The sequence below is a fragment of the Enterobacter cloacae complex sp. 2022EL-00788 genome, assembly GCF_026627565.1.
Classification (GTDB): domain Bacteria; phylum Pseudomonadota; class Gammaproteobacteria; order Enterobacterales; family Enterobacteriaceae; genus Enterobacter; species Enterobacter pasteurii.
In genome coordinates this window covers 281,214-472,676 of the sequence record NZ_JAPNMC010000002.1, presented here as the reverse complement: position 1 = coordinate 472,676, position 191,463 = coordinate 281,214, and the positions used below count along the sequence as shown (strand labels likewise).

Sequence of the window (191,463 nt, the reverse complement as noted above, 5' to 3'; positions counted from 1 at the left end):
TGTTTCTATAATGCTCGACTGGCCAGTCATGTAATGCTGAACCGCCGCAAGACGGATGTGAAAGGGATATCTCATAAGGACCTCCAGATTCTTTGATCTGGTGTCCAGGATATGGGGTTCAGTGCAGACTGAGCCACCCTGGCACGTTCACCGGTCATGTCGTTACAGAGTAGCAAGGAACATAACGTGAACGGAATGACCACCACCGCCGTATGTTCCCCTCACCCTAACCCTCTCCCCGGAGGGGCGAGGGGATTGCTTAGTGCTCGCATTAATTTGTGGGGAACACTCAGCCCTGTGGGAGAGGGTCAGGGTGAGGGCATCAGACAGCCCCACCCTCACTAACGACGGTTGCCAAAAATACGCAGCAGCATCAGGAACAGGTTGATAAAGTCCAGATAAAGCGTCAGCGCGCCCAGAATTGAATATTTGCGCAGGTTAGCACTGTCGCGAACGTCAATCTGTTCACCGATATTTTTTAGCTTCTGGGTGTCATAGGCGGTTAAGCCGACAAAGATGACGACACCGATATAGGTTACCGCCCACATCAGCGCTTCACTCTTCAGCCACAGGTTCACCAGCGACGCCAGCACAATCCCAATCAGCCCCATAAACAGCATGCTGCCGAAACCGCTCAGATCGCGTTTGGTGGTGTAGCCGTACAGGCTCATCACGCCAAACATTCCGCCGGTCACCACAAACGTGCTGGCGATAGAGGAGTAGGTGTAGACGATGAAGATGCTGGAAAGCGTCAGCCCGGTCAGCGCCGAGTAGAGCATAAACAGCGTGGTCGCCATCCCCGCGCTGAGCTTGTGCACCAGCCCGGAGAGGACGAACACCAGCGCCAGCTGCGCGATAATCAGCCCAAAGAAGGTGATTTTGCTGGAGAAGATGAACATCATCAGTTCAGGCGTGTTTGCCGCATACCAGGCAATAAACGCGGTAAGCAGCAGGCCGACCGTCATCCAGCCATATACCTGAGCCATGTAGGTCTGCAACCCGCTACGGGTCTGCTGTACTATCGAATCGGAACGCGGAAATCGGTCCATGATTCACTCCTGATTAAGTAAACACACACGTTAAGACTAACACATCCTCATAAACCTGTTACCAGCGGCTGGCAGCCTGCTTGTCGCTGTCGCGCGATTCTACCCAGCGCTCGCCTTCCGGCGTCGCCTCACGCTTCCAGAACGGGGCTTTGGTTTTAAGGTAGTCCATGATGAACTCCCCTGCCGCAAAGGCGCTCCCGCGGTGCGCGCTGGTGACGCCAACAAACACAATCTCTTCGCCGGGCCACATCTCACCGATGCGATGAATAACCGTAACGCGCCCCAGCGGCCAGCGGCCTCGCGCCTCTTCCACGATCGCCGCCAGCGATTTTTCGGTCATCCCCGGATAGTGCTCGAGCGTCAACGCTTTTACGCTGTCGCCGAGGTTGTGGTTACGCACTTTTCCGGTGAAGGTCACGACCGCGCCGTCTTCATCGCGCTCTGCCAGCCAGCCGTATTCGGTACCGACGCTAAAGCGTTCAGGGCCGACCAGAATTCGGGTTTCCGCCATCTTAACCCCCCGTAACCGGCGGGAAGAATGCCACTTCATCCCCTTCGGCCAGCGGGTGGCTGAACTCCACCAGCGTCTGGTTAACGGCGGCCAGCAGCTTGCCCTCGTCCAGCGCCAGCGCCCAGCGGTCGCTTTGCGCAGCCAGATGCGCGCGCAGGGCGGCGACGTTTTCAAAAGTAGCGTCCAGCGTCAGGCTGTCGGTATCCACCAGCTCGCGGACCTGGGCAAAAAAGAGCACCTTAATCATGGCTGTCCACCTTAAAATCACCGGATTTGCCGCCGCTTTTCGCCAGCAGACGCACCGGGCCAATCACCATATCCTTCTGCACCGCTTTGCACATATCGTAGATGGTCAGCGCCGCCACGGACGCTGCCGTCAGCGCCTCCATCTCCACGCCGGTCTTCCCGGTCAAGCGGCAGAGGGATTCTATACGCACGCGGTTATGCTCCGGCTGCGCCTGCAGGTTCACCTCCACCTTGCTGAGCATCAGCGGATGGCAAAGCGGGATTAAGTCCCAGGTACGTTTTGCAGCCTGAATACCGGCGATGCGGGCGGTGGCAAACACGTCGCCCTTGTGATGGCTGCCGTCGATAATCATCGCCAGCGTCTGCGGCAGCATGGTGACGAACGCTTCAGCGCGCGCCTCGCGCACCGTTTCAGCCTTGGCGGAGACATCCACCATATGCGCTTCGCCGGCGGCGTTAATGTGGGTCAGTTGTGACATAGCTTATTTCTTTAAATGGGGATGAAAATTACACGGACGGGTACGGGCATCCAGCTGCGGGGCAATAATATTCTCCCACGCGGTGCGGCAGGCCTTAGTCGAACCCGGCATGGCGAAGATCAGCGTGTTGTTCGCCACGCCCGCTACGGCGCGCGACTGAAGCGTGGAGGTGCCAATCTCTTCAAAGGAGAGCATGCGGAACACTTCACCAAAGCCTTCCACTTCGCGATCGAACAGCGGGAGCAGCGCTTCTGGCGCCTGGTCGCCTGCGGTAAAGCCGGTACCGCCGGTAATCAGCACCACCTGGACGTCATCACCCGCAATCCACTGCGAGACCTGCGCACGAATAGCGTAACGGTTCTCTTTTACGATCGCTTTATCAACAACCTGGTGTCCGGCTTCGTGTGCCGCCTCGCGCAGCCAGTGGCCGGAGGTGTCATCCTCTTCACCGCGACGATCGGAAACGGTAAGAATAGCAATGCGTGTCGGGATAAATTCTGCGCTTACCTGACTCATCTTCTGGTTCCTTCTAAAGCCTGATTACCCGCCGATATAAGACAGGTTCTGAGTGATTCCGGTATTGCCCTGATGCAGGAAATGGGTCTGCTTTTTGTGCGTCAGCGCCTCGGAAATGCGTGCTTCAAGCGCGTCCTGCTGGGCATCGTCTTCCAGCAAATCACGCAGATCGACGCCGCCATCTCCGAACAGGCAGAGGTGCAGTTTGCCCACGGAGGAGACGCGCAGGCGGTTGCAGCTGGCACAGAAGTCTTTCTCATAGGGCATGATAAGCCCGATTTCGCCTTCATAATCCGGGTGACAGAAGACCTGCGCCGGGCCATCGCTACGCTGGCGGATCTGGTGGATCCAGCCGTGCTTCAGCAGTTCATCGCGCAGCACCATGCCGGAGATGTGATGCCGGCGGAACAGCTCGCTGCCCTCTCCGGTTTCCATCAGCTCAATAAAACGCAGTTGAATACGGCGCGGTTTGATCCACGCCAGGAAGGTGTCCAGCTGATGGTGATTCACATCACGCATCAAAACGGTATTGACTTTGACCTTGTCGAAACCGGCCGTAAACGCCGCGTCAATGCCGTCCATCACCTGACGGAACTTGTCCTGGCCGGTAATGGCGTGGAACTGACGGGCGTCAAGGCTATCGACGCTGACGTTAATCGCCGTCAGGCCCGCTTCGCGCCAGTTCGCCACGTCGCGCGCCATGCGATAGCCGTTGGTGGTCACCGCAATCTGGCGGATACGCTCGTTTTCGCGCACGGCGGCAATGATGTCAGGGAAATCACGACGCAGGGAAGGTTCTCCCCCGGTCAGACGGACCTTTTCCGTACCGAGTTCAGAGAACGCACGCGTGACGCGACGCACTTCATCCACGGAGAGAAAGCCGTTATTGGTGACGCTGCCAGGCTTATAGCCGTCGGGCAGACAGTAGGTGCAACGGAAGTTACACACATCGGTAATCGACAAACGTAAGTAGAAAAACTTACGCGCGAAAGCATCAGTAAGTTGTGAAGCCATGTACACCTTTCCAGATACGGGAGGCACAGTCATTTCTTTCTGTACCCTGGTGGCAAATCCGCCACGGCCAGGGCGCCATATCTCTCGACACAGGCGCCAGGGCTAGAGTGTATGTTTTCAGTTTTGAAAACGTGGTTATGGCGATAGTAGCGTGGAAATCTCCACTGCGCCATTCTCGCTTTTCGCTATATAAATTTATACATAACGGTGTTATCGTGCATTTTCACTACAGAATACGCAAAAACAGCGCTTTCGCATTGATATACGTCATTATGGATTGTGAGAAGCATCGTCTTTTAGGGGTAGTTGCGTTACTGTGACGCAAGATAAAACAGGATAAGGAATGGGTATGCGCAATCGCACTTTTGCGGATCTGGACCGCGTGGTCGCACTTGGAGGAGGCCATGGCCTGGGTCGGGTTATGTCGTCGTTATCGTCACTTGGCTCACGCCTGACGGGCATCGTGACCACCACCGACAACGGCGGCTCCACCGGGCGGATCCGACGCGCCGAAGGCGGGATTGCCTGGGGTGACATGCGCAACTGTCTTAACCAGCTCATTACGGAGCCAAGCGTGGCCTCGGCGATGTTTGAGTACCGTTTTGGTGGGAATGGCGAACTTTCAGGCCATAACCTGGGAAATCTGATGTTAAAGGCGCTGGACCACCTGAGCGTGCGACCTCTGGAGGCAATCAACTTAATTCGTAACCTGCTCAAAGTGGATGCGTTTCTGATCCCGATGTCGGAACAGCCGGTGGATTTGATGGCGATCGATGCCGACGATCACGAGGTATACGGCGAGGTGAATATCGATCAGCTTATTCTGCCGCCAAAAGAGTTGATGACCTACCCCAGCGTACACGCAACGCGTGAAGCGGTAGAAGCGATTGGCGAAGCCGATCTTATCCTGATTGGGCCGGGAAGTTTTTATACCAGCCTGATGCCAATCCTGCTGGTAAACGAGCTGGCGCAGGCGCTGCGCAGAACGCCCGCGCCCATGGTGTATATCGGTAATTTAGGTCGCGAGCTGAGCCCGGCGGCGGCGAGCCTGTCGCTGGCGGACAAGCTTGAACTGATGGAGCAGTACGTCGGCAAAAAAATTATCGACGGTGTCGTGGTCGGGCCGAAAGTAGATGTGTCGGGAATTGGCGATCGCGTAGTGGTGCAGGAGCCGCTGGAGGCAAGCGACATAAAATACCGTCACGACCGCCACCTGCTGCGCGAGGCGCTGGAGAAGGCGATTCAGGAGCTGGGGTAGGCTCGTTTTGTGCGGCCTGATGCCCTCTCCCACAGGGAGAGGGCGAAAACACGCTGCTTTACCTAAGATGCGGCGATGAAGAGATCCCGAAGCTGATGCAGCTGGTCGCGAATCTGCGCCGCCTCTTCGAACTCCAGGTTCTGGGCGTGCTGCATCATCTGCCCTTCCAGCTCGTGGATCTTCTGCTGCAGCGCTTTCGGCGTCAGCGCGACGGTATCCTCTTCCACCACTGAACGGGCCTTGCCGCGGCCTTTCGCTTTGGTCTTCGCAATGTTCTGACCCAGCGCCAGAATATCCACCACCTTCTTGTTCAGCCCCTGCGGTGTAATGCCGTGCTCTTCGTTGTAGCGCTGCTGCTTCTCGCGACGGCGTTCCGTTTCGCCAATGGCTTTCGCCATCGACGGGGTAATTTTATCCCCGTACAGGATCGCCTTCCCGTTGACGTTACGCGCGGCGCGGCCAATGGTCTGGATCAGCGAACGCTCGGAGCGCAGGAAGCCCTCTTTGTCGGCGTCCAGAATGGCCACCAGCGAAACTTCCGGCATGTCCAGACCTTCTCGCAGAAGGTTGATCCCCACCAGCACGTCGAACTCGCCCAGACGCAGATCGCGGATAATCTCCATGCGCTCCACGGTATCGATGTCCGAGTGCAGATAACGCACCTTCTCGCCGTGCTCTTCCAGATACTCCGTCAGATCTTCCGCCATGCGCTTGGTGAGCGTGGTAACCAGCACGCGCTCGTTGATGGCGGAACGGGCTCGAATTTCCGAGAGCAGGTCGTCCACCTGGGTTGCCACCGGACGCACTTCGATAATCGGATCCAGCAGCCCGGTCGGGCGCACCACCTGGTCCACCACGTCATCACCGGATTTTTCCAGCTCGTAGTTGCCCGGCGTTGCCGATACGTAGATAGTCTGCGGGGCAAGCGCCTCAAACTCTTCAAACTTCATCGGACGGTTGTCCAGCGCTGACGGCAGACGGAACCCGTACTCCACCAGCGTCTCTTTACGCGCGCGGTCACCGCGGTACATCCCGCCGATCTGGGGGATGGTGACGTGGGATTCGTCGATCACCAGCAGGCCGTCCGCCGGAAGGTAGTCAAACAGCGTAGGCGGCGCTTCGCCCGGCCCGCGCCCGGAAAGATAGCGCGAGTAGTTTTCAATGCCGGAGCAGTATCCCAGCTCGTTCATCATCTCGAGATCGAACTGGGTACGCTGGCTCAGGCGCTGCTCTTCCAGCAGCTTGTTGTTCGCCAGCAGCACCTTGCGGCGGTCCGCCAGCTCAACCTTGATCTCTTCCATCGCCTGCACGATACGCTCGCGTGGCGTGACGTAGTGCGTTTTCGGGTAGATGGTGAAGCGCTGAATAACGGACTCGACGTGGCCGGTCAGCGGATCGAACAGCGACAGCCGTTCCACCTCTTCGTCGAACAGCTCAACGCGCAGCGCCATGTCGTCCGATTCCGCCGGGAAGATGTCGATCACCTCACCGCGCACGCGGAAGGTCCCGCGCTGAAACGCCTGGTCGTTACGGGTGTACTGCAGCTCCGCCAGACGGCGCAAAATCGCGCGCTGATCGATGATCATCCCCTGCGTCAGGTGCAGCATCATCTTGAGATAGAGATCCGGATCGCCCAGGCCGTAGATCGCCGAAACCGAGGCCACCACCACCACGTCGCGACGCTCCAGCAGCGCTTTGGTCGCCGACAGACGCATCTGCTCAATGTGTTCATTCACCGAGGCATCTTTTTCGATAAACGTGTCGGAGCTGGGAACGTAGGCTTCCGGCTGGTAATAGTCGTAGTAGGAGACGAAATACTCTACGGCGTTTTCCGGGAAGAACTCTTTCATCTCACCGTACAGCTGCGCCGCCAGCGTTTTGTTGGGCGCCAGGACCATGGTTGGCCGCTGAAGATCGGCAATGACGTTGGCAATGGTAAACGTTTTACCCGAACCGGTTACCCCAAGCAGGGTCTGGTGCGCCAGCCCGTCTTCCAGCCCCTCTTCCAGGCGGCGAATAGCCTCGGGCTGGTCCCCGGATGGACGAAAAGCAGAATTCAATTTGAACGGTTTACTCATGGGCAACGACCTGATGACGTAATAAGCGGCAGGTGAGTAATTTTACTCGTTGTGGCCAGGATTGCCAGTAAAAAACACTGGATGAAAAACCAGTAGCGTGTCAGGATATTTAGCGTAGCGGGGAGAGGTTTAGCGCGATCCCGACCAAAATTTTATATCAGACAAAATAAAACACCACGCTTTGGGGGTTATCCCCAGAACTATTACTTTTTTAACATTTGTCAAGGGACGATATGAAAGTTTTGTGGCAACCCGTCGTGGTGCGGTGCCGGGAATTGCATTTATCTAATTCATTAATAAACAACGATTATTTCATCAAGCCGCGTTTCGCATCAATTTGGGCGTAACCCGCGTATTCTCTCGCTTATCGCGTGTTTTCTAACTCTAATGCACAAGGTTATCCACAGGAATAGTGGATAACTGCCTCCAGCCCGTATGGCGCGTACTTCAGCAAATTCCCGGTTTTTCCCACGAAGCGGCGGTAAAAAATTTTTATCACTCTTTTTTGCCTGGAAAGCGCTCAATTTTTCATAAGCAGTCGGTGAGATCTTAATCACATTTCCGTCATTTTTCCCTGCACCACAATTCAACATGTTCGGCACCGGGAGCGTGCATTTGAAGCAGCCGTATAACTTTTAAGCAGTGTGTTATTCCTAAAAACGGCCTTTTTTTAATCATTATTCAGCTTCTGGCAGGCGTTTTGCAGACATCAACCTGAGCCTTACACCCACACATTTTTAAGGAGAGAAAGATGTTGAGTCTGCGTGCTGTAAATCAGTTTTACGGAAGCCAACATACGCTATGGAACGTGAATGTCGACTTTCCGCAAGGGATCTGTACAGGCATCGTTGGCCTGCCCGGCATGGGCAAATCCACGCTCATGAACTGCATTACCGGAAAAGTGCCCGTCGAGAGCGGCACCATCATCTGGCATGAAGCCGGTGCGCCGCCGCGTAATTTGCTCAGCCCGTCGGCAGAACCCCCTGCGCCGCCAACGATAGGCTACGTCCCGCAGGATCGGCGGATATTTTCCCAGCTGACCATTGATGAAAACCTGCATATCGCCATGCGGGCGACGGGGAAACCCGATCCTGCCGCAAAAAGCGAGGCGTATGATCTGTTCCCGGAGCTGTATCCGCTGCGCCAGGTCCGCGCCGCTACGCTTTCGCCTGACGATCAGTATCGGCTGGCCCTGGCCAGCGCGCTGGTTAACCGCCCGCGGGTGCTGATCCTGGATGAGCCCATGCATGGCGCCGGGCAGAGTTTCGCCCACAGGCTGGGACAGCTGCTGGTGCGGCTGAATCGGGAGCTGGGAATGACGGTGCTGTTAGCGGAGCAGCAGCTATCGTTTATCCGCCGGGTGGCGGACCGTTTCTGCATGCTCTATCGCGGGCGTAACGTGGCGCAGGGCCACGTTAACGAGCTGAATGACGAGCTTATTGCACACTGGATGGCGCGGGACGTAAGGCGCTGAGATTGAGATACTGCCCGGTTTCCGCCTGCTCTGCACCGTCGGCAAGCCACGGGATCTCCCCCAGGAACGGCGCTGGCAGCATCCGCTTCAGCGTCGCCAGATACTCAGCATGGCGCTTACCCGGCGCAACCACGTCATTGGCTATCCAGCCTGCCAGCGGCAGCCCGGCCTGCCGTACGGCCTGAGCGGTCAGCATGGCGTGGTTAATACACCCAAGCTTCACGCCGACCACCAGAATCACCGGGAGCCGTTCGGCCTGCACCCAGTCGGCAAACGTCTGCTGTTCCGAAAGCGGGGTAAACCAGCCGCCGGCCCCTTCCACCAGCACCCAGTCGGCCTGACTTTCAAGCGCGCGCAGGCCGGATGAGAGCACGGCGAACTCAATCGGACGGCCTTCATCAGCACTTACGATGTGCGGCGAGGTTGGCTCGGCGAAGGTGTAGGGATTTACCGCAGAATAGGCCAGGCTGAGGCTGCCGTTACGCTGTAGCGCCAGCGCGTCGGTATTGCGTAACCCCTCCGGCGTCATCTCGCTGCCGGAGGCCACGGGCTTATATCCGGCGGCCTTTTTCCCCAGCCGTTTCGCCGCCTGCAGCAGCGCGGCGCTGGCAACCGTTTTTCCGACTTCGGTGTCCGTGCCGGTAACAAAATAACGTTCAGTCACGTTCAATAATCCCATGAAAAAGATGATAAGAGAGCGGGAACTGGCCCCGCGCCTGCGGCCAGGCCAGCTCCAGACGCTGTAGCTGACCGCGGGTGAGCGGCTTCTTCTCCCGCCCGGCGTGCAGGTGCGTGGCGCCAATGCCCTTAAGAGAGCGCATGGCGCTTAACGCATCGCTAAATTCGAGGGTGACGGTCTGGGCCACGCCGCGATAGCGCCAGCCGTCCAGCGCCTGGATGACCTGCCCGTGGGAGAGAAACCGGTTGGCGTGCGGCTGCGCATCCACCGCCCTCCACGCCTGATTCAGCTCCGGCAGCGAACTTTCCAGCAGGGTGGTAAACGCCACCGTCCCGCCGGGCCGCGCCACGCGGTACAGCTCGCACAGCGCCTGCGGCAGGCTGGTGCACCACTGCACCGCCAGATGGCTCCAGACCAGGTCGAACCGGGCGTCCGCCAGCGGAATGGACTCGATATCGGCCACCAGATAATGGTCCGCCGACTGCTGCTGACGGGCTTCTTCCAGCATTCGCGAGGACAGATCCAGCGCCGTAACGTGGCTGCCGTTTTCGCGCCAGTAGCGGCTGTTGCTTCCCGGCCCGCAGCCCGCGTCCAGCACCTGCGCAAACCGTTTGTCGCCGAGCGCGGAGAGCAGCCCGCGCGCGCTCAGGCGCTGCAGCTCATCGTGCTGTGAATAGCTTTGCGCAGCCCGGCCAAACGCCGCGGCAACAGCCTGCTTATTGACGGAAGACATGCAGAGCCTCCAGAAGGGCGTCGATATCCCCGGCTTCGTGCGCTGCCGTGAGCGTCAGACGCAAACGCGCGGTGCCCGGCGGAACGGTAGGCGGACGGATAGCCGTCACCCACATTCCGCTTTCCCGCAGCGCCTGTGCCAGCGCCAGCGCCCGGTGGTTTTCGCCCACGATAAGAGGCTGAATGGCGCTTTGTGAATCGGTCAGGCGGAACGGGAGCTCGCAAATGCCCCGGCGAAAACGCTGAATATGTTCAGCCAGGCGCGCACGGCGTTCAGCCCCCTCTTCGCCGCGGATCACGGACAGTGACGCGCAAAGCGCCACGGCCTGCGCCGGGGGCATGCTGGTGCTGTAGATCAGGTGCCGGGCGAACTGGACCAGGTAATCGGCCACCGGCTCGCTGCACAGCACCGCGGCGCCGCTAACGCCAAACCCTTTTCCGAAGGTAACCACCAGCAGCTCCGGCCTGACGCGCTGCCGGTACGCGCTTCCGCGCCCCTCCTCGCCGACGACGCCAGTGCCGTGGGCATCGTCAACCATCAGCCAGGCATTATGCCGTTTTGCGGCCTCGTGCAGGGCGGCGAGCGGCGCGCTGTCGCCATCCATGCTGAATATCCCTTCCGTCACCGCCAGCTGGAGACCTGTACCGTTTTTTTCCAGCAGGGCGTTCAGCTGAGCGACATCGTTATGGGCAAAACGCCGCAGCTGCGCCGGGCTGAGATGTGCTGCTTCGAGCAGCGAGGCGTGGCTCAGGCGGTCTGCGACAATGCGGTCCTCTTTGCCCATCAGGGCGGCAATTACCGCCTGATTGGCGGCAAAACCGGAGATAAACAGCAGCGCGCGCGGATAGCCCAGCCAGTCGGCCAGCGCCTCCTCCAGCGCCTGATGCGCGGCGGTGTAGCCGCTGACGTGCCCGGAGCCGCCGCTGCCCACGCCGTATCGTTCCGCGCCCTGCTGCCAGGCGCGAACGACCTGCGGGTGCTGGCTCAGGCCAAGATAGTCGTTGCTGGAGAAATTGCAGAACCGCTGGCCTTCCCGGGTGAGAAATCGGCCTGCGCCGTGTTCCACCACCCCGCGTACCCGAAACGCATCCGCCGCCCGACGCTCGTCGAGCGCGGTACTGATGCGCGCCTGCCAGGTCATACGGCTGCCGCGTTGTAGAACCGATCGGTGTCGGCGTTGAAAATCTGCTGCTCCAGCTGCTGCTGTTGCTCGATATCTCCCGCCTGCACCCCGGTCTGGTGCGGGTTCAGCCCCAGCTTGCGGAACAGCTGAACGTCTTTGTCCTCTTCCGGGTTCGGCGTGGTCAGCAGCTTGCAGCCGTAGAAAATGGAGTTGGCCCCGGCCATAAAGCACATCGCCTGGGTTTGCTCGCTCATCTGCTCGCGACCGGCAGAGAGGCGAACGTAAGAGGTCGGCATCATGATGCGCGCCACCGCGATGGTGCGGATAAAATCAAACGCATCCACGTCGTCGTTATCCGCCAGCGGCGTGCCTTTCACCTTCACCAGCATGTTGATTGGCACGCTTTCCGGCGGGGTCGGCAGGTTCGCCAGCTGTAACAGCAGGCCGGCACGATCCCTCACCGTCTCGCCCAGGCCCACGATACCGCCGGAACAGACCTTGATCCCCGCGTCACGCACCTTATCCAGCGTGTCCAGACGCTCCTGATAGGTGCGCGTGGTGATGATGTTGCCGTAGAACTCCGGCGAGGTGTCGAGGTTGTGGTTGTAATAATCCAGCCCCGCCGCCGACAGACGCTGCGCCTGCTCGTCGTTCAGCGTGCCGAGCGTCATGCAGGCTTCGAGCCCCATCTCCTTCACGCCCTTTACCATCTGCTCCAGATACGGCATGTCGCGATCGCTGGGGTTTTTCCACGCCGCCCCCATGCAGAAACGGGTCGAGCCGGCGTTTTTCGCCTTACGCGCGGAGTCGAGCACCTGCTCCACCTCCATCAGGCGCTCGGATTCAAGTCCGGTTTTATAGCGCGCGCTTTGCGGGCAATATTTGCAGTCTTCCGGGCAGGCACCGGTTTTGATCGACAGCAGCGTGCTGACCTGAACATGGCGAGGGTCGAAGTGCTGACGGTGCACCTGCTGCGCTTCAAACATCAGCTCCAGGAAAGGTTTATTGAATAATTCAGTGACTTGCGACATCGTCCAGCGTGCGTGGTGAGCCATCGGGCTTCTCCAAAGGGTTTTGTTAATTGTCGGTTCGGTTTATACTTGTAAACCTAAAACTTTTCAAAATGGTTTACAAGTCGATTATGACCCAGGACGATCTCGCCTTCGACAGACAGCATATCTGGCACCCTTACACCTCAACGACCCGTCCCCTTCCCGTCTATCCAGTGGCCTCCGCCCACGGATGCGAGCTGCATCTCGCCAGCGGCGAGCGGCTTGTGGACGGAATGTCCTCCTGGTGGGCAGCGATCCATGGCTATAACCATCCGCGGCTGAACGCGGCGATGAAGTCCCAGATTGACCGGATGTCACACGTGATGTTTGGCGGGATCGCCCATCAGCCTGCGGTCGATCTGTGCCGCCGTCTGGTAGCGATGACTCCCGACGCGCTGGAGTGCGTGTTTCTTGCCGACTCCGGCTCGGTGGCCGTGGAGGTGGCAATGAAAATGGCGTTGCAGTACTGGCATGCGAAAGGCGAAACGCGCCAGCGATTCCTCACCTTCCGTAACGGCTATCACGGCGACACCTTTGGCGCGATGTCGGTGTGCGATCCGGACAACTCCATGCACAGCCTTTGGAAAGGCTATCTGCCGGAAAACCTCTTTGCTCCGGCTCCGCAGAGCCGCTTCGACGGCGAATGGGACGAGATGGACATGGTGGGCTTTGCGCGGCTGATGGCGGCCCATCGCCATGAGATTGCTGCCGTGATTCTCGAGCCGATTGTGCAGGGCGCGGGCGGAATGCGGATGTACCACCCCGAGTGGCTGAAGCGCATTCGAAAAATGTGCGACCGCGAGGGCATTCTGCTGATAGCCGATGAGATCGCAACCGGCTTTGGCCGCACCGGGAAGCTTTTCGCCTGCGAGCATGCGGGGATTGCGCCGGATATTCTGTGCCTGGGCAAAGCGTTGACCGGCGGCACCATGACGCTCTCCGCCACGCTTACCACACGCCACGTTGCCGACACCATCAGCGACGGCGAAGCGGGCTGTTTTATGCACGGCCCAACGTTTATGGGCAACCCGCTGGCCTGCGCGGTGGCAAGCGAAAGCCTCGCCATTCTGGAGAGCGGCGAATGGCAGGCGCAGGTGGCGGCGATTGAGGCGCAGCTGAAACAGGCGCTGAGCGCGGCGGCGGATGCGCCATACGTGGCGGACGTCCGCGTGCTGGGCGCCATCGGCGTGGTCGAAACGACGCATCCGGTTAACATGGCCGCGTTGCAGCGTTTCTTCGTTGACCAGGGCGTGTGGGTGCGGCCGTTCGGTAAGCTGATCTACCTGATGCCGCCGTACAGCATATCGCAGGAGCAGTTACGCAAGCTCACGTCGGCGGTGGTTAAAGCCGTGACTATTCCGGCGCATTTCACGATTTAACCCTATGGGTTACACTTTGTGAACGAGTGACTCACGAGGGTAAACCGTATGAAAATCATCAGCAAAGACTTACGCGACGGCGAAAAGCTGCCGGAACGACACGTGTTTAACGGGATGGGCTATCAGGGAGATAATATCTCTCCCCACCTGGCGTGGGACGATGTGCCCGCCGGAACCAAAAGCTTTGTCGTGACCTGCTACGATCCGGACGCCCCGACCGGCTCCGGCTGGTGGCACTGGATTGTGGCAAACCTGCCTGCGGATACGCGCGTGCTGCCGCAGGGTTCCGGCTCCGACCTGGTTGCCCTCCCTGAAGGTGCAATACAGACGCGCACTGATTTTGGCAAAGCGGGCTACGGCGGCGCGGCGCCGCCAAAAGGGGAAACCCACCGCTATATCTTCACGGTGCACGCGCTGGACGTGGATAAGATTGAGGTCGACGAAGGGGCAAGCGGCGCGATGGTGGGCTTTAACGTGCATTTCCATTCGCTCGGGAGCGCATCGATTACGGCGATGTATTCGTAATCGTGCGGTCTGATGGCCCCTCACCCCAGCCCTCTCCCCAAAGGGGAGAGGGAACTTGAACACCCTCTCCCCTTTGGGGAGAGGGCCGGGGTGAGGGGAAACATCACAGCACCGGCGGCAGCAACCCCACCAGCCGTCCTTCTTCCAGAAGCTGCGTCGCCTTATCAATATCCGGGGCAAAGAAGCGATCGTCATCGTAGTGCGTAACGTGCTCGCGCAGCGCATGACGCGCCTGCTCCAGCAGCGGGCTGGACGTCAGCCCTTCGCGCAGATCGATGCCCTGACACGCCGCCAGCCACTCTACCGCCAGCACGCCGCGGGTGTTGGCGGCCATCTCCCACAGGCGACGCCCGGCAGCCGGGGCCATCGAGACGTGATCCTCCTGGTTTGCGGAGGTGGGCAGGCTGTCCACGCTGTGCGGATGCGACAGCGCTTTGTTCTCGCTCGCCAGCGCCGCGGCGGTCACCTGGGCGATCATAAAGCCCGAGTTTACGCCGCCGTTGCGCACCAGGAACGGCGGCAGCTGGGACATATGCTTATCCATCATCAGCGCAATGCGGCGCTCGGACAGCGCGCCCACTTCGGCAACCGCCAGCGCAATATTATCCGCCGCCATCGCCACGGGTTCGGCGTGGAAGTTGCCCCCGGACACCACCTCATTTTCCTGCGCAAACACCAGCGGGTTATCGGACACCGCGTTGGCTTCCACCAGCAGCACCTCTGCCGCCTGACGCAGCTGCGTCAGGCACGCGCCCATCACCTGCGGCTGACAGCGCAGGGAATACGGATCCTGCACCTTCTCACAGTTGTGGTGTGAATCGGCAATGGCGCTGGTGTCGGTGAGCAGATGCCGGTACATCGCGGCGGCGTCAATCTGGCCGCGCTGGCCGCGCACCTCGTGAATACGCGCGTCGAACGGCCGACGCGAGCCGAGCACCGCCTCGGTGGTCAGCGCGCCGCAGACCACCGCCGACGCAAACAGATCTTCCGCTTCAAACAGGCCGCGCAGCGCGAAAGCCGTCGATGCCTGAGTGCCGTTGAGCAGTGCCAGCCCCTCTTTTGCCGCGAGGGTGACTGGCGCCAGCCCGGCTTTCTTCAGCGCCTCTCTGGCAGGCAGCCACTCCCCCTGCCAGCGGGCCTGGCCCTCGCCCAGCAGCAGCAGGGACATATGCGCCAGCGGCGCCAGATCGCCCGATGCACCGACGGAGCCTTTTGCCGGGATCCACGGATAAACTTCTGCATTCACCAGCGCCATCAGCGCCTGGATCACGCTCAGACGAATGCCGGAAAAACCGCGCGCCAGGCTGTTGATTTTCAACACCATCATCAGGCGGACAATATCGTCGTCCAGCGGCTGGCCAACGCCCGCCGCGTGAGAAAGCACCAGCGAACGCTGTAAATTCTCCAGATCGTGCGTGGCAATGCGGGTCTGGGCCAGCAGGCCAAAACCGGTGTTGATGCCGTAAGCGGTGCGCCCTTCAGCCACGATGGCCTCGACGCACGCCACGCTGTCGTTAATCGCACGGTGGGCGCTTTCATCAAGCGTGAGCGTGACCGGCTGGCGCCAGACGCGACGCAGCTGTTTGAGCGTCAGCGAGCCGGGAGTAACAGTTAAGGCGTTCATGCAGGCTTTCCTTGTGTGGCGGTAATCATCGGCAGGTTCAGTCCCTGCTCTCTGGCACAGTCAATGGCAATCTCGTAACCCGCATCCGCATGGCGCATTACGCCCGTCGCCGGGTCGTTGTGCAGCACGCGGGCAATGCGCGCGGCGGCTTCATCCGTTCCGTCACAGACGATGACCATCCCGGAGTGCTGGGAGAAGCCCATCCCGACGCCGCCGCCGTGGTGGAGAGACACCCAGGTTGCGCCGCTGGCGGTATTGAGTAGGGCATTCAGCAGCGGCCAGTCGGAGACCGCATCGGAGCCGTCGCGCATGGCTTCGGTTTCACGGTTCGGGCTGGCGACGGAGCCGGAGTCCAGGTGGTCGCGACCAATCACGATCGGCGCGGAGACTTCGCCGCTGCGCACCATTTCGTTAAAGGCCAGGCCGAGCTTTTGCCGCCACTCCAGCCCTACCCAGCAGATGCGCGCCGGCAAGCCCTGAAAGCTGATGCGTTCGCGGGCCATGTCCAGCCAGCGGTGCAGATGCTCGTCGTCGGCGACAATCTCCTTCACTTTGGCGTCGGTTTTGTAGATATCCTCCGGATCGCCGGACAGGGCAACCCAGCGGAACGGCCCTATGCCGCGGCAGAACAGCGGACGAATATAGGCAGGCACGAAGCCGGGGAAGTCAAAGGCGTTGCTGACGCCCATCTCTTTTGCCATCTGGCGGATGTTGTTGCCGTAATCAAAGACCGGAATGCCCATCCTGCTGAAGGCGAGCATCGCGGATACGTGTTCCGCCATCGAACGCTTGGCCGCCAGCACCGTGCCCTCCGGATCGGAATCCGCGTTTTGCTGGTACGTTTCCCAGCTCCAGCCTTTAGGCAGATAGCCGTGCAGCGGATCGTGGGCGCTGGTCTGGTCGGTAACGAGATCCGGGCGCACGCCGCGCGCCACCAGCTCCGGCAGAATATCCGCCGCGTTGCCGCACAGGGCAACCGACACCGCTTTGCCTTCGGCGGTGTAGCGCTTAATTCGCGCCAGGGCGTCGTCAAGGTCGGTGGCCTGCTCGTCCACGTAGCGGGTGCGCAGACGGAAGTCGATGCGGCTCTGCTGGCATTCGATGTTCAGCGAGCAGGCTCCCGCCAGCGTTGCGGCCAGCGGCTGCGCGCCGCCCATGCCGCCCAGACCGGCGGTGAGCACCCAGCGGCCCTTCAGCGAGCCGCTATAGTGCTGGCGGCCTGCCTCCACGAAGGTTTCGTAGGTGCCCTGCACGATGCCCTGGCTGCCAATGTAGATCCAGCTGCCGGCGGTCATCTGGCCGTACATTGCCAGCCCCTTAGCGTCCAGCTCGTTGAAGTGCTCCCACGTCGCCCAGTGCGGCACCAGGTTGGAGTTGGCAATCAGCACGCGGGGCGCATTTTTGTGGGTTTTGAATACGCCGACCGGCTTGCCGGACTGCACCAGCAGGGTTTCGTCGTTTTCCAGATTCGTTAAAGACTCAACAATGGCGTCATAGCACGCCCAGTTGCGCGCGGCGCGGCCAATGCCGCCGTAAACCACCAGCTCGTGGGGGTTTTCTGCCACCTCAGGATCGAGGTTGTTCATCAACATGCGCAGCGGTGCTTCGGTGAGCCAGCTTTTTGCAGTGAGGGTGGTGCCGCGCGCGGCGCGGACATCCTGCTTGCGGTATTTATCTGACGACATTGTGTGTTCCTTATAAGGGACAGGTGATGCATTTAGATATACTTGTATAGACAAGCACACACAAGGCCGGATTTAACAGAAAAGATACAATTTTGCTATATTGCGTTAGCGATCACGCTTATCGATCTTATGACATAAAGTGGCCCTGCAGCCGGTAGCGATTTCCCGGGAACAGCAGCTTCGCGTGCGACACAATTTGCGAGGATGACCAGGTACGGCGGCGGATCAGCAGGCAGGGATCGTGCTCTTTAATGCGCAACAGCTCGCATTCCTGCGGCGTGGCGCGCACTGCCTCCACAATATGCTCCCCTTCCGTCAGCGGGGCGACGAGGGAGAGATACGCATGCGGCGTCGTTTGCGTGTAATCCTGGTTAAGATAGTCCGGGATCAGCCCGGCGTTAACGCAGCGATCTTCAATTTGTACCGGAACGTCGTTCTCATAGTGCACCATCACCGAATGGAAGATGCGCGTGCCCTCCTTCACGTTCAGCTCAGCGGCCTGCCCGGCGCTGGCCTGCGTCTCCTCAAGCACCAGCACTTCGCAATGGTGCTGATGATGACGGGAGGTAATTTCATCGGCAATGCTGCGGATTTCAAACAGCGCCGATTGTCCTTTTGGCTCGGCAACAAAGGTTCCGACACCCTGCAAACGCACCAGCAGCCCTTCATCGGTAAGTTCGCGCAGCGCACGGTTGATGGTCATGCGGCTAAAGCCAAACTGCGCCACCAGCTCGGCTTCTGACGGAATGCGGTCGTGCGGACGCCAGACGCCCGCGGCGATTTTTTCACTGATCGCCTTTTTCACCTTTTCATAAAAAGGTGCGGGCGGGCTGGCCGGTTGCTGCGGTGAGCGTGAAAACATGCTGACTCCTGTAATGTTGTTATGCCCACCAGTGAGCTATTTGCCAGGCCAGTCGGGCGGCTAGCTTCGCGCCCTGACCGTCCCGATCGTAGTGCGGGTTAAATTCCACGAGATCTGCCGCCTGTAGTTTACCGCTTCGGCAGATACGCTCAATCACCGGCAAGAGATCCAGGGCCGGAACCCCCAGCGCCGCAGGGGCCGACACGGCGGGCATTTCTGCGCCGGGCAGCACATCGAGATCGATAGTGAGATAAACCCGGTCTGCCCCCGCGAGCACGCGGTCCAGGGAGGATAACGCATCGCGGCGAAAATGCAGATCTTCCACCAGCGTTACGTTTAGCCGCTCGGCTTCATCCCACAGCGCCTGCGTATTCGCCGCACGGCTTACGCCCAGGCAGGCGTAGTGAAACTCGCGCGATTGGGACGCGCAATAGTGCGCCAGCTGGCGGAACGGCGTGCCGGATGTCGCCCGATCAGCCTTGCGTAAATCCAGGTGCGCATCAAGGTTGATCGTCGCAACGCGTTCAGTGGCGAAGGCATCAAGCACGCCGCGCCCGTGCGCCCAGGCGGTTTCATGTCCGCCGCCGAAAATCAGGGTTCGCATCCCGGACTGCTGGCACGCGGTTACCGCATCGCTCAGCGCCCGCTGTGCCGCCTCCAGGGCGTTGCCTTCAACATAAACAGAGCCCATATCCACCAGCCGCGCGTGTCCCTGATGGCTTGCCATATTCGCCAGCGCGCCGCGCAGCACGTCTGGGGCCTGCGCGGCTCCGGGCCTGCCCTGGTTACGCTTTACCCCTTCATCACACTCAAAGCCCATCAGGGCGATGCCTGACGGCTCGGGGGAGAAGCGTTCACGCTGCCGTATCGTCTGGAAAAGGCGCTTTGCGGTGCTGGACTCGGCGCTGTCGTCACGCCCCTGCCAGACCTGCGGAGAAACGGGATGCCACAGCTTCATGCAATCTGCCCCCGGAATACGCGATGATATAAAGGATTACGCCCCGGCTCGTAAACCATCTCAACCGGATGATTGGCCTCCCAGACGACAAAGTCGGCCACGTAGCCCGCCTTCAACTGCCCGTGCGTCGCGCCGCGCCCCAGCGCCTGCGCGGCATGGCGCGTCACGCCTGCCCAGGCTTCTTCCGGCGTCAGGCCAAACTGGACGCAGGCCATATTCATCGCCAGATGCAGGCTGGCAAACGGGCTGGTGCCCGGATTGTAATCGGTGGCTACGGCCATCGGCACGCCCTGTTTTCTGAGCTGCTCCACCGGGGGACGCTGACGCTCCTGAAGAAAATAGAACGCCCCCGGGAGTAATACGGCGACCGTGCCGCTGTGCGCCATCGCCTGGATCCCCGCATCATCAAGATACTCAATATGATCCGCGGAAAGCCCCCTGTAGCGGCTGACCAGCGCCGCGCCGCCCAGGCTGGAGAGCTGCTCTACGTGCCCTTTAACCGGGATACCGAGCGCGGCGGCGGCCCGGAACAGGCGTTCGGTTTGTGCCGGGGTAAAGCCGACGTTTTCACAAAACACGTCCACCGCTTCAAACAGTTCTTTTTGCCAAAGCGCGGGAACGATCTCCTCACAGACCAGCGTCATATACGCTTCCGGATCCTGCCGGTACTCCGCAGGGACGGCGTGCGCCGCCAGCAGCGTCGGGCTGATGTCCACCAGGTTGTTCAGGCCGAGCTGGCGCGTAACCAGCAGCATTTTCTCTTCGGTATCGGCATTGAGCCCGTATCCCGATTTGATTTCAACGGTCGTTACCCCTTCGTTCATCATGCGCCGGAGACGCTGCTGCGCCAGAGCCAGCAGGGTTTCCGGTGAACTGTTGCGGGTGGCCGTGACCGTGGCGTTAATCCCGCCCCCCTGGGCGCTAATGGTCTGATACGATACGCCGTTAAGCCGCTGCTCCCATTCCGCCGCGCGGTCGCCGCCGAACACCAGGTGGGTATGGCAGTCGATCAGGCCGGGAGTGACCAGACGCCCGTTGAGATCGACACACTGGCGATGCCCGGAGGGGACCTCTGATTCAGGAATAACGGCCAGAATCGTTTGGCCACGCACCACGAGAGCATGCTGCTCTTTCAGGCCATACGGTTCCGGTTCGCCTGCAACCAGGGTTGCCAGTCGGGCATTTCGCCATATCACATCGTCGGGATGAATCTGCTGCATGTGCCTTCCACTTGTCATGGGTTGTATAGACATTTATTTTCATCTGCCGCCGACTGTCAACTGCCCTGAGGCAAAATGTTATTTATTTGTGATGACTTTCCCGTCCCCTCCGGGCAAAAGTGCAACTTTTCCCCTTTTTATCTTCCCGTTTCGCTCAACTTAGTATAAAAAAGCAGGCTATTTCGTCTATCCAGATAAGACTTGCATACCCAGGAGCATTACCTTGACTATTTCCAGGATTTCCCGTCTGGCGTTGGCACTTGCCTTTGGCGTGACTTTATCCGCGTGCAGCTCAACACCACCGGATCAGCAACCCTCTGAGCAGGTTGCTCCGGGCACCGCTTCCCGCCCTGTTCTGTCTGCGGATGAAGCGAAGAATTTCACCCGTGCGCACTATTTCTCGTCGATGGATCCAAACGCTGCCCCGTGGACGCCTTCTTCTATTAACCTGCCGAAACAGCCAGACTTCGTTGTTGGCCCGGCCGGGGCGCAGGGCGTCACGCACACCTCTATTCAGGCAGCGGTCGATGCGGCAATCACCAAACACAGCGCATCTCGTCAGTACATTGCGATCCTGCCGGGTGAATACGAAGGCACCGTGTACGTTCCGGCGGCCCCTGGCAGCATTACCATTTACGGCCTGGGCGAAAAAGCGGTCGACGTAAAAATTGGCCTGGCAATTGATTCAGAGCTCGACGGCGCGGCCTGGCGCCATCTGGTGAACCCGGCGGGCAAATACATGCCAGGCAAACCGGCGTGGTATATGTTTGATAAATGCCAGAGCAAGCGTGCCGCCACCGTTGGCGTGATGTGCTCGGCGGTATTCTGGTCCCAGAACAACGGCCTGCAGTTACAGAATCTGACCATTCAGAACACCCTGGGCGACAGCGTTGACGCAGGTAATCACCAGGCCGTGGCGCTGCGCAGCGATGGCGACAAGGTACAAATCAACAACGTCAATATTCTTGGCCGTCAGAACACCTTCTTCGTCACCAACAGCGGCGTGCAGAATACCCTCCAGAATAACCGCCTGACGCGCACCCTGGTTACCAACAGCTACGTTGAAGGTGATGTGGATATGGTGTCCGGTCGCGGTGCGGTGGTGTTCGAGAACACCGACTTCCGCGTGGTGAACTCGCGCACTCAGCAGGAAGGTTACGTGTTCGCGCCGGCCACGCAGTCTAACCTCTTCTATGGCTTCCTGGCCGTTAACAGCCGCTTTACGGCTGCCGGTGACGGCGTTGCGCAGCTTGGCCGCTCGCTGGACGTGGACTCCGCCACGAACGGTCAGGTGGTGATCCGCGACAGCGTGATTAACGAAGGCTTCAACGTGGCGAAACCGTGGGCAGACGCGGCGATCTCCAAACGTCCGTTCTCCGGCAACACCGGCACGGTGGATGATAAAGAGAAGGTGCAGCGCAATCTGAACGACGCTAACTTCAACCGCATGTGGGAATACAACAACCGCGGTCTGGGTAGCAAGGTGGTTGCCGAGCCGAAGCAGTAAAATAAGCGTAAAAGGGGGATTTTTAATCCCCCTTTTTACTGCGACTGGATACATCAGGTACCGAACTTAAGAAACGCATCCAATAGTTGCATAATTGCAACCATGAGTTGCAGGAACAGAATTGCCCATTCCACACCGCTCATACGCCACTCCTTTGGTATAGAGCACTTCTCCTCTGGCTTACCTTTCCGCTGCCTGTCGCCCGAGGTGTGTTGGTTATGTTTTGATGTGCTCCGCAGTTTAGGCACTGTCGGCACCACCCGACAGCCAGGACTTAAAAAGGATCCTGAATTGCGGAACTGCAACACATCAAACCAACGCGCAGAATAATATCAGACCATCACTGTACATAAAAACAGTTGTGGCGAGTTTAGGAATTTATAAAGGGTAAGCATATAATCAACTGATTTTATTACAGATATAGAGTTACCATCACGTCATAACTCCTTTTTTAGGCGGATGATGAATTTACATCATCCTAAGCCAATATTATGATGGCCGCGTTGGTTACGTTTTGATGTGCTCACCCGGCTACCACCGGGCGTAAAAAAACCTCGCATTTGCGAGGTTTTTTGCTTTCTGCGGATCAGTGCGCGTTAATCACAACCCACATTGGCCCCTGGCCGACCGCATAGCGTCCTTTCTCTTCCAGTAGCCCCTGCACGCCCTTGATTTCATACAGCGCGATGTGGTGGGATTTCTGCCCCGCCGCAATCAGGTATTTGCCGCTGTGATCGACATTAAAGCCGCGCGGCTGGGTCTCTGTCGGCTGGAAGCCCTCAATCGCCAGCACGCTGCCGTCTTCAGAGACGCTAAATACGGTGATCAGGCTGGAGGTACGGTCACAGGCATACAGGTGACGGCCATCCGGCGTGATATGAATATCGGCCGCCCAGCGGGTGTCGGAGAAGTCAGACGGCATCATGTCCAGCGTCTGCACGCACTCAATCTGACCGTTAGGATCTTTCAGCTCCCACACGTCTACCGAGCTGTTCAGCTCGTTTACCACGTAGGCATACTGCTGATTCGGATGGAAGACCATGTGGCGCGGGCCTGCCGCTTCCACGGTGGTCACTTCCGCCGGGCTTTGCGCGACCAGATGGCCGTCTTCGCTCAGGGTGAACAGACAGATGCGATCCTGCTTCAGCGCCGGCACCCACAGCGTGCGGTTATCCGGGGAAATGTTAGCTGAGTGGCAACCTTCTAGCCCTTCCACCACGTCGACCGTTTCAACCGGAATACCGTCTTCCAGGCGGGTGACGCTCACGCAGCCTGCATTGTAGGAGCCGCTGAAGATAAAGTTGCCCTTATGGTCGGTAGAAATATGGGTCGGGCTGCCCGGCAGCGGTGCTTCTGCGGTATAGGTCAGCGCGCCATCATCCGGGGAGATGCGGTAGGCCAGTACGCGAAATTCCGGGCGCACGCCGACATAAAGAAAACGTTTATCCGGGCTGACGACCATCGGCTGAACCTGGCCTGGCACATCAACAACCTGAACCAGCGTAAGCGAACCTTCTGTATTCAAACGCCAGACATGGATCTGCTGACTTTCAGGACTGGCGGTATAAACGGTTTGTTTCATGAATACTCCTGATTATTTTTAACGGTGAATGCTGAATTGTAGTTCGGGATTTTGCAGGGATCCGCTCTCGGTGTACCATCCCGACAGGCCTTAAATTCAACATTAACCCGGAAGAAAAAATGACCTCGCGAGTGATTGCCCTGGATTTAGACGGAACACTGCTTACCCCTCAGAAAACCCTGCTCCCCTCTTCTCTCGAAGCCCTAAAAAGAGCCCAGGAAGCGGGGTATCAACTCCTCATCGTAACGGGTCGACATCACGTTGCCATTCATCCTTTTTATCAGGCACTGGGCTTAGATACACCTGCAATTTGTTGTAATGGCACCTATTTGTATGATTATCAGGCGAAAAAGGTTTTAACGTCCGATCCGCTTCCCGTTTCTCAGGCGCTGCAATTGATTGATTTACTGGATGAGCACGCCATTCATGGCCTGATGTACGTGGATAACGCCATGATGTATGAGCGCCCGACCGGCCACGTGATCCGCACCAGCAACTGGGCGCTGTCCCTGCCGGAAGCGCAGCGTCCGGTATTCACTCAGGTGCCTTCCCTGCGCCAGGCGGCGGCGGATGTCGACGCCATCTGGAAATTCGCCCTGACCGATGAAGACACCACCAAACTTAATACCTTCGCTAAACATGTCGAGCACACCCTGGGCCTGGAATGCGAATGGTCGTGGCACGATCAGGTAGATATTGCCCGTAAAGGCAACAGCAAAGGCAAACGGCTGACCCAGTTCGTTGAGTCTCAGGGCTGGTCAATGCGGGATGTGATTGCGTTTGGCGATAACTATAATGACATCAGCATGCTCGAAGCTGCCGGCACGGGCGTGGCGATGGGCAACGCCGATGACGCGGTGAAAGCGCGGGCTGACGTGGTGATTGGCGAGAACACCACCGACAGCATCGCGCAGTATATCTATACCCACCTGCTGTAATCAGGCGGTGATGGAGACGCTCTTGATTTGCGCGTAGAGCCACAGGCCAGGCCTGATGCCTAACTCATCCCTGGCCCACGGGCTGATGCGCGCCCACAGCGTTCTGCTGCCCACCTCCAGCTGCACTTCTACCTGACCGTTATCGTCAAAACACTGCGCCACTCTGGCGCGCAGTATATTGCGGATACTGGTTTGCAGCGGCGGTTGCAGCACCAGAGAGACGTCCGACGCCTGAATGCGGATCCGTATGGTCGACTGTAGCGGCGTGTCGATTTTATTGACCCACAGATGCTGATCGCCCAGCGCCAGCGCGGTCATCGCATAGTGCGGATGGTGTTCCAGCACGCTCACCTTCAGAATGCTGCTCTGCTGCTCCTTTGGCAGCCATGGATGCATGACGCTGCTGCCCCACACTTCTTCCAGGTTACCAAAGGCCTTCACGCCGCCCGCTTCCAGCACCAGCACTTTGTCGGCCAGATGTAAGATCTCGTCCAGCGAATGGCTGACGTACAGCATTGGAACGTTGATTTCACGCGCCAGACGTTGCAGATACGGCAGCAGCTCGCGCTTGCGCGGAATATCCAGCGAGGCCAGCGGTTCATCCAGCAGCAGCAGTTCCGGCGCGGTTAACAAGGCGCGGCCAATCGCCACGCGCTGTTTTTCACCGCCCGACAGCGAAGACGGCAGGCGATCCAGCAGCGGCTCGATGCCCAGCAGCGCCACCAGCTTATCAAACTGTCCGGCCATGCTTTTCGCCATACCGTAGCGCAGGTTGCCGCGCACGCTGTAGTGGGGAAACAGGCGCGCATCCTGAAACACATAGCCGATGCGGCGCTTCTCAGGTGCAAGGCAGATCTTCTTTTCTGCGTCATTCAGGACGCGGTTATTCAGCACAATGCGGCCGGACTGAGGACGCGTCAGGCCGCTAATCGCATTAATCAGCGACGTTTTGCCCGCCCCGGAAACGCCAAAAATGGCGGTGATGCCGCTGGCAGGCAGCGTTTCGTTCAGCGTCAACGTGTGGTTGCCCAGAGTCTGGGTAAAGTTGAGTTCCAGCATCACTGTTTCCCCATCCGTTCACGGCTGAGGCGCGCCAGCCACTCAGACACCAGCAGCGAGACCAGGGCGAGCACGATCGAAATAATGCACAACCGGGCCGCCGCTCCTTCGCCGCCCGGCGTCTGAATCAGGGTATACATCGCAGACGGGATGGTACGCGTCTCGCCCGGAATGTTTGATACAAACGTGATAGTTGCACCAAACTCGCCCAGCGAACGGGCGAAGGCCAGCACCGTGCCGACGATAATGCCCGGTAACGTGAGCGGCAGCGTGATGGTCAGAAACACCCGCCAGCGGCCTGCGCCCAGCGTGCGGGCAGCCTGTTCTAAGCGGATATCAACCCCTTCCAGCGCCAGGCGGATGGCGCGCACCATCAGCGGGAAGGACATCACCGCCGCGGCAAGCACCGCGCCGCGCCAGCTGAAAGCAAAGGTGAGTCCAAACCAGTCGTACAGCCATTCACCGATAAAACCGCGCCTCCCCATTGAGACCAGCAGCAGATAGCCGACCACCACGGGCGGCAGCACGAGCGGGAGATGAAGAACGCTGTCGAGCAGGGCTTTGCCTGGAAACTTCACGCGAACCAGTAACCAGGCAAAGAACACCCCAAAGGGCAAGCTCAGCGCAACCGCCAGGGAAGAGACTTTCAGGCTCAGCAGCACGGCCTGCCATTCAGGTTCGGTCAATATCATTCGTGAGTCGTAAATCCGTAACGTTTAAAGATCGCGGACGCTTCCGGCCCCTTCAGGTAATCAACGAAGGCCGTCACGGTCGCATTTTTATGTCCATCAACTATCGCAACAGGATATTCCACTTTCTTATGCGAGTCTTCCGGGAAGGTGCCCACCACCTTCACGCCTTTACCGGCAACCGCATCAGAGCCATACACAATCCCGAGCGGGGCTTCGTTACGCTCTACCAGCGCCAGCGCGCCGCGCACGTCTTCCGCAGGTGCCAGCTTCGGCGACAGCGTCTCCCAGGCGCCCAGCTTTTGCAGCGCTTCCTTCGCATAAATCCCGGCCGGGACATGCGCGGGATCGCCTACCGCCAGACGGCCACCGTTGAGCAGACGGGTCCAGTCCGTCTGTTTGTTAATGGCGATGTCGCCCTGCCTGCTGTTTGCAGGCGCGATCGCCACCAGGCTATTTCCCAGCAGGGTTTCACGGGTGTCCGTTTCAACAGCCTTTTTCTCAACCGCGTAATCCATCCATTTCTGGTCGGCAGAGATGAACAGATCGGCAGGCGCCCCGGCTTCAATCTGGCGGGCCAGCGTGGACGAGGAGGCAAACGACGAAACGACCTCAACGTTTTTCTCTTTTTTGTATACCGCAGCAATATCCTGCATCGCGTTAGTCAGCGACGCCGCCGCAAAGACCGTGATTTTTCCCTCATCTGCCAGCGCGTGCCCGGTGAGTGAAAGCGTCAGCGTTGCCCCTGCGAAAAGGCGTACCCATGAACGTGCCATTTGAAGCTCCTGTGCGTATCGTTATATAAAAATAAATATAACGATATATCACAGGCGTTCCTAGCGCTAAATCGTACCGATTAATGAGTAAGCTCAAGGAACGTTGTAAATGATATCGGCGGAAAAGAGGGAAACTTGAGAGCAAAACGCCCGGGCTGGCCGGGCGTTTTGGAGGAAATTATTGCTGCTTTTTAGGCTGGTCCCGACGATGACCAATGTTCGAAAAGACGTTGAACACTTCACCCAGGCCGTAGATGGCACCGAGGATGATAGCCATCACTACTGGCACCATGATTACCGCGAATACCAGACTTTTCAACAACTCTAACATGGTTTTCTCCAGATCTTGTGAACGGCTTATTCTACCCTGAAAAGTAATAAAAACATCCCCTTTTGTGCGGTGCGCTTTGCGCATCAGGGCATTTGGGTCACAATAGCCTTTTTGCCGGGACACCGTTATGCAGGCCGAAATTCTCCTCACCCTACGACTTCAGCAGAAGCTTTTCGCCGATCCGCGACGCATCGCCCTGTTAAAACAAATAGAACAAACTGGCTCGATTAGCCAGGGAGCCAAAAACGCCGGCATCAGCTATAAAAGCGCCTGGGACGCGATCAACGAGATGAACACCCTGAGCGAGCAGACGCTGGTTGACCGTGCCACGGGCGGAAAAGGCGGCGGCGGCGCCGCATTAACGCGCTACGGGCAACGGCTGATCCAGCTCTACGATTTACTGGCACAGATCCAGCAAAAGGCATTTGATGTGTTAAGCGATGACGACAGCCTGCCGCTGGACAGCCTGCTGGCCGCCATCTCCCGCTTCTCGTTACAGACCAGCGCCCGTAACCAGTGGTTTGGTACGGTAACGGGACGCGATCGTTCCCCGGTGCAGGAGCACATTGAGATCCTGCTCGCAGACGGCACGACGCGCCTGAAAGCCGCCGTCACCGCGCAAAGCAGCCAACGCCTCGGGCTAAACGAAGGTAGCGAAGTGCTGATATTACTGAAGGCGCCCTGGATCGGCATCACGCGCTATCCCGAACATGCAGCAGAAGCGGATAACCAGCTTCAGGGAAGCATCAGCCATATTGAACGCGGTGAAGAACAGTGCGAGGTGCTGATGACCCTTGCGGACGGCCAGACGCTTTGCGCCACCGTTCCGGTAAACGACGCGGCTGAATTAGAAGAAGATGCTGTCGTGACCGCATATTTCAATGCAGACCGGGTGATTATCGCCACATTGTGCTAAGCGCATTGACAATCCATCCGACTCTGGGTATCCCTGACATCTGTTGCTGCAAAAAATGGGATAACACATGTCATCATTGCATATTTCGCAAGGCACGTTTCGTCTTAGCGATACCCGTACCCTGTCGCTGCCTGAGTTAACCTTACGCGCCGGAGAAAGCTGGGCGTTTGTGGGCACTAACGGCAGCGGAAAATCAGCGTTGGCCCGCGCCCTGGCGGGGGAACTAACCCAGCTGAAGGGTCAGCGCGAGTGTGGATTCACCCGGCTGACGCGCCTTTCCTTTGAGCAGCTGCAGAAGCTGGTCAGCGATGAGTGGCAGCGTAACAATACCGATATGCTCAGCCCTGGCGAAGAAGATACCGGCCGCACGACGGCGGAAATTATCCAGGATGAGATAAAAGATCCTGCCCGCTGCCGCCAGCTGGCGGAGCAGTTTGGCATTACCGCCCTGCTTACCCGACGCTTCAAATACCTTTCTACCGGCGAGACGCGCAAAGCGCTGCTGTGCCAGGCGCTGATGGGCGAGCCGGAGCTCCTCATTCTGGATGAGCCGTTTGACGGCCTGGACGTACAGTCCCGCGCACAGCTGGCCGCGCTGCTGGCGACGCTCAACCAGCAGGGATACACCGTTGTGCTGGTCCTTAACCGCTTTGATGAAATTCCTGATTTCGTACAGCACGCGGGCGTGCTGGCAGACTGTAGCCTGACCGAAACCGGGGAAAAAGCAACGCTGCTGCGCCAGGCGCTGGTTGCGCAGCTGGCGCACAGCGAAAAGCTGGACGGCATCGCCCTGCCGGAGCCGGATGCGCCATCGGCACGACGCGGGCTGGATCCCGATCAGCCGCGCATCGTGCTGCGCGACGGCGTGGTGGCTTATGACGATCGCCCTATTCTTAATCACCTCAGCTGGACGGTTAATCCGGGTGAACACTGGCAGATCACCGGCCCTAACGGGGCGGGTAAATCCACGCTGCTGAGCCTGATTACCGGCGATCATCCGCAGGGGTACAGCAACGATCTGACCCTCTTCGGCCGCCGTCGCGGCAGCGGGGAAACCATCTGGGACATCAAAAAGCACATTGGCTATGTCAGCAGCAGCCTGCATCTGGATTACCGCGTGAGCACCACGGTGCGCAACGCGATCCTCTCCGGCTACTTTGATTCCATCGGCATTTATCAGGCGGTATCGGATAAGCAGCACAAGCTGGTGCAGCAGTGGCTGGATATTCTGGGCATGGACAACCGGGTAGCCGACGCCCCGTTCCACGGCCTGTCGTGGGGGCAGCAGCGGCTGGCGTTAATCGTCCGCGCGCTGGTTAAACACCCTACGCTGCTGATTCTGGACGAACCGTTGCAGGGGCTGGATCCGCTGAACCGCCAGCTGATCCGCCGCTTTGTGGACGTGCTGATCAGCGAGGGGGAAACCCAACTGCTGTTCGTGTCGCACCACGCTGAGGATGCCCCGTCCTGCATTACCCACCGGCTGGAGTTTGTCCCTGACGGCGAGCGCTACCGCTATCTGCTCAGCAAAATCGATTAACTGCCGGAGGGCGCTGCCCTCCGCTTTTCAGATAACCTGCAACAATACATCTCTATCTCTTTGATCTAAAATGCACCCAGTCTGTGAAAAAGCGAGTTTGAAAAGCAGTGTAAACGATACCACTATTTTATCCCATGTCACACTTTTAGCGTCTCTGATATGCTATGGTTAATTCATACCATAAGCCTAATGGAGCGTAATATGCGAGTTCTGGTAACAGGTGGTAGCGGTTACATCGGAAGTCATACCTGTGTGCAACTGCTGCAAAGCGGGCACGATGTCGTCATCCTTGATAACCTGTGCAACAGCAAGCGCAGCGTGCTGCCCGTCATTGAACGTCTTTCGGGTAAACGACCGACCTTCGTGGAAGGCGATATCCGTAATGAAGCGTTAATGACCGAAATCCTTCGCGATCGCGAGATTGAGACCGTGATCCACTTCGCGGGCCTGAAGGCGGTTGGCGAATCGGTGGCTAAACCGCTTGAGTACTACGACAACAACGTTAACGGTACCCTGCGTCTGATTTCCGCCATGCGTGCCGCAAACGTCAAAAACTTTATCTTCAGCTCCTCCGCGACCGTCTACGGCGACCAGCCAAAAATTCCTTACGTTGAAAGCTTCCCGACCGGCACGCCGCAAAGCCCGTATGGCAAAAGCAAGCTGATGGTGGAGCAGATCCTGACCGACCTGCAAAAAGCGCAGCCCGAGTGGAGCATTGCGCTGCTGCGCTACTTCAATCCGGTTGGCGCGCATCCGTCAGGCGATATGGGTGAGGATCCGCAGGGTATTCCTAATAACCTGATGCCGTATATCGCGCAGGTGGCCGTGGGCCGTCGTGATTCCCTGGCTATTTTTGGCAACGATTACCCCACCGAAGACGGCACCGGCGTGCGCGATTACATTCACGTCATGGATTTGGCCGACGGCCACGTGGCGGCGATGCAGCAGCTGGCAGATAAACCTGGCGTGCATATTTATAACCTCGGCGCCGGGATCGGCAGCAGCGTGCTGGATGTGGTAAATGCCTTCAGCAAAGCCTGCGGCAAGCCGGTGAACTATCACTTCGCCCCCCGCCGTGATGGCGATCTCCCTGCGTACTGGGCCGATGCCACCAAAGCGGATAAAGAGCTTAACTGGCGTGTCACCCGCACGCTTGATGAAATGGCACAGGATACCTGGCACTGGCAGTCACGCCATCCGCAGGGCTATCCGGACTAAGGATTTGTCATGACGCAATTCAACCCCGTCGATCACCCGCATCGTCGTTTTAACCCGCTCAGCGGGCAATGGATTTTAGTTTCTCCGCATCGCGCCAAGCGCCCCTGGCAGGGCGCGCAGGAGACGCCTGCTAAACAGACGCTGCCTCAGCATGACCCGGACTGCTTCCTCTGTCCGGCCAATACGCGCGTAACGGGCGATAAAAACCCGGACTACAAAGGCACCTTCGTTTTTACTAACGATTTTGCGGCGCTGATGACCGACACGCCGGACGCGCCGGAAAGTCACGATCCGCTGATGCGCTGCGAAAGCGCCCGAGGCACCAGCCGCGTAATCTGCTTCTCTCCCGATCACAGCAAAACGCTGCCGGAGCTGAGCGTTGAGGCGCTGAAAGAGGTGGTGTCCACCTGGCAGGCGCAAACGGCGGAGCTGGGCCAAACCTACCCGTGGGTGCAGGTGTTTGAAAATAAAGGCGCGGCGATGGGCTGTTCTAACCCCCATCCGCACGGGCAGATCTGGGCGAACAGCTTCCTGCCAAATGAAGCCGAGCGCGAAGATCGTCTGCAAAAAGCGTATTTCACCCAGAACGGCTCACCGATGCTGGTGGATTACACCCGGCGGGAGCTGGCGGACGGCAGCCGTACCGTGGTGGAAACGGAACACTGGCTTGCCGTGGTGCCATACTGGGCGGCGTGGCCGTTTGAAACCCTGCTGCTGCCAAAAGCGCCTGTTCAGCGCATTACCGACCTCAGCGACGCCCAGCGAGACGACCTTGCGCTGGCGCTGAAGAAGCTGACCAGCCGTTACGACAACCTCTTCCAGTGCTCCTTCCCGTACTCCATGGGCTGGCACGGCGCGCCGTTTAACGGCGAAGAGAATCAACACTGGCAGCTGCATGCCCATTTTTACCCGCCGCTGCTGCGATCCGCGACGGTACGTAAATTCATGGTGGGCTACGAAATGCTGGCGGAAACCCAGCGTGACCTGACGGCGGAACAGGCGGCAGAGCGTCTGCGTGCCGTTAGCGACGTCCACTACCGCGAATCAGGAGTCTAAAAATGAGTCTGAAAGATAAAACACAATCCCTGTTTGCTGAAAAATTTGGCTACCCTGCCACCCACGTTATCCAGGCGCCCGGCCGCGTTAACCTGATCGGTGAGCATACCGACTACAACGACGGTTTCGTGCTGCCATGCGCCATCGACTACCAGACGGTCATCAGCTGCGCGAAACGCGACGATCGTAAAGTACGGGTAATCGCCGCGGATTACGACAACGAAATTGACGAATTTTCCCTCGATGCGCCGATCGTCACCCACGAGAGCCAGCAGTGGGCCAACTATGTTCGCGGCGTGGTGAAGCACCTGCAAAAACGCGACAAGAATTTCGGCGGGGCCGATCTGACGATCGGCGGCAACGTGCCGCAGGGTGCGGGATTGAGTTCATCTGCATCGCTGGAGGTCGCGGTCGGCACCGTGTTCCAGCAGCTTTATCATCTGCCGCTGGACGGCGCGCAGATCGCCCTGAACGGTCAGGAAGCGGAAAACCAGTTCGTGGGCTGCAACTGCGGCATTATGGATCAGCTGATCTCCGCGCTGGGCAAGAAAGATCATGCGCTGCTGATTGACTGCCGCTCCCTCGGAACCAAAGCGGTTCCGTTGCCGAAAGGGGCAGCAGTGGTGATCGTCAACAGTAACTTCAAGCGTACCCTGGTGGGCAGCGAATACAACACGCGTCGCGAACAGTGTGAAACCGGCGCGCGTTTCTTCCAGCAGCCGGCCCTGCGCGATGTTTCGCTTGAGGAGTTTAACAAGGTCGCCCACGAGCTGGATCCCGTTGTCACGAAGCGCGTGCGTCATATACTGACGGAAAATGCCCGTACTGTAGAGGCCGCCTCCGCGCTGGCGAAAGGTGACCTGAAGCGGATGGGCGAGCTGATGGCAGAATCTCATGCCTCCATGCGCGACGATTTCGAAATCACCGTGCCGCAAATCGACACGCTGGTTGAGATTGTAAAAGCCACGATTGGCGACAAAGGCGGGGTACGCATGACCGGCGGCGGGTTTGGCGGGTGTATCGTCGCCCTGATGCCGGAAGAGCTGGTCCCTGCCGTCCAGGACGCCGTGGCTAAGCAGTACGAAGCCAGAACGGGCATCAAAGAAACTTTCTACGTCTGTAAAGCATCACAAGGAGCCGGACAGTGCTAAACGAAATACCTACACTCGCACCGGATGGTCTGCCGTATCGCCTGTTAACCCTGCGCAACAGCGCCGGGATGGTGGTTACGCTGATGGACTGGGGCGCAACGCTACTTTCTGCCCGCGTGCCGATGCCTGACGGCAGCGTGCGCGAAACCCTGCTCGGCTGCGCGTCGCCAGAGCAGTATATTGAGCAGACCGCCTTTCTTGGCGCCTCCATAGGCCGCTACGCCAACCGCATTGCCAAAAGCCGCTTTGAGCTGGACGGCGCTGGATATTCTCTGCTTTCAAGCCAGGGCGAGAATCAGCTGCACGGCGGACCGGAAGGCTTTGATAAGCGCCGCTGGAAAATTGCGCAGCAAAATGACGGCGAAGTATGGTTCTCTCTGGACTCCCTTGACGGAGACCAGGGCTACCCGGGCAATCTCACCGCGACCGCTCGCTTCACGCTGACCGAGGATAACCGCATCGTCATTGAGTACCGCGCAACGGTCGATAAGCCGTGTCCGGTCAACCTGACGAACCACGCCTATTTCAACCTCGACGGTAGCCAGAGCGATGTCCGCAGCCATAAGCTGCAAATCCTGGCGGAGGAATACCTGCCGGTCGATGAAGCAGGCATCCCTTATCAGGGGCTGAAACCGGTAAGCGACAGTAGCTTCGATTTCCGTCAGCCGAAAACCATCGCGCAGGATTTCCTGAGCGATGACGATCAGCGCAAGGTGAAAGGTTACGACCACGCCTTCCTGTTGCAGGCAAAAGGCGATCTTGCTCAGCCTGCCGCACGGGTCTGGTCCGCTGACGAGAAACTACAGATGACGGTGTACACCACCGCTCCTGCCCTGCAGTTCTACTCCGGTAACTATCTGGGAGGTACCACGGCACGCGAGCACAACGACTACAGCGACTGGCAGGGGCTGGCGCTGGAAAGCGAGTTTCTGCCGGACAGCCCTAACCATCCGGAATGGCCGCAGCCGGACTGCGTGCTGCGTCCAGGGGAAGAGTACGTTAGCGTCACCGAATACCATTTCGTTACGCGCGCTTAAGCCCGGTGGCGCAAGCGTAGCGCCGCCCTGCAAAAAGCGTCAGGCCCTCTCCGTGAGGGCTTTTTTATACGCGTTTTGCTGAAAATAGCGACGATTGCAGACAAAATCATAACCCTGGATTCACATGCATCTTACACTCTCGAACTATTTTCGCTATGGTTAGGGTTAAGCGTTGCTGCTGGCACGGTCACGGCAATATAATGAGAATTGTTATCATTCAAAATGCTTGAGGAGTAAGAAATGGCTAATACTAAGCTTGTCCTGGTGCGCCACGGCGAAAGCCAGTGGAACAACGAAAACCGCTTCACCGGCTGGTATGACGTTGATCTGTCCGAGAAAGGCGTAAGCGAAGCGAAAGCGGCGGGTAAGCTGCTGAAGGAAGAAGGCTTCACCTTTGACTTTGCTTACACCTCTGTGCTGAAACGTGCCATCCATACCCTGTGGAACATTCTGGACGAGCTGGATCAGGCCTGGCTGCCGGTTGAGAAATCCTGGAAACTGAACGAGCGTCACTACGGTGCGCTGCAGGGTCTGAACAAAGCGGAAACCGCAGAAAAATATGGCGACGAGCAGGTTAAGCAGTGGCGTCGTGGTTTTGCGGTAACTCCACCAGAGCTGACCAAAGATGACGAGCGTTATCCGGGTCACGATCCGCGTTACGCGAAGCTGACCGAAGCCGAGCTGCCGCAGACCGAAAGCCTGGCGCTGACCATCGATCGCGTCGTGCCTTACTGGAACGAAACCATTCTGCCACGCCTGAAGAGCGGCGAGCGCGTCATTATCGCGGCTCACGGCAACTCCCTGCGTGCGCTGGTGAAATATCTGGACAACATGGGTGAAGATGAAATCCTCGAGCTGAACATCCCTACCGGCGTGCCGCTGGTGTACGAGTTCGACGAAAACTTCAAACCAGTTAAACATTACTATCTGGGTAACGCTGACGAAATCGCTGCAAAAGCCGCGGCCGTCGCCAACCAGGGTAAAGCGAAGTAATTTTCGCGGACATAAAAAAAGCGTGGAGCAATCCACGCTTTTTTATTGCCTGGGGACAATTAGCCGCGACGCGCTTTTACCGCCCCGGCCAGCTGGCGCAGGATCGCGTCGGTATCATCCCAGCCAATGCAGGCATCGGTCACGCTCTTGCCGTAGACAAGCGGCTCGCTGCCCTCAAGATTCTGGTTGCCTTCCACCAGGTGGCTCTCAATCATCACCCCAATGACCGCGTGCTCACCGCCGGCGATTTGCTGACAAACATCCGCACCGACTTCCATCTGCTTTTTGAACTGTTTGCTCGAGTTCGCATGGCTGAAGTCGATCATCACCCGCGGCTCCAGGCCCGCTTTCTCCAGCCCGGCCTTCACTTCCGCCACGTGTCTGGCGCTGTAGTTTGGCTCTTTGCCGCCGCGCAGAATGATATGGCAGTCACCGTTACCGCTGGTGTTCACGATGGCGGAATGGCCCCACTTGGTTACCGAGAGGAAGCAGTGCGGCGCGCCAGCCGCGTTGATCGCGTCAATGGCGACCTTGATGGTGCCGTCGGTGCCGTTTTTGAAACCAACCGGGCATGACAGGCCAGACGCCAGCTCGCGGTGAACCTGAGATTCCGTGGTACGCGCGCCAATCGCGCCCCAGCTCATCAGGTCAGCCAGATACTGCGGCGTGATCATATCAAGAAACTCTCCGGCAGCAGGCAGCCCGCTGTCGTTGATCTCCAGCAGCAGCTTACGCGCAATACGCAGGCCGTCGTTGATCTGGAAGCTATTATCCATATGCGGATCGTTGATCAGCCCTTTCCAGCCCACGGTGGTACGCGGTTTTTCAAAATAGACGCGCATCACGATTTCCAGCTCGCCTTTCAGCTCTTCGCGCAGGGCGAGCAGGCGCGCCGCGTACTCTTTGGCCGCGGCAGGATCGTGAATGGAGCATGGCCCAATCACCACCAGAAGACGATCGTCGCTACCTTTCAGGATCTTGTGGATCGCCTTGCGGGCATGTGACACCGTGTTGGCGGCATTTTCGGTGGCGGGGAATTTTTCAAGTAGCGCTACGGGAGGTAATAACTCATTGATCTCTTTAATACGTAAATCGTCGTTCTGATAATTCATCTTGTTTCCGGCTCTGCCATATCTTTAGTAATGAAAGCAATGCTTTCAATCTAACTTGTCGGCCACGAAGTGTAAACGGGCTTTTACACTTCGCGCAGATAATTCCTGGAATTTACCAAAAATACGCAACAAAATAGCGAAAAATGAGATCTGGCCTAAGCTTTTTACTTGTAACGACTGATTTTAAATATTTATACGCGATCCCATTCTGACATTGCTCGGGAGTACGGGATCTTTCGCCACTGAACAAGATGCACTGTTGGAGAATGTTATCCAGCGTAACGATAAGAACAGGAGCACCATGATGAAAATGACGAAACTGACTACGCTTTTCCTGACGGCAACCCTTACCCTGGCAAGCGGCAGCGTACTGGCAGCCGATGCAAACTCTTCAGGCTCTACCAGCAACGGCGATGCTAATGCCGCTGCTGCTGCGGGCCAGGTCGCCCCGGATGCAAAAGAGAATATCGCCCCTAATAAGGTTGATAATAACGACATCAACACCGGCCACACCAACACCGGCGGGACAAATACCGGCACGATGAACCATGACGGCATGACCACTGACGAGGTTCACAAAAACTCAATGTGTAAAGACGGGAAATGCCCGGACCCGAATGACAAAGTAGGTAGCGATGCCGATACCAAAACGGACGGCACCACCCAGTAATCATCGGTAAGATGAAATAAGGAGAGCGCGTGCTCTCCTTTTTTATTTAAGCTCTTAAAAACGCTACACTAAAAATAATAATAAATCAGGAACGATACCATGGCGCACTCCCACTCTCATTCTTCCCCTTCCGGCGATGAAAACGCCAAACGGCTTCTGCTGGCTTTCGGCGTCACCGCCACGTTTATGGTGATCGAGGTTATCGGTGGATTGATATCCGGATCGCTGGCCCTGCTGGCCGATGCGGGGCATATGCTTACCGACGCCGCCGCCCTGCTGTTTGCCCTGCTTGCCGTGCAGTTTGCCCGCCGTCCCCCCAATGCTCGCCACACGTTTGGCTGGCTCAGGCTGACAACGCTTGCCGCCTTCGTAAATGCGATTGCGCTGGTGGTGATTACCCTTCTTATCGTCTGGGAAGCTATTCAGCGCTTCATGCATCCGCAGCCGGTAGCCGGGACGACGATGATGGTCATTGCCATCGCCGGGTTACTGGCCAATATTCTGGCATTCTGGATTTTGCACCGCGGCAGCAGTGAAAAAAATCTGAACGTGCGGGCTGCGGCGCTGCATGTGTTGGGCGACCTGCTGGGCTCGGTTGGTGCGATTGTGGCCGCGCTGATTATTATGGGTACCGGATGGACACCTGTTGACCCGATTCTGTCGGTGCTGGTGTCGTGCCTGGTGTTACGCAGCGCCTGGCGCCTGTTAAAAGAGAGCGTGAATGAGCTTCTGGAGGGTGCACCTGCGTCCCTGGACATCGGCGAGCTCAAGCGCAATTTGAGTCGCTCCATTCCTGAAGTGCGTAACGTTCATCACGTTCACGTCTGGCTGGTAGGCGAGAAACCGCTCATGACGCTGCACGTTCAGGTTGTTCCGCCCCACGATCACGACGCGCTGCTTGAACGTATTCAGCACTTCCTTGAGCATCACTACGAGATTGCGCACTCCACCATACAGATGGAGTATCAGGCGTGTAGCGGGCCAGACTGCCACCTGAACGAGGCGCAGTCCGGCCATTCACACGCGCATCACCATTAGCGGGAAAGCGCGCGAGAGCCTCGCTCACGCGCGCTGTTAATCCACATGCGGCTACCGTTAAGGGCGATAAAGGTCAGCAGCATGTATTCCAGCGACATGGCATAAACGCCCTGACGGGCAAAAATCACCACGCTAATCACGTTGATGACCACCCACAGCAGCCAGTTTTCCACGTATTTACGGGTCATCAGGATCATTGCGGCAATTGACAGCACCATCATGCAGGAATCCCAGAACGGGAAGGCGTCCGGCTGAAGCGCAGGCATGGTGACGTTTAACCCCATACCGGACATCACCGAAACCGCCACGCGCGTCAGGAAGGCAAATACCGGATCGATAAAGACGGTCATTAAGCCGATAGCGACCACGCAGACAGCGAGCCAGGCGATGGCTTTGGGCAGCGGCAGCCAGCGGATTTGCAGTTCCGCCTCCTGCTGACTGTTTTGCCGCGACCAGGCATACCAGCCATAGATATTGGCCGCAAAGAAGAACAGCTGCAAAAGCAGGCTGGCATAGAGCTGGATCTGGAAGAAGATGATTGCAAACAGCGTGACGTTAATCAGCCCGAACGCATAGTTACCGATCTTCTCAAGGCTGGCCAGCCAGATGCAGAGCAAACCGGCCAGCGTACCCACCGCCTCAATCCACGACAGGTCATAGCCGCCCGCACCAATCGGGATGTGAACCAGGATGTTCTGTGTGCTAAAAAAATCCATTTTTTCTCCGGGGCGTAACAGGTTAAGTACGTAGTGTAGCCGCAAAATCCAGCATACGGTTAAGCGGAATTAATGCACCTTCACGCAGAGCAGCATCCACATGGATCTCATGCGCAGCCCCGCCGTTTTCCAGCCCCTCCGCAATGGCTTTCAGGCCATTCATCGCCATCCACGGGCAGTGGGCGCAGCTGCGGCACGTCGCCCCTTCTCCGGCGGTGGGGGCTTCGAGCAGTTCTTTTTCCGGTACGGCCTGCTGCATCTTGTAGAAGATACCGCGATCGGTCGCCACGATGAGCTGCCTGTGCGGCAGGGTTTTTGCGGCACTGATAAGCTGGCTGGTCGAGCCGACGGCATCCGCCATATCGACGATTGACTGCGGGGATTCCGGATGCACCAGGATAGCGGCGTCCGGGTATAGCCCTTTCATGCGGGTGAGTGCCTGGGTTTTAAACTCGTCGTGAACGATACAGGCCCCCTGCCAGCACAGCACGTCAGCACCGGTCTGTTTTTGCACGTAGTTACCGAGATGGCGATCGGGTGCCCAGATGATTTTCTCCCCCAGGCTGTCCAGATGTTCAATCAGCTCAACGGCGATGCTGGACGTAACCACCCAGTCTGCACGCGCCTTTACCGCGGCGGACGTGTTGGCATAGACCACGACGGTCCGGTCCGGATGAGCATCGCAGAAGGCTGTGAATGCATCTGTCGGGCAGCCAAGATCGAGAGAACATTCCGCACTCAGCGTCGGCATCAGGATCGTTTTCTCAGGGCTCAGGATTTTTGCCGTTTCGCCCATAAACCGCACGCCAGCGACCAGAAGCGTGGAAGCGGGATGTTTAGCACCGAAGCGCGCCATCTCCAGGGAATCCGAAATGCAGCCGCCCGTCTCTTCGGCCAGCTGCTGAATTTCCGGGTCGGTGTAGTAATGCGCCACCATCACCGCATCTCGCTCTTTCAGAAGGCGCTTGATTTTCTCACGGTAGAACTGCTTTTCATCCCGGCTTAGTGGCGCTGGCTTCGGCGGAAAGGGATAAACCGCGGCTTCTGGATCAAACATCACACTCATTATGGCTTCTCGTTTTACTGGCTTAACAATATTGCCTTTGTTTTGCAGGAGATAGCAAAAATGATGGCAACGGTGTTTTATATACTAAACAAGATAGCGAATTCGAGTCGAAATGTCATCGTGAATTGATGCCTGCAGCATTTGTCGGGCAACGGCCGGGGAACGACAGATAGCAAAAAAGCGCCTTTAGGGCGCTTTTTTACACTGGTGGGTCGTGCAGGATGACTCGGCTTCGCCTCGCCCTACGGGCCGTTGCTGAAGCAACTTTATCCTTCACGCTTAATATCTCGAGGAAGACATTAAAATTGGTGGGTCGTGCAGGATTCGAACCTGCGACCAATTGATTAAAAGTCAACTGCTCTACCAACTGAGCTAACGACCCCTTGCGGGATTTTTCTTCGAAGTGGTGGGTCGTGCAGGATTCGAACCTGCGACCAATTGATTAAAAGTCAACTGCTCTACCAACTGAGCTAACGACCCATTCGGGTGCTGACTTCGAAGATTTACTCGGTTCCACTTTTAAAGCGGTGGGTCGTGCAGGATGACTCGGCTTCGCCTCGCCCTACGGGCCGTTGCTGAAGCAACGTTATCCTTCACGTTTAATATCTCGAGTAAGACATTAAAATTGGTGGGTCGTGCAGGATTCGAACCTGCGACCAATTGATTAAAAGTCAACTGCTCTACCAACTGAGCTAACGACCCGAGTGGTGGGTGATGACGGGCTCGAACCGCCGACCCCCTCCGTGTAAAGGAGATGCTCTACCAACTGAGCTAATCACCCACTCTGTACTGCCGGAACTGCGTTAAGTGGTGGGTCGTGCAGGATTCGAACCTGCGACCAATTGATTAAAAGTCAACTGCTCTACCAACTGAGCTAACGACCCACTTTTATGCTGCTTTCACGTTGTTTGATATCCCGTGGCAACGGCGGCATATATTACTGATTTAAGAATTCAGCGCAACAAAAATTTCGATGAAGATCACTTAACTGCTTAGGAATCATGCTGCACGACCAGAAATAACGCGATTTCTGGTCATGCGATAATCAACCCATCGAACTCAAACGTTTTTGCGCCTGTTTGGCGCCGTCGGTGCCCGGGAATTTCGCAACCACCTGCTGATAAACCGCTTTGGCTTTTGCAGTGTCGCCTTTGTCCTGCATGATCACGCCGACTTTAAACATCGCATCAGGCGCTTTCGGTGATTTCGGGTAATTTTTCACCACAGAGGCAAAATAAAACGCCGCATCATCCTTTTTACCCTTGTTGTAATTCAACTGACCCAGCCAGTAATTCGCATTTGGCTGGTAAGTGGAATCGGGGTACTTCTTCACGAAGTTCTGGAACGCAACGATAGCATCGTCCTGACGCGCCTTGTCCTGAACCAGGGCAATGGCCGCGTTGTAGTCCGTATTCGCGTCACCGCTCTGTACAGGCGCTCCAGACGACGCGGAGGCATCTGCCGCAGGTGCAGGCGTCGCCGCACCGCTTTGATCGCCTGCTGCGGGCTGTGCAGCCGCACCGCCGCTGCTCAGGCTATCCATCTGCGACAAGATTTGCTTCTGGCGTTCCACAACCTGATTAAGCTGATACTGACTCTCCTGGATCTGGCCACGAAGGGAATCGATATCGTTCTGGTTGTCGGAAAGTTGCTGCTGGAGTTGAGTTAAAAGCTGGCTGTGAGCGTTAGAGATACGCTCGAGTTGAGTGACCCGGTCTTCTACCGAGCCTGAGCCGACACTACTGATTGGTGCCTGAGCAAAAGCGGCCCAGGGGGCCGCTATTCCAACCAGTAACGACAGACTCATCAGATGATGTCTGAAGTTACTGCTCATGCAATTCTCTTAGTAAACGAGTACGGCACGACGGTTTTTGGAGTAAGCCGCTTCGTCGTGACCCAGTACTGCTGGTTTTTCTTTACCGTAAGAAACGATGGAGATCTGGTCAGCAGAAACGCCTTTACCCTGCAGGTACATTTTAACAGCGTTCGCACGACGTTCACCCAGGGAGATGTTGTACTCTGGAGTACCACGTTCGTCCGCGTGACCTTCTACGGTGACTTTGTAAGACGGGTTGCTACGCAGGAAGTTTGCGTGCGCATCCAGCATTGCAGCGAAGTCAGAACGGATGTCGTATTTATCCAGATCGAAGTAAACGATGTTGTTCTGCTGCAGCTGCTGCATCTGAAGACGCGCTTGCTCTTCAGAAGACATGTTGCCATTGCCGTTAGCGTCCATACCGGTGCCGGCACCCATCATGCCTTCGCCGCTCTGGTCATTGCTTGCGTTCTTGTTAGAAGAACACGCTGCGATTGCCATTACAGGCAGAGCGATCATCAGCCCCTTCAGCACTTTGTTCAGTTGCATTTCTAAGATTCCTTTAGTAATCAATTAATTATTATCACAGATACGGCGACCAGGCAGGAGATTTTACCTGTCCATCAGTTGCCGGAAGACGCGCTTTGAAACGCCCATCTGTAGAAACCAGATTCAGCACGGATCCCATCCCCTGAGAAGAGCTGTAGATTACCATAGTGCCGTTAGGTGCCAGACTTGGCGTTTCATCCAGGAACGTTGACGACAGTATTTGTACGCCTCCCGTTACCAGATCTTGTTTGGCAATGTGCTGCTGACCACCCGCAGTGCTGACCATTACCATTGTTTTACCATCGGCACTGACGTCAGCATCCTGGTTCTGAGAACCTTCCCAGGTAATACGCTGCGCTGCTCCGCCGTTGATATTCATTTTATAAACTTGTGGACGACCCGCCTGGTCAGACGTAAAGGCCAGATTCTGGCTGTCCGGGAACCAGGTTGGTTCAGTATTGTTGCTACGGCCGTCCGTGATCTGGCGGATCTGACCAGATCCAATATCCATCACATACAGGTTCAGGCTACCGGTTTTAGACAGGGCAAAGGCCAGCTTAGTCCCATCCGGAGAGAACGCAGGTGCACCGTTGTGGCGTGGGAATGAAGCAACCTGGCGCACGGCACCGTTAGACAGCGTCTGAATAACCAGCGCGGAACGGCCGCTCTCGAAGGTCACGTACGCCAGTTTGGAGCCGTCAGGAGACCATGCCGGAGACATCAGCGGCTGTGGAGAACGGTGAACGGTGAACTGGTTGTAGCCATCGTAGTCAGAGACGCGCAGCTCATACGGGAACTGTCCGCCGTTGGTCTGAACCACGTACGCGATACGGGTACGGAACGCACCTTTAATACCGGTCAGCTTCTCGAACACTTCGTCACTCGCCGTATGGCCAGCGTAGCGCAGCCACTGCTTGTTCACTTTATACGTGTTCTGAGCCAGAACGGTACCCGGCGCACCGCCGGTATCAACCAGCTGATACGCAACGTTATAGCCGCCGTCTGGTGCAGGCGTAACCTGACCAACAACTACCGCATCAATACCCAGTGCAGACCATGCAGCAGGCTGAACGTCCTGCGCAGTACCCGGCTGCTGAGGCAGGCGGGAACGATCTAATGGGTTAAATTTACCGCTGTTACGCAGGTCAGCTGCAACAATGCCGCCAATATCTTCAGGCGCAGCGCCCGGGCCTGCCCACTGGAACGGAACGACACCAATCGGACGCGCCGAGTCCACCCCCTGGGTGATCTCGATACGTACTTCTGCGTGCAGTACAGCTGCCCACAGCATTAAAAAACTAACTGCTACACGTAATGCCTGCTTCATCATATCTCCCTTATCTGGGTAACCTTACCCACGATAATTTAGCAGAATGTTAACAAACCCAAATAGACAAAACTACTTATCCTGTTTACGACCATAGACTGTTTTTCATACTTCCGTTAGAAGAGTTGATTACAGCTTAAAGTCCAGTTTGGCATCTTTTATCCTTTCATAAACAGCCTCGCTAGGCGGTTTAGGAATGTTCGCCGATCTGGCTGCGGCCAGCGCAGCCTGACAGAGCGCAGGATCGCCCCCTTCAGACGTCACGCTTTTCAACCTGCCGTCTGGCGCAAGATTGATGTGCAGTACGCATTGCTTGCCCTGATACAGGCCTGCATCAAAGAGTCGGCTCTGAATCGCAACCTGGATCTGTTTGGCATAAGCACTGATATCTGCACCTGTTGCCCCACCGTTGGCTCCGGAGGTACCGCTGTCTTTTGACGGCTGTCCATTTCCTTTCGCCCCACCGCCCGTTTTCGGTGCATTCTTACCGGAACTCAGGTCGCCCAGCAGATCGTCAACTCCTGCGGCTGCGGCAGCTTTCTCAGCGGCAGCGGCCTTTTTAGCAGCGGCTTTTTCGGCTGCTGCTTTCTTATCGGCAGCGGCTTTCTCAGCTGCAGCTTTTTTATCAGCAGCGGCTTTTTCCGCAGCGGCGGCTTTTTCTGCCGCAGCTTTCTCAGCGGCAGCCGCTTTCTTCGCCGCTTCGGCGGCCGCTTTTTTCTCTGCTTCCTGGGCGGCTTTCTTCGCGGCTTCTGCTTCGGCTTTCTTCTGTGCGTCAGCAGCGGCTTTTTTCGCGGCTTCGGCTTCCGCTTTCTTCTTCGCATCAGCAGCGGCCTTCTTCGCGGCTTCTGCTTCGGCCTTCTTCTGCGCGTCAGCAGCGGCTTTTTTCGCCGCTTCTGCGGCTACTTTCGCCTGAGCATCTGCCTGCGCCTTAGCGTCTGCAGCGGCTTTGGCTGCCGCCTCCTCCGCCTGCTTCTGCTGTTCCTGCGCTTTCTTCGCTGCGGCTTCAGCCTGTTTCTGCTGCTCCGCCTGCTCTTTCGCGGCTTCCTGCGCCTGCAAACGCTCTTTCTCAAGCTGCTTCAAACGTTCCTGCTCGGCGGCCTGCTTTTCACGCAGCTCTTCCGCCTGCTGTTGCGCCTGTTTTTCACGCTGCTCTTCAGCGCGTTTTGCGCTCGCCTGCTGCTGTTGCTGACGATTATAGTTCTGCACTACCGCACCGGGATCTACCATGACGGCGTCGATGGATGAGCCTCCACCACCGCCCGATGCATCAATGTGCTCATCGAACGAACTCCCGATCAGCGCTGCAAAAAGAATCACGTGCAGCACTGCGGAGACGATTATCGCTCGCTTAAGCTTGTCGTTCTGTTCGGTTGCCTTTGACACTATCGGTTCCCAAAAACTACGCAGATGATCAAATAGGCTGAGTCATTAAGCCAACTGACTTAACGCCCGCGCTATGTAGCAAGTTCAGCGCTTTGATAATTTCATCATATGGTACGTCTTTCGCACCACCGATTAAGAAGACCGTCTTCGGATTTGACTCCAGGCGTCGTTGCGCTTCAGCAATAACCTGCTCTGGGGGGAGCTGATCCATACGATCCTTCTCGACCACCACGCTGTACTGCCCTACGCCGGAAACCTCAATGATGACCGGAGGATCGTCATTGGTGCTTACCGCCTGTGATTCTGTCGCATCCGGCAGATCAACTTCCACGCTCTGGGTGATGATGGGGGCTGTCGCCATAAAGATCAGCAGCAGCACCAGCAGCACGTCCAGTAACGGAACGATATTGATTTCGGACTTGAGCTCGCGACGACCTCGTCCACGCGATCTGGCCATGGTTTACCCCTTGTTGCTCTCGGTGCTGGTAAACGCCTGACGATGCAGAATCGCGGTGAACTCTTCCATAAAGTTGTCGTAGTTCAGTTCCAGTTTGTTCACGCGCTGGTTCAGACGGTTGTACGCCATCACCGCCGGAATTGCGGCGAACAGACCGATTGCGGTTGCGATCAGTGCTTCTGCGATACCCGGTGCTACCATCTGCAACGTTGCCTGCTTCACCGCGCCAAGGGCGATAAAGGCGTGCATGATCCCCCATACCGTACCAAACAGGCCGATATACGGGCTGATGGAGCCTACGGTGCCGAGGAATGGAATATGCGTTTCAAGATTTTCCAGCTCGCGGTTCATGGAGATGCGCATCGCACGCGACGCGCCTTCTACCACGGCTTCCGGCGCATGGCTGTTAGCACGGTGTAAGCGAGCAAACTCTTTGAAACCGCTGTAGAAAATTTGTTCGGAGCCAGAAAGGTTATCACGGCGTCCCTGGCTTTCCTGATACAGACGAGAAAGCTCAATACCCGACCAGAACTTATCTTCAAACGCTTCGGCTTCGCGCCCAGCGGCATTGAGGATACGCGTTCTCTGGATGATGATGGCCCAGGAAGCGATTGAAAAACCAATCAAAATCAACATGATAAGTTTAACCAGAAGGCTTGCCTTCAGGAACAAATCAAGGATATTCATGTCAGTCACTGCTTAAACTCCGCGACAATAGACTTAGGAAGCGCACGAGGCTTCATTATGGTTGGATCAACACAGACAATCAGGACTTCAGCTGAGTTCAGTACCGTGTTCTCTGCATTGACTATCCGCTGCGTGAAAACCAGTGAAGTTCCGCGCATTGATGTAATTTCAGTTTGGACTTCGAGCATATCGTCGAGTCTGGCAGGCGCAAAATACTCAAGCGTCATCTTGCGTACCACAAAGGCAACTCGCTCAGCCAACAGCACCTGTTGACTAAAGTGATGATGGCGCAGCATCTCTGTGCGTGCCCGTTCATAAAAAGCAACGTAGCTGGCGTGGTAGACCACACCACCGGCATCGGTATCTTCGTAATAGACACGTACCGGCCATCGAAACAGCGTTGTATTCACTTTACATCCCGGTAAAACATGAAAAGTTGGGGCTTTCAAACTTCGCTACTATACGCGCGGGAATGATGGTTTGGAATGGGGGAAAGTAAACGGAGAGTAAATTTTTATGGGCTCGGGTAAGCCCATATCGTTAACGGACATTTCTTATTCAGAAGAAGAAGAAAATCAAACCGGCGATGAGAACCAGATCGGCAATCAGCGGACTGAAGATGCCCTGCCAGTGAATCGCTTTCGGTCGAAAGCCGACACCGTGAATGACCCCTGCACACACCGCCCACATCATCAGGAAGCCGTGCCAGATCTCAAGCTCGCTGGTTTTCGCCGCGAAGCGCGACGGGTCCCAGAAGATACAGCCTGCCAGCAGTAATGCCATCACTAAAGAAAGCGCCCGTAACGGGCGCTTATCCATTACCGCATATAACGTTGCGATAATGTTCATTAGTGTTTTTCTTCACCTGCTTTAGACGCTTCAACATGCTCAAGCGCCAGGGCAGTGATGACACCAAATGCACAGGCAAGAAGCGTCCCTAAAATCCATGCGAAATACCACATATTCAGCTCCTTACTTAATACATAGAGTGGGTGTTGCTTTCGATATGTTCTTTAGTGATACGACCGAACATTTTCCAGTAACACCAGGAGGTGTAGAGCAGGATAATCGGTACGAATACACAAGCAACATACGTCATCAGGTTCAGCGTCAGCTGGCTGGACGTTGCATCCCACATGGTCAGGCTAGCGTTCATCATGGTGCTGGATGGCATCACGAACGGGAACATAGCAATACCGGCCGTCAGGATGATGCACGCCAGCGTCAGTGAAGAGAACACGAACGCCAGGGCGCCTTTCTCCAGACGAGACGTCAGCACGGTCAGCAGCGGCAGCAGCACACCCAGAGCCGGGATAGCCCACAGCGCAGGGGTATTATTGAAGTTCACCAGCCATGCACCTGCCTGACGCGCCACTTCTTTGGTCAGCGGGTTAGACGGTGCAGTGTGGTTAATGGCGGATGTCACCACGTAACCATCAATACCGTACACCACCCACACGCCGGCCAGCGCAAAGCAGACCAGCGTCACCAGCGCCGCAACCTGGGCGGTAGCACGGGAGCGCAGGTGCAGTTCACCCACGGTACGCATCTGCAGATACGTTGCGCCCTGCGTGATGATCATCGCCACGCTCACCACACCCGCCAGCAGACCAAACGGATTCAGCAGCTGGAAGAAGTTGCCGGTGTAGAACAGACGCATGTACTCGTCGACGTGGAACGGTACGCCCTGCAGCAGGTTACCGAATGCCACACCAATCACCAGCGGTGGAACGAAGCTACCAATAAAGATGCCCCAGTCCCACATGTTGCGCCAGCGGGTATCTTCAATCTTGGAACGGTAGTCGAAACCAACCGGACGGAAGAATAAAGACGCCAGCACCAGAATCATCGCCACATAGAAGCCGGAGAACGCAGCCGCGTAGACCATCGGCCAGGCCGCGAACAGCGCGCCGCCTGCGGTGATCAGCCACACCTGGTTACCGTCCCAGTGCGGGGCGATGGAGTTGATCATGATTCGACGCTCGGTGTCATTACGACCGAGGAAACGGGTGAGCATGCCCACGCCCATGTCGAAACCATCGGTGACCGCAAAACCGATCAGCAGAACACCGATCAGCAGCCACCAGACAAAACGCAATACTTCATAATCGATCATTTGATGACTCCTGTCTTAGCGTGCCGGCTGAGTAGTCACAGCAGACTGCTCGTAGTGGTAGCGACCGGTTTTCAGGCTGCTCGGGCCAAGGCGCGCGAACTTGAACATCAGGAACAGTTCAGCCACCAGGAACAGGGTGTACAGACCACAAATCAGCAGCATGGAGAAGATCAGGTCGCCTGCGGTCAGGGAGGAGTTCGCTACCGCCGTTGGCAGCACCTCACCAATCGCCCATGGCTGACGGCCATATTCCGCGACAAACCAGCCGGATTCGATAGCAATCCATGGCAGTGGGATACCGTACAGCGCCGTGCGCAGCAGCCATTTTTTCTCACCGATACGGTTACGAATCACTGACCAGAACGAGGCCGCGATGATCAGCAGCATGATAATGCCGCAGCCCACCATGATACGGAACGCGAAGTACAGCGGCGCAACGCGTGGAATAGAGTCTTTGGTTGCCATCTGGATCTGCGCTTCCGTCGCGTCGGAGACGTTCGGGGTATAGCGTTTCAGCAGCAGACCGTAACCGAGGTCTTTCTTCACGTCGTTAAACCGATCGCGAACGGCCTGGTCGGTAGAGCCGGCGCGCAGCTGCTCCAGCAGCGAGTAAGCTTTCATCCCGTTACGGATACGCTCTTCGTGCTGCACCATCAGATCTTTCAGGCCAGTAACCTGTTTATCGACGGAACGGGTGGCGATGATGCCCAGCGCGTAAGGAATTTGAATGGCGAAGCGGTTTTCCTGCGCGTCCTGATCGGGAATACCGAACAGGGTAAACGCTGCCGGCGCAGGCTGGGTTTCCCATTCCGCTTCAATCGCGGCCAGCTTGGTTTTCTGCACGTCGCCCATTTCGTAACCGGATTCATCACCCAGAACGATAACAGACAGAATTGCTGCCATACCGAAGCTTGCTGCGATAGCAAAAGAGCGTTTTGCGAAGGCGAAGTCACGACCGCGCAGCATGTAGTAGGAGCTGATGCCCAGTACGAACATGGCGCCGCACACATAGCCAGACGCTACGGTGTGTACGAATTTAACCTGAGCAACCGGGTTCAGGACCAGCTCAGCGAAGCTGACCATCTCCATACGCATGGTTTCGAAGTTGAAATCAGACGCGATGGGGTTTTGCATCCAGCCGTTCGCCACCAGGATCCACAGTGCGGACAGGTTGGAGCCTAATGCCACCAGCCAGGTTACCGCCATATGCTGGACTTTGCCCAGACGGTCCCAGCCGAAGAAGAACAGACCTACAAAGGTGGATTCGAGGAAGAAGGCCATCAGACCTTCAATGGCCAGCGGCGCACCGAAGATATCCCCAACGTAGTGGGAATAATAAGACCAGTTAGTCCCGAACTGGAACTCCATGGTCAGACCGGTTGCCACGCCCAGCGCAAAGTTGATACCAAACAACTTGCCCCAGAACTTGGTCATATCTTTATAAATCTGTTTGCCGGAGAGGACGTAAACCGTTTCCATGATTGCCAGCAGGAACGCCATACCGAGCGTCAGCGGTACAAACAGGAAGTGGTACATCGCGGTCAAGGCAAACTGTAAGCGCGACAGTTCGACTACGTCTAACATTATGACTCCTTGCTCATCGCATGAAGACTCCGAGAGTGGTTCCCGTTAGATAAGGATCCACACGCATGCCCCAATACAAAGTAATCTGCATCCCTTCTTCATTGCTTATTCCCGACAAGAAAAAAGCAGTGATGAAAGGTTACAAATACGTTAAGAAAAAACCAAATTGATCCCGCAAATATAATACGCTGCAAAACCCTTACAATAAACAGGTTTTTATTCGAACAGATTTACGTTTTTCGACGGCGATCAATTTATAGCAAAATTACCACTTTTAGGCCATTTTGATCGGGAACAATTTAACGCCTTTTGGAGCCTTTTTCCAAGTATTAAACATTGATTTAAATCAAAAACGGCCGGCTCTGTTAATGATGTTTCTTTGTGATATGGATAGTAAAAACCATGTTAACGATATGTATATTGAAAGTCGTGAATGGTTATAAAAGGCAGAAGATAATATAAACAGATGTGATTTTTATTAACGCGGCAGGAAAAACGTATTTGGCATAAAGATAAACATATTATGTTATCCGCTTCACAGTATTTTTTTATTGCTATGCTGGCAGGGCACGTGGTTACATTTTATTCACTTTTAATGGTCTTGAAATTAACACCTCTGCGTGATTATTCATTAAAAAAGGCCGCCCCCTCTGCGGCCTTTTTATTGCGGCGAGCGTTACCGGTCAATCTTCAGGCTAAAAGTGCGCGACTGCCCGGCACGGAATGGCCCGGAAATGCCCGCCCCGCCCTCTCCTGCTGCGGTAAACCTCTCATTCATGTCCGTTTCGCCGCAGGCCTTAACCGCACGATTCACGGTAATCGCCACGTCACAGGAGCGGGTCTCCGAAGGGTTGTACAGGCGCAGAATCATCTCGTCACGATCTTCCGCCTTTTTAAGCGCGCTGAGTACACACCCGTTTGGCGCCAGCGTCAGCAGGCTGTAACTTGTAGGTGCGGTGACTGCGGCCCGGTTAAGCTTCATCGCATCCCACGGGATTTTGTTATAGCAGTGCACGGGCGTTAACCATGATTTCGCCTGCTGCGCCACGCCGGCACTCACAGGCGTACCGTTAAAGCTGAACAGGCTAAAGCGGCAGGTTAGCTGACCACGCACCTGCGAATCCGGCACGGGCATTTTGATCCCGGACGGTCTGCCCGGTCGCAGAAGTAAATCCTCCTTCCCCAGTACCCCCACGCCGCGAAGCAGCGTCAGGGCGAAGGTTTTTTGACGCTCGCCAGTTACCTCAAATTCGCGCAACCCTTCGGTGAAAAGCGCCATTCCGTTGCGTCTTTCCTGAAGCACCGCGTAATTAAGCAGGTTCCACACCGGCAGCGGCGCTTCCTTCCAGCCCTCCTCCTGCCAGCTGGCCATCGCCTCATCCCGTACGGGACGCGTCAGCGAACCGAACTGGGTGTCGGCTAACACCTCCTCGGTGGTGAAGGGCGTTGGGATCAGCACCCGAACACGATGGTCGTCCGCATGGTTTTCCAGACGCGCCTCAACGTCAATACGCCGGCTGTTATGGCTGAGCGTAATCGTCATTTCAGCCTCAAGCGTCCCCGTCCGCTGACGCGCAGAACGTTCGGCCAGACTGGCCGGCACCGCCATACGATGGCGGATCACCGCACTGCTCTGCCAGGCTTCGTGGAACACCTCCACCTGATGCTCGCCCTGCGCTGAAGTGAGTCTCCACTCCTCGCGCGAAGGCGAATAATCATACTCATCGCCATCGTCCGAGCTCTCTTCAATTTCCAGCGCGCGGTCATAGATAAGTCCGGACGCTTTGTCGAGCAGGCGCAGGGTTCCGTCCCCATTCAGCGTAATCTCCCAGAATGCATTTTCCAGCAGGGCCTCCGGGGAATCTGCCGGTAAGAGCACCCTGCCGGCCACGTGCGGCTCGATATAAAGCGTGCGGTAACCCATTGACGGCAAGATTTGAGCGATCTGGATGTCAAACTCCATGAAGGGATCGTAGTTACCGTAATGCACAATCTGACGGTCAATCAGACCGGGGTCGATCTCACGCGCGCCGCGGAGGTAATAAGGGATTTCATTTCCCTTATCGTCCAGCAGGCGGAAACGGCTGGCGCGCAGACGCAGCGTGGTGTTAATGACTTCCTCGCGCGGCCACGGCGTCAGGTTAAACATCACCAGCTTGTCCTCATCGCTGTGCGGCATGTTGTCGACAATCTTGCGCATATAGAAGCGCGTCAGGTTATCGGCCATGTCTTCCGCCAGCTCGAAGCGGGACATCACCTCGCGGTGCACTTTGTCGCTACAGCAGCAGCCGATACTGTCGTGGGCGTGATTCTTGAGGATCTCCTTCCACATTTTTTCCAGCAAACCGTGGTGATACTCAAAGCCCAGCGTCCAGGCAAGCGTGGCCAGCGGCTCAAGCACGTTGACGATTTTATTCTCGATACGGGCGTGGGCAATCTTAATGTCCATCCGCGTGGAGCCAATCGTGCGGTGCACGCGCATGTATTTGCCGTCAATAAACTCCCCTTTCAGCGTCGCCAGCTCGTCGCGGCGCGCGTCGATGCGGTCAAACACCTCCTCAAAGCGGCTCATGACAAACTGACGCTGCGGATATATTTTCCGAAGTTTATCCATCACCGCAAAAATGTTCTGCTGTAGCGGCATCTGGTCATGGCCGTTAGGCAGCAAAATTTCCTTCGTTACCGAGGCTTTTTCGAGCACCTCAAAATAGCTGTCGAGCCGTTTCCGCAGCCCGGCTTCATCCTCCGGTAAGTACTTACCAATCGCGTAACCCAGCGGCAGCACCTGCGCCGTAACTTCACTCCCGTCCTGGCTCTGCCAGAGGAATTCGGTTTTATCGGTACCGTGACGCTCGGAACAGCCGCGCCAGAACAGGGTGCGCGTGATGCCAAAACCGTTATAAATGTGCGGCAGCTGGGAAGACATCCCGAAGGAGTCCGGCAGATAGCCAATCTTCATCGGCTCGCCAAAGGCCATGCAGTCGCGAATGCCGTACATCAGATTTCGCACAATCGACTCACCGGAGACAATAGTGGTGTCCGTCTGGGTATACCACGGCCCGATGATGAGCTTTCCGGCCTCTACCAGCGCTTTCACGCGCGGCCTGTTTTCCGGCTTCACCGCAAAATAATCCTCCAGCACCGCCGTCTGGCCATCCAGAACGTAGTACTTATACTCCGCGTCCTGCTCAAGACGGGTGAGGATCTCTTCCATATTATTGACCAGAAGAATACGTGACGCTTCGGTGGTGAAGTACCACTCACGGTCCCAGTGCATATGTGGCGTGATATGAACGCGAGATACGGCTTTCATCTTCGTTTCCTGTCAGTGCGTGTTTAGGATGGAATGTCTTCGGCCACGTATTTGCCGCTCGCCACGGCCTGACGCCGCCAGAGCAGTAAAATAAGCGTGGAGATTGCGGAGCCGATCAGCGCGGCGCCAAACCAGCCCGCAGCGGCCATCACGCCGCCGAGCCCGGCATCGTGCAGTAAGAAGAGGGAGAAAATACCGGCTCCCGGGGTGGAGAGCCCAATGCCCATCGCCCCGACAATCGCCCCGGTCGCCATTGACCCCAGAACAAATGAGCCGATGACACGCAGCGGATCCTCGATAGCCATCGGTATCGCCCCTTCCGTAATGCCCGCCAGCCCCAGTAGCCAGGTGGATTTTCCGGTTTCTATTTCGAACTGCTTAAACAGTTTCGGCGCCAGCATCGTTGACGCCGTGACGGTAAAGGCCGATACCATTTTGACGGAGGCAAAGATCGCATAAGGCCCGTAGACGCCGTTAGCCATCGCTCCCAGGCAAAAGGCGTAAGAAGCCTTATTGACCGGCCCGCCCAGGTCGAACGAGCACATAAAGCCGAGGATCGCGCCCAGGAGCAGCGCATTTGCGCCGGACAGCCCGTTAAGCCAGGCGGTCAGCGCGGTATTGACCCAGGCCACCGGTTCGCCGATCGCAAACAGCATCAGGCTGCCTGCGCCGAGCACGCCGATCACCGGATAGAGATAAAAGGTCAGAAAGCCGTTGTAGCGGCTGCTCAGGCGAATATGATTTTTTACCCAGCGCATCAGGTAGCCTGCAATAAGCCCGCCGACGATTGCGCCCAGAAAACCGGCACCGATCGTATTGGCGGCTAAGCCGGCAGCAAAGCCCGGCGTGAGAGCAGGTTTATCCGCCAGCGAGTAAGCGGTATAGGCCGCCAGAACCGGCACCATCAGAATGCCGAGCATGCCGCCGCCCAGCTTGCGATACAACCACAGCCACGAGTTTTCCTGATCGAAGAGATGCTGTAAGCCCAGAAGCTGCGCCAGCAGTACCGACACGGCCAGCACCGTACCGCCAGCGACAATCAGCGGTACCGCAAAGGAGATGCCGCTGAGAAGCGCCTGCTTGAGTTCCGTTTTAACGCTCTTTTTCGCTTCAGTATCGGGATGCGCAAAACGCGCATCGGATGAAGGCCGTAGCGCCAGCGCGCGCTCAATGAGCGCTTCCGCGTGGCGCAACGGTTCCGCGACGGGAACGGAAATGGCGGGGATCCCGTGAAAGCGTTCGCTCTCTTTGATCGCCACGTCCGCAGCAAAGATGCAGGCTTTCGCCTCACGCAGCTGTTGCGCGGTGAGTCGCCCCTCAATGCCGTTCGCCCCCTGCTTCTCTACCACCACGTTGACGCCGAGCCGACGTCCCGCTTTTTCGAGATATTCCGCTGCCATATAGGTATGGGCGATCCCGGCCGGACAGGCGGTCACGCAGACGATGGTCTGGGCATTCACGGCGACGTCGGCCTCTTCAGTCTCCGGGTTCGTCTCCAGAGCAGCGAGCACCGCTTCCGGGCTGGTCGCCGTCATCACCCGTGCCCTGAGATCGTCGTCCGCCAGGCGAGAGGTCAGCGCCGTCAGCACCTGGATATGCGTCGATCCCGCCTGTGCGGGAGGAATGGCGAGCAGAAAAATCAGCTCAACCTCTTCAGGCCCGTCCACGCCCTCCCATGCCAGCGGTTCGCGCAGCGTTGCCACGGCAAAAGCCGCTTCCTTCACGACCGCTGATTTGCCATGAGGGACGGCCAGCCCCTCCCCTAGCGCTGTCGGGCCAAGCGATTCCCGATGGAACACTTCTGCCAGAAACGTATCGGCGTCGGCGATTTTGCCCAAAGCCACCAGCCGCATCGCAAGCTGGCGTATTGCCTCATCGCGGCCTGTAAACTGCGCCTGTACGCAGACAGCACGCGGATCGGTCAGGGTCGTCAGGTTCATAAAGATCCTCACATATGCAGAGTTATTGTCTGGGGAGGATTGTGGCAGACCTAATAATACATTTATGTGATCATTTTCACTGATAACGATATTTGTATGGTAGTTGTATTATTTACAAATCATCCACTAAAGGCATAATTCCCTGAAAAGGTATTAAACAGGCGCGAAGAATGGGCAATAAACCGAGGTACCGGCAGATCGCCGATGCGTTCCGCGAGAAAATCAATGCCGGTGAGTTAAAGCCAGGCGACGCGCTGCCGACGGAATCCAGCCTGCAGGAGGCGTTTAGCGTCAGCCGGGTCACCGTGCGGCAGGCGCTGAAGCTGCTCGCCGACGAGCAGATCATCGAAAGCATTCAGGGCAGTGGCTCGTATGTAAAAGAGGAGCGGGTGAATTACGACATTTATCAGCTCACCGGCTTTTACGAAAAGCTGGCGGATCGAAACGTCGATACGCACAGCGATGTAAAAATCTTCGAAGTGGTCAAGGCCGATGAGAGGCTCGCTGCAAGGCTGGCAATTAACCAGGATGACAAGGTCTGGCACGTCAAGCGCGTACGCTTCATCAGGGAAAAGCCGGTAAACCTGGAGGAGACATGGATGCCGCTGGCGATGTTCCCCGATCTTACCTGGGAAGTAATGGAAAATTCGAAATACCACTACGTTGAGCAGATCAAAAGGATGGTTATCGATCGCAGCGAGCAGGAGCTGGTTCCGATCATGCCCTCGGATGAGGCGATCGCCGCCCTGGCGCTCGATCCGGCGAAGCCGATTCTGGAAAAGGTCTCTCGCGGGTTCCTGAAAGACGGTCGGGTATTTGAATACAGTCGCAACGTGTTTAACTCTGACGACTACAGGTTCACCCTCGTCGCCAGGCGCAGACAATAAAAAAGGCCGCTTTACAGCGGCCAACCATGTCGAAACGGACATTTTTTATACTTCAACGCCCCCCTTCCGGGGAGCAGAGAGGACTTACTTAATGATGGATTTCAGCGCTTCACCGATATCCGCCAGGCTGCGAACGGTTTTCACGCCTGCGGCTTCCAGTGCTGCGAATTTCTCATCAGCCGTACCTTTACCGCCGGCGATAATCGCCCCCGCGTGACCCATACGCTTGCCTTTCGGCGCGGTCACGCCCGCGATGTAGCCTACTACCGGCTTGGTCACGTGATCTTTGATGTAAGCAGCCGCTTCTTCTTCCGCGCTACCGCCGATCTCACCGATCATCACGATCGCTTCGGTCTGTGGATCTTCCTGGAACAGCTTCAGGATGTCGATGAAGTTAGAGCCCGGGATCGGGTCACCGCCGATGCCCACGCAGGTGGACTGGCCGAAGCCGTAGTCGGTGGTCTGCTTAACCGCTTCATAGGTCAGGGTACCGGAGCGGGAAACGATGCCCACTTTGCCCGGCTTGTGAATGTGGCCCGGCATGATGCCTATTTTGCATTCGCCTGGGGTGATAACGCCCGGGCAGTTCGGGCCGATCATGCGCACGCCCGCTTCATCCAGCTTCACCTTCACGGTCAGCATATCCAGCGTCGGGATACCTTCGGTGATGGTGATGATAAGCTTAATGCCTGCGTCGATCGCTTCCAGAATGGAGTCTTTGCAGAACGGAGCCGGAACGTAGATCACGGTCGCGGTAGCGCCGGTTGCTTCTACGGCTTCACGCACGGTGTTGAACACCGGCAGGCCCAGGTGCGTGGTGCCGCCTTTACCTGGCGTCACGCCGCCAACCATCTGCGTACCGTAGGCAATCGCCTGTTCAGAGTGGAAAGTCCCCTGGCTACCGGTGAAGCCCTGGCAGATAACCTTGGTATCTTTATTAATTAAAACGGACATTATTTCCCCTCCACTGCGGCAACAACCTGCTGAGCTGCATCCGTCAGACTTTTCGCTGCAATAATATTCAGGCCGCTGTCAGCCAGTTTTTTCGCGCCGAGTTCAGCGTTGTTCCCTTCCAGACGAACCACTACCGGAACGTTAACGCCCACTTCTTCTACCGCGCCGATGATACCGTCCGCGATCAGGTCGCAACGCACGATACCGCCGAAGATGTTAACCAGAACGGCTTTCACGTTGCTGTCAGAGAGAATGATTTTGAACGCTTCGGTTACGCGCTCTTTGGTTGCGCCACCGCCCACGTCCAGGAAGTTCGCTGGCTCACCGCCGTGCAGCTTAACGATGTCCATGGTGCCCATTGCCAGGCCCGCGCCGTTAACCATGCAGCCGATGTTGCCGTCCAGCGCCACGTAGTTCAGTTCCCACTGTGCAGCCTGCGCTTCACGCGGATCTTCCTGAGACTGATCGCGCATTTCACGCAGATCGGACTGGCGGAACAGCGCGTTGCCGTCAGCGCCCAGCTTGCCGTCCAGGCAGATCAGATCGCCCTGGGTAGTGATCACCAGCGGGTTGATCTCGATCAGCGCCAGGTCGCGCTCCAGGAAGATGGTCGCCAGACCCATAAAGATCTTGGTGAACTGCTGAACCAGCTTGCCTTCCAGACCCAGCTTGAACGCCAGCTCGCGACCCTGGTAAGGCATTGGGCCGGCCAGCGGATCGATAGCGACTTTATGGATCAGGTGCGGGGTCTCTTCCGCTACTTTTTCAATTTCCACGCCGCCTTCGGTAGACGCCATGAACACCACGCGACGGGAGCTACGGTCCACCACGGCGCCGAGATACAGTTCTTTTGCGATGTCGGTCGCAGCTTCAACCAGGATCTGGTTAACCGGCTGGCCGTTCGCATCCGTCTGGTAAGTTACCAGACGCTTGCCGAGCCAATGTTCAGCAAAGGCACGGATCTCTTCTTTGCTCTTAACAACCTTCACACCGCCCGCTTTACCACGGCCACCAGCGTGAACCTGACATTTAACTACCCACGGGCCGGAACCGATTTTAGATGCGGCTTCTTCTGCTTCACGCGGGGTAGTACAGGCATAACCCACCGGAGCCGGTAAGCCATACCGGGCAAACAGCTGTTTGGCCTGATATTCATGTAAGTTCATGTGTTCTATCCATCCTTCAGGGTAATCGTTATCTTCAAACCTGCAGGCCGGCGCAAGGCTTATCCGGCCTACAGGGCAGGTGATGCTAAAAGGGACTAGACGTCCAGCAGCAGACGCGTTGGATCTTCCAGCAGCTCTTTAATCGCTACCAGGAAGCCCACGGACTCGCGGCCGTCGATCAGGCGGTGATCGTAAGAGAGCGCCAGATACATCATTGGGAGGATCTCCACTTTACCGTCTACCGCCATAGGACGATCTTTAATGGCGTGCATACCCAGGATCGCGCTCTGCGGCGGGTTAATGATCGGGGTAGACATCAGCGAGCCAAACACGCCGCCGTTGGTAATGGTGAAGTTACCGCCGGTCAGGTCGTCTACGGTCAGCTTGCCGTCGCGGCCTTTCACGGCCAGCTCTTTAATTTTCTTCTCAATGTCAGCCATGCCCAGGGTGTCCACATCACGCAGAACCGGGGTCACCAGGCCGCGTGGGGTAGAAACCGCCATGCTGACGTCGAAGTAGTTGTGGTAAACCACGTCATCGCCATCGATAGACGCGTTCACTTCCGGGTAGCGTTTCAGCGCTTCAACCACCGCTTTCACGTAGAAGGACATAAAGCCCAGACGTATACCGTGACGTTTTTCAAACGCGTCACCGTACTGCTTGCGCAGGTCCATGATTGGCTTCATGTTGACTTCGTTAAACGTGGTCAGCATCGCGGTAGAGTTTTTCGCTTCCAGCAGACGCTCGGCCACGCGCTTGCGCAGGCGGGTCATCGGCACGCGTTTTTCGCTACGTGCGCCAAGCTGAGGCTGTGCCGCTGGTGCTGCCGCAGGCGCTTTCGCTTCTGCTTTCGCATCAGAAGGCGCTTTTGCCAGATGCTTGTCGATGTCTTCACGCGTCAGACGACCGCCTACGCCGGTGCCTTTAATGGCTGCCGGATCGAGGCTGTGCTCGGCCAGCAGGCGACGGATCGCCGGGCTGAGTGCGTCGTTGCTTTGCTCTTCCAGAGAAGCCTGCTGGCGCTGGGCCGGCGTAGACGCCTTCTCTTCAGATTTGGCACTGGACTCTTTGCCCGCGCTGTTGCCTTCACGCAGGCGACCCAGGATCTGGCGAGAGGTTACGGTCGTACCTTCATCTTCCAGGACCGCATCCAGAATGCCATCCGCTGAAGCCGGTACTTCCAGTACCACTTTGTCAGTTTCGATTTCTACCAGCACTTCGTCGCGGGTTACCGCGTCGCCTGGTTTTTTGTGCCAGGTGGCGACGGTTGCATCTGCTACGGACTCAGGCAGGTCGGGAACAAGAATATCTACGCTACTCATTATGTATCCTTTAATTAATCGACGTTCAGCGCGTCATTGACCAGATCTTGTTGCTGCTTCTGGTGAACGGACATATACCCTACCGCCGGAGAGGCGGAGGCCGGGCGACCTGCATAACGCAGAGCAGACCCAAATGGAATCACTTCACGGAAATGATGCTGGCTGCAATACCACGCGCCCTGGTTGAGCGGCTCTTCCTGGCACCAGACAAAATCATGTACGTGAGCGTACTGTTTCAGCACTTCCTGCATCGCCTGATGCGGGAACGGATAAAGCTGTTCGATACGCACGATGGCGACATCTTTCTGATCGTTCTTACGGCGCTGTTCCAGCAGGTCGTAATAAACCTTACCAGAACACATCACGACACGCTTAACGCCCTGCGGATCCAGTTCGTCAACTTCACCGATGGCCGGCAGGAAGGTGCCGTTTGCCAGCTCTTCCAGGCTGGAGACCGCCAGCGGATGGCGCAGCAGCGATTTCGGCGACATGACCACCAGCGGACGGCGCATACCGCGCAGCGCCTGGCGACGCAGCATGTGGTACACCTGAGCCGGGGTGGACGGCACGCAAACCTGCATGTTCTGCTCGGCGCAGAGCTGCAGATAACGTTCCAGACGCGCGGAGGAGTGCTCCGGACCCTGCCCTTCATAACCGTGCGGCAGCAGCATCACCAGGCCACACATGCGGCCCCACTTCTGCTCGCCGGAGGAGATGAACTGGTCGATAACCACCTGCGCACCGTTGGCGAAGTCACCGAACTGCGCTTCCCAGATGGTCAGGGTGCGCGGCTCCGCGGTAGCGTAACCGTATTCGAACGCCAGTACCGCTTCTTCAGACAGCACGGAGTCCCAGACCTTGAACTGGCCCTGACCGTTATGCACGTGCTGAAGCGGGGTATAGGTTGAACCGTTAGACTGGTTGTGAACCACCGCGTGACGGTGGAAGAAGGTGCCTCGGCCCGCATCTTCACCGGACAGACGAACCGGAATGCCTTCATCAACCAGCGTCGCATAAGCCAGCGTTTCCGCGCCGCCCCAGTCGAACAGCTTCTCGCCCGCCGCCATCGCCTGGCGATCGCCATAGATTTTGGCCACGCGAGACTGCATCTCGATCGCTTCCGGCACGGTGCTGATGCGCTTAGCCAGCTCCTGCAGGCGCTTCATCTCTACCTTGTTCGGGTAGCTCTCGTCCCACTCGTGGTTGAGGTACGGCGACCAGGTGAAGGAGTGCATGTTCATTGGGCGCAGCTCTTTCACAACGCATTCACCCGCATCCAGCGCGTCGCGGTAGAGGTTGACCATCTCTGTCGCATCTTCCAGCGTCGCCACGTTTTCGCCTTCCAGCTTGTCAGCATAGATTTTGCGCGGCGTCGGGTGTTTTTTGATTTTCTGATACATCAGCGGCTGGGTTGCACTTGGCTCATCCGCTTCGTTGTGGCCGTGGCGGCGGTAGCAGAAGAGGTCAATGAACACATCACGCTTAAAGGTGTTACGGAAGTCCAGCGCCAGACGGGTAACAAAGGCAACGGCTTCCGGATCATCCGCATTAACGTGGAAGATTGGCGCCTGAACCATTTTACCGATGTCGGTGCAGTACGGGGTGGAGCGCGCATCCAGCGGGTTCGAGGTGGTGAAGCCCACCTGGTTGTTGATCACGATGCGAACGGTACCGCCCACTTCATAACCACGCGCTTTCGACATGTTCAGGGTTTCCTGAACCACGCCCTGCCCTGTCACCGCCGCATCGCCGTGAATGGTGATTGGCAGCACTTTATTGCTGCTCGGCTCGTCCAGACGATCCAGACGCGCGCGCACGGAACCGATTACCACCGGGCTGACGATTTCGAGGTGAGACGGGTTAAACGCCAGCGCCAGGTGAACCTGGCCGCCCTCGGTTTCGATATCCGACGAGAAGCCCATGTGGTACTTCACGTCACCGGTGCCGAGGTGCTCTTTATGTTTACCCGCAAACTCGTCAAACAGATCCTGCGGTTTTTTACCCAGCACGTTAACCAGCACGTTCAGACGGCCACGGTGCGCCATGCCCAGCACCACTTCGCGCGTGCCGCTCTTACCGGCATGACGAATCAGCTCTTTCAGCATCGGGACTAACGCATCGCCGCCTTCCAGCGAGAAGCGTTTCGCGCCCGGGAATTTTGCGCCCAGATAGCGCTCAAGGCCTTCGGCTGCGGTCAGTTCGCTCAGGAAACGTTTTTTCTCGTCAGCCGAGAAATTCGCGTGGCCCGCCACGGATTCGATACGCTGTTGGATCCAGCGTTTCTCTTCGGTGGAGGTAATGTGCATATATTCCGCGCCGATAGAGCCGCAGTAGGTTTGCTTGAGCGCATCAATCAGATCGCCCAGCTTCATCGTGTCTTTGCCGATGGCAAAAGAACCTACGTTAAAGCTTTCCTGGAAATCGGCCTCGGTCAGATCGTGATAGGCCGGATCGAGATCCGCCACACGTTCCTGCTGCCACAGTCCCAGCGGATCGAGATTCGCATGCTGGTGACCGCGGAAGCGATAAGCGTTGATAAGCTGCAGGACTTTAACCTGCTTCGCATTGGTGTCAGGGTCGGAAATCGCAGAAGAGTAACGTGAGGCATCCTTCGCCAGACGACGGAAATAATCACGTGTTTTGGAATGGAATTGATCCGGTTTGACCCCTGTACCAGGCAACTGCTGGAACATGGAACGCCAGTTTGCGTCCACTGAGTCAGGATCGGTTAAGAAGTCTTCATAGAGCTGTTCTATCCAGCTCTGGTTAGAACCAGAGAGGTAAGAAGAGTCCAGCCAGGCTTTCATTGCGCCGTTCTGCATCGTGATCCCTTAAGCATTTTTATGCTTACTTTCGCCGTAGAAACTACCACGCACACCACGTGTACGTGCCGGGGTTCACCTGCGAGCTCTTTTACTTTGGCCCGCGAAGGAACCTTTAGAAACTGTCTTAAGGGTTTCCCCTCACCCCGACCCTCTCCCACAGGGAGAGGGGGAAGGTCGTCGGCAGTTTTTAAAGATTTCCTGCAATCTGTTCCCTCTCCCTTTGGGAGAGGGTTAGGGTGAGGGGAACACCGCTCCCCTCTCACTACTTACGCACTGCGCTGCAGCAGCATCGACTTAATATGGCCGATGGCGCGCGTCGGGTTCAGCCCCTTAGGACACACACTGACGCAGTTCATGATGCTATGGCAGCGGAATACGCTGAAAGCGTCACTTAGCCCTTCCAGGCGGTTATCGGTTTCGGTATCGCGGCTGTCGATCAGGAAGCGATAGGCAGCCAGCAGACCCGCAGGGCCGATAAACTTGTCCGGGTTCCACCAGAATGACGGACACGACGTTGAACAACATGCACAGAGAATACACTCGTACAGCCCATCCAGTTTTTCACGCTGCTCGGGAGACTGTAAGTGCTCGCGAGCGGGTGGATTTTGCCCATTATTCAATAAGTAAGGCTTAATCTTCTCATATTGTGCATAGAATTGCCCCATGTCCACCACCAAATCACGCACGACAGGCAGCCCCGGCAGAGGACGGATAACAATTTTCTGGCCTGGACGGTTTAGCGCTGAAATTGGCGTGATGCAGGCCAGGCCATTTTTGCCGTTCATGTTCACACCGTCGGAGCCACACACCCCTTCACGGCAGGAGCGGCGGAACGACAGCGTCGGATCTTTTTCCTTCAGCTGGATTAAGGCGTCCAGCAGCATCATGTCGCGACCTTCTTCCGCTTCCAGGGTGTAATCCTGCATACGCGGAGCATCGTCTACATCCGGGTTATAACGATAAACTGAGAATTCGAGTTTCATTATCCTGTCTCCGCATTAGTAAGTACGAATCTTCGGCGGGAACGCCGGACGCAGTTTCGGTTCCATGTTGACGCTACGACGCGTCATGGATTCCGACTCTGGCAGATACAGGGAATGGCACAGCCAGTTTTCGTCATCACGATCCGGGAAGTCGAAGCGGCTATGCGCGCCGCGGCTTTCGGTACGGAAGTTAGCCGACATCGCGGTCGCGAACGCGGTTTCCATCAGGTTATCCAGCTCCAGGCACTCAACGCGCTGGGTGTTGAACTCGCTGGAAGTGTCGTCCAGACGGGCATTTTTCAGACGCTCGCGGATCGCTTTCAGCTGCTCCAGGCCTTTAGCCATGGCGTCACCTTCACGGAATACCGAGAAGTTGTGCTGCATGCATTCCTGCAGCGCTTTACGAATTTCCACCGGATCTTCGCCGTTACGGTTGCCGTTCCAGCGGTTGAGGCGCTCAAGAGAGGCATCAATTTCGTCGTCGGTCGCATCACGCAGCGCGCCCTGCTCGGCGATGGATTCCTGAAGATGCAGACCCACCGCACGGCCAAACACCACCAGGTCCAGCAGGGAGTTGCCGCCCAGACGGTTTGCACCGTGAACGGATACGCAGGCAATTTCACCTACCGCGAACAGGCCGGGGATGACCACGTCTTCGCCCTGCTCGTTCACGGTCAGCGCCTGACCGGTCACTTTGGTCGGAATACCGCCCATCATGTAGTGGCAGGTTGGGATAACCGGAATCGGCTCTTTTACCGGGTCGACGTGGGCGAAGGTACGGGACAGCTCCAGAATGCCCGGCAGGCGGGATTCCAGCACCTCTTTACCTAAGTGGTCGAGCTTCAGCTTCGCGTGCGGACCCCATGGGCCATCGCAGCCGCGGCCTTCGCGGATTTCGATCATGATGGAACGCGCCACCACGTCGCGACCCGCCAGGTCTTTCGCGTTCGGGGCATAACGCTCCATGAAGCGCTCGCCGTGTTTGTTCAGCAGGTAGCCGCCTTCACCGCGGCAGCCTTCCGTGACCAGCACGCCCGCACCGGCGATACCGGTTGGGTGGAACTGCCACATCTCCATATCCTGCACCGGCACGCCGGCGCGGATTGCCATACCCACGCCGTCACCGGTGTTGATGTGGGCGTTGGTGGTGGACTGGTAAATACGGCCCGCGCCGCCGGTCGCCAGTACGGTTGCGCGGGCTTTGAAGTAGACTACCTCGCCGGTTTCAATGCACAGTGCGGTACAGCCCACCACTGCTCCATCGGCGTTTTTCACCAGATCCAGCGCATACCACTCGGAGAAGATGGTGGTGTGGTTTTTCAGGTTCTGCTGATACAGCGTGTGCAGCAGCGCGTGACCGGTACGGTCAGCCGCCGCCGCGGTGCGTGCCGCCTGCTCGCCGCCGAAGTTTTTCGACTGGCCGCCAAACGGACGCTGATAGATAGTGCCGTTTTCCAGGCGGGAGAACGGCAGGCCCATATGGTCCAGCTCCAGAATCGCTTCCGGGCCGGTTTTACACATGTATTCGATGGCATCCTGGTCGCCGATGTAATCGGAACCTTTTACCGTATCGTACATGTGCCATTCCCAGTTATCTTCATGGGAGTTACCCAGCGCAACGGTGATACCGCCCTGCGCGGACACAGTGTGGGAACGGGTCGGGAAAACTTTTGAAAGCAGCGCACAGGTCTGGCCGCTCTGGGAAATTTGCAGTGCGGCGCGCATACCTGCGCCACCCGCACCAATCACAACAGCATCAAATTCTCTGACTGGCAGTTTCATTACACACCCCACACCACAACAAATCCATAAATGACGTAAACCACCAGAGCAACAACAATAACAAGCTGAAGCGGAAGGCGAATCGCCAGCGGTTTAACGTAATCGGTCAACACCTGCCACATGCCAATCCAGGCATGAATAAGGATGGAGAACAGCGCCAGCAGGGTGAACACTTTGGTGAAGGCCGATCCGAAGAAACCACTCCAGATTTCCCACGTCAGCGTCCCGCTGGTCGCTAAGAAACCGATCATATAGATGATGTAAAGCGTGAGGACGATCGCGGTAGCGCGGACCAGAATGAAGTCATGTACGCCGTTGCGTCCTAATGCGGAGGCGTTGCTTACCATACGAGAACTCCTGCGAGAAGTGAAAGCACGACAGTGATCACAAATGAAATGTTAGCGGTACGTTTTCCGGCCTCGAACGTCTCTTCCAGATAGCCAAAGTCCATCAGCATATGGCGAACGCCGCCAACAACGTGATAGGCCAGCGCGGTGAGAATGCCCCACATGATGAATTTCACGAAGAAGCTGTTCATGATGGCTGAGGCCTGGAGGAATCCTTCAGGGGATGAGAGGCTGGTTCCCAGTAACCACAGCAAAATACCGACCGCCACAAACGTAATCACACCTGAAACACGGTGCAGAATGGACGCTATTGCTGTTACAGGGAATCGGATCGTTTTGAGATCCAGATTGACAGGTCTTTGTTTTTTCACATTTCTTATCATGAATAACGCCCACATGCTGTTCTTATTGTTTCCTTCCTCCGGACTGCGATGCGGGTCAGACAGCGTTCCTTTTCTATAACTGCGCGTCATGCAAAACATTGCTTCCAAATGCTAAAACGACACGTTACAACGCTGGGTGGCTCGGGATTGCAGGGTGTTCCGGAGACCTGGCGGCAGTATAGGCCGTTCACAAAATCATTACAATTAACCTACATACAGTTTGTTGGGTTTTCTCTGGAACAGTGATCGGGGTCACGATAACAACATCTTTTTAATTTTTAATCATCTGATTTGACAAATGTTAAACAATATTGTTACAAACGTCATTAGAAAAGGCATATAATGCGCAAAAGTTATGAGGTCTTACTTTCACCTGACAAATAGTTATGTAACAGTGTGACGGTATTGACCGAAGTTATCAGGACAGTTATTAGTGATATACAGGTTTGAATAATTCGGACTGCAAAAACGCTGATTTGCTGTTGTTTCACTGATATTTCATTCGTTTACCTGCAAGGCGCCATAGCTCTGTACCCTGGTTTCTCCTCGTGAGCTGAGCGGTAAGCCAAATAACAATCTGGTAACGGTGATTAACAGCTGAATGCAAATCCGGTGAAAAGCAGTCTTAAGCATAAGGCGCTAAGGAGACCGTAAATGGCTGATACAAAGGCAAAACTCACCCTAAATGGTGATGATGCTATTGAACTGGATGTGCTAAAAGGCACGCTCGGTCAGGATGTTATTGATATCCGTACGCTGGGTTCTAAAGGGGTATTCACCTTTGACCCTGGATTCACCTCCACCGCATCTTGCGAATCCAAAATCACCTACATTGACGGTGACGAAGGTATCCTGCTCCATCGCGGCTTCCCCATCGATCAGTTAGCCACCGAATCCAACTATCTGGAAGTGTGCTACATCCTGCTGAACGGCGAAAAACCGACCCAGGCTGAATACGATGAATTCAAAACCACCGTGACCCGTCACACCATGATCCATGAGCAGATTACCCGTCTGTTCCATGCGTTTCGTCGTGACTCTCACCCGATGGCGGTCATGTGCGGTATTACCGGTGCGCTGGCGGCGTTCTACCACGATTCTCTGGACGTGAATAACCCGCGTCATCGTGATATCGCGGCGTTCCGTCTGCTGTCCAAAATGCCTACCATGGCGGCGATGTGCTACAAATACTCCATCGGCCAGCCGTTTGTTTATCCGCGCAACGACCTCTCCTACGCCGGTAACTTCCTGCGCATGATGTTCTCCACGCCGTGCGAAGAGTACGAAGTGAATCCGGTGCTGGAACGCGCAATGGACCGTATTCTGATCCTGCACGCTGACCACGAACAGAACGCGTCCACTTCTACCGTCCGTACCGCTGGCTCTTCAGGCGCGAACCCGTTCGCCTGTATTGCGGCGGGTATCGCCTCCCTGTGGGGACCGGCGCACGGCGGCGCGAACGAAGCGGCGCTGAAGATGCTGGAAGAGATCAGCTCCGTTGAGCACATTCCGGAATTCGTGCGTCGCGCGAAAGACAAGAATGACTCCTTCCGCCTGATGGGCTTTGGTCACCGCGTTTACAAAAACTACGACCCTCGCGCAACCGTCATGCGCGAGACCTGCCACGAAGTGCTGAAAGAGCTGGGCACCAAAGATGACCTGCTGGAAGTGGCGATGGAGCTGGAGCACATCGCGCTGAACGACCCGTACTTCATCGAGAAGAAACTCTACCCGAACGTCGATTTCTACTCCGGTATCATCCTGAAAGCGATGGGCATTCCGTCCTCCATGTTCACCGTGATCTTCGCTATGGCACGTACCGTAGGCTGGATTGCGCACTGGAACGAAATGCACAGCGAAGGCATGAAAATCGCCCGTCCTCGTCAGCTGTATACCGGCTACGAGCAGCGCGACTTCAAGTCTGATATTAAGCGCTAACAGAAGCTGGGTAAGGCCCTCTCCCACAGGGTGAGGGTGAAAACATTAAAAACGGTAACCTACGGGTTACCGTTTTACTTTTATCTCTGGCAGTGCGGGCACCAGTAAAAGGGTCTTGAAGAGAGCATCATCCTGTCGATAATCCCGCCGCACCTTTCGCATTTTTTTCCCGCCCGATGAAACACCTTAAAGCGGAACAGCGCTCCGTGATGCCTGTTCTCATCCACCACGCCGCGCGTGCTGTAGGATAAGCGCGGAATATCAAGCAGCGCGTGGGACAGCGCGTCCAGCTGTTCATCGCTCAGCTGACAGGCTTTGCGCTGCGGCGCCAGCCCCACGCTCCAGAGGATTTCCACCCGCAGATAGTTGCCTAACCCGGCCAGGAACGCCTGGTCGAGCAGCAGCCCGGAAAATTGCCGGTTGCGGAACTTAGGGGACAACAGCCGGGCTTTAACGTCGCTCGCCGTCAGGCGCATGTCCAGCACGTCCGGCCCGACCCGCTGCAGGAACGGGTGCGTCAGCAGCTGCTCCGGCGTTAACATTTCGATATCCGACGCGCTGTAAAGCAGGATTGCTTTATCCGCCGTTTGCAGCCTGACGCGCAGCACGCGGGTGGTTTGCGGCTGCTCGTCTGCCTCCACCACGCGCCAGACGCCGTAAAGCTGATTGTGGCTGTATAACGTCAGGTTATGGGAAAAGTGGGTCAGCAACGCTTTGCCGCGCGTTTCAATATGGGTCACCGTCTGCCCCACCAGCTGTGATTCGTACGGCTTCAGTTGAGGAAAGGCAAACCAGGCTTTTGTCAGGGTTTTGCCCTTTATCGCCGCCTCCAGGCTATCCGCCGCGCGGCGGATCTCCGGACCTTCTGGCATAGTATTGTCCTTACATAATTATTCTGCGCTGACGAGAATGCCCTCTTCCGAGAACGCCGCCCGCAGGCGTCGCGCAAACCGGAGCGCATGCTCGCCGTCGCCGTGTAAACACACCGTATCGGCCTGAACGTTTGCCGCAGTGCCATCTACGGCGATGACCCGCCCGGCGCGCACCATCTCCAGGGTCTGCGCCAGGGCCTTATCTTCGTCGGTAATCAGCGCGCCGGCCTGCGTACGCGGCACCAGGCTGCCATCCGGCTGGTATCCCCGGTCGGCAAATACTTCCTGCCGGGTGGTTAACCCCAGACGCGCGCCGGCGCGGATCAGTTCGCTGCCCGCCAGGCCCACCAGAATCAGCTGCGGATTGTAGTCCCGCACCGCGCGGGCTATGGCGTCCGCCAGCGCCGGCTCCTTCGCCGCCTGGTTATAGAGCATGCCGTGCGGTTTCACGTGGCGCATCACGCCCTTCTCCGCGCGCACAATCGCGTCCAGCGCACCGGTCTGATAGAGCATTTGCGCGTACACCGTCTCAGGCGGCAGATCCATCGCCGTACGGCCAAAGTTTTCCCGGTCGGGAAAGCTGGGGTGAGCCCCAATCGCGACGCCGTTTTTAACGGCGGTACGCACGCTCTCCAGCATGGTCTGCGCGTCCCCCGCATGAAAACCGCAGGCGATGTTGACCGAGGAGACCAGCGTCATCAGCGCCGCATCGGCGCTGCTGCCCTCCCCCAGGTCGGCGTTCAGGTCAATCTTTACCATCGAGCCTCCACGCCAGCTGTTCGAGATAACGCTGCCGATCCTGTCGCGCCTTGAGCGCCTCCTCCAGCGAACACTGCACAAAATGAATCGGCTGGCCGAGAGGAATTTGCGCCAGATGGTAGCGATCCGCTTCGATGATGCAGGCAATGCGCGGATAACCGCCGGTGGTTTGCGCGTCGTTCATCAGCACAATAGGCTGACCGTTGCCCGGCACCTGGATCACGCCCGGCAACAGCCCGTGGGAAAGCAGCTCCCGATCGGTCGTGCGGGTTAACGGCTGCCCCTGAAGGCGATACCCCATGCGGTTACTCTGCGGGCTGATCTTCCACGGCGAGCGCCAGAAAGACTCTTTTGAGGCCTCATCGAACTCATGATATTCCGGCCCCGGCAGGGCGCGGATCAGGTTCCCCCACAGCAGCTGCTTCACGCCCTGCGTGGTGGTGAAATGGCGCGCTGATGGCTTAATCGCCAGGCGATCGCCGTCGCGCAGCAGCCGTCCTTCATGTCCGCCCATTCCCGCTTTCTGGTCGGTACTGGCTGAGCCCAGCACCTCAGGCACGTCGATGCCTCCCGCCACCGCAAGGTAGCTGCGCACGCCGTGCAGAGGGCGTTTAAGCGTCAAACGCTGCCCGGCCTTCGCCCGCAGCCGCCAGCCGGTCCACACCGCTTTGCCGTCCAGCGTCGCGTCACAGCCCGCACCGGTTAAGGCAAACCAGGTTTCCTGACCAAACTCAATCACGCACTGGCCCAGCGTAATTTCTAACGCCGCCGTGCTGCCGGCGTTGCCTACCAGCAGGTTGGCAATCTCAAGCGACGGGCGGTCAAGCGCACCGCAGTAGCTCACGCCCGACTGACGCAGGCCAAAGCGCCCGGCATCCTGAACGGAGGTGTAAAGCCCGGCGCGAATAAGCGTTAACATACTCCCTCCTTCTGCGGGATAAAGCGCAGGGTGTCACCCGGACGCAGAAGTATTGGCGCGTCCTGGCCGGGTTCAAATAACGGCGTGGACGTGTGCCCGATAAGCCGCCAGCCTCCCGGCGAGGCGAGCGGATAAATTCCCGTCTGTTCACCGCCAATCGCCACCGTGCCCGCCGGTACGCTCAGGCGCGGCTCCGCGCGGCGCGGGGTATGCAGCTGAGGTGACAGCCCGCCAAGATACGGAAAGCCCGGCTGAAAACCCAAAAACCAGACGACATAATCGACGGCGCTATGCAGCTCCACAACCTGCTTTTCCGTAAGCCCACAGTGTTCAGCCACCACGCCCAGGTCGGGGCCGCCCTTGCCGCCATAGACGACCGGGATCTCAATCGTCCTCGACTCCGGCTCCAGCGCCTCGCTCTCCTCCCACCAGCGCTGCAGACGCTCAATCGCATCCAGTGCCCCCGCGTGCGGATTACGCAGCACCACGGTGATATTATTCATGCCCGGAATAGCTTCAACCACGCCGGGCAGATCGGGCAGACGCTGAGCCAGCCGCCAGATACGCTTTTGCGTGGCAAGCGTTACCGGAGGCTCAAGCTCCAGAACTACCGCGGTTTCACCCAGAAGATAACAACGCGCTCGCTGCACTTAACTACCTCTCATCAGGCCGGATTAGGGATATCAATAAAGGTCACATCCAGATCGGTATTTTCCGTCAGCCACTCGCTGAGGGCGCGGATGCCGCCGCGCTCGGTGGCGTGATGGCCTGCCGCGTAAAAGTGCAGACCCTGTTCACGCGCAGAATGAATAGTCTGCTCGGAAACCTCGCCGGTAATGAAGGCGTCGACGCCGAATCGCGCCGCGCTATCAATAAAGCCCTGACCGCCGCCGGTGCACCAGGCCACGCGCTTCACGGTATCCGGCCCGGTATCGCCGCACCACAGCGGACGACGCCCCAGGCGCGCTTCGATCCATGAGGCCAGCTCCAGCCCCGGTACCGGCATTGACAGCTCGCCCCACGGAACCAGCGGCTCAATTTCGCCCATGACCGTAATGCCCAGCAGCTGCGCCAGCTGGACGTTATTGCCCAGTTCAGGGTGCGCATCCAGCGGCAGATGGTAACCGTACAGGTTGATGTCGTTCGCCAGCAGCGTTTTGAGGCGGTTGCGCTTCATGCCGCGAATCACGGGCGATTCGTTTTTCCAGAAATAGCCATGATGGACTATCACCGCGTCGGCTTCCTGACACACCGCCTCGTCCAGCAGCGCCTGGCTTGCCGTCACGCCGGTGATGATTTTCTGCACCGTTTCGCGACCTTCCACCTGCATCCCGTTCGGGCCGTAGTCGCTAAAGGAGGCGGCGTTCAGTTTTTCGTTAATCAGGCGTTCCAGTTCACTGTTTTTCATCATCACTCTCTCAAGCTTTTCGGGCGGCTTCGTACGCCGCCAGCGTGGCGACGCGTGCCTGTTTATGGTCGACAACGGGACGGGGATAATCCAGGGTAACCCGCTGTTTATCCGCCCATGTCCAGGGGTCATGAATGGCTTTGGCGGGGACATCCTTCAGCTCAGGCAGCCAGCGGCGGATAAACGCGCCGTCAGCATCAAATCGCTGTCCCTGCGTGGTCGGGTTAAAGATCCGGAAATAAGGAGCCGCGTCCGTTCCGGTGGAGGCCGCCCACTGCCAGCCGCCGTTATTCGCCGCCAGATCGCCATCGATGAGCTGAGAAATAAAATAGCGCTCTCCGATTCGCCAGTCGATAAGCAGATCCTTCACCAGGAAGCTGGCGGTTATCATGCGCAGACGGTTATGCATCCACCCGGTTTCATTCATCTGCCGCATAGCTGCATCAACAATCGGATAGCCGGTGCGTCCGCTCTGCCACGCCTTCAGCAGCTTTTCGTTGGACTGCCACTTTACGTTATCGGTCCAACGAATGAAGGGACGATGTTTACATAACTCAGGATGATACGTCATCAGGTGGCGATAAAACTCGCGCCAGATCAGCTCGTTCAGCCATACTGCGCCCGCGCCACCGTCCAGCGCCCGGGGCTGTTCCGCCAGCAGCCGATGCAAGCACTGGCGCGGAGAGAGCGCGCCCAGCGCTAAACAGGCCGACAGGCGGCTGGTGCCTTCAATCGCCGGAAAATCCCGCCGCGCCTCGTATTCAGCCGCGCCCTGTTTGCAGAAGTGGCGCAGCTGGGCAATAGCCGCTTTCTCGCTGGCGGGAAATAACGCTTCATCGAACGTCTGGCGGGGGTAATTCAGGCTGATTTCCGCCGGATCCGCTATCGTTTCTCCTCGCCCGGCAGGCGCGGGCACGCACTCGGGCAGCCCTTCCTTCAGGCGTTTGATAAAGGCATTTTTAAACGGCGTGAAAACTTTATACATCTCGTGATTGCCGGTCATTACGCTGCCCGGCGCGAGCATCACGCTGTCATCGAATCCTTCACAGACAACGCCCGCAAGGTTTTTTTCCAGCTGTCGGTCGCGCTGCTGCTCGTTAAATTCGTACTGGTAGTTGTAAAAAAGATGCGTTACCGCGTGCTGCCTGCAGATGGCCTGCAGCGTCTGAAGCTGCCCGGCAAAATCGTTCACCTCTTTGTAGATCAGCGGAATGCCTTTTTCGGCCAGCGAACGCTGCACATCGTTCAGGTACGCGTTGAGTAAAGCCGCCTGCCGGGGCGCCATATCGTGCTGCCGCCACTGTTCAGGGGTGGCGATAAACAGGGCCAGCACCTTAGCGTCCCTGGCGCGGCAGGCGGCCGCGAGAGCGATGTTGTCGTGAATGCGTAAATCCGCGCGAAACCAAACCAGATGGGTGGGCATAAAACTCCAGGCAATTGTCCATTATGTCCGTAAGGGCATGCCGTAAAAGGAAAAAGGCACGCATTGAACTACTTTGCCATGAAGTGTAGACGGGATGAAATAAAAAAGGCCGCCCGAGGCGGCCTTAACGCTACTTGTCCTGCGTTAATACTTTTTGCAATTTTTTATGGCTACGTATCAGTAGAAGTCGCAGGTTGCCTTCTCGGCCTGATCCATCCATACCGGTTTCTCGCTGGTTTTTGCCCAGACGCGGTGCAGATAGCTGTAAAAACGTGCGCGATCTTTCCAGAACAGCATCACCGGCAGGGCCAGCACGCCAGCCACTACGGCGAAAGTGCGACGCATGAAAATGATATGAGCCGGAAACTCTTTATAAAGATCCATATTTTTCTCCCCTGTAGTTGGCCGGAAACGTTCTCCGGAAAATGTGAAATCTGTGACCTGGATAAAATAATACCGCTTTGTTTGTAATTTTACTACTCATCCGACCACTCAATTTCATCCATTTAGTGAATATTTACATTCACGCCGTAATTAAGTTACAAAAAAGTTAACGACTTACTTATCAATAGTTAAATCATGGTCTTTTCGTTTTTATACTTTTTTTACACCCGCCCCGCGGATTTTTGCGAAATCTTTGCGCCGTAAACCCTACCGTTAGCACCAATACAAATGTCACCCGGAGGTGGGTTGTGAGTGCAGGTCTGATTGCCGGCATTGTGCTGGTGTTCCTGTTATTGGGTTATCTGGTTTATGCCCTGATTAATGCGGAGGCGTTCTGATGGCTGCTCAGGCGTTTTTGCTTATTGCGGGCTTTTTACTGGTGCTGTTTGTCCTTGCCAGGCCGCTGGGAACGGCGCTGGCGCGGCTGATCAACAACGTGCCCCTGCCGGGCACGGGCCACGTCGAAAACGGGTTATGGCGCGTGCTGGGCGTCAGCGACCGGGAAATGAACTGGCGGCAATACCTGACGGCGATAGTGCTTCTGAATATCGTGGGTCTGGTCGTCCTATTCGCCATGCTGATGCTTCAGGGCAGCCTGCCGCTTAACCCGCAGCGGCTACCCGGCTTATCCTGGCATCTGGCGCTAAACACCGCGGTCAGCTTCGTTACTAACACCAACTGGCAATCCTATGCCGGTGAAACCACGCTCAGCTATTTCAGCCAGATGGCCGGATTAACCGTGCAAAACTTTCTCTCTGCGGCCAGCGGTATCGCGGTTATTTTTGCCCTGACGCGCGCCTTCGCCCGTCAGAATGTGGGCACGCTGGGCAACGCCTGGGTTGATATAACGCGTATCACCCTCTGGATCCTGGTTCCCGTGGCGCTGGTTATTGCCCTGTTCTTTATTCAGCAGGGCAGCCTGCAAAACCTGCTGCCTTATACCCCTTACACCTCGCTTGAAGGCGCCAGTGGCCTCCTGCCGATGGGGCCGGTGGCGTCGCAGGAAGCGATAAAGATGCTGGGCACCAACGGCGGCGGCTTCTTCAACGCCAACTCAGCCCATCCGTTTGAAAACCCAACGGCGCTCACCAACCTGGTCCAGATGCTGGCGATCTTTCTGATCCCCGCCGCGCTCTGCTTCGCCTTTGGCGATGTGGTTAACGATCGCCGGCAGGGACGCACGCTGCTGTGGGCCATGTCGTCGATCTTCGTGGTGTGCGTCGCGCTGGTGATGTGGGCCGAATGGCACGGCAACAGCCACTTTATGCAGCTCGGGGCCAGCAGCAATATCAACATGGAAGGTAAAGAGAGCCGCTTCGGCATTCTTGCCAGCAGCCTCTATGCGGTAGTCACCACGGCGGCCTCCTGCGGGGCGGTGAACGCCATGCACGACTCTTTCACCGCGCTCGGCGGCATGATCCCAATGTGGCTGATGCAGATCGGCGAAGTGGTCTTCGGTGGGGTCGGCTCGGGTCTGTACGGCATGCTGCTGTTCGTTCTGCTGGCGGTGTTTATCGCCGGGCTGATGATTGGCCGCACGCCTGAGTATCTCGGTAAAAAAATCGACGTGCGCGAGATGAAATTAACCGCGCTGGCGATCCTGGTTACCCCTGCCCTCGTGCTGCTCGGCACCGCGCTGGCGCTGATGACCGAAGCAGGCCGCAGCGGCATCTTCAACCCCGGCATCCACGGCTTTAGCGAAGTGCTTTACGCCGTATCGTCTGCGGCCAACAACAACGGCAGCGCCTTTGCAGGATTGAGCGCCAACTCGCCATTCTGGAACTGTCTGCTGGCGTTCTGCATGTTCGTGGGGCGTTTCGGCGTGATCGTTCCCGTCATGGCGATCGCCGGAGCGCTGGTGAATAAAAAAATTCAGCCGACCACTACCGGTACGTTACCGACTCACGGCGCGCTGTTTGTCGGTCTGCTGGTGGGTACCGTCCTGCTGGTGGGTGCCCTGACCTTTATCCCCGCCCTCGCGTTAGGCCCGGTCGCGGAAACTCTCTCTTTACGCTGATTTTGCGGAGAATTTGTCATGAGTCGTAAACAACTGGCCCTGCTCGAACCGACGTTAGTTCGTCAGGCCCTCATGGATGCGGTGAAAAAACTGAGCCCGCGCGTGCAGTGGCACAACCCGGTGATGTTTATCGTCTGGATAGGAAGTTTACTCACCACCGCGCTGGCGATTGCCATGGGAACGGGTCAACTGTCGGGGAATACCACCTTCACCGCCGCCATCAGCCTGTGGCTGTGGTTTACCGTGCTGTTCGCCAACTTCGCCGAAGCGCTGGCGGAAGGCCGCAGTAAGGCGCAGGCCAACAGCCTGAAAGGGGTTAAAAAAACCGCTTTCGCGCGCAAATTACGCGAACCGAAATACGGCGCGCAGATGGATCGCGTCCCGGCAGACGAGCTGCGCAAGGGGGATGTGGTGCTGGTCGAAGCGGGCGACATCATCCCCTGCGACGGGGAGGTGATTGAAGGGGGCGCATCGGTTGACGAAAGCGCCATTACCGGGGAATCCGCGCCGGTTATACGTGAATCGGGTGGAGATTTCGCTTCCGTCACCGGCGGAACGCGCATCCTTTCCGACTGGCTGGTGATCCGGTGCAGCGTCAACCCGGGCGAAACTTTCCTCGACAGAATGATCGCCATGGTGGAAGGGGCGCAGCGCCGTAAAACGCCGAACGAGATCGCCCTGACCATCCTGCTGGTGGCGCTCACCATCGTCTTCCTGCTGGCAACGGCAACCCTGTGGCCCTTCTCCGCCTACGGCGGCACGGCGGTCAGCATCACCGTGCTGGTCGCCCTGCTGGTGTGCCTGATCCCCACCACCATCGGCGGCCTGCTTTCGGCGATTGGCGTGGCGGGGATGAGCCGCATGCTGGGCGCGAACGTTATCGCCACCAGCGGACGCGCCGTTGAGGCGGCGGGTGACGTTGACGTGCTGCTGCTGGATAAAACCGGCACCATCACCCTCGGCAACCGTCAGGCATCCGAATTTTTACCGGCTCCCGGCGTGGATGAAAAAACGCTGGCCGACGCGGCGCAGCTCTCGTCTCTGGCCGATGAAACGCCGGAAGGTCGTAGCATCGTGGTTCTGGCCAAGCAGCGCTTCAACCTGCGCCAGCGCGACGTCCAGAGCCTGCAGGCCACGTTCGTCCCGTTCACGGCGCAAACCCGGATGAGCGGGATCAACATTCAGGACAGGATGATCCGCAAAGGGTCCGTTGATGCCATTCGCCGCCACATTGAGGCGAATAACGGCCATTTCCCACCGGAAGTCGACAAGCTGGTGGAAAGCATCGCGCGACAGGGGGCAACCCCGCTGGTGGTGGCGGAAGGTTCCCGCGTGCTCGGCGCGATCGCCCTGAAGGATATCGTAAAGGGCGGTATTAAAGAGCGTTTTGCCCAGATGCGGAAGATGGGCATTAAAACGGTGATGATCACCGGGGATAACCGTCTCACCGCGGCCGCCATTGCCGCCGAAGCGGGGGTGGATGATTTCCTCTCCGAGGCGACGCCGGAAGCGAAGCTGGCCCTGATCCGCCAGTATCAGGCGGAAGGCCGTCTGGTGGCGATGACCGGCGACGGCACCAACGATGCCCCGGCGCTGGCGCAGGCCGACGTGGCGGTAGCGATGAACTCCGGCACCCAGGCGGCAAAAGAGGCGGGCAACATGGTCGACCTTGACTCGAACCCGACCAAGCTCATCGAGGTGGTGCACATCGGGAAGCAGATGCTGATGACGCGCGGCTCGCTGACCACGTTCAGTATCGCCAACGACGTGGCGAAGTATTTCGCCATCATCCCGGCGGCTTTTGCAGCCACCTATCCGCAGCTGAATGCCCTGAACGTGATGCACCTGCACTCGCCGGCCTCGGCGATTCTGAGCGCGGTGATCTTCAACGCCCTGATTATTGTCTTCCTGATCCCGCTGGCGCTGAAGGGGGTGAGCTATAAGCCGCTGACGGCCGCCGCCATGCTGCGCCGCAACCTGTGGGTTTACGGTCTCGGCGGGCTGGTGGTGCCCTTTATCGGCATCAAGGTTATCGACGTGCTGTTAACGCTGTTCGGGCTGGTTTAAAAGGTGAATCAAATGACGATGTTACGTCCCGCTATACTGTTGTTTATTCTGCTGTCTCTGGTTACCGGCGGGCTTTACCCGCTGGCGACCACCGCGCTGGGCCAGTGGTGGTTTCAGGATCGGGCAAACGGCTCGCTGATTATTCAGAACGGTGAAAACCGGGGGTCGCGCCTGATTGGACAGAATTTCACAGAGGCACGCTACTTCCAGGGACGCCCTTCCGCCACTGCGGAAAGCCCGTATAATCCCATGGCGTCCGGCGGCAGTAACCTGGCGGGCAGCAATCCCGCGCTGGATAAAGCGGTAGCGGAACGCGTTGCCGCCCTGCGCGCCGCGAACCCGCAGGCCAGCCGGGAGGTGCCGGTTGAGCTGGTCACCGCCTCCGCGAGCGGCCTGGACTACAGCCTGACGCCGGAAGCGGTGGCCTGGCAAATTCCGCGCGTGGCCGCCGCCCGCCGGCTGCCCGTCGAACAGGTGAGCCAGCTGGTCGCAGAGCACACGCAAAAGCCGCTGGTCAGCGTCATCGGCATGCCGGTAGTGAACATTGTTGAGCTGAATCTGGCGCTGGACGCGCTAAGGAAAAACTAAATGACCGACGAGCCCATGCGCCCGGATCCGGACAGGCTGCTTGAACAGACGGCTGAAGCCCATCGCGGCAAGCTGAAAATTTTCTTCGGCGCCTGCGCGGGCGTCGGGAAAACCTTCGCCATGCTGACGGAAGCCCAGCGGCTGCGGGCGCAGGGGCTTGATATTCTCATCGGCGTGGTTGAAACCCACGGTCGCAAAGAGACCGCGGCGCTGCTGACGGGGCTTGCCACGCAGCCGCCCCGGCGCATCAGCCACCGCGGGCGGCTGGTGACGGAGTTCGATCTGGACGCGGCCCTCGCCCGCCGTCCCGCCCTGATTCTGATGGACGAGCTGGCGCACAGCAACGCGCCAGGCTCCCGTCACCCGAAGCGCTGGCAGGACGTTGAGGAATTACTTGAAGCCGGGATTGACGTTTTTACCACGGTGAACGTTCAGCATCTGGAAAGCCTGAACGACGTGGTAAGCGGCGTAACGGGCATTCAGGTGCGGGAGACCGTTCCCGATCCGTTTTTCGATTCTGCCGATGAAGTGGTGCTGGTTGACCTGCCGCCGGACGATCTGCGCCAGCGCCTGCACGAGGGCAAGGTATATATTGCCGGCCAGGCCGAACGCGCCATTGAACATTTTTTCCGCAAAGGCAACCTGATTGCCCTGCGCGAGCTGGCCCTGCGCCGCACTGCCGATCGCGTTGATGACCAGATGCGCGCCTGGCGCGATCTGCAGGGGCGGGAGCGCGTCTGGCATACGCGGGACGCCATTCTGCTGTGCATCGGCCACAGTAGCGGCAATGAAAAGCTGGTCCGCACCGCCGCTCGTCTCGCGGCGAAGTTTGGCAGCGTGTGGCATGCGGTGTATGTCGAAACGCCACAGCTTCACGCCCTGCCGGAAAATCAGCGCCGCGCCATCCTGAGCGCGCTGCGGCTGGCGCAGGAGCTGGGCGCGGAAACGGCGACCCTCTCCGATCCCCAGGAAGATAAAGCCATCGTGCGCTACGCGCGTGAGCACAATCTGGGCAAAATTGTTACCGGACGTCGCCAGCACCGCCGCTGGTTTAGCCGTGAATCCTTTGCCGACAGGCTGGCGCGCCGCGCGCCGGATCTTGATTTAGTCATCGTCGCGCTGGACGACAGGCCCGCTCCCCTGCCCAACCGTGCGCCGGACGCGCGCACCTTTGGCGATAAATGGCGGATCCAGATCCGCGGCTGCCTGGTTGCCGTGGTGCTGTGCGCCCTGATTACGGTAATCGCCAGCCAGTGGCTGATCGCCTTCGACGCCGCCAACCTGGTCATGATCTATCTCCTGGGCGTAGTGGTGGTGGCCCTCTTTTACGGTCGCTGGCCGTCGGTGCTGGCAACGGTGATCAACGTCGTCAGCTTCGATCTGTTCTTCATTGCCCCGCGCGGGACGCTCGCCGTCTCGGACGTGCAGTACATTCTGACCTTTGCGGTGATGCTTACCGTCGGGCTGGTGATTGGGAATCTGACGGCGGGAGTACGCTACCAGGCCCGCATTGCCCGCTACCGCGAGCAGCGCACGCGCCATCTGTACGAGATGTCAAAATCGCTGGCGGTGGGCCGCACGCCGCTGGATATCGTCCAGACCAGCGAGCAGTTTATCCGCTCGACGTTTCATGCCGGTAACCTGATTTTGCTTCCCGACGAGCAGGGGCAGCTTCGCCCCCTCACCTCCTCCTCGGGCATGACGCCGTGGGATGAAGCCATTGCCCGCTGGAGTTTCGATAAGGGGTTACCTGCCGGTGCCGGGACCGACACCCTGCCCGGCGTGCCTTACCAGATCCTGCCGCTGCGCAGCGCGGATAAAAATCACGGGCTGGTCATCGTGGAGCCGTCTAACCTGCGCCAGCTGATGATCCCCGAGCAGCAACGCCTGCTGGAAACCTTCACGCTGCTGGTTGCCAGCGCCCTTGAGCGGCTGGCGCTCACGGCCAGCGAAGAGCAGGCGCGTCTGGCAAGCGAGCGCGAAAGCATTCGCAATTCGCTGCTGGCGGCGCTGTCCCACGATTTACGCACCCCGCTCACCGTGCTGTTTGGTCAGTCCGAAATTCTCACGCTGGATCTCGCGGCGGAAGGGTCAAAGCATGCGATGCAGGCCAGTGAAATTCGCCAGCACGTGCTGAATACCACGCGTCTGGTGAATAACCTGCTGGACATGGCGCGCATTCAGTCCGGCGGGTTTAACCTCAAAAAGGAGTGGCTCACGCTTGAGGAGGTCGTCGGGAGTGCGCTGAAGATGCTGGAGCCGGGGCTGGGCGGACGCCATATTGAACTGAACATGCCGGATCCCCTGACGTTAATTCACGTTGATGGCCCTCTGTTTGAGCGGGTGCTGATCAACCTGCTGGAAAATGCCGCGAAATATGCCGGAGCAAGGGCGCAGATTGGCATTACTGCCGCGATGGACGCGCAGGCGCTGCGGCTTGAAGTCTGGGATACCGGGCCGGGCATTCCCGCTGGCCAGGAACACGCCATTTTTGATAAATTCGCGCGCGGCAGTAAGGAGTCTGCTATTCCGGGCGTTGGGCTGGGGCTGGCGATCTGCCAGGCCATCGTCGACGTGCATGGCGGCACCATTTCGGCCGAGAACCGTCCGGAAGGTGGCGCCCGCTTTTGTGTTACACTTCCTCTTGAAACCCCACCAGAACTTGATGAATTGCCAGAGGATTTGTGATTAACGTTCTGATTGTTGAAGATGAGCTCGCTATCAGTCGATTTCTGCGCACCGCGCTGGAAGGCGACGGTTTGCGCGTTCACGAAGCCGGTACGCTTCAACGTGGGTTAATCGAAGCCGCGACCCGCAAGCCGGACCTGGTTATCCTGGACCTGGGGCTACCGGATGGCGACGGCATTGATTTTATTCGCGAGGTGCGTCAGTGGAGCCTGATGCCGATTCTGGTGCTCTCTGCCCGCACCGAAGAGACGGATAAAATCGCCGCGCTGGATGCCGGCGCGGATGATTACCTGATTAAGCCGTTTGGCATTGGCGAGCTGCAGGCGCGGCTTCGCGTCGCATTGCGTCGCCACAGCGCCACCGCGCCTTCCGATCCGGTATATACCTTTGGCGATATCCGGGTCGATCTTGCCGCCCGCCGCATCCTGCGGGGAGACGAAGAGATCCACCTTACGCCTATCGAATTTCGTCTTCTGGCCGTGCTGCTCAATAACCATGGAAAAGTGTTGACCCAGCGACAGCTGTTAAGCCAGGTCTGGGGACCGAATGCTGTTGAACATAGTCACTATTTACGCATTTATATGGGGCACCTTCGCCAGAAGCTTGAAGCCGACCCCGCGCGCCCTCGTCATTTATTAACAGAAACCGGTATCGGCTATCGTTTTATGATCTGAATAAGTATTCAGACTTATTTTCGGTAATCCCTCCGCGTCATCTTAATAAGCCATAAAAATAGCAACAAGGTTATTTCTATCGCTACGCACGTCTATTAAAAACAGAAAGAATACACCTAATTAACACAAAACCAACAAAACAGCATTTTGATCTGCATTATTCATCAAAAGCGACTAATTATTTCTGTAATGATCGGTTAAGGGTGATCTAATTCACAGTTAATCGCTTTTTACCGGATAAAATGACCATGCTTTCAATTACTGAAAGGAAACTGAACATGGAAAACAATAACCGTTTAATGCCCCATATAAGGCGGACAACGCATATCATGATGTTTGCCCACCGAAACTGTTTTGACTTTCACCTCTTTAACGCCCGGTAGTCCTTCGACTTCTGGCGCATCTGCTTACAGGTCATCCTGAAACACGCTATTTTACAGGCTGTTGCCTGTGAACACCTGCGCTCATTTCTTGTAATTCAGATTCTCCGCATCCGGGCGGACTGAATTTCACTCAGCAAAAAGCAAATAACTGATTTCCGTATCAGCGGTCACGCTTTGCTTTTTTTTTCCGGAAACAATCGATTTCTTTCTCATAAGAAGTCGAGGGGTCAATATTGCCTGAATAAAGAGAGAAAGATGAAAAAATTAAAAATTGCCGTCAGCCGTGCCTGTCCTGAATGTTTTACTACCCAGCGCGAAATGGTGGACGTTAACGCTTCGGATTATATTGACGTGGCGGCCGTGGTTCTGGCCGTCAGCGATATTTTCACTGGCGCAATTGAAGAGATAGAGGCCACGGGATTTGGCATCCCGGTGTTTATTGCTACGCATAAGGAAGAAATGGTTCCGGCTGAATTTCTGTCGCGTATTCACGGCGTTTTTGAGTACGCCGACAGCTGCAGTGCGTTCTACGGACGCCAGCTGGAAGCGGCCGCGCAGAAATACGAAACCCAGCTTCGTCCCCCGTTCTTCCGCGCGCTGGTCGATTACGTCCAGCAGGGCAACAGCGCGTTTGACTGTCCCGGGCATCAGGGAGGTCAGTTCTTCCGCCGCCATCCTGCCGGCAATCAGTTTGTTGATTTCTTTGGCGAAACGCTTTTTCGCTCCGATCTGTGCAACGCCGACGTGGCAATGGGCGATCTGCTGATCCACGAAGGCGCGCCGTGCATCGCCCAGCAGCATGCGGCAAAAGTCTTTAACGCTGACAAAACCTACTTCGTGCTGAACGGCACCTCCTCCTCCAATAAGGTGGTGCTGAACGCCCTGCTCACCCCAGGCGATCTGGTGCTGTTCGATCGTAATAACCACAAGTCTAACCACCACGGCGCGCTGTTGCAGGCAGGTGCAACGCCGGTGTACCTGGAAACGGCGCGCAACCCGTACGGCTTTATCGGCGGCATTGACGCACGCTGCTTTGAGGAGAGCTACCTGCGGGAGCTGGTGTCGGAGGTTGCGCCGGACCGCGCGCGCGACGCACGTCCGTTCCGTCTGGCGGTGATCCAGCTAGGCACCTACGACGGCACCATTTATAACGCCCGTCAGGTGGTGGATAACATTGGCCACCTGTGTGACTACATTCTGTTTGACTCTGCGTGGGTCGGCTACGAGCAGTTTATCCCGATGATGGCCGACTGCTCGCCGCTGCTGCTGGAGCTGAACGAGAACGATCCGGGGATCCTGGTTACCCAGTCCGTGCATAAGCAGCAGGCGGGATTCTCGCAAACCTCGCAGATCCACAAGAAGGACAGCCACATCAAAGGCCAGCCGCGCTATGTCCCGCACAAGCGCCTCAACAACGCCTTTATGATGCACGCCTCCACCAGCCCGTTCTACCCGCTGTTTGCCGCGCTGGACATCAACGCCCGCATGCATGAGGGGCAAAGCGGCCGTAATATGTGGATGGACTGCGTGGTGACGGGCATTGAGGCACGCAAGCTGATCCTGGAAAATTGCCAGTTTATTCGTCCTTTCGTTCCTGAAACGATTGACGGCAAGGCGTGGGAAAGCTGGGACACGGCGGAGATCGCGACGGATTTGCGCTTCTTCCACTTCGTGCCGGGTGAGCGCTGGCACGCTTTTGAAGGCTACGCCGAGCACCAGTATTTTATCGATCCGTGCAAGCTGCTGCTGACCACGCCGGGAATTAACGCCCGCACCGGCGAGTATGACGATTTCGGCGTGCCCGCCACTATCCTTGCCAACTTCCTGCGTGAAAACGGCATCGTGCCGGAAAAATGCGACCTCAATTCCATTCTTTTCCTGCTCACCCCGGCGGAGGACATGGGCAAACTGCAGCAGCTGGTCGCCCAGCTGCTGCGCTTCGAAAAGCTGCTCCAGAGCGATGCGCCGCTGAAAGCGGTTCTCCCCTCTCTTTATAAGCAGCATCCGGAACGTTACGCGAATTACACCCTGCGCCAGATTTGCCAGGAGATGCACGACCTCTATGCCCGCCATAACGTCAAGCAGCTGCAAAAAGAGATGTTCCGCAAGTCCCACTTCCCGCGCGTGATGATGAACCCGCAGGAGGCGAACTACGCCTACCTGCGCGGGGAAGTCGAGCTGGTTTCCCTGCGCGATGCAGAAGGCCGTATCGCCGCGGAGGGGGCGCTCCCTTACCCACCGGGGGTGCTGTGCGTGGTCCCGGGGGAAGTCTGGGGCGGTTCCGTGCTGCGCTACTTTGCCGCGCTGGAGGACGGGATCAATCTGCTGCCGGGCTTTGCGCCGGAGCTACAGGGCGTGTACGTCGAGGAGCGAGACGGTCGTAAACAGGTGCGCTGCTACGTCATTAAACAACCTGCCGCTCAGCCCGCGCTGCTGAAAGGAGAAAAAGTATGAGTAAGGCCAACAAGATGGGCGTGGTGCAGCTGACAATTCTCACCATGGTGAACATGATGGGGTCCGGGATCATCATGCTGCCCACCAAGCTCGCCGAAGTAGGGACGATTTCGATTATCTCCTGGCTGGTCACCGCCGTGGGATCGATGGCGCTGGCGTGGGCGTTTGCCAAGTGTGGAATGTTCAGCCGCAAGTCAGGCGGCATGGGCGGCTACGCCGAATATGCGTTCGGCAAGTCCGGTAACTTTATGGCCAACTACACCTATGGCGTATCGCTGCTGATCGCTAACGTGGCAATTGCAATTTCCGCCGTCGGCTACGGCACGGAGCTGTTTGGCGCGACGCTCAGTCCGGTACAGATTGGTTTAGCCACCATTGGCGTGCTGTGGATCTGCACCGTGGCCAACTTCGGCGGCGCGCGCATCACCGGACAGCTCAGCAGCATCACCGTCTGGGGCGTGATCATCCCTGTGGTCGGCCTGTGCGTTATCGGCTGGTTCTGGTTCAGCCCGACGCTGTACGCAAACTCCTGGAACCCGCACCACGTGCCGTTCTTTTCCGCAGTCGGATCTTCTATCGCCATGACGCTGTGGGCCTTCCTCGGCCTGGAGTCGGCCTGCGCAAACGCTGAGGTGGTGGAAAACCCGGAGAAAAATGTTCCCATCGCGGTGCTCGGCGGAACGCTGGGCGCGGCGGTGATCTACATCATCTCCACTAACGTGATTGCGGGGATTGTGCCAAACGCGGATCTGGCAAACTCCACGGCACCGTTCGGGCTGGCCTTCGCGCAGATGTTCAACCCGGAGGTGGGGAAAGTCATCATGGGGCTGATGGTGATGTCCTGCTGCGGCTCGCTCCTCGGCTGGCAGTTCACCATCGCACAGGTGTTTAAATCTTCGGCTGACGAAGGCTACTTCCCGAAAATCTTCTCCCGGGTGACAAAAGCCGATGCGCCGGTGCAGGGCATGCTGGCCATTGCGATTGTCCAGAGCGGCCTGTCGTTAATGACCATCAGCCCGTCGCTGAACAGCCAGTTCAACGTGCTGGTCAACCTGGCGGTGGTAACGAACATCATTCCTTACATTCTGTCGATGGCGGCGCTGGTGATTATTCAAAAGGTGGCGAAAGTGGATCCGCGAAAGGCCCGGGCGGCAAATATTGTGGCGCTGACGGGGGCGATTTACAGCTTCTACGCGCTCTACTCGTCCGGTCAGGAAGCGATGCTGTACGGCGCGATGGTGACATTTATGGGCTGGACGCTGTACGGTCTGGTGTCGCCGAGATTTGAACTCAAGAATAAGCACGGCTAGGTAAAAGCAAAACGGCAACCCTGAGGTTGCCGTTTTCCATGTTTTCACCCTCTCCCTGTGGGAGAGGGCCGGGGTGAGGGCACCAGCCCGCACCAAACACCACTTACGCGTTTTTCAGCACTTCACTGACAATTTCAACCGCTTCTTTCTCAATCTGCTGGCGGTGCTCAGCGCCGAGGAAGCTTTCGCAGTAGATTTTGTACGCATCTTCCGTACCGGATGGACGCGCCGCGAACCAGCCGTTTTCAGTCATCACCTTCAGGCCGCCGATGGACGCGCCGTTGCCCGGTGCCGCCGTCAGACGTGCGGTGATCGGGTCACCCGCCAGCGTGCTTGCGCTGACCATCTCCGGAGAGAGTTTGGACAGGGCCGCCTTCTGGGCAGAGGTCGCGCCAGCCTGAATACGGTTGTAGCTTGGCGCACCAAAACGTTCCGCCAGCTCGTTGTAATGCTCCTGCGGGTTCTTGCCGGTGACAGCGGTGATTTCCGCGGCCAGCAGGCACATGATGATGCCGTCTTTATCGGTTGACCACGGGGTGCCGTCGAAGCGAAGGAAGGATGCTCCCGCGCTCTCTTCACCGCCAAAGCCAAAGCTGCCGTCGTGCAGGCCGTCAACAAACCACTTAAAGCCCACCGGCACTTCCACCAGCTTGCGGCCCAGCGCGTCGACCACGCGGTCGATCATCGCGGAGGAAACCAGCGTTTTACCGACGGCGACCTCTTTGCCCCACTGCGGACGATGCTGGAACAGGTAGTTGATTGCCACAGCCAGGTAGTGGTTAGGGTTCATCAGCCCGGCAGGGGTAACGATACCGTGGCGGTCGTAATCCGGATCGTTAGCAAACGCCAGGTCGAATTTGTCGCGCAGCGCCAGCAGGCCAGCCATTGCGCATTCAGAGGAGCAGTCCATACGGATCGCGCCGTCTTTATCCAGGTGCATAAAGCGGAAGGTCTGGTCAAAGTGATCGTTCACGATGGTAAGATCCAGCTTGTAATGCTCGGCAATACGCTTCCAGTATTCAATACCGGAGCCGCCCAGCGGATCCACGCCCAGCTTCAGGCCGGCTTTCTGGATCGCGGCCATATCAACGATATCCGCCAGCCCTTCCACAAACGGCTGCACCAGATCTTGCTCTTTCACATGACCGGAGGCCATGGCTTCATCCAGGGAGATACGCTTCACGCCGTCCAGGCCATTAGCCAGCAGCGCGTTCGCGCGATCTTCCACCACTTTCGTGACGTTGGTGTCTGCCGGGCCACCGTTCGGCGGGTTGTATTTGATACCGCCATCTTCCGGCGGGTTGTGGGACGGGGTGATGACGATACCGTCAGCCAGCGCGCCGCCTTTTTTGTTGTGTACCAGAATGGCGTTGGAAACCGCAGGCGTTGGCGTAAAGCCGTTGTTCTCCTGAACAATCACGTCCACGCCGTTCGCCGCCAGCACTTCCAGCACGGAGATAAAAGCGGGTTCAGACAGGGCGTGGGTATCTTTCCCAACGTAGCACGGACCTGTGACGCCATTTTTGGCGCGCTCTTCCGCGATGGCCTGAGCAATGGCCAGAATGTGCGGTTCGTTAAAGCTGTGGCGCGCCGCGCTGCCGCGGTGGCCAGATGTACCAAACTTCACTGCGTGTTCTGCGTTGCCCAGGACCGGTTTCAGCACGTAGTACTGTGCGGTCAGCTGAGCGACGTTAATCAAATCGCGTTGTTGTGCAGGTTGGCCTGCACGGCTGTGATTTGCCATTGCCTGGTCCTTCTGATGCAAGGGTTAAATTGTACCGCAAACCTTTTCGATCAACTCCGCCGGGAACTGCATGGACTGCATGATATGTTCGATCATGCTGCACTTGCGGCCCGTATTGGTATTGGTGATCACCCAGTATGGTGTACCGGGAACGTGTTTGGGTTTGGTTTGATTGCCATTTTGCAGCAGCGTCTGCTCGTCGCCGGCGAAGTAAACGCGAGTACGACCGTGGAGCGACTCTGTCGCCTCAGCAAACGCTTTGTTATCCAGTGAGTAAAGTGTAGACAGCACCAGCATAAAGCGGTTAACCGCCTTTTTCTGCTCTGCATATTCATCCGACAGCAGCAGCTCGCGCATAGCGCGCACTTTGTCTTTAGCCGGCATGACGGCAGGTTTTACTTGTGCGACAACGCTCGGCTGAGACACGACATCTTTAGAAACAGAAGCGGGCTGTGAGGCGGCGGAAATTTTAAGCATGCGCCGTAAAATGTCGGACGCGCTCTCCCCAATATGCCGCGTCTGGCTGGCAATATACTGATAGAGTTCGTCATCAACTTCGATTGTTTTCATCTTAATCCAGTGCGATATCTTATCTGAATACAAGTCATTGAGATTATAAGGTCTAATCCCAACAGCGGATAGCGTCAAACCAGGTTGGCGGCAAAAGTCGGATTAAACTGGATCCTTGCCCCCGGGCGGCAGAATGGTCAACATGATACCCTAACCTGACAAACCTAAAAAAAGAACTTTGCCATGAAATTGAATACCCGAGCGCAAACTGCACAATCGCCGAACAATAATTCTCCCATCGTACTGGTTCACGGCCTGTTTGGCAGCCTGGATAACCTGGGCGTGCTGGCGCGCGATTTGGTTACCGATCATGAAATTCTTCAGGTTGATATGCGAAACCACGGTCTTTCCGGGCGTTCAGAGGAGATGACCTACGCGGCCATGGCGCAGGATCTGCTGGACACGCTGGATGCGCACGATATCCAGACAGCGACGCTCATCGGGCACTCAATGGGCGGCAAGGCGGTGATGGCGCTCACCGCGCTCGCGCCCGAGCGCATTTCCGGGCTGGTGGTCATTGACGTTGCGCCCGTCAATTACGACGTTCGTCGCCACGATGAAATTTTTGCTGCGATCGGTGCCGTGACGGCGTCAGGCGCTTCCACCCGCCAGCAGGCGGCTGCCGTTATGCGCGACCATCTTGATGAAGAGGGCGTGGTGCAGTTCCTGTTGAAATCGTTTGTTGACGGACAATGGCGCTTTAACGTGCCGGTGCTGTGGGACCAATATTCGCACATCGTGGGCTGGGAGAATGTTCCCGCCTGGCCGCACCCTACCCTCTTTATCCGTGGCGGTAACTCCCCCTACGTCACTGACGCGTACCGCGACACGCTGCTGGCGCAGTTCCCGCAGGCTCGCGCCCACGTGATTGCCGGTGCCGGGCACTGGGTGCACGCGGAAAAACCGGATGCCGTACTGCGCGCCATTCGTCGCTATCTCACTGATACTGCGAATTGATTAAAAAGCCAGCGACCGGAAGACGACGGGCTTCCAGTCGTTGGCGTGTGGATTTGGGTGATGTATGATGGCGCGCTTATCGCCCGGGCATTAGCAGGGCGGCGTGTTTCCCCCGAAGTCTCAGAATCATGGCCAAAGAACAAACGGACCGTACGACACTAGATCTGTTCGCGAATGAGCGTCGACCGGGACGACCGAAAACGAATCCGCTTTCGCGTGACGAACAGCTGCGTATTAATAAACGCAACCAGCTTAAACGCGATAAAAATCGTGGGCTTAAGCGTGTCGAACTGAAGCTGAATGCCGATGCCGTCGATGCGCTTAACGAGCTGGCTGACGCGCGCAACATCAGCCGCAGCGAACTGATCGAAGAGATGCTGATCGCCCAACTTGAGGCCTTACGCGGCAAGGCGTAACTCAGAAAATCCCCAATATTACCCTTTTCATGTAGCACAGAGTGCAGTCCTGCGTGATAGCTGTTTCCGCAGGGTTGCCAGTTCTGCTATTATTGCCCTTATCCGTGGACAATTTGCGCCACCATACCATTAAGTTTCAAGAGGTTATTTTACTCATGGCAATCATCGGCATTTTCTTTGGCAGTGATACCGGCAATACTGAAAATATCGCAAAAAACATTCAAAAACAGCTCGGTAAAGACGTTGCTGATGTGCATGACATCGCCAAGAGCAGCAAAGAAGATCTCGAGGGCTATGACATCCTGCTGCTGGGCATCCCGACCTGGTACTACGGCGAAGCGCAGTGTGACTGGGATGATTTCTTCCCGACGCTGGAAGAAGTCGACTTCAACGGCAAGCTGGTTGCCCTGTTCGGCTGTGGCGATCAGGAAGACTATGCTGAATACTTCTGTGATGCGCTGGGCACCATTCGCGACATCATTGAGCCACGCGGTGCGGCAATTGTCGGCCACTGGCCAACGGCGGGTTATCACTTCGAAGCCTCTAAAGGCCTCGCAGATGACGATCACTTCATTGGCCTGGCGATTGACGAAGACCGCCAGCCAGAGCTGACCGCTGAGCGTGTTGAAAAATGGGTTAAGCAGATCCGCGAAGAGCTGAACCTGGACGACATTCTTAACGCCTGATTTCCCTGCGGCGCAGCTCCGGTTGCGCCCGTTTTCCAGGTTATACCGATTAAATTAATTGCTACAAACTTTTAACTTTTTCGTTCAGACCTGTACAATATCCCCCTGGTAAAAAGTGGGTGCCATCGAACAAGTTTGTTGGTGATACCACGTTTTTATAAGCATACTTTGCTTGAGACTTGCAGTTTTCATTTAGCCATGGCAGTTCTATAATGAGACGCATTATCCCAAGTGCATTTTCTGTCACTTCTTCTTTAGAAGTGAATCGTTTAGCAACAGGACAGATTCCGCATGACTGACAACAATACCGCATTAAAGAAAGCTGGCCTGAAAGTAACGCTTCCTCGGTTAAAAATCCTTGAAGTGCTTCAGGGGCCAGACAATCACCATGTCAGTGCGGAAGACCTTTACAAGCGTCTTATCGATATGGGTGAAGAGATTGGGCTGGCAACCGTCTATCGTGTGCTGAACCAGTTTGATGACGCGGGCATTGTTACTCGTCATAATTTCGAAGGCGGTAAATCCGTGTTCGAGCTGACTCAGCAGCACCACCACGATCACCTGATCTGCCTCGATTGCGGCAAGGTCATTGAATTTAGCGATGATTCCATTGAATCACGCCAGCGTGAAATCGCCGCCCGTCACGGCATTCGCCTGACTAACCACAGCCTGTACCTGTACGGTCACTGCGCTGAAGGTGATTGCCGCGAAAATGAACACGCGCACGACGCAAAATAAGTTAGCGTTCATACTCTGAGCCAGCCGAAAGGTTGGCTTTTTTTTGCCGTAAAAAAGCCCGGTGGCGCAGCGCCACCGGGCAGAATAACAGCAAGTTACTTACCGTTATTGCTTCGAATGTCTTCCCAAATCTTGTCGCAACGCTTCGCCACTTCCTGATCGTTACCCGTTTTACGCGCCTGAATGCAGGCCTGATAGTCCATCACGCGAACGGTTTCCTGCTTGGCGAACTGCTCGTGCGCCTTGTCTTTTTTCAGCACGTCCAGCACGCTCTGGCAGGCTTCAATCTTCTCAGGCGAGCCTTGCGCGGTATTGATGCAGGCGCTATACGCCTCCTTCAGGCGAGAATCTTCCTTTGGCGCCGGTTCCTGCGCGCATGCCACCAGCCCCGATGCCAGCAGCGCGACGATTACGATTTTTTTCATCATATTTAGTCTCCGGTTCGGCGGGAGCTAACCCGCCGGACTCTTCATCAGAAGATGGTGAATGGCGCGATAACCATGAACTTCACGTCACGTTCATCCTGGAAGATGTTGCCGTAACCGCCCGCGTAGCTCGGGATATCGGAGTGGTTGTTATACTGGGTGAAGTGCAGCTTAAACATCGTGCCTTTCGCCCGGCCTTCCTGAAGGGTGTAAATCGCATCCAGACTGTATGAAGACTCCTTCAGACGGTAGTTCGGATCGTAGTAAGCGTCCGGCGTCGCCATATCCCCCGGCTTCGCGTCCCAGGCGTACGCGTAGGATGCCCCTACAGCCCAGCCCGGCAGGTTCCAGTTCTTCAGGTCATACATCGCGCCGAAGAAGACCGCTTTTTCACCGTCGGCGTTGAAGTCAGAGCGGTTATCCCACCAGATGTCCAGGCGACCGTTGGAGGAGGCGTAGGTTGGCGTCATACGCTGCAGGAAGTAGCCCTGCTGCCCTTCTGCCTTCACCCACGTCCCTTCCAGACGCAAATCGACCTGGCCTACCTTGTAGCCGAAGGTCAGCGCCTGCAGCCAGGCCGTACCGTCATAGATATCATTTACGCCGCCATCGCTGACCTTATCGCGCGTACCGTAGAACTGGTAGCTGGTGCTCAGCGGGCTGCCTGCGATATCAAATTTGTAGCTGGCTTTCGCAAAATACTGATCGATATAACCTTCAGCCTGACCAAAGGCAGCTTCCAGCACCAGATCGTTTTTGAAGTCATACTTCGCGCCGAGCGAGTGGAGATAGTCGACCTTTGTTTTCTTATCGTTTTGATAGAACTTGTCCATCTCAATGTGCCACGGCGCTTTGTACTCGTTGGTCCACATATAGGAGAAGCTCAGCGCACCCGCATCGCCGTAGTCAAAATTAGCGCCAGCTTCCGCCCCCTGATAGGTACCCGGCATAAAGCTCCAGTGCGGGGCTAACAGCGTCTGGCCGGTTGGCTGAATATAGCCACCACGCGCCCAGACCGGGCCATATTTGAATTTCGCAGCCGCTTTATACAGGCTGATGCCGCTTTTATCCCCGGACCAGTCTTCTTTATAAGCTTTGTTGCTGGAGGAGAAAGCAATTTCATTCGGGTGGCCGCTGTCGCCATTTTCCGCCATTTCAATTGCCGTAAATGCCGCAATATCCAGACCGAACATATCGGCGGCATATCCCGACTGGAAATCCAGATTGGCGTTCCAGGTGGAGTGAGAAAGGTTGGTTTTGTATTTATCTTCAGTGACGTCTTTACGGTCACGCTCACGCTGCCAGTAATAAATACCGCCCGTGAGGGTAGAATCTTCGATGAAACCGGCTGCTTTTGCTTCTGGCGCAACCACCAGTCCCGACATTGCTGTCACACCGGCGATAGCCAGCGCCAGTGCACTACGTTTGCCACTGAACGTACGCATAGATTATTCCTCTTTGACGAATTAAAACGCCTTAAACGGCGAAAAATAAAAAGACCAAACGGTCAGGGGTAGTCAGAAATACCCTCGAATTAACTACCGTCTTTAGGTTATTTTTCGCGACGCGAATTATCAATGCTTTTAATGAGGCAAAAGTCAGGATTATGACGAAGTGCACATATTTCGTAGCGATTTGTAACAATTGCCGCGGAGTGAGCGCTGGTGGGGAACAGACGCGTTTTCAGTAAGTAACAAGGTAATGAAGAATTTATTTTAAGCGGATTCCGTTTTTCATAAACAGAGAAACTTTTTTCAAAAAAATAAGTAGCACCACGTTGACCTGCATTTTTTATTTTTACTATTTCCCCCTTTGCTTAACGACATGATCGTTAAATAAAAAAACGCCGCATTACGCGGCGTTTGTTTCTCATTGACCAGTGCAGCGTTATTATTCGCCGATCTTAGTCCAGGTATCGCGCAGACCCACGGTACGGTTAAATACCGGTTTTTCAGCCGTGCTGTAGCGGCTGTCCAGGCAGAAGTAACCTTCACGTTCGAACTGGAACGCTTTACCGGCTTCAGCGGCTTTCAGAGACGGTTCCGCGTAGCCCTGCTTGATGACCAGCGATTCCGGGTTGATGGTGGCGAGAAAGTCTTCCGCCGCGCCAGGGTTCGGCACGCTGAACAGGCGATCGTACAGGCGGATCTCAACCGGCAGCGCATGCGTCGCGCTCACCCAGTGAATAACGCCCTTCACTTTACGTCCATCCGCCGGATCTTTGCTCAGCGTCTCTGCATCATAGGTACAGAAGATAGTCGTGATGTTACCTTCTGCATCCTTCTCCACGCGCTCGGCTTTGATCACGTAGGCGTTGCGCAGGCGAACCTCTTTGCCCAGCACCAGACGCTTGTACTGCTTGTTCGCTTCTTCACGGAAGTCAGCGCGATCGATCCAGATTTCACCGCTGAACGGCACGTCACGGGTGCCCATTTCCGGTTTGTTCGGATGGTTTGGCATAGAGACCATTTCGCTGCCGCCGTGATAGTTTTCGATGACCAGCTTCACCGGATCGATAACCGCCATCGCGCGCGGCGCGTTTTCGTTCAGATCTTCACGAATGCAGGATTCCAGCGAGGCCATCTCAATGGTGTTGTCCTGCTTGGTGACGCCGATACGTTTGCAGAACTCGCGAATGGACGCGGCAGTATAACCACGACGACGCAGGCCCGAGATGGTCGGCATGCGCGGATCGTCCCAGCCTTCAACGTGCTTGTCGGTTACCAGCAGGTTCAGCTTACGCTTGGACATCACGGTGTATTCCAGATTCAGACGAGAGAACTCGTACTGACGCGGATGCACGGGGATCGTGATGTTATCCAGCACCCAGTCGTACAGACGACGGTTGTCCTGGAACTCCAGCGTGCACAGAGAGTGCGTAATGCCTTCCAGCGCATCGCTGATGCAGTGGGTGAAGTCGTACATCGGGTAGATGCACCACTTATTGCCGGTCTGATGGTGTTCCGCGAACTTAATGCGGTACAGCACCGGGTCGCGCATCACGATGAACGGTGACGCCATATCGATTTTGGCGCGCAGGCACGCTTTACCTTCTTCGAAGCCGCCGGCGCGCATTTTTTCAAACAGCGCCAGGTTCTCTTCCACGCTGCGATCGCGGAACGGGCTGTTTTTGCCAGGCTGAGTCAGCGTACCGCGATACTCACGGATTTCGTCAGCAGACAGCTCGTCAACGTAGGCCAGACCTTTGTTGATCAACTCAACCGCATAGGCGTACAGCCGATCGAAATAGTCAGAGGAGTAGCAGATATCGCCAGACCAGTTGAAGCCCAGCCACTGCACGTCGTTTTTGATCGACTCAACGTATTCGATGTCTTCTTTTACTGGGTTGGTGTCATCGAAACGCAGGTTGCACTGTCCCTGGTAATCCTGGGCGATGCCAAAGTTCAGGCAGATCGATTTAGCGTGACCAATGTGCAGGTAGCCGTTTGGCTCCGGCGGGAAACGCGTATGCACCGTGGTGTGCTTACCACTGGCCAGATCTTCATCGATGATCTGACGAATAAAGTTACTCGGGCGGGCTTCTGCCTCACTCATCGTGGATTCCTCAAAGCGTAAACAACGTATAACGGCATATGATCTTATAAGCCGGACGTAGTGACAACCCTTAAAACGTCCCGGAAGAAAATAATGGGGACAATTGCTGCAAAAAAAAGCGGCGGAGGATATCCCCCGCCGCTAAAGGCATAACTCTACTCAGGAGCGATTACTTGCCTTTAATCTCATACAGTGGCGTTTGACCGGCAACCACCTGACCCTGCGCCTGGATAACCAGACCGCTGAAGTCGTCGATGTTGCTGCATACCACCGGGCTTATCATGGAGCGCGCATTGGCGTTCAGGTAATCCAGATCCATTTCCAGGATCGGCTGGCCTGCCACGACTTCAGCGCCCTCTTCCACCAGGCGAGTAAAGCCCTGACCGTTCAGCGCAACGGTATCGATACCCATATGGACAACGATCTCCGCGCCTTTTTCCGTTTCCAGGCAGAACGCGTGGTTGGTGTTGAAGATTTTCACGATAGTACCGGCTGCCGGAGAGACCACGGTTTTGTCCGTAGGCTTCACCGCCACGCCGTCACCTACCGCCTTGCTGGCGAACGCTTCGTCAGGCACCTGCTCAAGCGCAACGACGTCACCTGTCACCGGAGAAACCAGCGCCGCGACGGTCACCGCATTTGGCACCGCCTGCGGTTTAGCAGCCGGAGCGTCAGCCACCGGTGCGCTATCCGCTGACGCGGCAGCAACCGGCCCACGGGCAACCACTTTTTTCATCTCGTCGCCGATAGATTCGGCTTTCGCACCCACGATGACCTGGATGGTTTGCTTGTTCAGCTTCACCACGCCAGACGCGCCCAGGCGTTTACACATTGCATCGCTTACGCGCGCAGAGTCACCAACGGTCAGGCGCAGACGGGTAATACAGGCATCAATGGCTTTCAGGTTGTCGGTACCGCCTACCGCGGCGATATAGCTGGTTGCCAGCTGGGTTAAACCTTCTTCGGTATTGCTGTTTGCTTCGCTGGTAACAACGTCTTCTTTCGTGTCTTCGCGGCCCGGCGTCTTCAGGTTAAACATGCGAATAACCGCGCTGAACAGAACGAAGTAGATAACGAAGAAGATCAGACCCATCACCACCAGCATCCAGACGTTGCTGCTTGCCGCCGGCAGGTTGTACATCAGCACGTAGTCGATAGCGCCTGCGGAGAAGGAGAAGCCAGCATGGATGCCCAGAAGAGTGGCAACGAACAGGCTGATACCGGTCAGGATGGCGTGCATGAGGTACAGCAGCGGAGCCAGGAACATGAACAGGAATTCCAGCGGCTCGGTCACGCCGGTCAGGAAGGCCGTTACCGCCACGGACAGCAGCATACCGCCAACCATTGGGCGACGCGCTTTCGGCGCGGCCAGGTACATCGCCAGCGCAGCGCCAGGCAGACCAAACATCATGATTGGGAAGAAGCCGGACATAAACATGCCCGCGGTGCCGTCGCCTGCGTAGAAGCGGTTGATATCACCGTGGAATACGGCGCCCGCCGCGTTGGTGAACTCGCCGATCTGGAACCAGGCGATGGTGTTCAGCACCTGATGCAGACCCGTTGGGATCAGCAGACGGTTGATGAAGCCGAAGATACCCGCACCCATTGCGCCCGCGGAAACGATCCACTCGCCACCCGCATGGATAGCGTGCTGCACCGGTGGCCACACGTAGCCAAAGATGGCGGCAAGGATCAGACAGAAAAAGCCCGTCGCGATCGGCACGAAGCGTTTTCCGCCGAAGAAGCTCAGGAAGTCAGGGAGCTTGATACCCGCCCAACGGTTGTACACGGCACCACCGACGAGACCGGTAATGATACCCGCCAGTACGCCCATGTTGATTTCAGGGTTGATGGTCACCATCGCTTTTGTGAGGATGAAGTAACCCACGGCTCCGGCCAGTGCCGCAGCACCGGCGCTGTCTTTAGACCAGCTAGATGCCACACCGATGGCGAAAATCAGCGCCAGGTTGTCAAAAATTGCGCCGCCTGCCTGGGCGATAAACGGCACGTTGAGAAGATCGGGTTGCCCGAATCGCAGCAGGAGCGCTGCAACCGGTAGCACGGCGATAGGGAGCTGCAAAGCCCTACCGAGGCGCTGGAAAAAACCTAAAATATTCATCCTATTCCCCCTACGAGACCCGTTGTGAAGGCTCGCGCATAAACTATGTTTTTTATTGTGTCACGAACGATAGATACAGTTGATGATTCACTGGCAGTGTGAGTGTGTGAAAAATTAATTCGTATCGCAAATTAAACACCTATTTTTTGTGATTATTGTCACCAAATATCGTATTCAACCCTCCCTTTCACTGGCTAACGACGAAAACTTATTTTATCATTCAAAAAATCAAGACGGATTGATCCGGCCTGAAAGGTTCCAGGTTACGCTTAGTTCAGGTTGCACTAATCATCCGCCCACTTTTACTTAAACTTTAGAGGTGAATAATGAGACTGATTCCCCTGGCAACAGCTGAACAAGTCGGAAAATGGGCTGCACGTCATATCGTTAACCGCATCAACGCCTTCAAACCAACTGCCGATCGTCCTTTCGTTCTCGGCCTTCCAACCGGCGGCACGCCGCTGACTGCATATAAAGCGCTGGTGGAAATGCATAAAGCGGGCCAGGTTAGCTTCAAACACGTTGTGACCTTTAACATGGACGAATATGTCGGCCTGCCAAAGGAACATCCGGAAAGCTACCACAGCTTTATGCACCGTAACTTCTTCGATCACGTTGATATCCCGGCGGAAAATATTAACCTGCTGAATGGAAACGCGCCTGATATTGACGCAGAATGCCGTCAGTATGAAGAAAAAATCCGTTCTTACGGTAAAATCCACCTGTTTATGGGCGGCGTGGGCAACGATGGCCACATCGCGTTCAACGAACCGGCCTCTTCACTGGCATCCCGTACCCGTATCAAAACGCTGACCCACGACACGCGTGTGGCTAACTCCCGCTTCTTTGACGGCGACGTGAACCAGGTGCCTAAATACGCGCTGACCGTTGGCGTAGGCACCCTGCTGGATGCCGAAGAAGTGATGATTCTGGTGCTGGGAGCCGTGAAAGCGCAGGCGCTTCAGGCCGCTGTTGAAGGTAACGTAAACCACATGTGGACCATCAGCTGCCTGCAGCTGCATCCAAAATCAGTCATCGTGTGTGACGAACCGTCCACCATGGAACTGAAAGTGAAAACGCTGAAATACTTCAACGAGTTAGAAGCAGAGAACATCAAAGGTCTGTAATTGAATAACCGCCTCTTTATTCAGGGGCGGTCGCTTTTGTTAACCGGGGGTCAATATGTACGCTTTAACCCACGGTCGGATTTATACCGGCCATGAAATTCTGGATGACCATGCGATTGTTATCGCCAATGGCCTGATTGAACGTGTTTGCCCGCTGGCAGAACTGCCGCCGGAGATCGAACAGCGTTCTCTCAATGGAGCTGCGATCTCCCCCGGTTTCATCGACGTACAGCTTAACGGCTGCGGCGGTGTCCAGTTTAACGATACCCCAGAGGCGGTAACGGTTGAAACGCTGGAAATCATGCAAAAAGCCAACGAGAAATCGGGCTGCACCAGCTATCTGCCGACGCTTATCACCAGCAGCGACGACCTGATGAAGCAGGGTATCCGCGTCATGCGCGAGTACCAGGCAAAATATCCGAATCAGGCGCTGGGCCTGCATCTGGAAGGACCATGGCTGAACATGGTCAAGAAAGGCACCCATAACCCGAACTATGTGCGCAAGCCGGATGCCGAACTGGTTGATTACCTGTGCGCCAACGCCGATGCGATCGTTAAAGTCACGCTGGCACCGGAAATGACCGGCACGGACGTTATCAGCAAGCTGGCTGCCGCCGGGATTGTGGTATCAGCGGGTCACTCGAACGCCACGCTGAAGGAGGCGAAAGCCGGTTTCCGCGCAGGCATTACGTTTGCCACGCACCTTTACAACGCGATGCCGTACATCACCGGCCGCGAACCGGGCCTGGTTGGGGCTATTCTGGATGAGCCGGACGTCTACTGCGGCATTATCGCCGACGGTATGCATGTCGATTACGCTAACATCCGCAACGCCAAGCGCCTTAAGGGCGACAAGCTGTGCCTGGTAACCGATGCCACCGCACCGGCAGGGGCAAATATTGACCAGTTCATTTTTGCTGGTAAAACAATATACTACCGGAATGGACTGTGCGTGGATGAGAACGGCACGCTGAGCGGTTCTTCTCTGACGATGATCGAAGGGGTACGTAACCTCGTTGAGCATTGCGGAATTGCCCTTGATGAAGTGCTGCGTATGGCCACGCTTTATCCGGCACGCGCAATTGGCGTGGATAAACGGCTCGGTGGTATTGCACCCGGTATGGTTGCAAACCTGACGGCGTTCACACACGATTATAAAATTATTAAGACCATCGTTAATGGTAACGAGGTCGTCACTGAGTAAGTAAAAGTATGACACCAGGCGGACAAGCTCAAATCGGTAATGTCGATCTCGTTAAACAGCTTAACAGCGCGGCAGTTTATCGCCTGATTGACCAGCACGGGCCAATCTCACGCATCCAGATAGCCGAACAAAGCCAGCTTGCTCCCGCCAGCGTGACAAAAATTACGCGTCAGCTTATTGAGCGCGGCCTGATCAAAGAAGTCGATCAGCAGGCCTCCACCGGAGGCCGCCGCGCGATCTCCATCGTTACTGAAACCCGCAATTTTCAGGCGATTGGCGTCCGTTTAGGCCGTCATGACACCACGCTTACGCTCTACGATCTGAGCAGCAAAGCCATTGCCGAAGAGCACTACCCGCTTCCTGAACGCACTCAGGAGACGCTTGAACACGCCTTACTGAATACCATTGCGCACTTTATCGAAAGCTGTCAGCGCAAGATCCGCGAGCTGATTGCCATTTCGGTCATTCTGCCCGGCCTGGTCGACCCGGAGAGCGGCGTTATTCGCTACATGCCGCATATAAACGTGGAGAACTGGGGGCTGGTTGAGGCGCTGGAAAAGCGCTTTAAGCTGACCTGTTTTGTCGGTCACGATATCCGCTCACTGGCGCTGGCGGAGCACTATTTTGGTGCGAGCCAGGACTGCGAAGACTCTATTCTGGTGCGCGTGCATCGTGGTACAGGCGCTGGCATCATCTCTAACGGGCGCATTTTTATCGGTCGTAACGGCAACGTGGGCGAGATTGGCCATATCCAGGTTGAACCGCTCGGCGAGCGCTGCCACTGCGGTAACTTTGGCTGCCTCGAAACCGTGGCCGCCAATGCCGCCATTGAGCATCGCGTTCGCCATCTGCTGGAACAGGGTTACCAGAGCCGCGTTACGCTGGACGATTGTAAAATCGCCGCCATCTGCAAAGCCGCTAACAAAGGCGACGCGCTGGCCTGCGAAGTGATTGAACAGGTTGGACGCCATCTGGGTAAAACCATCGCCATTGCCATTAACCTGTTTAATCCGCAGAAAGTGGTGATTGCCGGCGAGATCGTTGAAGCAGAAAAAGTACTGCTGCCGGCTATTGAAGGCTGCATCAATACCCAGGCGCTGAAAGCGTTTCGCCAGAACCTGCCGGTGGTGCGTTCTACGCTCGATCACCGCTCGGCGATTGGCGCGTTCGCGCTGGTAAAACGTGCGATGCTCAACGGGATCCTGCTCCAGCATTTGCTGGAATCCTGATCGGACCTTATAGTAACGCCTTCTTTTTTTGATGTCGGGTTGACCATGACCATTAAGAATGTAATTTGTGATATCGACGGCGTGCTGATGCACGACAACGTTGCCGTGCCGGGTGCTGCAGAGTTTCTTCATCGCATCATCGACAAAGGAATGCCACTGGTTCTTCTCACGAACTACCCTTCACAGACTGGTCAGGATCTGGCAAACCGCTTTGCGACTGCGGGCGTCAACGTACCGGACAGCGTGTTTTATACCTCCGCCATGGCAACGGCTGACTTCCTGAAGCGTCAGGAAGGCAAGAAAGCCTACGTGGTCGGCGAAGGTGCGCTGATCCATGAGCTCTACAAAGCGGGCTTTACCATTACCGACGTGAACCCGGACTTTGTCATCGTGGGCGAAACGCGTTCCTTTAACTGGGAGATGATGCATAAAGCAGCCTACTTTGTCGCCAGCGGCGCGCGCTTTATCGCCACCAACCCGGATACGCACGGCCGCGGCTTCTATCCGGCCTGCGGCGCACTGTGCGCCGGTATCGAAAAAATCTCTGGCCGTAAGCCGTTTGTTGTCGGTAAACCGAGCCCGTGGATCGTTCGTGCCGCGCTGAACACGATGCAGGCCCACTCTGAAGAGACCGTGATTGTCGGCGATAACCTGCGCACCGATATTCTGGCCGGCTTCCAGGCGGGGCTCGAAACGATACTGGTGCTCTCCGGCGTCTCGACGATTGACGATATCGACACCATGCCCTTCCGCCCAAGCTGGATATACCCTTCCGTCGACGAAATCGACGTTATTTGATTCAGAACCACGCCTCAGGGCGTGGTTTTTTATTTCTGTAGCCAAAAAAGACCGTCAAATCTAACAAAAAGCACCTTCCATTGAATAATCATCAATAAAACCGCGCAAAACATACTCATTTTTTAAGATTCCGCAATCCTCACTGCACTTTTTGCGAATTCACCCGTAAAACGCTTGCGCCCCCTCCCCCTTTTGCGGCATTTTCATTAGCAAGCAACATCACAACGCAACAGGGTTAACGGAGAAGGTTATGTGTTCTATTTTTGGCGTACTGGATATTAAAACTGACGCGGGCGAACTGCGTAAAAAAGCACTTGAGCTGTCCCGCCTGATGCGCCATCGCGGTCCGGACTGGTCCGGCGTTTATGCCAGCGATAAAGCGATTCTGGCTCATGAACGTCTCTCCATTGTTGACGTCAACGCCGGTGCACAGCCGCTGTATAACGAGAAAAAAACGCACGCGCTGGCTGTGAACGGTGAAATCTACAACCATCAGGCGCTGCGCGCCGAGTATGGCGACCACTACGCCTTCCAGACCGGCTCTGACTGTGAAGTGATCCTGGCGCTGTACCAGGAGAAAGGCCCGGAATTCCTCGACGACCTGCAGGGCATGTTTGCCTTCGCCCTGTACGACAGCGAAAAAGACGCTTACCTGATTGGCCGCGACCACATTGGTATCATTCCGCTGTACATGGGCCACGACGAGCACGGCAACTTCTACGTCGCGTCAGAGATGAAAGCACTGGTGCCGGTTTGCCGCACCATCAAAGAGTTCCCGGCAGGCAGCTACCTGTGGAGCAAAGATGGCGAAATCCGTCAGTACTACCAGCGCGACTGGTTTGACTACGACGCGGTAAAAGACAACGTTACGGATAAAGCCGAACTGCGCCAGGCGCTGGAAGATTCCGTTAAGAGCCACCTGATGTCAGACGTGCCGTACGGCGTGCTGCTCTCCGGCGGGCTGGACTCCTCCGTGATCTCCGCCATCACCAAGAAATTCGCCGCGCGCCGGGTGGAAGATCAGGAACGCTCTGAAGCCTGGTGGCCGCAGCTGCACTCCTTTGCCGTAGGCCTGGAAGGTGCGCCTGACCTGAAAGCCGCGCAGGAGGTGGCGAACCACCTCGGCACCGTGCACCATGAAATTCACTTCACCGTGCAGGAAGGCCTGGATGCGATTCGCGATGTGATCTACCACATTGAAACGTATGATGTGACCACCATTCGCGCCTCCACGCCGATGTATTTGATGTCGCGTAAGATCAAAGCGATGGGTATCAAGATGGTGCTCTCCGGCGAGGGTTCAGACGAGGTGTTCGGCGGCTACCTCTACTTCCACAAAGCGCCGAACGCCAAAGAGCTGCATGAAGAGACCGTGCGCAAGCTTCAGGCGCTGCACATGTTCGACTGCGCTCGCGCCAACAAAGCGATGTCCGCCTGGGGTGTGGAAGCCCGCGTGCCGTTCCTGGATAAGAATTTCCTCGACGTGGCGATGCGCATCAACCCGCAGGACAAAATGTGCGGCAACGGCAAAATGGAAAAACATATCCTGCGCGAATGTTTTGAATCCTACCTGCCGGCAAGCGTGGCGTGGCGTCAGAAAGAGCAATTCTCCGATGGCGTAGGCTACAGCTGGATCGACACCCTGAAGGAGGTGGCGGCGAAACAGGTTTCTGACCAACAGCTGGAAACCGCGAGCTTCCGCTTCCCGTACAACACGCCGGGTTCGAAAGAGGCGTATCTGTACCGTGAAATCTTTGAAGAACTGTTCCCGGTGCCAAGCGCAGCCGAATGCGTTCCGGGTGGTCCATCTGTCGCATGCTCGTCAGCCAAAGCCATTGAATGGGATGAATCTTTCAAGGCCATGAACGATCCGTCAGGACGGGCGGTAGGCGTACACCAGTCTGCCTATAAATAACGTTCAGATTGTCATCAGGCCCTCCGGGGCCTGATTTTTTTTGCCTCACTTTTCACCGCATAAAATCGATTAATAACCAATAATTGTCGAATATTCGGCCTCGCTGTTCGCAACCTAACCAAACAGTCACATTCCGGCTATTTTCATTGAAAAAGGTGTTGACGCTGCAAGGGTCTATACGCATAATGCGCCCCGCAACGCCGATAAGGTAACGCGAAAAAAAGATGGCTACGTAGCTCAGTTGGTTAGAGCACATCACTCATAATGATGGGGTCACAGGTTCGAATCCCGTCGTAGCCACCATCTTTTTTGCGGGAGTGGCGAAATTGGTAGACGCACCAGATTTAGGTTCTGGCGCCGCAAGGTGTGCGAGTTCAAGTCTCGCCTCCCGCACCATTCCCAGGTAAGCGTTGCACGGATGGGGTATCGCCAAGCGGTAAGGCACCGGTTTTTGATACCGGCATTCCCTGGTTCGAATCCAGGTACCCCAGCCATATTTCTTCGATTATGCGGTTCTCCGCGGTATTGGGGTATCGCCAAGCGGTAAGGCACCGGTTTTTGATACCGGCATTCCCTGGTTCGAATCCAGGTACCCCAGCCATCGAAGATTGCAGTACTGGCTACGTAGCTCAGTTGGTTAGAGCACATCACTCATAATGATGGGGTCACAGGTTCGAATCCCGTCGTAGCCACCATATTTACGTTATCGAATACTATTCGGTAAACTGAACATTGTTGGGGTATCGCCAAGCGGTAAGGCACCGGATTCTGATTCCGGCATTCCGAGGTTCGAATCCTCGTACCCCAGCCACTTTAAAGTCGTTAAGCAGTACGTTTAACGCAATTGGGGTGTCGCCAAGCGGTAAGGCTCTGGTTTCTGATACCAGCATTCCGGGGTTCGAATCCCTGCACCCCAGCCACTTAAAACAAACAAGCCCGCTCTGCGGGCTTTTTTGTTTTTGTCGTCGGTGCGGTCTGGGTCCCTCACCCTAACCCTCTCCCCGGAGGGGCGAGGGAATAGTCGGAGCAAAGATTAGAGTCCGAGGGCGTATTTCAGGGCCTGACGCTTCAGGCCACCGGCGCGTTCCGCCGCCATCAATCCAATATTTCGCAATATACGCACCGGACCAACGTCATTGCTGAACCCGGCATAGAACAGATCCATCCCCGACTGCATAATGAAGTTATCCGCCATACGGCGCGTCTGGTAGCGCTTCAGCACCTGATGGCTGGCCCACGATTCCGCGTGGGCGCGGGCGTTACCTGCCACATCCAGTAGCGCGTCGACGTCACGGTATCCCAGGTTGACTCCCTGCCCTGCCAGCGGATGGATGGTGTGCGCCGCATCTCCCACCAGGGCCAGCCCTTCACGGGCATACTGCAACGCATGGCGTCGCATCAGCGGGAATGCGCCCGCAGCAACCGGCGTGACACGCCCAAGGCGTTCCGGGAAGTGCAGCATAATCTCGCGCTGCAATTGTTCCATACTCAGCCCCTGTAACTGGCGAATACGCGCCGGCTTGTCGTACCACACCAGCGACGCCCAGTGATCAAACAGCGGCAAGAACGCATGCGGACCGTTCGGCGTAAAATGCTGCCAGGTGCTTTCGCCCGGCGCGGTCTCGCACTGGACGGTGATCAGCATGCAGGACTGATGATACTGCCAGGCATGGATGCCAATGCCCGCCATCTGCCTGACCTGCGAATTTGCACCATCCGCTCCCACCACCAGCTTCACGGCGAGCTCGTCGTCGTTGTCCAGCGTAAGAAGATAGCCGCCGTCATGACGATGAAGGGCTTTCAGCGAGGCCGGAACGCGAAGCGTCACCTTCGGGTGCGCCTCCAGCGCCTGCCAGAGCGCGAGCTGCAAGACGTTGTTTTCTACCATATAGCCCAGGCGCGGCAGCTTCAGCTCGGCGGCATCAAACGACACGTGAGCATTTTCCCACTCCCAGGTTTCAAGACGGCTATAGGGGTGCGCGCGCATCGCCAGCACCGCCTCCCAGACGCCCAGCCCGCGAAGCAAATCAACGGACGCCGCGCTAATGGCGGATATGCGCACGTCCGGCTTGCTGGCGGGATCGAATGCCGGCGGAGCAGCCTGTTCAATAACGGTTACGTCAAATCCCTGCTGCGCCAGCCCCAGCGCCAGCGCGCCGCCGACCATACCGCCGCCGACGACGGCAACTTCGGTGTGTTGGAGTGTCATGGTCACTATTCCTTATTGGAGAATGCCTTAAGTTTACCGGATTTTTGCGGTCCTGAGGTTGACAACCTTCATACTGGTCACAACCGCACCAAAGCATTACAATACGCGGCTTGCAATCCTGAGCTGAGCAAGTCGATGACTAAAAAACTCCATATAAAAACCTGGGGCTGTCAGATGAACGAATACGATTCATCCAAGATGGCCGATCTGCTGGATACCACCCACGGATACCAGCTGACTGAAAATGTGAAAGAAGCCGATGTGCTGCTGCTGAACACCTGTTCAATTCGTGAAAAAGCGCAGGAGAAAGTCTTTCATGTGTTAGGCCGCTGGAAACTGCTTAAGCGGAAAAATCCGGACCTGATCATTGGCGTTGGGGGCTGCGTTGCATCGCAGGAAGGTAAGCTGATCCGCCAGCGAGCACCCTATGTGGATATCGTCTTTGGCCCTCAGACCCTGCACCGCCTGCCAGAGATGATTAATCAGGTTCGCGGCAATCGTAGCCCGGTAGTGGACGTAAGCTTCCCTGAGATCGAGAAGTTTGACCGTCTGCCGGAGCCGCGCGCCGACGGCCCGACCGCGTTCGTCTCCATCATGGAAGGCTGCAACAAATACTGTACTTACTGCGTGGTGCCTTATACCCGCGGTGAAGAGGTCAGCCGCCCGGCAGACGATATTCTGTTCGAAATCGCGCAGCTTGCCGCGCAGGGCGTGCGTGAAGTAAACCTGCTGGGCCAGAACGTGAACGCCTGGCGCGGTGAAAACTACGACGGTACCACGGGCAGCTTTGCAGAACTGCTGCGCCTGGTGGCCGCGATTGACGGCATCGACCGTATTCGCTTTACCACCAGCCATCCGATGGAGTTTACCGACGACATCATCGACGTTTACCGCGATACGCCGGAGCTGGTGAGCTTCCTGCACCTGCCGATTCAGTGCGGCTCTGACCGCGTACTGAACCTGATGGGGCGTCCACATACGGTGCTGGAATACAAATCCACCATCCGTAAGCTGCGCGAAGCGCGTCCGGATATCCAGATCAGCTCCGACTTCATCGTTGGTTTCCCAGGCGAAACCGCTGAAGACTTCGAGCGCACCATGAAGCTCATCGGCGAAGTCAATTTTGACGTCAGCTACAGCTTCATCTTCTCTCCGCGTCCCGGAACCCCGGCGGCCGATATGGTTGACGATGTGCCGGAAGAAGAGAAAAAGCAGCGTCTGTATATTCTGCAGGAACGTATCAACCAGCAGGCCAACGCCTGGAGCCGTCGCATGCTCGGGACCGTCCAGCGTATTCTGGTGGAAGGTACCTCCCGTAAGAGCATTATGGAGCTGTCCGGTCGTACCGAGAACAACCGCGTGGTGAACTTTGAAGGCACCCCGGACATGATCGGCAAATTTGTGGACGTGGAGATTGTCGACGTGCTCACCAACTCGCTGCGCGCGAAGCTGGTGCGTACCGAAGACGAAATGGGTCTGCGCATTGCTGAGACCCCGGAATCCGTTATCTCTCGCACCCGCAAAGTCAACGATTCTGGCGTAGGCATTTACCAGCCATAATCCTTCTGGCCTGCCTGTCCGGCAGGCCTTGTATTTCCTCTCAGCACCCCCAATATCTACCGCAACGCTTGCGCCTTTATTCTATGGCGTGAATAATTTCGGTAATGACCATTTTATTACGCCGTGTGGCCTCAGGTCAGTTAACCAATCAAAGAGGAACAGTTTGAACATAGATACGCGTGAAATTACCCTAACGCCCGCAGACAACGCTCGCCTGCTGAGCCTGTGCGGGCCGTTTGATGACAACATCAAGCAACTTGAGCGACGTCTGGGTATCGAAATCAATCGTCGCGATAACCATTTCAAACTCACCGGACGCCCTATCTGCGTCAACGCCGCGGCGGATATTCTGCGCAGCCTGTATGTTGATACCGCCCCGATGCGTGGCGAAATTCAGGATATTGAACCTGAACAAATTCACCTTGCCATCAAAGAGGCGCGCGTGCTCGAGCAGAGCGCAGAAAGCGTGCCGGACTACGGTAAGGCCATCAATATCAAAACCAAGCGCGGCGTGATTAAGCCTCGAACCCCAAACCAGGCGCAGTACATCGCCAACATTCTCGACCATGACATCACCTTCGGCGTGGGCCCGGCGGGTACGGGTAAAACCTATCTGGCGGTTGCCGCTGCGGTAGATGCGCTGGAGCGTCAGGAGATCCGCCGTATCCTGCTGACCCGTCCTGCTGTAGAAGCCGGTGAGAAACTCGGCTTCCTGCCGGGCGACTTAAGCCAGAAGGTGGATCCTTACCTGCGCCCGCTGTACGACGCGCTGTTCGAAATGCTGGGCTTCGAGAAAGTTGAGAAGCTCATCGAACGTAACGTGATTGAAGTCGCCCCGCTGGCCTACATGCGTGGCCGTACGCTTAACGATGCGTTCATCATTCTGGATGAAAGCCAGAACACCACCATCGAACAGATGAAGATGTTCCTGACGCGTATTGGCTTTAACTCGAAAGCGGTTATTACCGGTGACGTCACCCAGATTGACCTGCCGCGCAGCACCAAATCGGGTTTGCGTCATGCCATCGAAGTGCTGGCCGAGGTGGACGAAATCAGCTTTAACTTCTTCCACAGCGAAGACGTGGTACGCCACCCGGTGGTCGCGCGTATCGTTAACGCTTATGAGGCCTGGGAAGAGGCCGATCAGAAGCGCAGGGCCGAGCTGGCCGCAGAACGTAAGCGCGAAGCGCAGGAGCATGAACAGAAATGAGTCAGGTGATCCTCGATTTACAGCTGGCCTGTGAAGATAATTCCGGCATGCCGGAAGAGGCACAGTTTCAGAAATGGCTGGATGCCGTTATCCCCCAGTTTCAGGAAGAATCGGAAGTCACGATTCGCCTGGTGGATGAAGCGGAAAGCCACGAGCTTAACCTGACCTATCGCGGGAAAGATAAACCAACCAACGTGCTCTCTTTCCCGTTCGAAGCTCCTCCGGGCATTGAGATGCCATTGCTGGGCGATCTGATCATCTGCCGTCAGGTGGTTGAGCAGGAAGCCAAAGAGCAGCAAAAGCCGCTGGAAGCGCACTGGGCACACATGGTCGTGCACGGTAGCCTGCATCTTCTGGGTTACGACCATATTGAAGATGACGAAGCGGAAGAGATGGAATCCCTCGAGACAGAGATAATGCTTGCTCTGGGCTATGAGGATCCGTACATTGCCGAGAAAGAATAGTCAGTCACTGACTACCATGCCGCCGCGCAGGGATAGAGCACGGCGGTTAACGTTGAACTAACAAGAGAACCCTTTACAAACGCCATGAGCGACGACAATTCACACAGTAGCGACACGACAACCACTAAAAAGGGATTTTTCTCCCTCATTCTGAACCAGCTTTTCCACGGCGAACCGAAAAACCGTGATGAACTGCTGGAACTGATTCGTGATTCCGGGCAAAACGACCTTATCGACGAAGATACGCGCGAAATGCTCGAAGGGGTCATGGACATCGCCGACCAGCGCGTCCGCGACATTATGATCCCCCGCTCGCAGATGATTACCCTGAAACGCAACCAGACGCTGGACGAGTGCCTCGATGTGATCATCGAATCGGCCCACTCGCGCTTCCCGGTCATCAGCGAAGACAAAGATCACATTGAAGGGGTTTTGATGGCGAAAGATCTGCTGCCGTTTATGCGCAGCGATGCCGAAGCCTTCAGTATGGAAAAAGTGTTACGCCCGGCGGTGGTTGTGCCGGAAAGTAAACGTGTGGATCGGATGCTGAAGGAGTTCCGCTCCCAGCGCTACCACATGGCGATTGTGATTGATGAATTTGGTGGCGTTTCCGGTCTGGTCACGATTGAAGACATCCTTGAGCTGATCGTTGGCGAAATCGAAGACGAGTATGATGAAGAAGAGGATATCGACTTCCGTCAGCTGAGCCGCCACACCTGGACCGTGCGCGCGCTGGCCTCTATTGAGGACTTCAACGACACCTTTGGCACCAGCTTCAGCGATGAAGAGGTGGACACCATTGGTGGTCTGGTGATGCAGGCCTTCGGCCATCTTCCGGCCCGCGGTGAAACCGTTGACATCGATGGTTACCAGTTTAAGGTCGCCATGGCCGACAGCCGACGTATTATTCAGGTCCACGTCAGAATGCCGGACGACTCACCGGTGCCAAAACTGGAAGATTAATGTAAATGGCATTTGCCCCATTATTTGAACGCCAGCGCGTCCGTTTGCTGCTGGCGCTGTTACTCGGAGCCAGCGGTACGCTGGCTTTTTCTCCTTACGATATCTGGCCGGCCGCCTTTCTCTCGCTGATGGGGCTACAGGGTCTGACCCTTAACCGTCGTCCGGTACAGGCCGCCGCCATCGGCTACTTCTGGGGCCTGGGGCTGTTTGGCTCTGGTATTAACTGGGTCTACGTCAGTATCGCGCAGTTTGGCGGCATGCCGGGGCCGGTTAACGTCTTCCTGGTTGTGCTGCTCGCCGCGTATCTCTCGCTCTACACCGGCCTGTTCGCGGGGATCCTGTCCCGGCTGTGGCCAAAAACGACCTGGCTGCGCGTGGCGATAGCCGCTCCCGTTGTCTGGCAAATCACCGAGTTTCTGCGCGGCTGGGTACTCACCGGCTTCCCGTGGCTACAGTTCGGCTACAGCCAGATAGACGGCCCGCTGAAAGGCCTGGCCCCGGTCATGGGCGTGGAGGCGATTAACTTTCTGCTGATGGTGGTCAGCGGCCTGCTGGTGCTGGCGCTGGCTACGCGCAGCTGGAAACCGCTGGCAGCCGGGCTGATCCTCTTTGCCCTGCCCTTCCCGCTGCGTTATATCCAGTGGTTCACGCTGGAGCCCGCCCGCGCCACGCAGGTTTCTCTGGTGCAGGGCGATATCCCGCAGTCAATGAAATGGGACGAGAATCAGCTGCTGAACACGCTGAAAATCTACGCTAACGCTACCGAACAGGTGATGGGCAAATCGCAGCTCATCATCTGGCCCGAGTCAGCGATCCCCGACCTGGAGATCAACCAGCAGCCCTTCCTGAAGATGATGGATGATTTGCTGCGCGCACGCGGCAGCACCCTGATTACCGGCATCGTGGACGCGCGTCTGAACCAGCAGAACCGCTACGACACCTACAACACCATCATCACCCTCGGTAAGGACAGCGAATACAGCTATACCTCCACCAATCGCTACAACAAGAACCACCTTGTACCGTTTGGCGAGTTTGTTCCGCTGGAGTCGATACTGCGCCCGCTGGCACCGTTCTTCGATCTGCCGATGTCCTCGTTCAGCCGTGGCCCTTACGTTCAGCCGCAGCTGCACGCGCACGGTTTTGCCCTGACGGCCGCCATTTGCTACGAGATTATCCTCGGCGAGCAGGTGCGCGATAACTTCCGCCCGGATACCGACTACCTGCTGACCATCTCGAACGATGCGTGGTTCGGCAAGTCGATTGGCCCGTGGCAGCATTTCCAGATGGCGCGAATGCGTTCCCTGGAGCTGGCGCGTCCGCTGCTGCGCAGCACCAATAACGGCATCACCGCCGTGATTGGCCCGCAGGGCGAAATCCAGGCCATGATCCCGCAGTTCACCCGTGAAGTGCTGACCACCAGGGTCACGCCTGCCACGGGCCTGACGCCGTACGCCCGTACCGGCAACTGGCCACTGTGGATCCTGACCACGCTGTTCGGTTTTGCCGCGGTGCTGATGAGCCTGCGTCAGCGTCGTAAATAACCCCTCACCCTAGCCCTCTCCCCTGGGAGAGGGAACAGTCCACGCACTGTTTCACCATCCAGCTCCGCCTTTTCCCCTCTCCCTTCCAGGGAGAGGGGCGATTCTGGCACGCCTATTGCTTTAATTAATCACGCACACGCTGTCTGGCTTAACGTGCAACCCTGTTGCACCAGCAACGATCGTCGGTAGCACCGAAACGGTGCAACGAGAGATTATTGCCTCTGAATGGTGCGGCGCGCTTCGCAAAAATAAACAATAACGCAGCAAAATCTTTACATTAAGCCAGACTAAATGTTAACAAGCTTGCATAACACTGCACTCGCATTGCGCGAGATATAACAACATCACAATGGGTATCAAAGCGTCACTGGCGCTGATAAGAAAGGAGTTGGGTATGCAATTACGTAAACTGGCCACAGCAATGCTGGTTATGGGAATGTCCGCGGGCGTCGTTCACGCTGAAGACGCTCCGGCAGCAGGAAGCACCCTCGACAAGATTGCCAAAAATGGCGTGATCGTGGTCGGCCACCGTGAATCTTCTGTCCCGTTCTCTTACTACGACAACACGCAAAAAGTCGTGGGCTATTCACAGGACTACTCCAACGCCATCGTTGAAGCTGTGAAGAAAAAGCTGAACAAACCTGACCTGCAGGTGAAGCTGATCCCCATCACTTCACAGAACCGTATTCCCCTGCTGCAAAACGGCACATTTGATTTCGAGTGTGGCTCCACCACCAACAACCTTGAGCGCCAGAAGCAGGCTGCCTTCTCCGACACCATTTTCGTTGTGGGCACCCGCCTGCTGACCAAAAAAGGCGGCGACATCAAAGATTTCGCTGATCTGAAAGGCAAAGCGGTTGTCGTGACCTCCGGTACCACGTCCGAAGTGCTGCTGCACAAGCTGAACGACGAGAAGAAAATGGACATGCGCATCATCAGCGCGAAAGACCATGGCGACTCCTTCCGTACGCTGGAAAGCGGCCGTGCCGTCGCGTTTATGATGGATGACGCGCTGCTGGCGGGCGAGCGCGCGAAGGCGAAGAAACCAGACAACTGGGAGATCGTAGGTACCGCGCAGTCGAAAGAAGCGTACGGCTGTATGCTGCGTAAAGGCGACGCGGACTTCAAGAAACTGATCGACGACACCATCGCTCAGGCGCAAACCTCTGGCGAAGCAGCCAAATGGTTCGACAAGTGGTTCAAAAACCCGATTCCACCAAAAAACCTGAACATGAACTTTGAACTGTCTGACGACATGAAGGCGCTGTTCAAATCACCAAACGACAAAGCTCTTAACTAATTAGAACGACAGGGGCGGGATCTCCTGCCCTCTCGATTGTCGGGAAGCATGGACAGACTATACGTTGAGTGGTCGTTCCCCACTCAGCGCAAAAATTGAGCTTCTCACCAATCTTCGAGGGTAGCGCTGCTACCCTCTTTTTTCTGGAGTTTACTATGTCAATTGACTGGAACTGGGGCATATTCCTGCAACAGGCCCCGTTCGGCAACACCACCTATCTTGGCTGGCTGTGGAGCGGCTTTCAGGTTACCGTTGCGTTATCGATAACGGCGTGGATCATCGCGTTTTTTGTCGGTTCGCTGTTCGGCATTCTGCGTACCGTACCTAACCGTTTTCTCTCTTCGATTGGCACGCTGTATGTGGAACTGTTCCGTAACGTTCCGCTGATCGTGCAGTTCTTTACCTGGTATCTGGTGATCCCGGAACTGCTGCCGGAAGATCTCGGCATGTGGTTCAAGGCGGAACTGGATCCTAACGTACAATTCTTTGTCTCCTCCATGCTGTGTCTGGGGCTGTTCACCGCCGCGCGCGTCTGCGAGCAGGTGCGTGCCGCCATTCAGTCGCTGCCTCGCGGACAAAAGAATGCGGCGCTGGCGATGGGGCTGACCCTGCCACAAGCCTACCGTTACGTTCTCCTGCCTAACGCCTACCGCGTCATCGTTCCGCCAATGACCTCTGAGATGATGAACCTGGTGAAAAACTCGGCCATCGCCTCGACCATTGGTCTGGTCGATATGGCGGCGCAGGCTGGCAAGCTGCTGGACTACTCCGCTCACGCGTGGGAATCCTTTACGGCGATAACGCTCGCGTATGTTCTGATTAACGCTTTCATCATGCTGGTGATGAACCTGGTTGAACGCAAAGTACGCCTGCCGGGCAACCTGGGGGGCAAATAATGTACGAATTTGACTGGAGTTCTATTGTTCCCTCCATGCCCTATCTGCTGGACGGGCTGGCAATCACCTTAAAGATCACCGTCATTGCGGTTATCGTGGGTATTGTCTGGGGCACCCTGCTGGCGGTGATGCGCCTGTCGAGCTTTAAGCCGTTCGCCTGGTTTGCCACGGCTTACGTTAACGTGTTCCGCTCTATCCCGCTGGTGATGGTGCTGCTGTGGTTTTACCTTATTGTTCCCGGCTTTTTACAGAACGTGCTGGGGCTGTCGCCTAAAACCGACATCCGCCTGATCTCCGCCATGGTGGCGTTTTCCATGTTTGAAGCCGCCTACTACTCCGAGATCATTCGTGCGGGTATTCAGAGCATCTCGCGCGGGCAGTCGAGCGCTGCGCTGGCGCTCGGGATGACGCACTGGCAGTCCATGAAGCTCATAATTCTGCCGCAGGCGTTCCGCGCCATGGTTCCGCTGCTGCTGACGCAGGGCATCGTACTGTTCCAGGATACCTCTCTGGTTTACGTGCTGAGCCTGGCAGACTTCTTCCGCACCGCCTCCACCATTGGCGAACGTGACGGAACGCAGGTTGAGATGATCCTCTTCGCGGGCGGGGTCTATTTTGTGATTAGTTTAAGCGCATCGCTGTTGGTCAGCTGGCTGAAGAAAAGGACGGTATAATGATTTCCCTGAAAAATGTTTCTAAATGGTATGGGCACTTTCAGGTGCTGACCGACTGCTCAACGGAAGTAAAAAAAGGCGATGTGGTGGTCGTATGCGGTCCGTCCGGTTCCGGTAAGTCCACGCTGATCAAAACCGTTAACGGTCTGGAACCCGTACAGCAGGGCGAAATTGTCGTTAACGGCACCAAAGTTAATGACAGGAAAACCAACCTTGCCCAGCTTCGCTCCCACGTTGGGATGGTGTTCCAGCATTTTGAGCTGTTCCCGCACCTTTCCATCATTGAGAACCTGACGCTGGCGCAGGTAAAAGTGCTGAAGCGCGATAAAAAAGCGGCGCGAGAAAAGGGGCTGAAGCTGCTTGAACGCGTTGGCCTTTCTGCGCACGCGGATAAATTCCCGGCTCAGCTTTCCGGCGGCCAGCAGCAGCGCGTGGCTATCGCGCGCGCGCTGTGCATGGATCCGGTGGCAATGCTGTTTGATGAACCTACCTCCGCGCTCGATCCTGAGATGATCAACGAAGTGCTGGACGTGATGGTGGAGCTGGCGCACGAAGGGATGACCATGATGGTGGTGACGCACGAAATGGGCTTCGCCCGGAAGGTGGCTAACCGCGTCATCTTTATGGATGAAGGGAAAATCGTGGAGGACTCGCCGAAAGAGAAGTTCTTCGCAAACCCGAAATCCGAACGCGCAAAAGACTTCCTCGCCAAAATCCTGCATTAATCCTCTCAGTGCGCAATCCGCGGATTGCGCACTGCCTCACGCTTTCACGTTCTTGTTCTCGTCGGCGTCACGGAGCAGCGTTAACCTTGTCACAAAATAACGCTACGTACGGAGAACGCCATGGCACAGCCTATTATTCTCGACTGCGATCCGGGTCATGATGACGCGATTGCACTCGTCCTCGCTCTTGCCTCCCCTGAACTTGAAGTCAAAGCCGTCACCTCGTCCGCCGGGAACCAGACGCCCGATAAAACCCTGCGTAATGTGCTGCGCATGCTGACGCTGTTGAAACGTACCGATATCCCTGTCGCCGGCGGCGCTGTTAAGCCGCTGATGCGCGATCTCATCATTGCGGACAACGTTCACGGGGAGAGTGGCCTGGATGGCCCGGCGCTGCCGGAGCCGGGCTTTACGCCACAACGCTGCACCGCCGTAGAGCTGATGGCAAAGGTGCTGCGTGAAAGCGCCGAGCCCGTAACGCTGGTCGCCACCGGCCCGCAGACGAACGTGGCCCTGCTGCTCAACAGCCATCCTGAACTGCACGGCAAAATCGCCAGAATCGTCATCATGGGCGGCGCAATGGGGCTGGGAAACTGGACGCCAGCGGCGGAGTTCAACATCTATGTTGACCCGGAAGCGGCGGAAATCGTCTTCCAGTCGGGCCTGCCGATTGTGATGGCGGGGCTGGATGTGACGCATCGGGCACAGATTATGGCGGACGATATTGAGCGCTTCCGTGCCATAGATAACCCGGTCGCCACCACGGTCGCAGAGCTGCTGGATTTCTTTATGGAGTATCACAAAGCGGAAAAATGGGGCTTCCAGGGCGCGCCGCTGCATGACCCCTGCACGATTGCCTGGCTGTTAAAACCGGAGATGTTTACCACGGTGGACAGGTGGGTGGGCGTTGAGACGCAGGGGAAATATACCCAGGGCATGACGGTGGTGGACTATTACTCGCTGACGGGAAATCAGCCGAATACGACGGTAATGGTGGATATCGATAGGCAAGCGTTTGTGGATCTGCTGGCGGAGAGGCTCGCATACTATAGTGCGGCCTGATGCCCTCACCCCAACCCTCTCCCACGGGGAGAGGGAGCAAACACTAAAAACGGCAACGTAATTGCCGTTTTGCTTTTACCTTTTGCGGCCTGATGCCCTCACCCCGGCCCTCTCCCACAGGGAGAGGGTGCAAACACTAAAAACGGCAACGTGATTGCCGTTTTGCTTTTACCTAGGGCTCAAACGGCCGACGCTGGAACTGATCGTGCCCGCACTTCGGACAGAGGGACAGCACCTCCGGCGTATAAACGGCAATATGGTGATGACACTTCTCACAGACCAGGTTTCCCAGCCCCACGACTTCGCCGCTGTGATACACGCCATGGTGGTTCAAATCCTGAAACACCTCGCGCCACTCCAGCTGGGTTTTATCGGTAATATCCGCCAGCTCCTGCCACAGGCTCTCCTTAATGACCCGCATAAAGACGCTGTCGGCAATCTCGTCCTGACTCTCTTCGTAGCTACGCGCAAACTCCTCCAGGTCGCGGCGAACGGCGCGCGTCACCTCTTCCACTTCGGTTCGCGTTAACTCACCCGTTTGCGTCACGCGCGCGCGGGCCTGTTCAACCAGCGCGTCGATATCGCGCTCGCCGTTACGCAGCCGTTCCGTCAGTGTCGCCACCAGTTCGCGGTAAAATTGAGCAACCTTGTTCATCATTTTGCCTCCCGGGTAAGTAACTATTTCTAATAATAGACCTTATTTCGCCGCCGCTTTGTCAGGTGAAGCACAGACCCGGTAAATTCCTGCAAAGCGCATTTGTGCGAAAGGCTGTTTTGACGAGGACGTTTGGGCTATGCTATGCGGATCTGAATCACCACATCCATTGGCTACATTTGTAGCTGTATTGAACACAGGACCACTGGCTGCCATGCAAGAGCAATACCGCCCGGAAGAGATAGAATCAAAAGTCCAGCAACACTGGGACGAGAAGCGCACCTTTGAAGTAACCGAAGACGAGAGCAAAGAGAAGTATTACTGCCTGTCGATGCTTCCCTATCCTTCTGGTCGACTACACATGGGCCACGTGCGTAACTACACCATCGGCGATGTGATTGCACGCTACCAGCGCATGCTGGGCAAAAACGTGCTGCAGCCTATCGGCTGGGATGCGTTCGGCCTGCCTGCTGAAGGCGCGGCGGTTAAAAACAACACCGCACCGGCGCCGTGGACGTACGACAACATCGCGTACATGAAAAACCAGCTGAAAATGCTGGGCTTTGGCTATGACTGGAGCCGTGAACTGGCGACCTGTACCCCGGAATATTACCGCTGGGAGCAGAAGTTCTTCACCGAGCTGTACAAAAAAGGCCTGGTATACAAGAAAACCTCAGCCGTTAACTGGTGCCCGAACGACCAGACCGTTCTGGCGAACGAGCAGGTTATCGACGGCTGCTGCTGGCGCTGCGACACCAAAGTTGAACGTAAAGAGATCCCGCAGTGGTTTATTAAAATCACCGCTTACGCTGACGAGCTGCTGAACGATCTGGACACGCTGGATCACTGGCCTGACACCGTTAAGACCATGCAGCGCAACTGGATCGGCCGTTCCGAGGGCGTGGAAATTACCTTCAACGTCGAGAATTACGACCAGACCCTGACCGTCTACACCACCCGTCCGGACACCTTCATGGGCGCGACCTATCTGGCCGTGGCCGCCGGTCACCCGCTGGCGCAGAAGGCGGCCGAAAACAACCCGGAACTGGCAGCCTTCATCGACGAATGCCGCAACACCAAAGTGGCCGAAGCGGACATGGCGACGATGGAGAAAAAAGGCGTTGCGACGGGCTTCTATGCTAAGCACCCGCTGACTGGCGAAGCGATCCCGGTCTGGGCGGCAAACTTCGTTCTGATGGAGTACGGCACCGGTGCGGTAATGGCGGTTCCGGGTCACGATCAGCGCGACTACGAGTTCGCCACCAAATACAACCTGCCGATCAAAGCCGTTATCCTGGCCGCAGACGGTTCCGAACCCGATCTGTCTGAGCAGGCGCTGACCGAAAAAGGCACCCTGTTCAACTCTGGCGAATTTAGCGGTCTGAGCTTCGAAGAGGGCTTCAACGCCATCGCCGACAAGCTGGCCTCGCTGGGCGTCGGCGAGCGTAAGGTGAACTATCGCCTGCGCGACTGGGGCGTTTCCCGTCAGCGTTACTGGGGTGCGCCAATTCCAATGGTGACCCTGGAAGACGGCACCGTAATGCCAACGCCAGAAGATCAGCTCCCGGTGATCCTGCCGGAAGACGTGGTTATGGACGGCATCACCAGCCCGATCAAAGCCGATCCTGAATGGGCAAAAACCACCGTTAACGGTCAGCCCGCGCTGCGTGAAACCGACACGTTCGACACCTTTATGGAATCTTCCTGGTACTACGCGCGCTACACCTGCCCGCAGTACAAGGAAGGCATGCTGGATTCCGAAGCGGCAAACTACTGGCTGCCGGTAGATATCTACATCGGTGGTATTGAACACGCCATCATGCACCTGCTCTACTTCCGCTTCTTCCACAAGCTGATGCGTGATGCAGGCCTTGTAAACTCTGACGAGCCAGCGAAACAGCTGCTGTGTCAGGGCATGGTGCTGGCAGATGCCTTCTACTATGTTGGCGCAAACGGCGAGCGCAACTGGGTTTCTCCGGTTGATGCGATCGTTGAGCGCGACGAGAAAGGCCGTATCGTTAAGGCGAAGGACGCTGAAGGTCATGAACTGGTGTATACCGGCATGAGCAAGATGTCCAAGTCTAAAAACAACGGTATTGACCCGCAGGTGATGGTTGAGCGTTACGGTGCCGACACCGTGCGTCTGTTTATGATGTTCGCCTCCCCGGCGGATATGACGCTGGAATGGCAGGAATCCGGCGTGGAAGGGGCAAACCGCTTCCTGAAACGCGTCTGGAAACTGGTATACGAGCACACCTCTCAGGGTGAGGCCCCAGCGCTGAACGTGGCTGCTCTGACGGAAGATCAGCAGGCGCTGCGTCGTGATGTTCATAAAACAATTGCGAAAGTGACCGATGATATTGGTCGTCGTCAGACCTTCAATACCGCAATTGCGGCTATTATGGAACTGATGAACAAGCTGGCGAAAGCCCCGCAGGACGGCGAGCAGGATCGCGCATTAATGCGTGAAGCGCTGCTGGCGGTTGTTCGCATGCTCAACCCGTTCACTCCGCACGTCAGCTTCACCCTGTGGCAGGAGCTGAAGGGCGAAGGCGATATCGACAACGCGCCGTGGCCGGTGGCTGATGAATCCGCTATGGTGGAAAACACCACCCTGGTTGTGGTGCAGGTTAACGGTAAAGTGCGCGGTAAAATCACCGTCGCGGTCGACGCAACCGAAGAACAGGTTCGCGAGCGCGCAGGCCAGGAGCATCTGGTCGCGAAATACCTTGAGGGCGTTACCGTACGTAAAGCGATCTACGTACCGGGTAAACTGCTAAATCTGGTCGTTGGCTAAGCGCGGGAGGAAACGTGCGACAACTGGCAACAATACTCTTATCTCTGGCGGTGCTTGTCACCGCTGGCTGCGGCTGGCACCTGCGCAACACTACGGCAGTGCCACCTCAGATGAAAACGATGATCTTCGACTCGTCCGATCCAAACGGACCACTGAGCCGGGCTATCCGTAATCAGCTGCGCTTGAACGACGTTGAGCTAATTGAGAAAGGAACCCTGCGCCAGGATGTGCCTTCGCTTCGCGTCCTGACATCATCTCTGGTACAAGACACGGCGTCGATCTTCCAGGACGGGCGAACGGCGGAATATCAGATGGTGCTGACCGTTAACGCAGCGGTCCTGATCCCGGGTAAAGACATTTATCCTATCAGTACCAAAGTCTACCGCTCGTTCTTTGATAACCCGCAAACGGCGCTGGCAAAAGATGCCGAACAGCAGATTATCATCAAGGAGATGTACGATAGGGCGGCGGATCAGCTGATCCGTAAACTGCCTACTATCACAGCGTCGACGAAGGCAGGCTCTGACGTTATCGAAACACCGGATGCCCGCACGCCCGATATGCCAACGTCGCTGGGTAACTGATGATCAGGTTGTATCCTGAACAACTCCGCGCGCAGCTCAACGAAGGGCTGCGCGCGGCCTATCTGCTGCTCGGTAACGATCCGCTCTTGCTTCAGGAAAGCCTTGATGCTGTTCGCCATGCGGCCGCAGCGCAGGGCTTTGACGAGCACCACACTTTCCAGATTGATAACAGCACCGACTGGAACGCTGTCTTCTCGCTTTGTCAGGCCATGAGCCTCTTTGCTTCGCGCCAGACTATTCAGATCCTGCTGCCGGAGAACGGCCCTAACGCCGCCATCAATGAACAGCTGGCCATGCTGGTAAGTTTGCTACACAGCGATCTGCTGCTGATCGTGCGCGGCAACAAGCTTACCAAAGCGCAGGAAAATGCGGCCTGGTTTACCCAGCTCGCCACTCACGCGGTGCTGGTCACCTGCCAGACGCCAGAACAGGCGCATCTGCCAAAATGGGTTGCCGCGCGAGCGAAACAGCATAATCTGAAGCTGGATGATGCAGCCAATCAGCTTCTTTGCTACTGCTATGAAGGCAACCTTCTGGCGCTGGCGCAGGCCCTGGACAGGCTCTCCCTGCTGTGGCCTGACGGAAAGCTGACGCTGCCGCGCGTCGAACAGGCGGTGAACGATGCCGCGCACTTTACTCCCTTCCACTGGGTTGACGCGCTCCTGTCGGCGAAAAGCAAGCGAGCGCTGCATATTCTGCAACAGCTGCGCCTGGAAGGGAGTGAGCCAGTCATCCTGCTCCGCACGCTCCAGCGTGAGTTACTGCTGCTGAACAACCTCAAGCGCCAGTCCGCCCATGTGCCATTACGCACGCTGTTCGACAAGCATCGCGTCTGGCAAAACCGCCGGGCGATGACGACGGAGGCGATAAACCGCCTGAGCCACGAGCAGCTGCGTCAGGCCGTACAGCTTCTGATGCGCGCCGAGCTGACGCTGAAGCAGGATTACGGCCAGTCCGTCTGGGCGGAGCTGGAAAGCCTTTCTTTGCTGCTCTGCCATAAGGCGCTGGCAGATGTATTTATCGAAGGGTGATATGCAATCTTTACAGGCAATGTATGGTGGAACCTTCGACCCGGTGCACTATGGGCATCTTAAGCCGGTTGAAATCCTTGCGAATCTGATTGGTTTGCAGCGGGTGATCGTCATGCCCAATAATGTTCCGCCGCACCGTCCTCAGCCAGAAGCGACCAGCGCACAGCGCAAAGCGATGCTCGCCCTGGCCATCGCCGATAAGCCCCTCTTTACGCTTGACGAGCGCGAGCTGCGCCGGGATACGCCATCCTGGACATCGCAGACGCTGCGCGAATGGCGCGCTGAACAGGGCCCAGTGAAACCGCTGGCGTTTATTATCGGCCAGGATTCCCTGCTCAACTTCCCCAGCTGGTATCAGTACGACACCATTCTGGAAAACAGCCATCTGCTGGTCTGCCGCCGTCCGGGCTATCCGCTGACCATGCGTGAAGCGCAGCATCAGCAGTGGCTGGACGCGCACCTGACGGACAATATCGAAGACCTGCACAGGCTGCCCGCCGGTAAAATTTATCTCGCTGAAACGCCATGGTTTGATATTTCCGCAACGCTCATCCGCGAGCGGCTCCAGCAGGGTTTAGACTGTAGCGATCTGCTGCCCCCACCCGTACTGGCGTATATCCACGCACAGGGGCTGTATCAGAAAAATACAGAGGCCTGAACATCGTCGGCGAAATTGTCTGTTATTGATTATCCTGCCTTGACAGGCTAAGCCATACTGATATCCTCCGCTGCCAGACTTTCCCGCCAGTCGTTGCTTTACAGAAATTGTTTTACAAAAATGGCGATGCAATCTCAGGCGGAGGGTGGGATGATACCCGCCTTCAAAAGCCGGGCGGTGACATTTGTCCCGCGGCTGACGTCAGTTCAGGTATACTGTCTGACCACGAATTCACAGTTGTACAATCTCATTCACCCAGGGGGAAAACTTGCAGGGTAAAGCACTCCAGGATTTTGTTATCGACAAAATTGATGACCTGAAAGGTCAGGACATCATCGCTATCGACGTTAAAGGTAAATCCAGCATCACCGACTGCATGATCATCTGCACCGGTACCTCAACTCGTCACGTTGTTTCGATTGCTGACCATGTTGTTCAGGAATCGCGCGCGGCAGGGCTGCTTCCGCTGGGCGTTGAAGGTGAAACGACCGCTGACTGGGTGGTTGTCGATCTCGGCGATGTTATTGTCCACGTCATGCAGGAAGAGAGCCGTCGCCTGTATGAGCTGGAAAAACTCTGGGGTTAATGCGTGAAGTTGCAGCTGGTCGCCGTCGGCACCAAAATGCCTGACTGGGTACAAACCGGTTTTACTGAATATCTGCGTCGTTTTCCTAAAGATATGCCGTTCGAACTGGTGGAGATCCCAGCAGGAAAGCGCGGCAAGAACGCGGATATCAAACGTATTCTCGATAAAGAGGGAGAGCTGATGCTGGCTGCCGCAGGCAAAAACCGCATCGTGACTCTCGACATCCCGGGCAAGCCCTGGGATACGCCGCAGCTGGCGCACGAACTGGAGCGCTGGAAACAGGATGGCCGTGACGTCAGCCTGTTGATTGGCGGACCGGAAGGGTTATCTCCCGCCTGCAAAGCGGCAGCAGAACAAAGTTGGTCACTCTCTGCGCTGACGCTGCCCCACCCGCTTGTGCGGGTTCTCGTGGCAGAAAGTCTGTATCGCGCATGGAGCATTACTACCAACCACCCTTATCACCGCGAGTAATGACTGACCAGGGTAATTTAAGCAGCGGATGAAACTACAGAATTCTTTTCGCGACTATACGGCTGAGTCCGCGCTGTTTGTGCGCCGGGCGCTGGTCGCCTTTACGGGGATTTTGCTGCTTACCGGCGTGCTGATCGCCAACCTCTACAATCTGCAAATTGTCCGCTATACCGATTACCAGACCCGCTCAAACGAAAACCGTATCAAGCTGGTGCCCATCGCGCCCAGCCGCGGCATTATCTACGATCGTAACGGCACCCCGCTGGCGCTAAACCGCACCATCTACCAGATAGAGATGATGCCGGAGAAAGTCGATAACGTGCAGGATACGCTGAACGCGCTGAGAAGCGTCGTTGACCTCAATGACGACGACATCGCCGCGTTCAAAAAAGAGCGCGCACGTTCTCACCGCTTCACCTCGATTCCGGTTAAAACCAACCTGACGGAAGTGCAGGTCGCCCGTTTTGCCGTTAACCAGTACCGTTTCCCCGGGGTGGAAGTCAAAGGCTATAAGCGCCGATACTACCCTTACGGCTCCGCGCTGACGCACGTGATTGGCTACGTCTCCAAGATTAACGATAAAGACGTCGAACGCCTTGATAAAGACGGCAAGCTGGCCAACTACGCCGCCACGCACGACATTGGCAAGCTGGGGATCGAACGCTATTACGAAGATGTTCTGCACGGCCAGACCGGCTATGAAGAAGTTGAGGTAAACAACCGTGGCCGCGTGATCCGTCAGCTAAAAGAGGTGCCGCCGCAGGCGGGGCATGACGTCTATTTGACGATCGACCTGAAGCTTCAGCAGTATATCGAAACGCTGCTGGCCGGTAGCCGTGCTGCCGTTATCGTGACCGACCCGAGAACGGGCGGCATCCTGTCGATGGTTTCTATGCCAAGCTATGATCCGAACCTCTTCGTGGACGGCATCTCCAGCAAGGACTACTCCGGCCTGCTCAACGATCCAAACACCCCGCTGGTGAACCGCGCGACGCAGGGGGTCTATCCTCCGGCCTCAACGGTTAAACCGTATGTCGCCGTTTCTGCCCTGAGCGCGGGCGTCATTAACCGTAATACCAGCCTGTTTGACCCGGGCTGGTGGCAGCTGCCTGGCTCTGAAAAACGCTACCGCGACTGGAAAAAATGGGGCCACGGCCATCTGAACGTAACCAAATCGCTGGAAGAGTCTGCGGATACCTTCTTCTATCAGGTCGCCTACGACATGGGTATTGACCGTCTTTCTGAATGGATGAGCAAATTCGGCTACGGGCACTACACCGGTATCGATCTCGCGGAAGAGCGCTCCGGCAATATGCCAACCCGCGAATGGAAACAGAAGCGCTTTAAAAAGCCCTGGTATCAGGGTGACACCATTCCAGTAGGGATCGGCCAGGGCTACTGGACGGCAACGCCGTTGCAGATGAATAAGGCGATGATGATCCTTATTAACGATGGCGTGGTGAAAGTGCCGCACCTGCTGCAAAGTACCGTTGAAAACGGCAAAAAAGTGCCGTGGATACAGCCGCACGAGCCGCCGGTGGGCGATATCCACTCAGGCTTCTGGGAAATCGCGAAAGACGGAATGTATGGCATCGCCAACCGCCCTAACGGGACGGCGCACAAATACTTCGCTGGCGCACCGTATAAAATCGCGGCCAAATCGGGTACTGCACAGGTCTTCGGTCTGAAAGCGAATGAAACCTATAACGCGCACAAAATTGCCGAACGTCTGCGTGACCATAAGCTCATGACAGCGTTTGCCCCTTATGATAACCCGCAGGTTGCGGTGGCGATGATTCTGGAAAACGGCGGCGCAGGCCCGGCGGTGGGGACCATCATGCGTCAAATCCTCGACCACATCATGCTGGGCGATAACAACACCGTACTGCCAGCCGAAAACCCGGCAGCCGCTGCGGCGGAGGACCAATAATCATGACGGATAATCCAAATAAAAAATCGTTGTGGGATAAGATCCACATCGACCCTGCCATGCTGCTGATCCTGCTGGCTCTGCTGGTTTACAGCGCTCTGGTTATCTGGAGCGCCAGCGGTCAGGACATCGGCATGATGGAGCGTAAAATCGGCCAGATCGCTATGGGCCTGGTCATTATGGTGGTAATGGCGCAAATACCGCCCCGCGTCTATGAAGGCTGGGCGCCCTATCTCTATATTTTCTGTATTATTTTGCTGGTGGCAGTCGATGCGTTCGGTGCCATATCCAAAGGCGCGCAACGCTGGCTGGATCTGGGGATTGTTCGCTTCCAGCCGTCGGAAATTGCCAAAATCGCCGTCCCGTTGATGGTTGCACGCTTTATCAACCGCGACGTCTGTCCGCCGTCGCTGAAAAATACCGCCATTGCGCTGGTGCTGATTTTCCTGCCAACGCTCCTCGTGGCCGCGCAGCCGGACCTCGGCACCTCGATTCTTATCGCCCTCTCCGGTCTGTTCGTACTGTTCCTGTCCGGCCTGAGCTGGCGTTTGATCGGCATCGCGGTCGTCCTGCTGGCTGCCTTTATCCCTATTCTCTGGTTCTTCCTGATGCATGACTATCAGCGCCAGCGCGTGATGATGCTGCTCGATCCAGAGACCGATCCGCTGGGTGCAGGCTATCATATTATTCAGTCGAAAATTGCGATTGGCTCCGGCGGCCTGCGCGGAAAAGGCTGGCTGCACGGTACGCAGTCACAGCTTGAATTCTTACCGGAACGCCACACTGACTTTATCTTTGCCGTTCTGGCTGAGGAGTTAGGGCTGGTTGGTATCCTGGTTCTGCTTGGACTGTACCTGCTGCTGATCATGCGCGGGCTCTATATTGCCGCACGGGCGCAGACCACCTTTGGCCGGGTAATGGCGGGTGGATTAATGTTAATTTTATTCGTTTATGTCTTCGTAAATATTGGTATGGTGAGTGGTATTCTGCCGGTTGTAGGCGTGCCGCTGCCGCTGGTGAGTTACGGGGGCTCGGCACTGATCGTGTTGATGGCCGGGTTTGGTATCGTAATGTCGATCCATACCCACAGGAAAATGTTGTCCAAAAGCGTATAAAAATAAGGGGATCGCAATGCGTAAGCAGTGGCTGGGGATCTGCATCGCTGCAAGTTTACTTGCAGCCTGCACAAGTGATGATGGTCAGCAACAGGCAACCGTCGCGCCGCCGCAGCCTGCGGTCTGTAACGGCCCGATTGTTGAAATTAGCGGTGCCGATCCCGTTTATGAACCGCTGAACCCCAGCGTGAATCAGGACTATCAGCGCGACGGCAAAAGCTACAAAATCGTCCAGGATCCCGCCCGTTTTAGCCAGGCCGGCCTTGCCGCCATCTATGATGCTGAGCCAGGCAGCAACCTGACCGCGTCAGGTGAAACCTTCGATCCGATGCAGATTACGGCGGCACATCCGACGCTGCCAATCCCAAGCTACGCGCGCATCACTAACCTGGCGAATGGTCGCATGATCGTAGTGCGTATTAACGACCGTGGCCCTTACGGTAACGACCGCGTTATCTCCCTGTCGCGCGCGGCGGCCGATCGTCTCAACACCTCTAATAATACCAAAGTGCGTATTGACCCAATCATCGTGGCGCAGGACGGTACGCTGTCCGGCCCGGGTACCGCCTGTACCACCGTTGCAAAACAGACCTACGCCCTGCCCGCTCGTCCGGACCTGAGCGGCGGCATGGGAGGCGCGTCAACGCCTTCAGAGCCTGCTCAGCCGCAGGGCGAAGTGCGCGCCATCAGCAACGATACGCTGCAAAGCGACGATGCGACAGGCGCTCCGGTGAAAAGCAGCGGCTTTCTCGGCGCTCCCACCACGTTAGCCTCTGGCGTGATTGAATCAGATGAACCCGCTCCCGCGCCTGTCGTTGCGGCCCCCGCAGCACAACCCGCTCCGGTGACCGCCCCTGCTGCCACCCAAACTGCTGCACCCGCTGCGGCAAGCGGCAGCTACGTAGTTCAGGTGGGCGCCGTCAGCGATCGAGCCCGTGCAGAGCAGTATCAGCAGCGTTTAAGCCAGCAGTTTGGCGTGCCTGGCCGCGTAGAGCAAAACGGTGCGGTATGGCGTATCCAGATGGGTCCGTTTACCGGTAAATCGCAGGCTGCGTCACTGCAGCAGCGCCTGCAGAGCGAGGCGCAACTTCAGTCGTTTATCACTGTTGCGAAGTAATTAATCGGTGGTATCCGAAATGTCAGTTTGTGTAAATGACGTTAACACTCTCATGATGAAAGTCGGATGCCTGCCTGTATAGCTTTTGCTATAGTAAGGCACTTTTTTTAATTCCATCACGGATGTCGTAGTTCTGACCATGAAGACCACTTTTTCTGCTCGTTTTGTGCAGCGCATCGCGCTGACCACGGCCCTTTGCGCTGCTGCACTCTCCGCAGCACACGCGGATGACCTGAACATCAAGACCATGATCCCTGGCGTTCCGCAGATCGACGCGGAATCCTACATCCTGATTGACTACAACTCTGGCAAAGTTCTGGCAGAACAGAATGCCGATGTCCGTCGCGATCCGGCCAGCCTGACCAAGATGATGACCAGCTACGTTATCGGCCAGGCAATGAAGGCAGGTAAATTCAAAGAAACCGACCTGGTGACTATTGGTAACGACGCGTGGGCAACCGGTAACCCGGTATTTAAAGGTTCATCCCTGATGTTCCTGAAGCCAGGCATGCAGGTTCCGGTCTCTCAGCTGATCCGTGGTATTAACCTGCAATCCGGTAACGACGCCTGCGTGGCAATGGCCGATTTTGCGGCGGGTAGCCAGGATGCGTTTGTCGGCCTGATGAACAGCTACGTCTCCGCGCTGGGCCTCAAAAATACCCACTTCCAGACCGTACACGGCCTGGACGCAGAGGGCCAGTACAGCTCTGCGCGTGACATGGCGCTGATTGGTCAGGCGCTGATCCGTGACGTGCCGAACGAGTACTCTATCTACAAAGAGAAAGAGTTCACCTTTAACGGCATCCGTCAGACTAACCGTAACGGCCTGCTGTGGGATAACAGCCTGAACGTTGACGGCATTAAAACGGGCCACACCGACAAAGCCGGTTACAACCTGGTGGCTTCCGCGACCGAAGGCCAGATGCGCCTGATCTCTGCCGTGATGGGGGGCCGCACCTTTAAAGGACGCGAAACGGAAAGCAAAAAGCTGCTGACCTGGGGCTTCCGCTTCTTCGAAACCGTGAATCCGCTGAAGGCCGGTAAAGAGTTTGCCTCAGAACCCGTCTGGTTTGGCGACAATGACCGCGCTTCCCTGGGCGTCGATAAAGATCTTTATCTGACTATCCCGCGCGGCCGCATGAAGGATCTGAAAGCCAGCTACGTGCTGAACACCACCGAGCTGCACGCGCCGCTGCATAAAAACCAGGTCGTTGGCACCATCAACTTCCAGCTGGATGGCAAAACCATCGATCAGCGTCCACTGGTGGTGCTGGATGAAATTCCGGAAGGCAATTTCTTCGGCAAAATTATTGATTACATTAAGCTGATGTTCCACCACTGGTTTGGTTAAAAACTGAACACTTGAAAGTGTGATTTTGATCCCCATATACTACGTATCAGTAAAACTCCCGCCCCGTGGCGGGAGTTATTATTTTTTACACACACGCCGGAGCTGACATGAAAACCAAACTTAACGAACTGCTTGAATTCCCTACTCCATTTACTTACAAAGTGATGGGTCTGGCGAAACCTGAGCTGGTTGATCAGGTGGTTGAAGTGGTACAGCGCCATGCGCCGGGCGACTACTCTCCGTCGGTAAAACCGAGCAGCAAAGGTAACTACCACTCGGTCTCAATCACCATCACCGCCACGCACATTGAGCAGGTTGAAACGCTGTACGAAGAGCTTGGCAACATCGAAATTGTTCGTATGGTGCTGTAGTCCCTCTGCGGTTGCCCGGTTTGCCGGGTAACCCCTCTTCCCGCTGTGATATAATCCCCGCTACCTATTCTCCCCTGTCTTCGGAGACATCCTTTTGTACCAGGATAAAATTCTTGTCCGCCATCTTGGGCTACAGCCTTACGAGCCTGTCTCTCAGGCTATGCATGACTTTACCGATACGCGCGATGACGCCACCCCTGATGAAATCTGGCTGGTTGAACACCTGCCGGTGTTCACGCAAGGCCAGGCAGGAAAAGCCGAACATCTGCTGATGACGGGCGACATCCCGGTGATCCAGAGCGATCGCGGTGGACAGGTAACCTACCACGGTCCGGGACAGCAGGTTATGTATGTTTTGCTTAACCTGAAACGCAGAAAGCTGGGCGTGCGCGAGCTGGTGACATTGCTGGAACAAACCGTAGTGAACACGCTCGCTGAGTACGGCATCGATGCTCACCCCCGCGCTGATGCGCCGGGCGTCTACGTAGGTGAAATGAAGATCTGTTCGCTGGGCCTGCGTATCCGAAAGGGCTGCTCGTTCCACGGCCTGGCGCTGAATATCAATATGGATCTCGCCCCCTTCCAGCGCATCAACCCCTGCGGATACGCCGGCATGGAGATGACGCAAATGTGCCAGTGGGTCGAAAGCGCCACGCCTGAGGTTATCCGGCCCGTGCTTCTGAAGAACTTTTTAGCACTGCTTAACAATCCTGCCCACGAATATATTGCTGCTTAACCCGCTTCCGACAGTGGCTCATTTATTTGCTGAGCCACTGCTTAATTCCCGCATTTACGCTTTACAATAAACCGCATATTCTATATTTTCGAGTCGCCCATATATTAGCGCTACATATTAATTAGAACCTTAATAGTACCATCGACGGTAGCCTGTAACATGCGTGACAATCACCCAACTGCTTGTTTTCGATAATTAAGGGAAACATACCGAACACTTTACGAATCTCTGCAAGCATATTAAATAAATTCAACTATCATTCATATTGTGAATGGATACGGAGTAAGAGCGTGGAGCCTACTAATTTACCAGCCAAACGCCTGAATGAAACCAGCGGCGAAGATAAGCCGCAAATTTTTCGGACTTTACGTAATATTGATCTCAATTTATTGACTATTTTTGAGGCGGTATATGTCCATAAAGGTATCGTTAATGCTGCGAAAATTCTTAATCTCACGCCCTCCGCTATTAGCCAGTCCATTCAAAAATTGCGCGCTATATTTCCCGACCCTTTATTTATTCGTAAAGGCCAGGGGGTAACGCCAACCGCGTACGCCACTCACCTCCATGAGTATATCAGCCAGGGTCTGGAATCGATTCTGGGCGCGCTGGATCTTACCGGCAGCTATGACAAGCAAAGAACCATCACCATTGGCACCTCTCCCTCGGTGGGCGTTCTGGTGATGCCGGCTATCTATCAGGCGATAAAACAGCATGCGCCACAGCTGCTGATCCGCAACGTGCCCGTCAGCGATCCGGAAACCCAGCTGGCGCAGTTCCAGACGGATCTGATCATCGACAGCAACAGCTTCCAGGCCAGGGCGCTGGGGCAGCACGTCCTTTATTCCGACAGCCTGGCGCTCGTTTGCCGTCAACACCATCCGGCGTTAGGCGCGCCGCTGACGCCAGAAAATTTGCGCCAGTATGAACATGCGTCATTTATGGCCGAGGGGCAAAGGCAGGATCCGCTGCGACAGCGGATTGAAGAGCTGTTCCCGGACCGTCTGGTTAGCTTCAGCAGTTACAATATGTTTACCGTTGCGGCCCTGATTGGCAGCAGCGACCTGCTCTGTATCATGCCCGTAAGGCTCTTCGAACTGCTCCAGAAATGCTGGCCACTCGAGAACATTCCGCTGGGTCAGCTTAATACAGAATCTGTTGAAATCTCACTGCATTACAACAAGCTCAGCCTTCGCGATCCGGTACTGGAAAACGTCATTAACGTCATCCGCCATGCTTTCTGATCCCGCCTTTCAGCACAAGCCCCTGCCGCTCGCGGGGCAAAAGGCACAAAACAACAACTATTTTACAAATTGGCGACCTGGCAGGCTGCTTTATCGCCCCTTTAAATGATATACTGCCTGTCGTTCGTTCAAAAATAGTTGATAATTACAACATTCCCTTGAAATGAAACGCTTTCCTTCGATATTCGCAACTGGAACACGCACGCTATGAGTAAACCCATTGTGATGGAACGCGGTGTTAAATACCGCGATGCCGATAAAATGGCCCTTATCCCGGTTAAAAACGTGGCTACAGAGCGCGAGGCGCTGTTAAGAAAACCGGAATGGATGAAAATTAAACTTCCGGCTGACTCTTCGCGTATCCAGGGGATCAAAGCGGCGATGCGCAAAAATGGCCTTCACTCCGTCTGTGAAGAAGCCTCCTGCCCTAACCTTGCTGAATGTTTCAATCACGGTACCGCGACGTTTATGATTTTGGGTGCCATCTGTACCCGCCGCTGTCCGTTCTGTGACGTTGCCCATGGCCGTCCCGTTGCGCCTGACGCGAATGAACCGCAGAAGCTGGCGCAGACGATTGCCGATATGGCGCTGCGTTACGTTGTTATCACCTCCGTCGACCGTGATGACCTGCGCGATGGCGGTGCTCAGCACTTTGCTGACTGCATTACCGCGATCCGCGAAAAAAGCCCGAACATTAAGATTGAGACGCTGGTTCCGGACTTCCGTGGCCGTATGGACCGCGCGCTCGATATCCTGACCGCAACGCCACCAGACGTGTTCAACCACAACCTCGAGAACGTACCGCGTATTTATCGTCAGGTGCGTCCTGGTGCGGACTATAACTGGTCCCTGAAGCTGCTGGAGCGCTTTAAAGAAGCACATCCGCATATTCCTACCAAGTCTGGCCTGATGGTTGGCCTGGGGGAAACGAATGCCGAAATCATTGAAGTGATGCGCGATCTGCGCCGCCACGGCGTCACGATGCTGACCCTGGGCCAGTATTTGCAGCCAAGCCGTCACCATCTGCCCGTGCAGCGCTACGTGAGCCCGGACGAGTTCGACGAGATGAAAGCCGAAGCGATGGCGATGGGCTTTACCCACGCGGCCTGTGGTCCTTTCGTTCGCTCGTCATATCACGCCGATATGCAGGCGAAAGGCGAAGAAGTAAAATAAGCCCTGACATACTTTTTTACAGTTATAAAAAAAACCGGCCTCGTTAGCCGGTTTTTTTATGCAAGCCTTGCAGCATTGCCATTACTCTTTGTGGGACAGCTTCTGTGCCGTGATGTCGTCTTCGGCACTTTTCTTCGCTGCCGCGTCATCATCGTTCATTGCTTTCTTAAAGCCCTTAATGGCAGCACCCAGGTCTCCACCCAGCGTGCGTAACTTCTTGGTACCGAACAGCAGGACGACCAGTGCGGCAACCACCAGCAGTTTGGTAATACTAATCTCACCCATAAATACCTTCTTTACATGAAACAGGCTGCAAGTCAGCGCCAAAAACCTGAACGTATTAACGGACATTTGGCGCGCGCACACAATAGCAATCTGTAACAAGGTGAATCAAGCATTGTTGAAAAAAACATCATATTAATTGCGGTGGCGCAAACCTGCGGTTACGCAGAACGGGTAATTGCTGACGCGCAAGCGCTATTCGCGCTGAACTTATCTCCGTCATCAGTAACGCGGGCTCTTCCGCCGCCGCGGCAACGGTAACCCCCAGCGGATCGACTACTCTGCTCTGCCCGATATTCCTGTTACCACATTCCCCCGCGGCTACCACATAGCAGGTGGTATCCAGCGCGCGTGCGGCAAGCAGCGTCGCCCAGTGGTGCTCCTTAAGAGGTCCTTTGACCCAGGCAGCAGGCAGAACCAGCACCTCGGCTCCCTGCAACGCCAGGTTCAGCGCCAGCTCGGGAAAACGAATATCGTAGCAGGTCATTAGCCCGACGCTAAAACCCGCCACCTCAATCAGCGGCGGAATAACGCTGCCCGGATCGACCAGGCGCGACTCCTGAATGCTGAACGCATCGTACAGATGAAGTTTGCCGTAGCTCGCAACAATTGCGCCTTCACGTATGGCCACCAGCGTGTTGACCGCCCGCCCGGGCGTGGAGGGCACGTGGATGGTTAATATGGTGGTGAGCGAGTTGCCGACGCTCTCGGCCAGAAGTAGCTTTAAAAACGCCCCTTCCAGCATTTGCGCAGACTTTACCGACAGATCCGGGTCGCTGTCATCGCGTGCCAGTAACGCCTCAGGCAGCACCAGCAACGACGCCCCCATTTGCTTCGCCTGACGCATCAGGGAGACGCATTTACGCGCGTTTTCATTCCAGTCCGGCGTTACCGCAAACTGCCCTACCGCAACATACATAATTGTCTCCCGGTTAAAAACAGCGTTACACTCGACGCACTCACACATCAAATAGCAGGTATTGACAGTGTTACAACTACTTATAGCCGTTTTTATTGGCGGGGGCACGGGTAGCGTTGCACGGTGGCTCTTAAGCATGCGCTTTAACCCTCTGCATCAGGCCATACCGATGGGCACACTGGCAGCAAACCTGATTGGCGCATTTATTATCGGAATGGGGCTGGCCTGGTTTAACCGCATGACGTCTATCGACCCAATGTGGAAAGTGCTGATCACGACCGGGTTCTGCGGCGGGTTAACGACGTTTTCGACCTTCTCTGCGGAAGTTGTGTTTCTGTTTCAGGAAGGCCGCGTGGGCTGGGCGCTGGCGAACATTGCCGTTAACATGCTTGGATCGTTTGCGATGACCGCGATCGCGTTTTGGTTATTTTCTACCGCCAGCGCGCACTAAGCCCGCCAGCCTTAATGTTGGCTTAATTTTTCTCTGTCACTCTTGGCGCAAAACTGAACGAGGGTGATAGCATGAAGGAAAATCTGCTAAGCGCGGGAATGGTAGTGCTGAGCGTGTTAATCGTCGCCAGCTTTCTGAAAATCTATCTTACAGGTTGATTCAGAACGAAAAAAACCCGCTCAGTGAGCGGGTTTTGAAATTCTTGCTGACGCGTCTGAATTACAGAGCGATTACGTTAGCAGCAGAAGGGCCTTTGGCACCGTTAGTGATTTCAAACTCAACGCGCTGACCTTCAGCCAGAGTTTTGAAACCATTAGACTGGATTGCAGAGAAGTGTACGAACACGTCTTTGCTGCCATCTTCAGGAGTAATGAAACCGAATCCTTTGGACTCATTAAACCACTTAACGTTACCTTTAATCTTAGACATCAAAATTACCTTTACATTAAAAAACGACACAAATGCTGTGTCGGGTATCAGTACAACAATTGTGAGGCGTTTTGTCCAGCGGATCTTTGATAAAAAGTGACAAAAGTCGCGTTAATTTTCGCTGTCCGATTTTTATCCTTTACAATTCATTACCAGTGCATTTTTTGTCCAGCTCACCGTGCAAATTCAGTTAAAACTGAAAACGCATCCAGGCGAAGTAAACGTTTCCGTTGTTGTAGGTGCCCGGTATGTAGGTCATCTGGAACGTTGCCGGGCCATAACCGATAGAGGCGAGCGGCAGAAGCACCGGAACAGGAATATATTTCCAGTTATCGCGCGCCGTAAACCCAGCCGTATAGCCCAGCCCCAGACGGAAGTTATCGTCTGATAACGGTCGCCAGGTTTTTTCCCAGCCGTAGCCGCCAATGGGCTCCCATTTGTTGTAGGAGTCCTTAAACGCCATCAGGTACAGGCCATGCCAGTTGCCTTTTTCATCCCAGCGAGACTGGCCAAAACCGGCTCCCCACGGACGCTCGTTATAGCGGTCCGTTTTTTCTTTGTCGTAGGCAAAACGTGCATGCCAGGTAATGGCCGGAATGTAGAGATCGTAATGCTCGGGTTCGTTCCACGTTTGCGCAACATTGTCGGTGAACGTGGAGAACCAGCCTTTATCCGCTGTGTTGCTTTGTGCATTAACAACGGATGCGAAAGAGAGCTGACCAATAATAAACAATAAAATCAGGGGGAATTTAATTCGTACAATCACAATGCCATTACCATATTCAGTATTCGGTACAGACCTTAGCACAGAATACTTGAATGAATGCTTAACGGCATTGGTGTTATTCCTAATTACTCACGTACTATTAAGACCACTCTTATAAGATAAGACCAGCGTGCCTGAATAAGCACGAGCAGGTGACATATTTAACGTTGACGTAACATTTCATACAGCGCGGCGACGCGCCGGTTCGGCTCCGGACCACGCCCACCGCCCCACACGACGGCCCCCCATAGCGGAGGCTATCTTCGGACACTCGCGCGGCGCGGTATTCCCCCTCAGGCTTAACGCTGGAATATTTATTATTCGCAAGTTTCAAAGAGAACCATAATTACGTCAAACTCTTCCACCATTCCGGAAAAGGAAATAAACCAGACCGCTAAGGCCGCTATTATTAACAGGACACCGGTTATCCGCTTAAAGCGTTAACCATACAATGAAGAATATAAATATCAGCGCAACAGGCAAGGCTATTTTGAGCGTGGCCGTTGCGCGTTTATGCTCATGGCGAGCGCGAGGATGTCCAGGCTATCACCTCCCGGGATTGCCTCACCGACGAAAACGCCGGTGCGGAAGCGGTTCTCGGGTCTACACGACCGGCTTTGCCAAACGCGCTCTGGCTTGCGGTACGGCAAACGGCAAGTAATACTCAAAAGCTTAACACTTCACCCTCAAATTAATGACATGTAATCGCTATTAATCAGGTCAATAACGACTTAATATAAATGATGCAGGGTTAGCAAAAATATCGTCATCATCGCCTTTAGTAGTCGCTTTCTTGATTTTAATCAGCAAGAACAGGCCATTTATTCGGCACATTTCAGGCTTCTTTTTCTATTGATTATTTGTGCTCTCGGGCAGCAAGGATACAGGGGAAATCATGCTTACTTTTCTCGAACTCCTCATCGGAGTCGTGGTCATTGTCGGTGTAGCGCGCTACATCATTAAAGGGTACTCGGCCACCGGCGTGCTCTTCGTTGGCGGCCTGACGCTGCTGATTATCAGCGCGCTAATGGGCCATCAGGTTTTACCGGCCAGCGAAGCCAGCACCGGGTATACCGCCACCGATATTGTGGAATATATTAAAATTCTGCTGATGAGCCGCGGCGGCGATCTGGGCATGATGATCATGATGCTCTGCGGCTTTGCGGCCTATATGACCCATATCGGCGCCAATGATATGGTCGTGAAGCTGGCCTCTAAGCCGCTGCAATATATCAACTCCCCCTACCTGCTGATGGTCGCAGCCTACTTCCTGGCCTGCCTGATGTCGTTAGCCGTTTCCTCCGCCACGGGTCTTGGCGTGCTGCTAATGGCGACGTTGTTCCCGGTGATGGTCAACGTCGGGATCAGCCGCGGCGCGGCAGCGGCTATCTGCGCCTCTCCGGCGGCGATTATCCTCTCCCCTACTTCCGGTGACGTAGTGCTGGCCGCGAAAGCGGCGGAAATGTCGCTGATTGACTTCGCCTTCAAGACCACGCTGCCGATCTCGATTACGGCCATTCTCGGCATGGGCGTGGCGCATTTCTTCTGGCAGCGCTATCTCGACAAGAAGGAGAACATCAGCCACGAGATGATGGACGTGAGTGAAATCACCACCACTGCCCCGGCGTTTTACTCCATCCTGCCGTTCACCCCGATTATTGGCGTGCTTATCTTTGACGGCAAATGGGGCCCGCAGCTGCACATCATCACCATTCTGGTGATCTGCATGCTGCTGGCGGCCCTGCTGGAATTTGTGCGTGGCTTCAATACGCAGAAAGTATTCTCCGGTCTGGAAGTCGCCTACCGCGGAATGGCCGATGCCTTCGCGGGCGTGGTAATGCTGCTGGTGGCCGCAGGCGTCTTTGCCCAGGGGCTGAGCACCATCGGCTTTATCCAGAGTCTGATCTCCATCGCCACCTCGTTCGGCTCGGCCAGCATTATCCTGATGCTGGTGCTGGTCGTGCTGACCATGCTGGCGGCAATGACCACCGGTTCCGGTAACGCCCCGTTCTACGCCTTCGTCGAGATGATCCCTAAACTGGCACACTCCTCCGGCATCAACCCGGCTTATCTCTCCATTCCGATGCTTCAGGCCTCTAACCTGGGTCGTACCATCTCTCCGGTATCGGGCGTGGTGGTGGCGGTTGCCGGTATGGCAAAAATCTCGCCATTTGAAGTGGTAAAACGCACGTCGGTGCCGGTGCTGGTTGGCCTGATTATCGTCATTATCGCTACCGAAGTGCTGGTCCCAGGCGCTGCCTAAGCGAAATTCCTGATTTCCAAAAAGCGCCTGTTGGCGCTTTTTGTGCTTTAATAACCCCCAGAAATTAATCGCGCCCAACCAATCAGGAAAGAAAATGTTCAGGAAGGATATCGTTATCCCGTCTGGCGCAGTAGCGCTTGCACTCTGCGTATTCTCAACGCAGGCAGACCCGCTCAGGGCAACGCAGTATGCCGATTTCGATCGCTACGTTCTGGCCCTTTCCTGGCAAACCGGATTTTGCCAGAGCATGGTCGAACGTAACCGCAACGAGCCGGACGAATGCCGGCTGCAAAAAGAGAGCAGCAATAAAACCGATTTTCTGACCGTCCACGGCCTGTGGCCCGGCCTGCCTAAATCCATCGCCGCGCGCGGGGTGGATGAGCGCCGCTGGATGCGCTTCGGCTGCGCAACCCGCCCCGTGCCCGACATGCCGCAGGCAAAAGCCAGCCGCAAATGCGCCGCCGCAGAGACCGGGCTATCCCTGTCGGGCGCGGCGAAGCTGAACAGCGTGATGCCCGGCGCGGGCGGCAATTCCTGCCTTGAACGTTACGAATATGCGAAACATGGCGTCTGCTTCGGTTTTGATCCAGACGCCTACTTCGGCACCATGGTGCGCCTGAATCAGGAAGTGAAAAGCAGCGCGGCAGGGAAATTTCTGGCGGAAAACTATGGCAAAACCGTACGCCGCAGCGACTTTGATGCCGCCGTGGCCAAAAGCTGGGGCAAACAGAACGTGAAAGCGTTCAAGCTCACCTGCCATGGCAATCCGGCCTATCTGACCGAAATGCAGATCTCGCTTAAGTCCGACACCATTAACAATCCGCTCTCTGCCGGCTCTTTTGCACCACAGCCGCATCCGGGCAACTGCGGCAAACAGTTTGTGATCGATAAAGCCGGTTACTGACGCTCCTGCGGGCAGATGCCGCACGGTGCGGCATCTCAGCCCCGACGCGCGTCCGGGCGCACCAGGTCAAAACGGTGGCTGTCGCTGATGCCGTAGTAGGCCGACGGCCCGCCCGCACGCAGTATGGGCTGCGCTTTCGCGGTCTGGTAAATCCCCTCTTCCAGCAGCGTTTCGGCAATATGAACGCCAACGACTTCGCCAAGCACCAGCCAGGTATCAATCGGCGTGCCATCGGCGCCGGTAAGCTGAATACACTGTGATAAACGGCATTCAAAATTGACCGGGCTTTCAGCCACGCGCGGCGCGCCCACAAGCTGGCTGGCTGCGGGCGTCAGGCCTGCAAAGGTAAATTCATCTTCACCATGCGCAAGCGTGGCGGACGTTTCATTCATCGCCCCGGCCAGATCGCGCGTGGCGAGGTTCCAGACAAACTCCCCCGTTTCGGTAATATTGCGCACGCTGTCCTTCCAGCCGTTGCTGGAAAATCCAATTATCGGGGGACGATAGTTAAAGCAGTTAAAGAAGCTGTACGGGGCGAGGTTCAGCTGGCCGGCCTTGTCGCAGGACGAGATCCAGCCAATGGGACGCGGGCCGATAATGGCGTTCAGTGGGTCGTGCGGCAGGCCGTGTCCCTGAGAAGGTTGGTAAAAGTACATATTGCTCTCTCTGCGGTGGGGCCGCTATGCGCGTTGCCCTGGTTCGGTTTCCCCAGCGTAACCAAATTTCAGTGCAGCTTGAACCGGGACGCCTGGATTATTGCCAAAAATTCATATGGCGCATGAATGTGACGCTCATCACTTCAAACTTACCGGTTCAGACAGTATCATCAGACACGTTAAACCCTCGCTGCCAGACGGCGAGGGTTTTCTTTTGGATTGGTTTCTGCGTTACGCGCAGCATTAACGACATGGAGTAAAAATGTCCAGACCCACAATTATCATCAACGAACTCGACGCAGAACGTATTGACCGCCTGTTGGAAAAACCACAATTTGCCGCTCTGCCGGTCGCCGATGCGCTGAACGAGGAGTTAGACCGGGCGCAGATGTGTACGCCTGAGACCATGCCGCACGATGTGGTCACCATGAACAGCCGGGTGAGGTTCCGTAACCTGACTACCGGGGAAGAGCTGACCCGCACGCTGGTTTATCCGGCGCAGATGACCGACAGCAGCACGCAGCTTTCGGTTCTGGCTCCCGTGGGCGCGGCGCTGCTTGGGTTACGCACGGGCGATACCATCCACTGGGAACTGCCGGGCGGAGCCTCAGCCCACCTCGAAGTGCTCGAGCTGCTCTACCAGCCCGAAGCTGCCGGCGATTACCTGCGTTAATCCCTTCTGAACAAGCGATCCCGCTTTGCACAGAGGATGCACCTGCATCCTCTTTCCGCAACCTCGTCGCGGCGGTGCTGTAGCTTAAACGCCACCGGTGAGCGACCTCACACGACGCCGCCCGGGAAGGCATTTACCAGCCCCTTCACCTGCTGCTGCGCTGCCTCCGGCGTATCTGCCCCGGGCACCAGAATGACCTTGCGGCACTCCTCCTCCCGCTTTTCGAAAATCTTATAGGCACGCTCCGCATCCGCAAGCGGCAGGTAATGGGTCACAATGTCCTCCGGCGTCAACAGCCCTCTCTCGATAAGCGGCAGCAGTTCCCCCAGCCAGGCATGCACGTGCGTCTGCCCCATCTTAAAGCTCAGCCCCTTATCGAAGGCATCGCCAAACAGGAAGCCGTGAATGAAGCCGGCATAGACGCCCGGTACGCTGACCACGCCGCCGCGGCGCACCGCAGCGATACACTGACGCAGCGCCTTGCCGCTGCTGCCTTCAATTTTCAGGTTACTGAGGATCGTTTCCGTCGTGCTGCCCTTGGCCTCAAATCCGACGGCATCAATCACCGCATCCACCCCGCGCTGCCCGGCCGTCTGCTCGATAATTTTTTCCGCCGCGTCGTTATCGTCATCGAAGTTGATGGGGATGGCGCCGTAGCGCTCCTGGGCAAACCGCAGCCGATAGGGATGATGGTCAACCACAAAAATCTGCTCGGCCCCAAGCAGACGCGCGCAGGCAATGGTCAATAGCCCCACCGGCCCGGCACCGAATACGGCAACGCTGGAGCCTTTCTGGATCTGGGCATTTTTCGCCGCCTGCCAGGCGGTAGGCAGAATATCTGACAGGAACAGCGCTTTGTCGTCAGACAGCAGCTGCGGCACTTTAAACGGCCCCACGTTGCCTTTCGGGACGCGCACATACTCCGCTTGTCCGCCCGGTACGCCACCATAAAGATGGCTGTAGCCAAACAGCGCCGCAGGGGCGGGAATTTGCTTTTTGTTCAGCGCCGCGCCCTGCCCGCGGTTCGTGTTTTCGCAGGCCGCGTACTGTTGCATCTGGCAAAAGAAGCAGTCGCCGCAGGCAATCACAAACGGGATCACCACCCGGTCCCCCTTCTGCACGTTTTTCACCTCGCTCCCGCACTCCACCACTTCGCCCATAAATTCATGACCAAAGATATCGCCGTGCTGAACCTTAGGAATTTTTCCGCGATACAGATGCAGATCGGAGCCACAGATTGCCGTGGCGGTTACGCGCAGGATGATATCGTCTGGCTGTTCAATGCTGGGATCGGGAACATTATCGACCCGAACATGGTGGGGACCGTGATAGGTAAGAGCTTTCATGCAACCTCCGAAAGGGTGTGGGTAAGCTTATAAAAGGGTAGCTACCTCACGGGATCTGCCCCGGATTCCGGCTGTTTTGAGATTTATCCTGGCGAAATAAAAAAGTGCTGTCGGGATTACAGAAACCATTTATATTTTGTGGTTGAATGATTACAGCGTTCATAAACAAGGAGAAACGGTTATGTATCAAACAATCATTATGCCGGTTGATGTTTTCGAAATGGAACTGAGTGATAAGGCTGTACGTCACGCGGAATTTCTCGCGCAGCAGGACGGGATTATTCATCTTCTGCACGTTTTGCCGGGCTCGGCCAGCCTGAGCCTGCACCGCTTTGCCGCCGACGTGCGTCGCTTCGAAGAGCATTTGCAGCACGAAGCCGAAACGCGCCTGCAAACCATGGTCGGGCATTTCAGCATCGATCCTTCCCGCATTAAAACGCACGTCCGCTTCGGCAGCGTACGCGACGCCGTTAACGAGCTTGCCGGGGAGCTTAACGCGGACGTGGTGGTGATCGGTTCGCGCAACCCGTCTATCACGACTCACCTGCTGGGGTCGAACGCGTCCAGCGTGATCCGCCACACCCACATTCCGGTGATGGTCGTCAGATAAAAAAAAGAGGCCACCTTTGGGTGGCCTCCTGTATTGCAGGTGTCGTCTTACTTTCTTTTATTATGCCGTTTTGGTGCGGATCAGATAATCAAACGCGCTCAGAGAGGCTTTCGCACCTTCGCCGGTTGCGATGATAATCTGCTTGTACGGTACGGTAGTACAGTCGCCCGCCGCAAATACGCCCTTCACGCTGGTTTCGCATTTGGCATCAATCATGATTTCGCCCATGCGGTTGCGCTCAATCGCGCCTTCCAGCCAGGTGGTGTTAGGCAGCAGACCAATCTGTACGAAAATCCCCGAAAGCGAGACGCTATGCACATCGCCGCTGATACGGTCACGGTATTCCAGGCCGGTCACCTTGCTGCCGTCGCCCTTCACTTCCGTCGTCTGGGCATTCAGCACAATGTCGACGTTCTTCAGGCTACGGACTTTGTCCTGAAGGACCTGGTCCGCTTTCATCTCTGGCGCAAACTCGAGCAGCGTAACGTGTTCGACAATCCCGGCCAGGTCAATAGCCGCTTCCACGCCGGAGTTACCGCCGCCGATCACCGCCACGCGCTTGCCTTTGAACAGCGGGCCGTCGCAGTGCGGGCAGTAGGTCACACCCTTAGTACGATACTGATCTTCACCCGGCACGTTCATGTTGCGCCATTTCGCACCGGTGGCAATAATCACGCTGCGCGCTTTCAGCACCGCGCCAGAGGCGGTTTCAATCTGGTGTAAGCCACCCTCCACCGCCGCCGGAACCAGTTTGCTGGCGCTCTGGCTGTCGATAACGTCCACATCGTAATCGCTGACGTGCGCTTTCAGCGCGCCTGCCAGCTTCTGGCCTTCGGTTTTCGGTACGGAGATGTAGTTCTCGATGTCTACGGTATCCAGCACCTGGCCGCCGAAACGCTCGCCCATCAGGCCGGTACGGATCCCTTTACGTGCGGAATAAACCGCAGCCGCCGCGCCCGCCGGGCCGGAACCGACAATCAGCACATCGTATGCATCACGCTGGCTCAGCTCTTCCGCCGCGCGTTTTTCTGCGCCGGTATCCACTTTGGCAACGATTTCGGTCAGCGTCATGCGGCCCTGGCCGAACTCCTGGCCGTTCAGATAAACCGCCGGAACGCCCATCACGTTGCGTTCCGTGATTTCGTTCTGGAACGTACCGCCGTCAATCGCCGTGTGCTTAATGCGCGGGTTCAGAACCGACATCAGGTTCAGCGCCTGCACCACGTCCGGGCAGTTGTGGCAGGAGAGCGAGTAATAGGTTTCAAACTCAAAATCACCGTCAATATCGCGGATCTGCTCCAGCAGCGCCTGCGCTTCCTTAGACGGGTGTCCACCGGTCCACAGCAGCGCCAGAACCAGTGAGGTAAATTCGTGACCCAGCGGAGAGCCAGCAAAACGCGGCCCCTGGTCGGAGCCCGGGTTGGCGATCAGGAAAGAAGGCTTACGGACGGCAAGCGCGTTATCTTCCCTGAAGGTCACCTTCGGCGACAGCTCGGCGATCTCTGTCAGCAGCGTTTTGATTTCTGCCGATTTCGCGCTGTCGTCCAGCGTGGCAATCAGCTCAACTGGTTTGGTCAGTTTCTCAAGGTAGGCCTTGAGCTGGGTTTTCATGTTAGCGTCGAGCATTATTCTTCCCTCTCTTAAAACGTCATCATGCAAGCCGCCTTACAGGGCCGCCTGAATGCAACTTGCATCATGGTGCTGGAATGAAATGGGCGCAGGTGCGCCCATATGTAGGCCCGTGCAGGCGTAGTGCCGCCGGGCTTTGCAGGCTTAAATCTTGCCGACCAGGTCCAGGGATGGAGCCAGCGTCGCTTCGCCTTCTTTCCATTTCGCCGGGCATACTTCGCCTGGGTGAGACGCAACGTACTGAGCCGCTTTCACCTTACGCAGCAGGTCAGACGCATCACGGCCGATACCTTCAGCGGTAACTTCGATAGCCTGGATAATGCCCTGCGGGTCAACAACGAAGGTAGCACGGTCAGCCAGGCCTTCATCTTCACGCATGTTGTCGAAGTTACGGGTCAGGGCGCCAGTCGGGTCGCCGATCATCGCGTATTTGATTTTCGCGATAGTTTCAGAGCTGCTGTGCCACGCTTTGTGGGTGAAGTGGGTGTCGGTAGACACAGAGTAAACGTCTACGCCCAGCTTCTGCAGTTCTTCGTAGTGGTCTGCCACGTCGCCCAGTTCGGTCGGGCAAACGAAGGTGAAGTCAGCCGGATAGAAGAAGAACACGCTCCAGCGGCCTTCGGTATCTTTCTCGGTTACTTCAATGAACTCACCGTTTTTGAACGCCTGGTTTTTGAAAGGTTTAATTTTGGTGTTAATCAAGGACATCTGTACTTCCTCCGTGTTTTCGTTGAGATGTAAGGTAACCAACTTTCTTCATCGGGGCTAATGCGTATGCTTTATCAAATCAATCAGCCAAACCTAACAACCCGAACAAGACAACCATGTGAACGAAATGCGGGAAAGGCGCAAAAGTAAAAAGGCCGCCCCTTGGGGCGGCCCTGATACCTGAACTTCCCACAGGAACTTTCAGTGCCAGCCTGAGCTGGCGTTGCGTTGCGCTCTACATACCTTTATATCAAGGCCGTAACAGCACGTTGATTACAACACCGCCAACGGCACGGAGCAATCCGCCAGAGGGGCATTCGTGTCTATGGCTGTGATAGGTTTTACCGAACGCTGCATATGATGCCCGTACAGACGCACCGGCGGGAAAAATAAGAATGAGTGATAAATACTTGTCTATATATAAATGACACTATTTTTATTCAATTCTGTTTTCTCTTTTAAAGATAAAAATACCTTAACACTCTTTGAAGAACTATTTCATTAATCTATCATCGTGATATATTAAGCCCATATTTAATGATAATTAAGCGAGTTAACCACCAGGATGGTAAATGGTTAACTAAGTTCTATAGTTATCAGTGATGAGATAACGCAACGCAGCACACTCAGGATGAAAAATGGCAAACCTCTACGATCTCAAAAAATTCGACCTTAACCTGCTGGTCATATTCGAATGCATATACCAACATCTCAGCATCAGTAAGGCAGCGGAAACGCTCTACATTACGCCATCAGCGGTCAGCCAGTCGCTACAGCGGCTGCGTAACCAGCTCAACGATCCGCTGTTTATCCGCTCGGGCAAAGGGATCACGCCCACGACCGTAGGAGTCAATCTTCATCATCATCTTGAGCAAAACCTTAATCAGCTTGAGCAAACCATCAATATTATGCATGGGTCAGCGCTTAAGAAGAATTTTGTTATCTATTGCCTTCAGGTTCTGACAACCAACAATCTGATTAACCCCATGAAATTATTGATGAGGGAGCATAATTACGAGATTGAACTTCACGATATGCTGCTCTCTGCTGATTCTGCCGAAGACCTGCTTGCGTACCGCAAAGCCGACCTCATTTTCTCGATGGCCCCCGTCAGCAACCGCTCTATGGTTTGCGTTCCCTATGCTCGCTTCGACGTGATACACGTGTGCAGCCAGGATCATCCGCGTATAAAGGACTTTGCTACTATAGAAGAACTTCAGGCCGAAAAATTTACGATGTTTATGAGCGATGCGGCGGGCGTCAAACACTATCAGTCAAAAACGGAAGAGGTCCATGCTGACAGGACGATCGGTTTTCGCACCGACTCGCTGTTTTCAATCATGGCTATGGTAAGCGCGTCTCATTTAATTGGATATGTGCCAGAAGCGCTGTTCACCAAATATCAGGACGTATTACGCCTTAAAAGAATTGAAACGCCCTTCACGCTGCCGCCTATCGAAGTATTTATGATCTACAACCGTTCCGCGCTTAACAGCTCAGTATTCTCGAAATTCATTGATGAAATTACCGAGAAATGACGTGATATGGCTGTGGACTTCACAGCCAGTACATTGCTCTTAAATATCACTCCCACTTATAGTTATCGAAAACATTTTTATTTTTCATTTACCTGTCTTTATTTTCACTATTATTATTCTCTCTCCTGTATTGACACAACCATCCGGTATTTATTTCCAGGAGGAGTTTGCCCTTGTCAATTTATAAGTATCCACTCAATCAAAATGTCCTTGAAGCCGCGACAGAGCGCATTACGTGGGCACTTGAGCATTTACCCAGAGTCTGCGTTTCATTTTCAGGGGGCAAGGATTCCACCGTCATGCTCCATTTAACGGCGCAGCAGGCCCGAAAATTGGGAAAGAAAATCCACGTGCTCTTTATTGACTGGGAAGCGCAGTTCACCTCCACGATTGATCATGTGAATAACATGCTCGCGCTGTACGCGGATATCATCGAGAAAAGCTGGTGGGTAGCCCTGCCGCTGACCACGCAGAACTCGCTTTCACAATTCCAGCCAGAATGGCAGTGCTGGGAGCCGGGTAAAAACTGGGTGCGCCAGCCGCCTGCTGGTGCGGTGACCAGTCCGGACTACTTTGATTTCTATCAGCCGGGCATGACGTTTGAAGCCTTCGTCCGGGCCTTTTCCGACTGGTTTGCCAAAAAACGCCCTGCCGCCATGATGGTGGGCATCCGCGCCGACGAATCCTACAATCGCTTTTTGACTATCGCCAACGCGCGCAAGCAGCGCTTTGCGGATGACAAACCCTGGACGACCGTCGCTCCCGGCGGCCACGCCTGGTACGTCTATCCGCTTTACGACTGGAAAACCGCCGATATCTGGACATGGTTTGCCAAAACGGGCGGCTGCTATAACCCACTGTATGACCTGATGTTTCAGGCCGGCGTCCCCCCGCGCTATATGCGCATCTGCGAACCCTTCGGTCCCGAGCAGCGTCAGGGCCTGTGGCTGTATCACGTTGTCGAGCCGGAGCGCTGGGCAACCATGTGCGAACGCGCAAGCGGCGTGCGCAGCGGCGGCATCTACGCCGGGCAGGACAATCACTTTTATGGCCACCGCAAAATCCTGAAACCCGACGCGCTCAGCTGGCGAGCGTACGCCATGCTGCTCCTGGACAGCATGCCGCAGCCCACAGCGGAACATTACCGCAATAAAATCGCCGTTTATCTGCACTGGTATCAGAAGAGAGGCATGGCCGATATTCCCGACACCCAGGAGGGCGATATCGGCGCCAGGGATATTCCGTCCTGGCGACGGGTGTGCAAAGTATTGCTCAATAATGACTACTGGTGTCGTGCCCTTTCATTTAGTCCCAATAAACCGAAGCACTATCAGCGGTACAGCGAACGGATCAAATCTAAACGCAAGGAGTGGGGGATCTTATGCAACAGCGATTAATAAGCGAACTGAATAACTATCTTCAGTCGCTTTCCGAAGATGAACGTATTGAAGCCATTAACGCCTTTCGTCAGGCCATCCATGAAAACAGCCCTTTTCGCGAACAGCCTGTCGACTGCGTGCTGTGGATCAAACAGGACGAGATCGGCGCGAACGATTACAACCCCAATAACGTCGCGCCTCCTGAAAAGCGGCTGCTGTGCCGTTCTCTGGAGATGGACGGCTTCACCCAGCCCATCGTGGTGACGGAAAGTGGTGCCCGCCACTATGAAATCGTCGATGGCTTCCATCGCCATGAAATTGGGACCACCCGGGCGGGGCTGAAACGCCAGCTTAAAGGGTATCTTCCGGTCACCTGCCTGCGCAAAGAGCGGCAGAAAAAGTTCGACCGGATGGCGGCCACCATTCGCCACAATCGCGCGCGCGGCCGGCATCAGATTCACGCCATGTCAGACATCGTGCGTGAACTGGTGCAGCTTGGCTGGGACGACGTGAAAATCAGTCAGGAGCTGGGGATGGACAGCGACGAGGTGCTGCGGCTCAAGCAAATCAACGGCCTGCTGGAACTCTTTGCAGACCGTCGTTACTCAGAAGCCTGGACGGTAAAATAATCAGAGCGCGCTAAGGCGTTCAGCCGCCGCCAGCAGCGTCGATTCCTGTTTCGCAAAACAGAGACGAATCAGCCTGTGCGGGAAGGGATCGGCGCAAAAAACGGATAACGGGATCGCCGCTACGCCCACCTCTTTCGTCAGCCACCGGCAGAAGCTGACGTCATCCAGATCGGAAATGGCGCTGTAGTCGGCCAGCAGGAAGTAGGTGCCTTCACACGGCAGGATCTCCAGACGGCTTTGGCTCAGGGCATTTACAAACAGATCCCGACGCGCGCGGTAAAAATCCGGCAGCTCGCGGTAGTGTCCGGGCTGGCTGCGCAGCATATCCGCCAGCGCCAGCTGGGCTGGCGTGTTCACCGCAAACGTCAGGTACTGGTGCACTTTGTGCAGCTCAGCGCTGATGGCGGCGGGCGCCACGCAGTACCCCACCTTCCAGCCGGTCATATGATAGGTTTTACCGAATGACGACACCGCAACTGCACGCTCGCGAAGCTGCGGATGGGCCAGCACGCTGGCGTGCCCCTCCTCTGCAAAGCAGATGTGCTCATACACCTCGTCGCTCAGAACATAAATTTCACGTTCGGCGATGGCCTGCCACAGGGCTTCAACGTCGCGCTTTTGCCACACTGTCGCCGACGGGTTGTGCGGCGTATTCAGGATCACCAGCCGGGTTTTGTCGCTCAGCAGCGCGGCAAACGCCTGCCAGTCGGGGCGGAAATGCGGCGGCTGGAGCGCCACGCGTTTTACCACGCCCCCTGAAAGCGCGATCGCCGGGGCGTAGCTATCGTAGCTCGGGTCAAAACAGATAACCTCATCGCCCGTACGCACCAGGGCGGTTATCGCCGCATACAGCGCTTCGGTCGCCCCTGCGGTAACCGTAATATCGCTGTTCGCATCGGGCCTGTGGCCGTACAGCTCAGCCGTCTTATCGGCAATGGCTTCGCGCAGCGCCTGTACGCCGGTCATCGGCGCATACTGATTCGATCCCTGCGCAACGTGGTACGCCAGACGCTCCTGCAAAAAGGTCGGGCCGTCAAAATCCGGGAACCCCTGCGAGAGATTAATGGCGTTGTGCTGCTGCGCCAGGGCGCTCATCTGCGTAAAGATCGTGGTGCCGAGGCTGGGTAGTTTACTCTGCGGAATCAATGCGTTATCGCTCACGGTGCAGTACCTGCATGTAATACTTATGTTGCTGACACTATAACACGATGTTAGTCTTTGGCAATCAAGACGCTTAGACGTCTAAACTATATCAATATTCCCGGCCGACCGGGAGGGAAAGGAAATGACAGACAATCTGCAACTCACACAGCTGGTCGAGGCCTGCCGCTGGATTGGCGCCAGAGGCTGGGCACCCGCCACCGGCGGCAACATGTCGGTGCGTCAGGACGAACGTCTGTGCTGGCTCAGCGAATCCGGCAAAGACAAGGGTAGCCTCACCACCGACGATTTTCTTCAGGTGGAGATAGCCACCAGCCGCGCGCCGTCTGGCCGTAAGCCGTCGGCTGAGACCGGGCTGCACACCCTGATTTATCGCCTTTTCCCGGAGGCCAACGCCGTGCTGCACGTTCACACGGTGAACGCCACGGTGCTGTCGCGTCTGGTCAACGAGGACGAGCTCAAGATCTACGGTTTTGAGATGCAAAAATCCCTCGCCGGGCAGACAACGCATCTGGATACGGTCGCCATCCCGGTGTTTGATAACGACCAGGACATCGACGCCCTCGCCTCGCGAATCGCCCAATACGCGCAGGAACGCCCGCTTAATTATGGTTTTCTTCTGCGCGGCCATGGCTTAACCTGCTGGGGACGTGACGTGGCCGAAGCCCGCCGTCATCTGGAAGGACTAGAATTCTTATTTGAATGCGAAATGCGTTTACGACAACTGGAGAGAGTATGATTCGCGCGATTGTGACGGATATTGAAGGGACCACCAGCGATATTCGTTTTGTCCATGACGTTTTGTTCCCCTACGCGCGTGAGCGGCTGGCGGCCTTTGTGACCGCGCAGCAGTACGCCGAGCCGGTCAAATCAATTCTGGACAACCTGCGCGAAGAAATCGACGCTCCCCACGCCAGCATCAGCGACCTCATCAATACGCTGTTCGCCTTTATGGATGAAGATCGTAAATCCACGACGCTGAAGGCCCTGCAGGGAATTATCTGGCAGGACGGCTACGTGAACGGCGACTTTACCGGCCATCTCTACCCGGACGTACTGCCCGCGCTGGAAAAATGGAAAGCGCAGGGTATTGATCTGTATGTTTATTCTTCTGGCTCCGTGGCCGCGCAGAAACTGTTATTTGGCTACAGCGACGAAGGTGATATTACTCATCTGTTCAGCGGCTATTTTGATACGCACATTGGTGCCAAGCGCGAGGTGCAGTCTTATCAGAACATAGCGGCGCAGACGGGCATCGCACCGTCGCAGATCCTGTTCCTGTCGGATATTCATCAGGAGCTGGACGCGGCTGAACAGGCCGGTTTCCGCACCCTGCAGCTGATTCGCGGTGAAGATGACGGCGCGAGCCATCACCATCAGGTTCACCAGTTTGACGAGATTAACCCGGAGCAGATCCCTTCATGAGCGCATTGACCATTTATTCTGATAAAGACGCGAGTAAGCCCCTGTGGCACAGCACCGACGCTGCCGGAATCGCCCAACGGCTCAACGCCAAAGGCGTGCGTTTTGAGCGCTGGGCGGCGGATCGTGATATAGGGCAAGATCCCGCGCCAGAGGCGGTGATCGAAGCCTATCAGCATGCGATCGATAAGCTGGTGGCGGAAAAAGGCTATCAGAGCTGGGACGTGATTAGCCTGCGCGCCGACAACCCGCAGAAAGACGCGCTGCGCGCGAAGTTCCTGAACGAGCATACCCACGGGGAAGACGAAGTACGCTTTTTCGTGGAAGGCGCGGGATTGTTCTGCCTGCACATTGGCGATGAGGTATATCAGGTGCTGTGCGAGAAAAACGACCTGATCTCCGTACCGGCGGGCACGCCGCACTGGTTTGATATGGGTTCCGAGCCTAACTTTACGGCGATCCGTATTTTCGATAACCCGGAAGGCTGGGTGGCCCAGTTTACCGGTGATGCAATTGCGGATGCGTATCCGCGCCTGGCCCAGGTGAAAGCAAAACCGCAGCTATAGCTGCGGTTTTTAATGTTTGCTCCCTCTCCCTGTGGGAGAGGGCTGGGGTGAGGGCATCAGCGCGCATTACCCCTTCAATCCCTTCACATACCGCACCAGCTGATCCAGCACTATCCCCCAGCCTTCATGAAAGCCCATCTGCTCATGCTGCTCGCGAATTTCCCGGGTTGGATGGCGCGCAATCGCCGTATAGCGGGTTTTGCCTTCTCCGACATCTTCCAGCAATAAAATCGCCGTCATAAACGGCTTCTCGGCCGGCTTCCAGCCTTCGGTATAGCCGTCGGTAAAGACCAGCTTATTGCCGGGATCGATTTCAAGGAACACGCCCCGGTTATCCATCCGCTGCCCGTCCACGTCGAAAACGGTATTGAACCGTCCGCCCACGCGCAGATCGAGATCGCATTCGATCACCTTATGGGGGGCAGGAATAAAGAAGTTCTTGATATGCTCTGGCGTAGTCCAGCAGAGCCATAGCAGGTCGCGCGGTGCGTCCACCACGCGTTCCAGTTTTAAGTCAGTTTCAGGATCGAGCGTCACGATAACGTCCTCTTAAGGGAACCCCTTAAAGGATAGCCGGACTCAGGCGAATTTCCCTTTAGCCACCTCTTGCGGCGTGACCACGCCCGTATCCAGCACCCAGCCGCTAATCAGCGAGGCTGGCGTGACGTCAAACGCCGGGTTATAAACCTGCGCGTTTTCCGGCGCCCACTGGACCGCGCCGAAACTTCCCGCCACGCCGGTCACTTCGCTGGCGGCGCGCTGCTCAATCGGGATCGCCGCACCGTTCGGGCAGTCCGGATCGAGCGTGGTATGCGGCGCGGCGACGTAGAACGGAATGCCGTGAAATTTCGCCAGCACCGCCAGCGAGTAGGTGCCAATTTTGTTCGCCACGTCGCCGTTGGCGGCAATACGGTCTGCCCCCACCCACACGGCATCCACCTCCCCTTTTGCCATCAGGCTGGCCGCCATGGAGTCGGTAATCAGCCGATACGGCACGCCCAGCTCGCCAAGTTCCCAGGCGGTCAGCCTCCCGCCCTGTAACAACGGGCGCGTCTCATCCACCCAGACGTTGCTGACGTTACCTTCCTGATGCGCACGGGCAATCACCCCCAGCGCCGTACCGACGCCCGCCGTAGCCAGCCCGCCGGTATTGCAGTGGGTCAGCAGGCGGCTGCCGGGCTTCACCAGCGCGCTGCCCGCCCGTGCGATGGCGTCACAAAGCCGCTTGTCCTCATCAATCAGGCGTAACGCCTCGGTCGCGAGCGCTGAAACAAAATCGTCCTGCCGGAGCGCAAGCCTCATGCGGTCGAGATTGTTCATCAGGTTCACCGCGGTTGGACGGGACGCGCGAAGCGTTTCCAGCGCCACCGCCAGTTCGTCGCGGGGTTTACCGTTTTCCGCCAGCAGCGCCAGCAGCAGGCTTGCAGAGAGACCAATCAGCGGCGCGCCGCGCACCCGCAGGGCATGAATATGCCCGACCAGCGCCTCTACCGTAGAAGCGTCCAGCCAGCGTTTCTCCTGCGGAAGGGCCTGCTGGTCGAGAATAAAGAGCCGGTTATCCGCCACCCGCAGGCTGGTCGTCTGTATTGTCTGCATGTCGTTAATTCCCTGTTGCGTTGTTGTAGCACATTGTGTCAGGATGAAATCCAGATGTATAGACGTCTACATGTCTTAATTAGTAAAACTCGTGAGGAGCAGGCCATGTCGCAATACCGTACCTTTACCGCACAGGACGCCGTGGAGTATGCCAGGCAGTTTGGCGGTCTTGACGATCCGTCATCGCTGGTAGAGGCGCAGGAAGTGGGCGACGGCAACCTCAATCTGGTTTTCAAAATTTTCGATGCTCAGGGTGTAAGCCGCATCATCGTTAAGCAGGCGCTGCCCTACGTGCGCTGCGTCGGCGAGTCCTGGCCGCTGACGCTGGACCGCGCCCGCCTTGAGGCGCAAACCCTGGTCGAGCATTACCGGCACAGCCCGCAGCATACGGTGAAAATCCACCACTACGATCCGGCGCTGGCGGTGATGGTGATGGAAGATCTCTCCAGCTACCGCATCTGGCGCGGCGAGCTGATTAACAACACTTACTACCCGCAGGCAGCGCGTCAGCTGGGTGAATACCTCGCGTACGTGCTGTTCCACACCAGCGACTTTTACCTGCACCCGCACGACAAAAAGGCGCTGGTGGCGAAATTCATTAACCCGGAGATGTGCGAGATCACCGAAGATCTGTTCTTCAACGATCCGTACCTGATCCACGAGCGCAACAGCTACCCTGCCGAGCTGGAAAATGACGTCGCCGCCCTGCGCGACGACGCCCAGTTGAAAATAGCCGTGGCCTCCTTGAAGCACCGCTTCTTTTCGCACGCCGAAGCGCTCCTGCACGGCGATATTCACAGCGGATCGATTTTCGTGGCAGAGGGTAGCCTGAAGGCCATCGACGCCGAGTTCGGCTACGTCGGCCCGATTGGCTTTGACGTGGGCACCGCCATCGGCAACCTGCTGCTGAACTTCTGCGGCCTGCCGGGGCATCTGGGCATTCGCGATGCCGCCGCCGCGCGCGAGCAGCGCCTGAGCGATATTCAGGAACTGTGGAATACCTTCGCGGAACGCTTCCAGGCGCTGGCACGTGAGAAAACGCGCGACGCCGCGCTCAGCGCGCCGGGCTATGCCTCCGCGTTTCTGAAAAAGGTCTGGCACGACGCCATCGGCTTCTGCGGCACCGAGCTGATTCGCCGCAGCGTGGGGCTTTCTCACGTTGCGGATATCGACACCATTGCGGATGACGCCATGCGCCACGAATGCCTGCGCCACGCGATTACGCTCGGCAAGGCGTTGATAGTCGTTGCCGACCGTATCGACAGCGCGGAAGAGCTGGTGGCGAGAGTGCGTCAGTACGGCTAAAAAAAACCTCCCTGTCGGGAGGTTTAGGCGTCATTTTTGGATGAGCGTGGTGGACACGGTGTAATCAAGTGACCACGACGAATGCCAGTCCTTACCGGCAAACTTGATATCTCCCCGGTATACCCCGCTCGGGAGATCCGGGTTATCGGCCTGAACATACTTCAGGCTTGCGCGATAGCCCGTGGTTTCCCAGGTGCTACACAAAACCGCCACGTTGAACGGGCGGGTGGAACAGTCAGAGCCGCGCTGCGCGCGAATTTTCACGTCCCGGGTATTGCCCTGTTCGTCCTTCATCGGCACGACAAGCGTGCTGTAGCCTTCTGCGGTCCATACCAGGGAGGTGGGGCCCTTTGTGCTTCCTGTAGCCACGAACCCCAGCGAAGGGAAGCCAAATATTGCGCCCGTACTGAATGCCCCTGTCGAACCGGTGATGCTCCACATGGCTGAATAGCTGGCAATAAACACCACCGTTTGATCGGTTTTAGCGGCGTTATTGATCGCAGCGCTCACCTTTGCCGTACCGGTATCCGGGCCGCTAAGCTTCACGGTCGCTGCGCCGCTGCCGTTAGTCACGCTGGTTTGCGCTGAAAGCGTATTAAGCGTGGTGCTCCAGCTGACCGTCGCATTTTTAACGGCATTACCGTTTACGTCTTTCACCACCGCGGTGTAGGTAATGCGGTCGGTGTTGACTACCGCGTGGTCAGAACTGGCCTTAAGGCTCTCAACCCTGGCGGTGGTCGCATCGCCAGTGAATGTTACTGGCTCCGCGTTTATCGCCGCCGTTGAACCGACAACTGTTGCGCTAACCGTTGCCGTTCCGGCCGTTGTCGTTGACGCCGTTACAGCCGCCTGACCCGCTTCATTGGTTTTCGTGCTGGCGCTGGCAAGCTTCACGCTGCTGTTATCTACACGCCACGCAACATCCACACCGCTAAGCGGGTTATGGTTGGCGTCTTCGACGGTGGCGGTCCAGCGTATGGTCGCGTTCCCGTCAGCCACCGCCTCTTTTTTATCCGCACTGAGGCTCGTAAATTGCGCGGTAGCCGGATTACCGATCACAGAGAGAGCAAGGGTCTGGCCGTTACCGTTAACCGTCGCGGTTACGGTGATGTTTCCCGCCTTGCGCGATGAGAAGCGCGTTTCAGCCTGCCCTTGCGCATTGGTCATCGCTGAAGCTGGCGTCAGGGTCACGTCGGCCGCATCACTGCTGCTCCAGCTAACGGCGGCGCCTGGTACAGGGTTCTGATGGCTATCCACCACGGTTGCGGTTAATACTACGGTATCGCTGTCGGCCACGATGCCGGTTGTTTTATCCGCAGTTAGGGTAGCTATCTTTGCCGTCGTGGTGTCACCCGTGAAGGTCAGATTCAACACGCTTGATCTGCTGCTGCCAAGCGTTGCCTGGAGAGCATAGTTCCCCGCCGTGTCAGAGCGTAACGTCACGCTCGCCTTACCGGTTGCATCCGAAACGCTGGCCGTATCGGATAACGTCGCGCCGGAAGGGCTCACCTCCCAGTCAACCTGCGCCCCGACTACCGGGTTATTATTGGCATCCACAACGGTCGTGCTCACCGTAATACCGTCGGTGCCGTTGGCAACCGCGGTCACGCTGTCGGCGGCCATCTCCGTCAGTTTCGCGGTCGTGAGATCGGCCGTGAAGGTCGCGCTGTCAGCACGAACGGGTGCGCTTTCTGCGGTCCGGGCCGTTATAACCACGCTGCCTGATTTCAGCGAGGTAACCACCAGCGAAGCATTTCCCCGCGCGTCCGTCAGCGTAGCGTTGTCGGCGAGCTTAACGTCAGCGTTATCTGCCGACCAGTTAACCGCCACGCCCGAAATCGCGTTACCCTGCAGATCGCGCACCTGCGCCGTCCAGGTAATACCGTCGCTGCCGTTTGCTATAGCCTCTTGTTTATCTGCTGTTACCGCGGCAATGCGCTGCGTGCTGGTATCGGCCACGAACGTCACGGCCTCGGCTTTCACGACATTTTTCTGGTTCACGTCGGCGTAAACCCAGACAACGCCCGTCTTTGCCGACGATAAAGATAACGTGGCGTTACCCGCGCTGTCCGTCACTGAGGTTTTGCTCGCTACCTGAGTCCCATCCTCACGCTTAACGGTCCAGTTGACCGTAACGTTGCCAAGGGGATGATCGCTGCCGTCAGCAACCAGTGCGGTGTAGGTTACGCTGTCGCTATTATTCGCCACGACTTTCTGCTTATCGGCAGTTACCGTTTCCACCCGGGCGCTGGCAACATCCGCAATAAATTTCAGGGCTGGTGTCGAGAGCGTGTTTCCCCCCTCCAGCTGCGCGCTCACCACGGTTGAAATCACATCGCGGCTGGTCAGCCGGATGCTGGCCTCCCCGCGTTCGTTGGTGGTGGACTGCTTATCTGACAGCAGAGCCGCTGCATTATCCGCAGACCACATCACGACCTGCCCTGACAGCGGAGCGCCATACTGGTCGACAACGCGTGCGACAATCGAGACCGGCGTTACCCCATCTGCTGGCGCACTCAGCGTCGACGGCTCGAGGGTAGCAATCTCAGGATTAACGGAAATCGCCTCCTCAGTAACAGACGCGGTAGCGAGTTTAACCGTTCCGTCGATCAGCGCCTGCACCGTGATGGTCGCCGGCGTGGTGCCGCTGGTGAGCGTCGCCGTGTAAACGCCGCGCGCCGATTCGCGGAACTGGCTTATCTCTGGCGCTACCGCCGCGGCAGCAGACGCCACGCTATTTTTTAGCGTAAGCGCTGTACTGAGGCGCTCCGCCAGGCCGGTGGCAACCTCTCCTGAGGCGGTTTTCAGCGTCAGCGTTAGCGCAGACTGGCTGGTACCATCCGCGGGTAATCTGGCGGGCGATGCTGTCAGGCTGGACTGCAGGGTGTTAACGTCCATGCCGTTAACGCTCACCTCCATTCGCGCGGTATTAGAGGTATTGCCGTGTTTGTCGGTGGCGGTAGCGGTTAGCGGATAGACGTTTGAGCCGCTGCTCTGCCAGGCAGGAAGCGTAATTACCGCCTGGGCCGGATCGGCACCCACGGTAATTTTCCCCCCGTGGCGGATCAGACTGTCGCCGCTCCACTCGATGCGCTCGAGCCCGTATTTTGACGTCACTTTTGCCGTGACGGTCTGCCGGGCGTTCTCCTCACCGGCAATGTTTTCGGGCAGCGAGAGCGAAATCAGCTCCTGCTTGCGATAATCAAGAACGATATTGTTATTACGCTCCACCAGCGCCTTGCGTGACCCCATCAGCGTGCGTTGAGCCCCTACCCGATCTGCGTCAAGCTGGGCACTCAGCGGCACGCCAGGCGCCCAGTTCAGGGCGAAGCTTATTTGCGTGTCCGACGCCTCGCCTTTGCCCATTTTTTGGTTTACGCCCAGGGTAATCAGCGGAACGGGCGTATAGTTCAGACCAACCGTCACCGCGTAAGGATCTTTCTGACGATCGTCTTCATCGTCTCCGAAAAGCCCGACGTGCTCGCCATAGTATTGTTCGTAGATGAGGTTCGCCCCAAGCTGCGGATAAGCTGGAAGATAGCCGGTTGCACGCAGGTCAAAACCGTTCGCCACGCGCTCGTCAAAATCCTGATAGCGTGAAGACGACATCCAGTCGCTCAGGCGATAATAGCCGTTCGCAGAAAGCCGCAGATAGTCCCAGCCAGCCTCAGCCCCCACGCCCAGCCGCTGATGCTGGTTCGCCGACACCTGACGATCGTAAAAGGCGTTCACGCCCCACATCCAGCTGGAATTAAATTCGCGGTAGCCCAATCCGGCATTAACGATATTTCTGTCATCGTGACGACGCCCGCCCAGTTGGGTAAACACCAGCGAGGACTGTTGCTCATATAAAGGGATAAGCAGATCCAGTTCCGCGTCCTGAATGGAAAAATGCTCGTCGGTACCAATATTCAGACGCGTGGTACCAAATTGATCTAACCAGGACTCAATTTCCTGCGTGGCGGTATTTGTTGCCTGGGACGTAATTGCGCTGGCGACAGAACGGCCGCTGCCGCTCTCCAGCAGCGACCCCGCCTGCACGGCGGTTTGCGCTACCACCCGCTCGGTGCTTTGCGGCTCGGATACCTTATCCTGAGCGGCGACGGGCGTCGCTCCCAGCGAAAATAACGACGGCGGAAGCAGCTGCAGTGCTATTTGCAACCAGGCTGCACATTTTTTCAGGCTCATTACATTCATCCTTGAATAAAAAAGAGCCATAGTACGTATCAGGACTTAAAGATAAAGTCGGTGCGTTTATTTTAAGAATCCATAAATATAATCATTCACCAAATATATATTTCAGCCCCCTTCTTTTTTATCCCAAATATTCAATCACCGATAAACCCGCATTATAATCCGTGCTGTAAATAATCCCCTGCGCATCCACAAACACGTCGCACGACTGGATCACCTGCGGACGGTTCGGGCGCGTATCCATCATCCTTTCAGGAGCAGCAGGTACCAGCGCCCCCGTTTCTACCGGCCGGTACGGGTTCGAAATGTCGTACACGCGCACGCCCGCGTTCTGATACGTCGCGAAAATCAGCGTTGAGCTGACGAAGCTCCCCGGCCGGTTTTCGTGCAGGTTATGCGGGCCGAAGTGCGCGCCTTTTGCCACATAGTCACGCTCATCCGGCTGCGGGAAGGTGGAGATGCTCACCGGGTTCGCCGGCTCGCGGATATCAAACAGCCAGATGAGCTTCTCGCCGTCCTGCTGGTTATCCAGCACCGCTTCGTCGAGCACCACCAGCAGGGAGCGGTCCGGCAGCGGCAGCGCGGTATGCGTCCCGCCGCCAAACGGCGGGCTCCAGCTGCGATGGCTAATCAGCTTCGGCTGCGCGCGGTCTTTCACGTCCAGCAGCGTCAGGCCGCCGTCGCGCCAGCTGCCGTAGGCGGTATCCCCGGCGATGATGGCGTGATGCAGCGCGTAGCGTTTGCCTTCCGGCCAGTCAGGCCGTTCACCTGCGGCCTGGTTCATCCCCGGCAGCCACCAGCGCCCCGCCACCTCGGGCCTGCGCGGATCAGCCAGGTCGATGGTCAGGAAGATGTAATCGGTAAAACCGTCGATCAGCGCCGACACGTACCCCCAGCGCCCGCCGACGTACCAGATACGGTGTATGCCAATGCCGCTCAGCGACAGAAAGCCGATTTCACGCGGCGCGTCCGGCACGGAGATGTCAAATACGCGCAGGCCCGCGCTCCAGCCTTTGTCCTGCACGTCGCTGACGGTCTCCCCCACCTGGCGGGTGTAGTAGACCTTCTCGTCGGCGAAGCGGGCATCGGCAAACAGATCCCGGGCGTTGATGACCAGCAGCAGATCGTCGTGCGCCTGGAGGTGCACGTTCCAGGTGCCGGGCGGCGCGGGCACGTAGCCCGCGGGTTTTGGATTTTTTGGGTCGCGCACGTCCACAATGGAAAAGCCCTGCGACACCATATGGCCGATATAGGCGAAACCGCGATGCACCATCAGCTGCACGCCGTCCGGTCGACCGCCCTGGTCGCTATGGCCAATCAGCCGCATATTGCGGCTGTACTCTGGGGGTGGCAGTGTCGTCACCGTTAGCTCCTGTTGGTTTTCCCCCTCTTCCTGTCGGAGAGGGCCAGGATGAGGGCATCAGGCTTCACCTGACGCCACCGGACCTGGTTTATTTATTTTTCGCTTCCAGCGTCGCAAACCACGGCGCAATAAAATCTTCCGTCTGGCCCCAGCCCGGAATGATTTTTCCCAGCGACGCCACGTTCACCGCGCCCGGCTGGGCGGTCAGGAGCGCCTGCGGGATCGCGGCGGCCTTGAAGTCGTAGGTCGCAGGCGTCGCTTCCCCGGCAATCTTGTTGGCAATCAGGCGCACGTTGGTCGCCCCAATCAGCTTCGGATCCACCGCCACGCTCACCTTCCACGGGCTGCCCGGCTCGCGCATCAGCTGCAGATCCTGGTTGGAGATGTCGATGCTGTAGAGCTTGATCTCGGTGCGGCCGTTCTCTTTGAGGGCCTTGTACGCCCCCTGGCTGAAGGCGTCCCAGGTGCCCCAGATGGCGTCGATTTTGCCTTTCGGGTATTTCGCCAGGATCGCCCCCACCTTGTTGGCGGTATCGCCCTGCACGTCAGAGGAGACCGCGCCGATGGACTCCAGCTCTTTGATGTCCGGGTATTGTTTTTGCAGCTCCTTATACGCCGCCTGGCGGCGCTCCATCGGCGGGAAGCCCGCCACCCACAGCCTGACGATATTGGCCTTGCCGTTGAAATCTTTTGCCAGCTGGCCGAAGGAGAGAGTCGTCAGGGAGGCATCGTCCTGCCGGGTGACGGTTACGCCGGGGATGTCGCCGTTAACCGCGGTATCAAACACCGAAACCTTAATCCCGGCATCCACCGCCTTCTTCACCAGCGCGGTCGAGTACGGGTCGCGGCCCTGAGAGAGAATAATCCCGTCATATTTCTGGCTGATGGCCTGGTTCACAAAGTCCTGGAATTTGGCGTCATCGCCGTTGCTTAAAAAGGTGCTGACCTTAAAGCCAAGCTTCTTCCCTTCCTGAATGGCCCCGGCGACAAACTGCGTGGTGTTGTCGTCGGAGCCAAGGTTGCGGATCACCGCGATGCGGATCGGGCCGTCGTGGTTCGCAATGGCCGCCGGCACCGGCGCGGCCGCAAAGCCCGGCAAAGAAGTCAGTAACCCAAGCGCCAGCAGAGAGCGTGCAATCTTTTTCATTTTTTATCCCGTTGCGTTGTCAGCGTTTTTGTATGTAGGTAATCGCCAGCGCTACCGCGAGCACCAGCCCTTTTATAATGTCCATGGCGTAATACGGCACGGAGAGCATCACCAGCCCGTTCGACAGCACGCCGAGGATCACCGCCCCCACCAGCGTTCCCAGCGCGTTCGGCTTGCCGGACCCGGCCAGCGAAAAGCCGATCCACGCCGCGGCCACCGCATCCATCAGGTAGCCACCGCCCGCATTGACCTGCGACGAACCGATGCGCGAGGCCAGCAGAATGCCGCCCAGCCCTGCCAGCAGCGAGGCAATCACGTAGGCCGTCACCCTGTAGCGCGTGGTGCGAATGCCGGAGAGACGCGCGGCCTCCGGGTTGCCGCCAATGGCGTACATGCGTCGGCCGTGCGTGGTCAGCGACAGCCCAAGCTGCGCCAGAAGCGTCACCGCCAGCATGATGATGACGATGGTTGGCACCTGCCCCAGCAGGCCAAACGCTGCCGGAATGGTGCCTTCCGCCATGTCGCCGCTCGGCAGCACCATGTTTTCGGTAATCGAGCCGCCGTAGCTGTAGGTCATCGCCACGCCCTGAATGACGAACAGGCTGGCAAGCGTGGCGAGCATGTCCGGGATGCGCAGGATGACGATCAGAAAGGCGTTAAACAGGCCGACCAGCGTGCAGAGCGCGAGGGTGATCAGGATCGACTCGGTGGTGCCGAAGCCGTGCCAGACGAACAGCGAAATCACCAGCGCGTTCGCCAGCGACGCCGTGGAGCCAACGGAGAGATCGAACCCGCCAACGGTCAGCGAAATCGACACGCCGACGGCGATCACCGTCACGATGGCGATCGAGCGCAGAATGTTGATGATGTTGTTCGGGTCGAGGAAGCTGTCCGACGCCAGGCCAAAGATGGCCACCAGCGCGACGACGGTAAGCAGCATGCCCCACCTGTAGAGAAAGTCGAAAAGTTGCTGACGGCCAGATACCGTCGCCGTTACTGAAAGGGCCTTGCTCACGACGCCGTTCCTCCGGTTGAATAAAAAAGTAGTGTCTCTTCCCGGGCTTCGGCTCCGGCGATTTCCGCCACGATGCGCCCGTCCCACAGCACGCAGATGCGATCGCACAGCCCCACCAGCTCGGCAAACTCGCCGGAGGCGTAAATCACCCCTTTGCCTTCCCGCGCCAGGCCGTCGATCAGCTGAAACAGATCGGTTTTGGCCTTTACGTCCACGCCCTTGGTCGGCTCGTCGAAGATCAGCACGCTGGCATCATTGCGCAGCCATTTGCCAATCGCGACCTTCTGCTGGTTGCCGCCGGAAAGACGACGCAGCACCTGCCCCGGCCCGCGCGTTCGCACGCCGATGCGGGCAATGACCTCTTCCGCCCAGCGCCACGCCTGACGATGGCCGAAGAGGCTCCAGCGCGAGAAGCTGTTATCGGCGCACACGGCAAGGTTCATGCTCACCGGCTCGTCAATAAAGATGCCTTCCTTGCGCCGCTCCTCCGGCACCAGCGCCAGCCCGCGCTGCACCGAGTCGGCCGGGTCGCGCGGTTTCCAGGGCTGATGATTCAGCTCGCCGCGCGCCGTGCGGCTTTTGGTGGCGCCAAACAGCGCCTTGCAGAGTTCGGTTTTCCCCGCGCCCGCCAGCCCGGCAATCCCGAGGATTTCGCCCTTGCGCAGGTGCAGGGAGATATCTTTCAGCAGCGCGTCGTCATGCAGCCCCTCCACCCGCAGCAGCGTCTCTTCACCGTGCGCAGGGCGCGCGGGCGGATAGATATCGCTCAGCACGTGGCCGAGCATTTTCTCGACGATCGCTTCGCCGCTGAGGTCCGCCATCGGGCCAGACTCAATCAGCCTGCCGTCGCGCAGCACCGTCAGGGTGTCGCAGATGGCCTTCAGCTCGTGGATGCGGTGAGAAATAAATACCACGCCGATGCCCTGCTGCTTTAAGCGCCTCACCACCGCAAACAGGCGCTCGCTTTCGTGCGCGTCCAGCGGCGCGGTGGGCTCATCAAGAATTAAAAAACGGCAGTGGTGCGACAGCGCCCGCGCCAGCAAAATCTGCTGCTTTTCGGCCAGCGAACAGCCGTCGACGGAACGGCGCACGTCCAGCGCCACGTCGAGCTGCGCCAGCGCCTGCCGCGCCTGCTGGCGAACGGCGCGCCAGCTGTAGCGGTGCCCCGGCTGCGCCAGCTGGTCGAGCATAATGTTCTCGGCGACGCTTAACCCCGGGATAAGCGCCACGTCCACCTCCTGCTGTACGAGGTGAATGCCCAGCCGCTTCGCGTCAAGCGGTTCACGCACGCTTACCGGCTGGTTGTTGATGCAGATTTCGCCTTCGTAATGACCGTGCGTTCCGCACAGCACTGCCATCAGCGTTGATTTCCCCGCGCCGTTGGCGCCGGTCAGCGCATGCACCGATCCGCCGTTCAGGGTAAAGTCCACGCGCGACAGCGCCTGAAAGCCGGAAAAGGCCAGGCTGATACCGCGCATCTCAAGGCGACTGGAAACCATCCGCGTAAATCCTTCATTACTCTTCTGATTTATCGAATTTTTCACAGCTCCGGTTGACTGACAACGACGGAAAAGGCATAAGATAAAGCGAAATATTATTAGCCATCCGGATGTCCAGACATAACATCGGGTTAGCGCTTGCTAAAAAAGGACAACACCATGAGCAACACCGATATCCGCGTCGTACCCGGCCCGGCGAACTACTTCTCGCACCCTGGAAGCCTTGCGCGTCTGAATGACTTTTTTACCCCGGAGCAGCTCTCCCGCGCGGTGTGGATCTACGGCGAGCGCGCTATCGAAGGCGCGCGCCCTTTTCTGCCGGAGAGCTTTAGCGCGCCGGGAGCAAAGCACCTGCTGTTTAAGGGCCACTGCAGCGAGCGCGACGTCACCCGTCTGGTGAACGACGCCGGCAGCGATACCCGCGTGGCGATCGGCATCGGCGGCGGTGCGGTAATGGATACCGTTAAGGCCGTGGCGCGTCGTTTAGGGGTGCCGTTCGTTGGCATTCCCACTATTGCCGCTACCTGTGCGGCGTGGACGCCGCTCTCCGTCTGGTACAACGATGCCGGTCAGGCGCTGCAGTTCGAGATTTTTGACGACGCCAACTTCCTGGTGCTGGTGGAGCCGCAGATCATCCTTAACGCCCCGGCGGACTACCTGCTGGCGGGGATCGGCGATACGCTGGCGAAATGGTATGAGGCGGTCGTACTCGCGCCGCAGCCTGAAAACCTGCCGCTGACCGTGCGTCTTGGCCTCAACGCCGCGCTGGCGATCCGCGACGTGCTGCTGGAGCGCAGCGAAGAGGCGCTGGCCGACCAGCAGCGCGGCGACCAGACGCAGGCGTTTCGGGACGTGGTGGACGCCGTTATCGCCGGTGGCGGTATGGTCGGCGGTCTGGGCGAACGCTATACCCGCGTGGCGGCGGCACATGCGGTGCACAACGGCTTAACCGTGCTGCCGCAGACGGAAAAATACCTCCACGGCACGAAGGTGGCCTACGGCATCCTGGTGCAGAGCGCCCTGCTCGGCCAGGACGACGTGCTGGGCCAGTTGGTAGCGGCCTATCAGCGCTTTAACCTGCCGACCCGGCTACGCGAGCTGGACGTTGATATAAACAACCGCGACGAGCTGGACAAGGTCATTGCCCACACCCTTCGCCCGGTGGAGTCGATTCACTATTTACCGGTTGCGCTTACGCCAGACGTTCTGCGCGCCGCGTTTGAAAAGGTGGAATCCTTCAGCCGTTAATCGCGCCGACGGGCTATACCTAAAGATGATTCTCACCACTCTCGTAACGAGGTCATCATGCAGATCGATTTATCAGGTAAGAAAGCGCTGGTTACCGGCGCCAGCCGGGGATTGGGCCGTGCTATCGCGCTGTCGCTGGCGCGCGCCGGTGCCGATGTGGTTATCACCTATGAAAAGTCCGTCGATAAAGCCCAGGCGGTCGCCGATGAGATAAAAGCGCTGGGGCGGCACGGCGAGGCCATTCAGGCTGACAGCGCCAGCGCGCAGGCGATTCAGGACGCCGTCACCCAGGCGGCACGCTCCCTCGGCGGGCTGGATATTCTGGTCAATAACGCCGGGATTGCGCGCGGTGGCCCGCTGGAGTCCATGACGCTGGCGGACATCGACGCGCTTATCAACGTCAACATTCGCGGCGTGGTGATTGCCATTCAGGAAGCGCTGGTGCACATGTCCGACGGCGGGCGCATCATCAATATCGGCAGCTGTCTGGCAAACCGCGTGGCGCAGCCCGGCATAGCCGTCTACTCCATGACCAAATCTGCCCTGAACTCCCTTACCCGCGGCCTGGCGCGCGATTTAGGCCCGCGCGGCATCACCGTTAACCTTGTTCATCCGGGACCGACAAACAGCGACATGAACCCCGAGGACGGGGAGCAGGCGGAAGCCCAGCGCCGGATGATTGCCGTCGGTCACTACGGCCAGCCGGAAGACATCGCGGCGGCGGTCACCTTCCTCGCCAGCCCCGCCGCCGGACAGATCTCCGGTACGGGGCTGGACGTGGACGGCGGTTTGAACGCCTGATCGCACATTTTCTGTAAGCCTCTGTCGCCCGGCAGAGGCGTTTTCGAGCCGCCCCGACGGTTTGCGTTTTGCCTCTTACCTGCGTTTGTTCTCCGCTCTACAGTACCCCATAAGAAATTCGGAATTTATCTAATAGTCTTATTATTTCCTTATGTTTTTTGTGGGCGTACAGTGGAGGTACGGATGAAGATTGTCTGGTCAAAAACGGCAGAGAAACAATTTTCTAAAATCGATAACCGGTATCAGAACCGCATTAAATTCAGGCTGGAGAAGATGGACGATAAAGCTTCACCTGTATCGGATATCAAGAAATTATCTTCTCCCGAAAACCACTACAGGCTGCGTTTAGGTGATTACAGGGTCATCTACACCTTTGGGGATCCGCCGGGCGATACCTGCTACGTAGTGGCCGTAAAACGCCGAACAACTACCACCTACCTTCATAAGGAACATACGGAATATGGCTATTCAGTTCATAAAGGATGAAGAAGGAAAAAACCAGTATGTCGTCATTCCTTACGGTGAATACTTTCGTATGCGCTTAGCCATGCTGGAGTACGACGACGACGATGAAAACGACTGGGAGGATATTCCTTATGAGTCAGACATCTACGATAACGTAGGCCTACCGGGAGAGGTCTGCAACGTAATGCACAGCCAAAACGTCAGCCTGCAGGCCGCCTGGCGCATCCTGCGCGGCATGTCGCAGCAGGAGGTGGCGGAGAAACTCGGCATCAGCCAGTCCGCCGTGTCACAGCTGGAAGCGCTGGACTCCCGTCCGCAAAAGCGCACCCGTGAAAAGCTGGCGGCGATTTACGGCTGTAAGCAGGAGCAGATCAGCCTCTATTTACCGAAAGAGGGTTAACAGCACTTCGCCCCGCCCTTGCCGCCGTAGCGGGCGTCCTGACGGTCGCGGAAAAATGCTTCGTACGTCATTGGCGTCTGGTCCGGATGGTTGACGCGCATATGCTCAACGTAGTTATCGTAGTCCGGCACGCCAATCATCATTTTGGCGGCCTGGCCCAGGTACTTACCTGCTTTGGAAAGGGTGTCGAACATAGGTCATTTCTCGTTTGTTTTCCCCTCACCCCGGCCCTCTCCCCAAAGGGGAGAGGGGGTTCTAAGTTCCCTCTCCCCTTTGGGGAGAGGGTTAGGGTGAGGGGTATGTCTGGTTAAATTAATGCGCTCCTTTAGCCTGGCTCACAATCTCGTCCAGGTTTTCAGGCATCGGCTCATACGGTGTCTCTTTCGCCGTCGGCTTGTCGACTTTCAGCGCCGCCAGCGCGGTTTTGAGAGAATACAATGCCAGCACCACAACCACCACCATAAAGAAGATGGTCAGCCCGGCATCCAGACGGTTGTTAAACACCAGCTGCGACAGCTGCGACTCCGTATACTGCGGCGGGATCGCGCCGCTGTCGATCATCGCCTGGAACTTGTTAGCAATCGCCAGGAAGCCCACCTTGTTGTCCGGGCTGAAGGCTTTCTGCCAGCCCGCCGTCAGGGTACAGATCAGCAGCCACGCGGTAGGTACCAGCGCCACCCACGCGTAACGCTGGCGCTTCATCTTGAACAGCACCACCGCGCAGAGCATCAGCGCCATGCCCGCCAGCATCTGGTTGGCGATACCGAACAGCGGCCAGAGGGTGTTAATCCCGCCCAGCGGATCCACCACCCCCTGATGCAGGAAGTAGCCCCACGCCAGCACGCACAGCGCCGTCGCCAGCAGGTTAGCCGGAAGCGAATCGGTGCGCTTCAGGTTCGGAGAGATCACCCCCAGCAGATCCTGGAGCATAAAGCGCGCCGCTCGGGTACCCGCATCCACCGCCGTCAGGATAAACAGCGCTTCAAACAGAATGGCGAAGTGATACCAGAACGACACGTCCATCAGCCCGCCCAGCGCGCCGTGGAGAATGTAGGCCATGCCCACCGCAAGCGTAGGCGCCCCGCCTGCGCGGGAGATAATCGACTGCTCGCCCACCTCGTTAGCGATATGCGTCAGCGTTTCAGGGGTAATCGCAAAGCCCCAGCCGCTCACCACCTGTGCGGCAGAGGCAACCACGTCAACGGTTCCGGCCGGGGCCAGCACCGCCATCGGGCTGTTCATTGCGAAGTAAACGCCCGGATCGATAATGCAGGCGGAGACCAGCGCCATGATCGCCACGAAGGACTCCATCAGCATGCCGCCGTAGCCGATCAGGCAGGCCTGATTTTCATTCGCCAGCATCTTCGGCGTAGTGCCCGAGGCAATCAGCGCGTGGAAGCCGGAGACCGCGCCGCAGGCGATGGTGATAAACAGGAACGGGAACAGGTTGCCGGTCCAGACCGGGCCGGTGCCGTCGATGAACTTAGTCAGCGCAGGCATGGTCAGGGTCGGGCGCATAATCAGTATGCCGATCGCCAGCCCGACGATGGTACCGATTTTCAGGAACGTTGAGAGATAGTCGCGCGGTGCCAGCAGCAGCCACACCGGCAGCACCGCCGCCACGAAGCCGTAGCCCACCAGCATCCATGTCAGCTGTACGCCGGTGAAGTCGAAGAACGGTGCCCAGGTCGGGCTTTCCGCTACCCAGCCGCCGGAGATAATGGCGAACACGAGGAACACCAGGCCAATCACCGACACTTCACCAATGCGCCCCGGGCGCAGGTAGCGGATGTAGATCCCCATAAACAGCGCCAGCGGAATGGTGAAGGCTACGGTATACGTCCCCCACGGGCTGTGGGTTAGCGCCTTCACCACGATCATCGCCAGCACCGCAAGGATGATCACCATGATCATAAAGGTGGCCACCAGCGCAATCACCCCGGCGGTTGCGCCCATCTCCTCTTTCACCAGCTCACCCAGAGAACGGCCGTCGCGGCGGGTGGAGACGAACAGCACCATAAAGTCCTGCACCGCGCCCGCCAGCACCACGCCCGCCAGGATCCAGATCATTCCCGGCAGGTAGCCCATCTGCGCCGCCAGCACCGGCCCCACCAGCGGGCCCGCTCCGGCGATGGCCGCGAAGTGGTGACCGAACAGCACCTTTTTATCGGTCGGCACGTAGTCCAGCCCGTCGTTATGACGGACCGCGGGCGTCATGCGCGTGGCATCAACCCCTAAGACGTTCTTCGCGATATAGCGGCCATAAAAACGATACGCAATCAGATAAATGCAGACGGAGGCAACGACGATCCAGAGCGCATTGATCTGCTCCCCCCGGTTGAGGGCGATATAGCCCAGGGCAAAGGCTCCCACAACGGAGAGCACCGCCCATGTAAGGTATTTCCCTGAGTTATTCATAGCTGTTGTCCGGTGTTGTGAAACGGTGAGATGTTACATTTTGTTTCTAGAACAACGGATAAGATTTAACAACTTTGAAACGCAATAATGCGTGGTCAAACCAGAGATTTACACCACAGTGTTAAGCCGATCACTTTCGTGACGTCCTCGGTCACACTTTTGCCTTTTTCGTCCAGGCACCGTCTTACGGAATGATTTGTATCATTTTTTTTGGTCATAACCTCGCCAGAATGATCCTGCGCAATCGCGTGCATACAAGGAAAAGGATATGAACAGTTCAGTACCTCAGGATAGTAAGGTCGGGCCCGGCGCGTACTTCGCGCTGGCGTTTGCAGCCGTTTTCTTCTCCGGCCTGCTGGGCGGAAAAGAGTGGTATGGCGTCTTTGATTTCACCACCCTCAACGGCGCGTTTGGCAAAGTGGTCAGCAAAGCCAGTCTGGACGACGGCACGCTAACGACGTCCAGCAGCGCCTTTCGCGGCGTCGGCGGCAGCGGCGCGATGGACGGTTTTCTCTTCGCGCTTGGTTTAATTCCGGCGGTCATGTTTGCGCTGGGGACGATCAACGTGCTGGAGCACTACGGCGCGCTCCGTGCCGCCCGCAGACTCTTAACCCCTCTGCTGCGCCCGCTGCTGGGTATTCCCGGCACCGCCGGGCTGGCGCTGATTGGCAGCCTGCAAAGCACCGACGTGGGCGCGTCCCTCACCCGCAACCTGTCTGATGAAGGGCAAATAAGCGAAAAAGAGAAAGACGTCTTCGCTATGTTCCAGTTCTCTGCCGGAGCGATGATCACCAACTTTTTCTCATCGGGTGCAATCCTCTTTACGCTGGTGGCCGCAGACGGCACGGCTGCGGTTCCCACGTCCATCGGGGCCTGCATTGCCGTCATGTTCATCATGAAAATCGTGGGCGCAAATCTGCTCCGACTGTTCCTGTGCTTCACCGGTAAAGGAGACGCCGCATGAGTGCCCCACAGTCTAATCCCGTCATTACTGATGTGTTTATCGAAGGCGCGCGCAAAGGCTGGGGCATCGCCACCAGCAGCACCCTGCCCAACGTGGTGATGGCGTTTATCATCATCAAGGCGCTGGAAATTACCGGCGCACTAAAGGGGCTGGGCCTGGTCTTCGCTCCGCTAATGGGGCTGTTTGGCCTGCCGGGTGAGGCCGCCGCCGTGCTGATTGGCGGCTGGATGTCGATGGGCGGCGGGATCGGCGTTGCCATCGGCCTGTTTGATAAGGGCATTCTTACCGGCGAGCACCTGGCTATCCTGGCGCCCGCTATCTACCTGATGGGCTCGCAGGTGCAGTACCTGGGCCGCATTCTGGGCGTGATCGGCACGCGCGCCAAACGTATTCCGCTGATGATCGCCATCTCGGTGATCAACGCTTTCTTAGCCATGCTGTTGATGCGCATTATTCTCTGAACAGGACGTGAATATGAAACTTGATGATTATATTACAGAGCTGAAGACCCTTGTGAACGTGGACTGCGGCACCCAGACCCTTGCGGGTGTCGCAACCGTGGCGGACATCATGCAGCAGCTGTGGCAGCGCGAAGGCTGGCATACCGAACGGGTAAATCTTGGCGAAAAGGTTGGTCCCGGCGTGTTTGTCAGCAACAAACCTCAGGCTGAACGGTTTGACGTGCTGCTGGTGGGGCATCTGGATACCGTGTTTGCCCCCGGCACCGTCGCCGGGCGCCCGCTGAGCGAAGACGATACCCGGCTGTACGGCCCCGGCGTCTCGGATATGAAGAGCGGACTTCTGAATATACTGTGGGCGATGCGCGAGCTTGATGCCGCAGACAAAGATCGTCTGGCTATTGCCGTCGCGATGAACCCGGATGAAGAGACCGGCTCGGTCTACTCCCACGAATGGATCGGCGAGCTGGCTAAACGTTCCCGCTGCGTGCTGGTGTGCGAAGCCGCCAGAGCGGACGGCTCGCTGGTGAAAGCGCGTAAGGGGATGGCGGGCTATCACCTGACGTTCAGCGGCGTGGCGGCGCACGCGGGCAACGATCCGGAGAAAGGCCGCTCTGCGATTACCGCGCTGGCAAACAGCATTATCGCTATCAATGCCCTGACGGACTGGGATCGCGGCACCACGCTGAACGTCGGCGTTATACAGGGCGGCAGCGCGGCCAACGTGGTGGCGGACCACGCCGTGGCCGAACTGGACGTGCGCTTCTGGGAAAACGACGAGTACGACCGGGTGAATCAGGCGCTTGAAGCATTATGCGAAAAAGGCTTTTCAGACGGCGTGACCACCACGCTGACGCGGGTTAACCATAAACCGGCGATGGCCGCGAGTGAAGACACTCAGGCGCTGATGCGTCTGGTTGAAGCGGCCGGAAAGGAGGAAGGTATCACCATTACCTGGCAGGCGGTCGGCGGCGGCAGCGATGCCAACCACACCGCCGCCCTCGGCATCCCGACGCTTGACGGCTTCGGTCCGATTGGCGCCGGGTTCCACAGCCCCGCGGAATGGCTGGATAAAGCGTCCATTGCGCCGCGAATTCGGTTACTGAAGCGGGTCGTTTCGATGCTGTAAGGTTTTCCCTACCCCTCACCCTAACCCTCTCCCCAAAGGGGAGAGGGGACGGCTCAGCGCCCTCTTTTCTCCCTCGCCCCTTTGGGGAGAGGGCCGGGGTGAGGGGTGGGGCAACAGGCCGCACAAAATTAACCCAGCACCATCGTACTCAACCGGCACGTGCAGCACCGCCGTCCCTGCTCGTCGAACACCACGATCTCCCAGCTCTGGCTGGAACGCCCCAGATGCAGCGGCTGACAAACGCCGCGCACCTTTCCCTGAGACACCGCGCGGTGATGCGTGGCGTTCAGCTCCGTGCCCACCACGTTTTGCCCCTCGCGGGTCATCAGAAAACCGGCCATCGATCCCAGCGTTTCCGCCAGCGCCGCCGACGCGCCGCCGTGCAGCAGGCCAAACGGCTGGTGGGTGCGCGCATCCACCGGCATCTCGGCTTCCAGCGTGTCGTCCCCGAGGCGGGTATAGACGATGCCCAGATGCGCCACCATGGTGTTCTGGCTGGTGGCGTTCAGCGCCTCAAGCGATAAATGACGTTTCCAGATCATTACGCCCCCAGCGTGGAGCCGCCGTCCACCACGATATCCTGCAGGGTGATATGGCTGGCGGCGTCGGATGCAAGGAACAGCACGGTGGCGGCAATCTCCTGCGGACGGGCGATTTTGCCGAGAGGAATGCCGAGCTTAAACTGCTCGCCGAAGCCGCGAATGCGCTGCTGTTCCGCATCGTCGCTTTTCCACAGGGTACGCTGCATGTCGGTATCCGTTGAGCCGGGCGACACCAGGTTACAGCGTACGCCGCTGCCTGCCAGCTCCAGCCCGACGGTCAGGGCCAGGCTTTTGAGCGCCGCTTTCGAGGCGCCATACGCGCTCATGCCGATGCGCGGCGTATGCGCCGCGTCTGAGGCTATCGTCACTACCGCTCCGCCCTGCTGACGGCGGAACTGGCCCATCGTCTGCTGGAACAGGTTAAACGCGCCGCCAACGTTGACCGCAAACGTCTGCTGCCAGTCCTCCTGAGAAAGCCGGTCCGTGGCCCCCATGCGCAGAATGCCGGCGGCGTTGACCAGCACGTCCAGACGTTCAAGCGAGGCCAGCAGGCGCCCGCACACCTCACTTACCTGCCCGGCATCCGCCACGTCCAGCGTCTCGGTGGCAAACGGATAATCGCCCTGCGGGAAGGCCAGGTCGAACCCGGTCACCCGCGCGCCCGCCTCCGCAAACGCCCGCGCGGTCGCATAGCCAATGCCTTTGCCCGCGCCCGTCACCCAGACGGTTTTACCCGTGAAGTCAAAGCTCATCACTTCACCTCGCGGGAGAGCAGCGCCCACCAGGCGTCGAGGGTAGGATTTTTTGCCAGCATCACGAAGTCGATATCGCCGTGCACTTTGCGCCAGCGGGCGGCCAGCGCCATCATGCGCACCGAGTCCAGACCGTAGTCGATCAGGTTTTCGTCATCCATCGGCTCGTCGGACTCGTCCAGCAGCGGCAGGATCAGCTCACGCAGCGCCGCTTTGGTCGCCGGTACGGACGGCAGCAGTTCGTCGGTCATCACCACGCGGCCCGAGCGCCCGGCCACGTATTTCAGCGACATCAGATGCTCGTCGCGGGTGAAATCCGCCAGCGCGTCGGCGATAAAGAACGGCTTGATGTCGCGCATAAAGGCGTCGGTGGCGGTGGTCATGCAGCCGATGTGGGCATAAACGCCGGTGATCAGCAGCTGGTTGCGGCCGGTCTCTTTCAGCATCTGCTCCAGCGGCGAGCGGTGAAACGCGCTGTAGCGCCACTTCACCAGCACGGTGTCCGCTTCGTCCGGGGCCAGTTCGGCTACGATGCGCTGCTGCTCCGGCGAGCGGGTCAGGCCCGGCCCCCACATGTCGTTCAGCAGGGCGCGGTCCTCATCGCTCTGCTCTTTCGGCTGCGCGGTATAGTACACCGGGATATGGTGTTCCTTGCAAAATGCGCGAAGTCTGGCGATGTTCGCTACCACCTGCTGCATCATCGCGCTGTTTTCGCCCCAGAAGTTCAGGAAGTATTCCTGCATATCGTGGATCAGCAGCGCGGCGCGCTCCGGCTCAAACGCCCAGTTCACCTTGTTAGTCGGCAGGTCTGCGGCGGTTGGCAGCGCGTATGCGGATAATTTTGGAATGGCCATTCTCTGTTCCTCAGCCCCGGGCGCGTTCAGCGAGCCACAGGCGCAACTGTTTTTTATCGACTTTGCCGACCGGCGTTAGCGGAAGCGCGTCCACGCTCTCCACGCGGTCCGGCAGCTTAAATTCGGCAACGCCCTGCTCGCGCAGGAAGCGGCGCACCTCGACCGCACGCAGGGGCTGTTTCACCACCAGATACGCGCAGCTCTTCTCGCCCAGCAGGCTGTCCTCCATGCTCACCAGCGCGGCGTGGATCACCGCGTCATGGCGCAGCAGCAGGTTTTCGATCTCTTCGGCGGCGATCTTCTCCCCGCCGCGGTTGATCTGATCCTTCTCGCGCCCCTGCACGGTGATGTACCCCTGCTCGTCAATGGCGATCAGATCGCCCGAGCAGTAAAAGCCGTTGGCGTCAAAGGCGCTGGCGTTGTGTTCCGGGCTGTTGAAATAGCCGCGGAAGGTATACGGGCCGCGCGTCATCAGACGCCCGACCTCACCGCGCGGCAGCGGGTTGCCGTGCTCGTCCGCCACCCACACTTCGTCGTCCGGGCACATCGGGCGGCCCTGGGTGTTGATGATGCGTTCCGGCGCGTCGTCGAGCGCGGTGTAGTTCACCAGCCCTTCCGCCATGCCGAACACCTGCTGCAGCTGGCAGCCTATTTCCGCCGGAATACGCGCGGCGAGCGTGGCGGAAAGCCTTGCCCCGCCCACCTGGAGCAGCTTCAGCGACGCAAGCTGCGCATTTCCCGCCCCGTCGGCAATCGCCTGCAGCCACAGGCTGACCGCCGGAGGCACCAGCGAGGTGACGTTAATCTGGTGCTGTTCGATTAGCGGGAAGCAGAGCGTGGCGCTCGGATCGTTCGCCAGCACCACGCAGCCGCCCGCGGTGAACACGCCTAGCGATCCCGGCGAGCTCATGGCGTAGTTATGCGCTGCCGGGAGCGCGTTCAGGTAACGGGTTTCGGCGGTAATGCCGCAGATCTCGTTGCTGCGACGAATGCTGTAGTCGTAGTCGTTATGCGTGCGCGGGATCAGCTTCGGCGTGCCGGTGCTGCCGCCGGAGAGCTGGAAGAACGCCACCTCGTCGGCAGGCGTGGGGTTGGGGATAAAATTGTCCGCCGGGCGGGCAATCACCGCCTCCAGCGCATGTTCGGCCCTGTCACCGCGCAGCAGCACCACGCGCACCGAGCGGTGTTCATCCACGAAAGCGTTGAGGAACTCATCGCCCGCGAACAGCGCGTGGCCGCGGTCGGCAATCAGTACGGCGGGCCTGATCTGCGCCGCGTAGGCGTTCAGCTCGCTGCGCTGATGGCTAAAGAGCGCGTTGACCGGCGCGACGCCAATCTGCAGCAGCGCGAAAAAGGTAACGTAAAACTCGGCCACGTTGCCGAGCTGCACCAGCGCGGTTTCGCCGCGGTGCAGCCCCTGCGCCTGAAGGGCAGACGCCAGGTTGTTCACCGCCTGATGAAACGCGCGGTAGGTAATGTAACAATCGCCGTCGATAATCGCGACCGCATCGCTGTCCGCGCGATCCGTCAGAATGTGGGTCAGCGGCAGATCCTGCCAGTAGCCTTTCTCACGGTAGCGGCGGGCAAAATCCTCAGGCCAGCGGGTAAAGCGGATGGTCATGAGTATTCCTTAGTGCAAACCAAAAACGTTGAGCATGGTGGAGAGCTTCACGCCGGTTTCGCGCCACTCGCCCACCGGCGAGGAGGCCGGCACGATACCCGCCCCGGCAAACAGGCGAACGGTGTTCTGGTGCAGACGCGCGCAGCGGATAGTCACCACCCACTCGCCGTTACCTTCGCTGTCGCACCAGCCGACGATGCCCCCGAACAGCTCGCGGTCGAACGGCTCCAGTTCGGCAATCAGCTCTTTTGCCGCCTGGTGCGGGAAACCGCTCAGGGCTGGCGTCGGGTGCAGCAGGCAGGCCAGCGTCAGGGCGTTCTCGTTTTCACGCGCTTCACCCTCTACCGGCGTCGCCAGATGCCACAGCGTTGGCGTGGTGATGAGCTGCGGGGAAGCGGGCATGCTCAGATGGTGGCTGCGCGGCTCCAGAACGGCCTTCATCGCCTGCGTCACCAGGTCGTGCTCGTGGCGGTCCTTTTCGGAGGCCAGCAGCTTAGTGCCCGCCTCGCGATCCAGCACGTCGTCAGGCTGACGGCGCGCGGAGCCCGCCAGCGGCAGCGAGCTAAAGCGGGCGCCCTCTTTGCGCAGCAGCAGCTCCGGGCTGGCGCCCAGCAGCACGCCGCCGTCTTCCAGCGGCACGTGGAAGTTGAAGCTGGCCGGGTTCTGGGCGATAAGACGCTCCATCAGCACGCCGCTATCGATTCGCCTGTCGGTGGCGATATCAATCAGGCGCGACAGCACGACCTTGTTCACCTGCGGCGTGGCGGTCAGCGACGCGGCGCGGGATACCATCTCTTCGAAAACCGGCTGCGGCGGAATTTCGGTGCGCTGCCGAACGTTCAGCGTCTGTGCGCCGGAGGCGTAGCGTGCCGACTGCTGGCGCGCCGGGCGCGAAAAGGTCTGCCAGCGTTGCGGAATAAACAGCGACGAGGGTTTGCGGGTATCGAAGGGAATTGCCCCTACCATCACCGGGTGGGCAATGCCGCTGTCTTTCGCGTGACGGAAAGCCTGAGCCAATTTCTGCTGGAAGTGACCCGACGGGTCGTCTCCGCCGACGGCGGATTCGGAGAAGCGGGCAAAACAGCCTGAGGTGGTAAAACTGCGGTAAGGCGACATAAAGAAAAAGCTGTCTGATTGCAGCGCGGTCGCGGTGTGCTGAACTTCCTCAGCCAGGGACGTGTCCATATCATCCTCCTCAAAATGATAAAAAAAGCAATAATGATTATCATTTATATTTTCGTCGGCTAACCTAATCCCACAGCGCCCCGCTGTCAACCGCCGGGCAAACAACTTGTGCTACAAATGCTTGCATCCCTTATCCGCAACCATGAAAATGAGAAGCATTATCTTCAGTAAAAACAGGATGCCGCTCTGTGAAATTCGCTGCCGTTTGCCGTAATGCCCTTCTTTTGACAGGACTTTTTGTTTTAGGACTAACCTCAGCAGCCGCCGCCGACTGGCCGCGTCAGGTCACCGACAGCCGCGGCGTGCACACCCTTGAGAGCAAACCGACGCGCATTGTCTCCACCAGCGTGACCTTAACCGGCTCCCTGCTGGCGATTGACGCCCCGGTTATCGCCAGCGGCGCCACCACGCCCAACAACCGCGTCGCGGATGCGCAGGGCTTCCTGCGCCAGTGGGGCGAGATTGCAAAGCAGCGCAAGGTTGCCCGTCTGTACATTGGCGAGCCGAGCGCGGAAGCTGTGGCCGCCCAGATGCCGGACCTGATTCTAATTAGCGCCACCGGCGGGGATTCCGCGCTGGCGCTCTACGATCAGCTCTCCGCCATCGCCCCGACGCTCGTCATCAACTACGACGACAAAAGCTGGCAGGAACTGCTGACGCAGCTCGGCACCCTTACCGGACACGAAAAGCAGGCCGCCGAACGCGTTGCCGCCTTCGATAAGCAGCTCGCGCAGGTGAAGCAGCAGATGACGCTGCCGCCGCAGCCGGTAAACGCCATCGTCTACACCGCCGCCGCGCACAGCGCTAACCTCTGGACCGCAGAATCGGCGCAGGGCAAGCTTTTGCACCAGCTGGGCTTCACGCTGGCGGACCTGCCTGCAGGGCTGCACACCTCCAAAAGCCAGGGCAAGCGCCACGACATTATTCAGCTGGGCGGTGAAAACCTGGCAACGGGGCTGAACGGCGAAGGGCTGTTTGTGTTTGCCGGTGACCAGAAAGACGTGGACGCGATTTACGCCAACCCGCTGCTGGCGCATCTGCCTTCGGTGAAAAACAAGCGCGTCTGGGCGCTGGGAACGGAGACGTTTCGCCTGGATTATTACAGCGCGATGCTGGTGTTAGAGAGATTAAACGCATTGTTTAAGTAGGCCTTTTCCCTCCCTCTCCCCGCGGGAGAGGGCCGGGGTGAGGGCATCAGGCCGCACCGTCGTTCAATACAACCTCCTGCCTGAACCGCCGCAATTCCGCTAATACCACCAGCAAAATCACGCCGACAACCGCCAGTACAAACCCGCTGCTGCTCGCCGAGGCTACCGGGGTCATTATCGCCCCCAGCCCGCCGAGGATCGCCGCACCAACCGCGTCGCCCGTCACGTTCTGCGCGGTCCACAGGCCGTTAATGCGCCCGAGCATCCCTTCCGGCGTCTGGGTCTGGATCAGGGTGTACTGTAGAAGAGAGCTGATAGCGCTCAGCCAGCCAAAAATGACCAGACACAGAACCCCCAGCGCCCAGACCGGCATCAGGCTGAAGAAGCCGATGGCGATAAACGAGGCCAGGGTTGCGACCAGCATAATCAGGCCCGGGCGCGCGCTCTGCGCCAGATTGCCGCTGGTGAGCGCCCCGAACGCTGCCCCGAGCGGAATGGCGGCGTACAGCACGCCAATCTCCGAGGCGCTCATCCGCCACTCGCCCGCCAGCGCCGGGTACAGCACGCGCACGGCGCTCGCCATCGTCAGCAGGCCGCCGAGCAGCGCAATGCCGCCGATGAGCGGGCTGCTGAACAGAAAGCGGATTGCCGCCATCAGGGATTTAAGCGGATGCTCGCGCGGCTGCGGCGGAGGGGGCAGCAGCGGCAGACGCAGCAGCGTCAGGGTGGTAATAAACGTTCCCGCCGCCGCCAGGCCGTAGTTCCACGCCACGCTGCCGGTTGCCAGCAATAATCCGCCAACCATCGGCGAAATCACCGAGCCGAGGCGCACGGTGAACATGGTGATCGCCCCGGCCTGCATCAGATTCTCGCGCCCGACCAGCGCGGGCGTGGCCGCCAGCAGCGCCGTTACGCCCAGCGAAGCAAAAAAGCCGTCCCACAGGCCGAGCGCGTAAATGGCAATCAGCGACGGCTCCGGCAGCATGGCGTTCAGGCACAGCCCGATAAAGCCCACGCCGCAGGTGCCGCGCGCCAGCAGGATCAGCTTTTTACGCTCGTAGCGATCCGCCAGCACGCCGCCGACCATCAGGCCGATAAACATCGCCCCGCCGGTTAAGGTCACGGATAACCCCACCAGCCAGCTGGAGTGGGTCATGGCCTGGATCTGCACGGGCACGGCGACGCCGAGCAGGCCGAGGGACAGAATGGAGATAAAGCGGGCGATAAAGACGGCGCGAAATGCCGGGTGCGTCTTGAGCAGGCTGAGGTTAAGCAGCCAGGATTTTTGATTCATGACAAGGCCTTGAGTCTATTTCTACCAATTCCATGGGCGCACATGCTAACATAGCCAAATAAGATAGATAACGATAATCACTATCATTATCAAATCATGGATGTTGCTATGTCGTTTTCCTCTTCTGCGGTGCGCGCCGTTGCCGTGCCCGCGTTATTGCTACTGCTAATCCTTGCGATTGCACTCAGCCTGCTGGTCGGCGCCAGGCCGCTGCCCGCGTCCGTTATTGTCGATGCGCTCTCCGGTACCTGCCAGAGCGCCGACTGCACCATCGTGCTCGACGCTCGCCTGCCCCGCACCCTTGCGGGACTGCTGGCCGGCGGCGCGCTCGGGCTTGCCGGTGCCCTGATGCAAACCCTTACCCGAAATCCGCTGGCGGATCCCGGCATTCTCGGCGTCAATTCCGGCGCCAGCTTTGCCATCGTGCTCGGCGCGGCGCTGTTCGGATTAACGTCACCCTCTGAACAGCTGGTGATGGCCTTCTGCGGCGCGCTGGCCGCCTCGCTGGTGGTCGCCTTTACCGGCAGCCAGGGCGGCGGGCAGCTGAGCCCGGTGCGCTTAACCCTGGCGGGCGTAGCGCTCGCGGCGGTGCTGGAAGGCTTATCGAACGGCATCGCCCTGCTCAACCCGGACGTCTACGACCAGCTGCGCTTCTGGCAGGCCGGTTCGCTGGATATTCGCACCCTGGATACGCTAAAGGTGGTGGTTATTCCGGTGATGATTGCCGCCGCCGTGGCGCTGTGCTTAAGCCGGGCGCTGAACAGCCTGAGCCTCGGCAGCGACACCGCTACCGCGCTCGGTAACCGCGTGGCGCGCACGCAGCTGACTGGCCTGCTCGCCATCACCGTGCTGTGCGGCAGCGCGACCGCCGTGGTCGGTCCGATTGCCTTTATCGGCCTGATGATGCCGCACGTGGCGCGCTGGCTGGTGGGGGCGGATCACCGCTGGTCGCTGCCGGTGACGCTGCTGGCCACCCCGGCCCTGCTGCTGTTTGCCGACGTGCTGGGCCGCCTGCTGGTGCCCGGAGAGCTGCGCGTCTCGGTGGTGAGCGCCTTTATCGGCGCGCCGGTGCTGATCTTCCTGGTACGACGCAGACGCGGAGGTGGCGCATGATGGCCCCGTCCCGTCGCCTGGTCACCAGCGTCTCCCTGCTGGTCATGGCCCTGCTGCTGCTGGCGGTCTGGAGCCTGCAAAGCGGCGCCGTCACGCTCGATTTCGCGCAGGTCCTTCACGCCCTCACCGGCAGCGCGCCGCGCAATATCACCCTGGTGGTGACGGAGTGGCGACTGCCGCGCGTGGCGATGGCCATTCTGGTGGGCGCGGCACTCGGCGTCAGCGGCGCGATTTTCCAGTCGCTGATGCGCAACCCGCTCGGCAGCCCGGACGTGATGGGCCTCAATACCGGAGCCTGGAGCGGCGTGCTGGTGGCGATGGTGCTGTTTGGCCAGCACCTGACGGCCATCACCTTTACGGCGATGGCCGGCGGCATTGTCACGTCGCTGGCTATCTGGCTGCTTGCCTGGCGCAACGGCATCGACACCTTCCGCCTGATCATTATCGGTATCGGCGTGCGCGCGATGCTGATGGCCTTTAACACCTGGCTTTTACTGCAGGCCTCGCTGGAAACCGCGCTCTCGGCCGGGCTGTGGTATGCCGGTTCCCTCAACGGCCTGACGTGGGGCAAAACCTGGCCCGCCGCGCCGCTGATTTTGCTGATGTTTATAGCCGCGCTGCTGCTGGTGCGGCGCATGCGGCTGCTGGAGATGGGCGACGACACCGCCTGCGCGCTGGGCGTGGGGGTAGAGCGTTCGCGCCTGATGCTGATGCTGGTGGCCGTGCTGCTCACCGCGGCCTCCACCGCGATTGCCGGACCGATCTCGTTTATCGCCCTGGTCGCCCCGCACATTGCGCGGCGTCTTAGCGGTACGGCGCGCTGGGGGTTAACCCAGGCCGCGCTGTGCGGGGCGACGTTACTGCTGGCTGCCGATCTCTGCGCCCAGCGGCTGTTTATGCCTTATCAACTTCCGGTAGGCGTGGTGACCGTCAGCCTCGGCGGAATTTACCTTATCGTTTTGCTCGTTCAGGAGTCACGCAAGAAATGACAGACTCAACCACCCGCTTGCGCGGCGAAAACCTCACCCTCGCCTACGGCAAAAAAATCATTGCCCGTGATTTGACCGTCTCCGTACCTGACGGCCACTTTACGGCGATCATCGGCCCGAACGGCTGCGGTAAATCGACGCTGCTGCGCACCCTGAGCCGCCTGATGGCCCCGGCTGAGGGCAGCGTATTTCTCGACGGCGAGCAGATCCAGCGCTTCGCCAACAAAGAGGTGGCGCGGCGCATCGGGCTGCTGGCGCAGAACGCCACCACGCCGGGGGATATCACGGTGCAGGAGCTGGTTTCGCGCGGACGCTATCCGCACCAGCCGCTGTTTACCCGCTGGCGCAGGGAAGATGACGAGGCGGTGAACCGCGCGATGCGGGCGACGGGGATTACCGATCTCGCCCTGCAAAGCGTGGACACCCTCTCCGGCGGACAGCGGCAGCGGGCGTGGATCGCGATGGTGCTGGCGCAGGAAACCTCCATCATGCTGCTGGACGAGCCGACGACCTGGCTGGACATCAGCCATCAGATTGACCTGCTGGAGCTGCTGAGCGAGCTGAACCGCACGCAGGGCTATACCCTGGCGGCGGTGCTGCATGATTTGAATCAGGCGTGCCGCTACGCCACGCATCTGATTGCCTTGCGCGACGGCGAGATTGTGGCGCAGGGCGCGCCGAAGGAGATTGTGACGCCAGAGCTGATCGAGCGGATCTACGGCATGCGCTGCATGATTATTGACGATCCGGTGGCGGGCACGCCGCTGGTGGTGCCGCTTGGAAAGCGTGCGGTCTGATGGCCCCTCACCCTGACCCTCTCCCCAAAGGGGCGAGGGGACGATTACACCCTCTCCCCTTTGGGGAGAGGGCTGGGGTGAGGGGAACAATTATCCCAAAATCTCCTTCAACACCGGTCCTATCTTCTCAAACGCCTGCGGTGAAATGATATCCACGTGGGCGCAGTCCTGGCTGTACACCTCCAGTTCACCCACCCACGGCGCCCACGCGACCTGCGGATCCATCGTTCGCGTGCGTTCGGCAACGAACAGCGTCGCTTTTCCGTCAAAGCGTGAGCTGCGTGCCGTGGTGAGCAGCCGCACCGCGTCGGCGTAGTTGCCCTCAATGGCGTTAAACAGCGCGCTGGAGCCCTGCCCCTGCTGGGCGGCAATAAACGCCTGACGCTCGCGCTCGATCTCTGCCAGCACCTCCGGGTCGAGGCCGTTGGCCTCTTTCTCCGCCCAGTTCTGGGTTTCCGGCGGCCAGGTGTCCAGCAGGCCGAGGAACGCTACGGTTTCGCCCTGCTCGCGCAGACGCGCCGCAATCCCCTGCGCCAGCGTGCCGCCGAGGGAATAGCCGAACAGGTAGTACGGCCCCTGCGGCTGCTGCTTACGCAACGTGCTCAGATGATGTTCGATCACCCCATCCAGATCCGCGCACTGCTGCATCGGCCCGTCCGGGCGCGGCGACTGAATGCCGGTAACAGACCAGCGCGGGCTGAGATAGCGCGCCAGCACGCTGAACTGCCAGGCAAAGCCGGACGCCGGATGGAAGCAAAACAGCGTCGGGCCGTCGCTCTCGCGCAGCGGGAGCAGGGTTTCATACCCCAGACGCTGCGCCTGCTCGTCGCTCATCTGCGAGTCCAGCAGGGCGCTGAGCTTGCTGACCGTGGAGGCGACCATAACCTGCCCCGGCGTGACCTTACGGCTAAACGCGCGGCTGAGCTGTGCCGCCAGGCGCATCGCCAGCAGCGAGTGGCCGCCGAGGGCAAAGAAGTCGGCTTCGATATCGTTTACCTCGCAGCCCAGCAGCGCCGAGAACGCCTGCGCCACGGTAACTTCGGTTTCGCCTTCCGGCGCGCGGCCGGAGGTTTTGCTGGTCAGCTCCGGCAGCGGCAGCGCCTTGCGGTCGAGCTTGCCGTTCGCGCTTAACGGCAGCGCGCTGATTTGCAGCAGCACCACCGGCACCATGTGCGGCGGCAGCTGTGCCTTCAGCGATTCCAGCAGCGCGTCGCGATCCAGCGGCAGACCCGATTCGGAGACGACATACCCCACCAGCTGGCGCGCATCGCCGCCCGTTGCCGCCGCCTGGTTGAACACGCAGGCGTGCGCCACGGCCTGAGCCACGTCCGGCAGCGACAGCATCGCCCGGTCGATTTCGCCAAGCTCGATGCGCTGGCCGCGAATTTTCAGCTGATCGTCGCTGCGGCCTAGGTATTCCACCGCGCCATTGTCCAGCCAGCGGGCAACGTCGCCGGTGCGGTACATGCGCTCGCCGGGGGCAAACGGATCGGCGATAAAGCGGCTGGCGGTGAGGTCGGGACGGCCCAGATACCCCTGCGCCAGCTGGATGCCGGTGAGATACAGATCCCCCGCCACCCCAAACGGCACCGGGCGCATCATCGCGTCCAGAATGCGCAGCCCCGTGTTCCACACCGGGAAGCCGATCGGCACGCTGTTGCCTGAAACTGCCGCCAGCTCTGGTCCAAATGCCGGATACCAGCTGACGTCCACCGCCGCTTCGGTCGGGCCGTAGAGGTTGTGCAGCGGCACATGGGTGAGCAATTCCCACTCGCGGCACAGCCCGGCAGGCAGCGCTTCGCCGCTGCAGAACACCTGCTTAAGCGACGCGCAGCACGCCACGTTTTCCGGCGTCAGCGAGGCGACAAACGCCGCCAGCATCGACGGCACGAAGTGGGTCGTCGTCACGCCGTACTGTTCAAAGAAGCTCTGCATCGCCTGCGGATCGCGGTGCGCGTCCGGCTCGGCCATCACCAGCTTCGCCCCGGCGATAAACGGCCACCAGAACTCCCAGACCGACACGTCAAAGCTGCACGGCGTTTTCTGCGCCACTACGTCATTCGCCGCCAGCGGGTAGCTGTCCTGCATCCACTTCAGGCGGTTAACGATGGCGGTATGGCCGACCATCACCCCTTTCGGACGCCCCGTCGAACCGGAGGTAAAGATGATGTACGCGGTCTGCTCCGGCTTCGCCAGCCGCAGCGGTTCAGCACCTGCGGTCGGTAACAGTGTGTTGTAACTAAACGTCGTAATCAGCAAATCGCTAAAGCGCGGTAGCTGCTCGTCGGTGGTAATCAGCAGCGAGGGCCTGGCGTCCTCCAGCATCATCCGCAGGCGATCGTCCGGGTAGCCGGTGTCCAGCGGCAGCCACGCGGCGCCTGCCTCGACGATGCCGTGCAGCGCCAGGGTCAGAAATACCGAGCGCGGCAGGGCCACCGCCACGCTGTCGCCGGGCTTCACGCCGCGTTCGCGAAGCAGGTTCGCCAGCGCGACGACCTGCTCGCGCATCTGGCGGTAGCTCAGCTCAACGTTTGCATCCGCCAGCGCGGGGGCGTCCGGGGTTTTGCTCGCCTGCTCCGCCACCAGATCCGCAAGCGTGGTGGACGGCAGCGCCAGCCCGGTATCATTGATGCGCGCAAGCTGGGCGTATTCCTGCTCAGAAACGGTTTCCACTTCACCGCAGCGCAGGTCCGGGTTGGCGGCAAACTGCGCCAGCATCGCGTTCAGGCGCGAAACGTGGCGGGCAAGCGTCGCCTCGTCGTAACGCTCTTTACTGGCGAGGAGCTCGATGCTCAATCCGCCCTGCTCGTCGGGGAATAATGCCAGCTCCAGATCGTTCACCGGGCCGGTGGCCAGCGTGTGGGTGGTGGCCTCCACGCCGTCGATATCCAGCTGATAATCGAATACCTTGACGTTCAGCACCGGGCCAAACAGGGCTTCATCGCCTGCGGCACGCCCGCTGTCGCGCACGATCTGCTCGGCGTCATAGCGCTGATGGCGGCGCATTTTTTTCAGCTGGTTCGCCAGGCGAAGCGCCAGCTCCGGCAGGCTCTCCTGCGGATTGATATTGACCGCCAGCGGCAGCACGTTGAGCACCGGGCCGGTCGCGGTCAGCGCGGCGGAGCCCATGCGGCGCATAAAGATAAACCCGGCGGCGTAGTCCGGCCGTCCGGTCAGGCGGCCCAGCCACAGCGCCACCAGCGCAAGCGCCAGGTCGGTGCGCTGCGCCTGTCCTGCCGCCTGCGCAAGCTGGCTGAAGGCGCGGCCGTCCATTGCAATTTTCAGGCGCAGAATGTCGGTGGTGGCGGAGCGTCCCGGCAGCGGCGCGGAGGAGAGCGAGACCGGAGGAGGAAGCTGCCTGCGCTGCCCGGCCCAGAAGGTACCGTCGCGCTGATAAGCCTCGCTGTCGCGATAGCGCTGATACTCGTCAACCACCTCAGCGAACGGCGTAAACGGCGAGGCAGGCGCGGGTTCGCCCCGTTTCCAGGCGGCGTAAATCGCGGCAATCTGGCGGGTAATGGCCGGGAAGCTGAAGCCATCCACCACCAGATGGTGATAGCGCTGATACCAGTACCACTGGCGCTCGCCGACCTGAATCAGCTGGTGAAACGCCAGCGGCTGACCGCCGTCCACGCGCAGGTTCTGATTAAGATCGCTTTCCATCAGCGCCACGGCGGCCTCGTGAGAGTCAACGCGAACGATGGACGGCTCGGGCAGCGTTATGGCTTCATCAACCCACTGCCACACCTCGCCGTTATCCTCGGCAAAACGCATCCGCAGGGTATCGGCCTGCATCATGCCTTCAGCAATCGCTTTTGCCAGCAATGGCGCGTCAATGTCGCCCTTAAGCTCGGTATAGTGCGCCACGCTCCAGGCATTCGGCAGGGTGGAAAGCTGTTCCGCCATCCAGATGCCCGGCTGGGCGGCGACGAGAGGAAGACGGTTCATGCGCTCTCCCCCGCAAAATGGGACGGGACAAGCGTTTGCCAGCGCTCAGCCAGCCACTGCCGGCACGCCTCCTGGGACTGCGGCTCGCATACCACGCGCCAGCCTGCGGGCAATTCGCACTGCTGCGGCCACAGGCTGTACTGCCCCTGGTCATTTTGCAAAATGGCGAACTGCCCCTGCGGATTATCGAAAGGATTGCTGAATTCCATACAGACTCCGTTATTGAATAAGCGGCTGCCAGAGGGTCATCAGCCCCTGCGTCAGCCCACCGCGCCAGCAAAGCGCATCGTGTCCGCCGTCAACCTGACGCCAGACAACCGGCTGCTGTGGGTGTAGTTCGGCGTAAATGGCCTGATTCGCGCGCAAAATGAGCGGCTCGTTGCGCCCGGCTTCAAGAACGATGCGCAGGCCGCGTGCGGCTTTCTCACCCGCTTTGAGTTGGGCGATAAGCAGCCCTTCCTGCTGCCCGCCGCGGTGCGGCCACCAGTAAGAGCCGGACTGGCTCAGCACGCAGCCAAAGCGCTGCGGCCAGTTGAGTGCGGCATAGAGAGAGGAGAGACCGCCGAAGCTCTGACCTGCGACTACCGTACGGTCGGCGCGGTCGCTGAAGGGCGTTATGCTTTTTACCTGCGGGAGGAGCTCTTCCTGCACCGCCAGCCAGAAATCGGCGTTGCACGGCAGCTCGCGGCTGCGGTGTGCGGTATCAATCATGTCGATCAGGACGTAGACCGCGGGCGGCAGCCTGCCGTCAACGGTCAGCGCCGTCAGCGCAGGCCAGACGGGCATGCTTTCCGCCCAGAACTGCCCGTCAAGCAGCACCGCCAGCGGGCGCTCGGGGCTGACGTCTCCGGTGGTAAAGATCCACACGCGGCGGCGGTTCTTCAGGCGCTCGCTGTTCCACTCAATGCAGAGCGGCGCCTGATACGGCGTATCGGGACGATCCCAGCCGGGCTGAAGGGGCGCGTCCGGCATCTCCAGCGCCGAGACGGCATGCCCGCGCCCGCCGCGCCAGCTCTCCGGATTCAGCGGGTCAGACACCGCGCGCGGCAGCAGCCTGCGCCAGCCTTCGCGCAGCGCCATGCGGTCCGGCTGCTCGCCTTCAAACACGGCACCGGCAAAATCGTTGTCGTTATCGGAGGGAATAAAACAGTAGCTGCCGCGCCATTCGGGGCTGAACTCGCCCTGCCACCGCCAGACGTCGGTATTCGGGATGCGTTCAAGGGACTGCGGGCGGGCATTTTGATGGTGATCGGTCACGCCGGTGATGTAAAGCCAGACGCGTTTCACCGTAGACGTGTCCTGCGTTCCTGCCGGGTCCCGCCACCAGAAGGTGACGCGATAGTTCTCCTTATGGCGCTCCCACTCAGGCCCGTTTTTTGACTGCCACCACGCCTCACTTCCCGTTGTTAACGCCGTCACCCTTATAACCCCATGTTTAACAGTCTTTTTTGTTTCAGAGCAAATTTTATTGATAATATTATTGATAACTATTTGCATTTGCAATAGCGTAGTGCCCGCGCTGTGGGAAGCGCGCTCAAAAGCAACCATAAAAGCGGGACATCTAATGAATAAGAAGATTCACTCTCTGGCCTTGCTGGTCAATTTAGGGATTTACGGCGTCGCGCTGCCCGCCATGGCAGACGACAGCACCGCCTCCGCGCAGCACGAAGACACCATGGTAATCACCGCCGCCGAGCAGAATTTGCAGGCGCCGGGGGTTTCCACCATTACCGCCGACGAGATCCGCAAAAACCCGCCCGCGCGCGACGTGGCGGAAATCATTCGCACTATGCCGGGCGTTAACCTGACCGGGAACTCCACCAGCGGCCAGCGCGGTAACAACCGTCAGATTGATATTCGCGGCATGGGGCCGGAAAACACCCTGATCCTGATCGACGGCAAGCCGGTAACCAGCCGTAACTCCATCCGCCTGGGCTGGCGCGGCGAGCGCGATACCCGCGGCGACACCGGCTGGGTGCCGCCAGAGATGATCGAGCGTATTGAGGTCATTCGCGGTCCGGCCGCCGCCCGCTACGGTAACGGCGCGGCAGGTGGCGTGGTGAACATCATCACCAAAAAGTTCGACGACCAGTGGCACGGCTCCTGGAACACCTATCTGAACGCGCCGGAACACAAAGACGAAGGTTCCACCAAACGCACCAACTTCAGCCTGAGCGGCCCGCTGGGCGGCGACTTCAGCTTCCGCATGTTCGGTAACCTGGACAAAACCCAGGCCGACGCGTGGGACATCAACCAGGGTCACCAGTCTGACCGCACGGGCGCTTACGCCAACACCCTGCCCGCAGGCCGTGAGGGCGTAGAGAACAAAGACATCAACGGCGTGGTGCGCTGGGACTTCGCGCCAATGCAGTCCCTGGAGTTTGAGGCGGGCTACAGCCGCCAGAACAACCTGTATGCGGGCGACACGCAGAACACCAACAACGACAATGCGCTGGTGAAGAAAAACTACGGCAAAGAGACTAACCGTATCTATCGCCAGAACTTTGCCGTCACCTGGAACGGCGGCTGGGATAACGGCATTACCACCAGCAACTGGGCGCAGTACGAACACACCCGCAACTCCCGTCTGGGCGAAGGGCTGGCGGGCGGTACTGAAGGTCTGTTCAACAGCAATAAATTCACCGACACCGATCTCTCCGACGTGATGCTGCACAGCGAAATCAACCTGCCGATTGATTTCATCGTCAACCAGAACCTGACGCTGGGCACCGAGTGGAACCAGCAGCGCATGAAGGACTCCACCTCCTTCACGCAAACCCAGCAGGGCGGCACCGTTCCGGGCATGAGCGACGACCGCAGCCCGTACACGTCAGCGGAGATTTTCTCCCTGTTCGCTGAAAACAACATGGAGCTGACCGACAGCACCATGCTGACCCCTGCCCTGCGCTTCGACCATCACACCATCGTGGGTAACAACTGGAGCCCGTCCCTGAACCTGTCGCAGGGCCTGGGGGATGACTTCACGCTGAAGATGGGCATCGCGCGCGCCTATAAGGCACCGAGCCTGTATCAGACCAACCCGAACTACCTGTTATACAGCAAGGGCCAGGGCTGCTACGCAAGCTCCGACGGCGTGGGCTGCTACATGATGGGTAACGACGATCTGAAAGCGGAAACCAGCATCAACAAAGAGATTGGCCTGGAGTGGAAGCGCGACGGCTGGCTGGCAGGCGTGACCTGGTTCCGCAACGACTACCGCGACAAGATCGAAGCGGGCTATGCGCCGATTGGCCAGACCTCCACCAGCAAAGTCACTACCGACATCTACCAGTGGGAGAACGTGCCGAAGGCGGTGGTGGAAGGACTGGAAGGTTCCCTGAACGTGCCGGTCAGCGACACCATCAGCTGGACCAACAACATCACCTATATGCTGCAAAGCAAGAACAAGGAGACCGGCGATCGTCTGTCGATCATCCCGGAGTACACGCTGAACTCGACCCTGAGCTGGCAGGTGCATCAGGACGTGTCGCTTCAGTCGACCTTCACCTGGTACGGCAAGCAGCAGCCGAAGAAATACAACTACAAAGGTCAGCCGGTGACCGGGTCTGAGAAAGACGAAGTCAGCCCGTACAGCATCGTTGGCCTGAGCGCGACCTGGGACGTGACCAAAAACGTCAGCCTGACCGGCGGCGTGGACAACGTCTTTGATAAGCGCCAGTGGCGCGCGGGGAATGCCCAGACCACGGGTAACGCTACTACCGGCGCGTATATGTACGGTGCAGGGGCATATACGTATAATGAACCGGGCCGCACGTGGTATATGAGCGTGAATACCCGATTCTAGGTAAAAGCAAAACGGCAACCTCGTTGCCGTTTTTAATTTTTGCTCCCTTTCCCCGTGGGAGAGGGCTGGGGTGAGGTCGAGGTAAAAGCAAAACGGCAACCTCGTTGCCGTTTTTAATGTTTGCTTCCTCTCCCTGTGAGAGAGGGCCGGGGTGAGGTCGAGGTAAAAGCAAAACGGCAACCCCGTTGCCGTTTTTAGTGTTTGCTCCCTCTCCCCGTGGGAGAGGGCCGGGGTGAGGGCACCAGACCGCACTATTCGTTGACAGAGGAAATCCCATGCACACCACCCACCGCACCTTCGCGCTCGCCAGCCTCACCCTCCACCACGTCACCTTCGACCCCACCACCTTCACCGACGCCGATCTCCTCTGGCTCCCGCATCACGCGCTGCTCGCTGACGCCGGACGCAAACGCAAGGCCGAGCACCTGGCGGGCCGTATTGCCGCCGCGCACGCCTTACCGGGCCACCCCATCCCCGGCATCGGCCCCAGCGGCGAACCGCTCTGGCCGCAGGGGATTTCAGGCAGCATCACCCACAGCGGCACGCGGGCCATGGCCGTCGTCGCGCTACACCCGGCCCTTATCGGCATCGATTGTGAAACGATCCTCCCCGACAACGAGGCCAGAGAGATAAAAGACGGCATCATTGATGCGCAGGAAGAAATCGTGCTGGCCCGTTCGGGATACCCGTTTGCCCTCGCCCTGACGCTGGCGTTCAGCGCCAAAGAGAGCCTGTTCAAGGCCCTCTTTCCCCGGGTGCAGGCCTGTCTGGGTTTTGACAGCGCCCGCGTCACCATGCTCGGCGATAAGACGCTTACGCTGGCGTTGACCCGTCAGCTGGCGGGCTTTAACGAAGGTGCCGCCTTCACCCTCCACTGGCAACAGCACGGCGAACAGGCGATCACCCTGCTGTCGCGCGCTCCTGCCGACGAGCCTTCAGGCTGGTCACCACAAAGGTCACGATAAACACGACCGCGAACAGCACCACAATGGTCGGCGCGGGCGCGCTGTCGAGATAGTACGACGCATACACCCCGCTTACCGACACGAGGGCTGAAACGGCAACCGCCACCAGCAGCGCCGCGTGAAAGCGCCGGGCGATCAGCACCGCAACCGCACCGGGCGCAATCAGCAGCGAAATCGACAGAATAATCCCCACCGCTTTCAGCGTCGCCACGATGGTCAGCGAGACCATGCACAGTAAGCCGTAGTGCAGCCAGCGGGCGCGCAGCCCGCTTGCCTGCGCCTGCTGAGCGTCAAAGCAGAACAGCAGGAAGTCGCGCCACTTCAGGCCAATCACCAGCGCAATCAGCCCCGCGACGAGGCCGCTTTGCAGAATGTCCATCCCGTTTATGCCCAGCATATCGCCAAACAGAATGTGGTCGAGATGCACCTCGGGTTTGACGGCGATATAGAGGATCAGCCCGGCGCCAAACATGCCGGAAAAGACAATCCCCATCACCGTATCCTGCTTGATGCGGCTGTTATCCTTCAGGTATCCGGTGGCGACCGCGCAGAACAGGCCGGCAACAAACGCGCCGAGCGCCAGCGGCAGGCCCATCATCCATGCCAGCACCACGCCGGGGAATACCGCGTGGCTCATGGCGTCACCCATCAGCGCCCAGCCTTTCAGCACCAGGAAAACCGACAGCAGCGCGCAGGGCACGGCCACCAGCAGCGATATCAGCAGCGCGTTGTTCATGAACGCAAACTGGAAGGGTTCGAGAAGCAGCGCCATCATGGTTGCGCCTCCTGGACGTGACGCGCCCGACGGCGGCTGGCGAGCAGCCCGTGCTTCGGCGCAAAGACGAACGCCAGCAGGAACAGCAGCGTCTGGGCGACCACGATAATGCCGCCGGTCGCGCCGTCCAGGTAATAGCTGGCCCACGCGCCGAGGAAGCTGGTGAGGCTGCCAATGGCAACGGCAATTATCAGCAGGCGCGGGAAGCGGTCGGTGAGCAGCCACGCGGTCGCGCCGGGCGTGACCACCAGACAGATCACCAGAAATGCCCCGACGGTTTGCAGCGCCGCTACGGTGGAGACCGCCAGCAGGGTAAAGAACAGGATCTTCAGGCGCGCCGGGCGCAGGCCGATGGCGCGGGCGTGGTTCTCATCAAAAAAGGTCACCATCAGATCTTTCCATTTGAACAGCAGGATAATCGTCGACGCCGCGCCGATGATCGCCAGCTGAACGATATCTTCCGGGGCGATAGCGAGGATATTGCCGAGGACGATAGTCTGAATATTTACCGAGGTCGGGTTGAGCGAGACCATAAACAGCCCCAGCCCGAAAAACGAGGAGAAGATCAGCCCGATGATGGCGTCTTCTTTCAGGCGGCTGCGCTGGTTCAGAAATAGCATGCTGCCCGCCGCCAGCCCGCCGGACAAGAACGCCCCCAGCGAGAACGGCAGCCCGAGCATGTAGGCGCCCGCCACGCCCGGCACGATGGAGTGCGAGAGCGCGTCGCCAATCAGCGACCAGCCCTTAAGCATCAGATAGCAGGAGAGAAACGCGCACAGCCCGCCCACCATCGCCGACACCCACATCGCGTTGAGCATGTACTCATAGTCGAAGGGTTCAAGAAGCGCGTTCATTTTGCCTCCTGCCGGTGGGTAATAAAGGGCCGCTCGTCGTCGGTAATAATGCGGTCTTCTGAGCCGCTGAGCACCACGTGGCGCAGCACGCCGCTAAAGGCGCGCTCAAGATTCCCGGCGGTGAAGGTGGTTTCCGTCGGGCCGCTCGCCAGCACGGTGCCTTTTACCATCACCGTGTAATCGCAAAACGCCGTGACCGAGCCCAGGTTATGGGTCGACACCAGCATGGTTTTGCCCTCGTCGCGCAGCTCGCGAAGCAGGCTGATGATTCTGGCTTCGGTTTTGACGTCCACGCCGGTAAACGGCTCGTCGAGCAGGATCACCTCCCCCTCCTGAGCAATAGCGCGAGCCAGAAACACGCGCTTTTTCTGCCCGCCGGACAGCTCGCCAATCTGCCGATGGCGCAGCTCAAGCATATCCACGCGCTTCAGCGCCTCGGTCACGATCCGCCGATCGTTTTCCTTTGGCCGACGCAGAAACCCCATATGCCCGTAGCGGCCCATCATCACCACGTCTTCGACCAGCACCGGAAACGACCAGTCAACCTCTTCCGACTGCGGGACGTAGGCGACCAGGTTCTGGCGCAGCGCCCGGTGAGGCGGCAGCCCCTCAATGGTGATGGAGCCGCTCGCCGCCCGCACGAAGCCCATCACCGCCTTAAACAGCGTGGACTTGCCGGAGCCGTTCACCCCCACCAGGGCGGCAATCGATCCGCCCGGCACGCTGAACGACGCGTCGCGCAGCGCCGTGTGCCCGTTGCGGTAGGTCACGGTCACGTCCGTGACGACAATCCCCTTGTGCATGGTTACTCCTTCATGCCGTCACGGATGCCCTGCACCAGCGTGCGGGTCGTGACGTTCAGCAGGTCGATATAGGTCGGCACAGGGCCGTTTTCCGCGCTCAGGGAATCGACGTACAGCACGCCGCCGTAGTGGGTATCGGTTTCACGGGCCA

General features: G+C 57.5%; 176 protein-coding genes, 12 tRNA genes and 1 riboswitch (1 of these 189 cut by a window edge). Of the genes, 91 read left to right on the top strand and 97 right to left on the bottom strand.

The window, feature by feature from the left end; all coding sequences use genetic code 11:
• Positions 1–341: 341 nt before the first annotated feature.
• The 6 genes from OWK27_RS04880 to moaA form a co-directional block, all read right to left on the bottom strand.
• On the bottom strand, positions 342–1,049 hold the full coding sequence (locus OWK27_RS04880) for a Bax inhibitor-1 family protein (protein WP_148420763.1): 708 nt from the start codon (positions 1,047–1,049) through the stop codon (positions 342–344).
• Positions 1,050–1,107: 58 nt separating this feature from the next.
• Positions 1,108–1,560, bottom strand: a complete 453-nt coding sequence (gene moaE / locus OWK27_RS04875; RefSeq protein WP_148420764.1) for a molybdopterin synthase catalytic subunit MoaE — start codon at positions 1,558–1,560, stop codon at positions 1,108–1,110.
• 1 nt (position 1,561) lies between these two features.
• Positions 1,562–1,807 (bottom strand): molybdopterin synthase sulfur carrier subunit, encoded by a 246-nt coding sequence (gene moaD / locus OWK27_RS04870; RefSeq protein ID WP_148420765.1) that lies wholly within the window; start codon positions 1,805–1,807, stop codon positions 1,562–1,564.
• Positions 1,800–2,285: a cyclic pyranopterin monophosphate synthase MoaC gene (gene moaC / locus OWK27_RS04865; protein WP_148420766.1), complete on the bottom strand. Its 486-nt coding sequence runs from the start codon at positions 2,283–2,285 to the stop codon at positions 1,800–1,802. The genes moaD and moaC overlap by 8 nt, the downstream gene beginning before the upstream one ends.
• Positions 2,286–2,288: 3 nt before the next feature.
• Positions 2,289–2,801, bottom strand: coding sequence for a molybdenum cofactor biosynthesis protein B (gene moaB / locus OWK27_RS04860; protein ID WP_252003307.1), 513 nt, complete (start codon positions 2,799–2,801; stop codon positions 2,289–2,291).
• Positions 2,802–2,825: 24 nt separating this feature from the next.
• Positions 2,826–3,815, bottom strand: coding sequence for a GTP 3',8-cyclase MoaA (gene moaA, locus OWK27_RS04855; protein ID WP_267589935.1), 990 nt, complete (start codon positions 3,813–3,815; stop codon positions 2,826–2,828).
• Positions 3,803–3,937, bottom strand: a riboswitch (molybdenum cofactor riboswitch). (Overlaps the previous gene by 13 nt.)
• A 227-nt stretch (positions 3,938–4,164) precedes the next feature.
• Between moaA and yvcK the strand changes: the two genes are divergently transcribed.
• Entirely contained in the window at positions 4,165–5,073 is a 909-nt protein-coding gene (gene yvcK, locus OWK27_RS04850; protein WP_148420769.1) for a uridine diphosphate-N-acetylglucosamine-binding protein YvcK, read from the top strand.
• Between the two features lie 62 nt (positions 5,074–5,135).
• On the opposite strand, the gene uvrB is transcribed toward yvcK, so the two are convergent.
• Positions 5,136–7,151, bottom strand: a complete 2,016-nt coding sequence (gene uvrB / locus OWK27_RS04845) for an excinuclease ABC subunit UvrB (RefSeq protein WP_148420770.1) — start codon at positions 7,149–7,151, stop codon at positions 5,136–5,138.
• 751 nt (positions 7,152–7,902) lie between these two features.
• Here uvrB and OWK27_RS04840 point away from each other — a divergent pair.
• A complete protein-coding gene (locus tag OWK27_RS04840) occupies positions 7,903–8,625 on the top strand; it encodes an ABC transporter ATP-binding protein (RefSeq protein WP_148420771.1) in 723 nt (240 codons plus the stop codon).
• On the opposite strand, the gene bioD is transcribed toward OWK27_RS04840, so the two are convergent.
• The 4 genes from bioD to bioB are packed head-to-tail and all read right to left on the bottom strand — an operon-like array spanning position 8,588 to position 12,215.
• Positions 8,588–9,289: a dethiobiotin synthase gene (bioD, locus tag OWK27_RS04835; protein ID WP_267589934.1), complete on the bottom strand. Its 702-nt coding sequence runs from the start codon at positions 9,287–9,289 to the stop codon at positions 8,588–8,590. The genes OWK27_RS04840 and bioD overlap by 38 nt on opposite strands.
• A complete protein-coding gene (gene bioC, locus OWK27_RS04830) occupies positions 9,282–10,037 on the bottom strand; it encodes a malonyl-ACP O-methyltransferase BioC (protein ID WP_267589933.1) in 756 nt (251 codons plus the stop codon). Before bioC ends, bioD begins: the two co-directional genes overlap by 8 nt.
• On the bottom strand, positions 10,021–11,178 hold the full coding sequence (gene bioF / locus OWK27_RS04825; protein ID WP_267589932.1) for an 8-amino-7-oxononanoate synthase: 1,158 nt from the start codon (positions 11,176–11,178) through the stop codon (positions 10,021–10,023). Before bioF ends, bioC begins: the two co-directional genes overlap by 17 nt.
• Complete coding sequence (bioB, locus tag OWK27_RS04820) at positions 11,175–12,215, bottom strand: biotin synthase BioB (protein ID WP_267589931.1); 1,041 nt, start codon at positions 12,213–12,215, stop codon at positions 11,175–11,177. Before bioB ends, bioF begins: the two co-directional genes overlap by 4 nt.
• Positions 12,216–12,301: 86 nt before the next feature.
• Between bioB and bioA the strand changes: the two genes are divergently transcribed.
• Together bioA and OWK27_RS04810 are read left to right on the top strand one after the other, a co-directional pair.
• Positions 12,302–13,591 (top strand): adenosylmethionine--8-amino-7-oxononanoate transaminase, encoded by a 1,290-nt coding sequence (bioA, locus tag OWK27_RS04815; RefSeq protein ID WP_420712932.1) that lies wholly within the window; start codon positions 12,302–12,304, stop codon positions 13,589–13,591.
• Between the two features lie 48 nt (positions 13,592–13,639).
• Positions 13,640–14,116 (top strand): kinase inhibitor, encoded by a 477-nt coding sequence (locus OWK27_RS04810; RefSeq protein WP_014169213.1) that lies wholly within the window; start codon positions 13,640–13,642, stop codon positions 14,114–14,116.
• Positions 14,117–14,219: 103 nt separating this feature from the next.
• On the opposite strand, the gene hutH is transcribed toward OWK27_RS04810, so the two are convergent.
• The 5 genes from hutH to hutI all read right to left on the bottom strand — a co-directional run bounded on the left by hutH (position 14,220) and on the right by hutI (position 20,465).
• Positions 14,220–15,740, bottom strand: coding sequence for a histidine ammonia-lyase (gene hutH, locus OWK27_RS04805; protein ID WP_267589929.1), 1,521 nt, complete (start codon positions 15,738–15,740; stop codon positions 14,220–14,222).
• Positions 15,737–17,425 (bottom strand): urocanate hydratase, encoded by a 1,689-nt coding sequence (gene hutU, locus OWK27_RS04800; protein ID WP_267589928.1) that lies wholly within the window; start codon positions 17,423–17,425, stop codon positions 15,737–15,739. Before hutU ends, hutH begins: the two co-directional genes overlap by 4 nt.
• A gap of 127 nt (positions 17,426–17,552) precedes the next feature.
• Positions 17,553–18,287, bottom strand: coding sequence for a histidine utilization repressor (locus tag OWK27_RS04795; RefSeq protein ID WP_176610852.1), 735 nt, complete (start codon positions 18,285–18,287; stop codon positions 17,553–17,555).
• 19 nt (positions 18,288–18,306) lie between these two features.
• Positions 18,307–19,245 (bottom strand): formimidoylglutamase, encoded by a 939-nt coding sequence (hutG, locus tag OWK27_RS04790; RefSeq protein ID WP_176610853.1) that lies wholly within the window; start codon positions 19,243–19,245, stop codon positions 18,307–18,309.
• On the bottom strand, positions 19,242–20,465 hold the full coding sequence (hutI, locus tag OWK27_RS04785) for an imidazolonepropionase (protein ID WP_267589927.1): 1,224 nt from the start codon (positions 20,463–20,465) through the stop codon (positions 19,242–19,244). The genes hutG and hutI overlap by 4 nt, the downstream gene beginning before the upstream one ends.
• Positions 20,466–20,688: 223 nt before the next feature.
• On the opposite strand from hutI, the gene OWK27_RS04780 reads away from it, so the two are divergent.
• Entirely contained in the window at positions 20,689–21,972 is a 1,284-nt protein-coding gene (locus OWK27_RS04780; RefSeq protein WP_176610855.1) for a putative acyl-CoA thioester hydrolase, read from the top strand.
• Positions 21,973–22,025: 53 nt separating this feature from the next.
• On the opposite strand, the gene tisB is transcribed toward OWK27_RS04780, so the two are convergent.
• Positions 22,026–22,115, bottom strand: coding sequence for a type I toxin-antitoxin system toxin TisB (tisB, locus tag OWK27_RS04775; RefSeq protein WP_148420784.1), 90 nt, complete (start codon positions 22,113–22,115; stop codon positions 22,026–22,028).
• A 443-nt stretch (positions 22,116–22,558) separates the two neighbouring features.
• On the bottom strand, positions 22,559–23,554 hold the full coding sequence (gene pgl / locus OWK27_RS04770; protein WP_267589926.1) for a 6-phosphogluconolactonase: 996 nt from the start codon (positions 23,552–23,554) through the stop codon (positions 22,559–22,561).
• Between the two features lie 119 nt (positions 23,555–23,673).
• Between pgl and OWK27_RS04765 the strand changes: the two genes are divergently transcribed.
• Positions 23,674–24,492, top strand: coding sequence for a pyridoxal phosphatase (locus tag OWK27_RS04765; protein WP_148420786.1), 819 nt, complete (start codon positions 23,674–23,676; stop codon positions 24,490–24,492).
• On the opposite strand, the gene modC is transcribed toward OWK27_RS04765, so the two are convergent.
• The 4 genes from modC to OWK27_RS04745 form a co-directional block, all read right to left on the bottom strand.
• On the bottom strand, positions 24,493–25,551 hold the full coding sequence (modC, locus tag OWK27_RS04760; protein WP_267589925.1) for a molybdenum ABC transporter ATP-binding protein ModC: 1,059 nt from the start codon (positions 25,549–25,551) through the stop codon (positions 24,493–24,495). It abuts the gene before it with no gap.
• Positions 25,551–26,243 (bottom strand): molybdate ABC transporter permease subunit, encoded by a 693-nt coding sequence (gene modB / locus OWK27_RS04755; RefSeq protein WP_148420788.1) that lies wholly within the window; start codon positions 26,241–26,243, stop codon positions 25,551–25,553. The genes modC and modB overlap by 1 nt, the downstream gene beginning before the upstream one ends.
• Positions 26,240–27,016: a molybdate ABC transporter substrate-binding protein gene (gene modA, locus OWK27_RS04750; RefSeq protein ID WP_148420789.1), complete on the bottom strand. Its 777-nt coding sequence runs from the start codon at positions 27,014–27,016 to the stop codon at positions 26,240–26,242. Before modA ends, modB begins: the two co-directional genes overlap by 4 nt.
• Before the next feature lie 178 nt (positions 27,017–27,194).
• A complete protein-coding gene (locus OWK27_RS04745) occupies positions 27,195–27,347 on the bottom strand; it encodes an AcrZ family multidrug efflux pump-associated protein (protein ID WP_003858549.1) in 153 nt (50 codons plus the stop codon).
• Between the two features lie 127 nt (positions 27,348–27,474).
• Between OWK27_RS04745 and modE the strand changes: the two genes are divergently transcribed.
• The 7 genes from modE (at position 27,475) to gpmA (ending at position 35,258) form a co-directional block, all read left to right on the top strand.
• Positions 27,475–28,263 (top strand): molybdenum-dependent transcriptional regulator, encoded by a 789-nt coding sequence (gene modE / locus OWK27_RS04740; protein WP_252003296.1) that lies wholly within the window; start codon positions 27,475–27,477, stop codon positions 28,261–28,263.
• A gap of 67 nt (positions 28,264–28,330) precedes the next feature.
• The gene (modF, locus tag OWK27_RS04735) at positions 28,331–29,803 is read left to right on the top strand and encodes a molybdate ABC transporter ATP-binding protein ModF (protein ID WP_252003295.1); all 1,473 of its coding nucleotides are present in this window, start codon (positions 28,331–28,333) and stop codon (positions 29,801–29,803) included.
• Positions 29,804–30,004: 201 nt separating this feature from the next.
• Positions 30,005–31,021 carry a UDP-glucose 4-epimerase GalE gene (galE, locus tag OWK27_RS04730; protein ID WP_148420792.1) on the top strand — a complete coding sequence of 339 codons (1,017 nt, stop codon included), beginning with the start codon at positions 30,005–30,007 and terminating at the stop codon, positions 31,019–31,021.
• 9 nt (positions 31,022–31,030) lie between these two features.
• Positions 31,031–32,077, top strand: a complete 1,047-nt coding sequence (gene galT, locus OWK27_RS04725; RefSeq protein WP_267589924.1) for a galactose-1-phosphate uridylyltransferase — start codon at positions 31,031–31,033, stop codon at positions 32,075–32,077.
• A 2-nt stretch (positions 32,078–32,079) separates the two neighbouring features.
• A complete protein-coding gene (gene galK, locus OWK27_RS04720) occupies positions 32,080–33,228 on the top strand; it encodes a galactokinase (RefSeq protein WP_148420794.1) in 1,149 nt (382 codons plus the stop codon).
• Positions 33,222–34,265: a galactose-1-epimerase gene (gene galM / locus OWK27_RS04715; RefSeq protein ID WP_267589923.1), complete on the top strand. Its 1,044-nt coding sequence runs from the start codon at positions 33,222–33,224 to the stop codon at positions 34,263–34,265. Before galK ends, galM begins: the two co-directional genes overlap by 7 nt.
• 240 nt (positions 34,266–34,505) lie before the next feature.
• Positions 34,506–35,258 (top strand): 2,3-diphosphoglycerate-dependent phosphoglycerate mutase, encoded by a 753-nt coding sequence (gene gpmA / locus OWK27_RS04710; RefSeq protein ID WP_148420796.1) that lies wholly within the window; start codon positions 34,506–34,508, stop codon positions 35,256–35,258.
• A 59-nt stretch (positions 35,259–35,317) separates the two neighbouring features.
• Here gpmA and aroG read toward each other — a convergent pair whose 3' ends face one another.
• Entirely contained in the window at positions 35,318–36,370 is a 1,053-nt protein-coding gene (aroG, locus tag OWK27_RS04705; RefSeq protein WP_148420797.1) for a 3-deoxy-7-phosphoheptulonate synthase AroG, read from the bottom strand.
• A 304-nt stretch (positions 36,371–36,674) separates the two neighbouring features.
• Here aroG and OWK27_RS04700 point away from each other — a divergent pair, with 304 nt between their 5' ends.
• Together OWK27_RS04700 and zitB are read left to right on the top strand one after the other, a co-directional pair.
• Complete coding sequence (locus OWK27_RS04700; protein ID WP_148420860.1) at positions 36,675–37,040, top strand: protein YbgS; 366 nt, start codon at positions 36,675–36,677, stop codon at positions 37,038–37,040.
• A gap of 99 nt (positions 37,041–37,139) precedes the next feature.
• Positions 37,140–38,078, top strand: a complete 939-nt coding sequence (gene zitB / locus OWK27_RS04695) for a CDF family zinc transporter ZitB (RefSeq protein ID WP_242174769.1) — start codon at positions 37,140–37,142, stop codon at positions 38,076–38,078.
• On the opposite strand, the gene pnuC is transcribed toward zitB, so the two are convergent.
• From pnuC to mngA, 20 genes are all read right to left on the bottom strand, one after another.
• A complete protein-coding gene (pnuC, locus tag OWK27_RS04690; protein ID WP_242174770.1) occupies positions 38,075–38,794 on the bottom strand; it encodes a nicotinamide riboside transporter PnuC in 720 nt (239 codons plus the stop codon). The genes zitB and pnuC overlap by 4 nt on opposite strands.
• A 22-nt stretch (positions 38,795–38,816) precedes the next feature.
• Complete coding sequence (nadA, locus tag OWK27_RS04685; protein ID WP_267589922.1) at positions 38,817–39,860, bottom strand: quinolinate synthase NadA; 1,044 nt, start codon at positions 39,858–39,860, stop codon at positions 38,817–38,819.
• A gap of 306 nt (positions 39,861–40,166) precedes the next feature.
• Positions 40,167–40,242, bottom strand: a tRNA-Lys gene (locus OWK27_RS04680).
• A 22-nt stretch (positions 40,243–40,264) separates the two neighbouring features.
• A tRNA-Lys gene (locus tag OWK27_RS04675) sits at positions 40,265–40,340 on the bottom strand.
• Between the two features lie 146 nt (positions 40,341–40,486).
• Positions 40,487–40,562: transfer RNA gene (locus OWK27_RS04670), tRNA-Lys, on the bottom strand.
• Positions 40,563–40,565: 3 nt separating this feature from the next.
• Positions 40,566–40,641 (bottom strand) — tRNA-Val (locus tag OWK27_RS04665).
• 27 nt (positions 40,642–40,668) lie between these two features.
• Positions 40,669–40,744 (bottom strand) — tRNA-Lys (locus OWK27_RS04660).
• 161 nt (positions 40,745–40,905) lie between these two features.
• Complete coding sequence (gene cpoB / locus OWK27_RS04655) at positions 40,906–41,694, bottom strand: cell division protein CpoB (protein WP_242174775.1); 789 nt, start codon at positions 41,692–41,694, stop codon at positions 40,906–40,908.
• 9 nt (positions 41,695–41,703) lie between these two features.
• Positions 41,704–42,225, bottom strand: a complete 522-nt coding sequence (gene pal, locus OWK27_RS04650; protein ID WP_003858578.1) for a peptidoglycan-associated lipoprotein Pal — start codon at positions 42,223–42,225, stop codon at positions 41,704–41,706.
• 34 nt (positions 42,226–42,259) lie between these two features.
• Positions 42,260–43,552, bottom strand: a complete 1,293-nt coding sequence (gene tolB, locus OWK27_RS04645; RefSeq protein WP_045308832.1) for a Tol-Pal system beta propeller repeat protein TolB — start codon at positions 43,550–43,552, stop codon at positions 42,260–42,262.
• Between the two features lie 129 nt (positions 43,553–43,681).
• Positions 43,682–44,935 (bottom strand): cell envelope integrity protein TolA, encoded by a 1,254-nt coding sequence (gene tolA / locus OWK27_RS04640; protein WP_267589921.1) that lies wholly within the window; start codon positions 44,933–44,935, stop codon positions 43,682–43,684.
• 28 nt (positions 44,936–44,963) lie between these two features.
• Complete coding sequence (tolR, locus tag OWK27_RS04635) at positions 44,964–45,392, bottom strand: colicin uptake protein TolR (RefSeq protein WP_003858589.1); 429 nt, start codon at positions 45,390–45,392, stop codon at positions 44,964–44,966.
• A gap of 3 nt (positions 45,393–45,395) precedes the next feature.
• The gene (gene tolQ / locus OWK27_RS04630) at positions 45,396–46,088 is read right to left on the bottom strand and encodes a Tol-Pal system protein TolQ (RefSeq protein ID WP_003858590.1); all 693 of its coding nucleotides are present in this window, start codon (positions 46,086–46,088) and stop codon (positions 45,396–45,398) included.
• Complete coding sequence (ybgC, locus tag OWK27_RS04625; RefSeq protein ID WP_003858593.1) at positions 46,085–46,489, bottom strand: tol-pal system-associated acyl-CoA thioesterase; 405 nt, start codon at positions 46,487–46,489, stop codon at positions 46,085–46,087. The genes tolQ and ybgC overlap by 4 nt, the downstream gene beginning before the upstream one ends.
• A gap of 148 nt (positions 46,490–46,637) precedes the next feature.
• Positions 46,638–46,928 (bottom strand): cyd operon protein YbgE, encoded by a 291-nt coding sequence (gene ybgE, locus OWK27_RS04620; RefSeq protein WP_252005087.1) that lies wholly within the window; start codon positions 46,926–46,928, stop codon positions 46,638–46,640.
• Positions 46,928–47,041, bottom strand: a complete 114-nt coding sequence (gene cydX / locus OWK27_RS04615) for a cytochrome bd-I oxidase subunit CydX (RefSeq protein WP_006177208.1) — start codon at positions 47,039–47,041, stop codon at positions 46,928–46,930. The genes ybgE and cydX overlap by 1 nt, the downstream gene beginning before the upstream one ends.
• Before the next feature lie 14 nt (positions 47,042–47,055).
• Positions 47,056–48,195, bottom strand: a complete 1,140-nt coding sequence (cydB, locus tag OWK27_RS04610) for a cytochrome d ubiquinol oxidase subunit II (RefSeq protein WP_148420803.1) — start codon at positions 48,193–48,195, stop codon at positions 47,056–47,058.
• Positions 48,196–48,210: 15 nt separating this feature from the next.
• Positions 48,211–49,779, bottom strand: a complete 1,569-nt coding sequence (cydA, locus tag OWK27_RS04605) for a cytochrome ubiquinol oxidase subunit I (RefSeq protein ID WP_148420804.1) — start codon at positions 49,777–49,779, stop codon at positions 48,211–48,213.
• A 676-nt stretch (positions 49,780–50,455) separates the two neighbouring features.
• On the bottom strand, positions 50,456–53,092 hold the full coding sequence (gene mngB, locus OWK27_RS04600; RefSeq protein ID WP_267589920.1) for a mannosylglycerate hydrolase: 2,637 nt from the start codon (positions 53,090–53,092) through the stop codon (positions 50,456–50,458).
• A gap of 23 nt (positions 53,093–53,115) precedes the next feature.
• Positions 53,116–55,032 carry a PTS 2-O-a-mannosyl-D-glycerate transporter subunit IIABC gene (mngA, locus tag OWK27_RS04595; RefSeq protein WP_267589919.1) on the bottom strand — a complete coding sequence of 639 codons (1,917 nt, stop codon included), beginning with the start codon at positions 55,030–55,032 and terminating at the stop codon, positions 53,116–53,118.
• Positions 55,033–55,202: 170 nt separating this feature from the next.
• Between mngA and OWK27_RS04590 the strand changes: the two genes are divergently transcribed.
• Positions 55,203–55,919, top strand: coding sequence for a GntR family transcriptional regulator (locus tag OWK27_RS04590; RefSeq protein WP_148420807.1), 717 nt, complete (start codon positions 55,203–55,205; stop codon positions 55,917–55,919).
• Positions 55,920–56,003: 84 nt separating this feature from the next.
• Here the strand turns inward: OWK27_RS04590 and sucD are convergent, their stop codons facing one another.
• The 8 genes from sucD to sdhC all read right to left on the bottom strand — a co-directional run bounded on the left by sucD (position 56,004) and on the right by sdhC (position 65,696).
• Positions 56,004–56,873, bottom strand: coding sequence for a succinate--CoA ligase subunit alpha (gene sucD / locus OWK27_RS04585; RefSeq protein ID WP_006809578.1), 870 nt, complete (start codon positions 56,871–56,873; stop codon positions 56,004–56,006).
• The gene (sucC, locus tag OWK27_RS04580; protein WP_017384968.1) at positions 56,873–58,039 is read right to left on the bottom strand and encodes an ADP-forming succinate--CoA ligase subunit beta; all 1,167 of its coding nucleotides are present in this window, start codon (positions 58,037–58,039) and stop codon (positions 56,873–56,875) included. Before sucC ends, sucD begins: the two co-directional genes overlap by 1 nt.
• Before the next feature lie 95 nt (positions 58,040–58,134).
• Complete coding sequence (odhB, locus tag OWK27_RS04575) at positions 58,135–59,361, bottom strand: 2-oxoglutarate dehydrogenase complex dihydrolipoyllysine-residue succinyltransferase (protein ID WP_148420808.1); 1,227 nt, start codon at positions 59,359–59,361, stop codon at positions 58,135–58,137.
• 14 nt (positions 59,362–59,375) lie between these two features.
• Positions 59,376–62,183, bottom strand: coding sequence for a 2-oxoglutarate dehydrogenase E1 component (gene sucA, locus OWK27_RS04570; RefSeq protein WP_148420809.1), 2,808 nt, complete (start codon positions 62,181–62,183; stop codon positions 59,376–59,378).
• A gap of 269 nt (positions 62,184–62,452) precedes the next feature.
• Positions 62,453–63,169, bottom strand: coding sequence for a succinate dehydrogenase iron-sulfur subunit SdhB (gene sdhB, locus OWK27_RS04565; protein ID WP_148420810.1), 717 nt, complete (start codon positions 63,167–63,169; stop codon positions 62,453–62,455).
• A gap of 15 nt (positions 63,170–63,184) precedes the next feature.
• On the bottom strand, positions 63,185–64,951 hold the full coding sequence (gene sdhA / locus OWK27_RS04560; RefSeq protein WP_014883036.1) for a succinate dehydrogenase flavoprotein subunit: 1,767 nt from the start codon (positions 64,949–64,951) through the stop codon (positions 63,185–63,187).
• Entirely contained in the window at positions 64,951–65,298 is a 348-nt protein-coding gene (gene sdhD / locus OWK27_RS04555; RefSeq protein ID WP_267589918.1) for a succinate dehydrogenase membrane anchor subunit, read from the bottom strand. Before sdhD ends, sdhA begins: the two co-directional genes overlap by 1 nt.
• On the bottom strand, positions 65,292–65,696 hold the full coding sequence (gene sdhC, locus OWK27_RS04550) for a succinate dehydrogenase cytochrome b556 subunit (protein WP_026080740.1): 405 nt from the start codon (positions 65,694–65,696) through the stop codon (positions 65,292–65,294). Before sdhC ends, sdhD begins: the two co-directional genes overlap by 7 nt.
• Before the next feature lie 639 nt (positions 65,697–66,335).
• Between sdhC and OWK27_RS04545 the strand changes: the two genes are divergently transcribed.
• Positions 66,336–67,619 carry a citrate synthase gene (locus tag OWK27_RS04545; protein ID WP_176610874.1) on the top strand — a complete coding sequence of 428 codons (1,284 nt, stop codon included), beginning with the start codon at positions 66,336–66,338 and terminating at the stop codon, positions 67,617–67,619.
• Between the two features lie 80 nt (positions 67,620–67,699).
• Here OWK27_RS04545 and nei read toward each other — a convergent pair whose 3' ends face one another.
• The 7 genes from nei to OWK27_RS04510 all read right to left on the bottom strand — a co-directional run bounded on the left by nei (position 67,700) and on the right by OWK27_RS04510 (position 73,384).
• A complete protein-coding gene (nei, locus tag OWK27_RS04540) occupies positions 67,700–68,491 on the bottom strand; it encodes an endonuclease VIII (RefSeq protein ID WP_267589917.1) in 792 nt (263 codons plus the stop codon).
• Between the two features lie 18 nt (positions 68,492–68,509).
• Positions 68,510–69,250 carry a 5-oxoprolinase subunit PxpA gene (pxpA, locus tag OWK27_RS04535; RefSeq protein WP_267589916.1) on the bottom strand — a complete coding sequence of 247 codons (741 nt, stop codon included), beginning with the start codon at positions 69,248–69,250 and terminating at the stop codon, positions 68,510–68,512.
• Positions 69,237–70,169, bottom strand: coding sequence for a 5-oxoprolinase subunit PxpC (gene pxpC / locus OWK27_RS04530; RefSeq protein ID WP_148420814.1), 933 nt, complete (start codon positions 70,167–70,169; stop codon positions 69,237–69,239). Before pxpC ends, pxpA begins: the two co-directional genes overlap by 14 nt.
• Positions 70,163–70,819 carry a 5-oxoprolinase subunit PxpB gene (gene pxpB, locus OWK27_RS04525; RefSeq protein WP_267589915.1) on the bottom strand — a complete coding sequence of 219 codons (657 nt, stop codon included), beginning with the start codon at positions 70,817–70,819 and terminating at the stop codon, positions 70,163–70,165. The genes pxpC and pxpB overlap by 7 nt, the downstream gene beginning before the upstream one ends.
• 14 nt (positions 70,820–70,833) lie before the next feature.
• Positions 70,834–71,577, bottom strand: a complete 744-nt coding sequence (locus OWK27_RS04520) for a type 2 GTP cyclohydrolase I (protein WP_267589943.1) — start codon at positions 71,575–71,577, stop codon at positions 70,834–70,836.
• 10 nt (positions 71,578–71,587) lie between these two features.
• Positions 71,588–73,000 (bottom strand): deoxyribodipyrimidine photo-lyase, encoded by a 1,413-nt coding sequence (gene phrB / locus OWK27_RS04515; protein WP_267589914.1) that lies wholly within the window; start codon positions 72,998–73,000, stop codon positions 71,588–71,590.
• A 177-nt stretch (positions 73,001–73,177) separates the two neighbouring features.
• The gene (locus OWK27_RS04510) at positions 73,178–73,384 is read right to left on the bottom strand and encodes a YbfA family protein (RefSeq protein WP_003858637.1); all 207 of its coding nucleotides are present in this window, start codon (positions 73,382–73,384) and stop codon (positions 73,178–73,180) included.
• 308 nt (positions 73,385–73,692) lie between these two features.
• Between OWK27_RS04510 and kdpF the strand changes: the two genes are divergently transcribed.
• The 9 genes from kdpF (at position 73,693) to potE (ending at position 85,625) form a co-directional block, all read left to right on the top strand.
• A complete protein-coding gene (gene kdpF / locus OWK27_RS04505) occupies positions 73,693–73,782 on the top strand; it encodes a K(+)-transporting ATPase subunit F (protein WP_014069365.1) in 90 nt (29 codons plus the stop codon).
• Entirely contained in the window at positions 73,782–75,461 is a 1,680-nt protein-coding gene (gene kdpA / locus OWK27_RS04500) for a potassium-transporting ATPase subunit KdpA (RefSeq protein WP_267589913.1), read from the top strand. Before kdpF ends, kdpA begins: the two co-directional genes overlap by 1 nt.
• 18 nt (positions 75,462–75,479) lie before the next feature.
• Positions 75,480–77,528 (top strand): potassium-transporting ATPase subunit KdpB, encoded by a 2,049-nt coding sequence (kdpB, locus tag OWK27_RS04495; RefSeq protein WP_267589912.1) that lies wholly within the window; start codon positions 75,480–75,482, stop codon positions 77,526–77,528.
• A 12-nt stretch (positions 77,529–77,540) separates the two neighbouring features.
• Positions 77,541–78,116, top strand: coding sequence for a potassium-transporting ATPase subunit KdpC (gene kdpC, locus OWK27_RS04490; protein WP_148420819.1), 576 nt, complete (start codon positions 77,541–77,543; stop codon positions 78,114–78,116).
• On the top strand, positions 78,117–80,804 hold the full coding sequence (gene kdpD / locus OWK27_RS04485; protein WP_267589911.1) for a two-component system sensor histidine kinase KdpD: 2,688 nt from the start codon (positions 78,117–78,119) through the stop codon (positions 80,802–80,804).
• Entirely contained in the window at positions 80,801–81,478 is a 678-nt protein-coding gene (gene kdpE / locus OWK27_RS04480) for a two-component system response regulator KdpE (RefSeq protein ID WP_267589910.1), read from the top strand. The genes kdpD and kdpE overlap by 4 nt, the downstream gene beginning before the upstream one ends.
• A gap of 278 nt (positions 81,479–81,756) precedes the next feature.
• The gene (speFL, locus tag OWK27_RS04475) at positions 81,757–81,861 is read left to right on the top strand and encodes a leader peptide SpeFL (RefSeq protein ID WP_003858645.1); all 105 of its coding nucleotides are present in this window, start codon (positions 81,757–81,759) and stop codon (positions 81,859–81,861) included.
• A 255-nt stretch (positions 81,862–82,116) separates the two neighbouring features.
• Positions 82,117–84,315 carry an ornithine decarboxylase SpeF gene (gene speF, locus OWK27_RS04470; RefSeq protein ID WP_252005078.1) on the top strand — a complete coding sequence of 733 codons (2,199 nt, stop codon included), beginning with the start codon at positions 82,117–82,119 and terminating at the stop codon, positions 84,313–84,315.
• On the top strand, positions 84,312–85,625 hold the full coding sequence (gene potE / locus OWK27_RS04465; protein ID WP_148420823.1) for a putrescine-ornithine antiporter: 1,314 nt from the start codon (positions 84,312–84,314) through the stop codon (positions 85,623–85,625). The genes speF and potE overlap by 4 nt, the downstream gene beginning before the upstream one ends.
• A 103-nt stretch (positions 85,626–85,728) precedes the next feature.
• Here potE and pgm read toward each other — a convergent pair whose 3' ends face one another.
• Both pgm and seqA read right to left on the bottom strand, forming a co-directional pair.
• A complete protein-coding gene (gene pgm, locus OWK27_RS04460; protein WP_267589909.1) occupies positions 85,729–87,369 on the bottom strand; it encodes a phosphoglucomutase (alpha-D-glucose-1,6-bisphosphate-dependent) in 1,641 nt (546 codons plus the stop codon).
• 24 nt (positions 87,370–87,393) lie between these two features.
• Positions 87,394–87,939 carry a replication initiation negative regulator SeqA gene (gene seqA / locus OWK27_RS04455; protein WP_148420825.1) on the bottom strand — a complete coding sequence of 182 codons (546 nt, stop codon included), beginning with the start codon at positions 87,937–87,939 and terminating at the stop codon, positions 87,394–87,396.
• A gap of 183 nt (positions 87,940–88,122) precedes the next feature.
• Here seqA and ybfF point away from each other — a divergent pair, with 183 nt between their 5' ends.
• The 4 genes from ybfF to fur all read left to right on the top strand — a co-directional run bounded on the left by ybfF (position 88,123) and on the right by fur (position 90,736).
• Positions 88,123–88,896 carry an esterase gene (gene ybfF / locus OWK27_RS04450; RefSeq protein ID WP_176610885.1) on the top strand — a complete coding sequence of 258 codons (774 nt, stop codon included), beginning with the start codon at positions 88,123–88,125 and terminating at the stop codon, positions 88,894–88,896.
• 128 nt (positions 88,897–89,024) lie between these two features.
• Positions 89,025–89,312, top strand: a complete 288-nt coding sequence (gene ybfE / locus OWK27_RS04445) for a LexA regulated protein (protein WP_148420827.1) — start codon at positions 89,025–89,027, stop codon at positions 89,310–89,312.
• A gap of 155 nt (positions 89,313–89,467) precedes the next feature.
• Positions 89,468–89,998, top strand: coding sequence for a flavodoxin FldA (fldA, locus tag OWK27_RS04440; protein ID WP_267589908.1), 531 nt, complete (start codon positions 89,468–89,470; stop codon positions 89,996–89,998).
• A gap of 291 nt (positions 89,999–90,289) precedes the next feature.
• Positions 90,290–90,736, top strand: coding sequence for a ferric iron uptake transcriptional regulator (gene fur, locus OWK27_RS04435; protein WP_003858655.1), 447 nt, complete (start codon positions 90,290–90,292; stop codon positions 90,734–90,736).
• Between the two features lie 95 nt (positions 90,737–90,831).
• Here the strand turns inward: fur and chiQ are convergent, their stop codons facing one another.
• The 4 genes from chiQ to nagE all read right to left on the bottom strand — a co-directional run bounded on the left by chiQ (position 90,832) and on the right by nagE (position 96,835).
• Positions 90,832–91,161: a ChiQ/YbfN family lipoprotein gene (chiQ, locus tag OWK27_RS04430; RefSeq protein WP_193356471.1), complete on the bottom strand. Its 330-nt coding sequence runs from the start codon at positions 91,159–91,161 to the stop codon at positions 90,832–90,834.
• Positions 91,162–91,208: 47 nt separating this feature from the next.
• Complete coding sequence (chiP, locus tag OWK27_RS04425; RefSeq protein ID WP_267589907.1) at positions 91,209–92,606, bottom strand: chitoporin ChiP; 1,398 nt, start codon at positions 92,604–92,606, stop codon at positions 91,209–91,211.
• A 445-nt stretch (positions 92,607–93,051) separates the two neighbouring features.
• Positions 93,052–94,716, bottom strand: a complete 1,665-nt coding sequence (gene glnS / locus OWK27_RS04415; RefSeq protein ID WP_242174796.1) for a glutamine--tRNA ligase — start codon at positions 94,714–94,716, stop codon at positions 93,052–93,054.
• 169 nt (positions 94,717–94,885) lie between these two features.
• A complete protein-coding gene (nagE, locus tag OWK27_RS04410; RefSeq protein ID WP_267589906.1) occupies positions 94,886–96,835 on the bottom strand; it encodes a PTS N-acetyl glucosamine transporter subunit IIABC in 1,950 nt (649 codons plus the stop codon).
• Between the two features lie 326 nt (positions 96,836–97,161).
• On the opposite strand from nagE, the gene nagB reads away from it, so the two are divergent.
• The 12 genes from nagB to OWK27_RS04350 all read left to right on the top strand — a co-directional run bounded on the left by nagB (position 97,162) and on the right by OWK27_RS04350 (position 104,028).
• A complete protein-coding gene (gene nagB / locus OWK27_RS04405; RefSeq protein ID WP_148420835.1) occupies positions 97,162–97,962 on the top strand; it encodes a glucosamine-6-phosphate deaminase in 801 nt (266 codons plus the stop codon).
• 55 nt (positions 97,963–98,017) lie between these two features.
• The gene (gene nagA / locus OWK27_RS04400) at positions 98,018–99,166 is read left to right on the top strand and encodes an N-acetylglucosamine-6-phosphate deacetylase (protein WP_148420837.1); all 1,149 of its coding nucleotides are present in this window, start codon (positions 98,018–98,020) and stop codon (positions 99,164–99,166) included.
• Between the two features lie 8 nt (positions 99,167–99,174).
• Positions 99,175–100,395: a DNA-binding transcriptional regulator NagC gene (gene nagC / locus OWK27_RS04395; protein WP_148420838.1), complete on the top strand. Its 1,221-nt coding sequence runs from the start codon at positions 99,175–99,177 to the stop codon at positions 100,393–100,395.
• A 45-nt stretch (positions 100,396–100,440) separates the two neighbouring features.
• The gene (gene nagD / locus OWK27_RS04390; RefSeq protein WP_148420840.1) at positions 100,441–101,193 is read left to right on the top strand and encodes a ribonucleotide monophosphatase NagD; all 753 of its coding nucleotides are present in this window, start codon (positions 100,441–100,443) and stop codon (positions 101,191–101,193) included.
• A 250-nt stretch (positions 101,194–101,443) separates the two neighbouring features.
• Positions 101,444–103,108: an asparagine synthase B gene (gene asnB, locus OWK27_RS04385; protein ID WP_267589905.1), complete on the top strand. Its 1,665-nt coding sequence runs from the start codon at positions 101,444–101,446 to the stop codon at positions 103,106–103,108.
• A 226-nt stretch (positions 103,109–103,334) separates the two neighbouring features.
• Positions 103,335–103,411: transfer RNA gene (locus OWK27_RS04380), tRNA-Met, on the top strand.
• Between the two features lie 8 nt (positions 103,412–103,419).
• A tRNA-Leu gene (locus tag OWK27_RS04375) sits at positions 103,420–103,504 on the top strand.
• A gap of 23 nt (positions 103,505–103,527) precedes the next feature.
• A tRNA-Gln gene (locus OWK27_RS04370) sits at positions 103,528–103,602 on the top strand.
• 32 nt (positions 103,603–103,634) lie between these two features.
• Positions 103,635–103,709: transfer RNA gene (locus OWK27_RS04365), tRNA-Gln, on the top strand.
• A gap of 17 nt (positions 103,710–103,726) precedes the next feature.
• Positions 103,727–103,803: transfer RNA gene (locus OWK27_RS04360), tRNA-Met, on the top strand.
• A gap of 41 nt (positions 103,804–103,844) precedes the next feature.
• Positions 103,845–103,919: transfer RNA gene (locus OWK27_RS04355), tRNA-Gln, on the top strand.
• 34 nt (positions 103,920–103,953) lie between these two features.
• Positions 103,954–104,028: transfer RNA gene (locus OWK27_RS04350), tRNA-Gln, on the top strand.
• Between the two features lie 113 nt (positions 104,029–104,141).
• Here OWK27_RS04350 and ubiF read toward each other — a convergent pair.
• Positions 104,142–105,317, bottom strand: a complete 1,176-nt coding sequence (ubiF, locus tag OWK27_RS04345; RefSeq protein ID WP_267589904.1) for a 3-demethoxyubiquinol 3-hydroxylase — start codon at positions 105,315–105,317, stop codon at positions 104,142–104,144.
• A 135-nt stretch (positions 105,318–105,452) separates the two neighbouring features.
• Between ubiF and miaB the strand changes: the two genes are divergently transcribed.
• From miaB to rihA, 10 genes are all read left to right on the top strand, one after another.
• Positions 105,453–106,877, top strand: coding sequence for a tRNA (N6-isopentenyl adenosine(37)-C2)-methylthiotransferase MiaB (gene miaB, locus OWK27_RS04340; RefSeq protein WP_148420843.1), 1,425 nt, complete (start codon positions 105,453–105,455; stop codon positions 106,875–106,877).
• Positions 106,878–107,040: 163 nt separating this feature from the next.
• On the top strand, positions 107,041–108,087 hold the full coding sequence (locus tag OWK27_RS04335; protein ID WP_148420845.1) for a PhoH family protein: 1,047 nt from the start codon (positions 107,041–107,043) through the stop codon (positions 108,085–108,087).
• Positions 108,084–108,551, top strand: a complete 468-nt coding sequence (gene ybeY / locus OWK27_RS04330; protein ID WP_003858677.1) for an rRNA maturation RNase YbeY — start codon at positions 108,084–108,086, stop codon at positions 108,549–108,551. The genes OWK27_RS04335 and ybeY overlap by 4 nt, the downstream gene beginning before the upstream one ends.
• Positions 108,552–108,635: 84 nt before the next feature.
• Positions 108,636–109,514 carry a CNNM family magnesium/cobalt transport protein CorC gene (corC, locus tag OWK27_RS04325; protein ID WP_148420847.1) on the top strand — a complete coding sequence of 293 codons (879 nt, stop codon included), beginning with the start codon at positions 108,636–108,638 and terminating at the stop codon, positions 109,512–109,514.
• Between the two features lie 5 nt (positions 109,515–109,519).
• Positions 109,520–111,058: an apolipoprotein N-acyltransferase gene (gene lnt, locus OWK27_RS04320; RefSeq protein WP_267589903.1), complete on the top strand. Its 1,539-nt coding sequence runs from the start codon at positions 109,520–109,522 to the stop codon at positions 111,056–111,058.
• 394 nt (positions 111,059–111,452) lie between these two features.
• The gene (locus OWK27_RS04315) at positions 111,453–112,358 is read left to right on the top strand and encodes an amino acid ABC transporter substrate-binding protein (RefSeq protein ID WP_148420851.1); all 906 of its coding nucleotides are present in this window, start codon (positions 111,453–111,455) and stop codon (positions 112,356–112,358) included.
• Positions 112,359–112,513: 155 nt separating this feature from the next.
• Positions 112,514–113,254 carry a glutamate/aspartate ABC transporter permease GltJ gene (gene gltJ / locus OWK27_RS04310; RefSeq protein WP_148420853.1) on the top strand — a complete coding sequence of 247 codons (741 nt, stop codon included), beginning with the start codon at positions 112,514–112,516 and terminating at the stop codon, positions 113,252–113,254.
• Complete coding sequence (gene gltK, locus OWK27_RS04305) at positions 113,254–113,928, top strand: glutamate/aspartate ABC transporter permease GltK (RefSeq protein ID WP_148420855.1); 675 nt, start codon at positions 113,254–113,256, stop codon at positions 113,926–113,928. Before gltJ ends, gltK begins: the two co-directional genes overlap by 1 nt.
• A complete protein-coding gene (locus tag OWK27_RS04300; protein ID WP_267589902.1) occupies positions 113,928–114,653 on the top strand; it encodes an amino acid ABC transporter ATP-binding protein in 726 nt (241 codons plus the stop codon). Before gltK ends, OWK27_RS04300 begins: the two co-directional genes overlap by 1 nt.
• Positions 114,654–114,773: 120 nt before the next feature.
• On the top strand, positions 114,774–115,715 hold the full coding sequence (gene rihA, locus OWK27_RS04295; RefSeq protein ID WP_267589901.1) for a pyrimidine-specific ribonucleoside hydrolase RihA: 942 nt from the start codon (positions 114,774–114,776) through the stop codon (positions 115,713–115,715).
• A 172-nt stretch (positions 115,716–115,887) separates the two neighbouring features.
• On the opposite strand, the gene OWK27_RS04290 is transcribed toward rihA, so the two are convergent.
• The gene (locus OWK27_RS04290; protein WP_003858689.1) at positions 115,888–116,370 is read right to left on the bottom strand and encodes a zinc ribbon-containing protein; all 483 of its coding nucleotides are present in this window, start codon (positions 116,368–116,370) and stop codon (positions 115,888–115,890) included.
• Positions 116,371–116,584: 214 nt separating this feature from the next.
• On the opposite strand from OWK27_RS04290, the gene leuS reads away from it, so the two are divergent.
• From leuS to lipA, 14 genes are all read left to right on the top strand, one after another.
• Positions 116,585–119,167 carry a leucine--tRNA ligase gene (leuS, locus tag OWK27_RS04285; RefSeq protein WP_148419195.1) on the top strand — a complete coding sequence of 861 codons (2,583 nt, stop codon included), beginning with the start codon at positions 116,585–116,587 and terminating at the stop codon, positions 119,165–119,167.
• 14 nt (positions 119,168–119,181) lie between these two features.
• Positions 119,182–119,751 (top strand): LPS assembly lipoprotein LptE, encoded by a 570-nt coding sequence (gene lptE, locus OWK27_RS04280; RefSeq protein ID WP_242174805.1) that lies wholly within the window; start codon positions 119,182–119,184, stop codon positions 119,749–119,751.
• Positions 119,751–120,782: a DNA polymerase III subunit delta gene (gene holA / locus OWK27_RS04275; protein ID WP_242174806.1), complete on the top strand. Its 1,032-nt coding sequence runs from the start codon at positions 119,751–119,753 to the stop codon at positions 120,780–120,782. The genes lptE and holA overlap by 1 nt, the downstream gene beginning before the upstream one ends.
• A gap of 1 nt (position 120,783) precedes the next feature.
• A complete protein-coding gene (gene nadD / locus OWK27_RS04270; RefSeq protein WP_148419201.1) occupies positions 120,784–121,440 on the top strand; it encodes a nicotinate-nucleotide adenylyltransferase in 657 nt (218 codons plus the stop codon).
• A gap of 268 nt (positions 121,441–121,708) precedes the next feature.
• Complete coding sequence (rsfS, locus tag OWK27_RS04265) at positions 121,709–122,026, top strand: ribosome silencing factor (RefSeq protein ID WP_148419205.1); 318 nt, start codon at positions 121,709–121,711, stop codon at positions 122,024–122,026.
• Positions 122,027–122,029: 3 nt separating this feature from the next.
• Complete coding sequence (gene rlmH / locus OWK27_RS04260) at positions 122,030–122,497, top strand: 23S rRNA (pseudouridine(1915)-N(3))-methyltransferase RlmH (RefSeq protein WP_003858701.1); 468 nt, start codon at positions 122,030–122,032, stop codon at positions 122,495–122,497.
• 28 nt (positions 122,498–122,525) lie between these two features.
• Entirely contained in the window at positions 122,526–124,427 is a 1,902-nt protein-coding gene (gene mrdA / locus OWK27_RS04255; protein WP_267589900.1) for a peptidoglycan DD-transpeptidase MrdA, read from the top strand.
• 2 nt (positions 124,428–124,429) lie between these two features.
• Positions 124,430–125,542 carry a peptidoglycan glycosyltransferase MrdB gene (mrdB, locus tag OWK27_RS04250; protein WP_148419208.1) on the top strand — a complete coding sequence of 371 codons (1,113 nt, stop codon included), beginning with the start codon at positions 124,430–124,432 and terminating at the stop codon, positions 125,540–125,542.
• A gap of 16 nt (positions 125,543–125,558) precedes the next feature.
• Positions 125,559–126,659 (top strand): endolytic peptidoglycan transglycosylase RlpA, encoded by a 1,101-nt coding sequence (gene rlpA, locus OWK27_RS04245; RefSeq protein WP_267589899.1) that lies wholly within the window; start codon positions 125,559–125,561, stop codon positions 126,657–126,659.
• Positions 126,660–126,798: 139 nt separating this feature from the next.
• Positions 126,799–128,010 (top strand): D-alanyl-D-alanine carboxypeptidase DacA, encoded by a 1,212-nt coding sequence (gene dacA, locus OWK27_RS04240; RefSeq protein WP_148419212.1) that lies wholly within the window; start codon positions 126,799–126,801, stop codon positions 128,008–128,010.
• Between the two features lie 107 nt (positions 128,011–128,117).
• Positions 128,118–128,381, top strand: coding sequence for a DUF493 family protein YbeD (gene ybeD, locus OWK27_RS04235; RefSeq protein ID WP_003858718.1), 264 nt, complete (start codon positions 128,118–128,120; stop codon positions 128,379–128,381).
• 94 nt (positions 128,382–128,475) lie between these two features.
• Positions 128,476–129,117, top strand: a complete 642-nt coding sequence (gene lipB / locus OWK27_RS04230) for a lipoyl(octanoyl) transferase LipB (RefSeq protein ID WP_148419214.1) — start codon at positions 128,476–128,478, stop codon at positions 129,115–129,117.
• A gap of 290 nt (positions 129,118–129,407) precedes the next feature.
• A complete protein-coding gene (locus OWK27_RS04225) occupies positions 129,408–130,361 on the top strand; it encodes a YbeF family transcriptional regulator (RefSeq protein ID WP_267589898.1) in 954 nt (317 codons plus the stop codon).
• A gap of 207 nt (positions 130,362–130,568) precedes the next feature.
• Positions 130,569–131,534, top strand: coding sequence for a lipoyl synthase (lipA, locus tag OWK27_RS04220; protein ID WP_006809637.1), 966 nt, complete (start codon positions 130,569–130,571; stop codon positions 131,532–131,534).
• Between the two features lie 81 nt (positions 131,535–131,615).
• Here lipA and tatE read toward each other — a convergent pair whose 3' ends face one another.
• Together tatE and OWK27_RS04210 are read right to left on the bottom strand one after the other, a co-directional pair.
• Positions 131,616–131,819: a twin-arginine translocase subunit TatE gene (gene tatE, locus OWK27_RS04215; protein ID WP_003858723.1), complete on the bottom strand. Its 204-nt coding sequence runs from the start codon at positions 131,817–131,819 to the stop codon at positions 131,616–131,618.
• A 127-nt stretch (positions 131,820–131,946) separates the two neighbouring features.
• Complete coding sequence (locus OWK27_RS04210) at positions 131,947–132,735, bottom strand: deaminated glutathione amidase (RefSeq protein ID WP_267589897.1); 789 nt, start codon at positions 132,733–132,735, stop codon at positions 131,947–131,949.
• Positions 132,736–132,802: 67 nt separating this feature from the next.
• On the opposite strand from OWK27_RS04210, the gene crcB reads away from it, so the two are divergent.
• Complete coding sequence (gene crcB / locus OWK27_RS04205) at positions 132,803–133,186, top strand: fluoride efflux transporter CrcB (protein ID WP_176610900.1); 384 nt, start codon at positions 132,803–132,805, stop codon at positions 133,184–133,186.
• A 219-nt stretch (positions 133,187–133,405) separates the two neighbouring features.
• Here crcB and cspE read toward each other — a convergent pair whose 3' ends face one another.
• Entirely contained in the window at positions 133,406–133,615 is a 210-nt protein-coding gene (cspE, locus tag OWK27_RS04200; RefSeq protein ID WP_002439184.1) for a transcription antiterminator/RNA stability regulator CspE, read from the bottom strand.
• A gap of 190 nt (positions 133,616–133,805) precedes the next feature.
• Positions 133,806–134,381 carry a lipid IV(A) palmitoyltransferase PagP gene (gene pagP / locus OWK27_RS04195; protein WP_420712931.1) on the bottom strand — a complete coding sequence of 192 codons (576 nt, stop codon included), beginning with the start codon at positions 134,379–134,381 and terminating at the stop codon, positions 133,806–133,808.
• An 895-nt stretch (positions 134,382–135,276) separates the two neighbouring features.
• Between pagP and dcuC the strand changes: the two genes are divergently transcribed.
• Together dcuC and rna are read left to right on the top strand one after the other, a co-directional pair.
• Positions 135,277–136,644, top strand: coding sequence for an anaerobic C4-dicarboxylate transporter DcuC (gene dcuC, locus OWK27_RS04190; RefSeq protein WP_148419226.1), 1,368 nt, complete (start codon positions 135,277–135,279; stop codon positions 136,642–136,644).
• 94 nt (positions 136,645–136,738) lie between these two features.
• Positions 136,739–137,548: a ribonuclease I gene (gene rna, locus OWK27_RS04185; protein WP_176610901.1), complete on the top strand. Its 810-nt coding sequence runs from the start codon at positions 136,739–136,741 to the stop codon at positions 137,546–137,548.
• Between the two features lie 35 nt (positions 137,549–137,583).
• Here the strand turns inward: rna and OWK27_RS04180 are convergent, their stop codons facing one another.
• On the bottom strand, positions 137,584–138,204 hold the full coding sequence (locus OWK27_RS04180) for a flavin reductase family protein (RefSeq protein WP_148419230.1): 621 nt from the start codon (positions 138,202–138,204) through the stop codon (positions 137,584–137,586).
• Between the two features lie 262 nt (positions 138,205–138,466).
• Here OWK27_RS04180 and rnk point away from each other — a divergent pair, with 262 nt between their 5' ends.
• The gene (gene rnk, locus OWK27_RS04175) at positions 138,467–138,877 is read left to right on the top strand and encodes a nucleoside diphosphate kinase regulator (RefSeq protein ID WP_148419232.1); all 411 of its coding nucleotides are present in this window, start codon (positions 138,467–138,469) and stop codon (positions 138,875–138,877) included.
• A gap of 107 nt (positions 138,878–138,984) precedes the next feature.
• Here rnk and OWK27_RS04170 read toward each other — a convergent pair whose 3' ends face one another.
• Positions 138,985–140,223: a zinc-dependent alcohol dehydrogenase gene (locus OWK27_RS04170; protein WP_267589896.1), complete on the bottom strand. Its 1,239-nt coding sequence runs from the start codon at positions 140,221–140,223 to the stop codon at positions 138,985–138,987.
• A gap of 181 nt (positions 140,224–140,404) precedes the next feature.
• Here OWK27_RS04170 and uspG point away from each other — a divergent pair, with 181 nt between their 5' ends.
• Positions 140,405–140,833: a universal stress protein UspG gene (uspG, locus tag OWK27_RS04165; RefSeq protein ID WP_047052967.1), complete on the top strand. Its 429-nt coding sequence runs from the start codon at positions 140,405–140,407 to the stop codon at positions 140,831–140,833.
• Between the two features lie 60 nt (positions 140,834–140,893).
• Here uspG and ahpF read toward each other — a convergent pair whose 3' ends face one another.
• Both ahpF and ahpC read right to left on the bottom strand, forming a co-directional pair.
• Complete coding sequence (ahpF, locus tag OWK27_RS04160; RefSeq protein ID WP_267589895.1) at positions 140,894–142,459, bottom strand: alkyl hydroperoxide reductase subunit F; 1,566 nt, start codon at positions 142,457–142,459, stop codon at positions 140,894–140,896.
• Positions 142,460–142,606: 147 nt separating this feature from the next.
• Entirely contained in the window at positions 142,607–143,170 is a 564-nt protein-coding gene (ahpC, locus tag OWK27_RS04155; protein ID WP_014882974.1) for an alkyl hydroperoxide reductase subunit C, read from the bottom strand.
• 638 nt (positions 143,171–143,808) lie between these two features.
• Between ahpC and citR the strand changes: the two genes are divergently transcribed.
• The 3 genes from citR to OWK27_RS04140 all read left to right on the top strand — a co-directional run bounded on the left by citR (position 143,809) and on the right by OWK27_RS04140 (position 146,716).
• A complete protein-coding gene (gene citR, locus OWK27_RS04150) occupies positions 143,809–144,708 on the top strand; it encodes a DNA-binding transcriptional repressor CitR (protein ID WP_267589894.1) in 900 nt (299 codons plus the stop codon).
• A 173-nt stretch (positions 144,709–144,881) separates the two neighbouring features.
• Positions 144,882–146,105: a phosphoadenosine phosphosulfate reductase gene (locus tag OWK27_RS04145; RefSeq protein ID WP_148419242.1), complete on the top strand. Its 1,224-nt coding sequence runs from the start codon at positions 144,882–144,884 to the stop codon at positions 146,103–146,105.
• Positions 146,090–146,716 (top strand): IbrB-like domain-containing protein, encoded by a 627-nt coding sequence (locus OWK27_RS04140; protein ID WP_148419244.1) that lies wholly within the window; start codon positions 146,090–146,092, stop codon positions 146,714–146,716. Before OWK27_RS04145 ends, OWK27_RS04140 begins: the two co-directional genes overlap by 16 nt.
• Here OWK27_RS04140 and OWK27_RS04135 read toward each other — a convergent pair whose 3' ends face one another.
• Positions 146,717–147,877 carry a pyridoxal phosphate-dependent aminotransferase gene (locus OWK27_RS04135; RefSeq protein ID WP_267589893.1) on the bottom strand — a complete coding sequence of 387 codons (1,161 nt, stop codon included), beginning with the start codon at positions 147,875–147,877 and terminating at the stop codon, positions 146,717–146,719.
• A 124-nt stretch (positions 147,878–148,001) separates the two neighbouring features.
• On the opposite strand from OWK27_RS04135, the gene OWK27_RS04130 reads away from it, so the two are divergent.
• Genes OWK27_RS04130 through OWK27_RS04120 form a run of 3 tightly spaced genes read left to right on the top strand, consistent with a single transcriptional unit; the run spans position 148,002 to position 149,865 of the window.
• Entirely contained in the window at positions 148,002–148,616 is a 615-nt protein-coding gene (locus OWK27_RS04130; RefSeq protein ID WP_267589892.1) for a methylthioribulose 1-phosphate dehydratase, read from the top strand.
• Positions 148,613–149,302 (top strand): acireductone synthase, encoded by a 690-nt coding sequence (mtnC, locus tag OWK27_RS04125; protein WP_252005057.1) that lies wholly within the window; start codon positions 148,613–148,615, stop codon positions 149,300–149,302. The genes OWK27_RS04130 and mtnC overlap by 4 nt, the downstream gene beginning before the upstream one ends.
• Positions 149,299–149,865, top strand: a complete 567-nt coding sequence (locus OWK27_RS04120) for a 1,2-dihydroxy-3-keto-5-methylthiopentene dioxygenase (protein WP_148419252.1) — start codon at positions 149,299–149,301, stop codon at positions 149,863–149,865. Before mtnC ends, OWK27_RS04120 begins: the two co-directional genes overlap by 4 nt.
• Positions 149,866–149,931: 66 nt before the next feature.
• Here OWK27_RS04120 and OWK27_RS04115 read toward each other — a convergent pair whose 3' ends face one another.
• Together OWK27_RS04115 and mtnA are read right to left on the bottom strand one after the other, a co-directional pair.
• Positions 149,932–150,402 carry an SRPBCC family protein gene (locus OWK27_RS04115; protein ID WP_267589891.1) on the bottom strand — a complete coding sequence of 157 codons (471 nt, stop codon included), beginning with the start codon at positions 150,400–150,402 and terminating at the stop codon, positions 149,932–149,934.
• Between the two features lie 42 nt (positions 150,403–150,444).
• The gene (gene mtnA / locus OWK27_RS04110) at positions 150,445–151,461 is read right to left on the bottom strand and encodes an S-methyl-5-thioribose-1-phosphate isomerase (protein WP_267589890.1); all 1,017 of its coding nucleotides are present in this window, start codon (positions 151,459–151,461) and stop codon (positions 150,445–150,447) included.
• 105 nt (positions 151,462–151,566) lie between these two features.
• On the opposite strand from mtnA, the gene mtnK reads away from it, so the two are divergent.
• Positions 151,567–152,766, top strand: a complete 1,200-nt coding sequence (gene mtnK, locus OWK27_RS04105; protein WP_193356014.1) for an S-methyl-5-thioribose kinase — start codon at positions 151,567–151,569, stop codon at positions 152,764–152,766.
• 30 nt (positions 152,767–152,796) lie between these two features.
• Here the strand turns inward: mtnK and OWK27_RS04100 are convergent, their stop codons facing one another.
• From OWK27_RS04100 to OWK27_RS04080, 5 genes are all read right to left on the bottom strand, one after another.
• A complete protein-coding gene (locus OWK27_RS04100; RefSeq protein WP_267589889.1) occupies positions 152,797–156,954 on the bottom strand; it encodes an Ig-like domain-containing protein in 4,158 nt (1,385 codons plus the stop codon).
• A gap of 127 nt (positions 156,955–157,081) precedes the next feature.
• Positions 157,082–158,323 carry an LVIVD repeat-containing protein gene (locus OWK27_RS04095; RefSeq protein WP_267589888.1) on the bottom strand — a complete coding sequence of 414 codons (1,242 nt, stop codon included), beginning with the start codon at positions 158,321–158,323 and terminating at the stop codon, positions 157,082–157,084.
• An 88-nt stretch (positions 158,324–158,411) separates the two neighbouring features.
• A complete protein-coding gene (locus OWK27_RS04090) occupies positions 158,412–159,470 on the bottom strand; it encodes a sugar ABC transporter substrate-binding protein (protein WP_267589887.1) in 1,059 nt (352 codons plus the stop codon).
• A 19-nt stretch (positions 159,471–159,489) separates the two neighbouring features.
• Positions 159,490–160,485, bottom strand: coding sequence for an ABC transporter permease (locus OWK27_RS04085; RefSeq protein WP_242174824.1), 996 nt, complete (start codon positions 160,483–160,485; stop codon positions 159,490–159,492).
• On the bottom strand, positions 160,482–161,984 hold the full coding sequence (locus tag OWK27_RS04080; protein WP_267589886.1) for a sugar ABC transporter ATP-binding protein: 1,503 nt from the start codon (positions 161,982–161,984) through the stop codon (positions 160,482–160,484). The genes OWK27_RS04085 and OWK27_RS04080 overlap by 4 nt, the downstream gene beginning before the upstream one ends.
• Positions 161,985–162,143: 159 nt before the next feature.
• Here OWK27_RS04080 and OWK27_RS04075 point away from each other — a divergent pair, with 159 nt between their 5' ends.
• From OWK27_RS04075 to OWK27_RS04060, 4 genes are all read left to right on the top strand, one after another.
• Positions 162,144–163,232 carry an oxidoreductase gene (locus OWK27_RS04075; protein ID WP_267589885.1) on the top strand — a complete coding sequence of 363 codons (1,089 nt, stop codon included), beginning with the start codon at positions 162,144–162,146 and terminating at the stop codon, positions 163,230–163,232.
• A gap of 57 nt (positions 163,233–163,289) precedes the next feature.
• Positions 163,290–164,033: an SDR family NAD(P)-dependent oxidoreductase gene (locus OWK27_RS04070; RefSeq protein ID WP_176610918.1), complete on the top strand. Its 744-nt coding sequence runs from the start codon at positions 163,290–163,292 to the stop codon at positions 164,031–164,033.
• Positions 164,034–164,216: 183 nt separating this feature from the next.
• A complete protein-coding gene (locus OWK27_RS04065) occupies positions 164,217–164,519 on the top strand; it encodes a type II toxin-antitoxin system RelE family toxin (RefSeq protein WP_267589884.1) in 303 nt (100 codons plus the stop codon).
• The gene (locus OWK27_RS04060; RefSeq protein ID WP_176610920.1) at positions 164,494–164,898 is read left to right on the top strand and encodes a helix-turn-helix domain-containing protein; all 405 of its coding nucleotides are present in this window, start codon (positions 164,494–164,496) and stop codon (positions 164,896–164,898) included. Before OWK27_RS04065 ends, OWK27_RS04060 begins: the two co-directional genes overlap by 26 nt.
• Here OWK27_RS04060 and OWK27_RS04055 read toward each other — a convergent pair.
• Positions 164,895–165,092 (bottom strand): YbdD/YjiX family protein, encoded by a 198-nt coding sequence (locus tag OWK27_RS04055; RefSeq protein WP_014169079.1) that lies wholly within the window; start codon positions 165,090–165,092, stop codon positions 164,895–164,897. The two genes, OWK27_RS04060 and OWK27_RS04055, sit on opposite strands and share 4 nt — an antisense overlap.
• Positions 165,093–165,210: 118 nt before the next feature.
• Positions 165,211–167,316: a pyruvate/proton symporter CstA gene (cstA, locus tag OWK27_RS04050; RefSeq protein WP_242174832.1), complete on the bottom strand. Its 2,106-nt coding sequence runs from the start codon at positions 167,314–167,316 to the stop codon at positions 165,211–165,213.
• A 268-nt stretch (positions 167,317–167,584) separates the two neighbouring features.
• Between cstA and OWK27_RS04045 the strand changes: the two genes are divergently transcribed.
• From OWK27_RS04045 to OWK27_RS04035, 3 genes are read left to right on the top strand one after another with little or no spacing between them, the layout of a single operon-like run.
• On the top strand, positions 167,585–168,280 hold the full coding sequence (locus OWK27_RS04045; RefSeq protein WP_267589883.1) for a nucleoside recognition domain-containing protein: 696 nt from the start codon (positions 167,585–167,587) through the stop codon (positions 168,278–168,280).
• The gene (locus OWK27_RS04040) at positions 168,277–168,741 is read left to right on the top strand and encodes a YjiG family protein (RefSeq protein ID WP_242174834.1); all 465 of its coding nucleotides are present in this window, start codon (positions 168,277–168,279) and stop codon (positions 168,739–168,741) included. The genes OWK27_RS04045 and OWK27_RS04040 overlap by 4 nt, the downstream gene beginning before the upstream one ends.
• A gap of 13 nt (positions 168,742–168,754) precedes the next feature.
• A complete protein-coding gene (locus OWK27_RS04035; RefSeq protein WP_267589882.1) occupies positions 168,755–169,867 on the top strand; it encodes a M20 family metallopeptidase in 1,113 nt (370 codons plus the stop codon).
• 128 nt (positions 169,868–169,995) lie between these two features.
• Here the strand turns inward: OWK27_RS04035 and entH are convergent, their stop codons facing one another.
• Genes entH through entC form a run of 5 tightly spaced genes read right to left on the bottom strand, consistent with a single transcriptional unit; the run spans position 169,996 to position 174,821 of the window.
• Positions 169,996–170,409 carry a proofreading thioesterase EntH gene (gene entH, locus OWK27_RS04030; protein WP_148419281.1) on the bottom strand — a complete coding sequence of 138 codons (414 nt, stop codon included), beginning with the start codon at positions 170,407–170,409 and terminating at the stop codon, positions 169,996–169,998.
• Positions 170,409–171,161 carry a 2,3-dihydro-2,3-dihydroxybenzoate dehydrogenase EntA gene (gene entA / locus OWK27_RS04025; protein ID WP_420712930.1) on the bottom strand — a complete coding sequence of 251 codons (753 nt, stop codon included), beginning with the start codon at positions 171,159–171,161 and terminating at the stop codon, positions 170,409–170,411. Before entA ends, entH begins: the two co-directional genes overlap by 1 nt.
• Positions 171,161–172,015, bottom strand: coding sequence for an isochorismatase (locus tag OWK27_RS04020; RefSeq protein WP_267589880.1), 855 nt, complete (start codon positions 172,013–172,015; stop codon positions 171,161–171,163). The genes entA and OWK27_RS04020 overlap by 1 nt, the downstream gene beginning before the upstream one ends.
• Before the next feature lie 10 nt (positions 172,016–172,025).
• Entirely contained in the window at positions 172,026–173,636 is a 1,611-nt protein-coding gene (gene entE / locus OWK27_RS04015; RefSeq protein WP_267589879.1) for a (2,3-dihydroxybenzoyl)adenylate synthase EntE, read from the bottom strand.
• Positions 173,637–173,645: 9 nt separating this feature from the next.
• Positions 173,646–174,821: an isochorismate synthase EntC gene (gene entC, locus OWK27_RS04010; RefSeq protein ID WP_267589878.1), complete on the bottom strand. Its 1,176-nt coding sequence runs from the start codon at positions 174,819–174,821 to the stop codon at positions 173,646–173,648.
• 188 nt (positions 174,822–175,009) lie between these two features.
• Here entC and fepB point away from each other — a divergent pair, with 188 nt between their 5' ends.
• Positions 175,010–175,969 (top strand): Fe2+-enterobactin ABC transporter substrate-binding protein, encoded by a 960-nt coding sequence (fepB, locus tag OWK27_RS04005; protein ID WP_193355998.1) that lies wholly within the window; start codon positions 175,010–175,012, stop codon positions 175,967–175,969.
• Between the two features lie 46 nt (positions 175,970–176,015).
• On the opposite strand, the gene entS is transcribed toward fepB, so the two are convergent.
• A complete protein-coding gene (entS, locus tag OWK27_RS04000; protein WP_267589877.1) occupies positions 176,016–177,263 on the bottom strand; it encodes an enterobactin transporter EntS in 1,248 nt (415 codons plus the stop codon).
• 108 nt (positions 177,264–177,371) lie between these two features.
• Between entS and fepD the strand changes: the two genes are divergently transcribed.
• From fepD to fepC, 3 genes are read left to right on the top strand one after another with little or no spacing between them, the layout of a single operon-like run.
• Complete coding sequence (gene fepD, locus OWK27_RS03995) at positions 177,372–178,376, top strand: Fe(3+)-siderophore ABC transporter permease (RefSeq protein WP_176610929.1); 1,005 nt, start codon at positions 177,372–177,374, stop codon at positions 178,374–178,376.
• The gene (fepG, locus tag OWK27_RS03990) at positions 178,376–179,365 is read left to right on the top strand and encodes an iron-enterobactin ABC transporter permease (RefSeq protein WP_242174883.1); all 990 of its coding nucleotides are present in this window, start codon (positions 178,376–178,378) and stop codon (positions 179,363–179,365) included. Before fepD ends, fepG begins: the two co-directional genes overlap by 1 nt.
• Positions 179,362–180,162 (top strand): iron-enterobactin ABC transporter ATP-binding protein, encoded by an 801-nt coding sequence (fepC, locus tag OWK27_RS03985; RefSeq protein ID WP_176610930.1) that lies wholly within the window; start codon positions 179,362–179,364, stop codon positions 180,160–180,162. Before fepG ends, fepC begins: the two co-directional genes overlap by 4 nt.
• A gap of 90 nt (positions 180,163–180,252) precedes the next feature.
• Here the strand turns inward: fepC and entF are convergent, their stop codons facing one another.
• The 3 genes from entF to fes are packed head-to-tail and all read right to left on the bottom strand — an operon-like array spanning position 180,253 to position 185,529.
• Entirely contained in the window at positions 180,253–184,110 is a 3,858-nt protein-coding gene (gene entF / locus OWK27_RS03980; protein WP_267589876.1) for an enterobactin non-ribosomal peptide synthetase EntF, read from the bottom strand.
• A complete protein-coding gene (locus OWK27_RS03975; RefSeq protein WP_242174847.1) occupies positions 184,107–184,319 on the bottom strand; it encodes an MbtH family protein in 213 nt (70 codons plus the stop codon). Before OWK27_RS03975 ends, entF begins: the two co-directional genes overlap by 4 nt.
• Positions 184,320–184,329: 10 nt before the next feature.
• A complete protein-coding gene (gene fes / locus OWK27_RS03970; protein WP_267589875.1) occupies positions 184,330–185,529 on the bottom strand; it encodes an enterochelin esterase in 1,200 nt (399 codons plus the stop codon).
• 145 nt (positions 185,530–185,674) lie between these two features.
• On the opposite strand from fes, the gene OWK27_RS03965 reads away from it, so the two are divergent.
• Together OWK27_RS03965 and entD are read left to right on the top strand one after the other, a co-directional pair.
• Positions 185,675–187,915, top strand: coding sequence for a TonB-dependent siderophore receptor (locus OWK27_RS03965; protein WP_267589874.1), 2,241 nt, complete (start codon positions 185,675–185,677; stop codon positions 187,913–187,915).
• A 275-nt stretch (positions 187,916–188,190) separates the two neighbouring features.
• A complete protein-coding gene (entD, locus tag OWK27_RS03960; protein WP_267589873.1) occupies positions 188,191–188,880 on the top strand; it encodes an enterobactin synthase subunit EntD in 690 nt (229 codons plus the stop codon).
• On the opposite strand, the gene OWK27_RS03955 is transcribed toward entD, so the two are convergent.
• The 4 genes in view from OWK27_RS03955 to OWK27_RS03940 are tightly spaced (at most 2 nt apart) and all read right to left on the bottom strand, a layout consistent with a single transcriptional unit that may run on beyond the window.
• On the bottom strand, positions 188,816–189,655 hold the full coding sequence (locus OWK27_RS03955; protein ID WP_193355990.1) for a metal ABC transporter permease: 840 nt from the start codon (positions 189,653–189,655) through the stop codon (positions 188,816–188,818). The two genes, entD and OWK27_RS03955, sit on opposite strands and share 65 nt — an antisense overlap.
• Positions 189,652–190,509 carry an iron/manganese ABC transporter permease subunit SitC gene (gene sitC / locus OWK27_RS03950; protein WP_267589872.1) on the bottom strand — a complete coding sequence of 286 codons (858 nt, stop codon included), beginning with the start codon at positions 190,507–190,509 and terminating at the stop codon, positions 189,652–189,654. Before sitC ends, OWK27_RS03955 begins: the two co-directional genes overlap by 4 nt.
• Positions 190,506–191,312 carry a manganese/iron ABC transporter ATP-binding protein gene (locus tag OWK27_RS03945; RefSeq protein ID WP_193355989.1) on the bottom strand — a complete coding sequence of 269 codons (807 nt, stop codon included), beginning with the start codon at positions 191,310–191,312 and terminating at the stop codon, positions 190,506–190,508. Before OWK27_RS03945 ends, sitC begins: the two co-directional genes overlap by 4 nt.
• A 2-nt stretch (positions 191,313–191,314) precedes the next feature.
• Positions 191,315–191,463 carry the final stretch of a metal ABC transporter substrate-binding protein gene (locus tag OWK27_RS03940; protein ID WP_176610939.1) on the bottom strand. 763 nt of this gene lie beyond the right edge of the window, so only the last 149 of its 912 coding nucleotides appear in the window; the start codon falls outside the window, past its right edge; it ends in the stop codon at positions 191,315–191,317.

Coding starts and splice junctions, on each gene's coding strand:
- OWK27_RS04880 (WP_148420763.1), bottom strand. CDS start 1,049: ATGGACCGATTTCCGCGTTCCGATTCGATAGTACAGCAGACCCGTAGC.
- moaE (WP_148420764.1), bottom strand. CDS start 1,560: ATGGCGGAAACCCGAATTCTGGTCGGCCCTGAACGCTTTAGCGTCGGT.
- moaD (WP_148420765.1), bottom strand. CDS start 1,807: ATGATTAAGGTGCTCTTTTTTGCCCAGGTCCGCGAGCTGGTGGATACC.
- moaC (WP_148420766.1), bottom strand. CDS start 2,285: ATGTCACAACTGACCCACATTAACGCCGCCGGCGAAGCGCATATGGTG.
- moaB (WP_252003307.1), bottom strand. CDS start 2,801: ATGAGTCAGGTAAGCGCAGAATTTATCCCGACACGCATTGCTATTCTT.
- moaA (WP_267589935.1), bottom strand. CDS start 3,815: ATGGCTTCACAACTTACTGATGCTTTCGCGCGTAAGTTTTTCTACTTA.
- yvcK (WP_148420769.1), top strand. CDS start 4,165: ATGCGCAATCGCACTTTTGCGGATCTGGACCGCGTGGTCGCACTTGGA.
- uvrB (WP_148420770.1), bottom strand. CDS start 7,151: ATGAGTAAACCGTTCAAATTGAATTCTGCTTTTCGTCCATCCGGGGAC.
- OWK27_RS04840 (WP_148420771.1), top strand. CDS start 7,903: ATGTTGAGTCTGCGTGCTGTAAATCAGTTTTACGGAAGCCAACATACG.
- bioC (WP_267589933.1), bottom strand. CDS start 10,037: ATGTCTTCCGTCAATAAGCAGGCTGTTGCCGCGGCGTTTGGCCGGGCT.
- bioF (WP_267589932.1), bottom strand. CDS start 11,178: ATGACCTGGCAGGCGCGCATCAGTACCGCGCTCGACGAGCGTCGGGCG.
- bioB (WP_267589931.1), bottom strand. CDS start 12,215: ATGGCTCACCACGCACGCTGGACGATGTCGCAAGTCACTGAATTATTC.
- bioA (WP_420712932.1), top strand. CDS start 12,302: ATGACCCAGGACGATCTCGCCTTCGACAGACAGCATATCTGGCACCCT.
- OWK27_RS04810 (WP_014169213.1), top strand. CDS start 13,640: ATGAAAATCATCAGCAAAGACTTACGCGACGGCGAAAAGCTGCCGGAA.
- hutH (WP_267589929.1), bottom strand. CDS start 15,740: ATGAACGCCTTAACTGTTACTCCCGGCTCGCTGACGCTCAAACAGCTG.
- hutU (WP_267589928.1), bottom strand. CDS start 17,425: ATGTCGTCAGATAAATACCGCAAGCAGGATGTCCGCGCCGCGCGCGGC.
- OWK27_RS04795 (WP_176610852.1), bottom strand. CDS start 18,287: ATGTTTTCACGCTCACCGCAGCAACCGGCCAGCCCGCCCGCACCTTTT.
- hutG (WP_176610853.1), bottom strand. CDS start 19,245: ATGAAGCTGTGGCATCCCGTTTCTCCGCAGGTCTGGCAGGGGCGTGAC.
- hutI (WP_267589927.1), bottom strand. CDS start 20,465: ATGCAGCAGATTCATCCCGACGATGTGATATGGCGAAATGCCCGACTG.
- tisB (WP_148420784.1), bottom strand. CDS start 22,115: ATGAGCGGTGTGGAATGGGCAATTCTGTTCCTGCAACTCATGGTTGCA.
- pgl (WP_267589926.1), bottom strand. CDS start 23,554: ATGAAACAAACCGTTTATACCGCCAGTCCTGAAAGTCAGCAGATCCAT.
- OWK27_RS04765 (WP_148420786.1), top strand. CDS start 23,674: ATGACCTCGCGAGTGATTGCCCTGGATTTAGACGGAACACTGCTTACC.
- modC (WP_267589925.1), bottom strand. CDS start 25,551: ATGCTGGAACTCAACTTTACCCAGACTCTGGGCAACCACACGTTGACG.
- modB (WP_148420788.1), bottom strand. CDS start 26,243: ATGATATTGACCGAACCTGAATGGCAGGCCGTGCTGCTGAGCCTGAAA.
- modA (WP_148420789.1), bottom strand. CDS start 27,016: ATGGCACGTTCATGGGTACGCCTTTTCGCAGGGGCAACGCTGACGCTT.
- OWK27_RS04745 (WP_003858549.1), bottom strand. CDS start 27,347: ATGTTAGAGTTGTTGAAAAGTCTGGTATTCGCGGTAATCATGGTGCCA.
- modE (WP_252003296.1), top strand. CDS start 27,475: ATGCAGGCCGAAATTCTCCTCACCCTACGACTTCAGCAGAAGCTTTTC.
- modF (WP_252003295.1), top strand. CDS start 28,331: ATGTCATCATTGCATATTTCGCAAGGCACGTTTCGTCTTAGCGATACC.
- galE (WP_148420792.1), top strand. CDS start 30,005: ATGCGAGTTCTGGTAACAGGTGGTAGCGGTTACATCGGAAGTCATACC.
- galT (WP_267589924.1), top strand. CDS start 31,031: ATGACGCAATTCAACCCCGTCGATCACCCGCATCGTCGTTTTAACCCG.
- galK (WP_148420794.1), top strand. CDS start 32,080: ATGAGTCTGAAAGATAAAACACAATCCCTGTTTGCTGAAAAATTTGGC.
- gpmA (WP_148420796.1), top strand. CDS start 34,506: ATGGCTAATACTAAGCTTGTCCTGGTGCGCCACGGCGAAAGCCAGTGG.
- aroG (WP_148420797.1), bottom strand. CDS start 36,370: ATGAATTATCAGAACGACGATTTACGTATTAAAGAGATCAATGAGTTA.
- OWK27_RS04700 (WP_148420860.1), top strand. CDS start 36,675: ATGAAAATGACGAAACTGACTACGCTTTTCCTGACGGCAACCCTTACC.
- zitB (WP_242174769.1), top strand. CDS start 37,140: ATGGCGCACTCCCACTCTCATTCTTCCCCTTCCGGCGATGAAAACGCC.
- pnuC (WP_242174770.1), bottom strand. CDS start 38,794: ATGGATTTTTTTAGCACACAGAACATCCTGGTTCACATCCCGATTGGT.
- nadA (WP_267589922.1), bottom strand. CDS start 39,860: ATGAGTGTGATGTTTGATCCAGAAGCCGCGGTTTATCCCTTTCCGCCG.
- cpoB (WP_242174775.1), bottom strand. CDS start 41,694: ATGAGCAGTAACTTCAGACATCATCTGATGAGTCTGTCGTTACTGGTT.
- pal (WP_003858578.1), bottom strand. CDS start 42,225: ATGCAACTGAACAAAGTGCTGAAGGGGCTGATGATCGCTCTGCCTGTA.
- tolB (WP_045308832.1), bottom strand. CDS start 43,552: ATGAAGCAGGCATTACGTGTAGCAGTTAGTTTTTTAATGCTGTGGGCA.
- tolR (WP_003858589.1), bottom strand. CDS start 45,392: ATGGCCAGATCGCGTGGACGAGGTCGTCGCGAGCTCAAGTCCGAAATC.
- ybgE (WP_252005087.1), bottom strand. CDS start 46,928: ATGAACATTATCGCAACGTTATATGCGGTAATGGATAAGCGCCCGTTA.
- cydX (WP_006177208.1), bottom strand. CDS start 47,041: ATGTGGTATTTCGCATGGATTTTAGGGACGCTTCTTGCCTGTGCATTT.
- cydB (WP_148420803.1), bottom strand. CDS start 48,195: ATGATCGATTATGAAGTATTGCGTTTTGTCTGGTGGCTGCTGATCGGT.
- cydA (WP_148420804.1), bottom strand. CDS start 49,779: ATGTTAGACGTAGTCGAACTGTCGCGCTTACAGTTTGCCTTGACCGCG.
- mngB (WP_267589920.1), bottom strand. CDS start 53,092: ATGAAAGCCGTATCTCGCGTTCATATCACGCCACATATGCACTGGGAC.
- mngA (WP_267589919.1), bottom strand. CDS start 55,032: ATGAACCTGACGACCCTGACCGATCCGCGTGCTGTCTGCGTACAGGCG.
- OWK27_RS04590 (WP_148420807.1), top strand. CDS start 55,203: ATGGGCAATAAACCGAGGTACCGGCAGATCGCCGATGCGTTCCGCGAG.
- sucD (WP_006809578.1), bottom strand. CDS start 56,873: ATGTCCGTTTTAATTAATAAAGATACCAAGGTTATCTGCCAGGGCTTC.
- sucC (WP_017384968.1), bottom strand. CDS start 58,039: ATGAACTTACATGAATATCAGGCCAAACAGCTGTTTGCCCGGTATGGC.
- odhB (WP_148420808.1), bottom strand. CDS start 59,361: ATGAGTAGCGTAGATATTCTTGTTCCCGACCTGCCTGAGTCCGTAGCA.
- sucA (WP_148420809.1), bottom strand. CDS start 62,183: ATGCAGAACGGCGCAATGAAAGCCTGGCTGGACTCTTCTTACCTCTCT.
- sdhB (WP_148420810.1), bottom strand. CDS start 63,169: ATGAAACTCGAATTCTCAGTTTATCGTTATAACCCGGATGTAGACGAT.
- sdhA (WP_014883036.1), bottom strand. CDS start 64,951: ATGAAACTGCCAGTCAGAGAATTTGATGCTGTTGTGATTGGTGCGGGT.
- sdhD (WP_267589918.1), bottom strand. CDS start 65,298: ATGGTAAGCAACGCCTCCGCATTAGGACGCAACGGCGTACATGACTTC.
- sdhC (WP_026080740.1), bottom strand. CDS start 65,696: ATGTGGGCGTTATTCATGATAAGAAATGTGAAAAAACAAAGACCTGTC.
- OWK27_RS04545 (WP_176610874.1), top strand. CDS start 66,336: ATGGCTGATACAAAGGCAAAACTCACCCTAAATGGTGATGATGCTATT.
- nei (WP_267589917.1), bottom strand. CDS start 68,491: ATGCCAGAAGGTCCGGAGATCCGCCGCGCGGCGGATAGCCTGGAGGCG.
- pxpA (WP_267589916.1), bottom strand. CDS start 69,250: ATGGTAAAGATTGACCTGAACGCCGACCTGGGGGAGGGCAGCAGCGCC.
- pxpC (WP_148420814.1), bottom strand. CDS start 70,169: ATGTTAACGCTTATTCGCGCCGGGCTTTACACCTCCGTTCAGGATGCC.
- OWK27_RS04520 (WP_267589943.1), bottom strand. CDS start 71,577: ATGAAAAACAGTGAACTGGAACGCCTGATTAACGAAAAACTGAACGCC.
- phrB (WP_267589914.1), bottom strand. CDS start 73,000: ATGCCCACCCATCTGGTTTGGTTTCGCGCGGATTTACGCATTCACGAC.
- OWK27_RS04510 (WP_003858637.1), bottom strand. CDS start 73,384: ATGGATCTTTATAAAGAGTTTCCGGCTCATATCATTTTCATGCGTCGC.
- kdpA (WP_267589913.1), top strand. CDS start 73,782: ATGGCTGCTCAGGCGTTTTTGCTTATTGCGGGCTTTTTACTGGTGCTG.
- kdpB (WP_267589912.1), top strand. CDS start 75,480: ATGAGTCGTAAACAACTGGCCCTGCTCGAACCGACGTTAGTTCGTCAG.
- kdpC (WP_148420819.1), top strand. CDS start 77,541: ATGACGATGTTACGTCCCGCTATACTGTTGTTTATTCTGCTGTCTCTG.
- kdpD (WP_267589911.1), top strand. CDS start 78,117: ATGACCGACGAGCCCATGCGCCCGGATCCGGACAGGCTGCTTGAACAG.
- speFL (WP_003858645.1), top strand. CDS start 81,757: ATGGAAAACAATAACCGTTTAATGCCCCATATAAGGCGGACAACGCAT.
- speF (WP_252005078.1), top strand. CDS start 82,117: ATGAAAAAATTAAAAATTGCCGTCAGCCGTGCCTGTCCTGAATGTTTT.
- potE (WP_148420823.1), top strand. CDS start 84,312: ATGAGTAAGGCCAACAAGATGGGCGTGGTGCAGCTGACAATTCTCACC.
- pgm (WP_267589909.1), bottom strand. CDS start 87,369: ATGGCAAATCACAGCCGTGCAGGCCAACCTGCACAACAACGCGATTTG.
- seqA (WP_148420825.1), bottom strand. CDS start 87,939: ATGAAAACAATCGAAGTTGATGACGAACTCTATCAGTATATTGCCAGC.
- ybfF (WP_176610885.1), top strand. CDS start 88,123: ATGAAATTGAATACCCGAGCGCAAACTGCACAATCGCCGAACAATAAT.
- ybfE (WP_148420827.1), top strand. CDS start 89,025: ATGGCCAAAGAACAAACGGACCGTACGACACTAGATCTGTTCGCGAAT.
- fldA (WP_267589908.1), top strand. CDS start 89,468: ATGGCAATCATCGGCATTTTCTTTGGCAGTGATACCGGCAATACTGAA.
- fur (WP_003858655.1), top strand. CDS start 90,290: ATGACTGACAACAATACCGCATTAAAGAAAGCTGGCCTGAAAGTAACG.
- chiQ (WP_193356471.1), bottom strand. CDS start 91,161: ATGAAAAAAATCGTAATCGTCGCGCTGCTGGCATCGGGGCTGGTGGCA.
- chiP (WP_267589907.1), bottom strand. CDS start 92,606: ATGCGTACGTTCAGTGGCAAACGTAGTGCACTGGCGCTGGCTATCGCC.
- glnS (WP_242174796.1), bottom strand. CDS start 94,716: ATGAGTGAGGCAGAAGCCCGCCCGAGTAACTTTATTCGTCAGATCATC.
- nagE (WP_267589906.1), bottom strand. CDS start 96,835: ATGAATATTTTAGGTTTTTTCCAGCGCCTCGGTAGGGCTTTGCAGCTC.
- nagB (WP_148420835.1), top strand. CDS start 97,162: ATGAGACTGATTCCCCTGGCAACAGCTGAACAAGTCGGAAAATGGGCT.
- nagA (WP_148420837.1), top strand. CDS start 98,018: ATGTACGCTTTAACCCACGGTCGGATTTATACCGGCCATGAAATTCTG.
- nagC (WP_148420838.1), top strand. CDS start 99,175: ATGACACCAGGCGGACAAGCTCAAATCGGTAATGTCGATCTCGTTAAA.
- nagD (WP_148420840.1), top strand. CDS start 100,441: ATGACCATTAAGAATGTAATTTGTGATATCGACGGCGTGCTGATGCAC.
- asnB (WP_267589905.1), top strand. CDS start 101,444: ATGTGTTCTATTTTTGGCGTACTGGATATTAAAACTGACGCGGGCGAA.
- ubiF (WP_267589904.1), bottom strand. CDS start 105,317: ATGACACTCCAACACACCGAAGTTGCCGTCGTCGGCGGCGGTATGGTC.
- miaB (WP_148420843.1), top strand. CDS start 105,453: ATGACTAAAAAACTCCATATAAAAACCTGGGGCTGTCAGATGAACGAA.
- ybeY (WP_003858677.1), top strand. CDS start 108,084: ATGAGTCAGGTGATCCTCGATTTACAGCTGGCCTGTGAAGATAATTCC.
- corC (WP_148420847.1), top strand. CDS start 108,636: ATGAGCGACGACAATTCACACAGTAGCGACACGACAACCACTAAAAAG.
- lnt (WP_267589903.1), top strand. CDS start 109,520: ATGGCATTTGCCCCATTATTTGAACGCCAGCGCGTCCGTTTGCTGCTG.
- OWK27_RS04315 (WP_148420851.1), top strand. CDS start 111,453: ATGCAATTACGTAAACTGGCCACAGCAATGCTGGTTATGGGAATGTCC.
- gltJ (WP_148420853.1), top strand. CDS start 112,514: ATGTCAATTGACTGGAACTGGGGCATATTCCTGCAACAGGCCCCGTTC.
- gltK (WP_148420855.1), top strand. CDS start 113,254: ATGTACGAATTTGACTGGAGTTCTATTGTTCCCTCCATGCCCTATCTG.
- OWK27_RS04300 (WP_267589902.1), top strand. CDS start 113,928: ATGATTTCCCTGAAAAATGTTTCTAAATGGTATGGGCACTTTCAGGTG.
- rihA (WP_267589901.1), top strand. CDS start 114,774: ATGGCACAGCCTATTATTCTCGACTGCGATCCGGGTCATGATGACGCG.
- OWK27_RS04290 (WP_003858689.1), bottom strand. CDS start 116,370: ATGAACAAGGTTGCTCAATTTTACCGCGAACTGGTGGCGACACTGACG.
- leuS (WP_148419195.1), top strand. CDS start 116,585: ATGCAAGAGCAATACCGCCCGGAAGAGATAGAATCAAAAGTCCAGCAA.
- holA (WP_242174806.1), top strand. CDS start 119,751: ATGATCAGGTTGTATCCTGAACAACTCCGCGCGCAGCTCAACGAAGGG.
- nadD (WP_148419201.1), top strand. CDS start 120,784: ATGCAATCTTTACAGGCAATGTATGGTGGAACCTTCGACCCGGTGCAC.
- mrdA (WP_267589900.1), top strand. CDS start 122,526: ATGAAACTACAGAATTCTTTTCGCGACTATACGGCTGAGTCCGCGCTG.
- mrdB (WP_148419208.1), top strand. CDS start 124,430: ATGACGGATAATCCAAATAAAAAATCGTTGTGGGATAAGATCCACATC.
- rlpA (WP_267589899.1), top strand. CDS start 125,559: ATGCGTAAGCAGTGGCTGGGGATCTGCATCGCTGCAAGTTTACTTGCA.
- dacA (WP_148419212.1), top strand. CDS start 126,799: ATGAAGACCACTTTTTCTGCTCGTTTTGTGCAGCGCATCGCGCTGACC.
- ybeD (WP_003858718.1), top strand. CDS start 128,118: ATGAAAACCAAACTTAACGAACTGCTTGAATTCCCTACTCCATTTACT.
- lipA (WP_006809637.1), top strand. CDS start 130,569: ATGAGTAAACCCATTGTGATGGAACGCGGTGTTAAATACCGCGATGCC.
- tatE (WP_003858723.1), bottom strand. CDS start 131,819: ATGGGTGAGATTAGTATTACCAAACTGCTGGTGGTTGCCGCACTGGTC.
- OWK27_RS04210 (WP_267589897.1), bottom strand. CDS start 132,735: ATGTATGTTGCGGTAGGGCAGTTTGCGGTAACGCCGGACTGGAATGAA.
- cspE (WP_002439184.1), bottom strand. CDS start 133,615: ATGTCTAAGATTAAAGGTAACGTTAAGTGGTTTAATGAGTCCAAAGGA.
- dcuC (WP_148419226.1), top strand. CDS start 135,277: ATGCTTACTTTTCTCGAACTCCTCATCGGAGTCGTGGTCATTGTCGGT.
- rna (WP_176610901.1), top strand. CDS start 136,739: ATGTTCAGGAAGGATATCGTTATCCCGTCTGGCGCAGTAGCGCTTGCA.
- OWK27_RS04180 (WP_148419230.1), bottom strand. CDS start 138,204: ATGTACTTTTACCAACCTTCTCAGGGACACGGCCTGCCGCACGACCCA.
- rnk (WP_148419232.1), top strand. CDS start 138,467: ATGTCCAGACCCACAATTATCATCAACGAACTCGACGCAGAACGTATT.
- OWK27_RS04170 (WP_267589896.1), bottom strand. CDS start 140,223: ATGAAAGCTCTTACCTATCACGGTCCCCACCATGTTCGGGTCGATAAT.
- uspG (WP_047052967.1), top strand. CDS start 140,405: ATGTATCAAACAATCATTATGCCGGTTGATGTTTTCGAAATGGAACTG.
- ahpF (WP_267589895.1), bottom strand. CDS start 142,459: ATGCTCGACGCTAACATGAAAACCCAGCTCAAGGCCTACCTTGAGAAA.
- ahpC (WP_014882974.1), bottom strand. CDS start 143,170: ATGTCCTTGATTAACACCAAAATTAAACCTTTCAAAAACCAGGCGTTC.
- citR (WP_267589894.1), top strand. CDS start 143,809: ATGGCAAACCTCTACGATCTCAAAAAATTCGACCTTAACCTGCTGGTC.
- OWK27_RS04140 (WP_148419244.1), top strand. CDS start 146,090: ATGCAACAGCGATTAATAAGCGAACTGAATAACTATCTTCAGTCGCTT.
- OWK27_RS04130 (WP_267589892.1), top strand. CDS start 148,002: ATGACAGACAATCTGCAACTCACACAGCTGGTCGAGGCCTGCCGCTGG.
- mtnC (WP_252005057.1), top strand. CDS start 148,613: ATGATTCGCGCGATTGTGACGGATATTGAAGGGACCACCAGCGATATT.
- OWK27_RS04120 (WP_148419252.1), top strand. CDS start 149,299: ATGAGCGCATTGACCATTTATTCTGATAAAGACGCGAGTAAGCCCCTG.
- mtnA (WP_267589890.1), bottom strand. CDS start 151,461: ATGCAGACAATACAGACGACCAGCCTGCGGGTGGCGGATAACCGGCTC.
- mtnK (WP_193356014.1), top strand. CDS start 151,567: ATGTCGCAATACCGTACCTTTACCGCACAGGACGCCGTGGAGTATGCC.
- OWK27_RS04100 (WP_267589889.1), bottom strand. CDS start 156,954: ATGAGCCTGAAAAAATGTGCAGCCTGGTTGCAAATAGCACTGCAGCTG.
- OWK27_RS04090 (WP_267589887.1), bottom strand. CDS start 159,470: ATGAAAAAGATTGCACGCTCTCTGCTGGCGCTTGGGTTACTGACTTCT.
- OWK27_RS04080 (WP_267589886.1), bottom strand. CDS start 161,984: ATGGTTTCCAGTCGCCTTGAGATGCGCGGTATCAGCCTGGCCTTTTCC.
- OWK27_RS04075 (WP_267589885.1), top strand. CDS start 162,144: ATGAGCAACACCGATATCCGCGTCGTACCCGGCCCGGCGAACTACTTC.
- OWK27_RS04070 (WP_176610918.1), top strand. CDS start 163,290: ATGCAGATCGATTTATCAGGTAAGAAAGCGCTGGTTACCGGCGCCAGC.
- OWK27_RS04065 (WP_267589884.1), top strand. CDS start 164,217: ATGAAGATTGTCTGGTCAAAAACGGCAGAGAAACAATTTTCTAAAATC.
- OWK27_RS04060 (WP_176610920.1), top strand. CDS start 164,494: ATGGCTATTCAGTTCATAAAGGATGAAGAAGGAAAAAACCAGTATGTC.
- OWK27_RS04055 (WP_014169079.1), bottom strand. CDS start 165,092: ATGTTCGACACCCTTTCCAAAGCAGGTAAGTACCTGGGCCAGGCCGCC.
- cstA (WP_242174832.1), bottom strand. CDS start 167,316: ATGAATAACTCAGGGAAATACCTTACATGGGCGGTGCTCTCCGTTGTG.
- OWK27_RS04045 (WP_267589883.1), top strand. CDS start 167,585: ATGAACAGTTCAGTACCTCAGGATAGTAAGGTCGGGCCCGGCGCGTAC.
- OWK27_RS04040 (WP_242174834.1), top strand. CDS start 168,277: ATGAGTGCCCCACAGTCTAATCCCGTCATTACTGATGTGTTTATCGAA.
- OWK27_RS04035 (WP_267589882.1), top strand. CDS start 168,755: ATGAAACTTGATGATTATATTACAGAGCTGAAGACCCTTGTGAACGTG.
- entH (WP_148419281.1), bottom strand. CDS start 170,409: ATGATCTGGAAACGTCATTTATCGCTTGAGGCGCTGAACGCCACCAGC.
- entA (WP_420712930.1), bottom strand. CDS start 171,161: ATGAGCTTTGACTTCACGGGTAAAACCGTCTGGGTGACGGGCGCGGGC.
- OWK27_RS04020 (WP_267589880.1), bottom strand. CDS start 172,015: ATGGCCATTCCAAAATTATCCGCATACGCGCTGCCAACCGCCGCAGAC.
- entE (WP_267589879.1), bottom strand. CDS start 173,636: ATGACCATCCGCTTTACCCGCTGGCCTGAGGATTTTGCCCGCCGCTAC.
- entC (WP_267589878.1), bottom strand. CDS start 174,821: ATGGACACGTCCCTGGCTGAGGAAGTTCAGCACACCGCGACCGCGCTG.
- entS (WP_267589877.1), bottom strand. CDS start 177,263: ATGAATCAAAAATCCTGGCTGCTTAACCTCAGCCTGCTCAAGACGCAC.
- fepD (WP_176610929.1), top strand. CDS start 177,372: ATGTCGTTTTCCTCTTCTGCGGTGCGCGCCGTTGCCGTGCCCGCGTTA.
- fepG (WP_242174883.1), top strand. CDS start 178,376: ATGGCCCCGTCCCGTCGCCTGGTCACCAGCGTCTCCCTGCTGGTCATG.
- fepC (WP_176610930.1), top strand. CDS start 179,362: ATGACAGACTCAACCACCCGCTTGCGCGGCGAAAACCTCACCCTCGCC.
- entF (WP_267589876.1), bottom strand. CDS start 184,110: ATGAACCGTCTTCCTCTCGTCGCCGCCCAGCCGGGCATCTGGATGGCG.
- OWK27_RS03975 (WP_242174847.1), bottom strand. CDS start 184,319: ATGGAATTCAGCAATCCTTTCGATAATCCGCAGGGGCAGTTCGCCATT.
- OWK27_RS03965 (WP_267589874.1), top strand. CDS start 185,675: ATGAATAAGAAGATTCACTCTCTGGCCTTGCTGGTCAATTTAGGGATT.
- entD (WP_267589873.1), top strand. CDS start 188,191: ATGCACACCACCCACCGCACCTTCGCGCTCGCCAGCCTCACCCTCCAC.
- OWK27_RS03955 (WP_193355990.1), bottom strand. CDS start 189,655: ATGATGGCGCTGCTTCTCGAACCCTTCCAGTTTGCGTTCATGAACAAC.
- sitC (WP_267589872.1), bottom strand. CDS start 190,509: ATGAACGCGCTTCTTGAACCCTTCGACTATGAGTACATGCTCAACGCG.
- OWK27_RS03945 (WP_193355989.1), bottom strand. CDS start 191,312: ATGCACAAGGGGATTGTCGTCACGGACGTGACCGTGACCTACCGCAAC.